Raw genomic sequence first — 220780 nt, forward strand, 5'->3', positions numbered from 1 at the left:
CGGTGGCGAGGAACTCCGTGGCGATGTCGTTGAGGCACCGGTTGTTCAGGTACAGGTACGCGAGGTGGCCGCCCTGGTCGGCGGTCACCATCCGCGCCCGGTCGCCGAAGGCCTCGCGCAGCTTCCTGGCACCGCCGAGCGAAGTGGCCGGATCGCGGAGGTTCTGCAGGATCAGCACGTTCGACGGGCCCCGGCCGGTGATCTCGACCGGCGGTTCGATCGACTTGGACGGCCAGAACGCGCAGGGCGTGATGTCGGCCGCGGCCGCGCCGAACAGCGGATGGCGGGCGCGGTCGATCGCGACGTGGCGCTGGTAGGTGCCGACCGAACGCGGCCAGTCGGAGTCGTTGCAGATCACGTGCAGCTGGCTGGCCACGTAGTTGTCCGACGGGATGCCGGCTGGTGGCGCCTGCCCGCCGGGGGCATCGGATCCGGGCGCGGGCGCCGGTTTACCGGTGTCGAGCGCGTGCCAGGTCTCGGCCAGCAGCGGCAGCTTCTTGTCGAAGTAGAGGTTGGCGAACGTGACGAAGCGGAACGCTTTGCCGGTGTACCCGTCCGGGCTCGGCTTGGCGTCCAGCCGCGCGGCGAGGTCGAAGTACTTGGCCCGCACTTGTTCCGGCGTCGTGCCGAGGCCGTACTCGGGATGGGCGACGGCGAACTTCGCGAAGTCCGGGAACCGGTCCTCCACGCCTTGCCCGAAGCTCCGCGAGAACTCGGCGTCCCAGCCTCCGGGGCCGGTCGCACTGTCGAGCATGACGCGATCGGTGCGGTGCGGGAACATCGTCGCGTACACGGAGCCGAGGTAGGTGCCGTAGGAGATGCCGAAGTAGGACGCCTTCGGCTCACCCAACGCGGCGCGAACGCGGTCCATGTCGCGCGCGGTGTTCGCGGTGCTCAGGTACGGCAACAACCGCGAAGTCCCCGACGCCCCGCACTTCTCGGCGACGTGGGCGACCCTGGTGGCCTCGTCCGCGACGTCGGCGGCGTTCCGCGCGAACATCGGGATGTTGGTCGGCTGCTCCGCCGGGGTCAGGTCGCAGGTCACCGGCGTGCTGTGGCCGACGCCCCGCGGGTCCATCCCGATCACGTCGTACCGGTCCAGCACCTCCCGCGGCACCTTGAGGTTGTCCCGCAGGGTGGCGGGGAATCCCAGGCCCACCCCGCCCGGCCCGCCGGTGTTGGTCAGCAGCACGCCGTGGCGCTTTCCGCGGTCGGGGCTCGCCATGCGCGAGATCGCGATTTCGATGGTCCGCCCGCCGGGATCGCGGTAGTCCAGCGGAACGTCGAGCGTCGAACACTCCAGGCCGGGTTTGGCGACATCCGCCGGGCAGGCGCCCCACCGCAGCGCGCCGGGCGTCGCCGCCGACGCGGGGGCTGCCGTCACCACCATCATGGCGGCGGCAGCGAGAACGGATTTCCGCATGTGCTCCTCCTATGCCCGTGAACAGGGTTCTGCCCATGAGCACAGCAGCAGTGGTGCACGGCGACCAGTGACGCGATGTCACCTCTCGACCCGTGACATCCGTCCTTGGCGCCCGCGAAAAAATCGCTACGGCCTCGGCACGTTGCGCAGATTGGACTTGGCGAGCTGGAGCATCTTGCCGACGCCGCCGCTGAGCACGGTCCTGCTCACCGCCAGCGCGAAGCCCTTGACCTGCGCGGCGGTGATGTTCGGCGGGATGGACAGCGCGTTCGGGTCGGTCACCACGTCCAGCAGGGCGGGGCCGTCGTGCGCGAGCAGGTCCTTGATCCCGTCCCGGATATCGGCCGGGTCCTCCACTCGCCGCGCGTGGATCCCGGCGCCCTGGGCGATCGCGGCGAAGTTCACGTGCTCGTGGTCGGTGCCGTACTCGGGCAGGCCGTCCACCAGCATCTCGAGCTTCACCATGCCGAGCGAGGAGTTGTTGAACACCACGACCTTCACCGGCAGCGCGTGCGTCCGCAGCGTCAGCAGCTCACCGAGCAGCATGGACAGCCCGCCGTCGCCCGCCATCGCGATCACCTGGCGCGACCGGTCCGCCGCCTGCGCGCCGATCGCGTGCGGCAGCGCGTTCGCCATGCTGCCGTGCACGAACGACCCGAGCAGCCTGCGCCGCCCGTTCGGCGTGACGTACCGCGCGGACCAGACGTTGCACATCCCGGTGTCCACTGTGAACACCGCGTCGTCGCTCGCTTCGTCGTCGAGGACGTCGGCGACGTACTCCGGGTGGATCGGCACGTGCTTCTCGACGTTCTTCGTGTAGGCGTCGACCACCTTCTGCAGCCCGCGTTCGTGCCGGTGCAGCATTCCGTTCAGGAACGTGCGGTCCTCGCGCCTGGTCAGCCGCGGCAGCACGGCGCCGATGGTCGCGCCGACGTCCCCGAGCACGCCGAACTCGAGCACACTGCGGCGGCCGATCCGCGCCGCGTCGATGTCCACCTGCACGGTGTTGGCCTGGGGCAGGAAGTTGTCGTACGGGAAGTCGGTGCCGAGCAGCAGCACCAGGTCGGCGGCGTGCATCGCGTCGTAGCACGCGCCGTAGCCGAGCAGGCCGCTCATCCCGACGTCGAACGGGTTGTCGTACTGGATGAACTCCTTGCCGCGCAAGGAATGCCCGACCGGCGCACCGAGGGTGTCGGCGAGCTGGACGACCTCGTCGTGCGCGTCGCGGCAACCGGCGCCCGCCATGATCATGATCTTCTCGGCGCGCTCGATCCGCTCGGCGAGGCGGGCCACGTCGGCGTCGGCGGGCAGGATCGCGGGCGGGGTGCCGACCACCCCGCTCGTCCCGGTCGGGTGCACCGCCTGCTCGTGCGCGACGTCGCCGGGCAGCACGAGCACGGCGGCCCCGCGCCTGCCGACGGCGTTCTGCACGGCGATGCGCGCGAGCCTCGGCATCTGCTCCGGCCTGCTGACCAGCTCGCAGTAGTGGGAGCACTCCCCGAACAGGTGCTGGGGATGGGTTTCCTGGAAGAACCCGGTGCCGATCTGGGCAGCCGGGATGTGCGACGCGATCGCCAGCACCGGGGCGCCCGAACGGTGCGCGTCGAACACGCCCTGCAGCAGGTGCAGGTTGCCGGGACCGCAGCTTCCCGCGCACACCGCGAGCTGGCCGGTGAGCTGGGCCTCGGCGGCCGCGGCGAACGCGCCCGCCTCCTCGTTGCGCACGTGCACCCAGTCGATGCCGCCGTTGGCCGAGCCGCCGCTGCGCCGGATCGCGTCGACCACCGGGTTGAGGCTGTCGCCGACGACACCGTAGATGCGCCGGACCCCCGCCTGGACGAGGACGTCGATGAGCTGGTCCGCAACCGTTGTCATTGTCCCGATCCTAGCCGGGAAACCGATCTTCGCAGCACGTCCGGCCGTCTCGCCCATCACACCATCGCGTGGGCGAGACGGCGGGCACGCCTCAGTCCCGGGGGCCGACCACCTTCTCGCCGTCGGTCACCGTGATCGCCATCGCCGGGCACGAGTCGGCGACGTCGAGCACCTCTTCGTCCTCGTCCACCTCCGGCTGCAACGCGACGGCGTGCTCGTCACCGAGCTCGAACTTGTCCGGCGCGAGCGCCGCGCACATCCCCGAGGAAATGCACGTGGACCCGTCAACCTCAACCCGCCAGCTCACGTTTTTCACCATCCAACCGGCATCGTGCGCGGTCCGCGCACGAGCATCTGCGTCTTCCAGACGATGTCGCCCGAAAGATACAGGCCGGGCAGCCGTGCGGACAGCGCGCGCAGCGCCTCCTGCAGCTCGACCCTCGCCAGCGGCGCGCCGAGGCAGTGGTGCACGCCGTGCCCGAACCCGAGGTGCTGCATGCCGTCGCGGTCGAACTTCACCTCTTCCGGCGCGTCGAACCGCAGCCGGTCGCGGTTCGCCGCACCCACCGCGACGAGCACCGGCTCACCCGCTTTGACCAGCACGCCACCGACTTCGACGTCCTCGGTGGCGTAACGCGGGAAATTGGCGCCGGCGCCGAGCGGGACGAACCGCATCAGCTCCTCCACCGCCGCCGGGATCACGCCGGGATCGGTGCGCAGCTCGGCGAACCGCTCGGGGTTCTCCAGCAGCACGTAGACGAAGTTCGGGATCTGGGTCGCCGTCGTCTCGTGCCCCGCGACCAGGATGCCGACGCACATGTCGACCAGTTCCAGCTCGGTGAGCTTGTCGTGGTCGTCGCGCGCCTCGATGAGCGCGGTCATCAGGTCGTCGGCGGGGTGCTCGCGGTGCTCCGCGATGAGCCCGCGCATGTACCCGCGCAGCTCCTCGCGGTTCTGCTCGAACTCGTCGGCGGTGAGGCTGCTGGTGGACAGCGCGCTGTCGCTCCACGCGCGGAACTGGGGGCGGTCGGCCATCGGTACCCCGAGCAGCTCGCAGATGACCACCACCGGCAGGGAAAGCGCGAAGTTCTCCACCAGATCGACCGGGGAGCCCATCGCGATCAGGTCATCGACGAGCCCCTCGGCGATTTCGCGCACGCGGGGGCGCATCTCCTCGACGCGCCGCACGGTGAACGCCTTCGTGACCAGCGTGCGCAGCCGGGTGTGATCCGGCGGGTCCATCGACAGAATGCCCTGTTGCGAGGCCGTCGGCTGCGAACGCGGCTGGTCGTGCTCGCCCGCGGCCGCCCTGCTGAACCGGCGGTCGCCGAGGACGAGCCTGGCGTCGGCCCATCGCGTCGCGAGCCAGGAGGGCTCCCCGAACTGGAGTTTGACGCGGATGAGGCCGTCGGCCTCGCGTGCGGCGGTGTAGGCCTCGTTCAGCTCCAGCCCCTCGGCTTCGTTGAACGGATAGGCGACGGGTTCGGACGTGGTGGTCACTGGAAGCTCCTCGTCAACGATGTAAGCAGCTGCTTACAACCGTAGGCTGGGTCACTGCCCGCGTCAACGCCGTTACGCGAAGCATCCGGGTTACGGTGTCCGCCTTGACCGGCAAAGCGCGTTTCGAGGTGGATTCGGTGACCGAAGAGCAGCGGGCCCGGCGTCGCGACTCGGCAGCCACCCGCGAAGCACTGCTCGACGCGGCGACGACGATGTTCGCCGACCGCGGCTTCGACCGGACGACCGTGCGGGACATCGCCAAGGAGGCCGGCGTCAACCAGGCACTGCTTTTCCGCTACTTCGGCTCGAAGGAATCCCTTTTCGAAGAAGCGATCGCGCGCGGCGGCCACGAGCAGATCGCCACCACCAAACCCGAAGTGCTCCTGGAAACCGTGCTGCGCAACCTGCTCACCTCCGAAACCGGCGGCGAACGCAACCACACGCTCCGGGTCTTCCTCCGCTCGACGGGGAGCAACGAGGCAGGATCCGCCACCCGCCAACGCCTCGGCGAGGAATACACGCGCGCACTGGCCTCGCTCACCGGCGCCGAAGACGCCGACCTGCGCGCGGACCTGGTCCTGGCCTGGCTGGTCGGCATCAGCTTCCTGCGGGACATCACGGAAAAGGACCCGTTGGCAGGGGCGGAAGCGGATCGGATCGTGAAGCTCGTCCTCGATGCTTCCCGGACTCTTCTCGAACGCATCGACGAGACTTGATTTCTGTTCTTTCGGGGACACTCGGCGCCGGTCGTCGTGTTGGGTGGCAGTTTACTGATTGCTTTGGACCGGAGGATGACGGCTTGCGCAGCCTGGCCGCCGACTGCGTTGTTTCTTGTCCCGCAACGATTTCCCAGTGGTCCACTTTGGACTTCGTTTTGAGGTTCGCCCGGATGGTAACTTCCAGGTCGGCGTGAGGTTGCCGAGTTGAAGCGTCACCCTGGTGCGAATTCGGGTAATTCGTCGATGCCGCCGTCGTCGGGCCGGTTCAACAAGCCGAACCCGAAGTCGTTGCGCGACAAGACCGATCGTAAGCGGGGCAAGCAGCCGGGAGCGCCAGGGCGAGCCTGTCGCTGGCGGACGACACGGTCCAAGCTCGAAATCTCCGGCGGCTGGCGCACCCGACACGCGCTCACACCTGGCTCCGCGTCCGCGTCTACAACTCGACTTTCGTCAAGAACAACGTCCACATCCTCACCGTCATAACCGGAAACCCTTGGCTACCAACAAAACTCACACAACCTGAATAGTTACCCCGGATGGTAACTATTCAGGTCGGGTAAGGGGTTGTAGGTGGTTGGTGTGACGTGTCGGTAGGTGGTGGATCTGCTGACCTATCAGCACATTCCGGTCGCCCGGACCGCGCAGTTGCTGGCGGATCGGATGGGCCTGCTGGTCTCGACCGGCTGGGTCGCCGGGGTCCTGTCGCCGATCGCGGCCGAACTGGACGACTTCGACGACCAGGTCACCCAGGCGATACGGACAGCCATCTGCGCGAGCTGGTCGCCGCGAGCGAAACCCACCTCGAACACGGCTGGCCACGGTTCGCGATCGCTGCCCCCACACCTGGCTCCGCGTCCGCGTCTACAACTCGACTTTCGTCAAGAACAACGTCCACATCTTCACCGTCATAACCGGAAACCCTTGGCTACCAACAAAACTCACAACAACCCGAATATTACCCCAGATGAGACATCGAACGTTTGGGCGAATTCGGGGTAGAATGGTGGGGTGTCCGAGACTTCTTCCCTTGTACCGCAGCGGGAGCTGTGGCAACTCACCGCGCGTGAGAAAGCCGCCCTGCTGCGGGACGAGTTGATGTCCTTGTGGCAGCAGGAATCGCGGGTCTACCGGATCATCGCCGACCTCGACAACGGCGGCTCGCGCGAACTGGGGTATGCGTCCACGACGGCGTTGGTGGCGGAGATCGCGCGGACCTCGTCGGCGGCGGTGCGGAAGATGGTCGCGCGGGCGATCGCCCTCAACCCCAGCCACGGCGTCGGTGGCGCGGAGATTCCCGCCGCCGCACCACTGACCGGGCAGGCGGCGGCTGAGGGTGCGATCTCGCCACAGCACGCGGACGCGATCGTGGCGGCCCTGCGGTCCATCCCGGCCACGGTGTCGGTGGAAGAGCGGGAGAGGACCGAGAGGACTCTGGTCGACCTCGCCCGCAACGCCGGTATGTCCGAGCTTGCCCAAGGATGCCAACGGCTACGGGACACGCTTGATCCCGATGGCGCCGAACCCCGCGAGACTCCTGAACCGGCACGGTCGATGCGGTGGCACACCCGCAAAGACGGCTCCATCAAATTCGACGGCTACCTCGACCCGATCTCCGGGGCGAAGACCCTTGCCTTGCTGGAGCCACTCGCGAAGCCCCGCAAGGACGATCCGAGCGATAACCCTTTGGTGTGCGGGCAGGCCGAGCGCAACGGGGACGCGTTCATGGAAATGGTCACCCTCGCCGCCAGCCACCCCGAGTCCCCCAACCGCAGCGGCACCCGCGCGGACCTCATCGTCACCATCACCCTGAACGACCTCAAAGCGAAGCTCGGCAAGGCGTGTCTGGACATGGTCACCGACATCACCGCCAGCGAAGCCCGCATCCTCGCCTGCGACTGTAAAATCATCCCCGCCATCCTCGACGGTGCGGGACAGCCCCTGGAAATGGGACGGGCCAAGCGCCTGGTGACCGAAGCGATCCGATACATGCTCGCCATCCGCGACTGCGGATGCGCCTTCCCGGGGTGTTCCCGCAAGCCGAGACATTGCGAAGCGCACCATGTGTTGCCGTGGCACGCGGGCGGCAAGACCGACCTGGGTAATCTCGTGCTGTTGTGCGGTTACCACCACCGCCTGCTGCACAACAGCGACTGGACACTCCGCATGGTCAACGGCCACCCCGAATTCACCCCACCAGCATTCCTCGACCCCTGGCGAAAACCCAGAACCAACACCATCCACACCGCCCAACCCCGCGCCGCCTAACCGGGAGTCCCGCCATACCGGCCGGGGTTCCGGCAAAGTCGTGTCGTTGCGGGCGAGCACGGCTCTGTCGTGGTGATCACGTGGTTGTCGAAGCCCACGATCCGCGAGAGAGCCCATGCTCCGCAGCGGGTGCTCGTGATGCCGGGTGCACCGTGGTGCCGCCGGTCGGGGAGGTATCGGGTGCCGGATGAGGCCACGGTGCATCGCGTGCTGGCCGGGGTGGATGGCAAGCCCCTGCGCGGCAGCTACGCCCGTACCGGCGGGGCCGGGGTGTGCACCTGCTCACCCATGACGGCGGGACCGTGCTGGCCCAGAGGCAGGTCACGGTGGGCACCAGAGAGATCTCGTGGATGCGGCCACTGCTCGATGACCTCGACCTTGACGGGGTGGTGACCGCGGACGCGCTGCACACCACCCGAGGACTCGGCACCTATCTCGCCGGGCGAGGAGCCGGTTATGTGGTCACCGTCGAGGAAAACCAGCACCGCCCGCCTGTCCGCGTCGCCCTGGCCCCAGGCCACCCATCACACCAGCACCGGCATCGGGCACGGTCGTCTCGAACAACGCACCATAGAAAGCCTGCCCGCCCCGGACGATCTCGATCTCCCGGACGCGGCAACAGTTTTCCAGATCACCCGCTACCGCACCGACCGCACCAGCGGCACCCGCGAAACCCCGCTAGCGCGCCTGATCCCCGCCGTGGCCGATCCTGCATGTCCACAATGGATCAGGCCACTGCCGGGGCCACGCGCCGTGCCTTCTCGGGCAGGTATGCCCGGAGGGTCGCTGCGACGACCCGGTCGAGGATCCGGTCGGGGAGGAAGCGCGTGAGGCGGGTCAGCAGGGCCGCGTCGCGGCCGATGGCGTAGCGGGTGCGCGGTCGGCGCGCGGTGGCGGCCTTGGCGACGATCGAGCCAGCCTTGCTCGCGGGCAGGCCGGTCCTGGTGAACGCCAGCGAGTGGGCGACGATGGCTTTCACCAGCCCGCCGTACCGCTGCTGGTGTTCGGGGGCCATTTTCTCGGCCAGTTCGGTCGCGGTGGCGGCGCCCCGGCCGGCCATCTCGGTCCGCACGGCACCAGGTTCGACCACGGCGACCTGAACGCCGTGCGGGGTGAGTTCGCGGCGAAGCGAGTCGCTGACCGCTTCGAGGGCGAACTTCGCGCCCGCGTAGGCGCCGTAGGTGGGCAGCGCGACCTTTCCGCCGACCGAGCTGATGTTCACGATCCTGCCGCCGCTCCGGTGCAGGAAGGGCAGCAGCGCTTGCGTGACCGCGACGTGCCCGAACAGGTTGACGTCGAACAGCCGCCGCCACTCGGCCAGCGGGAGGGCTTCGACCGGTGCGTTGACCGAGATGCCCGCGTTGTTGACGAGGGCGCGGAGCGGGCGGCGGCGCGGGTCGGCGGCGATGCGGTCGACGAGAGCCTGGACGTGCTCGGGGCGCGTGATGTCGAGGATCACCGGCTCGATGCCATCGGCCCGGATCGCGTCCGCGTCGCGCTCCCGGCGGACACCGGCCAGTACGTGGTAGCCGCGAGCGGCCAGCTCGCGGGCGGTCGCGGTACCCATGCCCGTCGAGGCGCCGGTGACGACCATGATCCCAGTTTGATGTGACGTTGTCATATCAACCACTGTGCCGCGCTCATGTGACACTGTCAACTACGATCGGCGCCATGGTGACGCGAGCTGAAGCTGCCGCAGCGACCCGGAGCGCTCTCGTGCGTGCCGCCTCCGATCTGCTCGACGAGGGAGGCCCCGACGCGGTGACGCTCCGCGCGGTGGGGGCCCGCGCCGGGGTCTCGCGCGGCGCACCCTACGGGCACTTCGAGCACAAGGCGCACTTGCTGACCGAACTCGCCATCAACGCCTGGAACTCGCTGGCGGACACGGTGGAACAGCTACGGGACGCCACCCCGGGCGCGCGGCTGGAGAGCGCCCTGCTGGCGCTCATCGGGGTCGGCAGGCGGCAGCCGCACCTGTACGCGCTGATGTTCGACACCCCGGTGGACGACCCGGAGGCCGCCGCGGCCGCGAGCCGCGTGGAGAACCAGTTCCTCGTCATCGTCGCCGATCTGGTCGGCGAATCCGACGCCCGCCGCTACGGCGCCCTGCTGATGTCGAGCGCGCACGGGATCGCGGGACTGGAGCTCAGCGGCCACCTGGCGAAGGAGAAGTGGCAGGTCGACGGGGACCAGCTCGTGCACATGCTGGTCGACGCGATCAAGTCCGGCACCGCCCCGGCGGAGCGCACCTAGCGCTTCACGGCGCGGACGAGACAGCCCCGCTTCGTCAACCACAACGGGAGGTCCACTCGTTCGGCCCGATCGAAAGGCACGTAGTGGTGGCGGCAGTACGCTCGAAGCTCTTCCCGGGTTTCGATCGAGGAGAACGGCTGGTTCCAGCGTTCCACCGTGACCTCGCCGAACGCGGCGCCCACGATCTCGGCCGCGTCCTCGGCGTCGAACGTCGTGGCGGGGTAGCCCTCCGGCATGAGTTCGGGATCGTTGCCGCGCGAGGAAGTGCAGGCGTAGTAGGCGCCGCCGGGGCGGAGCACGCGGGCCGCCTCGGCGATGGCGGGCATCGGGTCGGCGACGTGGTAGAGGCACCACAGATGGGTCACCTCGGCGAAAACGGCGTCGCGGAACGGGAGCGCCCGCATGTCCGCCAGCGCCACCGGCCGGTGCGGGTTCGTCGCGAGCTGGGTCGGTGACGAGTCGACGCCGACCCAGGAGACGTCGTCGGCGAGCAAGGAGGCGAGCCTGCCTTCGCCGCACCCGATGTCCAGTACGGGACCCCGCAGGTCCGGAGCGATGAGATCGTGCACGTCCCGCCGCGACCGCCAGCCCTGCCACCGGCACGGTTCGGAGTCGTAGTCCGGCGGAAGTGCGCTCATGACCGCCCGAATTCGGCGCGGATGGCCGCGGAGTGCTGCCCCAGCGCCGGGACGGGATCCATCCTCGGTTCGCGGCCGGGTGGTACCCCGGGAGGCATCAGCGCGCTCACCTCACCGGCGGGGGTGCCGACGCGCCGCCAGCGGTCGCGTGCGGCGAACTGGGGGTGTTCGGCGAACTCCGCCATGGTTCGCATGCGCGCGTTCGCGATGCCCGCGGCGTCCAAACGCGACTCCACCTCGGCGGCGGGAACATTCGCCAGTACGCCTTCGATGATGGCTGTCAGCTCGGCGTCGTTGGCGACGCGTGCGGTGTTTCCGGCGAACCGCTCAGCCAGCTCCGGGCGGCCCAGGACCTTTTCGCACAACGCGACCCACTCGCGTTCGTTCTGGACGCCGATGAACACCACGCCGTCGTCCACTGTGTACGGTCCGTACGGTGCGATCGCGGCGTGCTTGGCGCCGTTGCGCGGCGGTGGAGTTCCGCCGTAATTGGCGAAGTAGTAGGGAAAACCGGCCCACTCGGCCAGCGAGTCCAACATGGACACTTCGAGCGAAGCACCGGCTCCGGTGCGCTCGCGTTCGTAGAGCGCGGCCAGGATTCCACTGTAGGCGTACATCCCGGCGGCGATGTCGGCCACCGGGATACCCGCCTTAGCCGGCGCGTCGGGGGTCCCGGTCAGCGACACGACACCGGCTTCGCACTGCACGAGCAGGTCGTACGCCTTCTTCTCCCGGTACGGCCCGCTCGACCCGTACCCGCTGATCGTGCACACGATCAGCCCCGGATTCCCGGCGCGGACGGTCTCCGCGTCGAGGCCGAGCCTCGCGGACGCGCCGGGAGCGAGGTTCTGCACGAACACGTCCGCTTTCGCGACGAGACCCGCGGCGACCGCGCGGTCGGCCTCGTCCTTGAGATCGAGCGCGATGCTCTCCTTGTTGCGGTTGAGCCAGACGAAGTGGCTCGACTGCCCGTGCACGGTTTCGTCGTAGGCACGGGCGAAATCACCGGTACCCGGCCGCTCGATCTTGATCACGCGCGCGCCGAGGTCGCCGAGCTGCCTGGTCGCGAACGGCGCGGCGACGGCCTGTTCGAGCGCCACCACCACGACGCCGTCGAGCGGAAGTGCGTTCATCCGAGATTCCCCTCCTGTTCGAGACGGTAGGCGCGGCGCAGCACCTCGGCCAGGTGAACGGCGGTGCGATCGGACTCCCCCGCGATCTGCGTCCGGCAGCTGAACCCGTCCGAAACGACCACCGTGTCCGGGTCCGCGGCGCGGATCGCGGGCAGCATCCGATCCTCCGCGCAGGCGATCGACACGTCGTAGTGCCCGCGTTCGAAGCCGAAGTTCCCCGCCAGCCCGCAACATCCGGAGTCCAAAGTGGAGTTCCGGACGCCGGCCATGGCCAGCGCTTCTTCGTCCGCCTCGAACCCGAGCACGGCGTGCTGGTGGCAGTGCACCTGCGTGATCGCGTCGACGTCGAGCGCGCCGAGCGGAATCGGCGAACCGGCGATCATCTCGGCGAAGGTCTTCGTCCGCGAGGCGAGCAGCGCCGCGGCCGGGTCGTCTGGCACCAGCGCGGGAAGGTCGCCGCGGAAGAGCGCGGTGCAGCTCGGCTCCAGCCCCACCACGTCGTAACCGGCTTCGAGGTACGGCTTCAGCACGGCGAGGGTCCTGGTGAGCACCTTGCGCGCGGTGCCGAGCTGCCCGGTGGACACCCAGGTCAGCCCGCAGCAGACGCCCTTGTGCGGCAGCACCACGTGGTACCCGGCCGCGGTCAGCACCTCCGCCGCGGCGTCGAGCACGTCGGGGGTGAAGTAGTTGTTGAACGAGTCCGGCCACAGCACGACCGGCTTCCCGGTTCCCGGCCGCGCACCGCGCAGTTCCTTGCGCGCCCGCGTGAACGGGCGCGGCGCGAACGACGGGAGGTCGCGCTCGGGCGCGATCCCGCCGAGTCGCTTGAGCAGCGCCGACGCCCTGCTCGCGGTCACCCGGTTGGCCGCGCCGGGCGCGAGCGCGGCCAACCGCAGCCACAGCGGCAGCCAGCCCATCGAGTAGTGCGACGCCGGGCGGAGCCTGCCGCGGTAGTGCTGGTGGTAGAACTCCGCCTTGTAAGTCGCCATGTCGACATCGACCGGGCAGTCCGAGAGACAGCCCTTGCACGAAAGGCACAGGTCGAGCGCCTCACGCACTTCCTCCGAGCGCCAGCCGTCGGTGATCACCTCGCCGTTGATCATCTCGGCGAGCAGGTGTGCTCGCCCCCGCGTGGAGTGCTTCTCCTCGCGCGTGGCCCGGTAGCTCGGGCACATCACCCCACTTCCACCGGTGTTACGGCACTTTCCGACGCCGACGCACCGGCGCATCGCCTCGCCGAAGCTGCCGTGGTCCTCGGGGTAGCCGAGGAAGGTCACCGACTCCATCGACGCGGGCGCGCGGCGCGGGCGCAGGTCCGCGTCGACCGGACGCGGATCGACGAGGATGCCGGGGTTCATCCTGCCGTCCGGGTCGAAGATCCCCTTGAAGCGCGCGAACAGGTCGAGCACCTCGCGCGAGTACATCCGGGACAGCAGCTCGGACCGCGCCTGGCCGTCGCCGTGCTCACCGGAAAGCGATCCGCCGTGCGAGGCGACGAGATCGGCGGCCTGTTCGAGGAACGCGCGGAAACCCGCTTTTCCCCGCGCCGACAGCAGGTCGAAGTCGAGGCGCATGTGCAGGCAGCCCTCGCCGTAGTGGCCGTACACGACGCTGCGCCTGCCGTGTTCGCGCATGAGGTCCTTGAAATCGCGCAGGTAGGCGCCGAGCCGTTCGGGCGGCACCGCCGCGTCCTCCCAGCCCGGCCACGCCTCGGCACCGCCGGTGAGCCGGGTCGCGAGCCCGGCACCCTCCTCGCGGATGCGCCAGAGCTTGCGCTGGGCGGCCGGGTCGGTGAGCACGAGATGGCCGGTGACCTGGTCCGACAGCTCCTTCGCCAGCTCGTTCGCGCGCTGTTCGGCTTCGGCGGGCGTCGAACCGGCCAGCTCCACGAAGAGCCACGCGCCGCCGGGCGGGAGGTCGGCCGCGCCACCCCGGGAAAGCAGCGCGACCAGCTCGGCGTCGACGCCTTCGACGGTCAGCGGGGACCACGGAAGGATCGCGGGCACCGCGTCGGCGGCCGCGATATCGGCCGAGAATCCCAGTACCGCCAGCACTTTGTGCTTCGGCAGCTCGGCGAGGTCGAGCGTCGCGCCGAGCACCGTGACGCAGGTGCCCTCACTGCCGACGAGCGCCTTCGCGACGTCGAACCCGTTCTCCGGCAACAGGTGTTCGAGACCGTACCCGGACACCCGGCGTGGCCAGGTCGACAGTTCGGTGCGCAGCAACGCGAGGTTGTCCCGCACGAGCGACCGCAGCTCGGTGAACACGCGGCCCTCGGTGCCCTCGAGCGCGGCGCGCCGGTCCACTTCGGACGGAGTAGTGGCGCCGAGGCTGAGCGCGGTCCCGTCGTATAGCAGGACGTCCATGCCCGCCACGGTGTCCGCGGTGCGGCCCCACGCGACCGAATGCGACCCGCACGCGTTGTTGCCGATCATGCCGCCGATCGTGCAGCGGCTGTGCGTCGACGGGTCGGGCCCGAACCGCAGGCCGTGCGGGGCGGCGAGCGCCTGCAGGTCGTCGAGGACGGTGCCCGGCGCGACACGGGCCCGGCGCGCACCCGGATCGAGCTGGTGCACCCCGCCGAGGTGGCGCGAGAAGTCGAGGATCAGGCCCGGCCCGCACGAGTTGCCCGCGACGCTGGTGCCACCGCCGCGCGCGGTCAGCGGAACGCCGAGTTCTCGGCAGGCCGCGACGGTCGCGTGCACGTCGTCGAGGGTTCCCGGCCGCACCACACCCGCCGGGACGTGCCGGTAGTTGGAGGCGTCGGTGGTGTAGAGCGCCAGGCTTCCCGCGTCGAAGAAGACCTCGCCCGTCACGCGGCCGGTGAGCAGCCGCCGGAGTTGTTCACGCACGAGCCCCATTGTTCCCGTTCCGCCCAGTGGAACAATCGTGTTGCGCGCGCCCGGCGCGCCGAGCAGAGTCACGGCCATGGACGACGCCTCCGTGCGGGACGCGGCGGACGCGCTCGCGCGCGCCTACGCCACCGGCACCCCGATCCGGCCGATCGTCGAATCCCATCCCGGCGCGACCCTCGGCGACGCCTACCGGATCCAGCTCGCCCAGGTCCGCGAGTGGGCACGGGCGGGCGAGGTGGTCAAGGGCCACAAGGTAGGGCTGGCCTCGGCGGCGATGCAGCGGCAGATGGGCGTCGACCAGCCGGACTACGGCCACCTCACCGGCGGCATGTTCCACCTCGAACACCAGCCGATCCCGCACCGCGGCTTCCTGCAGCCGAGGATCGAGCCGGAGATCGCGTTCGTACTGAACCGCGAGCTGACCGGGCCGGGGGTGACCGCCGCGGACGCGGTGCGCGCGGTGGACTTCGTCCTGCCCGCGCTGGAGATCGTGGACTCGCGGATCGCCGACTGGCGGATCTCCATTGTGGACACCGTGGCGGACAACGCGTCGTCCGGCGGGGTGGTGCTCGGCAGCAGGCCCACCCTTTTGTCCACAGTGGACCTGAGGCTGGCCGGGTGCACGCTGCACTCGAACGGCGCGCTCGCCGCGACCGGGGCAGGCGGCGCGGTGCTCGGCTCACCGCTCAACGCCCTGGTGTGGCTGGCGAACACCGTCGGCCCGCTCGGCGTCAGCCTCGAACCGGGGCACGTGATCCTGCCCGGTTCGATGACCGGCGCGATCGGGGTCTCGCCGGGCGACACCGTGGTCGCCGCGGTCGCCGGGCTCGGCACCGTCACCGCCGTCTTCGACCGGCAGGAGGACGACCGATGACCGGGTGGACCGTCACCAGCGCCGCCGAAGCGCTGCTGGCAGCCGAGCGCACCGCGACGGCGCGGCCGTCGCTCACCGGCGAGTGGGCCGGGCTCGACCTGCGTACCGCCTACGCCGTGCAGGACGAGGCGCTGCGGATCCGGGTGGCCCGCGGTGAACGGGTCGTCGGCGTGAAGCTCGGGCTGACCTCGAAGGCCGAGCGGGAGCGGATGGGCGCCGACCGGCCGATCGTCGCGTGGCTCACCGACGCGATGGTGCTGCCGGCCGGGGCCCCGCTGCCGGGCGCCGGGCTGATTCACCCGCGCGTGGAGCCCGAGATCGCGTTCACGCTCAGCCGCGCCCTGGCCGGGCCCGGTGTCACCGCGGCGGCCGCGCTGGCCGCTGTCGACACCGTGCACGCCGGGCTGGAAATGATCGACAGCCGGTTCGACGGCTACCAGTTCACCATTGCGGACGCGGTCGCCGACAACGGGTCGTCGAGCCTGTTCACGCTCGGTTCCGTCGCCGCCGCCCCGCGTGGTCTGGACCTCGCGCTCGAAGCCTGCCTGCTGGAGGTCGACGGGTCCGTTGTGGACAGTGCGACCGGCGCCGCGGTGCAGGGACACCCCGCCGAGGCGCTCGCACTGGCCGCGAACCTGCTCGGTGAACGGGGTTCACGACTGGAAGCGGGCTGGGTGGTGCTCACCGGCGGGATGACCGACGCGGTGCCGTCGGCCGCGGGCGGGCGCGTCGCGGCCCAGTTCACCTCGCTCGGCACCGTCACCCTCGACTGCGGGCGAACCTGACCGGCTGGTCCAGACCACGGCGGGCGAACGCGCGGTCACCGTCCGTCCACGCCCTGGTGGAGGGCGATTTCACCACTACCCGACGAAGGTCGGGGAATACCCCTAAATGTTCCCTAAATCTCAACGAGATTCGAGACATACCGGCGACGGTAGCTGAAACTGTCGTAGTCCCGAGTTTTACTGGGGGTACAGGGAGGAGGCACCAGATGCCTCAAGAGAGCGAACTGAACTATCGGGAACGCGCCACCCTCCGCGCGGTGGCGCTGGGCACTGCCGAGATCACCTGCAGCTCCGAGCCGGACCTGTTCATCGACGGGCTCGCCTGCTGCGACCAGACCACCGCACACCAGCTCGCCAACCGCGGATTCATCGTTCCGGTCCGCGAAGGGCGCCCGGGTGCGCGGGTACCGGCCATCATCAGCGAAGAGGGCGCGGCCGCGCTGGCCGCCTACCTCGCCGCCACGATCGCCGCTTAGAGCTTTACGCGAGCAGGGATGGCCGGGACCACACCGGCCACCCCGTAGTAAGACTCGCCCCGGGGGTACAAAAGCGCCCCGGTGTGGTGTCCGGCGCGGCGACGCGTGCTTGTCTGGGGGCAAGTGACGCGTCGACCGGACACCACACCGGGGCGCTCCCCTGTCTCCAGCCCGTTCCGCGCACCCTGAAGGTGACCTCGGGGCATCCAGCGCCAATTTCTCCGCCTTCGCGAGCACGCGGCCGGAGCCGCTCACGCCCTGAAGGTGACCTTGACGGCATCTGAGTCCCCGAAGGTCACAGTGACGATGCGCGCGTCGATTCCGGTGAGATGGGTGGCGGAAGCGGGGAGCCGCCCGGGGCTGGGTCCCTGAAGGGCGCCTTCGGGGAATCTGACGCCGTGATCTCGCCCCTCACGGCACGCGCCATGGTGCCGCTGATGCCCTGAAGGTGCCCTTCAGGGCGCCAGATTCCCTCAAGGGCACCTTCAGGACATGCGCAGCGAATCTTGCCTTGGCCTCTGTAAGAGCATCCTTCGGGGCATGACGAGCCAAGGCATGCATCCCCGTAAGAGGGTCACGGGTCCAGGCGGATCCAGTGCTCCCCGGCCTCTTCGGTGCGCGCGGCGCCGCCGGTCCGATCGGCCAGCCAGTGCGTGAACTCGTCCAGTTCGGTGCCGCGGACGCCCACCTCGAACCTGGCCTCGGCGCCGAAGGACGTCCCCTGCAGCGGGTACGGCGACTCGCGCAGGTCGTTCTCCACGCGGCCGGCCCTGCCGTAGTCCACGGTCACCGCGATCACCCGCAGCCGCCGGTACCGCGCGGTGCCCGCCTCGTCGAGTGCGTCGGCGACCGCCTGCCCGTAGGCCCGGATGAGGCCGCCCGCCCCGAGCAGCACGCCGCCGAAGTACCGCGTGACCACGGCGACGGTGTTCGTCAGCTCCCGGCGCCGGAGCACCTCGAGCATCGGCGCGCCCGCCGTGCCCGCCGGTTCACCGTCGTCGTTCGAGCGCTGGGTCCTGCCGTCGGCGCCGAGCACGAACGCGTGGCAGTGGTGCCGGGCGGCCGGCTCGGCCTTGCGGCGGGTGGCGATCACCTCGCGCGCCCGTTCCTCGGTGCCCGCCGGGGCGAGGGCGCACAGGAACCGCGAGCGGCGCACCTCGATCTCGTGCACGGTCGCGGTGGCTACGGTGCGGTACTCGTCATCCACACGGGCACTCTTTCATTGAGCCAGTTAGTCACAGTCTGATTACGGGACGTTAGGGTCAGCCAGGACCACAAAACGGACACGCGGTGCGGACCTGAGACCGCACTGGTCCTACTGGCTGGTATCCGTTCAGTGGAAAGAAGCAGGTCAGCCGGGTATCGTTCCAGGTGACGAGACGTCTGCGTCCGCGATGTGGACCGAAAGGTAACAAGTCAACGCAGACGTGGCATTTCCCACGCGCGTCGAGCGACGTATGTCGGTAACAGCGAATTCACACTATCGTCGTTAGACCCGGCGAACCCGGAGACGAAGGAACGCGCCGTCCGGCCCACCACCACATCGGGTCAGAGACCAGGCGCGTACAGCCAGTGCGACGCACAATGACGTGTGTCCATCGGCCACCCAGCGCAGTGTGGCCTCGATGATGCCTGCGGGCCTTCCCGCCAAGAGCCCGCCAGGAGCTCACGCATCTCTCGACTGACCAATCGCGGTCCCGAGTGGCCCCGTTAGCAAGTGCGGCAGATTCCCCGGAATCCCGCACTTTCGGGTGAACTCGGTCGCGCCGACGCCTTGGGAGGCGGCCAGCCGTGACCCGCCACGCACACAAGCCCCGCGAGGGGCTGTACGACGAGCAGTACGAGCACGACGCCTGCGGTGTGGCCTTCGTGGCCGACCTCGCCGGACGACGAGACCACAGCATCGTGCGCAAGGCGCTGGTCGCGCTGCGCAACCTCGAACACCGCGGCGCCAGGGGCGCCGAGCCGGACACCGGCGACGGCGCCGGGATCCTCATCCAGGTTCCCGACGCGTTCTACCGCGAGGTCGTCGACTTCACCCTGCCCGAGCCGGGCGCCTACGCGGTGGGCACCGCATTCCTGCCGAGGGACGAAAAGTGCCGCGGCCGGGCGATGACGACGATCGAGCGCATCGCCGCCGAAGAGGGCATGCAGGTGCTCGGCTGGCGCGAGCTGCCGGTGCACGCCGAACACTGCGGGCCGACGGCCGCGACGACGATGCCGTACTTCACGCAGCTCTTCGTCACCGCGCGCGAACCGGGCGTGCGGGACCTCGCGTTGGAACGGCTCGCGTTCTGCGTGCGCAAGCGGGTCGAGCACGAACTCGCCGACGCCGATGTCGACGGCACCACCGGCGCGTACTTCCCCAGCCTTTCCTCGCGCACGATCGTCTACAAGGGAATGCTCACCGAGCCGCAGGTCGAGCTGTTCTTCGGCGACCTCTCCGACGAGCGCGTGGTGAGCGCGATCGGGCTCGTGCACTCCCGGTTCTCCACCAACACCTTCCCGTCGTGGCCGCTGGCGCACCCGTACCGGTACGTCGCGCACAACGGCGAGATCAACACCTTGCGCGGCAACCGGAACTGGATGGACGCGCGGGAGTCGATGCTCGAATCGGGGCTCATCCCCGGCGAGCTGGAGCGGATCTACCCGATCATCACGCGCGGCGCGAGCGACTCCGCCTCCTTCGACGAGGTGCTCGAACTGCTGCACCTCGGTGGCCGGAGCCTGCCGCATTCGGTGCTGATGATGATCCCCGAGGCGTGGGAAAACCACGAGGAGATGGATCCCGCCCGCCGCGCGTTCTACGAGTTCCACTCGACGCTGATGGAGCCGTGGGACGGCCCCGCGCTGGTGTCGTTCACCGACGGCACCCAGATCGGCGCGGTGCTCGACCGCAACGGCCTGCGCCCGGCGCGGTACTGGGTGACCGAGGACGGGCTCGTGGTGCTGGCCAGCGAGGTCGGCGTGCTGGAGATCGAACCGTCGAGCATCGTCCGCAAGGGCAGGCTCGAACCGGGCCGCATGTTCCTCGTCGACACCGCCGAGGGCCGGATCATCGACGACGAGGAGATCAAGGGCGGGCTCGCCGCGGAGCACCCGTACGGCGAGTGGGTCGGAAAGGGCCTGCTGCACCTCGACGACCTGCCGGAACGCGACCGCGAAGTGCCGACGCACCATTCGCTGGTCCGCCGGCAGCAGGCGTTCGGCTACACCGAAGAAGAGCTCGACGTGCTGCTGCAGCCGATGGCCCGCACCGGCGCCGAGCCGATCGGGTCGATGGGCAACGACTCGCCGCTGGCCTCGCTGTCCAGCAGGCCCAGGCAGCTCTTCGACTACTTCATCCAGCTCTTCGCCCAGGTCACCAACCCGCCACTGGACGCGATCCGCGAGGAGCTGGTGACCGCGCTCGGCACCCAGCTCGGCGCGGAGCCGAACCTGCTCGACGCCAGCGCGGAGTCCTGCCGCCGGATCGTGCTGCCGTTCCCGGTGCTGGACAACGACGAGCTGGCGAAGCTCGTGCACGCCAACGACGACGGCGATCTCCCCGAGTTCCAGGCGGTCACCGTGCTGGGCCGGTACGACGTCGACGGCGGCGGCGAGGCGCTCGTGCGCAGGCTCGACGAAATCCGCACCGAGGTGTCCGAGGCGATCGAGGACGGCGCGCGGCTCATCGTGCTGTCGGACCGCGGTGTCGACGAGAAGCACGCGGCGATCCCGTCGCTGCTGCTCACCGGCGCGGTGCACCACCACCTGGTGCGCGAGAAGACCCGCACGCAGGTCGGGCTCGTGGTCGAGTCCGGCGACGCGCGCGAGGTGCACCACATCGCGCTGCTCATCGGGTACGGCGTGGCCGCGGTCAACCCGTACATGGCGATGGCGACCGTGGAGGAAATGGCTCAGCAGGGCCTGATCCCCGGTGTCGACGCGAAGCACGCGACGCGGAACCTGATCAAGGCGCTCGGCAAGGGCGTCCGCAAGACGATGTCGAAGATGGGCGTTTCGACGGTCGCCTCCTACACCGGCGCGCAGATCTTCGAGGCGATCGGGCTCGGCGCGGAAGTCATCGAAAACTGTTTCACCGGAACGACTTCGCGCCTCGGCGGCGTCGGATTCGAGACGCTGGCGAGGGAAGTGCACGAACGGCACCGCCGCGCCTACCCGCGTGACGGCGTGCGCGCGAGCCACCGCGAACTCGAAACCGGTGCCGACTACCAGTGGCGCCGCGAGGGCGAACCGCACCTGTTCAACCCGCAGACCGTGTTCAAGCTCCAGCATTCGACGCGGGCCGGGAAGTACGAGGTCTTCAAGGAGTACACGAAGGCGGTCAACGACCAGTCCGAGAAGCTGCTGACGCTGCGCGGGCTGTTCGACTTCAAGAAAAACGAGCGCCGAGCTGTGTCTATCGACGAGGTCGAACCGGTCTCCGAGATCGTCAAGCGGTTCGCCACCGGCGCGATCTCCTACGGCTCGATCTCGATGGAGATGCACCAGACCCTGGCGATCGCGATGAACCGGATCGGCGGCAAGTCGAACACCGGCGAGGGCGGCGAAGACCCCGAACGGCTCTACGACCCGGAGCGCCGTTCCGCGGTGAAGCAGGTCGCGAGCGGGCGGTTCGGCGTGACCAGCGAGTACCTGGTCAACGCGGACGACATCCAGATCAAGATGGCGCAGGGCGCGAAGCCGGGCGAGGGCGGGCAGCTCCCCGGCGCGAAGGTGTACCCGTGGATCGCGAAGACGCGGTTCTCCACGCCGGGCGTCGGGCTGATCTCCCCGCCGCCGCACCACGACATCTACTCGATCGAAGACCTGGCCCAGCTCATCCACGACCTCAAGAACGCCAACCCGGACGCGCGCATCCACGTGAAGCTGGTGTCCGAGGTCGGCGTCGGGACGGTCGCCGCGGGCGTGTCCAAGGCGCACGCGGACGTCGTGCTCATCTCCGGCCACGACGGCGGGACGGGCGCTTCGCCGCTGTCGTCGATCAAGCACGCGGGCGGCCCGTGGGAACTGGGGCTCGCCGAGACGCAGCAGACGCTGCTGGCGAACCGGCTCCGCGACCGGATCGTGGTGCAGACCGACGGCCAGCTCAAGACCGGCCGCGACGTGGTCATCGCGGCGCTGCTCGGCGCCGAGGAGTTCGGGTTCGCGACCGCGCCGCTGGTGGTGTCCGGCTGCATCATGATGCGCGTGTGCCACCTCGACACCTGTCCGGTGGGTGTGGCGACGCAGAACCCCAAGCTGCGCGCCAAGTTCAGCGGCAAGGCCGACTACGTCGTGAACTTCTTCGAGTTCATCGCGCAGGAGGTGCGGGAGTACCTGGCGGAGCTGGGTTTCCGGTCGATCGCCGAGGCGGTCGGGCACGCGGAGGTACTCGACAAGCGCAAGGCCGTCGAGCACTGGAAGGCCGAGGGCCTCGACCTGACGCCGATCTTCCACGTGCCCGAGCTGGAGCCGCGCGCCGCGCGCCACCAGGTCGTGGCGCAGGACCACGGGCTGGACAAGGCGCTCGACAACACGCTCATCCAGCTCGCCGAGGGCGCGCTCAGCTCGGGCGACAAGGTGCGCCTCGAACTGCCCGTCCGCAACGTCAACCGGACCGTGGGCACCATGCTCGGCTCCGAGCTGACCAAGCGGTGGGGCGGCGAAGGGCTGCCCGACGACACGATCGACGTGACCTTCACCGGCACCGCGGGCCAGTCGTTCGGCGCGTTCCTGCCGAAGGGCATCACGCTGCGGCTCGTCGGCGACGGCAACGACTACGTCGGCAAGGGCCTTTCGGGCGGCCGGATCGTGGTGCGCCCGTCGGCGGACGCGCAGTTCGCCGCCGAGGAGCACATCATCGCGGGCAACGTGATCGGCTACGGCGCCACGAGCGGTGAACTGTTCCTGCGCGGCAAGGTCGGCGAGCGGTTCTGCGTGCGCAACTCCGGCGCGGTCGCGGTCGTCGAAGGCGTCGGCGACCACGGCTGCGAGTACATGACCGGCGGGCGCGTGGTGGTGCTCGGGCCGACCGGCCGGAACTTCGCGGCCGGGATGTCCGGCGGCGTCGCCTACGTGCTCGACCTCGACGGCCGCCGCGTCAACGGCGAGATGGTCGACCTCGACCCGCTCGACGGCGACGACGCGGACTTCCTGCGGGAGACCGTGGAACGGCACTTCGTGGAGACGGAGTCGAGCGTGGCGCGCGCGCTGCTCGCCGACTGGGACAGTGGCGTCGACCGGTTCTCGAAGGTCATGCCGAAGGACTACAAGCGGGTGCTCGCGGCGCAGGCGGCGGCGGAGCGCGAAGGCCGCGACGTGAACGAGGCGATCATGGAGGCGGCTCATGGCTGACCCCAAGGGTTTTCTGACGACCGAACGGGAACTTCCGACCAGGCGGCCGGTTCCGTTGCGGCTGATGGACTGGCGCGAGGTCTACGAGGACTTCGCGACCACGAAGCTGGAGAAGCAGGCGGGCCGCTGCATGGACTGCGGCATCCCGTTCTGCCACCAGGGTTGTCCGCTGGGAAACCTCATCCCCGAGTGGAACACGCTGGTGTGGCGGCAGGACTGGCAGGACGCGATCGAGCGGCTGCACGCGACCAACAACTTCCCGGAGTTCACCGGGACGCTGTGCCCGGCGCCGTGCGAGACCGCGTGCGTGCTCGGCATCAACGACGACCCGGTGACGATCAAGCGCGTCGAGATCTCGATCGTCGACCGCGCCTTCGAGGAGGGCTGGGTCACCCCGCAGGTGCCGGAGACCCGCACCGGCAAGAAGGTCGCCGTGGTCGGGTCCGGCCCGTCGGGGCTGGCCGCGGCGCAGCAGCTCACCAGGGCCGGGCACGACGTGGTGGTGTTCGAGCGGGCCGACAAGATCGGCGGCCTGCTCCGGTACGGCATCCCCGAGTTCAAGATGGAGAAGCACCGTCTCGATCGCAGGCTGGACCAGATGCGGGCCGAGGGCACGGAGTTCCGCACGAGCGTGAACGTCGGCGTCGACCTCACGGTCGAGGAGCTCACGGGGTCCTACGACGCGGTGGTGCTGGCCGGTGGCGCGACCGCGTGGCGCGACCTGCCGATCGACGGCCGCGAGCACGAGGGCGTCTACCAGGCGATGGAGTACCTGCCCCCGGCGAACCGGGTCGCGTGCGGTGAGCTGGAGACCTCGCCGATCAGCGCCGAGGGCAAGCACGTGGTGGTCATCGGCGGCGGCGACACCGGCGCGGACTGCGTCGGCACGGCGCACCGCCAGGGCGCGAAGTCGGTGACGCAGCTCGAAATCATGCCGAAGCCGCCGGAGGCGCGCCCGGACGCGAACCCGTGGCCGACCTACCCGATGATCTACCGCGTCTCGTCGGCGCACGAAGAGGGCGGCGAGCGCCTGTACTCGGTGAACACGCAGGAGTTCCTCGCCGACGAAGACGGGAACCTCCGCGCGCTCTCGCTGGTGGAGGTGCGTCGCGAGGACGGGAAGTTCGTACCGGTCGAGGGCACCGAGCAGGAGCTGCCCGCGCAGCTCGTGCTGCTCGCGATGGGGTTCCTCGGGCCGCAGCGCGAGGGCCTGCTGGCCGAGCTGGACGTGGAGCTGGACGAGCGCGGCAACGTGCGGCGCGACGCGAACTTCAAGACCAGCCTGGACAACGTGTTCGTCGCGGGTGACATGGGCCGCGGCCAGTCGCTGATCGTGTGGGCGATCGCGGAGGGCCGCTCGGCCGCCGCGGGCGCGGACGCGTACCTCACCGGCCGGGACGTGCTCCCCGCCCCGATCGCCCCGACGGACAGGCCGATCTCCTAGCCCGATCGGGCAACCCCCAGACCAGCCGTGGGGCTTCGTCAACGAAGCCGGAGCCCCACGGCTGCCCACCCCGCGCGACGCCAAAGGCGAGCCCACCGGACGCACCCGCCGACCCGGCCAGCGCGACAAACGACACTGTCAACATTTGTTAACGGGCTCTGGCTGTGGCACCATCTCGTGCCTATGAGGGCTGGGGAGAAGGTTCTGTTCGAAGGACGGGACCTCGGGGAGATCCGTGACGCCATGTCGACCCGTTTCGGGTCGCGCGTGCTGCACGCGGTCAAGCCGGGGCCCGATCACGAGGTGCTCCGGATCACGCAGCTGGGCTCCGGGGCCGGCGATGTCACGATGCTCGACGTCGAGTGCGGCCCGGCGATACTGGTCCGTCCCGACGTGCTGGACGACCGGTATCTGCTGAGCATCCCGCTCGCGGGCACCGGCTGGACCGAGGTCGACGGCGAGCAGGTCGGCACCCGCGACGTGCTGCTGGGGCCGGCGCAGACCAAGGTGTCGATCAGCCGGAACGGCGGCAACAGGGCACTCGTGCTGCATTTCACCCGCGAGGCGATCGACGCCGCTGCCGCGGACCGGCTCGGCCACGAGCCGGGAGGGCCGACGAGGTTCTCCCCCGCGGTCAGGTCCGACAACGCGAGGACGGCCGCGTGGCTGGAGCTGGCGCGCACGCTCGCCGAGACCGCGCGGCGGGGACTGCTCGACGATTCGCCGCTCGGGCGGCACCATCTCGAACAGCTCCTCATCCACGGCCTGTTCGAGGCCCAGCCGCACACCTTCCACGACGCGCTGGAGCGGCACGAAGCGGCTTCGATGCCCGCCGTGGTGCGGCGCGCCGTTTCCTTCTGCGAAGAAAACGCGAGCGAACCCATCACGGTCAGCGATATGGCGAAGGCCGCCGGTACCAGCGTTCGCGCGCTCCAACGGGGGTTCCGCACCCAGCTCGGGACGAGCCCGCTGGGGCATCTCCGGCAGGTGCGGCTGGCACGCGTGCACGAGGATCTGCGCGCTATCGGGCAGGGTGACCAGCCGGGAACCGTCACGGAGGTGGCACTGCGATGGGGTTTCCCGCACCTGGGCCGGTTTTCCCAGCTGTACCGGGAAACCTACGGGGAGCCGCCGTCCCACACCCTGCGCTCGGCGTGACTATCCGGGAAACGTCCACCGACGAGTGCGCGATTCGGATACCCACGGCCGCCAGGATGTGACTACACTTCACAGCAGGATCCCGCGCCAGACGCGAGGATCGACAGACCCGATGCGCCGAACCTACCTCCCCAGGGGCTCGGCGCATCGGCCTTTTCCGGGGCTTTTTCCCGCTCCAGGGCCACTTTTCCGGGGAACCGAATCGCCCGTGCGGCCGTGACGAATCCAATTCGTCCCACCCGAACGGCGGTCGACGCGCCTTCCCTCGCTGGCAAGGACATGCGCAGACCAGCACTGCCGCCCGCACCCGTTAGGGCGTACGGGGCGGCCAGGCCACGGATCGACCATGCGACAAGCACTGTGCGTCGACGCCCATACCGGAGGAACTGTCCGCTATGGACGATCGAGAGGCGGCGGCGAACAAGCCCGTGGCGCCGTGCTGGCCACCATGACGGCACTCAAGGCCGTCATGGTGGCCGGCACGGGTGAAAACCGCGTCGGGAAATCGGTTACCCGGCGAGAATTCGCGTCAGGGAAGTGAAGGCGTCCGGGGTGAGGGTCAAACGACCGCCATCCCGGTCCTTCGTATCCCGAATCCCGATCACCGACGACGCCACCGCGATCTCGACGCACTTATCGGGATCGCCCGACGAGTAACTGGACTTGCGCCACGCCACACTTTCTAGTCGATCAACCATCCTGCCTACCTCAGGCCGTCCCTCGTTTGCCTTAACCGCGCCAGTGTCTCACCCTCCCCGAGCGCGTTGACGACAAGCGAGTCGAAGGTCAACTGGTAGGTCCGAACCTGAGCCGGGTCGGCGCGGCACTCACCACGGTTCAAATCCGAGACGTAGACCCACTTCGACGGACCACCGCCGATCTCCAGCGTCAGCAGGCTGAACCCGTCACCGAGTGCCGCGTGCGCGCCGACAGCGAAGGGCAAGAGCTGGAGCGTCACGTTGGGCAGCTTCGCCACGTCGATGAGGTGGTTGATCTGCTCCACCAACGCCTCCGGACCACCAACCTGGCAATGGATCGCCGCCTCGCCCAGCACCAGGTGAACCTCTGGCGGGTTCTTCCCGGTCAACAGGGACCGGCGGCGGATCCGCGACTGCACCACGTCATCGACATCGGCCGGGGCCACTGTCTTCGAAGTCGAGATCAGGGCGCGGGCGTACGCCTCGGTCTGGAACAGGCCCGGCACCAGCTCGCCCTGGTGGAACCGAAGCTCCGTGGCGTCCTGTTCGAGCCCGAAGTACTGCCGGGACCAGTCGGGCACCTTGCCGTAGCTGCCACGGCGGCGAGCCTGCGCCGCGATGTCCCGGATGCGCGTGGCCGTCGCCTTGCTCGCACCGTAGAACGCGAGCAGCTTGTCGATCTCGGCTGCGGCCAACGCGCCTTCACCGCGTTCGGAGCGGTAGATCTTCGTTGCGTACCAGCCCGTGTGGGTCACCACCGCTTCGACGTCCTTGCCCGCGGCCTCGCGGAGCTCGCGGAGTTCGAAGCCGAGCAGGACACGGGATGCGACGGGACCTTTGACCATGCGCGGAGACTACCGTGCGAAAACGTACCACTACCATGCGGGTTGATAACTTGTACTACAAGTTCTACAGTGATGCGGACCACCGACCGAGGGGATGTCATGAGGGAAGCACTGGGCAGTCCGCAATGGACGGACGAGCAGGTCCGGCTCGCCGCGGACCTGCTCGTCAACGAGCACCCACCGGCGAGGTTCTGCCTGCTCGGCATCATCCGCGACACCGACGGCGAGGTGGTCGACCTCGAACTGATCGGGTACGGGCTGCAGATGCACGCCGACGCGTTCGCCTACCTGCCGTCCACGCCCCATTCGCGCACCACCACGTGGCACGGCAGCTCCGTGCACACGCTCATGCTCCGCCACGGCGGCGACGACCTGCTCGTGCACTGGCTCGACGACGAGTCCTGAAGCCTGCCGCCGCGAGGCGGTACGGAGCCGGGCGGGAGTGGGCCGTCCCTCAACGCCTCCACTCCCGCCCGCGTCTGTTTCCCAGGGAAACGCCTAGACCGCGCGAAGATCCACGCCTGCGGCTTCGAAGCGGCGTTTCAGGTCGGCGGGGACTTCGGCGTCGGTGACCACGGTGTGCACGGCGCCGATCTCGCAGATCCGCGCGAATGCGTGGAGGCCGAGCTTCGAGGAATCCGCCGCGACGACCACGCGCGTGCCGCGACGCACCATCAGCCGGTTGATGTTGGCCTCGCCCTCGTGGTGCGCGAACGCACCACCGTCGGGGTCGAGCGCGTCGACGCCCAGGATCACCAGATCGAGTGCGATCTCCGAGAGCACCTTCGTGGCGAGCGGGCCGGTCAGCTCGAACGAGTGCGGGCGCGCGACCCCGCCGGTCACCACGAGCTTGAGATGGCGCCGCACGGCGAGTTCCGCGGCGATGTTGAGCGCGTTCGTCACCACCGTGAGGCCCGGCCCGTCCCGCGTGGTCAGGTCGCGCCGGGTGCTGAGCACCCTGGCGATCTCCGTCGTGGTGGTGCCGCCGTTGAGGCCGACCACGGCGCCGGGCGGCACGAGCGCGGCGACCTCGGTGGCGATCCGCGACTTCTGCGGCGCGTGCCGCCCCGACTTGTAGCGCAGCGGGAGGTCGTAGGACACCGAGCTGGCCACCGCACCGCCACGGGTCCTGGTGAGCAGGCTCTGCTCGGCGAGGTGGTCGAGATCGCGCCGCACGGTCGCGGTCGAGACGGTGAGTTCGGCGCTCAGCTCCTCGACCTCCACCTTGCCGCGCTGCCCCACGATTTCGAGCAGGCGGGCGAGCCGGACGTGGCGTTTCACTTCTTCATCCGGAAGTCGTAGCGCGCGGGCAGCGGCTCGTCACCGGCGAGCGCCTGCCAAGTGTCCGAAAGGGACGTTTCCCCTTCGCGGACATCGGGCAGCTCGAAGCCGTCGGTGAAGATCCGCAGCGCCCCCTCGCGGTCGCCCAGTGCGAGCTTCACGCGTGCTTCGAGCAGCTTGATCCGGCCGTGCGCGCGGAGTTCCGGAGACAGGGCTTCGATCAGCGCCCCTGCCGAAGCCGGATCGTCCAGCGCCGCGGTGACCGCTTCGATCGCGAGTGGACGGACGCCGGGCGCCATCCGGTGCGCCGCGGCGAGCAGAGCCGCGGGGTCCTCACCCGCGACGGCGAGGTTGCGCAGCGCCCACGGGTTCGGGCTCGCCTCCACCGAAGCACGCCACGCTTCGACGGCACCGGCCCTGTCCTCGGCGTACCAGCGCGCGACCCCGCGGTGGTACCAGACCTCCCAGCTTTCGGCCGCCTTCTCCAGCAGCGCGCGCCACGGCTCGGACACCAGCGTCCCGGCGGGCGCGGCCAGCGGATCGGTACCGCCCATGGCGCCGTCGAGCAGCGCGAGCCACGGCCGCTGCGCCTCGCCGAGGGTGTCCGCGGGGAACGGCGTCCCCGGCAGCGCGGGCCCACCGGAGCGGGCGGCCTCCAGCGCGCCCCAGCCCGAACCGCGGTGCAGGATCTCCGCGGGCTCGCGATCGGCGATCTCCCGCCACCGCTGGTGCCGCTCGTCGAGGTCCGCGAACGGGAGCGTGCCCTCCGCGGCCCGCACGGCCGAATCCCAGTCGCCGTGCGCGCTGTCCGTCCTGATCGGACCGTAGGCCTCCAGCCACTCCCACGCCTGCCCGGCGGGCAGCCGCAGGTGTTCGAGCTGGGTCCGCGCGAGGCCCGCCTGGATCTCCAGGTAGCCCGGCGCGCCCGGCGCCAGCCACTCCTGCCAGTGGTGCCCGCCGTCGGACTCCCCCCAGACGAAGAGCTTGCGGCCGCGCAGGCGGCGCGTCGAAAGCTGCGCGAGCCCCCGTCCGTCGGCTTCGACCGCGGCGATCCACGGATCGTGGTCCTGGCGCACTTCGAAGAAGAAGTCCGCCGCCTGCTCGTGCCGCGCCGGGTAGGTGAGATCGGATTCGCCCGGCACCGCGACGAGGTCGAGCCGCCCGCCGTAGCCGTAGTGCCACGCCTGCGTCGCCGGGGCGAGCACACGGGTGTGCTCGGTCCTGGTCACCGCGATGTTCGACCACCAGTACGCCGGGACGTCATGGGGGTGCGGGTTGCGGACCCGGACGCCGACGTGCAGGAACTCGGAGTCCGGCGGCAGCCAGAAGTCCACCTGGTAGGGCAGGTCCCTGGTCCGCTCCCATTCCCACAGCCGCAGCACCGGTGTCCCGTCCGGACCGTCCACACGCGACGCGTGCATGGGCTCGCAGGTGAGCGCGGTGTGCCCGGTGCTGCCGAGGTTCCACTCGACCCCGCCGGCGAACCAGGCGCCGCGAAGGCCGAGGTTCGCGGGCTGGAACACCGGGTTCCGGTACAGCAGCTCGCGCTGCTCCCCCTTGTGGAACAGGGAAAAGAGCCTGCCGCCGAGCGACGGCAGCACGGTGGCGGTGACGTGGTCGTTCTCCAGCACCAGCGCGGGAAGCGCGCGCTCGCGCCGGTCGCGGTCGTAGGAGTCCTGGAGCAGGCAGGGCAGCACGCTGCGCAGCGCGCCGTACTCCACATTGGACGCCAGGTCGGCGGGAAGCTCGCCGAGGTTCGTGACGCGCTGCGCCTTGTCCAGCAGCACCAGCGGTGGCAGCGGGTTCTCCCCGCCCAGTTCCGCGCACGGCAGGCGGACCTCGCCGCGGTACAGGCGCGTCATCAGCCGGGCAGCCGTTCACCGGTGGCAGCGTCGAAGCGGTGCGCGGCGTCAGGCAGCGGCACCAGCCCGATCCGGTCGCCGCGCTGCCACGGCGCCATGCCGGGGGTGCGCACGGTCAGCGGCTGCTCGTGCTCGGGCGTCGCGCAGTACAGGTACTGGTCGCTGCCCAGTTCCTCGACCACCTCGACGGTCGCCGAGATGGCACCCGGGGTTCCGTCCACGTCCTCGGTGATCCGCCAGCCCTCCGGGCGCACGCCGAGCACGTGCTCGCCTTGAGGCAGCAGGTTCATCGCGGGCGAGCCGATGAAACCGGCCACGAACAGGTTCGCCGGTTTCGCGAAGAGGCCGACCGGGGTGTCGCACTGCTGCAGGGTGCCGTCCTTGAGCACGGCCACCCTGTCCCCCATGGTCATCGCCTCGACCTGGTCGTGCGTGACGTAGATCGTGGTGACGCCGAGCCTGCGCTGGAGCGAGGCGATCTGCGTCCGCGTCTGCACCCGGAGCTTGGCGTCCAGATTGGACAGTGGTTCGTCCATGCAGAACACCTGCGGGCGCCGCACGATCGCCCTGCCCATCGCCACCCGCTGGCGCTGCCCGCCGGACAGCTTCGCGGGCTTGCGGTCGAGATAGGGCTCCAGATCGAGCAGTTCGGCGGCTTCGGCGACCATGCGCGCCCGCTCCGCCTTGGGCACCTTGCCGATCTTCAGGTGGAAGCCGATGTTCTCGGCCACCGTCATGTGCGGGTAGAGCGCGTAGTTCTGGAACACCATCGCGATGTCGCGGTCCTTCGGCGGCAGGTCGGTCACGTCGCGGTCGCCGATGTGCACCTGCCCCTCGTCGACGCCTTCGAGCCCGGCGAGCATGCGCAGCGTCGTCGACTTCCCGCAGCCGGACGGCCCGACCAGCACCAGGAACTCGCCGTCCTCGACTTCGAGGTCGAGCCGGTCGACGGCGGGCTTGTCGACGCCCGCGTAGTAGCGGGTCGCGCCCTTGAACGACACGGTTGCCATGTCTTCTCCTACTTCCCCGCACCGAGCGTGAGACCGGTGATGATCCGGCGGGCGAGCACGATGTAGAGCACCAGCATCGGCAGCACCACGATCGTGACGCCCGCGATGAGGCCGCCGTACTCGGACTGGTAGCTCGCCGCGCCGTAGAACGTGAACAGCGCGCGGGCGAGCGTGAACTTCGCGTTGTCCTGGAGGAACACGATCGAAAGCAGGGTTTCGTTCCACAGCCCGATCGCGTTGAGCGTGAGCGCGGTGATCAGCCCGCCGCGCGCGAGCGGCAGCATGATCGAGGTGAAGGTCCGGAACGGGGACGCGCCGTCGATCGCGGCCGCCTCCTCCATCTCGTCCGGCAGCGAGCGGAAGAACCCGGTCAGCAGGAACACCGTGAACGGCAGCGAAAGCGCGACGTAGACCAGGAAGAGCCCGATGAGGCTGTTGGTCAGGTTCAGCTTCGCCATCCCGACGAACAGCGGGATGATGACCGTCTGGAACGGCACGCCCATGCCGATCGCGAAGAAGTTCGTCATCGGGCCGGACCCGCGCACGCCGAGCCTGGTCAGCGCGTACGCGGCGGGTGCCGCGATCGCCACCGTCACGATCGCGGACGCGCCGACCAGCAGCACGGTGGTGAGGAAGGCTTCCCCGAACCCGGCCTGGCTCCACGCGTAGACGAAGTTCCGGAACGGCTTGCCGAGCACGAACCACTGGCGCGGTAGCTGGAACGGCTGCGTGAAGATCTCCACCGGTGTCTTGAACGACGCCGAGATCAGCCAGTACAGCACGAACACGTTGAACGCGGTGAACAGCCACACGATCACCTTGCCCAGCACGCGCAGCGGGCTGATCCCCCTCGCCGCTGGCGGCGGTTTCGGCTTCCTCGGCGCCTTGCGGCCCGCGGTGTCTACTGTAGACATTTGTGTCCCTTTAGAACTTGATCGCGTCGCGCCGCATGAGGCGGCGCAGCAGCACGACGAACACCGACACCAGCAGGATCATCATCACCGCGCACGCGCACGCCGCGCCGTAGGCAGGCGTGCCGCGGGTGCCGAAGGACCGGTCGAACACGTAGATCCCCAGCGTCCACGACCGCACCGGCGGCGAGTAGGTGCCCGGCCCGGCGAGCACGAACACCAGCTCGAAGATCTTCATCGCGTTGATCGTCCACAGCACCCCGGCGACGCCGACCACGTCCCAGGTCAGCGGCAGCGTGATGTTGCGAAACTTCTGCCACGGCGAGGCGCCCGCGATGTCGGAGTCCTCGTAGAGGTACGGCGGGATCCGGTCCACCGCGGCCATCAGGATCGTGATGTAGAACCCCGAACTGGCCCACACCAGCGCGCCGATCACCGCGTAGGTCACGTTCTCCGGCTGCAGGAACTTCGCCGCGTCGATCCCGGCGGATTCGAGGATGAAGTTCAGCAGCCCCTGCTTGCCGGGCTGGAACTTGAACACGAAGCCGAGGAACATGCCCAGCGCCACCGGCGCCACGATGTTGGGGAAGAACAGGATCGCCCTGACCAGCTTCCCGCCCTTCATGTCCCGCAGCACCATGGTGAACAGGAACGCGAGCAGGAACGTGCCGACGCCGCCGACCACGATGTAGAGCAGCGTGTTGAAGAACGAGTAGCGGAACGCCTCGTTCGCGAACATCTCGCGGTACTGGGCGAAGCCGTTGAACTGCGGGGTGTCGCCGGCGCCGGACCAGCTCGAAAAGCTGAGCACGGCGGTGGCGATCGTCGGGACCACCAGGAACACCACGTAGAGCACGAGCGCGGGGGTGAACAGCGGCCAGAACAGCCGCCGCTTCCCCTTGAGCTGCGCGCCCGCCCTGCCCCCGGCCGGTCGCGTCGCGCCGGGTACCGCGAGCTGTGCCACTAGCCCTGCGCCTTCCAGTACTCGGCGGTCTTCGCGGCGAGCGCGTCGACGAAGGCGGCCGCGGTGAGCTTGCCCTTGAGCAGGTCGTTGTTGAGCGGGTAGAGCACCGCGTCCACGTACTTGCCGCCGAACATGCCGTCGATGCCGTCCTTGATCAGCATGTGCTCCTTCTTGGTGTCCTCGAGCGTCGCCTTGATCGGCTTCAGGTCGTCGGGCACCGGCAGGTCCGCGCGCGGCGTGAGATTGTCGCTGACCGCGGGGATCCCGGCGAGGATGTCCTTGTTGACCATGTAGGCCATGAACGCCTTCGCCGGTTCGGGGTGCTTCGCCTTGGCCAGCACGGAAAACCCGATCGGAAGCTGCTCGACGATGTCGTGCGTGGCGCCGTCCGGCATCGGGAACTGGAACGAGCCGTAGTCGATCTTCTTCCCGCCGCCCTGCTTGCCGAGGTACTCGCGGATCTCGCTCGGGATCCAGCTCCCGTTGAACAGGTACGCGGCGTCGCCGTCGGCCCAGCGCTGCTGCACCTGCGGGAACTTCGACGCGTCCCAGCCGTCGATCAGGTAGCCGCCCTTCGCGAGCCGCTCCACGAGCTGCGCGGCCTTGAGGTACCCGGGATCGGACTTCCAGAGCTGACCGCTGCGATCGGACACCGCCTTCGCCAGCCCGCCGGGGCCGACGTAGCGCGCGGCGAGCTGGGTGAAGTAGTAGGTGTTGTAGTCGTTGATGTCGCCGTCCTGCGCGACCGCGTTCTTGCCAGCCTGCTTGGCCTTGTCGAACAGCCCGAACAGCTCGTCGATCGTCTTCGGCGGCGTGACCTGCTCGCCGCCCTTCTGGTACCACCACGCGTCGCTGATCAGCTCGTAGGGCACCAGGAACGGTTTGCCCGCGGCGTCGGCGTTCTGCTCCATGTCGTGCGAAGTCGGCAGGAGCACGTCCTTGACGGTCTTGTCGCCCTCGCCGACCTTGAGCCCGTACACGTCTTCGACGCTCTGCGTCCCGCCCGGCGCGACGACGGCGGCCTTCATCTGGTTCAGGTCCTGGTCGACGAGATCGGGCACGTCGTTGGTGTTCAGCGCCGGGCCCACGTTCTGGGTGAGCAGCTTGCGGCCGAGCCACTGGACGTTGACCTTGACGCCGGTCTTCTGGCTGAAGCAGTCGATGGCGTGCTTGACGACCTTGCCCTGCGGCTCGTCCGCGGTCCACATCGACCAGTAGGTGAACTCCTTGCCGGCCGGTTTCGTGCCGGGCTCGGGGCATTGCGAGGCAAGGTACTGCTCGGCGCCCGGCAGCGCGTTCTCGCCGGTGCCGCCGCCCTCGCCCCCGGTGGGGCTGCCGCAGGCGGTCAGCGCGATCGCCGCCGCGCACGTGGCCCCCACTGCCAGCGGAAACTTGCCGGACCCGATTCGAGCTGCTCTCATGGCCACCACCTGATCGAAGTCAGCGAAATCCGCGCACTCTCTGCGCATTGGTGCGCAGTTTTGTTCGATTTCACGCACTTGTCAACAGTCAGACGGGGGAAAAGCTGCGAAAACGTCATCTTTGCCGACCCTGATCGAGGCCAGCATGCACGGTCCGTGAGCGATCGACGATGCACTGCGTGAAGTTTGCGCTTTCTTGACTGAAGTTTGAGTTAATCCTTGACTTCCGAGCATGTTCGAACGGATGCTCGGGACCACCGCATCCTTCGTACTGGGAGGTCCCGTGTCCCCTGCACAGCCCTTTTCCCGGCGCTCCGCGCTGCGCACCGGTGTCGCGGCGGGCGCCGGGCTCGCCGCGACGGCCCACGGCGTGACCAGCACGGCGGCGGCGCCGTCCGAATCCGGGCCGGACACCGCCGCGGCACCCGCCGCACGCGGGAAGACCATGATGGGCGTGCCGTTCGACCGCCACCCGGTGGTGCGCGTCGGCATCATCGGGGTGGGCAACCGCGGCGCCTCGATGCTGCCGCTGTTCCTCGCGCTGCCGTCGGTCAGGGTCACCGCGATCTGCGACGTCAACGCCGAATACGTCGCGAAGGCGTCGGCCGCGGTCACCAAGGCGGGCCAGCCGAAGCCCGCCGAGTTCACCGGCGGCGACCACGCCTTCGAACAGCTCCTTCGCCGCGACGACATCGACTTCGTCTACGTCGCGACGCCGTGGGAATGGCACACGCCGATGGCGCTCGCCGCGATGCGGGCGGGCAAGCACGTCGGCGTGGAATGCCCGATCGGCATCGACGTGGCCGATCTCTGGGCACTGGTCGACACCTCCGAGCGAACCAGGAAGCACTGCCTGCAACTGGAAAACTGCTGCTACGGCCAGAACGAGCTGCGGGTGCTCAGGATGGCGCACGACGGGCTCTTCGGCGAGCTGCTGCACGGCTCCGGCGCCTACCTGCACGACCTGCGCGAGCTGCTCTTCTCCGACACCTACTACCAGGGCCAGTGGCGGCGCGCGTGGCACACGAAGCGCAACGGCGACCTGTACCCCACGCATGGACTGGGCCCGGTGGCCGCGTACCTGGACATCAACCGGGGCGACCGGCTCGCCAAAGTCACCTCGATGAGCACGCCCGCGCTCGGACTGGCGGACTACCGCGCGAAGCACGTGCCCGCCGGTGACCCGAAGTGGCGCGAGCGGTACGTGGACGGCGACGTCACGATGAGCCTGCTGCAGACCGAACGCGGCCGCGTCATCCACCTCGTGCACGGAGTGTCCAATCCGCACCCGTACTCGCGCCTGAACCACCTCGCCGGCACCAACGGCGTCTTCGAGGACTACCCGCCGCGGATCTACCTGGAGCCGAAGGATTCGAACGACGAATGGGGCGACTTCGCCGCCTACGCGAACTACGACCACTGGCTCTGGAAGGACGTCGGGCCGGGACCGGGCGGGCACGGCGGGATGGACTACCTGATGCTGTACCGCTTGGCGCAGACCATGAACCTCGGCCTCGTCCCCGACATGGACGTCTACGACGCGGCCACCTGGAACGCGCCGTTCGCACTGAGCGCCGAGTCCGTCCGGCGCGGTGGAGCGCCCGTGGCGTTCCCCGATTTCACGCGCGGGCGCTGGCGCACGCCGCATCCCGGTACCGACTCGCCGAAGCCCTCCTGACGGTGCAGCCCCTGTCTCACAGGTTCACGTAGTACTTTCAGGGGCGAATCGTCACGAGGAGGCCCCGGAACGTGGATCGGCACGAGCGGTTGGGCGCCCTGCTCGACATGATCGGGCAGCGCGACAAGATCGACGTGGAGCAGACGGCGGAGGAACTCGCCGTCTCCCCCGCGACGATCCGGCGCGACCTCGACCACCTGGCGGGGCGCCAGCTGCTCACCCGGACGAGGGGCGGTGCGGTAGCCAGCAACGTCGCCTACGACCTCCCGTTGCGGCACAAGGCCGCCCGCCACGCGCCGGAGAAGCAGCGCATCAGCGCGGCGGCGGCGCGGCTCGTCGAACGCGGCATGGTGGTGGGGCTCAACGGCGGCACCACGATCACCGAGGTCGGGCGCGCGGTGGCCACCCGCCCCGACTTCAACGACCGCGGCGACTCCCCCGCGCTCACCGTGGTGACGAACGCGCTCAACATCGCGAACGAACTCGCGGTGCGGCCCAACATCAAGATCGTGGTGACCGGCGGGGTCGCCCGCCAGCACTCCTTCGAGCTGACCGGTCCACTCGCGACACTGCTGCTCGACGAGATCACTTTGGACCTCGTCTTCCTCGGCGTCGACGCGTTCGACAGCGAGCGGGGCGCCTACGCGCACCACGAGGGCGAAGCGAGCATCAACAAGCTGATGGCGGGGCGGGCGCGGCAGGTCGTCGTGGTGGCCGACAGCTCCAAGCTCGGCGGCCAGGCGTTCGCGCAGATCTGCCCCACCTCGCAGGTGGACATGCTGATCACCGACACCGACGCCGATCCCGCCGTGGTCACCGCGTTCGAGACCGAAGGCGTCAAGGTCCTGACGGCTTAGAACAGGCCCAGCAGGCGGGTCACTTCCGCGCGGAGACGGTCGCGCCCGGCGCCGAGGTACTTCCTCGGGTCGACAGCGGCGGGGTTCTCGTCCAGGAATGCCCGCACCCCCGCGGTGAACTCCTTGTTGAGCTGCGTCGCGATGTTGATCTTCGCCATGCCCGCGCGCACGGCTTCGACGAGATCGCCGTCCGCGACCCCGGAAGAACCGTGCAGTACCAAGGGAACCGGCACCACCGCGTGCAGCGCGGCGATCAGCTCGAAGTCCAGCGCCGCGTCCCTGGTGAGCATCGCGTGCGAGGTGCCGACGGCCACCGCGAGCGCGTCCACCCCGGTCGCGGCGACGAACTCGACGGCCTCGCCGGGATCCGTGCGCGCGCCGGGGGCGTGCACGCCGTCCTTGCCCCCGACCTCGCCCAGCTCGGCTTCGACCCAGACCCCGTTCACCTGGCACAGCTCGGCGATTTCCCGTGTCGCCGCGACGTTTTCGGCGTAGTCGAGTTTGGAGGCGTCGAACATCACCGACGAAAACCCCAGCGCCACCGCCTCGCGCACCAGCTCGGGCGACTCCGCGTGGTCGAGGTGGACGGCGACGTCGACCTTCGCCGCGCGCGCCGCCGCCAGTGCCGCCGAGCCGATCGGGGCCAGCGCGCCGTGGTAGCGCACCGCGTTCTGGCTCAGTTGCAGGATCACCGGGGAATCGGCCGCTTCCGCCCCTTCGATGATCGCGGTGACGTGCTCGGCGCCGATGGCGTTCAGCGCGCCGCAGCCCCGTCGCGCGGCGAGGATGTCAGTCGTCGGTACCAGTGGCATGGTCCACCTCCACGGCGTCGTGTTCGCGCCGGTAGTGCTCGATGTCGAAGTCACCGGCGAGCGGGCCCAGCACGGCCGCCGCCGAAAGCGCGACCGCGCGGCGCAGTACCGCGGGCCAGCCGGGTGCTCCCTTGGCGAGTTCGAGCGCGATCCCGGCGACCGCCGCATCGCCCGCGCCCGTGGTGTTCCCGGTCAGTGCCCTGGACGGGCGCGCGAGCCAGCTCCCGCCGTCCGCGACCGCGAGCATGCCCTCCGCGCCGAGCGAGGCGACCACGGCTCCCGCGCCCGCGCGGCGCAGCTCTTCGGCCGCGCGCAACGGATCGCCGATCCCGGTTACCTCGCGGAGTTCGGTGAGGTTCGGCTTCACCACGGACGGACGCGCGGACAGCCCCGCCAGCAGCGCGGGGCCCGACGTGTCGAGCACGGTGGGCACTTCGACGCCGCGCAGCAGGTCCGCGTAGGCCGACACCGGCACGCCACCGGGAAGGCTGCCGGAGCACACCAGCACCGAGGCACCGCGCGCCGCAGCCCCGACCGATGCGGCGAACCGCGCCCAGTCCTGTTCGGACAGTGCGGGACCCGGCTCGCTGATCAGCGTCACCGTTTCATCCACTGTGGACAATATCGTGGTGGTCCGTCGCGATCCGGCGTCCACTTCGGTGAACTCGTGCACGATCCCGGCTTCGGCGAGATCGCGCACCACGGCGGCACCGTCGTGACCGCCCGCGATGCCGAGCGCGCGCGTCGGCGCACCGAGCGCGTGCAGCACGCGCGCCACGTTGACGCCCTTGCCACCCGCCCTGCTCTCCACCGCCGACGCGCGGTGGGCGGCGCCGGGGACCAGCCGCGGCACGCGGTAGGTCACGTCGAGCGCCGCGTTCGGCGTCACCGTCACGATCACCGCATCAGCTCCAGTGCCATCAGCCCCGCGCCGAGGTTCCCCGCCTCGTCGCCCAGTTCGGCGACGCGCAGTTCGGGCATGCGCTGGAAGGTGAGGTTCGCGGAAAGCCGCTCGCGCACCGGGTCGAGCACGAACGGGCCCGCGGCGAACAGGCCACCGCCGAGCACCACCACCTCCGGCGCCAGCATGGTGACCACGGTGCGGATGCCCTTCGCGAGCGCGTCCAGCGCTTCCTTGAGCACCACGGCGGCGTCGGGATCGCCCGCCCGCGCCGCGTCGACGACCTGCTGGCCCCCGTCCGCGGCGCGCCCGGTGCGGTCGCGGAACCGGCGCGCGATCGCCGACGCCGACGCGATGGCCTCCAGGCACCCGATCGCGCCGCAGCCGCAGCGCAGTTCGTGGCCGACGTCGATGTGCCCGATCTCGCCTGCCTGGCCGCCCGCCCGGTACGGCCTGCCGTCCAGCAGCAGCGCGCCCGCGATACCGGTGCCGACCGGGATCACCACGGCACCGGAATACCCGCGCGCGGCGCCGAGCCGGAACTCCGCGAGCCCGCCGGCGGTGACGTCGTGGCCGAAGGCGACCGGCACCGGGAGGCGCTCGGCCAGCAACGCGCCGAGCGGGACCTCGCGCCAGCCGAGGTTGGCCGAGAACCTCGCCACCCCGGCTTCCTCGTCGACGATGCCCGGCACGACCACCCCGGCCGCCGAGACCGCGCCCATGCGCTCGGTGAGACGGGCGATCTGGTCGACGACCAGGTCCGCGGTCGTCGCGCCGTCGCCGGACCGCGCGGTCGGTTCGCGGAGCCGCTCCACGACGGTCAGGTCCTCGTCGAGCAGGGCCGCCTTGACACTCGTGCCGCCGACGTCGAACGCCGCGACCAGCTTCTTCGCCATGGCCTCAGTATCGCGGCTACTGGAGCACGACGGAGCGCGTGAGCGAGCGCGGGTGGTCGGGATCGAGCCCGCGGTCGGCGGCCCGCGCCCCCGCGACGCGCTGCGCCAGCACGAGGTCCGCGAGCGGGTCGATATCGCGGTCCACGAAGGTGGCGCCGGTCTTCGCGACGTCGTCGGCCATGCCCTCGGGTGCGGCGCCGAACATCCAGGTGACCCGGCCCGGCTGGCTGATGCTGATCGGGCCGTGCCGGTACTCCCACGCCGGGTACGACTCGGTCCAGGTGAGCGAGGCTTCGCGGAACTTCAGCGCGGCCTCGTTCGCGATGCCGACCGTCCAGCCGGTGCCGAGGAAGGTGAACTGGTCGGCTTCGCGCAGGTCCGCCGCGATCGGCTCGTCGAGCGCGGCGCGCGCCTGCTCGATCGCGCCCGTCAGGTCCTCGCCGAGGTTCGCCCGCAGCAGGGCGAGCGTGGTGGTGGCGAACCGCGTCTGCACCACGGACCGCTCGTCGCTGTAGGACAGGTCGACGACCCGGTCCGCGACGTGCGCGATCTCACCGGGCACCCCGGTGATGACCGTGGTCGGGGTGTGGCCGCGCAGCGTCTCCAGCAGCCGCAGCACCTCGGTGGTGGTGCCGGAGCGGGAGATCGCGAGCACCTCGTCGTACTGGCGGCCGCGCGGGAACTCGGACGCGGCGAACACGTCCGTCTGGCCGAGACCGGCGGCCTCGCGGAGCACGCCGTACGACTCGCCGATGAACCGCGAGGTACCGCAGCCGACGACGGCGACGCGACGGCCGGGCGCGGGCAGCTCGGCGCCGAGCTCATCGGCGAGCCCGACCGCCCGCTGCCAGCACTCGGGCTGGCTGGCGATCTCCTCGTCCATGAAAGACCGGGTCATGCGACTCCCCATCCGTGCGGATCATTCTTCCTTCACAGTAGATGCTTGTTCATGCACGGTCAACGAGTGTTTCAGTCACTTTCAATCATTCGGCGCAGTCCATCGAGCCGGTGCGGCTTGCGAAGTGATCACGTCACGTTGACCGCCTGGTCACTGGCGGCTTACGCTCCCCCGGCTAGGCGACGGCGACCGGAACGCGGTGAGAATCCGCGCGGACGCGCCACTGTGACCTGTCAACGCGCGACCCGCGCACGTACGGGAAGTCAGACCCGGGCTGTCGCACGAAGAACCGAGAGGCCGCGCAAGCCCGAGGAGGTCCCCAGCCGTGACACAGGCAGCTATCCCCGCCGTCGGCGAACCGATCCGCATCCCGATCAGGGAAATCGTGCCGTGGGCGGCGTTCGTCGTGCTGCTCGCGCTGATCGTGCTCTACTTCGTCAGCACCGAGCAGGGCGCGCTCGCGCTCTTTTCGAACAGCTACGTGCACGAGTTCGTGCACGACGGCAGGCACCTGCTCGCCTTCCCCTGCCACTGATTCCTCAACCGACGACGGGATTCGGTAGCAGACGATGATGAGGACCTTGCTGGTCCGCGGCATGCTCGCGGGCCTGATCGCCGGTGTGCTCGCGACCGGGTTCGCCTACCTGTTCGGCGAGCCGTCGGTCAACACCGCCATCGGCCTCGAAGAGTCCGGCGGCGGGCACTCCCACTCGGCCCCCGCCGAACCGGGCGCGCCGCCGGAGGCCCACGAGCACGGTGCCGCGGCGGAGCCGGAGGAGGAACTGGTCAGCCGTGACGTGCAGAGCACGCTCGGGCTGTTCACCGGCGTCGCGGGCTACGGCATCGCGATCGGCGGCCTGTTCTCGCTCGCCTTCGCCTTCGCGCACGGCAGGCTCGGGCCGACGCGGCCGAGGGTGACCGCGGCCGTGCTCGCCGCGGCCGGGTACGCGGTGGTCGTGCTCGTGCCGTTCCTGAAGTACCCGGCGAACCCGCCCGCCGTCGGGCAGGCCGGCACGATCGGCGACCGGACCGGCCTGTACTTCGCGTTCGTCGCGATCTCGCTCGTGGTGGCCGGCGTCGCCGTCGCGGCGGGCCGGAAGCTCGCGGAGCGGCTCGGCGCGTGGGGCGGATTCCTGCTCGGCGCCGCGGGCTACGTCGTGGTGATGGCGTTGTGCGCCTGGCTGCTGCCGGTGATCGACGAAGTGCCGGAAGGCTTCCCCGGGTCGACGCTGTGGACGTTCCGCACCGCCTCGATCGGCACGCAGCTCATACTGTGGACCGCGCTCGGGCTCGTTTTCGGGGCGCTGGCGGAAAAAGTGGCACCGAAGCGCGCTGTGGCGGTTGTTTAGAGCTTCATCAGGCGGCGCAGGGCCTCGGTGTCGAGGTGCTGGCCGATCGCGTCGGCGAGGCTGTCGAGCATGCGCTCGCGCAGGTCGGCGAAACCGGGCGCGTCCGCGCGCGGGGTCCACGCGATCCCGGCCTGCGCGGCCGCCTCGGCCAGCCACGCGCGGCGGAAGCCGTCGTTGTCGAAGGCGCCGTGCCACATCGTGCCCCACACCGGACCGCGGCGGCAGCCGTCGAGAAACGGCTCCACATCGGGGTTTTCGGGCACGGTGGCGCGGCCGTGGTGGATCTCGTACGCGCGCACCGCGTGCCCGCGCCACCGCCCTACCGGGGTGGCCAGCACCTTCTCCGCCGTGAAGTCCACTGTGGACGGAAGGAGGCCGAGACCGTCCACGGTGCCCGCCCCGGACTCCACGTCGTCGGCGATGCGGGTGGCCAGCATCTGGTAGCCGCCGCACACGCCCAGCACGGGTTTCCCCGCCGCGGCGCGCGCCTTGACCGCGTCGGCGAGGCCGCGTTCGGTGAGCCAGCGCAGGTCCGAAACCGTCGCCCTGCTGCCGGGCAGCACCACGATGTCGCTCGTGGCAACGACGTCCGGGTCCGCGGTCAGGCTCACCGCGACCCCCGGTTCGGCCACGAGCGCGTCCACATCGGTCGCGTTCGAGGCACGCGGGAACCGCACCACGGCCACCCGGATCGCGGCACCCGCCGCGCCCTGCCCAGCCCAGCCCGCCGCCGCGAGCGCGCCCAGTGAGTCTTCGGTGTCGATCCACACCCCGTCGAGCCACGGCAGCACCCCGAACACCGGGCGCCCGGTGCGTTCGGTCAGCGTTGCGAGCCCGGGGCGCAGCAGACCGAGGTCGCCGCGGAACTTGTTCACCACCCACCCGGCGACCAGGTCCTGGTCCTCGCGGTCGAGCAGCGCGAGTGTGCCGTACATCGCGGCCAGCACGCCGCCGCGGTCGATGTCCCCGACCACCAGCACCGGCAGGCCGAATTCGCGCGCCAGCCCCATGTTCACGTAGTCGCCGTCGCGAAGGTTGACCTCCGCCGGGCTCCCCGCGCCCTCGCACACCACGACGTCGAAGCGACGGTCCAGTTCGCGATAGGCGTCGAACGCGAGCTTCGCGAGCGCGCGGCGTCCGGTGGCGTACTCCCCCGCGTCGAGCACGCCGAACGGCTTTCCCATCGCGACGATGTGGCTTCGGCGATCACTGCCCGGTTTGAGCAGCACCGGGTTGAACGCGGCCTCCGGCTCGACTCCCGCCGCACGTGCCTGCAACCACTGCGCGCGCCCGATCTCGGCGCCGTCCGCGCACACCATGGAGTTGTTCGACATGTTCTGCGCCTTGAACGGCGCCACGCGCACGCCTCGGCGCGCGAGCCAGCGGCAAAGGCCGGCCGCCACCAGGCTCTTGCCCGCGTCGGACGTGGTGCCCGCGACCAGCACGCCAGTCACGACGCCACCGCGACCGCGACCGCGGCGGCCGCCATTCCGACCATTGTGGACAGCCGGACGGCGCGGCGGAGATCGGCGGTGACCGGCGGGCGCCCGTCACCGAGGGTGCCGCGGTCCTCCGGCTCGCCCCGGTAGGTGTTGACGCCGCCGAGCCGGACGCCGAGCGCGCCCGCGAACGCCGCCTCCACCTGACCCGCGTTCGGGCTCGGATGACGGCGCCCGTCGCGCCGCCACACCCGCAGCGCGTCCCGCGCGTGGCTGCCCGCGCACACCGCCGTCAGCACCGCGGCGGCCCGCGCCGGGATCAGGTTCGCGAGATCGTCCGCGCGCGCCGACGCCCAGCCGAAGCGGCGGTGGCGCGGCGAAGTGTGCCCCACCATCGCGTCGAGCGTGTTGAGCGCGCGGTAGCCGAGCAGGCCGGGTATCCCGGCGACGGCACCCCACAGCAGCGGCGCCACGACGGCGTCGGAAGTGTTCTCCGCGATCGATTCGGTGGCCGCCCTCGCCAGCTCGTCCGAGCCGAGGTTCGTCGCGTCGCGGCCGCACAGGTGCGCCAGGCGGCGGCGCGCCGACGGCACGTCCCCGCGATCGAGCAGTGCCGCCATCGCGGTGCCCTCCGCGGCGAGCCCCCTGCCGCCGAGCACGGCCCAGGTCGCGGCCGCGGTCAGCGCGAACCTGGCCGCGGGACGCTCACGGGTGGCGGCCTGCGCGAGGAACCCGAACGCGGTCGCGGCGCCCGTGCAGACGGTCGCGTACGCGGTGCCCACGGCCTTCGAATCGGCCCACACGCGGCGTTCGAGCGCGGCGGCCGCGGAGCCGAATCCGGCCACGGGATGCCACCGCGCCGGATCGCCGAGCACCAGATCGGCCGCGTACCCGGCGGCGAGCCCGGCCGCCGTCACCGCCGATGTGCGCAGTCCCACGCACGGCACACTAGCCTGTGCACGACAATGCCCGTTATGACGAAGCTGACCCAGCGGCTCGCCGCCTTCTTCGAGGCCGCGGCCAGGGTGATGCGCCAGTACGGGCGCACTCGGGAAAAGGTGCTGATCCTCGGCGGGGTCCGGTCCGGGAAGTCGAGACACGCCGAGCGCTTCATCGCCCGCCATCCCGAGGTCGTCTACGTGGCCCCCGGCCTGCCGCCGTCACCGGACGATCCGGAATGGGCCGCCAGGGTCGCCGCCCACCGCGCGCGGCGCCCCGAGAACTGGCGCACGGTGGAGACCACCGATCTCGCGGGCACCCTGCGCGGCGCGTCGCGGCCGTTGCTCATCGACTGCCTCGGCACCTGGCTCAGCCGCGTCCTCGACGAGGTCGGTGCGTGGACCCAGACCGAGGGCTGGGAACTCCGGCTCGACGAGCGGCTCGAAGACTTCCTGTCCGCGTGGGACAGCGCGCACGTGCCGGTGGTCGCGGTGAGCAACGAGGTCGGCAGCGGCGTCGTGCCGGGCTTCGCCTCCGGCCGGCTCTTCCGCGACGTGCTCGGCGCGCTCAACACCAGGGTGGCCGCCGGCTCGGACCGCGTGCTGCTGGTGGTCGCGGGCCGGGTCGTCGAACTCGGGGAACGGGGCTGACGTGATCGAGGTCCCGGTCCCCGACCGCGCCGCGCGCGAAGCCGCGCAAGCCAGGCTCGACGGGCTCGTCAAACCGCTCGGGTCGCTCGGCAGGCTGGAAGAGCTGGCGGCGTGGCTGTGCGCCGCGCACGGTTCCCTCCCGCCGCGCCCGCTCGACGACGTCCGCGTGGTGGTCTTCGCCGGCGACCACGGCGTCACCGCCTCCGGCGTTTCGGCGTATCCGCGCGAGGTCACCGCGGCGATGGTGCGGGTGTTCCTCGCGGGCACCAGCGGGGTGACCGTGCTGGCGAAGCAGATCGGCGCGCGGGTGCGGGTCGTCGACATCGCGGTGGACCAGGACCTCACCGCGCTTCCCGAGGTGCCGCCCGCGGTGGTGGCGCACAAGATCCGCCGCGGTTCCGGCTCGATCGACGTCGAGGACGCGCTGGCGCCGGGCGAGGCTTCGACGGCGTTCGACGCCGGGCGCGCGATCGCCGACGAGGAGATCGACGCGGGCGCGGATCTCCTGATCCCCGGCGACATGGGCATCGGCAACACGACGGTCGCCGCGGCACTCGTCGCCGCGGTGCTGGGCCTGCCCGCCGGCGACGTGGTGGGCACCGGTACCGGCGTCGATTCCGGCGGCAGGGCGCGCAAGGTCGCGGTCGTCGAAGCGGCGCTGGCGCGAGCGGGCACTGGTGGCGATCCGTTCGCGCTGCTCACCAAGCTCGGCAGCGCCTGCGCCGCGGCCACCGCCGGATTCCTCGCGCAGGGCGCGGTCCGCGGCGTCCCGGTCCTGCTGGACGGCGTGTTCTCCGGCGCGGCCGCGCTCGTCGCGCGCGAGCTGGCGCCGGGCGCGCCGCAGTGGTGGCTCGCCGGGCACCGGTCGACCGAGCCCTCGCAAGCGTTTGCGCTCAAGGCGCTCGGCCTCGAACCCATCCTCGATCTCGGCCTGCGGCTCGGCGAAGGCAGCGGTGCGGTGCAGGCGGTGCCGGTGCTGCGCTCGGCGCGCGCGGTGCTGACCGAGATGAGCCTGCTGTCGGACCTGGGGTGATCGACGCGCTGCGGATGGCGTTCGGCACCCTGACCGTGGTGCCGGTGCCCGCGCCGCGCGTGATCGACCGCAAGGTCGCGGCGGGCGCGATGCTGCTCGCGCCGGTCGCCGCCGCGCCCCTCGCCGCCGCCGCGGTTCTCGTCGTGCTCGCCTGCTCTGCTGTGCGAGTGCCCGCACTCGCGTGTGCGGGCCTCGCACTCGCCGCGATCGCGCTCGGCAGCAGGGGCCTGCACCTCGACGGGCTCGCCGACACCGCCGACGGCCTCGGCGCCTCCTACGACCGCGACCGCGCGCTCGAAGTCATGCGGCGCGGCGACTCCGGCCCCACCGGTGTCGCGACCCTCGTCCTCACCCTGATCGTCCAATGTGGAGCTTTGACCGGCGCTGTTCTTGCCGGGCACGGCGAAGCGGCGATCGCCGTCGCGGTACTGGCCGGACGCGGCGTCCTCCCCCTGTGCTGCGCGCGGGGCGTCCCGTCCGCGCGCCCCGACGGTTTGGGGGCGACCGTGGCCGGCTCGGTCCGGCTCCCGTTCGCGGTGCTGGTTCCGGTGGTGCTGGCCGGGGTGAGCACGCTCGCGCCCGGGTTGCCGTGGTGGCGGGGGCCGGTCGCGGTGGGCGTCGCGTTCGCGGCGGCGGGGGTTCTGCTGTTCCGCTGCGCACGGCGCTTGGGCGGGATCACCGGGGACGTGCTGGGCGGCTGCGTGGAAGCCGGGGTGACGGCCGCGCTGCTGGCGATGGCACCCGGCTAGTTCTCTTCTCAGGCACCCGCTCGCTGGCGCTGGATCGGATCGGCCACGGCCGCCGGGCGGCTCAGGTAGGGCGAGTGGCTGGTGTCCCATGTTTCGGTACGAGAGCAGCGCGTCGATTCCGGTGAGAGGGGTGGCGGAACCGCGGGGGCTGGGTCCTGGAAGGGCGCCTTCGGGGAATCTGACGCCCCAAATCTCGCCCGTCGCCGAAGCATTCTTCAGGGCCGCTGAACGCGGTGGCAGAGCACCTCGCCCAGAGCCGTGAGAAAACCGTCCGTAGTGGCGCGATCCCGCACCGCAATCCGGATGTGCTCCCCACCCAGGCCGGGAAACGAGTCCCCTCGCCGAACGGCATATCCCTTCGACCGCAACGCTTCCCGAACCCCGGCAGGAACCACGGCCAGCACGAAGGGCGCCTGCGCGACGGAAGGAACCAGCACCCCGAGCGAAGACAACCCCGCCAAGAGATGAGCACGATCCCGCGAAGCCTCCGAAGCCATCGCCGCCGCCTCCGACAGAGCAGGCGGCGCGCTGCAGGCGACGGCCGCGATTACGGCCAGGGTCGAAACCGACCACGGTGGCTGCACCGCGCGCAGGCGGGACACCACGGCAGCGGGCCCGAGGAGGTAGCCGCAGCGGAGTCCGGCGATCCCCCACGTCTTGGTCAGGCTCCTGATCACCACGACGCCGGGAAGTCCTTCCCCCGCAACACTTTCCGGTTCGCCGGGGACGGCGTCCATGAACGCTTCGTCGACCACCACGAGCCTGCCGGGGCGGCACAGGGCGCGGACGGTCTCCGCGGGATGCAGCACCGAAGTCGGGTTCGTCGGGTTGCCGACGAACACCAGATCGGCTTCTTCTCCGACGGCGTCGGGTTTCAGGACGTAACCGTCCGTGGCGGGCAGCACGACGCGGCGCACCGGATGGCCCGCCGCGCGCATCGCGGCTTCCGGCTCGGTGAACTGCGGGTGCACGATCACCGTGTCCGCCGGGCGCAACGCGGTCGCCAGCAGGGTGAACGCCTCGGCGGCGCCCGCGGTGACGAGGACCTCCGCCGGTGAAACCCCGTGGCGGGCCGCGATCGCTTCGGCCGCGGGCCGCGCGTCGGGGTAGGCGGCGATCCGGTCCAGGCCCTGTTCCAGCGAGCGTCGCAACCACGGTGGCGGCGCGCTCAGCCGGACGTTGACGGCCATGTCCACCAGCCCGTCGCCGATCTCCTGGTCACCGTGGTGGTGCAGGTCAGCCATGACCGGCCAGCGCCGCCGAAAACGCCCCCACCGCACGCGCGAACCGACCGGCCAGTGCCGGGTGTCCCGCCCAGTGCACGTGCAGGTACGAAGCGCTCAACCGAGCCGAAGAGAAGCCTTCCGGTTTGCCTTCCCATGCCCACGCCGCCGGGTTTCCGTTGCGGGGCAGCACTTGCGTGCGGTGGAACTCGTGCCCGGTCACCTCGTCACCGCGGCGCGCGAGCACCGAGTCGGCGGCCGCGACGGCGCGCCGGTAGCCGAGCGCGCCACGGCCGGTCATCCGCGCGGAGGCGTCGAGCACCCCGGTCATCGGGGCGCCGTCGAGGTCGCGGCACAGGTACAGCAGCCCGGCGCATTCGGCGACCACCGGCATACCTCCCCGAACGGCAAGAGCGATCCTGTCGCGCAGCGCGGCGTTTTCGGCGAGCTCCCCCGCGTGCACTTCGGGGAACCCGCCACCGAAGTACAACCCCGCGCAGCCCGGCGGCAATTCCTTGTCCCGTAACGGGTCCACTTCGGCCACCTCGATACCCGCGGCGGCCAGCAGCTCCGTGGTTTCGGTGTAGCGGAAGGTGAACGCGCGCCCCGCCGCCACCGCCACGACCGCACGGGAGCCAGCGGACTCCACTTCGGACGAAGGGTCCCACGGTGCACCGTCCAAAGGGGACGCAGCACGGGCGACGCGCACGACCGCTTCGAGATCTACGCCGCTTTCGATCCAGGAGGCCAGCTCCGGCAGCAGGCGGCGCGACTCCGCGTCGCGTTCGGCGGCCGGGACCAGGCCGAGATGGCGGCTCGGGGCGTGGATGTCCTCGCTGCGCCGGAGCGCGCCCAGCACCGGAATCCCGGTCGGCGCCAGCGCGGCGCGGATCTCGTCCTCGTGCCGCTGCGAGCCGAGCTTGTTCAGGATCACCCCGGCCAGCCACACCTCGGGGTCGTACTTCGCGAAGCCCAGCACCACGGCCGCGACGCTCCGGCTCGCCGCGCTCGCGTCGACCACGAGCACCACGGGCGCGTCGACGAGCCGCGCCACGTGTGCCGTCGACGCGTAGCCCTCGGTGCCGAGCGCGCCGTCGAACAGGCCCATCACGCCCTCGATCACGGCGAGGTCGGCGCCGCGGGATCCGTGCAGCAGCAACGGAACCAGCCGATCCTCGCCCTGGAGGAACGGGTCGAGGTTGCGGGCCTGGCGGCCGGTGGCGAGCGCGTGGTAGCCGGGGTCGATGAAGTCGGGGCCGACCTTGTGCCCGGACACCGCCATCCCGCGCGCGGCCAGCGCGGCCATGATCCCGGCCGCGATCGTGGTCTTCCCGTGCCCCGACCCCGGCGCCGCGATCACCAGCCTCGGCACCGCGCGGGTCACCACTCGATCCCCCGCTGCCCCTTCTGGCCGGTGTCCATCGGGTGCTTGACCTTCGTCATCTCCACCACCAGGTCGGCGGCGTCGACGAGCGCGGCGGGCGCGTTGCGGCCGGTGATCACGACGTGCTGGTGCCCGGTGCGCGCGGTGAGCGCTTCGACGACCTCATCGGTGTCGATCCAGCCCCAGTGCAGCGGGTAGCTGAACTCGTCGAGCACGTAGAAGTCGTGCCGCCCGCCGGCGAGCCTGCGCTTGATCTCCGCCCAGCCCTCGCGCGCGTTCCGCGCGTGGTCCTCCTCGGTGCCGGACTTGCGCGCCCAGCTCCAGCCCTCGCCCATCTTGTGCCATTCGACCGGGCCGCCCTGCCCGTCGGATTCGTGCAGCGCGCCGAGCGCGCGGAACGCGGATTCCTCGCCGACGCGCCATTTCGCGGATTTCACGAACTGGAACACGCCGATCGACCAGCCCTGGTTCCACGCGCGCAGCGCCATCCCGAACGCGGCCGTCGACTTGCCCTTCATCTCACCGGTGTGCACCACCAGCAGCGGGCGGTTGCGGCGCTGGCGGGTGCTGAGCCCGTCGGCGGGCACCACGGCCGGTTTCCCCTGCGGCATCAGGCCGCCCTCCCGGTCCTGGCGCGCACGGCGCCGGTCAGCGCCTCGGCGGCGACCTCGGCCAGCGGCAGCCGTTCGGCGCCGAGCGCCTCGGCGAGCCCGGCACCGAGCCCGAGCCGCATCTTGCCGGACTCGCAGTCCATCACCACCGACGCGATCCCGTGCCCGGCCAGCAGCCCGGCCGCGGCACGCGAGCGCGCGACGGCGTCGGCGCCACTGGTCGCGCGGCCGTCGGTGACCACGACCAGCAGCGGCCGCCGCCGCGGGTCGCGCAGGCGCTCGACCCGCAGCACGTGTTCCGCCTTCAGCAGCCCTTCGGCGAGCGGTGTCCGCCCGCCCGTCGGCAGCGCTTCGAGCCGGGTGGCGGCGGCCTCGACGCTGATCGTCGGCGGCAGCGCCAGCTCCGCGGCGTTCCCGCGGAAGGTGACCAGGCCGACCTTGTCCCGCCGCTGGTAGGCGTCCAGCAGCAGGGACAGCACGGCGGCCTTCACCTCGCGCATCCGCGAGCGCGCGCCCATCGAGCCGGACGCGTCCACGCAGAACAGCACGAGGTTGCCCTCCTTGCCCTCGCGCCTGGCGAACCGGAGGTCCGGCCCGCGGAGCACGAGCCCGGCACCGGACCGGCCACGCGCCCGCTGGTGCGGCGCGGCGGCGCGCACGGTGGCGAGCAGGTGCGGCCTGCCCTCGCGCACCGACGACGGCTGCACGCCGACGGTCCGCCCGGTGTCGGTGACCGCCCTCGACCGGCGGCCCTGCGCGCCTTCACCGGTGCCGGAAACGGCGAGCAGCCTTGCCCGGTAAGGCTTTCCGGAGCCGACCGTGGAGGTCTCACCGGAGCCGCCGTCCTGGCCCTCCTGCTGCCCACCGGCGCCAGGGGATTCCTCAGTGGACGGAGGCTCGGCACCGGAGCCGGGACCGTCGTCGTCCGGCCCCTGCTCGGGCGGTTCCGCGTCGGCCAGCGCCTGTTCGAGTTGTTCCTCTTCGATACCCGGCGCGTCGAACGGGTTGCGCCTGCGCCGGTGCGGCAGCGCGAGCCGCGCCGCGACCCGGATGTCCTCAGTGGACACTTCGGCGCGGCCGGACCACGCGGCGTGCGCGACCGCGGTGCGCGCGGTGACGATATCGGCGCGCATACCGTCCACTTCGAACGCGGCGCACACCTCGGCGATCTGCCGCAACGCGGTGTCGGTCAGCGCGACCTCGGGCAGGAACCGTTGCGCCGCTTCGATTTCGATCGCGAGCGTGGCGTCGGCGTCGGCGTAGGACGCGGCGAAGGAGTCCGGATCGGACTCGTAGGCGAGCCTGCGCCGCACCACCTCGACCCGCTGGGAGGGATCCCGGCTGGAGGCGACCTCCACGGTGAGCCCGAACCGGTCGAGGAGCTGGGGTCGCAGCTCGCCCTCCTCGGGGTTCATCGTGCCGATCAGCACGAACCTGGCCGCGTGCGAGACGGAGACGCCCTCGCGCTCCACCGTCGCGCGCCCCATCGCGGCCGCGTCGAGCAGCGTGTCCACGAGGTGGTCGTGCAGGAGGTTCACCTCGTCGACGTAGAGCAGGCCGCGGTGCGCGGCGGCGAGCAGGCCGGGCTGGTAGTCCGTGACGCCTTCGCCGAGCGCCCGTTCCAGGTTCAGCGACCCGACCACCCGGTCCTCCGCCGCGCCGACGGGCAGCTCCACCAGGCGCGCCGGGCGCCGTGACCCCGACGGCGCGTCGTGCGGGCCGTCGGGGCAGGCGGGATCCGGTGCCGAGGGCGAGCACGAGAACCGGCAGCCGTCGACCACGTCGACCTCGGGCAGCAACCCGGCCAGCGCGCGCACCATGGTCGACTTCGCGGTGCCCTTCTCGCCGCGCACGAGCACCCCGCCGATCGCCGGGGAAATCGCGGAAAGCACCAGCGCCAGCCGGAGATCGGCCATGCCGACCACGGCGCTGAACGGATACGGCCGCATGCACGCTCCTCTGCTCGCGGTGGGTGTCCACGCCCACTGGAGTACGGGCCCTGCCGGGGATGCTCCCGGCGGGCGACGGCCACCCAAGCTCTGGCTCCCGGCCTGGTGGCCGGTCACAGTGGCGGGACCGCCCTGGACTCGCGCGCGTGCGCTCACACAGGTTCCTCGGCGACCGTCAGGCCAATCCTCGCACAACGGGGCGGTTAGCCTCTGCGGGTGAGCGAGACGGTGACGGTGGCAGGAATCGGGGCGGACGGCTGGGCCGGGCTCTGCCGGGACGCGCGCGAGGCGATCACCTGCGCCGACGTCGTGTACGGCGGCCCGCGCCAGCTCGCGCTCATCGGTGATCACCCCGGCAAGCGGCCGTGGCCGAGCCCGCTGCTGCCCGCGCTCGACGCCCTGTTCGACGAGCCGGGGCGGATCTGCGTGCTGGCGAGCGGCGATCCGATGCTCGCCGGGATCGGCACGACGCTGGTGCGCAGGCTGGGCGCCGACCGGGTCCGGATCCTGCCGGGCGTGTCGTCGGTCGCGCTGGCCAGGGCTCGGCTCGGCTGGTCGGCGGAGGAGACCGACGTGGTCAGGGTGGTCGGGCACTCGGCCGACCGGGTGACCCGTGCGCTGGCCCCCGGCGCGCGCCTGCTGGTGCTCAGCGGCGACGCGAGCACCCCGGCGGTGCTCGCCGCGCTGCTGCGGCGCACCGGTTACGGCCCGAGCCGGATGACCGTGCTGGAGGAACTGGGCGGACCGGGCGAAAACCACGCCGACGGCACGGCGGACGACTGGGCCCGTGCCGAGGGCGCCGCGTTGAACCTGATCGCGGTCGACTGCGAGCGGGCTCCCGGCGCGCGCTTCCTCCCCACGCTTCCCGGCCTGCCCGACGACGCCTACGAACACGACGGCCAGCTCACGAAGCGGGATCTGCGCGCGCTGGCGCTGGCCAGGCTGGCGCCCGCGCCCGGCGAGGTGCTGTGGGACGTCGGCGCCGGCGCGGGCAGCGTCGGGATCGAATGGATGCGCGCCCATCCCCGCAACCGCGCGATCGCCGTCGAGCGGGATCCGGAGCGCGCGGCGCGCATCGAACGCAACGCGACCGCGCTCGGGGTGCCGGACCTCGACGTCGTCGTCGGCGAGGCGCCGGGGGCGCTGGCGGACCTCGCCGCGCCGGACGCCGTGTTCGTCGGCGGCGGGCTCACCGCGGCGTTGCCCGCGTGCCTCGCGAGGAAACCGGGGCGGCTGGTCGCGCACGGCGTCACCGTCGAGTCGGAGCAGCTCCTCGCCGCCGCGCACCGCGACCACGGCGGCGAGCTGACCAGGGTGGCCGTCGAACAGGCCGCGCCGTTGGGCGGGTTCACCGGCTGGACGCCGTCGAGGACCGTGACCCAGTGGAGCGTGACGCGATGACCGTGCACTTCATCGGCGCGGGGCCCGGTGCCGCGGACCTGATCACCGTGCGCGGCCGCGACCTGCTGGCCCGCTGCGAGGTGTGCCTGTACCCGGGCAGCCTGACCCCGAAGGACCTGCTCGCGCACTGCCCGGACGGGGCACGGCTGGTGGACACGGCGGGGCTCTCGCTCGACGAAATCGTGGCGGAACTCGTTGCCGCGCATGAAAAGGGCCTCGACGCCGCGCGCCTGTGCTCGGGCGACCCGTCGCTCTACAGCGCGGTGGCCGAGCAGGTGCGGCGCCTGGACGCCGCGGGCGTGCCGTACGCGATCACCCCCGGGGTCCCGGCGTTCGCCGCGGCGGCCGCCGTGCTCGGCCGCGAGCTGACCGTGCCGACGGTCGGGCAGAGCCTGGTGATCACGCGCGTGCGAGCCCGCTCGACCCCGATGCCGCCCGGTGAGAACCTCGCGACCTTCGCGGCGAGCGGCGCGACGATGGCGTTGCACCTCGCGGTGAACCGGATCGAGCAGGTGGTCTCCGAACTGCTCCCGCACTACGGCGAGGACTGCCCGGTCGCGGTCGTGTTCCGCGCGACGCACGACGAAGAGCGCGTGCTGCGCGGCACGCTCGGCGTGATCGCGGGCCAGGTCCGCGAGGCGGGCGTCGACCGGGCCGCGATGATCTTCGTCGGCAGGGTGCTCGCGGCGGACGGCTTCCCGGACAGCTTCCTGTACTCGGCGGACCGGGACCGCTCGAAGATGCCGCCCTCGTTCTGAGCCGGGATTGCCTACCCTGGGACAGTGCCCGAACTCGGAAGCCGCCGACGCGTGCTGCCCCCGCCGCCGAAAGCGGTGTGGGCCTCACTGGTGAACCCGCACCTCGATCCGGCGAGGCCGTGGCTGGACCTGCTCGACGACGAGGTGGCGCCCGAGATCGTCGAGGCGGTCGAACCGGGGCTGGTGGTGTGGTCGTCGTTGTGGCCGGACCGGCCGGACGACCGGATCCGGTTCGACCTCGAACCGGACGGCGGCGGAACGGCGGTCCGCTGGACGCTGTTCACCCAGGGCGCGGCACCCGGCGAGAGCAAGCTCGGGCACCTGCGGTTCCGGCTCAACAAGCTCCTCTACGGCGACCTGCGCTACTCCTACGGCCAATGACCGTGCTGGTGCTCGGCGGCACGGCCGAGGCTCGTGAACTGGCGGCAGACCTGCACGCGCGGGGCGTTCCCGTGATGTCCTCGCTCGCGGGCAGGGTCAGCGCGCCGCGGCTGCCCGAGGGCGAGGTGCGGATCGGCGGGTTCGGCGGCCCGGACGGGTTCGCGGCGTGGCTCGTCGAGCAGCAGGTCACCGCGGTCGTCGACGCGACGCACCCGTTCGCCGAGCGCATCAGCGCCTCCGCCGTCACCGCCTCCCGGCTCACCGGGGTGCCGCTCCTGCGCCTGGCACGGCCGGGGTGGGAACAGGGTCCCGGCGACGACTGGCACTGGGTCGCCGATCTCGGCGAGGCCGCGCGCGTCGTGCCGACGCTGGGCCAGCGGATCTTCCTCACCAGCGGGCGGCAGGGCCTCGCCGCGTTCGCGCACCTGACCGGACCGTGGTTCCTGGTGCGCTGCGTCGACCCGCCGTCCCCGCCGCTGCCGCCGAAGGCCGAGGTCGTGCTGGCGCGCGGCCCGTACACCGTCGCGTCCGAACTGTCCCTCCTGTGCGAGCACGGCATCGACGTGCTGGTGACGAAGGACAGCGGTGGCGCGCACACGTCGGCGAAACTCGCCGCCTGCCGCGACCTCGGTGTTCCGGTGGTCGTGGTGCGGCGCCCCGACCGGAGTGGAGCCGCCTCCGTGGCGACCGTCGCGGCGGCGGTCCGCTGGGTGCTCGGTATCCGGTAACAGGTGCTCACCGCGCTACAGATAGCGTTGGGGCAATGTGGACCGCCACCAGGCAACCTGATGACCGCGACGAGGTGACGGACCCGGGACACACCGAAGACGACGCGAGAACCAGCGCTGTGGAGCGCAGGCATCTGTGGCGTCTGCTCGCGATCGTGTTCGGGCTCCTGGCCGCAGGTTGCGCACTCGCCTTCCCGTTCCTGCCCGTCGTGCAGGACACCGCGAAGATCGTCTGGCCTGCTGGCACCGACACCAGACCGGTGAACGCACCGCTCGTCGGCTACTGGGCGCAGGACATGCGCGTCGACCTGCCGTGCGCGACCGTGAAGTCGGTCGACTCCCGCACCGGCGGCTCCGGCCTGCTCTACTCGACGGTGCCATCGGCGCGGTCCGAAAAGGGCGCCGGCATGCTGCTGCGGGTCGAGAACGGCCTGCTGACCGCGTCGAACCGCGGCGCGCAGGTGGTGCGCCAGCCGCTGCCGCCGAGCGGCTGCGACGTCAAGATCACCTCGGACGTCAACCGCACCAAGATCTTCGTCGGCGGCACGCCGGTGTACGACGCGGACGGTGACGCCCGCCCGCGCGTGGTCGGCATCTACACCGACATCTCCGGCGCCAAGGACCCGACCGCGGGCCTGCAGGTGACGATCACCCCCGACACCCGCTACCAGTCGTCCCCGACGGGCTGGAAGGTCGGCGTCGGCGTGTTCGGCGTGCTCGCCATCATCGCCTGCCTGATCGCGGTCAACCGGCTCGACATCGGCTTCGCGCGACGGGCCCCGAGATGGGCACCGGTCGGCTGGTGGCGGCTGACCGCGCGCGATTTCACCGTTTTCGGCGCGCTCGGCGCGTGGGTCTTCATCGGGCCGGTGACCTCGGACGACGGCTACATCCTCACGATGGCCAAGGTCACCGAGGCCACCGGGTACCTGACGAACTACCACAGATGGTTCGGGGTCGCGGAGGCCCCGTTCGGCTGGTTCTACCACGTCTACGAGCTGATGACGCACGTCAGCATGGCGCCGCCGTGGATCCGGCTGCCCTCGTTCCTGCTCGGCGCGCTGAGCTGGCTGCTGATCAGCCGCGAGGTGATGCCGAGGCTCGGCAGCCAGGTGCGGGTGAGCCGCGCCGCCGGCTGGGCCGCCGCGATGGTGTTCCTGGTCTGGTGGATGCCGTTCAACAACGGCGTCCGGCCGGAGCCGGTCGCCGCGGTCGGCTCGCTGCTCGCGCTGTGCGCGGTCGAGCGGACGCTGGTCACGCGCCGGATGCTGCCGCTGTGCCTGGGCCTGCTGGCCGCCGCGTTCACGCTCGCGGCGACCCCGACCGGGCTGATCGCGGTGGCGCCGTTCCTGGTCGCCGCGCGCCCGCTCTACCAGCTTCTGCGGTCGCGGGCGCGGGAAAGCAGCTGGCTCACCGTGCTGGCGCCGATCATGGGCGCCGGTTTCCTGGTGCTCATCGTGATCTTCGCCGACCAGACCTTCGCCAGCGTCCAGGAGGCGACGCGGCTGCGCACGCAGGTCGGGCCGAGCCTGTCGTGGTTCGAGGAGCTGCACCGGTACGAGCTGCTGTTCGAGAACTCGGCGGACGGGTCGGCCGCGCGCCGCTTCCCGGTGCTGCTGCTCATCCTCTGCACCGGTGTGTGCCTGGTGATGCTGCTGCGCCGCGGCCGGATCCAGGGCGCCGCGCTCGGGCCTGCCCGCCGTCTCATCGGGACGGTCGCGATCTTCTTCGTGATGCTGGCGCTCACGCCGACGAAGTGGACGCACCACTTCGGCGCGTTCGCCGCGGTCGGCGCCGCGATGGCCGCGCTGACCGGGCTGGCGACCAGTTCCACCGTGCTGCGGTCCAAACGCAACAGAGCCGCGTTCGTGGCGGGGCTGCTGCTGGTCGCGGCGCTCGCGGCGACCGGGCCCAACGCCTACTGGTTCGTGTCGAACATCGGCGTCCCGTGGGGCGACAAGGCGATCTCGGTCGGCGGGTTCTCGCTGTCCACGGTGCTGCTGATCGCCGCGGCGGTCGCCGGGATCGTGGCGTTCGTGGAGAACGTGCGCGCCCACCGTCCACATCAGCCGGTCGGGCCGCAGGAAGGCCGCGGCCGGTCGCTGAAGCTCGGGTCGATATCCCTGGTCGCGGTGTGCGGCCTGGTCGCGTTCGGCGAGTTCGGCAGCATGGCCAAGGCGATCCAGAAGGGCTGGGGCAGCTACAGCTTCGGCGCGGCGAACGTGTCGCACCTGTTCGGCAAGAGCTGCAACCTCTCCGACCACGTGATGGTGGAGCGCGACCCGATGTCGAGCGTGCTCAGCCCGGTGACCGACAAGACGGTGCCGCTCACCGAGGCGGAGAAGAAAAAGAAGCAGGAGGAAAGCGGCGGCGCGGTCGGCGGGGTCAGCCCGCTCCCGCCGCCGGACGAGGGCAACGGGAAGACGCAGGTCGGGTTCCACACCACCGGCACCCTCGACAAGGACCCGCTGACCGATCCCCCGCACGGCTTCAAGCCGTCGAAGGTGCCGATGTGGAGCAGCTACCAGGACGGCGGCGCCTCGGTCGGCAGGCTCCGCACCGACTGGTACGGGCTGCCGGAGGAGCGCTCGGGCGGCCAGGTCGTGCTCGCGGTCAACGCCTACCCCGGCAAGGCCACCTCGGTGCAGGTCGAGTTCGGCGAGCAGACCCCGCAGGGCGTGCACGTGGTGAAGAGCCAGGACGCGCTTGGCAACGGGGCGGGCTCCGGGAGCTGGGCCGACGTGCGCATCAGTATCGGTGACCTGCCGAAGAACGTGAACTCGGTCCGGGTGGTCGCGAAGGACGACGACCTCACCCAGGACGGCTGGGTCGCGGTGACCGCACCGCGCGTGCCGACGTTCACCACCCTCACCGAGCGCGTCGGCAGCGCACCGGTCTACATGGACTGGCCCGCGTCCTTCGCCTACCCGTGCATGAACCCGGTGACCTCGCACGACGGGATCTCCGAGGTGCCCGCCTACCGGATCACCGCGGGCTCGCTCGCGTCGGAGGGCGAGGTCGGGTCCAACAAGGGCGGCGGCCCGATCGGCTGGATCGAAGAGGTCGCCGACGAGCCAGAGGTGCCCAGCTTCCTCAAGGACAAGCCGGACCAGCCATGGGGCGAGCTGATGCAGATCGAGCCCTACACCGACGGCGCGGCACCGCAGGTGGTGCGCGGCCAGGAGGTGCACCCCGGCTGGTGGACCCCCGGGCCCGGCCCGCGCCAGCCGAACGGGCACTCGGAAACCCGCTAGTACGAGCGGGGCGTCCAGACGGTTCCTCCCGCACTCCTGGTGCGGGAGGAACCGACGATCAGCAGGCAGCGCATGTCCACTTCGGACGGATCAAGACCGTCCAATGTGGTCACGGTGATCGATTCCCCCGCACCGCCGACATTTCTGGCGATCACCACCGGCGTGTGCGGTTCCCTGTGGCGCAGCAGCACTTCCTTCGCGTCCGCGAGCTGCGCGGTGCGGCTGCGGGACGCCGGGTTGTAGATCGCCAGCACCAGATCCGCCGCGCCTGCCGCGTCCAGCCTGCGCTCGATCACTTCCCACGGCTTGAGCCGGTCCGAAAGGGACAGCACGCAGTAGTCGTGGCCGAGCGGGGCGCCGACCCTGGACGCGGCGGCCTGCGCGGCCGTCACACCCGGCACGACGCGCACCGGGACACCGGCCCATTCGGCGTCCTCGGCCTGTTCGAGCACCGCGGAGGCCATCGCGAACACGCCGGGGTCGCCGGAGGACACCACGGCCACCCTTGCCCCGTCGCGGGCCAGCCCGAGCGCCTCACGGGCGCGGTCCGCCTCGACGCGGTTGCCCGAGGCGTGCCGCGTCTGACCCGCCCGCTGCGGCACCTTCGCCAGGTACGGCCCGTAGCCGACGAGGTGCTCCGCCGCGGCCAGTTCCGCCGCCGCCTCCGGGGTGAGCCACCGCTCCCCCGCCGGGCCGAGCCCGACCACGACGACCTCGCCGCCGGTCGCGGGTTCCTCGCCGGGTGACGCGGGTTCGCCGTGCCCCGACTTCCGCGCCGCGTAGGCAGGGCTCGGCACGACGGCAAGCGAGAAGTACGGCACGGTGCCCGGCTCGACCTCGGCGAAGTCCGCCACCCGTTGCGCGCCCCAGGTCGCACGCTCCACATAGGACGCTTCGGGCATGCGGCCGGACTCTTCGAGCGCTTCGCCCACCGCGCCGAAGGTCCTGCCCAGCTTGAGGATCGCGGCCGCGTCGGTGTCCGCGAGCCGCCTGGCCAGCTCGGGCGCCGGCAGCGTGCCGGGAAGCACGGTGAGCACCTCGTCGCGTTGCACGAGCGGCCGTCCCAGCACCGCGGCGGCCGCGCTGACCGAGGTGACCCCCGGCACGACGTGCGCCTCGTACCGATCGGCGAGCCGTTCGTGCATGTACATGTAGGAGCCGTAGAAGAACGGGTCGCCCTCGCACAGCACGACGACGGTCCGCCCGGCGTCGAGGTGCCCGGCGAGCCGTTTCGCGCTCACCTCGTAGAACTCGGCGATCGCGCCCTCGTACCCGCCGGGGTGCTCGGTGGTCTCGGTGGTGACGGGGTAGACGAGCCGTTCCTCGAGCTGCCCTTCCCGCAGGTAGGGCGCGGCGACGGAGCGCGCGATGCTGCGGCCGTGGCGCGCGCTGTGGTAGGCGATCACCTCGGCGCCGCCGATCAGCCGTGCCGCCTTCACCGTCACCAGTTCCGGATCGCCCGGCCCGAGCCCGACCCCGTAGAGCACCCCGGTCACCGGATGATCCCTTCGTCCTCGGCGGCCAGCGCGTTCACCGCGGCGACCGCCATCGCACTGCCGCCCCGCCTGCCCCGCACCACGAGGTACGGCACCGGCGCGCGTTCGACCAGCGCCGCCTTGGACTCCTCGGCGCCGACGAAGCCGACCGGAACGCCGAGCACGGCCGCGGGCAAGCCCGCGCCCTCGTCGATCAGCTCCAGCAGCCGGAACAACGCGGTCGGCGCGTTGCCGATCGCGACGACGGACCCGGCGAGCCGGTCCCGCCACAGCTCCATCGCGGCCGCGGACCTGGTGGTGCCCATCCGCTCGGCGAGGCCGGGCACGGACGGGGCGGCGAGGGTGCACACGACGTCGTTGGCCGCTGGCAGGCGCTTGCGGGTGATCCCGCTGGCGATCATCATGGCGTCGCACAGGATCGGCGCGCCCGCGTTCAGCGCCGCCCGCGCCGACTCCACCACGTCGAGCGAGTAGGCGAGGTCGTCGACGAGGTCGACCATCCCGCAGGCGTGGATCATCCGCACCGCGACACCGGCCACGTCGTCGGGCAGGATCGCGAGGTCCGCCTCGTCCCGGATGGTGGCGAAGGAGCGGCGGTAGATCTCCGCGCCGTCGCGGATGTAGTCGGTCACTCGGTTCCCTTCCCGGACAAGGACTCCAGAAGATCCACAGTGGACACCCAGGCACCGTCGACGAGGTACCCGCCCGCGGTGGCGAGCACGTCGCGGTGCGGGCCGCGCGGGGCGCCGCAGCGGCGGTCGCACCCGGAGAAGTGCGCGGTCAGGCCGGGTTCCAGCGCCTGGGAGGCGAGCGAGCGGACGTCGGCGAGCGCCCGCGCGCACCCCGGCCGCCCGATGCACGCGCTGACCCCGGCCCCCGGCGCGTCCTGGCCGGCCAGAAAACCGGGGAGGCGACCGGCGACCGAGGCGTCCGGGAGCACGATCGAACGCCACGGCGTGATGGTCACCTCACCCGCGAGCGACGCGAGCAGGTACGCGTCGTCGGCGCGGAGCACTCCGAGCGGCGGCGCGACGCACAGTTCCGCGCCGTGCCCGCCCAGCTCCACGCGCGTCGAAGGCAGCCTGCGCGGCGGCATCCTGGCGGCGCGGATCGCCCGCGCGGCCTCGATCAGCGGCGTCGGGTCGGGCAGTTCCCGTAGCCGCCACGCGGCTCCCCTGATCTCGGTGAACACCACCGCGAGGCGGACCAGCGCGCCCGCCGCCGCCGAAGCGGGGACCCGCAGGCCGGTGTCGGTCCCGTCGAACAGGATCGCGCCGTAGTCCGGGGTCAGCGCCTGCCAGCCGAGATCGGCGCGCTCGCCGGACAGGTCGCCCCGCCCGTTGTCGAGCGCGAACAGGAACCGGCCGGGCAGGTTCGCCAGTGCGGGCACCGCGCACACGGTCTCGTCGAGCGAGCGCACCAGCGGCCGCACGTCCACCAGGCCGCCGCTGATCGGGGACGCGAGGTAGTTCCGGACCCGCTCGTGGGTCGGCGACGGCAGCAGCCCGGCCGCGCCGAGCCGCTCGATCACCCTGGGGTCGCCGTCGGGCAGGCCGCGGAGCTGGAGGTTCGCGCGCGAGGTCAGGTGCAGCGCGCCGTCGCCGAATTCGGCTGCCACGGCGGCCAGCGCGACGAGCTGCGCCGACGAGACCCTGCCACCGGGGAGCCGGACCCTCGCCAGCGCGCCGTCCGCGGCGGGGTGCGTGGCGTAGACCCCGGGGCACGCGTCGCGGCGGTCGCGTGCGGGGGTGGCCATGCGCCTCACTCTAGATGGCCGCCGCCGTCCGGCCGAACGTCACCTTGACGCCGGGTGCCCCGTACCCGGAGAGTGAACGGCGACCCATGCGCGCCTGTCAGCGGAGGAACCCGGTGTGAATCCGGGACGGTCCCGCCACTGTGATCGGATCCTCGCCGGATCCGGGAGCCAGGAACTCCGGCAGGCGCGTTCCACGTGCCCGGGGCGAGGACACCCCGGAAAGGAGCGTCGGCGGCCGTGATCCTGCTGCTGTCCACTTCGGACACCGATCTGCTGAGTGCGCGGGCGAGCGGGGCGGAGTACCGCCTCGCCAACCCCGCCAGGCTCGACCTCGCCGGACTGCCCGCGCTGCTCGACGCCGCCGCGATCGTCGTCGTCCGCATCCTCGGCTCCGAACGGGCCTGGCAGGAGGGCCTCGACGCGGTGCGGTCGAGCGGCAGGCACGTGGTGGTGCTCGGCGGCGAGCAGGCGCCCGACGCCGAGCTGATGAAGCTGTCCAGCGTGCCGTCGGGCATCGCCACCGAGGCGCACGCCTACCTCGCGCAGGGCGGGCCGGAGAACCTCCGTCAGCTGCACCGGTTCCTCTCGGACACGCTGCTGCTGACCGGTGACGGGTTCGCGCCGCCGGCGGCCCAGCCGGTGTGGGGTGTGCTCGACCGCGAACACCGGGCCGCGGACGGGCCGACGATCGCGATCCTCTACTACCGCGCGCACCACCTGTCCGGGAACACCGCGTTCGTCGAAGCGCTGTCCACCGCGATCGAGGACGCGGGCGGGCGGGCGCTGCCGATCCACTGCGCGTCACTGCGCTCGCGCGAGCCCGAGATGATGGCGAAGCTCGGCGAGGCGGACGCGCTGCTGGTCACCGTGCTCGCCGCGGGCGGGACCAAGCCGTCGGAGGCGGGGGCCGGTGGTGACGACGAGGCGTGGGACGTCGCCGAACTGGCCGCGCTCGACATCCCCACGCTGCAGGCGCTCTGCCTGACCAGCGACCGCGAGACCTGGGAAGCCAACGACGAGGGACTGTCCCCTTTGGACGCGGGAAACCAGATGGCGGTCCCCGAGTTCGACGGCAGGATCATCACGGTTCCCTTCTCCTTCAAGGAAATCGACGAGGACGGGTTGCCGAAGTACGTGGCCGATCCCGAACGGGCTTCCCGCGTCGCCGGGATCGCGGTCGCGCACGCGAGGCTGCGGCACACTCCCCCGCCGCGGCGCCGGATCGCGCTCATGCTCTCGGCGTACCCGACCAAGCACTCGCGGGTCGGCAACGCGGTCGGGCTGGACACCCCGGCGTCGGCGATCGAACTGCTGCGCCGCATGCGCGCGGCCGGGTACGACCTCGGCGACGAAGCGTTCCCCGGTGTCGAGCCGACCGGTACCGGCCAGCCCGACGGCGACGCGCTGATCCACGCGCTGATCGCGGCGGGCGGGCAGGATCCGGAGTGGCTCACCGAGGAACAGCTCTCCGGCAACCCGATCCGGGTGCCCGCCGCGCGCTACCGGGAGTGGTTCGCGGCGCTGCCCGATGAGCTGCGCGAAGCGATGGAAGAGCACTGGGGGCCCGCGCCGGGTGAGCTGTACGTCGACGGCGGCGACATCGTGCTCGCGTCGCTGCGGGCGGGCAACGTGGTGCTGATGATCCAGCCGCCACGCGGGTTCGGGGAGAACCCGGTGGCCATCTACCACAATCCCGACCTGCCGCCGAGCCACCACTACCTGGCCGCCTACCGCTGGCTCGAAGAGGAGTTCGGCGCGCACGCGGTGGTGCACCTCGGCAAGCACGGCTCGCTGGAATGGCTGCCGGGCAAGACGGCAGGCCTGTCCGCGTCGTGCGCGCCGGACGCGGTGCTCGGCAATCTCCCGCTGGTGTACCCGTTCCTGATCAACGACCCCGGCGAGGGCGCGCAGGCCAAGCGGCGCGCGCACGCCACCATCGTCGACCACCTCATCCCGCCGATGGCGCGCGCCGAGAGCTACGGCGATCTCGCGCGCCTGGAACAGCTCCTGGACGAGCACGCGAACATCGCCGCGATGGACCCGGCGAAGCTGCCCGCGATCCGCGCGCAGATCTGGACGCTCATCCAGGCCGCGAAACTGGACCACGACCTCGGGGTGGACGCCCGCCCGCACGACGCCGAGTTCGACGACTTCCTCCTGCACATCGACGGCTGGCTGTGCGAGGTGAAGGACGCGCAGATCCGCGACGGGCTGCACATCCTCGGGCAGGCACCGGAAGGCGAAGCGCGGGTCAACCTCGTGCTGGCCATGCTGCGCGCGCAGCAGATGTGGGGCGGGCAGCAGGGCGCCGTGCCAGGACTGCGCTCCGCGTTGGGGCTCAAGGAGAACAGCGGCGCCGCACTGTCCGAAGTGGATGGTATCGAGCAGACCGCGCGCACACTCGTCGAGGCGATGGAAGCCGCCGGATGGGCACCGGCTTCGGTGGCAGGCGCGGTGGAGCGCGTGCTCGGCCACCCCGACGACGCCGTCGGGCACGTGCTGGCGTTCGCGGCCACCGAGATCGTGCCGCGCCTCGCGGGTACCTCCGCCGAGATCGACGCCGTGCTGCACGCACTGGACGGTGGGTACATCGCGGCCGGCCCGAGCGGGTCACCGCTGCGCGGGCTGGTCAACGTGCTGCCGACCGGGCGCAACTTCTACACCGTCGACCCGAAGGCGATCCCGAGCAGGCTCGCCTGGGAAACCGGGCAGGCGCTCGCCGACTCGCTGCTGCGCCGCTACCGCGAGGACACCGGAGACTGGCCGCGCTCGGTCGGGCTGTCGGTGTGGGGCACCTCGGCGATGCGGACCTCCGGTGACGACGCCGCGGAAGTGCTTGCGCTGCTGGGAGTCCAGCCTGTGTGGGACGAGGCTTCGCGCCGCGTCACCGGGATCGAGGCCGTGCCGCTCGCCGAACTGGGCAGGCCCCGCATCGACGTCACCGTGCGGATCAGCGGGTTCTTCCGCGACGCCTTCCCGCACGTCATCGACCTCATCGACGACGCGGTGCGGCTGGTCGCCTCGCTCGACGAGCCGGCGGAGCAGAACTTCGTGCGGGCGCACGCGCGCGCCGATCTCGCCGCGCACGGGGACGAACGCCGTGCCACCACGAGGATCTTCGGCTCGAAGCCGGGCGCGTACGGCGCCGGGATGCTGCCGCTGATGGACTCCGGGAACTGGCGCGACGACGCCGACCTCGCCGAGGTGTACGCGGTGTGGGGCGGTTTCGCCTACGGCCGCGGCCTCGACGGGCGGCCCGCGCGCGAGGACATGGAAAGCTCGTACAAGCGCATCGTCGTGGCCGCGAAGAACACCGACACCCGCGAGCACGACATCGCCGACTCCGACGACTACTTCCAGTACCACGGCGGCATGATCGCCACCGTCCGCGCGCTCACCGGGACCGCGCCCGCGTCCTATGTGGGCGACAGCACCACTCCGGACGCGGTGCGGACGCGGACGCTCGGCGAGGAGACCGCGCGCGTGTTCCGCGCCCGCGTGGTGAACCCGCGCTGGATCTCGGCGATGCGCAAGCACGGCTACAAGGGCGCGTTCGAACTGGCCGCCACCGTCGACTACCTGTTCGGCTTCGACGCCACCGCCGGGGTCGTCGACGACTGGATGTACGAGAAGCTCAGCGAGTCCTACGTGCTCGACGAGGTGAACCAGGAGTTCATGGCGAAGGCCAACCCGTGGGCGCTGCGCGGCATCATCGAACGCCTCGGCGAAGCGGCCGAGCGGGGCCTGTGGGCCGAACCCGACCAGGACCTGCTCGACCGCATGCGCGAGGTCTACCTCCGCCTCGAAGGCGATCTCGAAGAGGGCTGAACCCGGTCAGTTCGGTTCGAAGGGCCGGTGGTCGGGGGCGCAGACCGTGCCTTCCGGGGGCAGCTTCAACCCGGTCAGGTAGCTGTCCAGCGTGTCATCGACGCATTTGCTCCGGCCGTCGTAGGCGGCAGCGTGCCCGGCGGCGTCCACGGAGAGCAGGCGGGCCCGGCCGAGCAGGTGGCTGGTCGAGACCGCGTTCTCGTACGGGGTCGCCGGGTCGCCGAGCCGGTCGGCCACGAGCAGCACCGGGTTGGCGGTCGGCTTGTTCCACGGGCCGGTGTACCGGTCGGGGTCGCTCACCGGCCAGCTCGCGCACGGCAACCCGGCGTAGATCCAGTGCGACGCGAAGCCGGGAGCCTCCTTCTCGGCCAGCCGGGCGTAGCGGCCGACGGCCTTCGGATCGCGCGGGTTGTCGGAATCGGCGCAGTTGACGGCGTTGTACCAGGCGTTGTACGCGCGCTGCGGCTCGTCGGCGCGGGTGGACCGCGACGCGGGACGCTGGACGGCGAGGTGGATTTCCTGCAGGAAGGAGGTTATTCCTTCGGCGTCGCCCGAGCGGAGCGCGCCCATCACCCTGGTGACCAGGTCCTGGTAGGTGACCTGCGACGTCCCGCCGCGCGGATCGGTGAGGGCGACCGGACCCGTGCGCAGCTTGGCCAGCAGTGCCTCGTACTTGCGGAGCAGGCTCTGCTCGGTGGCGCCCGGTTCGCCGAACTTGCACACCGGATGGGCCGCGCATTCCCTCAGCAGAGTCCTCAGCGCGGTCTGGGCACCGCGGTACGGGGCGAGCCGGTACATGTAGGGCTCGTTGCCCTGTCCGGGAAACCGGCCGGTGGTCACCGCCTGTGGTTGCACCACACCGTCGAGCGCCATCGCCCGCACGCGCTGCGGGAAGAGGTTGGCGTACGCCTCGCCCACGTGCGTCCCGTAGGAGGTGCCGACGTAGGTCAGCTGCTGGTCGCCGACGGCGCGGCGAAGCAGGTCCATGTCCCTGGCCACGTTGGCGGTGGACATGTGCCCCAGCAACGGCCCGGCGTGCCGCGCGCACCGCGCGGTCACTTCGCCGACCTGCCGGATCGCCTCGGCCTCCTGGGCTTCGGTGATGGGGAAGACCTGGAGCAGTTTCGCGTCGTCGGCCGGGTCGTCGGAACAGCTGACCGGGGTGGACGCGTGCGTGCCGCGCGGGTCGAACCCGACGATGTCGAAGCGTGCGCTCATCGCCGGTGACAGCCGCGGCGGGATCCGGCCACCGCCACCGGGGCCGCCGGGATTGGTGAACACCGTGCCGATCCGGTGCCGCGGATCCGTCGCGAGCCTTTTCGTCAGCGCCAAGGAGATCTGCGGCCCAGCCGGGTCCCGATAGGACAGCGGCACCCTGGCCGTGGCGCACTCCGAGCCCGGTGGGCTGTTGTCGTCCGGGCACGGAACCCAGTCGAGCACGGGGGTGGCGGCGCGATCGGAATCGGCAGGCGGCGTCCCGGCTTCCGCGCCCGTGACCAGTCCGGCCGACATCATCAATGCCACGGCGCCCAGTGTGAAACCGCGCCGGAGGGCAGTGTGTCTTTCTCGCATCCGGGCACTCTAGGCGGGTATCCGGAAGCACGGAATGGCCGGGAAGCCCGCGAATAGTGGCTGTTCGGCCGATGCGGGACTGCTCGGGAGTGGGCAGGAACCTGATCAAGGGTTGAGGCCCTGTTGTGGTTGGTTCGCCGTGTCGGGCCGTGGTTTAACGATGGCTTTGGACGGGAAGGAGGTGCGGGCTTTCGTTGTCCGGGTGGCGGTTGGGTTGTGGTCCGATTCGATCGCGGGTGCCGATTTCGCGGCTCTTCTGCTGTGTCCGCGAATGGTTATCGGTCTGGCGGGGTGGGTCGGTGGCCGCCGAGGGCGATGAGGGCGTTGGCGTCGTTGAATCCGAACGCGATCCTGGTGATGAGTCCGATCCTGGTGTTGACCGATTCGATTCAAGGAATTGGACAAGCCGCAGTCGAGGGCGGCGTCGATTGCGCGGCGGTGGCGTTTGATCTTGCGGTCGAGGTCGACGAAGACGGGAATTCGGCAGCGTTGCGCCCAGCCGCACCCATGGTCCAGGGCCTGTTTACCGGCGTCGCCCTTGACTGTGAAGGCGTAGCGGAGGCCCCCTTTGAGGAGGTAGGCCCGGCGCAGACGGGGCTGGTCTTGGTGATCCAGGCCAGCTTGGCCCGCTGATGCCCGGCCAGGTTCTCCGGGTTCTCCACAAGCACCACCAGGCGCGTTTGAGGGCGCGAGCGTGCCCCAAGGCGCCCTGGTTGCGGGTGGCGTCACCGCGGCGCGTGGTGCGCCGCGGTGAGGCGGCGCTCCAGGCTTGCCGACGCTCCTCATCCAGTGCCTCGGCGGCCCAGGCCACGACGTGGAACGGATTCGCACAGCGCACCGCGTCCGGCAGTGAATCGCCACGGCTTTGGCGACCCAGTCCGCCGCATCGGCGGACACCTGCGTGCTCCGTGCGCACGGAGCGGGTCCCAGGGCGGCGAAACACACGCCCAGCACCGTGCTGTCATGCCCCGGCGCGGCCCACACCAGCCGCCCGGTGTCGTGATCGATCACGATCGTGAGGCACTTGTGCCCTTTCTTGTAGAAGATTTCATCGACCCCGATACGCCGCAGTCCTTCCAATCGGTCCACCACCCGGTCGACATCGGCCAGCACGCGCGCGATGATCGCCGCATCGCACCCGTGGCACGCCAGCCTCCGCAAGAGCCCGGACCGTTCCCGCATCCAGCCCCGCCACTGCCTCGTCGTACTCAATCTTTCCCGCAACCGCCCATGCCAACCCCGCCAAGCCACGACCAACGGAGCCTATTTTGTTGGTATAGCGACCCTTCTTGTCTGTCCATTGTGGACTTATCGAATTCAATTCACTCGATCGTGTGTTCGATTCCGGGTGTGGTCGCGGTAGAGTGGTGGGGTGTCGGAGACTTCTTCCCTTGTGTCGCAGCGGGAGCTGTGGCGGTGCAGTGCGCGTGAGGCCGCTGGGCTGTTGCAGGAGAAGTTCGTGGCCTTGTGGCGGTTGGAGTCTCAGCTCTGCCGCATCATCGCGCACCTGGACAACGGTGGCGCCCGCGAACTGGGGTATACGGGTGTGACCGGGTTGGTGGCCGATATCGCGCGCAGTTCCGGTCCTGGGGTGACGAAGCTGGTCAAGCGAGCCCTGGTCACCAACCCCAGCTATAGCGTTGGTGGTGTGGAGATTCCGGCCGCGGCGCCGGTGGTGGGGGAGGCGGTGCGGGAGGGGGAGATCTCGCCGGAGCATGTGGACGGGATCGTGCGGGTGCTGGAGAAGATCCCGGCCACGGTCTCGGTGGAGGATCGGGAGTTCGCTGAGCGGTCCCTGGTCGGCCTGGCGCGTCATGCGGGTATCGGGGAGATCGGCACACTGGGCAAGGAAATCCTCGGCCGTCTCGACCCCGACGGCACCGAGCCTCGTGAGAGTCCTGAACCGAAACGTGCCCTGAATATTCATCAGCGCAAGGACGGTTCGGCGAAGTTCGACGGCTACCTCGACCCGATCTCCGCCGCCAAGACCCTCGCCCTGCTGGATCCACTTGCCCAGACCCAGCCGGATGACCCTTCCGACAATCCGCTGCTGCGGGGTCGGGCGGAGCGGTACGGGGACGCGTTCATGGAGATAGTCAACCTCGCCGCCAGCCACCCGGAGTCCCCGAACCGCAGCGGTGGTCGAGCGGATCTGATCGTGACGATCCCCTTGGCTGACTTGAAGAGGGAGCTGGGCGCGGCGTGTCTGGATATGGTCACCGACATCACCGCCAGCGAAGCCCGCATCCTGGCCTGCGACTGCAAAATCATTCCCGCCATCCTTGATGGTGCGGGGCAGCCGTTGGAGATGGGGCGGGCCAGGCGCCTGGTGACCGAGGCGATGCGGCTCATGCTTGCCATCCGCGATCGCGGGTGCTGCTTTCCCGGGTGCTCGCGCAGGCCGCGTCATTGCGAGGCACACCACGTGCTGCCCTGGTACGCCGGAGGCAAGACTGACCTGGGTAATCTCACGCTGCTGTGCTCCCGGCATCATCGCCTGCTGCACACCAGCGACTGGACACTCCGCATGGTCAACGGCCAACCCGAGTTCACCCCACCAGCGTTCGTCGACCCGTGGCGAAGACCCCGAACGAACCGCCCCACCGCCCAACCCCGCGCCGCCTGAGGGCCGATGCCGCCACCGGCGGCCACTACGTCCACCGCGGACCGAGCGACAAAACCCCGGTCCTTCAGCCACCCCCCGGCGAAGGACAACACAAACACGCCCGCCATCCGAACCACGGATGCCGAACTATCCTGCGCCACCACCACCAGCCGCGAACCATCACACGACCGGCCGATCGCGCGCGGACCGCAGAGATAGCCGGGTGCGGCAGCGAAGGTGACCTACCTTGATCCCCGGCGGAGCCCCAGAACCACCCGCCGCATCCCGCCGCTCAACCCCGGGTTGCCTGACATCCCGCCGCTCTTTAGCTGCCCTGTGGTCCATGTTCACGGCGGACTTGCCGAACAGAACCCGGTTCTTCAGCCGCTCCCCGGTGAAGAGCAGCACGAACATGCCCACCATCCGAAGCTGCGGGCACCGAACCACCCACCGCCGCCAGCCGCGAACCGACGCACCACCGGCCGGTCACCCGCCGACCGCAAAGCCAGCCGGGTGCAGCCGCCGAGGTGATCACTTCCATCCTGGCGAAGCCCAAAACCAACCGCCGGACCGCTCAACCCCGCACGGTCGGATAGGCCCAGCCGCTCTTGGTGGCCCGGTAGTCGCTGTGCCTGCAGCGGGCTAACCGAGGAAACCTAGTTCGGGGGAAACCCAGACTCACCATTGGCGACACCGCCTGGATGCCCCCGATGGTCGCCTTCAGGGGCATCACTCGACCGCAGCACGGAAACGAAACCCAGCCCCCTCCTTACCGTCCAAAGCCTCTTTGACCGGGCACCCGGCACGGCGAACGACCACGACATCGCTCAAGCGTCGTAGTCGATCGTCAGCGACTCCGATACCGGGAACGACTGGCAGGTCAGCACGAAACCGGCGTCCACTTCGGACTTTTCGAGCGCGAAGTTGCGGCGCATGTCGACCTCGCCGTCGGTCACCTTCGCCCGGCAGGTGCCGCACACGCCGCCCTTGCAGGCGAAGGGCAGGTCGGGGCGAAACCGCTGCGCGCCGTCGAGCACGCTCGTCGAGCGGGCCAGCGTCATCGAACTCGACCGGCCGTCCAGTACGAGCTTCACCTCGCTGGACGTGCCGGTCAGGCCGGGTTCTTCGTGGCGGACGGGTTCCGGGGGCAGGTCGTCCACGTAGAACAGTTCCTGGTGCACGCGTTCGGAGGGCACGCCGAGATCGGCGAGCACCTCCTGCGCGGAGGTGACCATCCCGAAAGGACCGCACAGCCACCAGTGCGCGACCTCGCCGACCGGGATCAGCGCCTCGCACAGCTTTCGCAGCCGGTCGGCGTCTAGCCGTCCGGTGAACAGTTCCGCTTCCCTCGGCTCGCGGGAGAGCACGTGCGCGAGTTCCAGGCGTGCCGGGTAGCGGTCCTTCAGGTCGGCCAGTTCGTCGGCGAACATGACGGTGCCGCTGCGCCGGTTCCCGTAGAGCAGGGTCACCGCGGCGCCGGTGGACTCCAGCAGCGACGCGGCGATCGAGAGCACCGGCGTGATCCCGGATCCCGCCGCGACGAGCACGTGGTGGCCGTCGGCGGTGAGATCGGGTGTGAAGCTCCCCGTCGGCGCGGCGACCTCGACGACGTCGCCGGGGCGCACCTCGTTCACCAGCCACGACGAGAACAGCCCGCCGGGGACCTCTCGCACGCCGACGCGCGGGCTGCGTCCCGCCGCGGCGCAGATCGAATAGGACCGCCGCTGGTCGACGCCGTCGACTTCACGGCGCAGCGTCAACGACTGGCCGGGCCGGAAGTCGTAGCGCCGCGCCAGTTCCGGCGGCACCTCGAAGGTCACCGCGACCGCGTCGTCGCACAGCCGCTGCACGGAGGAGACCGTGAGCGGGTGGAACCCGGTCCGCCGCGGTGCGGTAACGGAGGTGGTCACTAGATCTCCTTGACGTGCTCGAACGGTTCGAGGCAGGCGCCGCAGCGTCGCAACGCCTTGCACGCGGTGGCGCTGAACCGGGACTGCTCTTCGGTGTCCTCGGATCCGCAACGCGGGCAGCGCACGCGCGAAACCGGCGCGCTCAGCGCGAGCGGGATCGGCCCGGTGCGCGCGGGCGCGGCACCGGGCGGCGCGATCCCGGCCTCGGCGAGCTTGCGCCTGCCGTCGGAGCTGATCCAGTCGCTCGACCACGCCGGCTGCAGCACGGTGCGGACCTCGACCTCGCCGAACCCGGCGCCGAGCAGGGCGTGTTCGAGATCGTCGCGCATGGTGTCCATCGCGGGGCAGCCGGTGTAGGTCGGCGTGATCGACACCGTCACCCGGCCGTCCACTTCGGACACCTCGCGCAGCACGCCGAGATCGGCGAGTGTCAGCATCGGCAGCTCGGGATCGGTCACGGTCGCGGCCACCGCGTACGCGGTCACCATGTCGCGTCCGGGTGCGCCCGTGCCACGCTCTGCAGCTCGGCGAGCAGGTAGCCCATGGCCTCGGTGTGCACGCCGTCGCGGCCGGTGTGCCCGGACACCCCGGCGTACGCGGCACGCTCCGGCCTGGCGAGGGTGGCCGCGGCGAACACCTGGTCCAGCACCGCGTCGAACTCCTCGCGCACCGAGGAGGCGTCGACGAGTTCGTCCGGGTGCGGCTGGAACAGCTCGTCCACGTAGGGCCACGCGGCGTCGAAGCCCTCCTGCATCCGCCGGTGCGAAAGCTCGGTGCCGTCCCCGAGGCGGACGGCCCACTGCGCCGCGTAGTCGCGGTGGTAGGTGACCTCTTTGACGCCCTTGTCCGCGATCGCGGCCAGTACCGGGTCCTCGCTGGCAACCAGGCGTTGCAGCAAGGCGAGCCGCCATGCGGAAAAGATGACGAGCCTGGCGATCAGGTGTCCGAAGTGGCCGCCGTCCAGTTCGGTGAACCGGACGTTGCGGAACTCCTGCTCGCCGCGGAAGTACGCCAGCGCGTCCTCGCCGCGGCCCGAGCCGTCCGCCTTGCCCGCACGGGAAAGGAGCAGCCTCGCCTGGCCGAGCAGGTCCAGCGCGATGTTCGCGATCGCGACCTCGTCCTCCAGCTCGGGTGCGTTCGTGCACCATTCCTGCAGCCGGTGCGAGAAGACCAGCGCGTCGTCGCCGAGCATCAGGCAGTACGCCGCCAGCCGCGCACCGTCCACACCGGACGGCACCGACGTGTCCACACCGGAGAGCGGGTCGTCGAACCCGGTGCCGAAGGCCCAGCGGGAGTCGTTCTCCTCGGTGATCGCCTCGTAGGCGTTGTCGAAGCTCATATGTGCGGGACGTTGTCGGGGATCTCGTAGAACGTCGGGTGCCGGTACACCTTGTCGCCGCTCGGCGCGAAGAACGGGTCCTTCTCGTCCGGGCTCGACGCGGTGATCTCCGAAGCCCTGACCACCCAGATGCTCACGCCCTCGTTGCGGCGGGTGTAGAGATCGCGCGCGTGGTGCAGGGCCATCTCGTCGTCCGCGGCGTGCAGCGAGCCGACGTGGACGTGGTTCAGCCCGCGCTTCCCGCGCACGAACACCTCGTACAGCGGCCAGTCGTGTTTCACTTCTCCCCCTTCTTGCTCGCGTGCGCCGCGGCGGCCTCCCGCACCCAGGCGCCGTCGTCGTGCGCGCGCCGCCGGTGCTCGATCCGCTGCGCGTTGCACGGGCCGTTGCCCTTGAGGATCTCCTTGAACTCGGCCCAGTCGATCGCGCCGAAGTCGTGGTGCCCGCGATCGGGGTTCCACCGCAGCTCGGGGTCCGGCAGCGTGACGCCGAGCGCGGCGGCCTGCGGCACGGACATGTCGACGAAGCGCTGGCGCAGCTCGTCGTTGGTGTGCCGCTTGACCTTCCACGCCATGGACTGCGCGGTGTTCGGCGAGTCCGCGTCCGGCGGGCCGAACATCATCAGCGACGGCCACCACCACCGGTCGACCGCCTCCTGCACCATCTCGCGCTGCCCGCCGGTGCCGCGCATCATGGTCATCAGCAGCTCGAAGCCCTGCCGCTGGTGGAAGGACTCCTCCTTGCAGATCCGGATCATCGACCGCGCGTAGGGCCCGTACGAGCTGCGGCACAGCGGCACCTGGTTGCAGATCGCCGCGCCGTCCACCAGCCAGCCGATCACGCCGACGTCGGCGAAGCTCAGCGTCGGGTAGTTGAAGATCGACGAGTACTTCTGCCGCCCGGTGATCAGCTTGTCGGTGAGATCGGCGCGGTCCGCCCCGAGCGTCGCCGCCGCGGAGTACAGGTACAGCCCGTGGCCCGCCTCGTCCTGGACCTTCGCGAGCAGGATCGCCTTGCGCCGCAGCGAAGGCGCGCGGGTGATCCAGTTGCCCTCCGGCTGCATGCCGATGATCTCCGAATGCGCGTGCTGCGCGATCTGCCTGATCATCGTCTTGCGGTAGCCGTCGGGCACCCAGTCGCGCGGTTCGACGCGCTGGTCGCGCTCGATGGTGCGCTCGAAGTGCGCTTCGAGGTCCTTTTCGGACGGTGGTGCGACCGCGGTCATGACGGCTCCTTGGCGACGAGGGTGAGCAGGTCGTACTTCGCCACCGAGTCACCGTCCTGATTGGTCACGTCGGTGTCCCAGCGGACCTCGCCGTAGTCGGCGCCTTCGCGCGGTGAGATCTGCTTCGCGGTCAGCGTCACGGTCAACGAGTCGCCGACCTTCACCGGGGTGAGGAAGCGCAGGTTCTCCAGCCCGTAGTTCGCCAGCACGGGGCCGGGCTCCGGCGAGACGAACAACCCGGCGGCGAAGGAGACCACCAGGTACCCGTGCGCGACGATGCCGCCGAACAGCGGGTTCGCCGCGGCGGCCGCCTCGTCGGTGTGGGCGTAGAACGTGTCGCCGGTGAACTCGGCGAAGTGGTCGATGTCGGCGCGCGTGACCGTGCGGGAGCCGGTCACCACCGCGTCACCGACTTTCAGCTCCGCCAGGGACTTCCGGAACGGGTGAACGTCCGAAATGGACCGTTCGGCACCGGGAACCCACTGGCCGCTGACCGCGCCGAGCACCTTCGGGCTGCCCTGCACGGCGGTGCGCTGCAGGTGGTGCAGGACGCCGCGGATACCGCCCATCTCCTCGCCGCCACCGGCGCGGCCAGGCCCGCCGTGCACGAGCTGGGGCAGCGGTGAGCCGTGCCCGGTGGACTCCTTCGCGTCGTCGGCGTCGAGCACCAGTATCCGCCCGTGCCACGGCGCGAGCCCGAGCACGATCTCGCGCGCGAACCCGGCGTCACCGGTGACGACCGACCCGACGAGGCTGCCTTCGCCGCGCGCGGCGAGTTCGATGGCGTGCTCGGTGGAGGTGTAGGGCATCAGCGTCGACACCGGGCCGAACGCCTCGACCTCGTGCGGCTCGGCGCGTTCGGGATCGGCCTTGAGGAGCACCGGGGAGAGGAACGCGCCCCGCTCGGCGTCCGCGCCGACGACGTCGACCCGCCCGGGGTCACCGAAGACGACGCTGCCCGCGTCCATCAGCGACTTCAGGCACCGGCGCACCTCCTCGCGCTGTTCGAGGCTGGCCAGCGCGCCCATCCGGACGCCTTCGGCCGCGGGGTCCCCGACGGCCACCTTCGCGAGCCGCGCACTGGCGGCGGCGGCGACGTCGTCGAGCAGTTCGGCGGGCACGAACGCACGCCGGATCGCGGTGCACTTCTGGCCCGCCTTGACGGTCATCTCGGTGACGAGCTGCTTGACGAACAGGTCGAACTCGGCGGTCCCCGGCACGGCGTCCGGGCCCAGGATCGAGCAGTTCAACGAGTCGGCCTCGGCGTTGAACCGCACGGAGTTCCGCACGATCTCCGGATGCGTGCGCAGCTTCCGCGCGGTCGCCGCCGAACCGGTGAACGAGACCAGGTCCTGCGCCGTGACGTGGTCGAGCAGGTCGCCGACGCCACCGGCGACGAACTGGAACGAGCCCTCGGGAAGGATCCCCGACCCGACGACCAGCTCGGCGAGGCGCGCGGTGAGGTACGCGGTCTGCCTCGCGGGCTTGACCAGGCTCGGCACCCCGGCGAGGAAGGCGGGCGCGAACTTCTCCAGCGGGCCCCACATCGGGAAGTTGAAGGCGTTGATCTGGACCGCGACCCCGTGCAGCGGCGTCGCGATGTGCCTGCCGGCGAAGGTGCCGCCCTTGCCGAGCGGTTCGACGTCGCCGTCGAGGTAGACGGTGTCGTTGGGCAGCTCGCGCTTGCCCTTGCTGGCGTAGCTGAACAGGACGCCGATGCCACCGTCCACATCGACCTTCGAGTCGACCGGGGTGGCGCCGGTGCGCGCCGAGAGCGCGTACAGCTCCTCGCGGTGCTCGCGCAGGTACGAGCCGAGCGCCTTGAGCAGCGCCGCGCGCTGGTGGAAGGTCAGCGCGCGCAACGCGGGCCCGCCGACGCGGCGGCCGTGCTCGAGCGCCGCCGCCATGTCGATCCCGGCGGACGAAACGCGAGCGACCTCCTCGCCGGTCACCGCGTCGTGCAGCACCGTCCCTTCCTCGGCAGGCGTGTGCCAAGCACCGGAGACGTAACTGCGCAGTACTGCCATGGATTCCGACCTCTCACCGAGAGCCTGGCGGCTGAATTACCAACCGTACGTTCAGTAATTCATCTTAGACGGTGACCGCCGGGTAGGGAACCCGTCACTCACGACCAGGTATGGAACCCCTTGCCGGACTTGCGGCCCAGCTCGCCTTTTTCCACCTTTTCGCGCAGCAGCTCCGGCGGCGCGAACCGGTCGCCGAGCACCTCGGCCAGGTGCTCGGCGATCGCGAGCCGGACGTCGAGGCCGACGAGATCGGTGGTGCGCAGCGGTCCCATCGGGTGCCCGTAGCCCAGCTCCATCGCGTGGTCGATCGACTCGGCGTCCGCGACGCCCTCCTGCAGCATCCTGATCGCCTCCAGGCCGAGCGCCACGCCGAGCCTGCTGGTCGCGAACCCCGGCGAGTCGCGCACCACGACCGCGGTCTTGCCGAGTTCGCGCACCCAGCCGGTGACGCGGTCGAGCACGCCGGGTCCGGTGCCCGCGTGGGTCACCACCTCGACGAGCTTGGACGGCGGGACCGGGTTGAAGAAGTGCGTGCCGAGGAACCGCGTGGCGTCCGACAGCGCCGCGCCGAGTTCTCCGACGCTCAACGCGCTGGTGTTCGTGGCGAGGACCGTGCCCTCCCCCACGGCGCGTTCGGCCGCGGTCAGCACGGCGATCTTGAGCCGCACGTCCTCCGGCACGGCTTCGACGACGAGTGCCGCCGAGGAAGGCAGCGCGGCGATGTCGGTGACCGTCTCGACCCGTGCCAGCACGCTCTCGGGTGCATCCGTGAGCTTGCCCCGTTCCGCCGCGCGCTTCAGGCCGGTCTCGATGCGCGCCCGCGCCGCGCCGGCCGCGCTCGCGTCGCTCTCGACGACCACGACTCCCGCGCCCGCCGCGGCGAACGCCTGCGCGATGCCCGCGCCCATCCGGCCGCCACCGATGACACCGATCGTTCCGGCCTTCACAGTTTCCGCCACCGCAGAACTCCCGTCTTGACACCACGCGGGTCGCTACCTTTACATGACGACACACTATTAACCGTCCATTCGGTCAGTTGGCAAGGCGGTGGGCCATGACGCGCAATGCCGCGCATGCCATGTTCGAAGTCGACGAGGCGTCACGCGCGCTGGGAATCGAGCTGCTGGAAGCCGGGGACGGGTGCGCGATCGCGCGGTTGTCGGTCACCCGCACGATGGTCAACGGGCACGACATCGCGCACGGCGGCTACGTGTTCCTGCTCGCCGACACCACGTTCGCCTGCGCCTGCAACAGTCACGGTCCGGTGACGGTCGCCTCCGGTGCCGAGATCTCGTTCGTCGCGCCTGCGAAGCTCGGGGACGAACTCGTCGCGACCGCGGCGGAGCGGACGCGGTACGGGCGGAGCGGGATCTACGACGTGACGGTCCGCCGCGGCGACACCGTGATCGCCGAATTCCGGGGTCGCAGCAGGGTGATCGAGCGAGAACGGACCGAACGATGACGCAGGACGACGCCGAGCGGATCAGCCCGGACGAGCTGCACGCGCGCCAGCTCCACCGTCTGCAGTGGACACTGAAGCACGCCTACGACAACGTGCCGTGCTACACCAAGAAGTTCGACGAAGCCGGCGTGCACCCGGAGGACTGCCGCGAGCTGGCGGACCTGGCGAAGTTCCCGTTCACCACGAAGCAGGACCTGCGCGAGAACTACCCGTTCGGCATGTTCGCGGTGCCGAAGGAGAAGGTACGGCGGATCCACGCCTCCAGCGGCACCACCGGGAAGCCGACGGTGGTGGGGTACACAGAGGACGATCTCGACGTGTGGGCGACGGTGGTGGCGCGCTCGATCCGCGCGGCGGGCGGGAAACCGGGCGACACGATCCACGTCGCCTACGGCTACGGGCTGTTCACCGGCGGGCTCGGCGCGCACTACGGCGCGGAAAAACTGGGCTGCACGGTGGTTCCGGCCTCGGGCGGGATGACCTCGCGCCAGGTGCAGATCATCACCGACTTCCGCCCCGAGATCATCATGGTCACGCCGTCGTACCTGCTGACGCTGCTCGACGAGTTCGAGCGCCAGGGGCTCGACGCCCGGGAAAGCTCGCTGAAGGTCGGGATCTTCGGCGCCGAGCCGTGGACGGAGCTGATGCGCGCCGAGATCGAGGAGCGCGCCGGGCTCGACGCGGTCGACATCTACGGGCTGTCCGAGGTGATGGGGCCCGGCGTCGCGCAGGAGTGCGTGGAGTCCAAGGACGGCCTGCACGTCTGGGAGGACCACTTCCTGCCGGAGGTGATCGACCCGTTCACCGAGGAGGTGCTGCCCGGCGGCGAACGGGGCGAGCTGCTGTTCACCTCGCTCACCAAGCAGGCGATGCCGATCATCCGCTACCGCACGCGCGATCTGACGCGCCTGCTGCCGGGGACCGCGCGGCCCGCGTTCCGGCGGATGGAGAAGGTCACCGGGCGCACCGACGACATGATCATCCTGCGCGGGGTCAACGTGTTCCCGACCCAGATCGAGGAGGTCGTGCTGCGCACCGGAAACCTCGCGCCGCACTTCCAGCTCGTGCGCACCCGGCAGGGCCGCATGGACCACCTCACCGTGCACGTGGAGGCGCGCCACGACATCGCGCCGGAACACCGTGCGGCCGCGGCGGGGGAACTGGTCGCCGGGGTGAAGGAGGCCGTCGGCGTGACCGTCGGCGTCGAAGTGGTCGATCCCGGCACGCTCGAACGCTCCGTCGGCAAGATGCGCCGCGTGCTCGACCACCGGGGCGAGGGCCGATGACCGGCGATGCCAGGCCCGCGCGGCGCGGGCGGCCCGGCTACGACCTGGAATCCCTGCTGCGGGTGGCCGTCAAGCTGTTCAACGAACGCGGTTACGACGGCACGAGCATGGAGGACCTCTCCCGCAAGCTCGGCATCACGAAGTCCGCGATCTACCACCACGTGCGCAGCAAGGACGAGTTGCTGCGGCTCGCGGTGGACCGGGCGCTCGACGGGCTGTTCGAGGTCGCCGACGAGGCGGGGGCCGCGCCGGGCAGGGCGATCGACCGGCTGGAGCTGCTGGTGCGGGGCAGCATCGCGGTGCTGTCGGACCGGCTGCCGTTCGTCACGCTGCTGCTGCGGGTGCGCGGCAACACCAGGGTGGAGCGGGCCGCGCTCGCCAGGCGGCGCGAGTTCGACCGGATCGTGACGGATCTGGTCAAGCAGGCCGCCGCCGAAGGCGACGTGCGCGCGGACGTCGACCCCGCGGTGACGAGCAGGCTGCTGTTCGGCATGGTCAACTCGCTCATCGAGTGGTACCGCCCGCGCCGGGGCGACGGTGCCGAACTCGCCGACGCCGTCTGCAAGATCGCCTTCGACGGGCTGCGCCTGCCTACGAGCTGAGCGGTGGCCCGGCCTGCCGGCCCGACTGCCACAGCAGCGCTTCGTGCAGTTCGCGGATGAGGTGCTCGTCGTCGGCCTCGGAGGGCTCCGCGCCCAGTGGCAGCCAGGTTTCGCCGACCTGTGCCCCGCCGACGCGGCGGACGAGGAGGATGCCCGGATAGGCGAGCACCTCCCCGGCGCCGGCTCGCACGCACCGGCGTTCGAGGCGCACCGTGACCGAACGGCGCGTCCCAGTCGATTCCGTCGTCATGACGCCCCCACCGCCGCTCTCTGGAGGATCCGTCGCGGCGGGGATCCCGTTGGTTACCGGCCGGTTGTTCCGGTTGGGTAACGGACCTCAGCGCGCCGGGCGGCGGGCGAACGCGGCGGGCGTGGTGCCGGTCCAGCGCTTGAAGGCGTAGATGAAGCTCGACGCCTCCGCGTAGCCGAGCCGAACGGCGACGTCCTCGACCGAAAGCGCGCCGGTGGCGAGCATTTCCTCGGCGAGCGTCTGGCGCACTTCGTCGACGAGGCCGCGGTAGCTGGTGCCCGCCTCGGTCAGGCGGCGGCGCAGGGTTCGGGGGCTCATCGCGAGCCACCTGGCGACCTCGTCCATGCCGGAGTCGACACCGCCGACCCTGATCAGCCGTTCCCGCACCTCGTGGGCGATCCCGGACCGGCGGCGGCGCCGGGTGACCATCGCGCGGCACTGCGCCTCGCAGATCGCGACGGTGTGCTCGTTCGCCTGCGGCAGCGGGTGGGACAGGAAGCCTGCGTCGATGGTCGCCGCGCAGCTCGGCGCGGAAAACACCGGCACGATGCGGAAAACCTTGTGGTAGGAGTCCGTTGTGGACGGTGTGGCGTGCCGGAAGGTCAGCGCTCGCAGCTCCACCGCTGGCAGCAGGTCCCGCAGCACGGTCACGATCGCGGACAGGTCCCGCAGGACCAGGAAGCGCGCCACGTCGGCGGGCACCTTGTCGTCGTGCATCGTCAGCACGATCGCGTCGCCCTCGACGGAAACGCTCGGGATGCAGAAGGTGAAGCTGAGATCGAGGTAGCGCAGCGCGAAGGTCATCGCGTCGCGCAGGGTCGGGCTGCTGACGCAGGCGAAGCCGAAGATGCCGAACGTGGTGACCCGGTACCGGCAGCCGAGGTCGAGCGCGGTGCTGTCGGCACGCTCCCCGACCGCGCGCACGAGGTTGCGGACCACGGCGAGCTCCTGGCGCGCGTCGACCTGGAGCTCGGGATCGCGCAGCCGCGCCGCGTCCAGCGCGGTCCCGCGCAGCATCACGTTCTCGCCGAGGCCGCGTTCGGCGCCGAACCTGCTGATCAGCGCGATGCTCGCGGCGCTGCGCGGGAAGTCCCAGTCACGGACCGCGGGCGCGGCGAGCTCTGCCATGGCCGGAATTATCAATGTTCGACCGGGCGGTGGCCACTCGTGCTCAATTGCGGACGGAAAGTGGCCGTTTTGCCGCTTAAGCTGCGGTCATGACCAGTTCCGTGCTCAGCTCGCGCGCGCTCAACCGGGCCACGCTCGCCAGGCAGCTTCTCCTGCGGCGCTCGCCGATGTCCGCGGTGGCGGCGATCCACCACCTCGCCGGGTTGCAGGCGCAGGCGCCGTTCCCGCCGTACTACGCGCTTTGGGCGCGGCTGTCCGGATTCTCCCCAGCCGACCTCTCGAAGCTCATCCTCGACCGGTCGGTGGTCAGGACGGCGCTGCTGCGCGGCACGGTGCACCTGGTCACCGCGGCCGATTGCCTGGCGTGGCGGCCCGCGGTCCAGCCGCTGCTGGCGCAGTCTCTGCGCGGCGCCAACCAGCACGCGCCCGAACTCGCCGGGCTCGACCTCGACGACGTCGCGAAGACCGCGCGCGAGCTGCTCGCCGAGCGCACGCGCACTTCGGCCGAGCTGGGCAGGGCGCTCGCCGAACACTGGCCCGGCCGGGCGCCGTCGTCGCTGGTGTTCGCCGCGCGGAACCTGCTGCCGCTGATCCAGGTACCCCCGCGCGGCGTGTGGGGCAAGGCGGGTCAGCCCGCTTACCAGACCGCGGAGGACTGGCTCGGCGGCGAGCTGGGCGAGCCGGACCTCGAAGGGCTGGTGCTGCGCTACCTCGGCGCGTTCGGGCCGGCGTCGGTCGCGGACGTGCAGGTCTGGGCGGGAATCACCCGGCTAGGGGAAGTCGTCGACCGGCTGCGGCCGCGGCTGCGCGTGTTCCGCGACGAGCACGGCCGCGAGCTGGTCGACCTGCCGGACGCGCCGCGGCCCGATCCGGACACCCCGGCGCCGCCGCGGTTCCTCGGCGCCTACGACCAGCTCGTGCTGTCCTACGCCGACCGCACGCGCGTGCTCACCGACGAGCACCGCAAGCGGCTGATCACGAAGAACGCGGTCATCAACGGAACCGTGCTGGCCGGCGGCATGATCAGGGGGAGCTGGAAGACGGTCAAGGCGGGCAGGCGCGCGACGCTGGTGGTCACCCCGTTCGAGCGGCTGTCCAAACGCGACACGACGGCGCTGGCCTCGGCCGGGGCGCGGCTGCTGGAGTTCGCCGAGCCCGCGGCCGAGGACCACGACATCCGGTTCGAAGCGGATTAACGGATCACGTTGGCGGAAAGCTGGCTTTCGTTCGCCGCGGAGCACGCCTGCTGGGCGTCTTCGACGAACATGGCGGCGGTGTCGCCCGGCGCGTAGACGCGCAGGCCGCGGACGTCGGTCGGCTTGCACTCCGGCCCGTACATCTCGGTCCGCGCGATCTTGAGCGGGCTGGCCGCGCTCTTGCCGGGCGCGAGCGTCACCGGCTTGCCCTTGGCCTTCGGCTCGCGGACGGCGGGCTTGCCGACCTGGGCGCCGTTGGTGCCGGTCACGAACGACACGCCGGGCGAGCCCTGGAGCGTGCAGGTCCGGTTGCCGGTGTTGGTGAACTGCAGGTTCGGGAAGGAGCTGCCCGCCCCCGCGCCGTCACCCGCGGTCAGGGAGACCTTCAGCTCGCCTGCCTTGCAGGTGCCGGGGGCACTGGGCCCGTCCTGGGCGTCGCCGCCCTGCGGCTCCCCCTGCGCCGGCGGCGGTGAGCTGGGCGCCGGGCTGGATGCCGGCGCCGAGCTGCTGGCCGGGGCGGAGGTGGAGGATTGCGCGGTCGGCGCCGCTGCCTGCTGCGGGGCAGATCCGGAGTTGCCGCCGCACGCGGACAGGAGTCCACCGACGCCGATCGCCGCGGCGATCACCAAGGTCACGGTGCTGGTCCTGCTCGTCATCGTCTCGCTCTCCTTCGTCCCTGACGGGAAGTCCCTCCTCGGGGGTTCCCTCCTGTCGAGCCCTTTACCCGTAAGACGTGTGTGAACCACGTCGGTTGGCGACTTGCGATCCTTTTGTGATCCTCGGCAAAAGTTGACAACCATGCGAGTCGGCTGGCCGGAAGTCTCGATTCCGTGACCGCGGTGAGCCTTCACTCCTGGCAGAACGCGTCGTAGCGTCACCGCATGGATACAACGGGGTCTCCCTCGGTCGTGATCGTCGGCAGCGGGTTCGGTGGCATCGGCGCCGCGATCGAGCTGAAACGCGCCGGTTTCGACGACTTCGTGATCCTGGAGCGGGCGGCCGAGGTCGGCGGGGTGTGGCGCGAGAACACCTACCCCGGCGCGGCGTGCGACATCCCGTCACCGCTGTACTCGTTCTCCTACGAGCAGAACCCGCACTGGCCGAAGCGGTACTCGCGGCAGCCGGACATCCACGCCTATCTCCAGCGCGTCGCGCGGAAGTACGGGCTCACCCCGCACCTGCGGTTCGGGGTGACCGTCACCGGCGCGACCTTCGACGAGCGGACCGCGCGCTGGCGTGTCCACACCGACGGCGGCGACTACGAGGCCCGCGTGTTCGTCCCGGCGGTCGGGCAGCTCTCGCGTCCGATGTGGCCGGACATCCCCGGCCGGGAAACGTTCGCGGGGCGCGCTTTCCACTCCGCGCGGTGGGACCACGGCTGCGATCTCACCGGCAAGCGCGTCGCGGTGATCGGGACGGGCGCGAGCGCGATCCAGTTCGTGCCCGAGATCCAGCCCAAGGCCGGGCACCTCACCGTTTTCCAGCGCACGCCGCCCTACATCATGGCGAAGCACGACACCCGCTACCGGCCGTGGCAGCACCGGCTGTTCCGCGCGCTGCCGCCGTCGCAGGGGTTCGGGCGGCTGCGGATCTTCCTGCTCGCCGAGTACGCCACCTACGCGCTGACCGGGAAACCGTGGCTGGCCAAGGGGTTCGAGCTGCGGGCCGCGCAGCTCCGCCGCCGCTACGTGAAGGATCGCGCGCTGCGGGCGAAGGTCAAGCCCGGCTATCAGATGGGCTGCAAGCGGATCCTGTTCACCAACGACTACCTCCCCGCGCTGGCGAAGCCGAACGTCACCGTGGAGACCGGGAGGATCGCCGAGATCACCCCGCGCGGGGTGCGGACGGCCGACGGCACCGAGCACGAGGCCGACGTGCTCGTCTACGGCACCGGGTTCGCCGCCACCGACTTCCTCGGCGAGCTGGACGTGCGCGGGCTCGGCGGGCGCGGGCTCGCCGACGACTGGGCGAAGGGCGCGCACGCCTACCTCGGCATGGCGGTGCCGGGGTTCCCGAACCTGTTCTGCGTGTACGGCCCGAACACGAACCTCGGCGCCGGGTCCATCGTGTACATGATCGAGCGGCAGGCGCGGTACCTGCGCCAGGCCGTCGAGGCACTGTCCAAACCGGATGTGTCCTATTTGGATGTCCATCCCGGAGTGGAGCGGCGCTTCGACGAGGAGATGCGGCGGCGGCTCAAGCGCAGTGTGTGGACGACGTGTTCGAGCTGGTATCGCCAGGACGACGGCAGGGTCACCACGAACTGGCCCGGCCTGGTCAGCGAGTACCACCGGCGGACGCGGAAGCTCGACCTCGGCGACTACCGGGTGGCCGGAGCGAAGCTGGCGAGCGAATCGAGGCAATCGCATGAGCGGCAGTGACATCGACTACGACGTGCTGGTGATCGGCTCGGGGTTCGGCGGCAGCGTCACCGCGCTGCGGCTGACCGAGAAGGGGTACCGCGTCGGCGTGCTGGAGGCGGGGCGGCGCTTCGCCGACGCCGAGTTCGCGAAGACGTCGTGGCGGGTGCGGAAGTACCTGTGGGCGCCGAAGCTCGGCTGTTTCGGGATCCAGCGGCTGACCCTGCTGAAGAACACCTTCGTAATGAGCGGGACCGGGGTGGGCGGCGACTCGCTCGTCTACGCGAACACGCTCTACGAACCGCCGGAGGGCTTCTACCGCGATCCGCAGTGGGCGCACATCACGGACTGGCGCGAGGAGCTGGCCCCGCACTACGACCAGGCGAAGCGGATGCTGGGCGTCACCGAGAACCCGCTGACCACCGAGGCCGACGAGGTGCTCAAGGAGGTCGCGGACGAGATGGGGATCGGGCACACCTACCGGCGCACCCCGGTCGGCGTGCTCTTCGGCGAGCCCGGCGCGCGGGTCCCCGATCCGTTCTTCGGTGGCGCGGGCCCGGAGCGGCGCGCCTGCCGCCACTGCGGGCAGTGCATGACCGGGTGCCGTCACGGCGCGAAGAACACGCTGGTGAAGAACTACCTGTACCTGGCGGAGCGCGCGGGCGCGGTGGTGCACCCGCTGACCACGGTGACCTCGGTGCGCCCAGTGCCTTCCGGCGGCGAGGGCTACCGGGTGGAGACCGAGCGGACGGGCCGGTGGTTCGGGCGCCGCGGGCGCACGTTCACCGCGGACCAGGTGGTGTTCGCCGCGGCTTCGCTCGGCACGCAGCGGCTGTTGCACCGGCAGAAGGACAGTGGCGCGCTCCCCCGCGTCTCGCCGCGGCTGGGGATGCTGGCGAGGACCAATTCCGAGGCCGTGCTCGCGGTGAAGTCGAAGCGGAACGACACCGATTTCACCCGTGGCGTCGCGATCACGTCGTCGATTCACCCGGACGCGGTCACGCACGTCGAACCGGTGCGCTACGGCAAGGGCAGCAATCTGCTGGGCATGCTCGCGACGGTCCTCGTCGACGCCGAGCCCGGCCGGAAGCGCTGGGTGCTCGGGCTGCGCGAGCTGGTGCGCGAGCGGCGGCACCTGGTGCGGATACTGAGTGTGCGGCGCTTCTCCGAGCGCATGATCGGGCTGCTGGTGATGCAGACGCTGGACAACTCGGTGACCACCTACACGCGGCGCGGGCTCTTCGGCAGGCGGATGACCACGAAGCAGGGCGTCGGCGCGCCGTCGCCGGAGTGGATCCCGGCCGGGCACGAGGTGGCGCGCCGGGTGGCGGCGAAGATCGACGGCATTCCGCAGGGGGCCTGGCCGGATCTGGCGAACATCCCGCTCACCGGTCACTTCATCGGCGGGTGCGCGATCGGCGACGGGCCGGATACCGGGGTGCTCGACCCGTACCAGCGCCTCTACGGCCATCCTGGGCTGCACGTGGTGGACGGTTCGGCGATCTCGGCGAACCTCGGGGTGAACCCGTCGCTGACGATCACCGCGCAGGCGGAGCGCGCGATGTCGTTCTGGCCGAACAAGGGCGATGCCGACGAACGGCCGCCGCTCGGCGCCGGGTACCGCCGTCTGCGCCCTGTCGCGCCGAAGAACCCCGTAGTGCCCGCGGCCGCGCCCGGCGCGCTGCGGTTGCCGATCACCCCCGTGTGAGGGATGGCCCGTGCGAAGGGCCGGGGGGTGTTCCGCACGGCACGTCCGCACGGGCAGAATGCCACTCGGACTTCATCGAGAGGGCGGACGAGGAAACGTGACACAGGTCGTGCAGTCGGTTCAGCAGAAGATCGCCGAAGAACTCGGCGTGGGCGAAGGGCAGGTCAAAGCCGCCGTCGACCTGCTCGACGGCGGCTCGACGGTGCCGTTCATCGCGCGGTACCGCAAGGAAGTCACCGGCATGCTCGACGACGCGCAGCTGCGCACGCTCGAAGAGCGGCTGCGCTACCTGCGCGAACTCGACGAGCGGCGGGCCGCGGTGCTGGAGTCGATCCGGAGCCAGGGCAAGCTCGACGAGGCGCTCGAAGCGCAGATCGTGGCCGCCGAGACCAAGTCGCGGCTGGAGGACATCTACCTCCCCTACAAGCCGAAGCGCCGCACGAAGGCCCAGATCGCGCGCGAGGCGGGTCTCGAGCCGCTGGCCGACGGCCTGCTGAACGACCCGTCGACCGACCCGCAGGCCGCGGCCGCGGTGTTCGTCGACGCGGACAAGGGTGTCGCCGACGCGCAGGCCGCGCTCGACGGGGCGCGGTCGATCCTGGTGGAGCGCTTCGGCGAGGACGCGGACCTGATCGGCGAGCTGCGCGAGAAGATGTGGGGCCAGGGCCATCTCGGCTCGAAGGTCCGCAAGGGCAAGGAAGAAGAAGGCGCTAAGTTCTCCGACTACTTCGACTTCTCCGAGCCGTTCACGAAGATGCCCTCGCACCGGATCCTCGCGATGTTCCGCGGCGAGAAGGAAGAGGTCCTGGACCTCACCGTGGAGCCGGAGGAGCCCTCGGACGAGCCGAAGGCCGGGCCGACCGACTACGAGCGCCGCATCGCGCAGCGCTTCGGCATCTCCAACGAAGGCCGGGCCGCGGACAAGTGGCTCAACGACACGGTTCGCTGGGCGTGGCGCACCAAGATCCTGCTGCACCTCGGGATCGATCTGCGGCTGCGGTTGCGCCAGTCCGCCGAGGACGAGGCCGTGCGCGTGTTCGCGTCGAACCTGCGCGACCTGCTGCTCGCCGCGCCCGCGGGCACCCGTGCAACGATGGGGCTCGACCCGGGTTTCCGGACCGGGGTGAAGGTGGCCGTGGTGGACGCGACCGGCAAGGTCGTCGCGACCCACGTGATCTACCCGCACCAGCCCGCGAACAAGTGGGACAACTCGATCGCCGAGCTGGCCGTGCTGTGCGCGAAGCACAACGTGGACCTGGTCTCGATCGGCAACGGCACCGCGTCGCGCGAGACGGACAAGCTGACCGCCGAGCTGATCAAGAGGCACCCGGAGCTGAAGCTCACGAAGGCCGTCGTGTCCGAGGCGGGCGCTTCGGTGTACTCGGCGTCGGCGTTCGCGTCGCAGGAGCTGCCCGGTATGGACGTGTCGCTGCGGGGCGCGGTCTCGATCGCGCGCCGCCTGCAGGACCCGCTGGCCGAGCTGGTGAAGATCGACCCGAAGTCGATCGGGGTCGGGCAGTACCAGCACGACCTGTCGGAAAGCTCGCTGTCGCGTTCGCTCGACGCCGTGGTCGAAGACTGCGTGAACGCCGTCGGGGTGGATGTGAACACCGCGTCGGCGCCGCTGCTGACCCGCGTTTCCGGGATCACCACCGGGCTCGCGGAGAACATCGTCGGTCACCGGGACGAAAACGGCCCGTTCCGCTCGCGGGAGCAGCTCAAGGGTGTCGCGCGGCTGGGCCCGAAGGCGTTCGAGCAGTGCGCGGGCTTCCTCCGGATCCCCGGCGGCGAAGACCCGCTGGACACCTCCGCGGTGCACCCGGAGTCGTACCCGGTGGTGCGGCGCATCCTGTCCGCGACGGGCAAGGAGCTGCCGGCCCTGATCGGGGACACCCGCACGCTGAAGTCGTTGCAGGCCAAGCAGTTCGTCGATGAGACGTTCGGGCTGCCGACCGTCACCGACATCCTCGCCGAGTTGGAGAAGCCCGGCCGCGACCCGCGCCCCGCGTTCAAGACGGCGACCTTCGCCGAGGGCGTCGACAAGATCTCGGACCTCAAGCCGGGGATGCGCCTGGAGGGTGTCGTCACGAACGTGGCGGCCTTCGGCGCGTTCATCGACGTCGGCGTGCACCAGGACGGCCTCGCGCACGTTTCCGCGCTGTCGAAGAACTTCGTGAAGGACCCCCGCGAGGTCGTGAAGCCGGGCGATATCGTGAAGGTGAAGGTCCTCGAGGTCGACATCCCGCGCAAGCGGATCTCGCTGACCCTGCGCCTGGACGACGAACCGGGCTCCGGCTCCGGACGCTCCTCCTCCGGCGGCCCTGGCGGCTCGGGCGGGGGCCGTCAGGGCGGCGGCCCGCGCCAGCAAGGCGGCGGTGGCGGTGGGCCGCGTCAGGGCCAGGGGCGCGGCGGGCAGCAGCGCGGCGGTGGCGGTGGCCGGGGTGGCAACTCCGGCGGTTCCGGCGGCGGCGCTCTCGCCGATGCTCTACGGCGAGCGGGCTACGGAAAGAACTGACCCCTCTTCTCCCACCACAATTCCTGATAACGTGGGCCTTATCGGGGGAAGCTCGTTGTCCCTGAAGGACGCCTTCGGGGCATCTAACGCCGCGAATGCGCCCTTCGCTCGGGTATCTTCGTTGGCGTTCATGCCCTGAAGGTGCCCTTCCGGGCATCTGCGTCCCTGAAGGGCGCCTTCGGGGCATTCGGCGTTCCTGTGGTTGATTCGCCGTGTTCGGTTGCGGTTCAAAGAAGGCTTTGGACTGCAAGAGCCGTGGGGGACCTGAGCAACCCGGCTTCCCGTTGCGATGACTAGAGTGCCGCCACGACAACGCCGATACCGGTCGCCGCGTTCGATCGCGGCTCAAAGAAAGCTTTGAACTGCAAGAGCCGTGGGGGACCTGAGCAACCCGGCTTCCCGTTGCGATCACCAGAGTGCCGCCACGACAACGCCGATACCGGTCGCCGCGTTCGATCGCGGCTCAAAGAAAGCTTTGGACTGCAGGAGCGGGGAGACCTGAGCAACCCGGCTTCCCGTTGCGATCACCAGAGTGCCGCCACGACAACGCCGATACCGGTCGCCGCGTTCGATCGCGGCTCAAAGAAGACTTTGGACTGCAGGAGCGGGGAGACCTGAGCAACCCGGCTTCCCGTTGCGATCTCCTTATCGTGAAAAAGATTCCTTGTTTATGCATCCACTTTGGACATGGATTGCAATTCACCTGGATAGACCATCGAACCCTCGTTCGATCGCGGTAGAATGGAGTCGTGTCCGAGACTCCTTCCCTTGTACCGCAGCGGGAGCTGTGGCAACTCACCGCGCGTGAGAAAGCCGCCGCGCTGCGGGAAGAGTTGATGTCCTTGTGGCAGCAGGAATCCCGGGTCTACCGAATCATCGCCGACCTCGACAACGGCGGCTCCCGCGAACTGGGATACCCCTCGACAACTGCCTTGGTGGCCGAGATCGCGCGAACCTCGTCGGCGGCGGTGCGGAAGATGGTGGCGCGGGCGATCGCGCTCAACCCCAGTCACGGTGTCGGTGGCGTGGAGATTCCCGCCGCCGCACCGTTGACTGGGCAGGCGGCGGCGGAGGGTGCGATCTCGCCACAGCACACGGACGCGATCGTGGCGGCACTGCGGTCCATCCCGGCGACGGTGTCGGTGGAAGAGCGGGAGAGGACCGAGAAGACTCTGGTCGACCTCGCCCGCAACGCCGGTATGCCGGAGCTTGCCCAAGGATGCCAACGGCTCCGGGACATCCTCGACCCCGATGGCGCCGAACCCCGTGACACTCCTGAACCGGCACGGTCGATGCGGTGGCACACCCGCAAAGACGGCTCCGTCAAATTCGACGGCTACCTCGACCCCGTTTCCGGGGCGAAGACCCTTGCCTTGCTGGAACCGCTCGCTGCGGCTCGTAAGGACGATCCGAGCGACAATCCGCTGGTACGCGGGCAGGCCGAGCGCAACGGGGACGCGTTCATGGAAATGGTCACCCTCGCCGCCAGCCACCCCGACTCCCCCAACCGCAGCGGCACCCGCGCGGACCTCATCGTCACCATCACCCTGAACGACCTGAAAAAGGAACTGGGCAAGGCGTGCCTGGACATGGTCACCGACATCACCGCCAGCGAAGCCCGCATCCTCGCCTGCGACTGCAAAATCATCCCCGCCATCCTCGACGGTGCGGGACAGCCCCTGGAAATGGGACGAGCCAAACGCCTGGTCACCGAAGCGATCCGATACATGCTCGCCATCCGCGATCGCGGATGCGCCTTCCCCGGATGCACCCGCAAACCGAGACACTGCGAAGCACACCACGTGTTGCCGTGGCACGCCGGTGGCAAGACGGACCTGGGTAATCTCGTGCTGTTGTGCGGTTACCACCATCGCCTGTTGCACAACAGCGACTGGACACTCCGCATGGTCAACGGCCTCCCGGAGTTCACCCCACCAGCATTCCTCGACCCCTGGCGAAAACCCAGAACCAACACCATCCACACCGCCCAACCCCGCGCCGCCTAACCGCCGACGCCGCTCGAGGTGGCTCGCTCCACTGTGTCCTCAATGGACACTTAGCCGCAGCCATGCGACCGCTACCCTCCGTGCCTCACATAGCCGAGGTATCGACCCACACCAGTTCGACATCACCGCCGGCGCCGAGGATCTGACAGGCTCTTTCGGCGGAGTTGAACCGTCCGCTCAGTCGGGCATCGACAGACTGAGCGATGGCGTGGCCTCGAAACCCAGGTCCCACGCGAGAAGTTCGCAGTCCGTGCCGTACTCGTCTTCGGTGAAACCGCGCAACGCGAACCGGCGCGGCAGGTTTTGCCGTATCCAGGTCCGCAGCACCGCGCCGACCTGTTCCCGGTGAGATGGACTCCAAGTTCGAGAAGGGGAACCCATGAACACCAGGCACGCTACCGCGCGGATGCGCAGCCTGGCCTCCGCACTCAAGAGCTGCGCGCGGGAGCGGCGCGATCGGCTGCTGTCGCTCTCCCGCGAGCAACATATGCCCGGCTGGGAAAACCACCGGCACGCCGCTCCCCCAGCAACTCCCCGCCCTGATCCGCTTCGAGTCAGAGGTGACTCGCCTGTGCACGCCTCCATGCTGATCATCCCGGGACTTCTCCAAACCGCCGAATACCGCCGAGGAGTACTGTCCTCAGCCGGAGTCACCGGCGGTGAGCGAGAAACGACGGTTGCGACTCGGCTGGGTCGGCAAGCAGTTCTCTCGAAACCTCGCCCTCCGGCTTTACCTAGCGCTCCTTGATGAAGCCACGCTGCGGCGCCCCGTGGGCGACCGGCCTGTGATGGCCGCTCAACTTCGCCGGCTCGTCGAACAGTGCAGGGCGAAACCTCAGGTCGATGTCCGCGTGATTCCGTTTGAAGCTGGCCCGCACACCGGGCTCGATGGCACCTACGTGCTGATGGAGTTCGCGAAGGCGCGCTCGATCGCATACCTGGAGCACAAGCGTTCCTCGCTCTTCCTCGACGCTTCAGAAGAGGTCGAACCGTTTCAGCGGGCTACGGCAAAGGATGAAACAAGATGGATCTTGGTGGCGCTCAGTGGCGCAAGTCCAGCTACAGCGGCACACAGGGCAACTGTGTCGAGGTAGTGCGAAAGCGGGCGATCGTCGGTATCCGTGACACCGAGGATCGGACTGGAGGGGCGTCCTGGTCTCCCCCGCTTCCTGGGGTGCCTTCCTCACCGCCCAGCGGTAGCTACGGGCAGGTCATCACGGGGGTCATGGTGGACAGCCTCGGGGTTGGCACGACCGAGCGTTTCGGGGCGGCGCCGACGACCTGGTTGCGGCCGTTGTGCTTGGCGCGGTAGACGAACTGGTCGGCGGCGCGCAGGCAGGCCCTGACTTCGGTGCCGTGCTCCGGGTACATCGCCGCGCCGATGGACGCGGACAGGCCGGTGACGATCACCGGGTTGCCGTCACCGTCCTCGGTGGCCACTTCCAGTTCGGTGACGCGCTGGCGGAGCCGCTCGGCGATCCGCATCGTGCCCGCGTGGTCGGTGGCGGGCAGCAGCACGGCGAACTCCTCGCCGCCGAAGCGGCCCGGCACGTCGAACCGGCGCAGGTCCGTGCGCAGCAGCTCGCCGACGGCGGCGAGCACGTCGTCTCCCGCGTAGTGGCCGTAGGTGTCGTTGACCTTCTTGAAGAAGTCCAGGTCCACCATCAGCACCCCGGCCTGCGCGCTGTCCCGTGCGGCGGCGCGCAGCGCGTCGTCGGCCTGCGCCTGCCAGGACGCGGCGTTCGCGATGCCGGTTTTCGCGTCGGTCTCGGCTGCTTTCTGCAACTGCCTCGTCAGCGCCGCGCGGTGCATCACGACCACGGGCAGCAGCACGAACGGGATCAGCGCGGGCGCGCTCGCCACGATCAGCCCGACCACCACGCCGAGCGCCAGCATGCTCAGTTCGAGCGTCGCTTCGTGCAGCCGCAGGAAATAGCCGACGAGCGTCTGCTGCCCGCGCAGGTGCAGGCCGATCGCGACGAGCACACCGTTGACGGCGAAGTAGGTGCCCACCGCGACGGCGGCGAGCACAGCGGTGTGCGGGGTCACCCCGACCGTGGACGGCGCCGCCCAGGTGAACCCGGCGAGCACGACGTGGCTCACCGCGAGTGTCCACGCGTGCATGCCGATGTTGTAGACCACGCGGTTCGGCAGCATGTAGTCGCTCGTGCCGCGCCAGGCGCGGAAGTACAGGTGGCCGTAGATGATCGGCACCAGCGCAAGGCACAGCGACAACGGCAGCGTGATGGCCGCGGCCATGATCCACACCGAGGTCATCGAAACGACGCCGTAGCTGCCGTAGCGGCGGCGAGCGCGTTCGACCTGGCGCGACAGCTCTCCTTGCAGCACAGCGAAACCGGCGAGCGCGCCGAAGCGGGTCCACTCGGTAGCGGTCGGCTGCCCCGCGAAGAAACCCAGTACCAGCAACATCAAAGCCGATGCGGGGAGCGCGACGAGCAGGGCGCGGAGCAGGCCGTGTGCGTCACGGAACGTCAAGGCGATCGGCCGAGGATGAGCGTCCACTGTGCCTTCTCCCTACTGGTATCGACTTTTTCCCGCTATAGTCGGATTTTCAAGTTGTTCGATGGCAAGGTGTTCACCGGTCATGTTCCCGAGAGGAGTCGCCGTGGACGGGCAGGAGTGACGACCCCAGCCGCTCGGCCCGGCGCCACGAGATCCCGACGGCCACGGCGCACGCCATACCCGCCGCCGCCAGCACGGAGATCGCGGCCGCCGGGCCGAGCCGGGTACTGGCCAGCCAGCCGCCCGCCGCGGCGCCGACGCCCTGCGTCGTCATGAGCACCGCGTTGAACGCGCTCATCACGTGCCCCCGCACGCGCTCCTCCGCGTGCAGCGTGGCGAGGTTCGTCGAAATCACCACCGTCGCGGTGAGCGCGACCCCGGTCAGCGCGAACAGCGCCACGCTCACCCACAGCCCCGGCAGCGCGAGGCACACCAGCAACGGCAGCCCGGTGACGAAGACCAGTGGCCCGAGCGCCGCGGAATCCCGGTCCCGCAGCCATCCCGCGGCGTAGGCACCCAGCACCGCGCCGACGGCGGGCGCGGCGAGCAGCAGCCCGGTGGCACCGGCGCCGCCGCCGATGGCCCGCGCGTAGGGCGCCGCGACCGCCTCGGACGCCACGTAGCACCCGACGAGCGCCTGCACCCCGATGAGCGCGCGGAGCCTGCGGTCGCCCAGCACGATCGTGATCCCGTTGAGCGGGCTGCGCTTGGCGGCGCCGCCCTCCACCGGGCGCTTGCGCAGCGACAGCAGCAGCGCCGAGGACGCGATGAAGGTCGCCGCGTCGATCAGCAGCGCGACGCTCGGCGAGGTCAGCCCCACCACCGAACCGCCTGCCGCGAACCCGAGCACCTGGCCCGCCTGCAGCGTGACCGTCCGCAGCGAGCTGCCCATCTTGAACAGCGCGGGGTCGGTGAGCACCGCGCGCAGCGTCGCCATCTGCGCGCCGCGGAACACCGGGTGCAGCAGGCTGATCACCACCACCGGCGCGATCACCGCGCCGACCGGCGAACCGGGGATGGCCATCAGCGCGGCCATCGCGGCACGCACCAGGTCGACGGTGATCATCACGCCGCGCCGGTCGAACCGGTCGGCGAGCCAGCCCAGGGTCAGCCCGCCGATCATCGTCGGCAGGTAGGTCGCGGCGAAGGCGAGGCCGGTGAGCAGGGCCGACCCGGTGCGGTCGTAGACGAGCAGGGACAGCGCCACCCGCGCGAACTGGTCACCGACGATGGACAGCAGATCGGCCGCCCACAGCGCCCGGAACTCGCGGTCGGCCAGGGCGAGGCGAAAGCTCGCCCGCACGTACGGATCCCCCTCGGCCACGACGCTCCTCCCCCTGGATTGCGCACCGCCTCACACCACCATAAGTGATGACACGAGCACGATGGGCGCCGTTGGCAAATCTTTGCCTAATTGAGCGGAAAGCAAGAACGGGTGCACCCGAACGGCCCAACACCTTCGGTGGAGGAAAAACAACATCATCACGCTGACCGCAGGTTCTCCACCGAATCGGCCGCCCGCCGCGGGTTCCGGGCGCCGCGGCCCATTCTGTCACGGCGCCGTGCGGAATTTCGCCAACGGTGAAACGGTATTGCTCTAGGCTTCGCGCATGACTTCGCGCACCACCGGGGGAACATCCGACAAGGCCGAAAGAGCCGCACTGAGCAACGCGGGGAAAGCACTCCGCGCCGGTGACGCGGCCCCGGCGCGCGCCCTGCTCGCCGGCACGAGGAGCCAGCCCGATCGGCGCGAGCACCAGGTCGGCGAACTGGGCAAGGCGGGGGCGGAACAGCTCGAAAGCCTCGGCGGCCTGCTCGAAGAGCACCCCGGCGATCCCGATCTGCTCCTGCTCCTCGGCGCCGCGCTCGCCGCCGCCGCCGGGAAGGCGCGCGGGTCGGCGGTCGCCAGTGCGCTGAGCGGCAACCAGGTTCGCGACATGTTCTCGCTCGGACAGGAAGCGCGACAGCACCTGCACGCCGCGACCGAAGCCGCTCCCGAGGACCCGGTGCCGTGGAGCGTCCTGATGCGCCTCGCGCAGTTCGCACCCGGCCACGACGGCGAGTGGCGCGAAGCGTTCGCCGAAGTCACGAAGCGCGCGCCGCTGCTGTACCGGGCGAACGTGACCGCGCTGGCCTGCCTGACCCGCAAGTGGCACGGCAGCGAGGCCGAGCAGGTCGCCTTCGCCAGGGAGCGCGCGGCGGCCGTGCCGGACGGGCACCCGGTGCTCGCGCTGGTGCCGCTGTCGCACATCGAAAGCTACGTGGACGGTCTCATGCGCGGGAACGCCGTCGTCCGGATCGGGCGCGTGCTCACCCAGCGCCGCCTCAAGAAGCGCAGGGCCAAGGCCGAGGTGAACGCGGCAAGCGAGCGGCTGCTGAACAGCCCGCTGCCGCATCCGTCGGCGCCGGACGCGCACCAGACGTTCGCCGTCTACTACCACCGCGTCCGCGACACCGAGCGGCTCCGAGCCCACCTCGAACGCTCGGGGACGAAGGTGGCCGAGTTCCCCGCCGGCTACTTCGGCGACCACGTGAAGCTGTTCGCCGAAGCCCGCGCGGCCGCCGGGCTCGCCCCGAAGTCCTGATCGGGAATTGCTCGCGATATCTGTCAAGTGATATTCGCGAACTCTGCCCGAACGGACAAATGTGTTCAACAAAAGCCCCACCAGGGCCGTGCGCCTTCGTGCGATCGTGCGCTGAGCAGGAACAATGTCGTTCCATTGCTAGATCACCCGTTCAGGTGAACCGAGTCACATTGGCGCATACTTTGTGTGTTCATCGAACATCTTTACCCGGGAATGGAAAATAATTCACGGCAGTGCAGTCGAGGGCATCCGGAGGGGATGGGGCATGAACATCAACGGCACGACGATCCGGCGGGGTGCTGTCGCGGTGATCGCGGGCGCGGCGGCGCTCGGTGCGCTGACCGCCTGCGGTGAGAGCCAGCAGGGCCAGGCCGCCGCTCCGGGCAACGTGACCCAGGCGGGATCCGTCGTGTCCACGGAGCCCTCGAAGTCCAGTGCGCCGCCGACCTCGGCGCACCCCGCCCCGGCCGCCTCATCCGCCGAGCGCGCCCCTGGCGGTGCCGACAAGGGCAAGCCGCCCGCGAACGGCGGTACGGCGGAGTGCACGAAGATGAAGGTGTCGACGCAGGCACTGCCGCCCGCCACCGGGCAGGAGCACATCGCGCTGGTGTTCACCAACCAGGGCAGCGCGCCGTGCACCGTCCGCGGCTTCCCCGGCGTCCGGCTGGACGGCACCAACGGCCAGTCCTGGGACCTCGTGCGCACCGGCGACGAGATCCTCCCGGTCGAGGTGGCGCCGGGCCAGCACGTCACGGCCAACCTGTCCTACCTCGACAGCTACGAGGCCGATCGGTGGCCGGTCGCCCGCATGGCCGTCACGCCGCCGCACACGACCGACACGCAGACCGTCCCGTGGCCGAGCGACCGGGCCCTCGTCCTGCAGGACGGCGCCACCCACCCCGGGACCTTCATCGCCCCGATCCGCAAGTGACCTACGGGTTCATCGCGTAGGCGCCCGAGAGCGCTTCGACCTGCCGCCACACCCGGTCGAAGCGCTCGGCGCCCGCCACCGGCTTCCGGATCGACGCCAGCGCCAGCCGCTGCTGGACCTCGGTGGAGCTCGACTTCCCGTTCAGCTCCACCGCGGCGGCGCTGAAGTCCTGCACGAGCACCGCGAAGATCTGGTCGACCAGATCCTCCGAAATCCCGGTGAGCCCGGCCTGTTCGAGCACGAGCTGCCCGTAGACGACGAGCGTGAACAGCTCCGTCAGCGCGAGCCCGAAGTCGAGGTCCGCCTGCTGGTCTTTGTCAGGAGTGGCCTCGGTGAGCAGTTTCACCAGCATCTCGGCCTGCTCGGTGAACCGCGCGACGTTCGCGATCCCGGCGGCGTTCTTGTACGCGACGCGCCAGTCGTGGAAGCGCACCTTCGACAGCCCGCGAGCGGGGCCCTGCCGGAACAGGAACTCGTCGTCGGCGGCGTCGGCACGGGTCGGCACCGGCTCGTAGGGCTGCGGGTCGAACAGGTAGGCGGGCATGAACTTGGCGATCAGCGCCAGGTTCACCGCGACCGTGCCTTCGAGCTTCGGCAGCCCGTCGATGTCGTTCTTCGCCATCGCCAGGTAGGTGTCGGCCTCGAAACCCTTGGCCGCCACCACATCCGCGACGAGCCCGATCACCTTCTGCGCCTCGGTGGTCACCTTCATCTTGGTGATCGGGTTGAACAGCAGGTAGCGGCGGTCCTCCGGCCCGGCGGAGCGGAAGTAGTCCACCGCGCGGTCGGAGAACAGCTTCATCGCCGCCAGCCGCGCGTACGCGTCGACGAACTCCCTTCGCACGTGCGGGAAATCGGTCACCGGGTTGCCGTAGAGAACGCGGTTGCGGGCGTGCGTGATCGCCTCGTACAGCGAATGCGTCGCCATCCCGATGCCGCCGAAGCACAGGTTGAACTTGCCGATGTTGACGGTGTTGAGCGCGGCCGAGAACGCGTCCGCGCCGGTGTGCAGGATGTCCTCGGCGCGCACCGGGTAGTCCTCGAGGCGGAACTCCGCGACGTACATCTGCGACGGCACCACGTTCTTCACCACGTGGTAGTTCGGGTGGTTCGCGTCCGCGTAGAAGAAGACGTACCGGACTTGCCCGTCGTCACCGGCAGCGTCCTCCACCCGGCCGAACACCGAAACCGTGGTGGCGCAGTTGCCGTTGCCGATGTAGTACTTCGACCCGGTGGCGCGATATCCGCCGTCGCCGTCCGGGGTGAGCACCATGTCCGACGAGTAGATGTCCGCGCCATGGTCCTTTTCGGACAGTCCGAACGCGCCGACACCACCATCGGCCAGCGCCTTCGCCGCACGAGCACGCGCCGCCGCGTTCTCGCTCTGCCACACCGGGCCGAGCCCGAGAATGGTCACCTGCCACGGGTACCAGTAGTTCAGCCCGTAGAAGCCGAGGATCTCCGACAGCGCCGCGACCCGAGCGGTGTCCCAGCGCTTGTCCGGATGCCCGTCGCCGTCACGCGCGGGCGTGAGGAACGTGGCGAACAGCCCCTCGGCGGCGGCGAAGTCCAGGAACTCCTGGTAGAAGACCCGGCGGTGGTAGTCGTCGGCGAGCTTGGCCTTGCCGCGCGCCTCGAACCAGTCGATCGTGGCGCGCAGGAGGCGCTCGGTCTCGGCGTCGAACCCTCCCGAGTAGTGGTGCGGGTTCAGCAGCTGGGCCGCGTCGTCAGCCATGTCCGGGTCTCCTCGAAGCAGGTGTACTCACCGGTAACTTAGCAGACGCGGACGGGCCGGGCCGGTATGGAACGCTGAGGAGCATGAGCACACTGGAACGCCGCTACCTGCAGGAGCTGATCATCGACGAGCTCGGCGTGCCGGCCGGGTTCGCCGCCGCCGCCGAGGTCGAGGCCCGGATCGGGTTCCTCGTCGAGCGGCTGAAGTCGTCGAACACGAAGGCGCTCGTGCTGGGCATCAGCGGCGGTGTGGATTCGAGCACCACCGGCAGGCTGTGCCAGCTCGCCGCCGAACGCGTCCGCGCGGCGGGCGGCAAGGCCACCTTCGTCGCGATGCGCCTGCCCTACGGCGTCCAGGCCGACGAGGACGACGCCCAGCGCGCGCTCGCGTTCATCGAGCCGGACGAGACGCTGACCGTCGACGTCAAGCCCGCTTCCGACGCCATGCTCGACTCGGTGAAGAACAGCGGCGTCGACTTCGCGGGCCGCGAAGACTTCCTGCACGGCAACATCAAGGCCAGGCAGCGCATGATCGCGCAGTACGCGGTCGCGGGCGCGCACGGCGGGCTCGTCGTCGGCACCGACCACGCGGCGGAGGCCGTGATGGGCTTCTTCACCAAGTACGGCGACGGCGCGTGCGATCTGACACCGCTGTCCGGGCTGACCAAGCGGCGCGTGCGCGCGGTGGCCGCCGAGCTCGGCGCCCCGGACGGGGTGGTGCACAAGGTGCCGACGGCCGATCTGGAGAGCAACTCCCCCGGCCTGCCCGACGAGCAGGCGTTCGGCATCACCTACGAGGATATCGACGACTTCCTCGAAGGCAACGAAGTCGACGGCAAGGTCTACGAGACGATCATCTCGTGGCACCGCCGCACCGCGCACAAACGAGCCGTGCCGACCCCCTTCACCGGGTAACACCCATCCGGGTCGTTTCTGCTGTTGACCCATGGCTATCGGCGGATAACCCAGTGCATGATCAGGTGTGCACTGGATCGACCGCCTGACCGACCGCTCCGCACGGCGCTGGCTGTGCGGCATGGGCGCGCGCGTCGAATCCGGCTGGGTCGCCCTCGGCACCTGCCCCGACCTGCGGCTCGCGTTCGGTACGCAGCTACACGCGGTCGCCGACGCGGTACACGTCGAACTGGACCTTTCCGGCCGCGCGGAGCCGCTGACCCCGCTCGCGCTGATCGCGGGGCACGCCCACGACGTGTGGACGGCGGCGACGCGCGCGGGCTGGCAGCCACCGGCGGTGCCGTCGGCATGGGCCCGGCACGAGCCGACCGGCCTGCGGCTGCTCGCCTGCTACTGGCTGGCCGCCACCCTCCCGCACGGGCCGAAGGTGCCCCCGGTCGTCCCGGAGCCGGTGCGCGCCTCGCCCGACCTGCGCCACCTCATCGGATCGGAATAGTCTTCACCTCTCCCGGGGCAATTGCGATTCGCCTGGCGTTCACCCCTATGCCAACCAAAAGGGGCTGGTGCTCACCCCCGGTGCGCGCTTAGCATCCGATCGGGGTCGGATTTCACGCATTTTCAGGCGGTCACGTGGCATCGATTTCGTTTCGGGTACTGGGGCCACTCGAAGTGCGGGTGGCCGGGCGAAGGGTGCCGATCGGCGGTCCGAAACCCCGCATGCTGCTGGCCGCGCTGCTGCTCCAGCCCAATGTCGCGGTCACCGCGGACGTGCTGACCGAGGTGCTGTGGCCAGGCGCGGCACCGCGCTCGGCGCCGGCGAACCTCCGCACCTACGTGCATTCCCTTCGCCGCCGGTTCGGCGAATTCGGCGACCGCCTGCAAAGCAGGCCCTCCGGCTACACCGCACTGGTCGAGCCGGGGGAACTGGACCTCGCCGAATTCGAAGACCACGCGCACCGCGCGTTCACCGAGCCGGATCGGGAAAGGGCCGCGGGACTCAGCGAAACCGCGTGCGGGTTCTGGCGCGGCGAAATACTCGAGGACCTCCCGCACAGCCACACCTGGGCCGCGACCGTCGCCCGCGTCACCGAACTGCGGCTGGCCGTGCGCGAACACCGGCTCAAGGCGCTGATCGACCGCGGCGACAACGCCGACGCGATCGCGGAGCTGCGCGGGCTGGTCGCGGACCACCCGCTGCGCGAAGAGCTGTGGGAACACCTGGTGCTCGCGCTCGACGGCGCGGGGCGCACCACCGAAGCGCGGCAGGCGTGCGAAGAAGCCGAACGCGTGCTTCGCGAAGAACTCGACGCCCAGCCGGGGCCGAGGCTGCGCGGGCTGCGGTCCCGGCTCGCCCGCCCGGTTTCGGTGCGCCAGCTCCCGCTCGACCTGCCCGATTTCACCGGCCGTGACGGGCTGGTCGGCGACCTGACCGCGCTGCTGCGCGCGAACTCCGGCACCAGGCCGACCGTCGCCGTGCTGTCGGGCCCGCCGGGGATCGGCAAGTCCGCGCTGGCGGTGCGGGTCGCGCACGCCGTCCGCGACGAGTTCCCCGACGGGCAGGTGCACCTCGACCTCGGCGGCACCTCCGAGGCGCCGCGCCAGCCGATGGACATGCTCGCCGAACTGCTGCGCGCGCTCGGCGTCGCCGACGCGGCGTTGCCGAAGGGCCTCGCCGAACGTGCCGCCCTGCTGCGCTCGCGGTTCGCGGACGCCAGGCTGTGCGTGCTGCTCGACGACGCGGGGGCCGCCGCGCAGGTGCGGCCGCTGCTGCCCGGTACCGGCGGGTGCGCGGTGCTGGTGACCGGCAGGAGACGCCTGCCCGACCTCTCCGGCGCGCACCAGTTCGACGTCGACGTGCTCACCGGCGCCGAGGCCGCGGCGCTGCTCGACGGGATCGTCGGCGCGCCGCGCACCGCGGCCGAACCCGCCGCGGCCGCCCAGATCCTGCGCGCCTGCGGGCACCTCCCGCTGGCGATCAGGGTCGCCGGCGCGAAGCTGACCCACCGCCCCGCGTGGACCCTGCGGCTCTTCGCCGCCCGCCTGCAGGACGAACAACGACGCCTCGACGAACTGCGCGTCGGTGATCTCGCGGTCCGCGCGAGTGTCGCGCTGAGCTACGAACAACTGCCGATGAAGGCGGCGCGCGCGTTCCGCGGGCTCGGTGCGCTGGGCCCGGTGCGGTTCCCCGGCTGGGCCGTGTCCGCGCTGCTCGGCTCGGACGGCTCGACCGACTCCGACGAACTCGACCTCCTCATCGACGCGCACCTCGTCGAGACGGCGAGCACCGACGCCACCGGGAACCCGCGCTACCGGCTGCACGACCTGCTGCGCTGTTTCGCGACCGAGCAGCAGGGCTCACCGCGCGAAGACCTGCGCCGCGTGCTGGAGGGATATCTCGCGCTGGCCACCGAGGCGGCGCGGCGGATGCCGATCCACTTCTTCGGAATGACCGAAGTGGACGGTCGGAAACCGTTGTGGCGCCCCGAGAACGACACCCTGCTCGCCGACCCGACCGCCTGGTTCGCCGCCGAGCTGCGCGCCGGGGTGCTGGCCGTGACCACCGCCGTCGACCACGGGTTCGACGACCTCGCCTGGCGCCTCGCGGTGTCGTTCACGCCGTACTTCGACCTTCGCGGGCACTCCGAGGACTGGCTGCGGACGCACGAGATCGCGCTCGCCGCCGCCCGCCGCGCCGGTGATGTGCGCGGGCAGGCGATCGTGCTGCGCAACATCGGGCAGGTCGACCTCTACCGCGACGCCTACCCCGAATCCGAGGAAGCGTTCGGCGAGTCGCACCGGCTGTTCACCTCCGTCGGCGACGACCGCGGCCGGGCGATCGCGCTCGCCGGGCTGGCCACCGCGCTCCGCTTCCGTGGTGCGATCGACGGCTCGCACGAGCACGCGCAGCGCGCGCTGGAGCTGTTCCGGCAGGTCGGTGACCGGCACGGCGAGGCCGTCGCGATGATCGCGGTCGGCGCCGCCTGGATGGCGAGGCGCTGCTACGCCACCGCGGGCCGCTGGCTCGGCGACGCACGCGCGCTGGCCGCCGAGATCGGCGACCGGCACCGCGAAGCGCACGCGTTCAAACGGCTCGCGCTGCTCTGCCAGCACCAGGGCAACCTCAGCGCGGCGCGCGAGCACGTCGACCGGGCGATCGCGATCTTCGACGAGCTCGGCGACGACCACTGCGTCGGCTACGCGAACCAGAACCTCGGCGAGCTGTGCCTGTGCACCGGCGACCTCGCGCACGCCAGGCTGCTGCTGGTGAACTCGCTGAACGTGCACCGGCGCAACGGCGACCGGCGGTCCGAGGCCGAGGTCGCCGGGCTGCTCGGCGAACTGCACGACACGCTGAGCCAGCCAGAGCGCTCGCAGGACTACTACGAGCGCGCCCGCGCGCTGTGGCACGAGCTGGAAGGCGGCGCGATCCGGGACGAGGTGCCCGACTCGCCGCCCCGGCTCCGGTCGGTGTCCGGCTGAGCGTCACGCGTTGTGGGGATGTTCGCCGTGTCGACGGCCCTGCTGACGGCGGTATCCGCGCCGGTGCCGTTACGAATACACCATGCCGAAACCGCGTCGAAGACTCCGCCACCTGACCGCATCCGCGCTGGCCATCGCGCTCGTGTGCGCGGTGACCACCCCCGTGCGAGCCGATCCGGCCGCGAGCTGGCCCGCCGCTCTGTCCACTGTGGATGACGACGACGTCAACGTCGCCTTCACCGGCGCGCTGACACTGCGTGACCCCGCCTGGCACCGGGCGGACCAGCCCGCCGGCGGTGAGGGCGCTCTCCTGCTCCCGCCGCACCGGCTCACCCGTCCCGCGAACCGGATCTCGGCGGAGACCGTCGCGACCGTTCCGCCCGGCGCCGCCGTCGAAGTGGACGTGCGCGGCGGCGGCGGCGAATGGACGGCGGCGGGCACACCGCTGCCGGGGGAAGTCACCGAGGTCCAGGTCCGGATCACCCTGCACACCGCCGCCGGGGCCGCCCCGGCGGTGTCCTCGGTGCGGCTGAAGGCGGACACCGTGCCCGCGCCGCGCTCGGCACGGGGCAACGCGGCCGCCTCGTACCGGGTGTTCGCCACCAGGGAAGGGCTCGTCGGCGGCAAGACCGCGAACGGCCACGTGATCGTCGCCCGCGACCACTTCGTCGCGTTCCCGTCCCGGCGGGGCCTGTCCCCCAAGGGAACCGGCGACTACACCGTCCGCGTCTGCCGTGCCGACCGCGCCCGGTGCGAGTACGCGCCGGTCTGGGACGTCGGGCCGTGGAACGTGCGCGACGACTACTGGAACCCTGGCGCCGAGCGCCAGAGCTGGCAGGACCTCGCGCAGGGCCTGCCCCAGGCGCAGGCCGCCTACCAGCACGGCTACAACGGCGGCAAGGACCAGTACGGGCGGAAGGTGGCGAACCCGGCCGGGATCGACCTCGCCGACGGCACCTTCTGGGACGGCCTGAAGCTGAGCACGAACGCGTGGGTCGACGTGACCTACCTCTGGACCGGCGGCGGGGTGACCGGCGAGGTGCGCACCGAGGGCGGGCCGCTGAACCTGCGCTCCGGCCCCGGCACCGGGAACCCGATCGTCGGGTTCGCGGCCAACTACGCCAAGGTCACGATCGACTGCACGGTGCCGGGCCAGCACGTGACCGGCGCCGCCGGTTCGAGCGCGCAGTGGGACCGCATCGGCGACGGGCACTACGTCGCGCGCGGCTACCTCCGGCTCACCGGCGGCGCACCGCCCCCGTGCTGATCGCCACGCACGGCCTGCGCTGGACGGATAGTCACCGGCGCCGCCGCCGTATTCACTGCTCCACGATGAGAACGCACCGAGGAGACGAGCCGCCCCACTGGTCGCCGTCGTCGCGCGGAGGCCCCGAGCTGCTGACCGTCCGCGCGCACGAGACGACACCGTCGGTCCGGGTCGTCCGCCTGTGCGGCCAGCTCAACCACGACACCGCGCCCGAGCTGGACCGCGTCGTGACCAGGCAGGTCGCGGCCAGACCCCGGCTGCTCGTGCTCGATCTCGTCGAACCGTTCTGGCTACGGCCGGACGGCGTGCCCGCGCTCGTGCGGTGCGCGTTCGAGGCCGACCGCGCGGGGATCACGCTCAGCCTCGTCGGCGCCGAGGGCACCGAAGCGGCGCGGCGGCTGGACGCGGCCGGGTGGGCCGAAATGTTCCGGTTCCACTGCTCGGTCGGCGACGCGATCAAAGCCGCCGGCTGAACGGCGCCGCGCACGGAAAGCGTCCTTCAGGGAATCTGACGCCACCAACTTGGCCCTCGCGGGCAGACCACCATCGGCGGGCATGCGAAGATCACCGTCTTCGAAAAAGGAGCCGCCTGGTCGCCCACGAAGTCGACCACCTGCGCGGAAAGCCTTACACCGAGCGGATGCGCGCAGGGGGTCACCCCGATCCCGGTCGAGCAGTACCGCGGCACGGGTCGTCCTGGAAATCTGAGAGCGGGTGGATCACGGGTGGCGGCGGAGTGTCTCGTTCGGACGTTCGCCGTACCGGTCCCGGTAGCCGACGGAGAACCGGCCGAGGTGCACGAAACCCCATCGCCCCGCCACTTCGGTGACGGTCACCGCGCCGGGTTCGGCGGCGAGCAGGTCCGCGTGCGCCCTGCCCAGGCGCACCTCGCGCAGGTAGGCCATCGGCGGGCGGCCGATCGCACGGCGGAAACCGTCGTGCAGCGAGCGGACGCTCACCGCGACCACCGCCGCCAGCTCAGCGGGTGACCACGGGAATTCGGGGGTTTCCCGCAACAGTTCCACGGCCTGCCGCACGATGCGCGGCGCCACCTCGTGCGCTTTCGCGGTCAGCTCGGCGGAATAGGTGTGCGGCTGGGCGCGCAGGACCGTGTCGATCAGCTGGTCGCGCAGGGTGGCCGCGGCGAGCGGCTGGCGCAGCACACCGTCCGGCTTCGCCGCTTCCTGGTCGAGGAGGGTGAGCTGGCCGAGCAGGTCGCGGGCCGCGCCGGTGCCGAGATCCATCGCGACGGCGAAATCGGGCGCACCGCCGACCGGCCGGTCGAGGTGCTGCGCCAGCCGGTCGCGCAGGGTTCCCGCCGGGATCATCAGGCACAGCTGCGCGCAGTCGGCCCGCCAGCGCAGGTCGACGGGCGCGCCGGGGGTGAACACCGCGGCGCGGCGCGGGCTGCCCCGCACCGGCCCGCGGTTGCCCGCACGCGATTCGACGGCGCCGGAAAGCGGCACGTTCACGTGGTAGCTCGCGACGTCCCCGGTGACCACGCGCACGTCGCTGCCGAACCGCACGTACCCCACCGTCAGCCCGGCGAGTCGCACCGCGTTCAGCCGCATGTCCAGCGGGGTGCCCGGGTCGAGCAGGTCGATCCGGTTCGGCAGGTACACCTGTTCGATCGCCTTGTTCGCCACCGCCACGTCCGTGGTCATGGCGACCCGATGGACGGCGAACGCAGGCTCCGCACCTCGCGCGCGCAAAGCTCACCTCCTGGCCACTGTTCACCGTACGGGGCACGCGGCCATCGGCTCAACTGTCCGAAGTGGACTCAACAGGGCGAGTCTTCCCGCTCTGCCCGATCGCGCCTGCGCCGATGGACGGATTCAGGCCCGTTGTTCGGGCACGTGCCCGAGACGGCGGGACAGCGCGGTCGCGGCGGCGACGACCAGCCCGGCCAGTTCACCGCGCCGCGGTAGCACCCGTTCCGCCGGTCCAGCCACGCTCATCGCGGCCACCGGCGCCCCGCTGCGATCCCGGATCGGGGCGGCCACGCAGCCGACCCCCGGTTCGTTCTCGATGTCGTCGAGCGCCCAGCCCTGGCGGCGTGCGGTCACCAGCTCGTCGAGCAGGCGCGGCACCTCGACGATGGTGTTCCCGGTGAGCCGCTCCAGCTTCATGCGCCGCAACCGGTCCACTCTGTCCACTTCGGACAGCGCGGAGAGGTACGCCTTGCCGAGCGAGGTCGCGTGCTGCGGGCGGCGCGCGCCAAGGCGGCACTTGAGCGTCACCGCGCCCGCGCTCTGCTCGGTCGCGACATAGACCATCGCGTTGCCGTCCGGAACCGCGAGATAGGTGGTCTCCCCCGATTTTTCCGCGAGCGCGGCCAGGAACCGGGGTGCCGCTCGGTGCAGATCGCTCGACGACATCGCGCGGACACCGAGTTCGACCAGCCTGGTCCCGAGCCGGACGCGGCCGGTCACGTGATCGGCTTCGAGGTAGTCGAGCTGCTTGAGGGTGTGCACGATCCGGTAGACCGCGCTCCTCGACAGCCCGAGCTGCGTGGCGATCGCGTTGGTCGAAATCTCCTGCTTGAGCCCGACGTGCTGGAGCACCGCCAGCCCGCGTTCCAGAGTGCCACTGCGCTCCAGCTCAGGATCCACGTCGACCTCCCAGCCGCCCCGATGTACCGCTGACCGGGACATCGACCCGATCAGCGGATAGCGAAGTTAACACGTCCGATGTTTGCGGGGGAAGACCGGGAAACGGCCGCGTGAGATCCTGACTTCAGCGCACCGAAGGACATCTCAGACGAGGATACCCCTTTCGGGCCACCAAAAATTCACATCCTTGAAAACAGGAGTGGTCTAAACCATTTTCGGTTTGGAGGCGACACATCGGAGGGGAACGCGAACGAGGGCGGCACCCCGCGTTCCGCGGTGCCGCCCTCAGGCCACAGTGGACTCACTACTGCATGGGACTCAGCGCGGTGCGCCGACGGAGTCCAGCTCGGCGTGGACCTCGAACAGCGACGCGAGACCCGTCGCTTCGAACACGCGCCACACGATGTGCTCGGTGATGACCACGCTCACCGCGACGCCGCGGCCGCGGACCTCGACGAGCGCCTGCAGCCCGGCGCAGGACAGGAAACCGACGCGGGAAAGGTCCACGACGAGGTCACTCGTCGCGACGCGGTCCAGGTGCGCGCGCAGTGCGGCGACCGTCATCGCATCGACCTCGCCGACCACGGTCAGGACGGTTCGCCCATCGTGGTGACTCTCAGTGACCGAAAGGCCGTGGCCATCGGGCAACCGGGGCAGGGGTATTTCCATGGTGCGCTCCTCTCATGACCGCCGGGCTGGAAACCCGCGCTGTTGGGGGATGCGCGAAACCACTGGCGGCCATTACGTCCGCTCTTCGACCGCTGACCGGAGCACGTGTCTGAACAACAGCCAGTACAACCCACGGTACGCCCTCACCGGGTCAGGTCAACCCCTCGCCTGGGTCAACGCGGCAAGCGGCGCCACAGCGCGCGCGGCAGCAAGCGCATCATCGCGAACACCGGCCGCAGCACACCGGGCACCCACACCTCACCGCGACCGCTACGCAGCGCACTCAGCGTCGCCTTCGCGACCTGCGGGGGCGTGCTCGAAAACGGCGCGGGGGACATGCCCTCGGTCATCCGCCCCACCACGAAACCCGGGCGGACGAGCAGTAGCCGCACCCCGCTGCCCGCGAGCGCGTCGGCGAGCCCGCTGGCGAACCCGTCGAGCCCCGCCTTCGCCGAGCCGTAGACGTAGTTCGCCCGCCGCACCCGCACCCCGGCGACCGAGGAGAACACCACCACGGTTCCGCTCGCCTGCTTCCGGAGCAGGTTCGCGGCATGGGTCAGCACGCTCACGTGCGCGACGTAGTCGGTGTGCACCACGGCGACCGCGTGCCCGGCGTCGCGCTCGGCACGCTCCTGGTCGCCGAGGATCCCGAAGGCGGTGACGATCACGTCGAGCGGGCCGAACCGCGCGGCGACGTCGTCGAGCAGCGGGCGGTGGCTCGCCAGGTCGTCGGCGTCGAACTCGACCCGTTCGACCGCACCGGCGCCCGCCGCGCGCAGGGTGTCCTCCTGCGCGTCGAGGTCATGGCTGCGCCGCGCGGCGAGCACGATCGTGCGCCCTTCGGCGGCGAGGCCGCGCGCGACCTCGAGCCCGATCTCACTGCGTCCACCCAGCACCAGCACCGTTGAAGTCACGGAGCCGAGTGTGCCGTACGCGCTCGCGGCTAGGCTGCGGGCCGTGACCTACGTTGCCGCGAACAGCCGATACGACACGATGCCCTACCGCCGCTGCGGTCGCAGCGGGCTGAAGCTGCCGCCCGTTTCGCTGGGGCTGTGGCACAACTTCGGCCACGACAAGCCGTTCGACACCCAGCGGGCGATCTGCCGCAGGGCCTTCGACCTCGGCATCACGCATTTCGACCTGGCCAACAACTACGGCCCGCCGTACGGCTCCGCCGAGGAGAACTTCGGGCGGCTGCTCGCCGGGGACTTCGCACCCCACCGGGACGAACTGGTCATCTCGTCGAAGGCCGGTTACGACATGTGGCCGGGCCCGTACGGCGATTGGGGCTCGCGGAAGTACCTCCTCGCCTCGCTCGACCAGTCGCTGAAGCGGATGGGGCTCGACTACGTCGACATCTTCTACTCGCACCGCTTCGACCCGGAGACACCGCTCGAAGAGACCATGGGCGCGCTGGACACGGCCGTCCGCTCGGGGCGCGCGCTCTACGCAGGCATCTCCTCGTACTCCTCGGAGAAGACCGCCGAAGCCGTCCGGATCCTGCGCGATCTCGGCACGCCGCTGCTCATCCACCAGCCGTCGTACTCGATGCTCAACCGCTGGACCGAAGCCGACGACCTGCTCGGCACGCTCGACGAAGCCGGTGCCGGGTGCATCGCGTTTTCCCCGCTCGCGCAAGGCATGCTGACCAGCCGGTACCTCGACGGCGTGCCGCCGGACTCGCGCGCGGCGGCGGGCAAGTCGCTCAACCCCGGCACGCTCACCGAGGAAACCCTCGTGAAAGTGCGCGCCCTCAACGAAATCGCGCAGCGGCGCGGGCAGACCCTCGCCCAGCTCGCACTGGCGTGGGGCCTGCGCGACCCGCGCATGACGTCGGTGCTGATCGGCGCCAGCAGCGTCGGACAGCTCGAAGACAACGTCGCGGCACTGGACAACCTCGACTTCACCACGGCAGAGCTCACCGAAATCGACCGCTACGCCACCGATGCGAACATCAACCTCTGGAAGCGCTCCAGCACTTCCTGACGCATCCCCGGCAGAGGTCACGCGGCGAGGCAGCCACCGGGGGCTTGGTCCCTGTCCCTGAAGGGCGCACGGGGCATCCACCCGTCCTGCTCGCGGTAGCCGTCCGGTCGCACACCGTCGCGGGCGGTGGGCTGGTGCGTCCAACCATCGGGAAAGTACGGCGAAATCTGGCAACATCTCCGCCAACTGTCACCCGTACGGGTGAGCAATCCGGTAAAAAGGTGCCCTCCGGTGTGTCTGACCGAAGGGTTTCCCGTGAACGACGAGGTATCGGTTTCCGCGCTGCTCGAGCGCGAGGGCTGGGGCGAGAACCTGCCACCCCGGCCTCGCTCGCGCTGGCGCGTGATGGCGGTGATGGCCGCCGTCGTCACGGGCTGTGGTGCCGCGGCCGTAACCGTGGCCGTTTCCTCGCCCACCGACGACCGCGCCGACGATCCCCTCATAGTGCAACCGCCGCTGCCCACCACCGGCACCGGCGACGAGACCACCGCCGTCCCGACGGCCCCGCCGAGCCGTCGGGGCGGCAGTGGCGGCGGCGAGCCGTCCACGGCAGCGTCCACATCGGAATCGCCGAGCCGTTCCAGCCGCACCTCGGCGAAATCCACCACCGCACCGCACCCCAGCTCCGAGGACCCCGGCCCCACCGGAAACCCCGAGCCGAGCAAGCCCGCACCGCCCACCACCGGCGGCGGCGGGAGCAGCACCCGCCCCACCCCGCCGGCACCGACCACCTCGACCGCACCCCCGTGCAACATGTGGCCGGAATGGCTGTGGTGTTGAAGAACTAGCCGTTTCGCTGCACCATCAGGTGGGCCAGCGCGGTCAGTTCGACCTCCGCCCGCGGCGCGGGATCGCAGGCGCGCAGTTCGGCCAGCGCGTCGGCCAGCAGATCGGCCGCCCGGTCACGGCACCAGGCCCGGCCGCCCGCCGCGTCGACGAGGCGCGCGGCCCGCACCAGGTCGTCGGCCGTCAGCGGGTCCGGCTGGTGGTAGAGCTGCCCGAACTCGCGGCCCGCTTCGGTGTCCGAGTTGAGCGCGGCCACCACCGGCAGGGACTTCTTGCGGCTGCGCAGGTCCGAGTAGATCGACTTCCCGGTGGCCGCCGGGTCGCCCCAGATGCCGAGCAGGTCGTCGACGAACTGGAAGCCCAGCCCGAGCCGGTCGCCGAACGAGCGGAGGTGCCCTGCTCCGGCCGCGGCGCTCCCTGCCGCCGCGGCCCCCAGCGCGCACGCGCACCCGAGCAGGGCACCGGTCTTCCGCTCCGCCATCCGCACGCATTCCGCGAGGCCGACGTCCCGCCGCCGTTCGAAGGACAGGTCCGCGCTCTGCCCTTCGACGAGTTCGAGCACCGCCGCGCTCAGCATCCGCGCCGATTCCGCGGCCACCGCGCTCCCGCTCGACGCGAGCACGTCGCCCGCCAGCGTCAGCAGCGCGTCACCGGCCAGGATCGCCGCGGGCGTCCCGAAAACCGACCACACGGTCGGCCGGTGCCTTCTCGTCGTGTCGCCGTCCATCACGTCGTCGTGCAGCAACGAGAAGTTGTGCGCCAGTTCCACCGCCACCGCGGCGGGCACCGCGCCCGCGGGATCCCCGCCTGCCGCCTGCGCGCTCAACAGGGTCAGCGCGGGCCGGATCGCCTTCCCGCCCGACTCCTTCGCCGGTTTCCCGCGCTCGTCGAGCCAGCCGAAGTGGTAGCCCGCGATCAGCCGCATCGACCCCGGCATCGAGTCGACGGCTTCCCGCAGCGCCGGGTCGAGCAGACCCCTGCTCCACTCGAGCAGCGTGCGGACCGGGCGCCCGGTGACCGCCGGTACGCCGGTGAGATCCGAAATGGCCATGCCAGCCTGCCCTTCACCGCGTGGTTTCGACGTTGTCCAGCACGCCGAGCGCGTCGGGCACCAGAACCGCGACCGAGTAGTACGCGCTGACGAGGTACGAGGTGACACCGCGCGCGTCGACCCCGGTGAACCGGACCGACAGCCCCGGCTGGTACTCGTCGGGCAACCCGGTGCGGTGCAGGCCGATGACGCCGCTGTCGTCCTTCCCGGTGCGCATCGCGAGAATCGAACTGGTGCCGCGTTCGCTGACCGGCAGCTTGCCGCACGGCAGGATCGGCACGCCGCGCCACGCCTGCAACGCCGAGCCGTCGACCGTCACCGGTTCCGGGTAGACGCACCGCCGGGAGCATTCGCGGCCGAACGCCGCGATCGCCTTCGGGTGCGCCACGAAGAACCGCGTCTTGCGGCGGCGGCTCATCAGCTCGTCGAGATCGTCCGGGGTCGGCGGCCCGCCTCGGGTCTGGATGCGCTGGCGCGGGTCCGCGTTGTGCAGCAGCCCGAACTCGCGGTTGGTGAGCAGTTCCTGTTCCTGCCGCTCCCGCAGCGCTTCCACGGTCAGCCGCACCTGCTGCTCGACCTGGTCCATCGGCTCGCTGTAGAGGTCGGCGACCCTGGTGTGCACCCGCAGCACGGTCTGCGCGACGCTCAGCTCGTACTCGCGCGGCGAACCCTCGTAGTCCACGAAGGTCGACGGCAGCGAGGACTCTCCCTCGTGTCCTGCCGCGAGTTCGACCATGGCCTCACCGCTGCGGTTCCGCGGTTTGTCCTGAAGGGACAGCGTGTGCGCGAGCTGCGCGCGCAGCGATCCCGACCGCTCGGTGAGTTCGGTCGCGACGCGGGCGGGCAGGGTGAGCACCGTGCACGCCGTGGCGGCCACCGCGGTGAACTTCCAGTCGCCGCTGACGCCCCCGAGCGCCAGGGAGCCGAAGTGGTCACCGTCGCCGAGCACGTCGAGCACGGTCTCCCCGCCGTACTCACCCGGCCCGAGCTTGCGGACCTTGCCGTGCGCGATCAGCACCACCTCGTCCGCGGGAGTGCCCGCCCGTACGATCCGCTCGCCCCGTTCGACCTCGCGCTGCTCGAACCGTTCGGCGAGTTCGGTGAGCACGTCCTCGTCGTCGTAGCCGTGCAGCGGCGCCAGTTCGGCCAGTTCCCTCGGCACGACGCGCACTTCGGAACCGGCGGTGGTGAAGGTGATCCGCCCGTCCCCGACGGTGTAGCTGAGCCGCCGGTTGACGCGGTAGGACCCGCCGGTGGCCTCCTCCCACGGCAGCTTGCGCAGCAGCCAGCGCGGTGAGATGCCCTGCATCTGCGGGACGGTCTTGGTCGTCGTGGCGAGGGTGCGCGCCGCGGTGGTGCTGAGGCTGCGCGGAGCCGGCGTGGTTTCCGGGCCGGCATCGGCCAGTGTCATGGCAGCGGGATCCAATCGAACGGTGGTGTGCTGGCGTGCGCCCCTTCGCAGGGGTGACCGGCGCGGTTGCGAAGGGGCGCACCGGAAGGAGCGTCCCGCGCCCGGACGTGTGCCGGCCGCACGTCCGTGAGCCGCTCCCGGCCCTTCTCGGTCGGGCTAGCCCTCGCGGCCCAGCTCGACGTTTTCCAGTACGCCGAGCGCGTCGGGGACGAGCACCGCCGCCGAGTAGTACGCGCTCACGAGGTAGTTGATGACCGCCTTCTCGTCGATGCCCATGAACCGCACGGACAGGCCGGGCTGGTATTCGTCGGGAATGCCGACCTGGTGCAGGCCGACCACGCCCTGGCGCTCCTCCCCGGTGCGCATCAGCAGGATCGAGCTGGTGCGGGTGTCGCTGACGCCGATCTTGTTGCACGGCAGGATCGGCACCCCGCGCCACGCCGGCACGTGCTGCCCGCCGAGATCGACGCTCTGCGGGTAGAGGCCGCGGCGGCTGCACTCGCGGCCGAACGCGGCGATCGTCCGCGGATGCGCGAGGAAGACCGTGGGGTCCTTCCACACCAGCGCGAGCAGCTCGTCGAGGTCGTCCGGGGTCGGCGGGCCACCGCGGGTGTGGATGCGCTGGGAGAAGTCGGCGTTGTGCAGCAGCCCGAACTCGCGGTTGTTGACCAGTTCGTGTTCCTGGCGCTCCCGCAGCGCCTCGATGGTCAGCCGCAGCTGCTGCTCGACCTGGTCCATCGGCTCGTTGTAGAGATCGGCGACCCTGCTGTGCACCCGCAGCACCGTCTGCGCGACGCTGAGCTGGTACTCGCGGGGCGAACCCTCGTAGTCGACGAACGTGTCCGGAAGCGACGCTTCGCCCTCGTGGCCGGACGCGACCTCGATCGCGGCCTCGCCGTGCGGGTTGCTCGCCGGTGGCACCCCGCCGCGGACACCGTCCACATGCGCGGCGAGCCCGGGCGAAGCCGCGAGTAGTTCGTCGAAAGCCTGACGTGGCAAGGAAAGCACCGTGCACCCGGTGACGGCCTTCGCGGTGAACTCCCAGATGCTGTCCGCGTCGCGCAGCACCTGGTCGCCGAAGAAGTCCCCGTCCGCCGCCACGCCCAGCACGGTGGAGTCGCCGTACTGCCCGGTGCCGAGCTTGCTGATCTTGCCGTGCGCGATCAGGAAGACCTGATCGGCGCGGTGTCCGAACTCGACGATCACGTCGCCCGGCTCGAACTCCTGCTGGGTGAACCGGCCGGCCAGCGCTTCGAGCACCTCCTCGTCGTCGAACCCGCGCAGGGTCGGCAGCTCGCCCAGCTCCGGCGGGATCACCCGCACCTGCGAGCCGGTGGTGGTGAAGGTGACCCTGCCGTCGCCGACGGCGTAGCTCAGCCGCCGGTTCACCCGATACGTGCCGCCGGAAACCTGGACCCACGGCAGCGTCTTGAGCAGCCACCGCGAAGTGATGCCCTGCATCTGGGGCACGGACTTCGTGGTCGTCGCGAGGTTGCGCGCCGCCGCGGTGTTGAGGCTCGACTGCGGCTGGTTGTCCTCGACCCCGGGGTCCCTCGAATCCGTCACGGTCACAGCGGATACCACCAATCTTTCTCAGGGCACAGGTAGGGAATCGACACGATGCAAGGGTTCATAAAACGAGATGCTCACGGAATTGGAAAACGATTGACTTCGTTTTCGCCGTTATTCTCGAACGTCGACGGGACCCGACGCTAGCACCGCCCAGATCGACCGTACAGTCACCCGAAAGTGCGGCCAGCGCACCGATTAATCGAATTTTACTTCGTGCCGATTCACTACATCCAGCACTGAGAGCGACTCACAGTAGAGAAGACGCAGTGTAGCCACTCGTGCGGCCACTCGAACGCCGCCAGGCACGTACATCCGGGGGATGAATCCCGGGCGAATGCCGTCACAGCACACATCCAAACGACGTTATATTTGATGATCTTGCACGTCGGCGGCGTGTCGCGGCCATCACGCGCGAAACCGCCGCGGATCAAAGGGCCGACCGCGCCACCGTCACCGACAGTAATCAAAACCATAGCCCGGATGGCTCACCCCGGGTCCAGTTTGTACCTTTTCCCCGTGAACTCCCTCGGGTCAATAAGCCGACGACTGGGCCGCGACGGTGATTTTTCGCACCTGCTGAGAATCACCTGGATGAATTGTCGAATCGTGACTTGTCCACACCGGCAGCGGCTGACTAACTTCGGTCACTAACGACGTCCCATCGCCGGATAATCGGCGTGGGCGGATATTTCGGGCGACGCGCAGCACCGGCGAAAGGCCACGATGAGCATCTACCTGAGCGGTCTCCTCTGGGTGGTGGGCGCGGCCGCGGCGGGTGCCGGAAGCGCCTATCTGGTAAGGCGGTTCGGACTCGACGAAGGCAGGCCCGACAACAACGACGCGGCGGGCCAGGTGTTCACGATCGTGAGCGGTCTGCAGGCGGTGATCGTCGCGTTCGTGCTCATTTCCCAGTTCGACGCCGTCGACGCGGCGCGCGACGGTGCCTTCAAGGAGGCGAACGCGGCGGTCGCCGCGTCCTGGGCGGCCGACGCGCTGCCCGAGCCGACGCGCGGTGAAGTCCGCGAGCAGGCCTCGGCATACGCGCGCACGGTCCAGGACGTCGAGTGGCCGCAGATGCGGGACGGCAAGACGGTGGACAGCGAGGGCTGGGCCCAGCTCGACCGGCTCCGCGACACCGTGGCCGGCGCGGAGATCCCCGACGGGGACGACTGGGCCACCGACCGCAAGACCGAGTCCGCGAACCAGCTCTGGGAGGTCTACCAGGCGCGGCAGGAGCGCATCACCGGCGCCGCGCAGAGCGGTCTCGGGGTCGTGCTGTGGTTCGTGCTGATCCTCGGCAGCGTGGTGACGACCCTGCTGCCGAACCTGTTCGGCGGGACGAGACCGATCACGCACATCATCATCGTGTCCACCCTCGCCGGCACGATCACGTTACTGCTGTTCGCGATCTACCAGTTGCAGAACCCCTATGCCGGCGGCACGAAGATCGAACCAGACGCCTTCCACTGGGCACTCGACCGGCTGCGCTGACCAGTGCCACCCGCGCGCCGCGCCTTCCCGCTCGCCGCCTCGACGCTGCTGCTCGGGGCGCTCGCGTTCCTGCCCACCGCGGCGGGTGCGCGGGAACCCACCGGCTGCACCGCGATCGAGGTGCAGGCCCGCAGGCCGACCGACCTCTCCTCGGCGAACCGCGTCGAGCTGCCTTCCGGCGCGGTCACCGCGCTGGGCAAGCTCGACTACCGCGTCAACGCGCTCGGCTACGCCAAGGGACAGGACCTCGCCTACGGTCTCGCGGACTTCGCGAGCCGGTGGCCGACACCGGGTGCGCCGAGGGTGGTCACGATCGCCCGCGACGGCACCGTGCGCGACCGCGGCCCGGTCCGCCGCGGCCCGCGTCCCGGACTCGGCCCGGCACTCGTCAGCGCGACGGCCGGTGCGATCGTCGGAAATCGTTGGTATGTCAAGAGAATCGGCACACTGTACACAGTGGACGTCGATCCGGCGAGCCCGAGCTACCTGAGCGTGGTGCAGGTGCGCGGACTGCGCCCGCTCGGCCTCTCCGCCGCCGTCGACGACTTCGACCTCGATCCGGTCAGCGGGCTGCTCGTCGGCGTCGCCGCCGACGCGCACGCGCCGGGTTCGCTGGTGAGCCTCGACCCGGTGAGCGGCGCGGTGCGGCGCCTGCCGGGACCGAGGCTGCCTGCCAGCTCGGCGTACGGCTCCGTCGTTGCCATGGGCGACGGGACGTTTTCGGTGCTCGCCAACGACGTCCACGGCCGCAGCCGCCGCTACCTGGTGCGGCCGAACGGCACCCCGGAAGAGATCGGGGCAGGCCCTGAACTGTCCAGTTCGGACGGTGCGGGCTGCTTCGCCGCACCGGCACCGCCGACCACCCCTCCCCCGACCACGCCGCCGACCACACCCCCGACGCCACCGCCGACGACGCCACCGCCGACAACCCCTCCTCCACCGACGACACCGCCGCCACCACCGCCACCGCCGACCACGCCGCCCAGTTCGACGACCGCAGCCCCGCCGCCACCGCCGAAGGCGACTCCCCCACCGCCGCCGGTTCCGGTCCCGCCGCCCGCGGTGGAACCGGAACCGGTGGCGCCGCCACCGCCCGCGCCACCGCCGCCACCGCTGCCGACCGCGGAACGGGTCGCCCCGGTCCAACCGGAGAAGCCGTCACCGCGTCCCCCGACGAAGTCGGCGCAGGCGCGCCCGACGCCGAGCAAGGCCGCCGAAGAGGGCCCGACCCGGCTCGACCGCACCAAGGAGAAGCGCCGGTGGGGCGTCGCGGTGCTGCTGCTGACGATCGGCGCGGCCGCCGTGTCCCGCAACGCCGCACGGCACCGGTCGCGCTGACCCGCTCAGCGGCGCAGGTCCGCGGGGAGCTTCGTGACATCGATGCCGAAGTCGCTGTCGTTGCCGGTCAAGGCGCTGGACGCGGTGGGCAGCAACAGCATCGACGTCGACGTGGAGGCCGGCATCCCGGCAGGCGCGGGCCGGGCAGAGCCCCGGTCAGTCCTGCTGACCGGGGCTCTGCTCCGCCAGGAACTGTTCGAACGCCGAGCCGAGCTCGTCGGCGGTCGGCATGTGCTCGACCGACTCGGCCAGCAGGCTCTCCCGGCTCGACGCCTCGGTGAACGCGTCGTACTGGCGCTCGAGCGCCGCGACCACCTCGCTCAGCTCGTCGGACTCGGCGACCTTCTGGTTGATGTCGGCGTCCGCCTGCTCGGCGGCCTCCGACAGGTCCGTGGCGGGCAGGACCAGGCCGGTCGCCTCGCCGAGCGCGTCCAGCATGCTGACCGCGGCGGCGGGGTACACGGCCGCGAGGTAGTGCGGCACGTGCGCGGCGAAGCCCATCGCGTCGTGCCCGGCGTGCCCGAGCCGCAGCTCCAGCAGCGCCGAGACGCTGCCGGGCACCTGCACGCGGTTGAACAGCGGCTGGTGGCCCTTGACCAGCTCGCCCCTGGTGGCGTGCGCGGTGACGCCGAGCGGCCTGGTGTGCGGCACCCCCATCGGGATGCCGTGGAAGCCGACGGTGAGCCGCACGCCCCACCGGTCGATGAGCGTGCGCACCGCGGCCACGAACCGCTCCCAGCGCTGATCCGGCTCCGGGCCGGTGAGCAGCAGGAACGGCGTGCCGTCCTGGTCGTGGAGCAGGTGCACGACCAGCTCGGGCGCCTCGTATTCGGTCCACCGGTTCACCGAAAAGGTCATCGGCGGGCGGCGCGAGCGGTAGTCGATCAGCGCGTCCACGTCGAACCGCGCGATCACCCGGTGGTCAAGTGCGCTCAACAGGTGTTCGGTGACGAGACGGCCCGCGGAGCCCGCGTCGACGAACCCGTCGAGCGAGTGGAGCAGGACGGCCCCCGTCAGGTCGGGGACGTCCGAATCCACCTCGTAGAGATCCTCGGGGTCCAGCACACTGCCTCCAGTTTTCGACTGCCCGTACCTTAGGTCAACGCTCGAACGCACCGGAGGAATTCCGGGGAGTCTCAGACCTTTTCCCCATAGGTCAGCGCGGACAGCGCGTGCACGAGCGGCGCCAGCTCGGGCAGCTCGACGGCCTTGTCGAGCGCTTGCCCCAGAGCGGCGTCGTGGGTCGGCCGCGCGGCGGCGAGCAGTTCGTGCCCGGCGGGGGTCACCTCGGTGTAGACGCCGCGGCGGTCGGTCGGGCACAGGTAGCGCTGCAGGAGCCCGCGTTCTTCGAGCCGCGTGACCAGGCGCGTCGTCGCGGACTGGCTCAGCACCACGGCCGTGGAAAGCTGGTTCATCCGCAGGTGGAAGCCGTCCTGGCGGGACAGCACGTCCAGCACGCTGTACTCGCTCACGGACAGCTCGTGCGCACGGCGGAGTTCGCGTTCGAGCCGGTCTTCGATCCGGGCGTGCAGGGCGGCGAGCGTGCGCCAGCCCTGCGCGCGCGCCTCCACGGCGTCATCGGCCAGTGACACGGCTCACCCTCTTCCACCCGAATAGCAGGCGCATGAAACTATTGAAAGCGCCGGTAATTGACAGCGCTGCGTACAGCGTACTCCGGCTCAGGCCAGCGAGGAACGCACCAGGTCCGCCGCGGACTCCGGGGTCGACGCGTGCGGCGTCAGCCGGACGTGCTCGTGGCGCGCGGTCGCCGTGATCCCGGCGGCGGCGAGCCGCGCGCCCACCTCCTTGGCAGGCACACCGGGGACCGTGAAGGCGAGGATCCCGCCCCTGCGCCCGGTCGCCGACACGATTTCCGCGCCGGCGGCCGAAAGCGCCTCTTCCAGCGCGCGCACCCGCTGCTCGATCAGCGCGCCGATCACCGCCGTCCCGGTGTCCTCCACGAGTTCGAGCGCCGCGGCGAAGGCACCGGAGGTCACCGGGCTCAGATTGCTGATCGACCACGCCTGCGCGCCGTCGGCCACCGGATGGATCTCACCGTCGAACACACCGGCGTCCCGTACTCCGGTCCACCCCGACAGCACCGGCCGCAGGCGGTCGAGCGCGCGGTCCGACAGCACCGCGAACCCGGTGCCCCATCCGGCGCGCAGCCACTTCTGCCCGCCGACCACCAGCACGTCGGCCGCTTCCCACGGCTCGTCGACGACGCCGAAGCCCTGGATGCCGTCGACCACCAGCAGCTTCTCGCCCACCGCGTCCCGCACCGCGGCGAGATCGGCGCGGTACCCGGTGCGGAAGTCCACCGCGCTCAGCGACACCGCGGTCGTCTCCGCGGTCAGCGCCGCGCGCACCTTGTCCGCGGTCACCTGCCCGGCGCCGAGCGAGCGCACGCGCAGCAGCCCCGCCTCCTCGGCGCGCACCCACGGGTAGACGTTGGCGGGGAACTCGGCCGGGGCGACCAGCACCTCACCGCCCGGCGTGTTGAACGCGGCCTGGAACAACCCGAGACTGGTGTTCGGGAGCAGCACGACGTGCTCGGGCCCGGTGCCGCACAGCCGCGCGACGACCTCCTTCGCCCGCTGCTCCTGCCGCATCAGTTCGTCCACAGTGGACGGACCGGCGACCGCGGTGCGCGCGAGGAGGTCCGCGGTGGTGTCGAGCACCGCGCGCGAGGGCGGCCCGAACCGGCCGAAGTCGAGATATCCCGCTGGCTCGGTGAACTGGGCGAGGTACGCCTCAGGGGGCACCGTTGAACGCCGCCTTCCGCAACGCGCCCTGCTGCAGCCCCCACGCGGTGAGGATCCGGTCGTAGGTGCCGTCGTCGATCAGTGCCTGCAGCGCGCCGCGCACCGCGTCGGCGAGCTGCCGGTTCGACTTCGCGAACCCGATGCCGTACGGCCCGCCGTTGAGCGGCTGGCCCGGCACCACGTCGAAGGCCGCGCCGTCGGCCACCGTCCGCGCCGCGAAGCTCGCGCTCGGCAGGTCGTTGAGCACCGCGGAGACCCGGCCCGTCTTCAGCTCGTCCTCGCTGCGCGCGTCGCTGTCGGTCGCCTCGATCGTCACCGCGGGTTTCCCCGCCCGCGCGCACTCCGTGCTCTGCTCGGCGGCGAAGCGCTGGTTGCTGGTGCCCTGCACGGCCGCGACCGCCTTGCCGCACAACGCGTCCGGCTCGGTGATCTGCTCCGGGTTCGCCTTGCGGACCATGATGGTGATGCCCGAGGTGAAGTAGTCGACGAAGTCGATCCTGGCCTCGCGCTCCTTGGTGTCGTTCATGGCGGCCATGGTGAGGTCGACCCGGCCCGATTCGAGGCTCGGGATGAGCGAGGAGAAGTCCGCGTCCTGGTGCTCGACCCGGACGCCGAGCTTGGCCGCGATCGCCTTCGCGATGTCGACCTCGTAGCCGATCGGGGTCCGCCCGTCGGCGGCGTAGAAGTTGTTCGGCGGCGACTGCAGGTTCGTCGCGAGGCGGAGCGAGCCGGATCCGGCCACCTGCGGCGGCAGCGCCGCGGCGAGGGCGGGATCCTTCACGACGGCGGAAACGATCGAATTCGTGTCGGGGATCGGGCTCGGCCTCGGTGCCGCGGTGTCCTCCGCGCCGCCGCAGCCGATCAGGCCCAGTGCCGCAACCACGACCACGAGCACGAGCACGCCGACACGGCGGACGAACGCCACCGGCGGGATCGCCACGGATGTACCTCCACGGCCAGCTACGGCCCTCGGCTGTGCGCGGAGACCGTACAACCGGCCGGTGGAGGCGTCAACGGGCGGGGTGGCCGCGGGGTCGCGGCCTCCACAAAGGACTCTTCGCGGTCAGCGGCCCTCGCCGGGCGCGGAATAGGGCGCGCCGTGCTCCAGCGACGGGCTCACGCTCGGCCTGGTGGGGTCGGCGGTGCCGGGGCTCACCGGGTTCACGGTGCTGTTCCGCCCGTCACCGGTCACGCCCTGCTTGCGCGCGACCAGGTTCTCGCCGACCTGCTCGTCCCGGATCCTGGACAGCACGGCCAGTGTGATGCCGTGCGCCGCCGCGAGCACGAGCAGCAGGAGCCCGAGCTTGCCGACCACCGACGGGATGCTGCTTTCGTCACCGCCAAAGCTGATCAGGGACAGCAGCGCGAGGATGCCCAGCACGGCGAGGTGGAACATGACCGCGACCAGCCTGGCCATCGAGGCGCCCGCTTCGGGAGCGCCGTAGGAGTTTTCCAGGTAGCGGCGCCCGCTGTGGTAGATGATCTGCCCGTCGACCGCCACCAGCACGATGCCGATCAGCAGGAACGTGATGTACGCGTTCGTGTTCACCGGTGACCTCCTCGCTCACGTCTCCCCGGAGGGATACCCACTGAGACGGACCGGAAACGCTGAGTCGCCGAACACGTCGCGAGCACCACCCCTTCGTGCGCTAGGTTCCGGTGCGTGACCGAACACCTGAGCATCCCGACCGCGGCGGGCAGCTTCGACGCGATCGCCGCAGGTCCCGAGGACGGCAGCCCGGTGCTGCTGCTCCACGGCTTCCCCGAGGCCGCGATCTCCTGGGAGCACCAGGTCGGCTCGCTCGGCGCGCAGGGCTTCCGCGCGGTGGCACCGGACCAGCGCGGCTACTCCCCCGGCGTCCGGCCGGAGAACCCGGCCGAATACGGCATCGGCGAGCTGGTCGGCGACGTCGTCGCGATCGCCGACGAGCTGGGCTGGCACCGGTTCCACCTGGTCGGCCACGACTGGGGCGGCGCGGTCGCCTGGTGGACCGCCGACGAGCACCCCGATCGCCTGCGCACGCTGACCGCCGTGTCCACGCCGCATCCCGGCGCGTTCGCCGAAGCGTTGCGCGAGGACGAGGACCAGCAGCTGCGGTCGGGGTACCTGACCGAGTGGCGGCAGACCCGCGTCACCGAACAGCGCATGCTCGCCGAGGGCGGGGAAGCGATCCGGCGCATGTTCGAGTGGAAGGTGTCACCGAGCAAGATCGACGAGTACCTCCGGCGGCTGTCCGAACCGGGCGCGCTCACCGCGGCGCTGAACTGGTACCGCGCGGGCAGGCCGTCGGGGAAGATCGGCAAGACGACCGTGCCGACGCTGTACGTGTGGAGCACCGAAGACGTGGCGTTCGGTTCGACGGCCGCGCTGAACACCGGGAAGTGGGTGGACGCGGCCTATCGGTTCGAGATGTTCGAGGACGTCTCGCACTGGGTTCCCGAAGAAGCCTCCGAAGCGCTGACCAGCCTGCTCGCCGAGCACTTCACCGCCACGCGATCACGCTGACCTGGCGAGCGCGGCCGCGCCGACCGCCACCGCGAGCGCGCCGAGCCGTGCGGTCTCGATCGAAAGCCCGCGGTTCGACGCGAGCACGGACGAGTCCACGACCGCGCGGCACGGCGCCTCGATGAGGTCCCACGCGGCGGCCACCCCGCCCCCGATGACCACGCTCCGGCAGTCCAGCAGCGTCGCCGCCGTCGCGATCGCCTGCCCGAGCGCGGCACCCGCGTCCGCGTAGACCTCGCGAGCCGTCGGATGGCCGTGCCTGGCCAGTTCCGCGATCTCGGCGGGCCCGAGCGCGCGCCCGTCGCGCGCGGCGAACCGGCGGGCGATCGACGGCCCCGCGGCCACCGATTCGAGATGCCCGCGTGCCCCGCACGTGCACAGCTCGGCGCCGAACCCCGGCGTGTGCCCGATTTCGCCCGCACCGCCGTGCGCGCCGTGCAGCAGTGCCCCGCCGGACAGCAGCGCGCCGCCGATCCCGGTGCCGACGGTGATCCCGATGACGTGCTCCGCACCGAGCGCCGCGCCCGCGCTGACCTCGCCGCGCAGGAACGCGTTCACGTCGTTCTCCACCACCACGCGGCGGCCGAGCGCGTTTTCGAGCAGCTTCGCGGGCGACTTCCCTTGCCACTGCGGGAAAGTCCCGCTCGCGGCCGTCACGATTCCCGAGCTGGGGTCGATCACGCCCGCCGCGCCGACACCGACGCCGAGCACCCCGGGGAACTCGGCGAGCAGCTCGCCGATCAGGTCGAGCGCTGTCCCGATCATCCGGTCGGCACCGGAACTGGCGCCGGAGGACACCCGGCGCGCGGTCAGCACGCGGAGTTCGTCGTCGACGACCACCGCCTGCGCCTTCGTCCCGCCGATGTCGACACCGAGCCAGCTCACCTGCTCTCCCGCCGGGCCCGCTGCTCCACCGGGTCCGGCACCGGCGCGGAGGCCAGCAGGCGCCGCGTGTAGTCCTCCTTCGGCGTGCGCAGCACCTCGTCCCTGGTGCCCTGTTCGACGACCTTTCCCTTCCGCATCACCACGACACGGTCCGCGAGCTGATCGATCACCGCGAGGTCGTGGCTGATGAACAGGCACGCGAACCCCAGCTCGCGCTGGAGCTGCCCGAGCAGGTCGAGCACCGCCGCCTGCACGGAAACGTCGAGCGCGCTCGTCGGCTCGTCGGCGACCAGCAGCGCCGGGTCCATCGCCAGCGCCCGCGCGAGGCTCACCCGTTGCCGCTGCCCGCCGGAAAGCTCGTGCGGGTACCGGTCGCGGTGGGCCTTCTCCAGCCGGACGCTGTCGAGCAGCTCGGCCACCCTGGCCTCCCGTGCCGCTCTGCTCCCGCTCTTCCCCAGCACCAACGGTTCCGCGACGCATTCGCCGACCGTCATCCTCGGGTCCAAAGAGGACGCGGGGTCCTGGAACACCATGCCGATCCGCTTGCGCACCTCGCGCAGCCTCCTCGGCGGCAGGCCGGCGACGTCCGTGCCGAACACTTCGATCCGGCCGGAGGACGGTTTCTGCAGGCGCACCGCGCAGCGGCCCACGGTCGTCTTCCCCGAACCGGACTCCCCCACCAGCCCGAGCACCTCGCGCGGCGCGATCTCGAACGAGACCTCGTCGACCGCGCGGAACTTCCCGGCACCGCGCCGCCCGGCGAAGTCCACCACGAGATCGCGCACCACCAGCGCGGGCGGCTCGTCCGCCCGTTTCGCCTCGACGACCCGCGCGGGCGCGCGACCGAGATGCGGCACCGCGGCGAGCAGGCGGCGGGTGTAGTCGTGCGACGGCTCGGCGAAGACCCGGCGCACGTCGCCCTCTTCGACGATCTCGCCCCGGTAGAGCACGACCACCCGGTCGGCGAGATCGGCGACCACGCCCATGCTGTGCGTGATGAGCACGATCGCGGTGCCCAGCTCGTCGCGCATCCGCCGCAGCAGGTCCAGGATCTCGGCCTGCACCGTCACGTCGAGCGCGGTCGTCGGCTCGTCGGCGATCAGCACCTTCGGCTCGCACGACAGCGCCATCGCGATCATCACGCGCTGGCGCAGCCCGCCGGAAAGCTCGTGCGGGTACTGGTCGAGCCTTCGCCCCGGCTCGTCGATCCCCACCAGCGCGAGCAGTTCCTCCGCGCGCGCCCTCGCGTCCGCTGTGGACAGCTCCCGGTGCAGCAGCAGTGCTTCGGCGACCTGCCAGCCGATCGTCCGGAGCGGGTTGAGCGCGGTCATCGGCTCCTGGAACACCATCGCGATGTCGTCGCCGCGACGCGCCCGCAAGTCCTTTTCGGACAGTTTCAGCAGGTCGTCCCCCGCCAGCACCACGCTGCCGTCCACAGTGGCCGTCGACGGCAGCAGGCCCAGCGCCGACAGCGAAGTGGCGCTCTTGCCGGAACCGGACTCCCCGACCACGGCGACCACCTCGCCGGGGCGCACCCCGAAGCTGATCCCCTTGACCGCTTCGGTGACGCCCTGCGCCGTGGCGAACCCGATCTCCAGCCCCGTGAACTCCAGCACCCGCTCGCCCATCACCGCTCCTTCAAGCGCACGTCGAAGGCGTCACGGAGGCCGTCGCCGACGAAGTTGAACGCGCACACCGTCGCGATGATCAGGATCCCCGGTGGGAAGACCAGCCACCAGTAGCCGTCGTAGGTGTAGGAAAGGCCCTGGCTCAGCATGCCGCCCCAGTCCGCGGCAGGCGGCGGCACCCCGAGCCCGAGGAAGCTGACGTAGGCCACCAGCAGCACCGCGTCCGCGACCTGGAACGTGGCGTTGACGATCACGGTGCCGATCGCGTTGGGCACGATGTGCTTGCCGATCGCGCGCAGTCCCGTGCCACCCGAGAGCCGCATGGCCTCCACATAGGACCGCGACCGCAGCGCGAGCGACTCCGCGCGCATCAGCCTCGCGGGCACGAGCCAGGAAACGCACCCGATGACGACGATCAGCATGCCGGTGCTCGGTGTCACCATGGTGCCCGCGACGAGCAGCAGGAACAGCGCGGGGATCGCGATCCCCGCGTCCACGATCCGCATCAGCACGGCGTCGACCCAGCCGCCGGCGTACCCGGCGACCGCGCCCCACAGCGTGCCGATCACGGTGGCCAGCAACCCGGCGGCGAGCCCGATCGTCAACGAGGTCTGCCCGCCCGACATCAGCCTGCCGAGCAGGTCGAACCCGACGTCGTCCGTCCCGAGTGGATGGCCTGGCGAACCGGGTGGCAGGTGCGCGTCCGCGAGCGCGGTGTGCACCTGGTCGGTCCGGTGGAGCAGCGGGCCGAGGAAGCAGAACGCCACCAGCACGACGAGCATGCCGAGCCCGGTCTTCGCGAGCCGGTTGCGCAGGAACAGCCGCAGCCTGCGACGGCCGGGGCCCTCCGCGCGCGCCGTGTCCTGTTCGGACAGTGCGTCCGGTTCGGGCAGTGCCTCCTCCTTCATACCCGTGCCTTCCTCGTCCTCGGGTCGATCAGCGCCTGCACGACGTCGGCGAGCAGCGAGCCGGCCACCGTGGCGATCGCGATCACCAGCACCACGCCGAGCAGGATGGGGTAGTCCCGCGTCTGCGCGGCGTTCCAGAACAGCAGGCCCATCCCCGGGTAGTTGAACATCGACTCGATCACGATCGCGCCGGCGAAGACCCTCGGGATGTAGTAGCCGAGCATCGCGACCACCGAAGTCAGCGAGTTCCGCAGCACGTGCTGGCGCAGCACCTGGCGTTCCGACGCGCCTTTCGCCCGCGCGGTGCGCACGTAGTCCTCGCTCAGGTTGTCCAGTACCGACGACCGCATGTACCTGCTGAACACCGCGACCGTGGCGGCCGCGCCGGTGGCCACCGGGAGCACCAGCGCACCCGGCTCGGCGAAGATCCCGGCGAGCGTGTCCGACTGCGGCGCCTGCGCGGGGAACAGCGGGATCGTCTGGGAGAACACGATGATCAGCACGAACGCCAGGAAGAACGCCGGGGTCGAGTAGAGCACGAAGGTGACGCCGGTGGTGACGTAGTCGGCGACCCTGCCGCGCCGCGGCGCCTGCCACATCCCGAGCGGCACCGCGATCGCCAGTGCCACCAGCACGTACAGCACCGTCAGCACGAGCGTCTTCGGCAGCCGCTGCGCGATCAGGTCGCCGACGGACTGGTTGAGCGTGAACGAGTCGCCGAGGTCACCCTGCAGCAGCCGGAGCAGGAACCGGCCGTACTGCTCCGGCAGCGACCGGTCGAATCCCTGCGCCTGGTTGAACGCGGCGATCTGCTCGGGGGTCGCGTACAGTCCCAGCGCACCGCGCGCGGGCCCGCCGGGGATCTGGTGGAGCAGGAAGAACACGATCAGGGTGACCACGAAGATCACCACGACCGCCTGCCCCACCCGCGAAAGCAGGTACTTGAGCACGTTTCGCCCCTACTTGGTGAGGTACCAGCGCTGGACCTGCATGCCCGCGAGGGGGTCCTGCGTGACGCCCTGCAGCTTCTTGTTCAGCACCGAGATCTGGTAGACGGGGTTCGGCAGCCAGATCACCGGGAGCTGCTGCGTGACGTACTCGCCGTACTTGCGCATGGCGTCCGGGTCCTGCGACTTCAGCGCCGCCGTGATCAGCTCGTCGGTCCTGGGATCGGTGTAGTTGCCGAGGTTCGACGACGCGCCGCTCGCGAAGATGCGGTCACCGCTGGGATAGGCGGGGAAGTACCAGCTCCCCTGGGTGCCGAAGAACGAAAGCTGCCACGAGCACTCGTTCTGCTCCGGCGTGCACGGCACGCTGTTGCCGAGCACGGTGTTCAGCGGCTGCGGCTTGACCTCGAGCGAAATGCCCACTTTGGACAGTGCGGACTTCAGCTCCAGCATCATGTTGTCGGTTTCCTTGGAACCGCTCTCGGTCAGCAGCGTCAGCTTGAGCTGCGTGCCCGCGGCCACCCCGGCACCGCACTGGTTCTCCGCGGTGCCGGGCGAGGCGCACGCGAGGGTACCGTCCGGACCTGGCTGCCAGCCGTGCGAAGCCAGCAGGCGCTTGGAGTTCTCGATGTCGAACGGGTACGGCGCGTTGCGCTGCGCCTCGGAAAGGAACTCCGACTTGTCGTCCTGCGGCACCGGCCCGTGACCCGGCGTGGCCATGTCGCGCCAGATGTTCTTGGCGATCGACTTCTGGTCGACCGCGCCCTGGATCGCCTGCCGCAGGTAGAGCTGCTTGAACGCCGGACCGGCCTGCGGGTTGTTGAAGTTGTACGGGATGTAGGTGACCGCCCAGCCGCGCCACGGGTCCACCTTGAAGTTCCGCGCTTCGAGCGCGCCGCGCTGGCCGAGGTTCGCCGAGGTCATGTACCCGTAGTCGAGGCCACCGGACTGCAGCACGTTGAACTCGGCGTCGGCGCTGGTGAACGGCTTGAACACGACCGTGTCGAGATGCGCCGGATCCTGGCCGGTGTACTTCGGGTTCTTCTGCAGCGTGACCTGGCCGCCGGTGGTGAACTCCTTGAGCGCGAACGGCCCGTCGGTGACCTTCCACAACGGATCGGTGTTGTAGTTCGCGATCTGCTTCGCCTGGCCGGTCAGGTAGTCGAAGACCTTGCGCGCGCCGTCCTCGGTGCGGTCGAAGTCGCCGACCTGGCCGTCCGCGCTCTGCTTGTCCCACGCCGCCTGCGGCAGCGGGACGACGTAGGTGAGCTGGTTCGCGGTGTACCACTCAGGGTTGTAGGCCTGGTCGAAGGTCAGCGTGAACGTCTTGTCGTCCACCGCCTTGAACTCGGTGACGCTGTCCGGGATGCGCCCCTTCGAGTAGCCGCCCCACTTGGTCCTGTTGGCGCGCACCAGGTTGAACCAGAACTCGACGTCGCGGCTGGTCACCTTCGCACCCGTGGACCAGGTGAGGTCCTTGAGCGTGATGGTGGCCGACTTGCCGTCCGGCGCGTACTTCGGCGGGTTCGCGGCGCCCGCCTTCGGGTCCAGCGCGACCGAACCGGAGGAACCGTTGAAGTCGACCAGCGGCACGAACATCTCGTGCTGGATCGACGAGTTGTAGGTGGCGAGGTAGCCGGGAAGCCCCACCGGGAGTATCCAGTTCGGGGTCGCGTTCGGCGGGAGCGCGAAGCTCACCGAGCCGCCTTCCGATGGCGTGCCGCCGCCGGACCCGGAGGACGCGCCGGTGCACGCGGAGAGCGCGACGAGTGCCGCCGAGCCCGCCGCGAGCGCGGCCAGGGTTCGGCGCCGGGGAGAACGGCCTTGAGGCATCGGGAACATCGCATCTCCAGTGGGGAAGGTCAGGAGGGATCGCCGGTGAACGCAGACCTTAAGCCCGGAATCGAATCAAAACAAGAGACTCTTCGAATTAAGTTGCCTCCCTGACGGCCTGCCGTTTTGTCCCAGAAACCGTTAGCATCACTGGTCAAGTGATACTCCGCAGGCCGGGGACAGCAAAAGGAACTTGATTCGATGTTCGAACAAAGTAGACGAGAATGACCGTCGAAGAACCGGGGTCGGCCGCGCACATCCTGCGGCTGGTTTCCACCGGCGAAGCGATGTCGCGTTCGGATCTGGCCAGGGTGCTCGGCGTCGCGAGGTCCACCGCCTCGTTGCGGGTGCAGGAGCTGATCGACGCCGGGCTGGTGTCCGAAACCGGCGAAGGCCCCTCCCGCGGCGGACGCAGGCCCCGTCTCCTGCGGCCCCGGACCGACGGCGGGTTCGCGCTCGCCGCCGATCTCGGCACCCGGCACGTGCGCGTCGGCGCGATGACCCCGGCGCGGGAACTCGTGCACACCGCCGCCTACGAACTGGACATCGCCGCCGGACCGGACGCCGTGCTCACCGAGCTGCGGTCGATCGCCGCGGACTTCACCTCGCACGAAGGACTCGCCGGGAGACGGCTCATCGGCGTCGGGGTCGGCCTGCCGGGCCCGGTCGACGCGGGGCGGGTTTCCGGACCGTCGCGCATGCCCGGCTGGCACGGCTACTCCGTCGAGGCCCGGCTCGCGGAGGCGTTCGGTGTCCCCGTAACGGTGGACAACGACGCGAACATCGTGGCGCTCGGCGAATACCACGCGCGAGGCCGCGAACACGAAACGCTGCTCGTCGTCAAGGCCGGCACCGGGATCGGCTCCGGGCTCGTCTCCTCGGGGGTCGTGCACCGCGGCGCGCACGGTGTCGCGGGCGACGTCAGCCACGTCCGGGTCTCGGCCGCGGGCGAGCTGCCGTGCAGCTGCGGCAACACCGGCTGCCTCGAGACGGTGGCGAGCGGCGCCGCGCTGCTCGACACCCTGCGGGACAAGGGAATGGACGTCGAAAGCACCAAGCGGATCGCGGAGCTCGCAGCCGATGCCGACCCGTCGGTGACCTCACTGGTCCGCTTCGCCGGCCGCGGGCTCGGCGAGGTTCTGTCCACTGTGGTCAACTTCGTCAACCCGCACGCGGTGCTGCTGTACGGGCGGCTCGCCACGATCGAGCCGTACGTCGCCGCGGTGCGCGGCGCGCTGTACGAGCGCTGCCTTCCCATCGTGACGCAGGATCTCGAAATCGGCGTCGCCGCGGCAGGGGTCGACGCCGGCGTGCTCGGCGCCGGGCTCCTCGCGTTGCGGCACGCCCTTGCCACCACTGATCGAAAGGACCGCCCGTGACGTCGAAACCGCGCATCGGGATCGCCGGGATCGCCATCGAAAGCAGCACGTTCTCCCCGCACCGGACCGGGTTGGACGCGTTCAGGGTGACCAGGGGCGCGGACCTCCTGGCCCGGTACGCCTGGCTGTCCGGCGAGCTGGGCGAGCGCGCCGAATGGGCGCCGCTGCTGCACGCCGTCTCCCTTCCCGGCGGCGCGGTGGAATCCGGGGTCTACGCGGAGCTGAAGGGCGAGATCCTGACGCGGCTGGCCTCGGCGGGACCGCTCGACGGGATCCTGCTCGACATCCACGGCGCGATGAGCGTGGTCGGCATGACCGACGCCGAAGCCGATCTCGCCACCGCCGTCCGCGCCGCCGCCGGGCCCGAGGCGCTGATCTCGACGTCGATGGACCTGCACGGCAACGTCTCGCGCGGCTTCGCCACCGCGGTGGACCTGCTCACCTGCTATCGCACCGCGCCGCACGTCGACACCTGGGAGACCAGGGAACGCGCCGCGCGCAACCTCGTCGACCGGCTCGCCTCCGGCGGCAGGCCGCACAAGGCGTGGGTGCCGGTGCCGGTGCTGCTGCCCGGCGAGAAGACCAGCACCCGGCTGGAACCGGCAAGCGGTCTGTACGCCCGCATCCCCCAAATCGAGGCGCGGGAAGGAATCCTGGACGCGGCGGTCTGGGTCGGTTACGCGTGGGCAGACGAACCCCGCTGCCAGGCCGCGGTGGTGGTCACCGGCGACGACGCCGCACTCGCCGTGGAAAGCGCGCGCTCGCTGGCCACCGAGTACTGGCGCGCCCGCCACGAGTTCCCGTTCGTCGCCCCTACCGGCAGCTTCGCCTTCTGCGTCGGGCAGGGACTCGCCAGCGACCGCCGCCCGTTCCTGATCAGCGACTCCGGCGACAACCCCACCGCGGGCGGCGCCGGAGACGTATCCTGGTCACTCGGCGAACTCCTGGACGACCCCGCGTTCTCCTCCGGTTCCACGGCCATCCACGCCAGCATCGTCGACCCCGCGGCCGTCTCTGCCGCCTCCACGGCGGGACCCGGCGCCACGATCTCCTTGGCTGTCGGCGGGAAAATCGACCCCGGCCCTCGCGGACCAGTCGCGATGACCGGCGTCGTGGAGTCCCTGCACGACGACCCCGTCGGCGGCCGGATCGCGGTTGTCCGGTGCGGCGGCGTGTATTCGATCCTGACGTCCCGGCGTAAGCCTTACCACCTCGTCCGCGACTTCACCGATCTCGGGCTTGACCCATCGACCGTGGATCTTGTCGTGGTGAAGATCGGATACCTGGAGCCCGAGTTGTACGAGCTGGCGTCCGATTGGTTGCTGGCGTTGACTCCGGGTGGGGTGGATCAGGATCTGCTTCGGTTGGGGCACAAGGGGATTTCACGGCCGATGTTCCCGTTTGATCCGGAGATGGATGATCCAGATCTTGAGCCTGTCCTGTTGTGACCTGTTCGGCGGTGACCTGTTTCGTTGGCGGTCTGGTCGTCGTGTTTGGCGGCGGTTTAAAGATGGCTTTGGACTGGAGTAGGTGGACGGCTTGCTTAGCCTGGCCGCCGGTTGCGTTTTTTCTTTTATCGCAACGGTTTCTATTTAGTCTACTTTGTACTTTGTTTTAAGATTCGCCCGGATGGGGCATCGAACACTTGGGCGACTGCAGGGTAGAATGGTGGGGTGTCCGAGACTTCTTCCCTTGTACCGCAGCGGGAGCTGTGGCAACTCACCGCGCGTGAGAAAGCCGCCGCGCTGCGGGAAGAGTTGATGTCCTTGTGGCAGCAGGAATCCCGGGTCTACCGGATCATCGCCGACCTCGACAACGGCGGCTCCCGCGAACTGGGGTATGCGTCCACGACGGCGTTGGTGGCCGAGATCGCGCGGACCTCGTCGGCGGCGGTGCGGAAGATGGTCGCGCGGGCGATCGCACTCAACCCCAGCCACGGTGTCGGTGGCGCGGAGATTCCCGCCGCCGCACCGCTGACCGGGCAGGCGGCGGCTGAGGGTGCGATCTCGGCGCAACACGCGGACGCGATCCTGGCAGCGCTGCGGTCCATCCCGGCCACCGTGTCGGCGCAGGAGCGGGAGAGGACCGAGAAGACTTTGGTCGACCTCGCCCGCAACGCCGGTATGCCGGAGCTTGCCCAAGGATGCCAACGACTCCGCGACACCCTCGACCCCGACGGCGCCGAACCCCGCGACACCCCTGAACCGGCACGGTCGATGCGGTGGCACACCCGCAAAGACGGCTCCGTCAAGTTCGACGGCTACCTCGACCCGATCTCCGGGGCGAAGACCCTGGCACTGCTGGAACCGCTCGCGGCGGCTCGTAAGGACGATCCGAGTGACAATCCGCTGGTGCGCGGGCAGGCCGAGCGCAACGGGGACGCGTTCATGGAAATGGTCACCCTCGCCGCCAGCCACCCCGACTCCCCCAACCGCAGCGGCACCCGCGCGGACCTCATCGTCACCATCACCCTGAACGACCTGAAAAAGGAACTGGGCAAGGCGTGCCTGGACATGGTCACCGACATCACCGCCAGCGAAGCCCGCATCCTCGCCTGCGACTGCAAAATCATCCCCGCCATCCTCGACGGTGAGGGACAGCCCCTGGAAATGGGACGAGCCAAACGCCTGGTCACCGAAGCGATCCGGTACATGCTCGCCATCCGCGACTGCGGATGCGCCTTCCCCGGATGTACCCGCAAACCGAGACACTGCGAAGCGCACCACGTGCTGCCGTGGCACGCGGGCGGCAAGACCGACCTGGGCAACCTCGTACTGCTATGCGGCTACCACCACCGCCTGCTGCACAACAGCGACTGGACACTCCGCATGGTCAACGGCATGCCCGAATTCACCCCACCAGCATTCCTCGACCCCTGGCGAAAACCCAGAACCAACACCATCCACACCGCCCAACCCCGCGCCGCCTAAACGGAACCCCGCCACACCAGCGGGGACCCGGCAGCATCAGCGGACGGTCTTCCCGACAGGGGCCAGCACCACCCGCCCCCGCGGGAAGACTTACTCGCCCGTCCCGCCACCACCGTGCGCGGCACGGCGAGCAACCCATTACGTCCACAATGGACCAGCAGCTTCCTGCCACCACACTTCCCGCCTCGCCCTCGACTCCCCAGCACCGGAGGGCTACGGGACGCTGCCCGCCTACCGATGCCGTCCGGGTACGGCAGCCACGGCGACCACCAAGTTCGGTCCGTGGGGAACCCTCACCGCGTCCACCAAACACGCGAACCAAGGCAAGCCCGCCGAAACACGCGAGCGACACCCTGTCTACCTGGCACGACACCGCGACAACCTCGCTGACGACTATTGACCGGTCAAAAGTTGTATTGCTAGGGTCATTCGGTGTCAGCACCTCTCTACCTGCGGATCCGTGCCCAATTCGAAGAGCGGATCCGCTCCGGAGACCTGCCGCCCGGTGCCCGGTTACCCACCGAGGCCGAGCTGCGGGAGCAGCACGGGGTCAGCCGCGCCACCGCGCAGCGGGTCCTGCACGAGCTGGCGCAGGCCGGGCTCGTGGTGCGCCATCGGCGCCGGGGCACCTTCGTCGCCGAGGGGGTCCGCCAGGAGAACCTGCTGCGGTTGATCAACCCGCGGTTGCGCGGTCCGGAGATCCCGGGGCGGCACGCGGTGCATTCCGCCGCCGTGGTGCCCGCGGCGGAGTCCGAAGTGGACCTTCCGGGCATCGACGGTGGCACTCCGGTTACGCAGCTCGTCCGGCTGAAGTTCGACGCCGACGAGAATCCGCTCGCACTCGAGATCACCGCGGTCCCGTTCGCGCTGGCGCCCCATCTGCTCGACGAGGATCTCGCCGAGCTGACCATGATGGTCTACTTCGGACGGACCGGGGTGCCGATCGCGCGGTCCCGGATGTACCTCGACGCGATACTGCTGGAACCGCACCAGGCCGAACTGCTCGGGATGGACACCACCACCCCGCTCGTCCGGCAGCGGCGTTACACCTGGCTCACGAACGGCGAGCTGGCCGAATCGGGCGCGTACCTCATGCGGCCCGGCGCGATGGAGTTCTTCGTCGAGCATTCGGTGCTCGCGGAAGGGGATCCGTGATGACGCAACCGAGGATCGGTGTGGTCGGCACCGGCGTGATCGGCGCGATGACCGCGTGGCGCCTCGCCGCGCGCGGACTGCACGTGGTGGCGTTCGACCGGTACGCAGGCGGGCACGACCGCGGCGCCTCGGCGGGCGAGTCGCGGATCTTCCGCACGATCTACAAGGAGGGCGGCGAGTACGTCCCGCTCCTGCGACGGGCCGGTGAACTGTGGCGCGAGCTGGAGAAGACGACGGGCCGCGACCTCCTCACCCTGTGCGGCGGACTGACCATCGGCGCGCCGGACCATCCCGATCTCGTCGCCGTCCGCGCCTGCGCCGAGGACCACGATCTGCCGCACGAGGTGCTGGACGCCGCCGGGGCCGCCGAGCGGTTTCCGCAGCACCGCCTCGATCCCGGGGAAATCGCCGTACTGGACCCGAACGCGGGTGTGCTCCGGCCGGAGCCATCGGTGCAGGCCGCGCTCGCCGAGGCCGAGCGGCTCGGCGCCGAGATCAGGCCCTACTCCCCCGTCACCGGTGTCCGCAGGACCGCCGCCGGCTGGCTGATCACCACGGGCGGCGCGACCGTCGAGGTCGACCACCTGGTGCTCACGCCAGGCCCGTGGGCGCGCCACACCCCGCTGCTGCACGGGATCGCCGTCGAACCCCGCCTGATCACCGCGTGCTGGTTCGCCGCTCGCGACGTGGCCGCGCACCGGCCCGAGCGGCTGCCGATCGCCGTGCGCAGGCACCCCGAAGCCGGGTTCTCCTGCTTCCCCGTGCTCGACGGCGTCGGGGTCAAGATCGTCCCGCACCACCTCGGCTGGCCCGCCATCGACACCCCGGAAAGCCTGCCGCGCAACGCTTCCGTCGAGTTCCTCAAGGCGGCCTCAGCGGCCGCGGCCAGGCTGCTGCCGGGCGTGCGGCCCGATCCGGTCCGCGTCACCACGTTCACCGAGGGGTTCACCCCCGACGACCACGCGATCGTCGGCGCGGTGCCCGGCAGTCCCGGCGCGACCGTCCTCACCGGATTTTCCGGGCACGGGTTCAAGCTCGCCCCGGTCTTCGGCGAGATCGCCGCCGATCTCGCCGAACACGGCACCACCCGATACGACCTGACGCGGTTCGCCCCGTCGAGATTCACCTAGGGAGAAACCGGACGACACAGCACACCGCGCGCACACCGAGTGCGTGCGGCGGCCCTTTCCACCCTCTGGAGGGTTCACCATGCACCAGGGAACGACCGGTCAGATCGTCGCGATCGTGCTGATCAGCATCGTGATCGTGGGCATCGGCGCGCTGCTGTCGATGTACTTCGGCCGCCGCGCGAAGAGCTCGGCGGACTGGCTCGCGGCACCGGAGTCGCTGCCGCTGGGGGTCGTGGTGATCACCCAGTTCGCGACCGCCGTCGGCGGCGGTGTGCTGATCGCGCACGTCGGCATCGCCTACTCGTCCGGCTGGTCGGTGTTCGCCTACGAGGGCAGTGTCCTGTTGGGATTCCTCGGGCTCGCGCTGATCGCGAAGTGGTTGCGGGAGCAGAGCTTCACCACGGTCCCGGACATCCTCACCAAGCTGTTCGGTCGCAACAGGACGGTCACGGTGGTGGCCGGGTTCGCCGCGCTGATCGTGCCGTTCGGCTGGCTCGCCACCCAGTTCGTCTCGTTCGCGAAGCTGTTCGGCCAGCTCACCGGGATCCCCACGGCGGTGCTGGTGCTCGCGATCATGCTCGGGTCGCTGGTGTTCGTGCTGCCCGGCGGGCTCACCTCGGTGGCCTGGACCGACTTCGTGTTCGGCATCTTCAAGATCCTGATGTCGCTGGTGATCGCGGGGTACGCGATCTACCTGGCAGGCGGCTGGTCCGGCATCACCTCGCGGGTGCCGGAGCGGCTGTGGAGCGTGCAGGGGATCGGCGCGGCGGGCAGCGAGCAGATCTGGCTGTGGATCGCCGCGATCGTGCCGGGCACGCTGACGAACCAGCTCTACTACCAGCGGGTGTTCGCGACCAAGAAAGTACGCGACGCGCGGCGGGGGCTGGTGCTCTCCGGGCTCACGATTCTCGTGGCCGGGGTTTACGCGGGCTGCATCGGGCTGGCCGTGCGCGCGATGAGCCCCGGGCTCGCCAACCCGGAGCAGGCGGCGGGCTGGCTGCTCACCCGGCTGCCGACCGCGCTGCTGGTGCTCTTCGGCGCCTTCCTGGTCGCGACGATCATCTCGACGACGGGTGCCGCGCTGCAGTCCGTGGTCGCGAACCTGACCCGCGACCTGTACCAGAACGTGTTCGGCGGCACCAGGGGCGACCGCGCGACGATCTCGCTGTCCCGCCTGTTCAGCGCGGGCGTGGCGGTGCTGGCGGCGGCGCTCGCGATCGCCTTCCCGAGCGCGCTGGGCTGGCTGGTCGCGAGCTACGCGTATTCGGCGGCCGCGCTCGCCGCGCCGATCTTCCTCGGTTTCACGCTGCACAAGCGTTTCACGCTGCGCCCGGCCGCGGCGCTGGCGAGCATGATCGCCGGGATCGCCGGCTGCGCGGTCGCCCAGCTCGCCGACACCTCGGTGCCGTACGCGGTGTACGGGATCGTGTCGTCCGCGCTGGTGCTTGCCGTCGTCGGTATCGGGACCAGGGTCGCCGTGCCCGCACCGTCCACAACAGACATGTCCAATTCGGAGAGTCAGGAGATCGGGTGAGGATCGCGGTAATCGGCCTCGGGGTACTCGGCGCGAGCACGGCGAGGTCACTGGCGCTCGCCGGTGCCGAGGTGACGGTGTTCGAGCGCAGCGCGCCGGGAGCGGGCACCACCGGCACCACGTTCGCCTGGGTCAACTCGCACCAGAAGAACCCGCTGAGCTACCACGACCTGAACATCGCGGGCGTGCTCGAACACCACGAACTGGGTGGCGACTGGTTCCGCCCGACCGGCAACCTCGAATGGGCGGATGGGCCGGACGGTGCCGAGCGGCTCCGCGCGTCGACGGAGCAGCTTCGGGAGCGGGCTTACCCGATGGAATGGATCTCCCCGCGCCGGGCGCGCGAGCTGGTGCCCGATCTGGTGGTCCCGGCGGGTGTCGACGAGATCGCCTACTTCCCGGAGGAAGGCCACGTCCTGCCGATCGCGCTGCTCGCGCGGCTCTGGGGCGAGGCGCGCGACCACGGCGCGAAGCTGCGCTGTCCCGCCGAAGTGGTCGCGGTTTCCGGTGGCACGGTCGACCTCGCCGACGGCGGGCGCGAGTCGTTCGACGCCGTGGTGCTCGCGACCGGCCGCTGGACCGAGCAGCTCGCTTCGACGGCGGCGGTGGCCATCCCGATGGCGGGCATCGAACCGGCGACCGTCGGCTTCCTCGGCTACACCAGCCCGGTCGCCGCGCGGGTACCGGCGGTGCTGACCACGCCGAGGCTGAACGTGCGCCCCGACGGCGGCGGCAGGCTCGTCGTGCAGGGCCTCGACCTCGACGGTGACGCGGATCCCGCCGCGGTGCCGCCCGCCGACGGCGAGCACGCCGCCGACCTGTGCGCGCGGCTGCGGGAACTGGTCTCCGGCACCGAAGGCGTCCGGCTCGAGTCGCTCCGGGTCGGGCAGCGCGCGATGCCCGCCGACGGGCTGACCGTGGCCGGGTTCGCGGCGCCGCGACTCTACGTGCTGGCCACGCACAGCGGGATCACGCTCGGCCCGCTCCTCGGCCGGATCGCCGCCGAGGAGATCCTCGCGGAGCGGGAGTCACCGCTGCTCGCGGACTTCCGGCCGACGCGGTTCTCCGGCCTCGACCGGTCGACCTTGAAACCCCTGACCCGAGCCCGATTCGCGGGTCAGCAATAACTAGGTGGCCGGTGGCATCGGAATGCCGAGCTGCCCGGCCAGCGCGTTCAGTTCGCGGTAGAGGGCGGGCGACATCGGCACGCCGAGCGCTTCGCACTGCTCGGCGAACTGGGACTCCTTCCAGCCCGGGTAGCGGATCGGGGTGCCGCCGGTGCCGCTGTCCCAGCCGAGCAGGCTGCCGAACAGCGCGCTCGCCGCGCGCGCGAACCCGTCGGCGCTGCGCAACGCCGGCGGCGCGATCGCGAGGACGAGCAGGCCGGTGTCGCGGTCGTGGTCGGCGACCCCGGAAAGCACCCCGGCCAGCACCTCGACCATCAACGCGAACCCGGCGGCCGGTGACTGCGGGCCGGTGGACGACAACGCGTCCGCGGTGGCGTCGAAGACGAACGGGGCGTAGTCGCCGCCGGGTGCCGCGATGCCGAGCGGGTTCACCCCGTGGTCGCCGCCCGCGGCCAGCACGATGCCGATCATGCCGTGCGAAAGCGCGCGCGACGCGTGGTGGGCGGCTCGCCCGAACGCGCTGACCCCGCGGACCGAAAGCAGCCCGACGCCGTAGCGCGCGGCCCTGACCACGGCCCGGTCCATCGCGTCGCTGACCGCCCACAGGCCGAGCGCCTTGCGGTAGTCGACCATCGCGGCCGCCCCGCGGTCGGCGATCACCAGCGGCTCGGCCCTCGGCCGCACCTGCCCCTCGTCGAACAGCGGGAGGTAGGTCCGGACCAGTTCGGCGACGCCGCAGCCCTTCACCCCGGCCCGGTCCCCGTAGCAGAGCGCGTGCGCCGCGATCCTGGCACGCTCCGGTGGCAGGTCGTACGCCGTGAACACCGCCGCCGCGAACGCCACCAGATCGTCCCCGACCACGCGAAGCCTTGCCTGTTCGGGGATCTTCGGCGGCGGCTCGACGGCAACGGGGCGGGACTGGCGGAAGGACAGCGGTCTGAACGGCACTTGACCGAGAGTGCTGAGACCGCACTGGACTGTCAACGAGGCGCACGGGGCGCAACCCGACCGTGTGATCCGGCGCCACCGGAAAATCCGTCGAGGAAACTGTCCAAAAGGGAGATCTGGCGCTCCGGTGGGAAGTTTTCCGGATCGAAGAGCACTTGGACAACGAGCCCGTGCGTGAACGAGGCGGCGATCGCCACGAGGTCTTCGGAACCCGCCGCCGAATCCAGTTCACCTCGCCGCTGCGCCTCGACGACGTGCGGGAGGAGCCGCGCGCGCCAGTTCGCGTAGCGCGCGGCTTCGCCCTCGTGCAGGGCGGGGTCGGCGAGCGCGGCGCCCCAGAACCCGACCCACATCCGGTTCATCGTCACCGCGTCCGGTCCCAGCGGCAGCACGTCGAGCAGCGCGGCCCGCAACGCGACGAGGCCAGGGCGCTCCGGCCGGCGCCGCGCACGCGCCTGCGTCCGTTCGTCCGCGAGCCGGACGGCGTACCGCACGAGCGCCTTCTTGTTCGGGAAGTAGTGCGTGACGAGCCCGGTGGACGCGCCCATTTCGGTGGCCACCGCGCGCAGGGTCAGCCCGCTGAACCCGTGCGCCGCGAGCACCCGCCACACCGCCTCGGAAACGTCCTCGCGCCGGGCGTCGTGATCCCCGCGTGCGGGCATTGGCCCCACTCCGTTCCGATCGGCTACGCTGATGATCGTACATAACAAGTGTTATGTACGATCCACTGGAGGGAACCCATGCTCAGCCACCCCTTGGCGCCCGGCGCCGAGCTGTGCCCGCTCGAACCGTGGCAGGCCGAAGAGTTCGCGGCCCACGTCGACCAGGTCCGCGAACACCTCGCGCCGTGGATCCCGTGGGCGCACACGATCGTGGACGCCGAAAGCGCGCGTGCCCACCTGCAGCGCTACGCCGACCTGCAGGCGCGCGACGAAGGCCGTCTCTACGGGATCCGGGTCGACGGGAAGCTCGCGGGCGGCACCCTCTTCCGGACCTTCCACGGGCAAAGCGGCGTGTGCGAGGTCGGGGTCTGGCTCGATCGCGGCGCGGTCGGGCGCGGGCTGGTGACCGCCGCGGTGCGCGCGATGGTCGACTGGGCGATCGATGTGCGCGGTATGACGCGCGTGGAATGGCGTGCCGACCCGTCGAACACCCGCAGCGTCGCGGTCGCCGAGCGCCTCGGGTTCACCTTCGAGGGGGTGCTCCGGCAAACGTTCCCGGTCGCCGGGAGGCGGCTCGACTCCGGGATCTGGTCGATGCTCGCCGACGAATGGCACGAGGCGAGGGCCGCCGCGCAGACTGGGCGGTGATGACCGCACCGCACCGCAGGGGGATCGCGATCGCCGTCGCCGTTCTCCTGCTCGCCGCCGCGACCTACCTGCCGAACCGGGTGCTGCCCGGCTGGGCGTACCCGGTCAGCGGGGCGGTGGCCGCGGTGCTCCTGCTCGCGCTCGCGAGCTGGGCCGGTGCGGGCGCGCACGAACTGGGGCTCGATCGGCGATACCTCAAGCGCTCGGCGCTGGCTGGGCTGGTCGGCGTGGCCGTCGTCGCGGTGGTGTTCGGGATCGCGCTGGTGACCGCGCGCGAGGTGTTCGAGGACGGACGGGTCGGGCGGCCCGGCGTCGGGCAGCTACTCGTGCTGGCGCTGGTGCGGATCCCGTTCGGGACCGTGCTCGTCGAGGAGGTCGCGTTCCGGGGCGTGCTGCCCGCGTTGTTCGGCGGCGGCGAGCGGTGGCGGTGGACACCGGTGCTGTGCGCCTCCGCCCTGTTCGGGTTGTGGCACCTGCTGCCGTCGCTGGCGTTGCGGGAAAACCCCGCGGTGCGCTCGGCGCTGGGCGGGGTGCCCTGGCTGATCCCGGTCGCCGCGATGCTCGCCGCCGCCGCGGTGGGCGTGCTCCTGTGCTGGTGGCGCTACACCGGGCGCGGCCTGCTCACCACGGTGCTGATCCACCTCGCGACCAACTCGGGCGGGCTCGTGCTCGCCTGGTGGGTCCTCACCCGCGGCTGAACCGATCTTCGTCCGTTCGGCCGATTCGACCCGCGCACCGGGACGAATTCCGCCGCGCAGCCCGGAAAATTCGTTTCGGCATCCCCCGTCCGGGGCATCCCCCGACCATGTCCACCTCGCGAATCTCCAGTGGCCGGGGCACGGCCGCACGAGTGGTAGTCGGGATCGGCGCGCTCTTCGCGCTGGTCGAAGTGGTCTACATCCTGATGGTCGTGCTCGGCGCGAACCAGGCGAACGCGTTCTTCGGGTTCATCCGGTCGGTCGCCGACCCGCTCGCGCTGTTCTTCCCCGGCCTGTTCACCCTGTCCAACAACGACATCGGCGTCCTCATCAACTACGGGCTCGCGGCGGTCTTCTGGCTCGTCGTCACCGGGATCATCGCCCGCCTCTTGCGCTGACCTTCACGCGAACGCCGTCCTCGGCGACGATCAGGCCCATCGCGGTCGCCAGCACCGCGGCCTGCTCGGTGGTGATCACCGCGCCTGCCAGCTCCGCTTCGAGCGGGTCGAGCGCGCTCAGGTCACTGCCGCGCAGGTCGCAGCGGCCCAGCTTGATCCGGTGCAGCTGCGCGCCGGACAGGTCGACACCGGTCAGCGCCGCGTCCGTGAAATCGGCTCCGGTGAGGTCCGCCTCCCGGAGCCGCACCTGCTCGAACACCGAGTTGCGCAGATCGGCGTCCGGCAGCCCGACGAACGACCAGTCGCCGCCGTGCACCCGCATCGGCCGCACCGTCGACTCCTTGAACGTGCTGCCCATCAGCTTGCAGCCGGTGAACTCGGCGTCGAAGAAGTTGCAGCGCTGGAAAACGCAGCCGACGAACGCCGACGAAGAATGCTTCGACGCGTTGAACCGGACGTTGCCGAAGGTGCATTCGGTGAAGACCGCGCCCTCGGTCGTCGCCTCGGTGAGATCCACTTCGTGGAAGGCGCAGTTCGTGAACGCCTTGGCACCGAGCTCCTCGGCGTACCAGTCCTCGCGGGTGAAGGTCTCGTCTTCGGTGGTTTCGGTCACGGCTACCACGGTAGCCAGGGCGGCCCGAGAGCCGCCGTGTGCTACAACGCTCCCCATGAAGCACGTGCACGCGGGCAAGGTCAGGGATCTCTACGAGCTCGACGGGGACCTCCTGCTGGTCGCGTCCGATCGCGTCTCGGTCTACGACGTGTCGCTGCCGACACCCGTGCCGGACAAGGGGATCCTGCTCACCCAGCTCTCGGTGTGGTGGTTCGACCGGCTGCGCGAGGTGGTGCCGAACCACGTCCTCTCCGCGACCGACGTGCCCGCGGAGTTCGCCGGCCGCGCGATCCGGTGCAAGCCGCTGGAAATGGTGCCGTTCGAGTGCATCGCGCGCGGCTACCTCACCGGCTCCGGGCTCAAGGAGTACGAGCGGACCGGTTCGGTTTCCGGCGTGGCGCTGCCGCCGGGCCTGGTCAACGGGGACAAGCTCCCGGAGCCGATCTTCACCCCGACCACCAAGGTCTCCGAGGCGGGCGAGCACGACGCGCCCATCACCTTCGACGCGATGGCCGCGCAGGTCGGCCGTGACACCGCCGAACGGCTGCGCGACCTGACGCTCGCCATCTACACCGAAGGCGCCGCGCACGCCGCGAAGAACGGCATCCTGGTCGCCGACACGAAACTCGAATTCGGTTTCGCCGCCGACGGCGCGCTGACCCTCGGCGACGAGGTGCTGACCTCGGACTCGTCCCGGTTCTGGCCGGCCGGGGAATGGCAGCCCGGCCGCCAGCAGCACGCGTTCGACAAGCAGTTCGTGCGTGACTGGTCGGTCAGCACCGGCTGGGACAAAACCCCGCCGGGGCCCGAAATCCCGGCCGAAATCGTCGAGGCGACGCGCGAGCGGTACCAGCGCGTGTACGAGCTCATCACCGGCGAGAAGTGGCGTAGCTAGCGGTCCACCACACCGGCGAGCGCGGCGTCGTGCGCGGCGGTGGCGGCGCTCATCGCGATGAGCTGGTCGGTCAGCCACGCGGCCAGCTCCGCCGCGGTGAGGTGCCGCTCTCGCAGCCAGCTCAGCGTGCCGACCTCGACGGTGGCGACCCAGCTCCGCAGCGTCATCAACGTCATCGCGCTCGGCTCGGTGACCTCCGCCCTCGCCAGTATCTCGTCGACGGCGGTGCGGCGGACCCGGTCGATCAGCGCGCTGGTGCCCGGCGTCGCCATCACCGAACCGTTGCGCAGCAAGGCGACCACCGACGGCTCGTGCGTCTCGGCGAAGCGCAGGAACTCGCCGAGCGCGGTCCGCAGCTGCTCGGCGAGGGTGCCATCGGACGGTGTGGTGAGCCGCTCGACGAGCCCGTCGACCGCGGTTTCGGTGGCCGCCACGAACGCTTCGGCCGCCGAGGAGAAGTACCGGTAGAACAACGCGCGCGACACCCCGGCCTCGGCCGCGATGTCGTCCGCGGAGACCTGGTCGACCGGCAGCCGCCCGAACACCGCGATCGCCGCGTCGATCAGGTGCGCGCGGCGCTGTTCCGGCGGGAGCCGCCTGCTTCGTGTCATGTGTGCGTCACCGTCACCGCGCCCATGATGGCATCCCGCGTCCGGTTATGGTTTCCGGTGATGAGACGCAAGCGCCCTTCGCCGCTTCCGCCGCGCAACGGGCTCGACGCGGCGCGCCTGCGGCTGCCCGCCGACGGGCCGTGGACCACGCTGCGTGAGCACCTCGTCGCGAGGCTGCCGAGGCTCGACCCCGAGCGGATCGAAGGCATGCTCCGCGAAGACCGCATCCACGGCGAGGACGGCCCGCTCGGCCTCGACGCGCCGTTCGTGCCGAACTCGGTGATCTGGTTCCACCGCGACCTCCCCGACGAGGCACCGGTGCCCTTCGAGGTCGAGGTCGTGCACCGCGACGAACACCTGCTGGTGGTCGACAAACCGCATTTCCTCAGCACCATCCCGCGCGGGCGGCACGTGATGGAAACCGCGCTCGTCCGGCTGCGCCACGACCTCGGCCTGCCCGATCTTGTCCCGGCGCACCGGCTCGACCGGGTCACCGCCGGACTGGTCATGTTCGTGATCACCCCCGAACGGCGCGGCGCCTACCAGACGCTCTTCCGCGACCGGAAGGTCTCGAAGACCTACGAGGCGATCGCACGCGCCGATCTCTCGCTCGCCGAGCCGCGCACGGTCCGCAGCCGGATCGTGAAGGAACGCGGCATCTACACCGCCTACGAGGTGCCCGGTGAGCCGAACAGCGAAACCGTCGTCGAACTCGCCGAGCACCGCGACGGGCTCGGCCGGTACTCGCTGTCACCGAAGACCGGGCGCACGCACCAGCTCCGCCTGCACATGAGCGGGCTCGGCGTGCCCATCCTCGGCGACCGGTTCTACCCCGAGTTCACCGAAACCGCGCTCGACGACTTCACCCGCCCGCTGCAGCTACTGGCGAAGACGCTGGAGTTCACCGATCCCGGCTCCGGCGAGCCGCGACGCTTCGAAAGCCGCCGGGTGCTCCAGGCGTGGACGTCCTACGAGGACTGGGTTTCCTGAGACGGGAGGGCAAGCGACTGACCCGGACCGTTCAGGTCCTTCCCGATCGCGCGCAGCGCCGCCCACATCGTCGCCTGGTTCGCCGTCACGACCGGTTTGCCCAGTTCCTGCTCCAGCGGCGCGATCACGTCGTAGGTCGGCAGCGCGGTGCAGCTCACGAACACCACGTCGGCGTCGTCGCGGTCACCGCGGCGGACCAGGTCGAACACCTCGCGGTAGGTCACCGAGTAGACCTGCGCCACGGGCAGGCCCAGCGGCGTGGTGTCCGCCACGGCCAGCCCCGACTCGGTGAGGAACTCGCGCAACCGGTCGCCGACCGGGCGCTGGTAGGGGTGCACCACCGCGACCTTCGTGCCGCCGACCTGCCCGATGGCCTCGACCGCCGCGCTCGCCGCCGTCACGGCGTGCCGCGCGCCCTCGATCCGCATCGCCTCCCGCAGCGCGCGTTCCCGTTCGACACCACCGGTGAACGCGCAGGCCGTGCACGCGTAGGCGACCACCTCCGCGCCCACCCCGCACACCTCGCGGGTCGGGCCGACGACCTGGCTCGGCCGGTTGAGCCGCGACACCATGTCGAGGTTGTCCCACGACGGCACGGACGCCGTGCGCGCCAGGTACACCGTGACGTCGCCGGGCACCCACCGCCACAGCTCGCGGTCCTGGCGGAAGTCGAACGGGGCGACGACACCGACACCGGTCTGCGGCGCGGGCCCGTCAGCGAGATCGGTCTTCACTGACCCTCCTTGCTTTTGGCACTCCGCCCAGTCTCGCGCACCGGGGCCGCGGGAGGGACCTAGTCGTGGGCTCCGCCACGGGAGGGGATCAGCCTCGCTCCACCAGGTGGCCGACGACGTCGGGGCCGGGGTGGGCGTGGCCGGAGCCGTCGCGGCGCGGGTCTGCCTCGGGCAGTTCCACCGGGTCGCCGTTCTTCGCCGCGCCCGCCGGGCGCGGGCCGACCCAGCCGACCGTCAACCCCGTCTCCCCCTTGAGGAAGCGCTGCGCGCGGACACCGGCGGTGGCACGGCCCTTGGCCGGGTACAGCTCGAACGGCGTCACCTTCACGCTCGCGCCGGTGGCCGTGACGACCATCGGCTCGCCGTGCTCGGTGTCGTCGGTGCGGACCGCGCCGAAGAACACGACCTCGCCCTTGCCGACGTTGATCCCGGCCATCCCGCCGCCCTTGAGGCCCTGCGGCCGCACGATCGACGCGGCGAACCGCAGCAGCGACGCCTCCGAGGTCAGGAAGGTCAGCGACTCCTCGCCGCCGGTGAGCCAGGTGGCGCCGACGAGCTCGTCGCCGTCCTTGAGGCTGATCACGTCGAACTCGTCGGACCGGACCGGCCATTCCGGCGCGCACACCTTCACCGCGCCCAGCTTCGTGCCGAGCGCGAGGCCGGGTGATCCGGCGCCCTGTTCGCCGAGCGGGGCGATGCCGACCACCTTCTCGCCCTTGTCGAGCGGGACCAGCTCGCGCGCGGCCATCCCGCCGCGCAACGACACCGTGCCCGCCTGCTCCGGCAGCACCGGCAGCGGCAGCACGTCGGTCTTGAACGCGCGCCCCCGGTTGGTCACCAGCAGCACCTGGCCGCGCGCGGTGCTGTGCACGATCGCGGAAACGGCGTCGTGGCGCACCCTTCCGTTGCGGCGGCGGGCTTCCGAGGACTCCTCCGACTCCGCCGCGGTGCGCGCCACGAGACCGGTCGCCGACAGGATGACCTGGCACGGGTCGTCGGCGACCTCCAGCGGGCCCGCCGGCTTGGACGCGGCGAGCACCTCCTTGAGGTCACCGTCGATGAGCGCGGTGCGCCGCTCGGTCGGGAAGTCCTTCGCGATCTTCGCCAGTTCCGTCGACACGAGCTTCTTCAGCACGGACTCGTCGTCGAGGATCTTCGTCAGCTCGGCGATCTCGTCGCGCAGCTTGTCCTGCTCCGCTTCGAGTTCGAGCCGGTCGTACTTGGTGAGCCTGCGCAGCGGGGTGTCGAGGATGTAGGTCGCCTGGATCTCGGACAGCTTGAACCGCGTCATCAGGCCGTCCTTCGCGGCCTGCGCGTTCTCGCTCTCGCGGATCAGCTTGATCACCTTGTCGATGTTCAGCAGCGCCTTCAGCAGGCCCTCGACGAGGTGCAGCCGCTCTTCGCGCTTGCGCCGCCGGTACTTCGTCCGCCGCGTGACGACCTCGTACCGGTGCGCCAGGAACACTTCCAGCAGCGCCTTGAGCCCGAGCGTCCTCGGCTGCCCGTCGACGAGCACGAGGTTGTTGATGCCGAAGGACTGTTCGAGCGGGGTGAGCCGGTACAGGTCCGCGAGCAGTGCCTGCGGGTTGACCCCGACCTTGCACTCGATCACCAGTCGCGTGCCGTTCTCGCGGTCGGTGAGGTCCTTGACGTCGGAGATCCCGGTGAGCCGCTTGGACTTCGTGACCTCGTCGGTGATCTTCTCGATGATCTTTTCCGGCCCGACGCCGTAGGGCAGCTCGGTGACCGTGATCGCCTGCCTGCCCCGGCTCCCTTCGAGCAGCCCGGTTTCGACCTTCGCGCGCATGCGGACCACGCCGCGCCCGGTCTCGTAGGCGCGCCGGACCTCGTCGAGGCCGAGCAGCATGCCGCCGGTGGGCAGATCGGGCCCCGGCACGAACTCCATCAGCTTGTCCAGCGACGCACCGGGATGCGTGATGAGCCAGCGCGCGGCGGCGATCACCTCGCCCATGTTGTGCGGGATCATGTTCGTCGCCATCCCGACCGCGATCCCGGACGTACCGTTCACGAGCAGGTTCGGGAACGCCGCGGGCAGCACCGACGGCTCCTCGAGCGAACCGTCGTAGTTGGGCCGGAAGTCGACGGTGTCCTCGCCGAGTTCGCCGACGAGAAGCATCGCCTCCGGCGACATTCTCGCTTCGGTGTAACGCGAAGCGGCCGGTCCGTCGTCCGGGGATCCAAAATTGCCATGCCCGTCGACCAGTGGCGCATTCATGGAGAAGTCCTGCGCCAGCCGAACCATCGCGTCGTAAATCGCGGTATCGCCGTGCGGATGGTACTTGCCCATGCAGTTGTGGACGACGAGACCTTCCGCCACGAAGGCGTGTTCTTCGGTGCCGACCTGGATGTCGTAGGTCGTGTCCGGCGCCACCGGCTCGACCGATTCCACCCTCAGGAAGGCGTGCCCCGAAAGTGCGGTGAGCCGATTCGCGAAGGGTGAGCGGATCCGATGATGCTTCTCGACCCATCCATCCTTTTCGGCTCGGAACAACGAAAAGGACCGGTCTGCGAGCGCGACGCCAGTACGACTCCTACCGTGACGGACCTTCGCTCCGCTCACTGGACTCAAAGACGCGCGGAATGCCTTGCCTTCCGCGTCCCGGAACCAACCGCCACCGGGGTGCGCCGAGGTGAACTCCGCGAACACGGCCTTGCCCGGCAACCGGTCGTGACCTTGCTTGCCGTCGTGGGAACAGCCCCGGTCCGTGATGCGCTGGAGCGCTTCCTGCTTGTAGCCGATCTTGAGCAAGGGCTGCAGCACCCGCGCCAGCGCGACCGCGTCCCGACCTGCGAAGGACAACCCGAGCAGCGCTTTTCCACCGTCCGGTTTCGGGTTCTTCCCGTGCTGGCCGTGGATCCCGAGATCCGCCAGCATCGCGTACGCCTGCCGGATCAGACGCTCGCTCGTGCTGACGAACACGATCTCGCGGCGGTCTTCGCGGACGTAGCCGTCACCGTCGAACAGGCCGGCGAGGAACGCCGCCCACGAGGAACGGCGTTCGAGCACCTCCGCGGGGACGAACTTCCGACCGCTGAGCGGCGTGGCCGCTTCGAGCAGCCCGTCGTGCCGGGCAAAGGTCAGGATGTGCTGCTCACGATGGTTCGGCTGAGACGGCGCCCGCTCACCGCGGTGCACCTCGACCCCCGCGGCCGTCGCCCACTCGTACACGGCGTCGAGCGGCTCGATGTCGCACATGTGGATCCGGACCCGGCCATCGGCTTCACGGTCGCGGTCCACCGCGACCCCTTCGGCCGCGATCAAGCCGAGCAGGTAGCCGTACCGGTCACCGCCGTCACCGCCGCCCGGCGCGTCTCGTTCCGCGCTACGGCGCGCGCCGTAGCCGACCGTGAGCCGACCGGCGAGATCGCGCGCATCGGTCCAGACCACCGAGGAGTCGTCGGACACGGTGCGGAAGCGCTGGCCCGGCGTGACGACCATCGTGTGCCCGTTGGACCAGGTCACCTTGACCAGCTCGGACACCGGATTCTGGTAGGACTCGGTGACCGGCACCGGCTTTCCCTGTGCGTCCAGCACCAGCTCACCGGGCTCGATGTTCTCGATGGCGCGCAATCCCGACGGCGTCGACACCAACGTGCCCTTGACGAAGCAGTCGCCAACCACGCGAGAGGACTTCACGTAGGCGTGTGCCGGCCGGTAACCGTTTTCGTTCATGGAGAACAAAATCCGGCGGTGTACCGGCTTCAGGCCGTCGCGCGCGTCCGGGAGGGCGCGCGAGTGGATGACCGAGTAGGCGTACTCCAGGTACGAGTCCTCGATTTCGGCCTTCAGCGAGTTGTCGAAGACGTGCGCGCCCGGCTGGTCGAACGCGCCCGGATCGACCTTCGTGCTCGGGCCCTTGCGGCGTGCCATGACGGGAAACTCCTTGGACTAGCGAATGAAGACGATGATCAGATGTCGATGGCTTCGCGGTCGACGCGGTCGGAGGACTCGACGAGCCATTTGCGCCGCGGTTCGACCTTCTCCCCCATGAGCAGATCGAGCGCGGCCTCTGCGGCTTCGACGTCTTCCAGCGTGATCCGGCGGACCGAGCGGGTGGCCGGGTTCATCGTGGTCTCCCACAGCTCGTCGGCGTCCATCTCGCCGAGACCCTTGAACCGCGACACCGGATCGAGCTTCTTCCCGGCCGCCTCCAGCTCCGCGAACTTCGCCTCCATCTCGCGCTGGGTGAAGGTGAAGTGGGTCTCGGAGTTGCGGCCCTTGGTGACGAGCTTGTGCAGCGGCGGCATCGCGGCGTAGAGCCTGCCGTCCTCGATCACCGGCCGCATGTACTTCGCGAACAGCGTGATCAGCAGCGTCCTGATGTGCGAGCCGTCGACATCGGCGTCGGCCATCAGGATCACCCTGCCGTAGCGCATGGTCGACAGGTCGAACGTGCGGCCGCTGCCCGAGCCGAGCACTTGCACGATGGAGGCGATCTCGGCGTTCTTCAGGGTGTCGCCGAGGCTGGCCTTCTGCACGTTGAGGATCTTGCCGCGCAGCGGGAGCAGCGCCTGGTACTCCGAAACCCGTGCCATGCGGGCGGATCCGAGCGCGCTGTCCCCCTCGACGAGGAACAGCTCGCTGCGCGAAACGCCGGTGGTGCGGCAGTCGACGAGCTTCGGCGGCATCGCGGCGCCTTCGAGCGCGGTCTTGCGGCGCGCCGCGTCCTTCTGCTGCTTGTGCGCGAGCCGGACCCGGCCGGCGTCGACGATCTTCTGCAGCACCGTCTTGGCTTCGGTCTTGGTCCTGCGGTCGTCGACCCAGGCCTTGATGTGCTTCTCCACGATGCCGCCGATCACCTTGGTGATTCCGGCGGTGGACAGCTCGTCCTTGGTCTGCGAGGTGAACTGCGGCTCGGGGACGCGGACGTGGATGACCGCCGTCATGCCCTCGAGCACGTCGTCGAGCACCGGCGGGTCCTCTTTGGGCTTGAGCAGGCCGCGGGTGCGGGAAATGGCCTCCTGCAACGATTTCAGCGCCGCGCGGTCGAAGCCCTTGCGGTGCGTGCCGCCGTGCACGTTGCGGATCGTGTTGGTGAAGCACTCGACGGTGCGCTCGTAACCGGTGCCCCAGCGGAACGCGACCTCGACCTCGGCGCGGCGCTCCACATTGGACTTCATCACGCCGTTCTCGTCGGCGGCGTTCTCCTTGTAGGTGCCCTCGCCGCGCACGATCAGCGTGCCGGACACCGGCTTCTCGCCGGACGGGGACAGGAACTCCACCATGTCGGCGAGGCCGTTGGGGTAGTGGAACGTCTCGTCCTCGAGCGAGCCGCCGGTGGCGTCGCGCAGCACGTAGGTGACACCGGGCACCAGGAACGCGGTGTTGCGCAGCTTGCTGCGCACGCCGTCGACGTCGAGCGCGGCGCCGGTCTCGAAGTAGCGCGAGTCGTACCAGTAGCGGATCGAGGTGCCGGTGGCTTCCCCGCGCTTGAGCTTGCGGACCACGTTCAGCCCGGACTGGCGGGTGAACTTCGCCTTGGCGCCCGGCCCGTCGAACACGCCGGGCACGCCGTGCGCGAACGACATCTCGTGCACCTTGCCGTCCTGTTTGACCGTTACGTCGAACCGGTGGGACAGCGCGTTCACCGCCGAGGCGCCGACACCGTGCAGGCCGCCGGAGGTCTTGTAGCCGGAGCCGCCGAACTTGCCGCCCGCGTGCAGCCTGGTCAGCACCAGCTCGACACCGGACAGCCCGGACTTGGCGTGCACGCCGGTGGGGATGCCGCGGCCGTCGTCGTCCACCTGGACGCTGCCGTCGGCGTGCAGGGTCACCGCGACGCGGCTGGCGTAACCGGCCACGCCCTCGTCCGTCGAGTTGTCCACGACCTCGGCGAACAGGTGATTGATGCCACGGCTGTCGGTGGACCCGATGTACATACCCGGCCGCTTGCGAACGGCTTCCAGACCTTCCAGATGGGTCAGGTCGTCCGCTCCGTAGCGGGTCTCGGCAGAAGCAGTCACAGGGTCTTACTCCCAGATCAGGTCGTACGAACGACGAACCGCGCCGACGCCGCTGCCCGGCGGTCGGCGACTCACCGTACTGGAAGAGTATCCGGCCACCCCGACATTCCCCGCGCCTGCGAGCCGCGCCACGCTCGGAAACCGGCGGCGAAGTGCCCCTTCGGCCCGCCCGCGTGAGACAGGTTACAGCCTCGGGTGGCTACCGTCCGTGCCGCGTCGCGGACAGCGCGTATCTATGTCTACTTAGGACGGACAGCGCGCGTGACGTCCGCGACGAACTCCGCCGCCACGTCGTTGAGCTTCACGTTGTCCCGCTGGGACCGTTTCACCAGCTCTCCGAAGGCTTCGTCGGCGGTGAGCCCGCGCGCGGCCATCAGGATCCCCTTGGCCTGTTCGATCACCGCGCGCCTGCCGAGCGCCTGCCGGAGCTGGTCGACGGAGGCCCGCGCGCGCAGGTAGCGGCGCGCGGACTTCAGCGTCGCCGCCACGACCATCGTGTAGAGGTCGAGCAGCTTCTCCTCGACCTCGTTGAAGCCGTGCGGCCCGAACCCGAACAGGTTCATCGCGCCGCTGAGCGTTTCGTCGACGCGCAGCGGTGCGGCGAGGTAACTGCCGACGCCGAGGTCGAGCGCGGACGCGGTGAACTCCGGCCACAGCTCGACGGCCGTGCCGACGCTGACCCTGACCACCGCCCCGGTTTCCGCGGCGCGCAGGCACGGGCCGGCGCCGGTGGCGTACTGGCCGCGGTCGATCCGCTCGGCACGCGGGTCGGTGAAGGCGTCGGTCGTGGGCACGCCGTCCCTGATGACCGTGACGCTGGCGAGGTCCGCGCCGGGGATGACCCTGGTCACCTGATCGCACACCGCGCCGAGCACCACGCCGAGATCGTCTTCGGTGCCCACCACTTCGGTGAGTTCGCCCATCGCGCTGGTGACCTCGTCGAGATGGTCGCTGAAATCTTCCACGCTGAGGACCACTCCCGTGCCGCCCTTCATGCCACGGCGCCCCTGCGCCGCATCCGCACCGATTCTATTCGGGGCGCAGTTCGCGGCGCAGACATGCCCGTGGCCAGCGGTCGAGCCCGTGTTCGGCCTCGCTCGCCCTGATCCGCCGCAGTCCCGGCGTCAGCTCGGCGTCGCCGAGAACGCGGAAACCGCAGCGCCGGTAGTACGGGCCGTTCCAGGGGACCTCGGTGAACGTGGTCAGCGTCAGCGCGGGGCAGCCCCGTTCGCGCGCCCACTCCGCGACGTGCTCGACCAGCGCGCGGCCGAGACCGCGGCGCGCCTGGGAAGGGTGCACGGAAACCTGTTCGACGTGGGCGTTCCCGTCGACGAGATCGGCGATCAGGTAGGCGACCGGGCCGTCGCCGGGATCGGTCACCCAGGCGCGGCCGAGGTAGCCGCGGAGTTCGGCGAGGGAAAGGGGTTCGTCCTCGGCGATCGCCCGCATGCCGATCTCGGCGAACGCCAGCCCCGCGGCGCGCTCGATCTCGCGCAGCACCGGGAGATCGGCCTCGGTCGCGGGTCGGATCACGCGGCGAGCTTAACGGCGGCCGAGTCGGCGACGCAGCCGGAATACGACGGGAGGCGTACGCGCCGGTGCGCCCGATCGTCGCTTGCGGACGGACGACGGCAGGCCACCGGACGCGAACGGCAGACGGGCGGGACCGCCTCGCCCCCTACGCGAGGCGGTCCGCCCTCCCCCTCGACCCCGTCAGCGCAGCCCTGCCCAGAACCCGCAGTGGTGCTCGGCCGCGAGGTCGACCGTCGCGATGCCGCCCTGGCCGGTCGGTTTGAGCGACGGTCCCGAAACGTCGCGGCTCACCGGCGCCCAGTGCGGGCGCCCCGGCCCGTTCGGGTCACCGGTGCGGGCGAACGCGGTCCAGTACCCGACCATCTGGTCGGCCAGCACCTGCTGGTCCGGCGCCAGCTTCAGGTTGGCGCCGCGGACGTCGAACAGGTACGGCAGCTCCACCCCGTGGATCGCGCCCTCCTTGATCGGGCCGGGGAACGCCTTCACCAAGGGCGAGTGCGGATCCGAGAACTCGTAGGCGTACGTCGGCACCTTCGAGGAGAGCGTGCGATCGGACCGCACCTGGTTGCACGACCAGATCCGGTCGGTGGTGACCGCACCCCACGCGTGCGCCGGCGATTCGTACGCCGGCAACGGGTATTCGGCCTCCACCTTCGGCGCCGCGCCGCCCGCCATCGTGGCGACGAGCTGGTGGTACTTCGCGGCGTCGATCTTGCCGTTGTCGAAGGCGGTCAGCCAGGACCGGCCCTCGTCGCGGTTGTTGCCCGACAGCACCGGAACGCGGTGGAACCGGCCGTTGGCCAGTGCCGTGGCCGGGCTCTCCGGCAGCACGGCGCTCCCGGTCCCCGACGAGGTGAAGGCCAGGAACTGCTTCATCAGCTCGGCCGGCGGACGACCGCGCAGGCAGGCGAGCGCGCCCGCGCCGCCGGGGCAGCCGAGCTCCTTCGCCGCGATCTCGTCGCCCTGCTGGCGGATCGCCTGCTGCGGCACCCAGAACGACCCGGCCTGCTGGCCCGGGTACTGGCCACCCTTCGGCCAGTCGAAGTCGCACGAACCGCTCTGCATGATCGCGCGGTGGAACAGCCCCGCCGAGCCGGGCGAGGTGAGCTGCGCGCAGGTGCTCATCCCGCCCGCCGACTCGCCGGCGAGCGTGACGTTGCCCGCGTCACCGCCGAACGCCGCCGCGTTGCGCTGCACCCACCGCAGCGCGGCCTGCTGGTCCTGCAGGCCGAACGTGCCGGAACCGGGCAGGCCATGGTGGCCGAAGAACCCGAAGATGCCCAGCCGGTAGTTGATCGTGACCACCACCGCGTCGCCCTGCTCGGCCATGCGCCGCGCGAGGTAGTTGTGGCCCGCCCCCATGAAGAACCCGCCGCCGGGGACCCACACCACCACCGGCCGGGGCCGGGCGGGATCCTTTACCGGCGTCGTCACGTTGACGTAGAGGCAGTCCTCGTTCGTGCTGCCGCCCGGCGCCTCCGGGTTGTCCTGCTGCGGGCAGGCGGACGCGGGCGCGGTGGCGTCCCGCACCCCGGTCCACGGGCGCACCGGATGCGGCGACCGCCAGCGCAGCTCCCCCGTCGGCGGCGCGGCGTACGGCACGCCCTCGAACGTGCGGACCTCGCCCGCCGTCTTTCCCCGCACCTGCCCCGCGTCCGTGCGCACCACCGTCCGATCAGGACCGTCCACAGCGGACGCCGTGCCGACGGCGGCCAGCAACGCGCCCGCCACCCCCAGCACCAACACCTTCCTCAGCATCGTCGATGCCACCTCCTCCTTCGGAGGTTCCAGCATCGCGGCGAAAGCGGGATTCGCACATCGACCGACCGGCGCGGCGCGAGGTGGACCCCGATATCCACCGATCGGTTGATGCCGGGGAGCTACTCCCCGCGCGGGGAGAAGGGGTCCGGTGGGGGCAGCGGGCCGGTCACGGGATCGGCGTCGGTCAGCGGTTCCGCGGCGCCGCACAGCTCGCGCAGGTCGGCACCGGCGACGCAGCGCGACGGGAAAACCGCGGCCGCGGCGGTGGCCCGCAGCGGTCCGACCGGCAGTTCCGCCGTCGAACCGGCGAGCACGAGGTTCGAGAACCGGCGGCCGCGCAGCACCATCGGCTCGGCGAGCAGCAGCGCGTGCGGGAACACCGCGGACACCGTGGCGGCGACCCGTTTCGCGAACGCCAGCCCGGACCCGTCGGAGATGTTGAGCACGACTGTGCCGCCCGGCCGCAGGACCGCCGCGACGGCGGTGAGGAACTCCACCGTGGCGAGGCGCGCCGGCACCGAGGCACCCTGGAACGCGTCCAGCACCACGAAGTCCGCCGACTCCGCCTGGTACGCCTCGACCACCGCGCGGCCGTCGCCGACGATCACCCCGATGCCGTCGGAGGTCAGCCCGAACTGCCGCTCCACCAGCGCGACGAGCTCGCCGTCCGCATCCACCACGACCTGGTGCGACCCCGGCCGCGTCGCCTCGGCGTAACGCGCGATGGTGCCAGCGCCCCCGCCGACGTGCAGTATGTCGAGCGGGCCGTCCGGCACCAGGTCGAGCAGGTCGGCGATCCGCCGCACGTAGTCGAACTCGAGGTGCGCCGGGTCTTCGAGGTCCACATAGGACTGACTGATCCCGTCGACGCTGAGCAGCCAGCCGCCCGCGCGATCGGCGTCGCGCAGCACCTCGGCGACGCCGAAGCGGACCGGGTACTTCCCCGGCACCGGCCTCGCCCGCTCGTCCGCCACGACACCGACCTTAACCGCATCCCGCGACAAGTGGCTCCCGGCACAGTGCCCACCGGCTCGCTTGCCCGTGCGGGACGAGGGCGCTACACTGCGGTCATCCCCTGAGGATGTCGGCAACCCAGCCGCCCCGGGGAAGTCCCGAGAAGCACGGTTCGTCGAACAGTTTCCGTTCCGCGGTTCTCCGGTCAGCACGCGACTTTCACTCTTCCGTTCGCGTGGCACACACCTACTTCAGGAGAATTCCCATGCCAGAAACCACTGTCCCGGAACCGATCCGGGGAATACTCGACATCCAGGACAAGGCCGGGTTCGTCCGCGCCAACGGCTACCTGCCGAGCGCCGACGACGCGCACGTCCCGCTGGCCATGATCCGCAAACACGGTCTCCGCGGCGGAGATCTCGTCCTCGGCGCGAAACGCCCGGCGCAGCAGCAAAAAGCGGGCACGCTCACCGATATCGTGAGCGTGAACGGGCTCGACCCCGAAGAAGCACGGCACCGCCCCGAATTCGAGAAGCTCACCCCGGTGCACCCGCACGAACGGCTGCTGCTCGAAACCACCCCCAGCGCGGTGGCCACCAGGGTCATCGACCTCGTGATGCCGGTCGGAAAGGGCCAGCGCGCGCTCATCACGTCACCGCCGAAGGCGGGGAAAACCTCGATACTGCAAGCGATCGCGAACGCGATCGCGGTCAACCACCCCCGCGCGCACCTGATGGTGGTCCTCGTCGACGAACGCCCCGAAGAAGTCACCGACATGGCGCGCTCGGTACGCGGCGAAGTCATCTCGTCCACTTTCGACCGTCCGCCGCACGAACACCTCGCCGTGGCGGAGCTCGCCGTCGCACGGGCGCGGCGCCGCGCCGAACTCGGCCAGGACGTGGTGCTGCTGTTCGACTCGCTCACCCGCCTCGGCCGCGCCTACAACCTCGCGTCCAGGGCCTCGGGGCGAATCCTGTCCGGCGGCATCGACGCCACCACTCTGCACCCCCTCAAGCGGTTCCTCGGCTCCGCCCGCGCACTCGAAGAAGGCGGCTCGCTGACGATCATCGCGACCGCGATGGTGGAGAACGGCTCGCTCGGCGACACGGTGCTCTTCGAGGAGCTCAAGAGCACCGGCAACGCCGAGCTCAAACTGGACCGGCGCACCGCGGAGCGCCGCGTGTTCCCCGCGATCGACGTCCCGCAGTCGGGCACGCGCCGGGAAGAGCTGCTGCTCAGCCCGGAAGAGCTCGCCATCACCCACGAACTCCGGCGCGCGCTCGCCGTCGACTCCCAGCACGCCATCGACCACCTGCTCGACCGGATCCGCAAGACCCGGTCGAACGCCGAATTCCTGATGCGCTTCGCCGGCGCGCGCGCCGCCGTGGCGGCATGACCGCGCTGTCACCAGGACGGGCCCGACCGGCGCGGACGGGCTAATCACAGTCGCAACCAGCGTGTAGCGGTGGTTCAGCGCGCGGTCAGGCGCGATACTGGAGGGGTGCGATGAGTGAACGGGCCGCGCCGGGGTACCCACCGGGAAGCCTCGAGGACCAGCGAGAGCGGTGAGTGTCTTGGTACCGGTACGAATGCAGGGGGTCGCCCTCCTTTCCCCGGAAGCGGCTCCGGTGATGATGCTGCGCGAAACCGAGGGTGACCAGCGCTGGCTGGCCATCACGATCGGCGCGCCGGAAGCGGACGCGCTGCTGTCCGCCCAGGAACGGGTGGCACACCCGCGGCCGGGCACGATCGAGCTGATCGGCCAGGTGATCGACGCGTTCGGCCACGAGGTCGTCGGCGTCGAGGTGACCGGGCTGAGCCAGGGCATCTTCCTGTCCGACCTGGTGCTCGACTCCGGGATCAGGGTGTCCGCGCGGCCGAGCGACGCGGTCGCGCTGGCGATCCGCGCCGGCGTACCGGTGACCGTCGAAGAGGCCGTACTGGAGGAGGCATCCGTCGACATCGAGATCACCGGTGCCAGCGCCGACGCGTCGACGGACGACCTCAGCGAACACGAGCGCGAGCAGCAGGTGGCGGAGTTCCGCGCCCTGCTCGACGAGGTCCGCCCCGAGGACTTCGGCGACTGAACCCGGCCCGCTCCGCGGTCGAAGCGGGCCGTGCTCCGCATGGCCCCTACTTCTGCTGCTCCGCCAGCTTCGCCCGCAGCTTCTCCTCTGCCTCTTTGATCTCCGGGGTCATGGCGTCACCGAAGTCCTCGGTGTCGAAGACCTGACGGAGTTCGACCTCGGCATCGACGAACGGTGCGCGCCGTATCCACTCCAGTGCCTCGTCCTTCGACTTCGCCTGGAGCATCCAGAACCCGGCGACCAGCTCCTTCGCCTCGGCGAACGGACCGTCGACCACGGTCGACTTCCCCCCGGAGAACCGGATCTTCGCGCCCTTCGAGCTGGGGTGCAGGCCGTCGCCCGCGAGCATCACACCCGCCTTGACCAGTTCCTCGTTGAAGCGGCCCATGGCGGCCAGCTCCTCCTCGGTCGGCATCACGCCCGCTTCGGTGCTCTCGTCGCCCTTGACCATCACCATGAACCGCATAGCTGTCCCTTCGCTCCGCGGGCCGCGTCCCGGCCCGCGCTCATTCTTGCGTCGAACGGCCCGCCGTCCGATCGACAACCGCGGAAGAACTTCTTTCGGAGTTCGAGTTAGGGTTGCCTAACCACACGTCGTGCGGTCCAATGGAGCCATGGAGGGCCTCACTTCGATCAGGGCGGTCGCCGACCACTTCGACCTGCCCATCTCGACCCTGCACTACTGGGAGCGCCGCGGCTTGCTCAGCCCGTGGCGGCATGCGGGCAGCAGGCACTACGACGCCGACCAGCTCTACCGGATCGCGCTCATCAAGATGTGGCGCGACACCGGGCTGATGAGCATCGACGAAATCGCGCGCGTGCTCGGTGACGATCCCGGCTGGCGCGAGATCGTCACCGCGCGGTCCGAGGCGATCACCGCGCACATGGCGAAGCTGGACGCGGCCAGGGACTACCTCGCCTACCTGCTCACCTGCCGCCATCCCGGCCCGCTGGAGCGGTGCCCGAGCTTTCGGTCCGAGGTGGACGTTCCCGGCCGTCCGGCGACCCGGTTGCGCGGCCCGGCGCCCGCGGCGAGCCGCCCGGCACCCGCGGCATGAGCGTCGCCGCGGCGATCGCGGCCACGACGACGCAGGCCGCCGACACCGCGAACGCCACCGAGTAACCGTGCGAAAGCGCGCCGGGTGAGTCCGGTCCGTCCTGGTGCGCCGCGGACCAGGACGCGGCCACACCGGCCGAAATCGTGGTGAGCACGGCGAGCCCGACCGCGCTGCTGGTCTGCCGCACCGTGTTGAGCAGCCCGGCGGCGAGCCCGTTCTGGTGCGCGGGGACCCCGGTCGTCGCCGCGAGCGTGATCGGGGTGAACGCCGACGCCGTGCCGAACCCGAAGACCGCGCCGGGGACCAGCACGGACACCAGGTAGGACCGGTCGGCGCCGATCAGCGCCGCGAGCGCGGCGAACCCGGCCGCCCCGACGAGGCAGTACAGGACGGTCGCCCGCCGCGGCCCGAGCCGGACGGACACCGCGCCGGCGAACTTGGCGCCCGCGAACATCGCGACGCCGACCGGTAGGTACCCGAGCCCGGCCTGCAGCGGCGTGTACCCGTGCACGTCCTGCAGGTACAGCGAGAGCAGGATCGGGCTGGCGAAGAACCCGAGGCCGACCAGCATCATCACGACGTTGCCGCTGCTGACCGCGCGAAGCCGGAACACACCGAGGGACAGCAGGGGGTCACGCGCCCACTTCGCTTGGTGCACGAGGAAGAGCACGAGCAGCACCGCGCCGCCGACGAGCGCGCCCAGCACCTCCGCGCTGTCCCAGCCCGCCACCGCCGAGCGCATCACGCCGTACACCACGCCGACCAGCCCGGCCGTGGCGAGCGTGGCGCCGACGAAGTCCAGCCGGGGGCGCGCCGCCGACCGGTCGCCGCGGGCGATGACGGCGGGCGCGGCCAGCATGGCGGCGATCCCGATCGGCACCGTGACGAAGAAGACGGAGCGCCAGCCCGCCCACTGCATGAGCACCCCGCCGAGGACGGGGCCCGCCGCGGCCCCGATCGCGCCGACCGCGCTCCAGGTGCCGAGTGCCTTGGCCTTGCGGGCGGGATCGGTGAACGTGGTGGTCAGCAGCGACAGCGTGACGGGCATCAGCAGCGCGCCGCCGAGTCCCTGCACCGCCCTTGCCACGAGCAGCAGCTCGGCCGAACCGGCGAAACCGCCCGCGAGCCTGGCGACGGTGAACAGCGCGGTGCCCGCGAGGTACATCCGCCGCAGCCCGAACACGTCCGCGCACCGGCCTCCGAGCAGCAGGAACCCGGCGAAGGCCAGCGTGTAGGCGTTGACGACCCAGGTCAGCGCGGACGGGGAAAACCCCAGCGTGGCACGGATGTCGGGCAGCGCGACGGACACGATCGTGGCGTCCATGATCGCCACGAAGGACCCCGCGCAGGCCAGCGTGAGCGTCAGCAGTTCGTGCCTGCGGGTGACTGGGGATGGCGTGCTCATGAAACTCCTCGTACTCGACCGGACGCGGGCGACTCTGCCGAATCAACCCGGGTTGAGTGCAAGGCGGCGCCGCCGAGAGGCCACCCGCGAACCAGGTTTCGCGCAACCTTTTCGCGGCCGGGCCGTTGAGCAAACATGTCCTGCTGCAGGACGTGTGCGCGCTCGACCACACCGAGCACCTCGGCATCCCGTACGACCCGATCGCCGGACGGCTGGTGCTCAGCGCGCTGGATCCCGCGCACGCGAAGGCACCGGCCTGCCGGTTCGCGCCACCGGTGCCGAGCTGACGCCGGTGTCCGTTGTGGACACCGGCTTCGGCGCGCTGGAGCTCAACCCGGAAAGCCGCGGCCCGGCACATCACGGAGCGTGTTCGCGGGCACACCAAAACAGCGCCCACGCCTCAGCGTGCACGCTGCACCACGACATGCTCAGGTCCGGTGCCGCCCGGAGTCCTTGGCATCGTCTGCCTGCTCTGAGCTGGCCCCCTCGCCGTTCGCCCGCGAAACCGCCTCGTCGTAGATCGGAGTCGGCTCCTCGGCGGCGGCGTTCTCTTTCCCCTCACGCTTAGCCACCCGTGAATGATCCGTCATGGCACCGACAGTTCGCCGCGCAGGGCACCGAAGTTCCCCACGCCGGGGGACTTCCGGCACCGGCGGGTCCGGCCGGCACGGCGTGGCGAGCACGGTGGAGCAGCCCGGCGACACGGAATGTCACCGACGGCGGTTCTCCCACCCTTCGACCACCTCGTCGGCGTCGACGATCCGCACGCGCATCGGCGGCCCGTTCTGGGGGAGGCGGTAGGCCTTCACGATCCGCTCGTTCAGCTCGGCCACGAGTGCGCGGACCGCGCGCTCGGACCGTTCCCGCGCGGCCCGCTCCGGCAGGAGTTCGACCTCCTTCGCCAGCGCGAGCGAGGGTGGCAGCATTGCCAGCGTGTCGTCACCTTCACGGCGGGCCAGGTCGGCCGCCCACTCCAGTGCGGTCTGCGGGCGCCCCTTGGCCAGCGGCTTGCCCGCGCCCGACAGGCCCGCCAGCTCTCCTCGCTCCTCGGCCTGCCGCACCTGCTTGTCGAGCCAGGATTCGTAAGGCATCCCGGGTGGCCTGCGTCCGGTCATGGCGGGTCTCCCCTCTGAGTTTTGTTAGTACAATGGTACGAGAAAAAGGGGAAGGTTGTCGATGCCGAAGCGAGTCGACCACGACGTCCGGCGCGGCGAGTTCGCCGACGCGCTCGTCCGCTCCGCGCGGGTACGCGGGTTGCACGCCACCGGATTCCGCGAAGTGGCCGCCGAGGCCGGGGTCTCGGTGAACCTCGTGCAGTACTACTTCCCGACGAAGGAGAAGCTGCTGATCGGTGGTCTGATCCACCTGCGGGCGCTGATCACCGAACGGCTGCACCGCAAACTCGCCGCCGCTGCGGGCCCTGCGGCGAAGGCACGGGTGATGATCGAAGAACTGCTTCCCGGCGACGAGGTCAGCACCGATCTCTACCGGGTGCACGCCGCCTACGCCGCGCTCGCGCTCACCGACGAAGCGCTGGCCGCACAGCCCCAGGCCACCGGCCCCGGCGAACTGCACCCCGAACTGATCGAACTCGTCCGCGCCGCCCAGCGCGAAGGCACCATGAAACCCGGCAGGGACCCGGCGACGGTCGCGACGAACCTGCTCGCGCTGACCACCGGCCTTTCGGCGTACGTGCTGGCGGGCTTCCACACCGTCGAAGCGGCGAAACGAATCCTCGACGACCACTTCGACCACGGCGTCTGAACAAGTGCATCCCCCACCCGATCCCGGGGGGCGGCCCCAGCCCAGTCTATCGGCCGCAGACGGGTGGGGCCTCGATTCGGCGCGTGGACGCCCGGGTTGTCCACAAGCGCGGGATCGCTGTGGACAACCCGGGAACCGGCTACGAGATCAGCCGCCTGCCCTGATCAGGCCGCGGTTCATACCGGCGACCACCTTGTCGAACGCGATCGGGGCGCGCGGGGCGCACTTTCCGGTGCAGAAGTAGTGGCTCCGCACGAACGAGACGTACTTCCCCCGCGCCAGCAGCACGATCTGGTCGTAGGCGGCACCGGGCGGCGGTGAGTACATCGTGTGGCCCCAGTTGAACGAATACACATCCGCGCCGTCGACGGTCGACGCCTTCTTGAAGTCCACAATGTACTCATCGCCGAACTTCCCGACCGGGCGCGCCGGGGAATACCGTTCCGCGCAGGACGCGAGATCGGCGTTCCACCGCGCCGCCGCCGCGCGTGCGGCGTCCGCACTCGGCAGCTCCCAGGCCAGGCTGGTCACCGAATAGTAGTTGCCCGGCACGGGAACGGTGAACAACGTGGAAATCCATTTTTCCGAAGTCCACGGCCGGGCGCGATCCCAGCAGTAAGGCGATGGACCCGGTTGGTCCGCCGTCGGTGTCCGCACCGGCCCCGGGCTCGAGTACTGCCACTGCCCCGCGTCGGGGGCGGGAAGGTCACCGGTGCTGATGGGCACGTAGTAGAGCGGGTCGGGACCGCCGTCGGCGAGCGCGGTTCCTGGCACGGCGACAACAGCCGCGAGTGCGGCGAAAAGGGCCAGCAGACGTGTTCTACCCATTCTCGAACGAGACATAGATATTCCCCAGGTGTGCATTTTCGATCCGCCGTTCGACGGGCTTCGAGAGCATAGCGGCGAAACGGGGGCTTTCTCGGCGCCCTGACCAGAATCGCCCGACTGGCCGAACTCGCGGCTACCGGAGGTGACCGTCCTCCCGGTGCGTTCCCGGTGTGTGCCCGAACGCGGCGCGGAAGACGTCGGTGAACGCACTCGTGGACGCCCAGCCGCAGCGATGGGCGACCACGGTCACCGGCAGGTCGTCGGCGAGCAGCCGCAGCGCCTGCTGCAGCCGGAGCTGCGTGCGCCACTGCGGGAACCAGGTCGGCACGGCGTGACGCTCGGCCTCGCGGTGAGCGTCGGCAGCATCGCCTCCCCCGCGGTCGGCGCGCTCGCGGACGGCACCTCGCTCCAGGTCGCGCTCGCCGCGCTCATGGGGCTCGCCGTCCTGTCGTGGCTGATCGCCAGCACGCTGCCCGAACCGAACACCCGCACCTGAACGGGATCGGCTGTGCGGGCGGCCGGTTCACCGATTCCGCTGAACCGTCAGGGCACGATCGAGTCGACGTAACCGCCGTCGACGCGCACCGCCGCGCCCGTGGTGGCCGACGCCTGCGGAGAACTGAGGTACACCACCATGTTGGCGATCTCCGCGGGCTCGATCAGTCGCCGCAGCAGCGATTGCGGGCGGTGCTCGCGCATGAACTCGCGCTGCGCCTCTTCCCACGGCAGGTCCTTGTCGACGAGCTGGTAGACGAAATCCTCGACGCCACCGGTGTGCGTGGGACCCGCGATCACCGAGTTCACCGTGACACCGGTACCGGCGGCCTCCTTCGCGAACCCTCGTGACACCGCGAGCAGCGCCGTCTTCGACATGCCGTAGTGGATCATCTCGGCGGGGATGACGATCGCCGAATCGCTCGCGATGTTCTGGATCCGGCCCCAGCCCCTGCCGATCATGCCGGGCAGGTACCGGCGGATCAGCCGGACCGCGGCGAGCACGTTCACCTCGAAGTAGCGGCGCCATTCGTCGTCGGAGATCTCCAGCGGCGGGGTCGCGCCGAAGATCCCCAGGTTGTTCACCAGGATGTCGATCTCGGGCAGCACGGCGGCGACCTGCTCGGTGCCCTCTTCGGTCGTCACGTCGGCGGGCGCGGCGACGACCTCGGCGCCGTCGACCTCGGCACGGATCTTCGCCACCACTTCGTCGACGGTGTCCGCCTTGCGGCCGTTGACCGCGACCCTGGCGCCGGAACGCGCGAGCGCGGTGGCGATGGTCAGCCCGATCCCCTGGGTGGAGCCGGTGACCAGTGCCGTCTTGCCCGAGACGTCGAGAAGCATGCGAAGCCCTTCTTCGTGGTGGTAGAAGCCCATGGTGCGCGACGACGTGCCGCCCCGCCCGATTCACACCTCCGGCAACTATCGGCGTCCGCGATAGTTGCACACGCCGCATATTGTCGACGACACGTACCTTGGCGCGCAAGCGACAGCGCCGGTGAACCGGGTCACGACGTCCGGGACCGACCGAAGTTCTCGGCCATTCGGCGTAATCCGTGAGAAATTTCCTTACCGATCTGGCGATCGGAATCTCGCACACATACGGTGCCCCCAGCGTTCGCCGGGGTGATCACTGGGGACCACCGGCTTCCCCGCCGAACGCCACCTGGGATACCTGCTCTGGCACTGGCCTGCCCAAAGGAGAACCACCTTGCCTACGATTTCCCCGAACGCACGACGGGCGCTGCGCGCGCTCGCCGCGGGTGCTTTGGCGCTCCCGATCCTCGTCGGTGCCGCGAGCACCGGCTCGGCCGACGAAACCGCGCTCGCCGCCGTCTCCCACCCGGAGCTCGACTACGCGGGTTCCACGATCGCCGCCAACGAGGGCACCGGCGGCTCCCCTGCCGCCACGGCGGCACCGGCGGGCCTCCCCGGCATCGACGTCAGCCACTTCCAGGGCAACGTCGACTGGGGATCGGTCGCGAAGAACAACCAGTACACCTACATCAAGGCGACCGAGGGCACCGGTTACAAGGACGCCAACTTCGGCGGTTACTACAACGGCGCGTACGGCGCGGGCATGGTCAGGGGCGCCTACCACTTCGGGCTGCCGGACCGTTCCGGCGGCGCCGCGCAGGCGCAGTTCTTCGTCAGCAACGGCGGCGGCTGGTCCGCCGACGGCAAGACGCTGCCGCCGATGCTGGACATGGAGTACAACCCGTACGGCGACCGCTGCTACGGCAAGGACGGCGGCGCGATGACCGCGTGGATCACCGAATTCAGCAACGAGGTGCACCGGCTGACCAACCGGTACCCGACCATCTACACCACCCGGGACTGGTGGGCGAGCTGCACCGGCGACAACGGGAGCTTCGGCGCCACGAACCCGTTGTTCCTCGCCTGCTACTGCGCGTCGGCCGGCACCATGCCGAAGGGCTGGGGCACCTACACGTTCTGGCAGTACACCAGCAAGGGCAGCACGCCCGGCGTGCCGGGACCGGTCGACCAGGACGTGTTCAACGGCGCCGCCGACCGGCTGCAGGCACTCGCGAAGGGCTGAACACCCTCGGGGATCCGGCCCGCCACCAGCCGGATCCCCGGGCCCGCCACGCCCGGCGCTCGCCTCGCCCGGATAAATGTGATATCACTTTGATAGTCACAGGCCATCACATCCGGGGAGGACACCATGAGTTCTGTCGACATGCCGACACCGACCATCCGCGAGCGCGGCGCGTGGGGAACGCCGGGCATCCCGGTCGCCGCGTTGAGCGCCGCGCTGTTCCTGGCCGGCGCCGGGCTGCTCATCTGGGGCATCATCGCCACCGCGCAGGCAGGGGGCGGCGGCTCGATCGCGCTGATCGCCGTCGGCGCGGTGGTCGAGCTCGCGTCCCTGATCGTCGCCGGCGGGCTCACCCAGGTCGCGACCGGTGAGGCGCGCGTGGTGCAGTTCCTCGGCCGCTACACCGGCACGATCCGCGAGCAGGGCCTCCGCTGGGTCAACCCGTTCACCACCAGGGCGCGGGTGTCGGTGCGGATCCGCAACCACGAGACCGCCGTGATGAAGGTCAACGAGTCCGAGGGAAACCCGATCGAGATCGCCGCGGTCGTGGTGTGGCAGGTGGAGGACACCGCGCGCGCGATGTTCGAAGTGGACGAGTTCGTCGACTTCGTCGGCATCCAGACCGAGACCGCCGTGCGGCACATCGCCAACGGTTATCCGTACGACGCGCACGACGCGAACCGCCTTTCCCTGCGCGACAACGCCGAAGAGATCACCGAGAAACTCTCGGCCGAGGTCGCCGCGCGCGTCGAATCCGCGGGCGTGCGGATCATCGAATCCAGGATCACCCACCTCGCCTACGCGCAGGAAATCGCGCAGGCCATGCTCCAGCGCCAGCAGGCCGACGCGATCGTCGCGGCGCGGCAGCGGATCGTCGAGGGTGCGGTCGGGATGGTGCAGGCCGCGCTGACCCGGCTGGCCGAGCAGGAGGTGGTCGACCTCGACGAGGAGCGCCGGGCCGCGATGGTGACCAACCTGCTCGTGGTGCTGTGCGGCCACCGCGAGGTCACGCCCGTGGTGAACACGAGTTCGCTCTACCACTGACGGGCCAGAGCGTGGCTGACCGGAAGAAGATCCTGCTGCGGCTCGACCCCGCCGTGCACGACGCACTGGCCAGGTGGGCGAACGACGAGCTGCGCAGCACGAACGCGCAGATCGAGTTCCTGCTGAGGCGCGCGCTCACCGACGCCGGCCGCATGCCGGACGCCGCAGGGCGGATACCCCGCCGCGGGCGTCCGTCCAAAACGGACTCCGACGAGTAGGCGCCGCCGTACACCGTGAAAAGGAATTGCACCCCGCGTCTCGCGGCGGCTACCTTGTGGGGGTAGGTAGCCGCCGCGTTCCGGGAGCCCCACCTTGACCTTCTGATCTTCTGTGCCACCGCCAGCGGGGTGTCATCCCCGCGCACGAGCGAACCAGGAGATCTGTCTTGTCGGCTACCGTAATACTTTCTCGTCTTGCCTTCGCCTGGCCGGATTCCCGTGCCGTGTTCGGCGGCCTCGATGCCGTGATCGGCGCGGGCCGGACAGGGCTCGTCGGTGTCAACGGGTCGGGGAAGTCCACTCTGCTCCGGCTCATCTCGGGTGAGCTGCCACCCTCGTCGGGAACCGTCCGCGTCGCGGGCAGCGTCGGCTATCTGCCCCAGAACCTCATCCTCGACTCGGATCGCCGTGTCGACGACGTGCTGGGCCTGGTCGAAACGAGGGCCGCACTCGCCGCGATCGAGGCGGGCGAAGCCGGTGTAGAGCAGTTCGCCACCATCGGGGACGGCTGGGACATCGAGGAGCGCACGCACGCCACACTCGACCGGCTCGGGCTCGGCCACATCGGTCTCGCCCGCCGTGCCGGAGAGCTCTCCGGCGGCGAGGTCGTGCTGCTCGGACTCGCCGCCCAGTTCCTGCGCGCACCCGAAGTGCTGCTGCTCGACGAACCGACCAACAACCTCGACCGGCGGGCGAAGCACTATGTGCACGAAGCGATCCAGTCCTGGCGAGGCACGCTGATCCTGGTCTCGCACGACCGTGAGACCTTGGAGCTGATGGACCGCATCGGCGATCTCCGCGACGGTGACATCTCCTTCTACGGCGGCAACCTCAGCGCCTACGAAGCGGTCATCGCCGCCGAACGGGAAGCGGCCGAACGTACCGTCCGCGCCGCCGAAGCCGACTACCGCAGGGAGAAGCGCGAACTCGCCGAGACACGCGTGAAACTGGACCGGCGAAAGCGCTACGGCCAGAAGATGTTCGAAAGCAAGCGCGAACCGAAGGTGCGCATGCGCAAGCGCGCCGAGGACGCGCAGATCGCGGCAGGCAAGCTCCGGAACACCCACATCGACCGGCTCGACAAGGCCAGGGACCGGCTCCGGGAGGCGAAGGATGCCGTCCGCGACGACGGCGAGATCCGCATCGACCTGCCGGAAACCGAGGTACCCCAAGGCAAGCAGGTGCTGGAACTGTCCGATCTGGAACTGGCGACCGGGCAGGTGGTGAACCTCTCGGTGCGCGGCCCTGAGCGGATCGCGCTGGTCGGCGACAACGGCTCGGGCAAGACCACCCTGCTGCGCACCGCACTGGGGCTCACCGAGCCGCGATCGGGCTCGGCACAAGTCTTCGTGCCGTCGCGCTGGCTCCCGCAACGACTGGACATCCTCGACGACACCCGCTCCACTGTGGACGCCGTGTCGGATGCCGCGCCCTCGGCCACCGACAACACGATCAGGGCGCAGCTAGCGCGCTTCCTGTTGCGCGGACGGCAGGCGGACCAGCGAGCGGGCACGCTCTCGGGCGGCGAACGCTTCCGCGCGGCACTGGCGACCCTGCTGCTCGCGGAACCGGCGCCGCGCCTGCTCCTGCTCGACGAACCGACCAACAACCTGGACCTGTCCAGTGTCCGCAAACTCACCCAGGCACTGGAATCCTACGTCGGCGCGCTCGTCGTGGTGAGCCACGATGTGCCGTTTTTGCGGGATATCGGCGTTAGTCGGTGGCTTCGCCTTGGGGAGGGCCTCGAAGAAGTCGATCCGATGTAGTGGCGCTTGGGTTGCTTCGACTGCGGTGGTTGCTTCGTCGTGTTGGGCTGCGGTTTAAAGACGGCTTTGGACTGGAGGAGGTGAGCGGCTTGCGTAACCTGGCCTCCAGTTGCGTTGTTTCTTGCCTCGCAACGGTTTCTTAACGGTCCACTTTGGACACTTGTTGAAAATTCGCCCGGATGGGGTATCGAACACTTGGGCGACTGCGGGGTAGAATGGTGGGGTGTCCGAGCCTTCTTCCCTTGTACCGCAGCGGGAGCTGTGGCAACTCACCGCACGTGAGAAAGCCGCCGCGCTGCGGGAAGAGTTGATGTCCTTGTGGCAGCAGGAATCCCGGGTCTACCGGATCATCGCCGACCTCGACAACGGCGGCTCCCGCGAACTGGGGTATGCGTCCACGACAGCGTTGGTGGCGGAGATCGCGCGGACCTCGTCGGCGGCGGTGCGGAAGATGGTGGCGCGGGCGATCGCCCTCAACCCCAGCCACGGTGTCGGTGGCGTGGAGATTCCGGCAGCCGCACCGTTGACCGGGGAGGCGGCGGCGGAGGGTGCGATCTCGGCGCAGCACGCGGACGCGATCGTGGCAGCGCTGCGATCGATCCCGGCGACGGTGTCGGCGGAAGAGCGGGAACGGACCGAGAAGACCCTGGTCGACCTCGCCCGCAACGCGGGAATGTCCGAGCTTGCGCAAGGATGCCAGCGACTCCGGGACACGCTTGATCCCGACGGCGCCGAACCCCGTGACACTCCTGAACCGGCACGGTCGATGCGGTGGCACACCCGCAAAGACGGCTCCGTCAAATTCGACGGCTACCTCGATCCGATCTCCGGGGCGAAGACCCTTGCCTTGCTGGAGCCACTCGCGAAGCCCCGCAAGGACGATCCGAGCGATAACCCTTTGGTGCGCGGGCAGGCTGAGCGCAACGGGGACGCGTTCATGGAGATGGTCACCCTCGCCGCCAGCCACCCGGAATCTCCGAACCGCAGTGGTAGTCGTGCGGATCTGATCGTGACCATCCCCTTGGATGACTTGAAGAGGGAACTGGGCAAGGCGTGTCTGGACATGGTCACCGACATCACCGCCAGCGAAGCCCGGATTCTGGCGTGTGACTGCAAAATCATCCCGGCCATCCTCGACGGTGCGGGACAGCCCCTGGAAATGGGACGAGCCAAGCGCCTGGTCACCGAGGCGATCCGATACATGCTCGCCATCCGCGATCGCGGATGCGCCTTCCCCGGATGTACCCGCAAACCGAGACATTGCGAAGCGCACCACGTGTTGCCGTGGCACGCGGGCGGCAAGACCGACCTGGGTAACCTCGTGCTGCTATGCGGCTACCACCACCGCCTGCTACACAACAGCGACTGGACACTCCGCATGGTCAACGGCCACCCGGAGTTCACCCCACCAGCGTTCCTCGATCCCTGGCGAAGACCCAGAACCAACACCATCCACACCGCCCAACCCCGCGCCGCCTAACCGGAACCCCACCCCGCCCCTGCGGGGCCCCGGCAGATCTGGCAAGCAGCCACCCCGGCCGCTACCTGGCGACCCGATCCACTACGTCCACAATGGATCACAGGTCTCGCGGCGGCATGCCATCGCTTCGCCCTCGGCTTACCCGCCTCGAAGGGCCACCATGGCGTGCCCACCTGCACCCCATCGGGCCGAGCCAGCACAGGACGGATTGTCTTCGGCCGGACCGGCCGAGCCGCCCGCTTCGACGGCCGCGCGGGCCACCGAGTCGGCGTCGGCGACTTCGAAGGTGGTCATCCATACCGATTCGGTCGCGGTGGGGTCGCCGAAGATTCCGCCGATCTCGTGGCCGCCCCACAACCCGAACACCGCGCCGGACGGGTCGTTCAGCAGTGCCGCGCACCCCTGGTCGCCGTAGTCGGCCGAGATCACGGTGCCGCCCGCCTCGGTGGCTCGCTTCGCCGCGGCATCGCAGTCGGTGGAGGCGAAGTACATCAGCCACCCGGCGCCCTCGGGTGAACCGGCGACCGGCTGACCGCGCAACCAGGTCGGGGTGCCGTCCGGCTGGGTGGCGGGCACGAGGCTCATCAGCGGCTCCTTCGTCGGTTCGGTGACGACGATCGGGCCGATTCAGGCCAGTTTCCGGCCGCAATTTCCGAAGAGGGAGTTCCCCGGAGAGAAACGTTCCGTCCCGGCCGGGCACGAACCTTGACGGAAGGGGGATTCATGGAGTTCACGCTGCTGGGCCCGCGAAACAGCGGTGCGTGCTGGCCGCCCTGCTCTTCCAGGCGGGTCGCCAGGTGTCCACCGAGACCCTGATCGACCGGGTATGGGGCGCCGCCCGGCCGCCGGAGGTGCGCAACGCGCTGTACAGCTACGTCACCCGGCTGCGCAGGGCGCTGCGGCGCACCGGGGTGGAGCTGCGCAGAACGGACAACGGCTACCTCCTCGCAGTGTCCCCGGCGGCGGTCGACCTGCACCGGTTCACCCGGCTGGCGACCGGGAGCGCGTCCCAGCTCGACCGGGCCATCGCGGAATGGCGGGGCGAACCGCTCGACGGGCTCTCGGGTGCTTGGGCGGAGCAGGTCAGGACGGGATTGCACCACCGGTACGCCCGCTTGCTCGTGGACTGGGCGGACCGCGAACTGGCCGCGAAGAACCCGGCGCGGGTGGTCGACCGGCTCGGGCCGGCGCTCGACGAGTACCCGCACGCGGAATCCCTCCTCGTCCGGTTCCTGCGCGCGCTGCACGGGCAGGGCCGCACCGCCGAAGCCCTCGAGTGCTACGAGGCGTCCCGGCTCCGGCTGCGCGGTGACCTCGGCGCGCAGCCGGGAACCCCGCTGCGCGAACTGCACCTCGAACTGCTGCGAAGCGCGGTGGCACGACCGGAACGGACGACGCGGGTGCCAGCGGCCGGGCGCAGCCTCGTGCTGGGCCCGCTCTGCCAGGACGACGCCGCGAGCCAACTCGCGCAGCGCCTCGGGTACGACAGCGTCTCGGCGGACGGAGCGGGCGCCCGCACCGGCGCGCCACCCGGCCGGGACACGCGCGTGCGGGCCGACCTCGAATTCCGGCTGCTCGGCCGGGTGGAGCTGTTCGTCCGCGGCACCGCGGTCGACCTCGGCCCGGCGAAGCAGCGCTGCGTGCTGGCCGTGCTCCTGCACGCCGCGGGCGGGCGCGTCTCCACCGGGACGCTGATCGACCGGGTGTGGGGTTCGGCGCCTCCCGGCGGCGCGCGCGGCACGCTGTACAGCTACCTCACCCGGCTCCGGAAGGCGTTGCGCGGCACCGGAACCGACGTGCGGCGGCAGTCCGGCGGCTACCTCGTCGACGTCCCCGCCGACCGGCTCGACCTGCTGCGCATGGGCGCGCTCGCCGAAGCGGCCAATACCGCCGAAGCGCGGAACCGGGCGCGCCTGCTCGGCGAAGCGCTGGACCTGTGGCGCGGGGATCCGCTCGAAACGCTGGCAGGCGACTGGGTGACGCGGGTCAGGGCGGGTCTGCACCGGCAACGGCTCGCGCTGCTCACCGAATGGGCGGCGCTGCGGCTCGCCGAGGACGCCCCGGAGGACGTCGTCGCCAGACTGCGGCCCGCGGTCACCGCCTACCCGCTCGCGGAAGCGCTCGGAGCGCACCTGATGCGGGCGCTGCACGCGGCGGGCCACACCGCGGAGGCGCACGAGCGCTACCGGCGGACCGCGCGGCGGATGGCCGACGAGCTCGGCGCCGAGCCCGGCCACGTCCTCCGCGCCGCGCACGCCGCGATCGCACCGCCCCTCGGAAGTACACATCGGCCCCACGTCGCCGGTCCCATCGCGCGCCGGGCACGGCTGCCCGCCGCCTCCCGGAATCCGGTGCAATAAAGTTCCCGCTGGCTGTCGAGACCGCGCCATCGGCTCCGACTTGCCGGTGCAGGACGCCCGCAGGGGGCCGTCCGGACCTCGAGGAGCGAGACGTGAAGTACATGCTGCTGATCCACGTGAACCCCGCCGTCATGGCGACGCTGACCGACGAGGAACGAGCCTCCATCGGGGACGCGCACGGCGAGTTCATCAAGACCATCCAGGAATCCGGCGAGATGATCGGGACGCAGGCGCTCGCCGACCCGTCGAACACCGTGGTGGTGTCGGCTTCCGGCGGGGTGCCGGTGGTGACCGACGGCCCGTTCGGCGAGGCCAAGGAGGTCATGGGCGGTTACTACCTCGTCGACGTGGAGAGCAAGGAGCGCGCGATCGAGATCGCGAAGATGATCCCCGACCTCCAGTTCGACGGCCTGACCTCGATGGAGGTCCGGCCGGTGATGTTCTCCGCGGGGACAGACATGTGACCGGCTCGGGTTTCGACGCCGAGGACCTGCTGCGCCGCGTGGCGCCGCAGGTCCTCGGCGTGCTCGTCCGCAGGCACGGCCAGTTCGACGCGTGCGAGGACGCGGTCGCCGAAGCACTGCTCGCCGCGACGGCGCAATGGCCGGACCAGGGCGCACCGGCCGACCCGGTGGCGTGGCTGGTGACCGTCGCGGGCAGGCGGCTGACCGATCTCTACCGCAGCGAGCACGCGCGCCGCAGGCGGGAGGAAGCGGTGCACGCGCAGGCCCCCGCCGACGAGCGGCTCGCGCCCGCGGCGGGCGACGAGGCGCCGCAGCACTCCGACGACACGCTGAAGCTGCTCTTCCTGTGCTGCCACCCGGAACTGTCGCCGCCGTCCCAGATCGCGCTCACCCTGCGCGCGGTCGGCGGGCTCACCACGGCGCAGATCGCGACCGCGTTCCTGGTGCCGGAGGCGACCATGGCACAGCGGATCAGCAGGGCGAAGCAGCGCATCAAGGCGACCGGGGCGACGTTCGCGATGCCGGTGGCCGCCGAGCGCGCCGAGCGGCTCCGCGCGGTGCTGCACGTGCTGTACCTGATCTTCAACGAGGGCTACACCGCGACCTCGGGCCCCGATCTGCTCCGCACCGACCTGACCGTGGAGGCGATCAGGCTGACGCGCGCGGTGCACGGCCTGCTGCCCGGCGACGGCGAGGTGACCGGCCTGCTCGCGCTCATGCTGCTCACCGAGGCGCGCGCCGCCGCCCGCACCGGGCCCGGCGGGGAGCTGATCCCGCTCGCGGACCAGGATCGCGGGCGGTGGGACGCCGACGCCATCCGCGAAGGCGTCGCACTCGTCTCCGAGGGCCTGAAGGGGCCGACGCTCGGCGAGTACCTGCTCCAAGCCGCGATCGCCGCGGTGCACGGCGAAGCCCCGTCCGACTCCGAAACCGACTGGGCCGAGATCCAGTGGCTCTACCAGGTGCTCGACCGGGTGGCGGGCAACCCGATGGTGACGCTGAACCGCGCGGTGGCGATCGCGAAGGTCGACGGCCCGCGCGCCGGGCTCGCCCTGTTGTCCACTTTGGACGAAGACAAGCGGATCGCGGGGCACCACCGGGTCGACGCGGTGCGCGCGCACCTGCTGGAGCTGGCGGGCGACCACGCGGCCGCCCGCGAAAGCTACCTGCTCGCGGCCAAGCGCACGGTCAGCCTGCCCGAACAGCGGTACCTCGAAGAGCGGGCCGCGCGGCTGGGCTGAGCGCGCGGGCTCAGGACCGGGAAAGCTCGCCGTGCTCGTCCGAGTCGTTTTCGGACGCGCCGTAGAGCCCGTTCTTCACGGAGTCCAGAATGGACAGACCCTGGCCGACGAGGCCCGCCGCGATCTGGCCGAGGCCGTCGGTGCCGTTGAGGACGTTGACGTTGGCGCCCTGCAACCCGCTCGCCGCCTCCTTCACGATCTGCGGGAGCTGCTCGATGAGCGCCTGGTCCAGTGCCACCCTGTTGTGCGACGCGGCCGCCGCTGCCCTGATCTCCATCGCCTCGGCCTCCGCCCTGGCGAGCACGCGGACCCGCTCGGCGTCGGCTTCCGCGGGCTTCACGATCTCGGACACCAGCTGCTGCTGCCGCAGTTCCGCCTCGCGCACGGCCAGTTCGGTGCGCGCGTTGATGACGTCGCGCCACGCCTGCGCTTCGGCGAGCGGACCGGCCTGCGCGGCCTCCGCCTGCGCCTTGTCCACCTCGGCCTTGTACTTGGCCTGCACCACGGAGGTCTGCCGGGTGTACTCGGCCTGGCGGCGCGCCGACTCCTGCGCCGCCTCGGCCGCGGCCTGGTCCGCCTTCGCCTGCGCGATCTGCGCCTCCCGCTGGATCGCGGCGTTGTGCGGCGCGGCCATCGCCGAGATGTACCCGAGCTCCATGTCGTCGATCGACTGGATCTGCAGCGAGTCGATCGTCAGCCCGATCTTCGCCATTTCCACCGCGGACCCGTCGAGCACCTCGTTGGCCAGCTTCTGCCGCTCGGTCACGATCTCCTCGACCGTCATCGAGCCGACGATCGAGCGCAGGTGCCCGGCGAAGATGCGGCCGGTGAGCACCGACATCTGCTCCTGGTCGGACAGGAAGCGCTGCCCCGCGTTCACGATGCTCTCGGTGTCGTTGCCGACCTTGAACGCGATCACCGCGCGCACCTTGAGCGCGATCGCCTGCTTGGTCACGCAGTTCTCGGTGACCTCCGCCTCGGTCATGCTCAGTGTGAGGAAGCGGACCTTGCGGAAGAACGGGAGGATGAAGGCGCCGTGCCCGGTCACCACCCGGAACGGCGCGCCGCCCGCGGCCTTGTTCTTCCCACCCGAAATCAGCATCGCCTCGTCGGGCGCTGGCACGCGGTAACCGAACATCGTCGTTCTCCTAGTTGTCTTCGGGAAGGGTGGCGGGCTTGAACGGGTCCGTCCATTCGGTGACTTCGACGGTGCGCGCGCCGCGGGATTCGATCACGAGCACGTGCGTTCCCTTTGGCAGCGCGGTTTCGGAATACGCGAGGTATGTCTCCGAACCACCGCGGATCTTGACCAGCGCCTCGCCGGGGCCTGCCTCGCCGCGGGTGCCGATCAGCAGCACGCCGACACAACCGATCGGCGACGCGTCCGACGTCATCGAGCTCTCGTCCTCTTCTCCGTCCCCCGAAGCGGCGTCCTCGCGCCGCCACCGCAACGCTAGAGCATCGGCGCGGTGCGCCGCAGGTACTCCGGCGGAACTCGTTCGGCGAGCCAGACTCCGCTGGCGCTGACGTGGAACCGGTGCACGGCGGGCGGTTCGTTCCGCGGTCGACCTCGACGCGGTGGCCCTGGCCGGCCCTGATCCGGTTGCCCGATTCGTCGAGGGTGAAGCGGGGTTTGTCGTTGCGCCCCACCACGTCCGTTCGGGCGCGTGCCGCAGGTGCGGCGACCGGCGCTCGGAGACCTTTTCGAGTTCGTTCGGATCTGTTTTCCCGGCCATTGGGCCACCACGACTGGCCTAAGGCAACCAAACTCGGGCTCTTTTGGGCGAATAGTCCTATTCGTGGACCCCGAGCACGGCGGGCATCACCCGATGGCACTAAGGTCACGCGAAGCCAAGCTGTCTTGTGGTCAATTTTCCAGGGGCGGAACGGGAGGGGTAGTTGTGGCAGAGTCCGGTGCACACGAAGCCGTCGGGGGGAAGCTGACCGCCGATCAGATCACCGTCACCGAGCCAGGCATCATCCGGCGGGCGATCGGTGCGGCCGCCATCGGCAACGTCACCGAGTGGTTCGACTTCGGCGTCTTCGCCTATCTGCAGACCACCATCCAGAAGGTGTTCTTCACCGGCGCGAGCCAGACCGTCGCGACGATCGGGACGCTGGGCCTGTTCGCGGTCGCGTTCCTGGTTCGCCCGTTCGGCGGCATGTTCTTCGGCCCGCTCGGCGACCGGATCGGCCGCACGAAAGTCCTTTCGCTCACCGTGATCCTGATGGCGATCGGCACGTTCGCGATCGCGTTCATCCCGAGCTACGCCACGATCGGCGCGGCGGCGCCGATGCTGATGCTGCTGGCGAGGCTGCTGCAGGGCTTCTCCACCGGCGGCGAGTACGGCGGCGCGATGGCGTTCATCGCCGAGTACGCGCCGGACAAGCGCCGCGGCTTCCTCGGGAGCTGGCTCGAGTTCGGCACGCTCACCGGGTACGCGATCGGCGCCACCTGCGCCACGCTCATCACGAGCCTCATCCCCGAGGACGACCTGCTCAGCTGGGGCTGGCGGATCCCGTTCCTGATCTCGGGGCCGATCGGGCTGATCGGGCTCTACCTCCGGCTCAAGCTGGAGGAAACCCCGGCGTTCAAGGCGCTCGCCGCCGAGTCCGAGGGCAGGGAGGGCAAGCAGACCCTGCAGGAGATCAAGGACATCTTCGGCAAGTACTGGCGCCCGATGCTGGTGTGCGGCGGGCTGGTGCTCGTCTTCAACGTCACCAACTACATGCTCACCTCGTACGTCCCGACCTACCTCGAAGAGCCGCTCAAGGGCGCGGGGATCAGCTCGACCACGTCGCAGGTGATGCAGATCGTGGTGCTGCTGCTGATGATGGTGTTCATCACCTTCGTCGGGAAGCTGTCCGACAAGATCGGCAGGCGCCCGGTCATCTACACCGGCTGCGCGCTGATGATCGTGCTCGCCGTGCCGTCGGTGCTGCTGATGCGCGCCGGCGGGTTCTGGCCGGTGTTCATCGGCCTGGCGCTGATGGGCCTGATGCTGCTGTGCTTCAACAGCACGATGCCCTCGACGCTGCCCGCGCTGTTCCCGACCGAGATCCGCTACGGCGCGCTGGCGATCTCGTTCAACCTCGCGGTGTCGTTGTTCGGCGGCACCACGGCGGTGGTGACCGCGGGCCTGATCGCCGCGACCGGTGACCTGAACTGGCCCGGGTACTACCTCATCGCGGCGGGCATCATCGGCGCCATCGCCTGCTACTTCACGAAGGAGTCGGCGCGGAAGCCACTGCCGGGATCGCCCCCGGCGGCGGCCACCCGTGAAGAGGCCGAAGAGATGGCGGCGGCGTCCCAGCGCTAGCGCTGCCCGTCGAGACACGAAAACGGCGTGCCCGGAAGTTTCCGGGCACGCCGTTTTCGTGTTCAAGTCTTGGTTACCGCCCGCGGCGGGAAACCGCGGCGCTCACTCAGCCGACGGCACGAGCACCCGCTCGGGGCTGGTGCTCTTCAGTCGCGCACGGAACCACGCCGTGCCGACGCCGACAACGATGAAAACCACGGCCGCTTCCGCGGCGAGCGCAGCCCACATTGATGCCATTTCCTTCTCCTTGTTGACTGTGTCTGATGCAGACGAGGTGACCGGCGTACTGACGCTTGGTGGTTTCGTCACCGGCTCAACCGCGAATATCCCCGACTGCGTTTCCGCGCGCATCCCCTGTGCCTTGTGCGCTATACCACACTTTCCCTTGCGGGGTCCGGGATCGGGGCCCTGCGCCCGGCTTTGAAGCAGCGCTTACCGGAAGCGTGAAGCAAATCCACCGCCTCATTTGAGGTCGGCGACGTGCACGATGCGGTCCCGCCCGGTGCGCTTCGCGTGGTACAGCGCCATGTCCGCGGCGTCGAGCAGGCGCTGCACACCGGTGCCGGCCGCGGGGTACATCGCGGTGCCGAGCGAGGCCGACAGGTCCGCGATCTCGCGGACCTCTTCGTCCGAGTCGACCTTGAGCGCGATCTCCCGTACCGAGCCGCGGATCCGCTCGGCGACCGCGGCGAGGTCGACCGCCGAGATCTCGGGCAGCAGCACCACGAACTCCTCGCCGCCGAACCGGCCGACGGCGTCGTTCTGGTCGCGCACCTCGCCCTGGATGGCCGACGCCACCGCCTTCAGGACCGCGTCGCCCGCGAGGTGGCCGTAGGTGTCGTTGACGCGCTTGAAGTGGTCGAGGTCGATCATCAGCAGGCCGAGCGTGCTCTGCCGCCGTTCCGCCTGCGCCAGCGCGTGCTCGGCGATGGCGTGCCAGCCCGCGCTGTTGAGCAGGCCCGTCTTGTCGTCACGGGTCGCCGCCGTCTCGAGCTGCTTGACCAGCACCGTGCGGTGCAGGATGAGCATCGGCGGCAGCACCAGCACGGTGAGCCCCGGCAGCACGGTCAGCGCGAGCGCGTTGAACGCGCCGAGGCACAGCGTGGCCAGTTCCAGCGCGTTGTCGGCCCAGCCGCCGAACAGGTCGACGAAGGTGCGGCCCGGATCGTTCCTGGCCGGCAGCACCAGCAGCGCGTTCACCGTGAAGTGCACGACCAGTGCCAGCGCCACCGCGATCGAACCGAGCCACGGGGTCTCCATCGCGGCGCGCAGATCGGCCATCCCGAACGCGGTCAGCACCGCCTTCGACGCGTAGCAGGTGAGCACGAGGATGGTGGCGTTGCTGACCGTCCGGAACGGCGACACCCGGTGCAGGCGGTACCAGCTGCGCACCGCCAGGTGCAGGTACAGCACCACGGTCAGCGCGGCGGTGAGCTCGGCGGGCAGCAGCAGCACGCCCGCGAACAACCACACCGAGGTCATGTTGATGTGCGCGGAACCGGCCACCCGGCGGCGCACCCGCTCCACCTGCCTGCCCAGTTCGGCCTGGGCCACGGCGAGCACCACCAGCGCCGCCCACAGCGCGGTGGCCCGGCCGTCCACCGGCTCGTCACCGAGCCGCCGCACCGTCAGCACCACCGCGACGACCTCGCTCAGCAGGCAGTACGCGGTCACGTGGCGCCGCTGTTTCCACAGCGCCCAGTTACGAGGCATGACGAAAGAGTCGCGAACACGCCCCGCGGGTGCGTCTTGCGGTCTTCCGCTGCGCATACTCATAGTGTCCTCGACTGCCGCATGATCCCGGTCATCCCACCACAGGTCGTCCGCCACGGCGCGCGTGCTCGGTGTGACCGGTCCGCGACCGACAGCGGCGATCGACCGGATTTTTGCGTTTGAACGGCTTCTGAACAGGAAAAACTCAAGAGAGAATGATAAACCGTAGCCACTAGGAGGTTCTCGATGTCCCGTGACAACTGATTCGCGCCGAACCGCCCCTCGGTGCGAAGCGTCCCCCAGTGCCCACGTCCCCACTGAACGCAGGAGCCCTCCCATGAGCCGCGACAACTGAGCGTCCGCCCTCCCGTCCCCTCGCCCCACCGAAGAAAAGGGAAGACCGATGTCTCGCGACAACTGACCGAAACCCCAGCACCGACTCCCCCTCGGCACCGCCTCCAGCGCACCACCACGTTCCCGGCCCGGCCATGCCCGCCCCGGCGTCCCCGGCGGGTGTGCGATCCTGGCGCCGTGCACCGGATCGCTCCGCCGTGCTGCCACCGGTGGCGACCCCACCTAAGCTGAACGGCGCCGAACGGTACCCGCCTGCCGGGAGCCGGGCGCACGTGCAGCGTCGCGGGAAAGCGGAGGACCGCGTCATGGGGAGTGACATCAAGGCCACCATCCGGCCGGTCGGTGACCGCGTCGGCGTCTACGTCCAGCAGGGTGGCTGGTGGCTGAGCAACTCCGGCTGGGTCTCCGGCGACGACCGGACGCTGCTCGTCGACACCTGTGCCACCGAGCGCCGCACGCGCGCGCTGCTCGCCACGGTGAACCGGTACACCAGGCCGGGATCGCGCGATCTCGCGGTCGCGGTCACCCACGGGGACGGCGACCACGCGAACGGCGCCGGCCTGATCCACGGCCTGGGCGGCGAAGTGCTGGCCACGCCGAGCGCGGCGGCCGAGATCCTGTCCGGCCCGCACCTCTACCCCGAGGTCTTCGACTGCGCGGACTGGGGCGACATCGCTCCGCCCGCGAAGATCACGCCGATCACCAGCGCCCAGACCATCGACCTCGGCGGGATCACCGTTGAGGTGCACCCGGTCCCGTTCGTCGCGCACACCCGCGGCGATCTCGTGGTCGTGGTGCCCTCGGCGAAGGTCTTCTTCACCGGCGACCTGTTCTGCTCCGGCTCGTTCCCGACGCTGCAGGAAGGGTCGCTGCACGGCTGGCTCGACGCGCTGCGCTGGCTCGGCCGGTTCGAGGTGCACACCGCGATCCCCGGGCACGGCGAACCGAGCACGCAGCGCGGCCACCTGAGCCTGTCGACGTCCAACCACCTGCACTGGCTCGACGAAGTGACCCAGCCCGAGGTGTGCGACTACGACGCGCTGATGGACGAAGCCCGGCGGCGCTGGCCGTCGTGGGGCGGCCTCGAACGGGTCGCGCTGAACCTCCGCGCCGCGCACGCCGAGAACCACGGCTACCCGCTGGACGTCCCGGCCGCGCTGGCCGCGATGACGGCGGCGGCGGGCGGCAGGATCGCGCTGGCACTGTGATCGCGCTCGACGCGGTCGATCTGGGGCTCGTACACGCGTTGCAGGTCGACGCGCGTGCGCCGTTCAGCCGGATCGCGAGCGTGCTCGGGGTGTCCACGCAGACCGTCACCAGGCGCTACCGCCGCCTCCGCGCCGAAGCCTCGCTGCGGGTCGTCGGGCTGGCCGATCCGCACCGCGCGGCAGGCGAGCAGTGGCTGGTGCGGCTGACCGCGAGCCCGCACACCGCGCAGGACCTCGCGCACGCGCTGGCGCGGCGCGCGGACACGTCGTGGGTGAAGCTGTGCTCCGGCGGCACCGAGATCTTCGGCATCGTGCACGCCGCCGCCGCGGACGGGCACACGCTGCTGCTGCACGACATCCCGCGCACCGCGAGCATCACCGCGGTGTCGGCGCACTACCTGCTGCACAGCTACGTCGGCGGCCCTGCGGCGTGGCGCGGGCGCCCCGCGGTGCTGTCCGAGGAACAGCAACGGGAACTGGCGCCAGCCGAAGCTCCCCGGTCGACGGCGTCACTGTCCGAATCGGACTCGGCACTGCTCGTCGCGCTCGGCGAGGACGGCCGCGCGAGCCACACCGACCTCGCGGCCGCGACCGGGTGGAGCACCGCGACCGTCGCGCGCCGCCTCACCGAGCTCAGGTCGAGCGGCGCGATCTTCTACGACATCGACCTCCGCGCCGCCGTGCTGGGCGTGACCACGCAGGCGCTGCTGTGGATGTCGGTGGCGCCCGCGCACCTCGACGCGGTGGCGACCGCGCTCGCCGGGCACGCGGAACTGGCGTTCGTCGCGGCGACGACCGGGCCGAGCAACCTCGTCGCGAAAGCGCTCTGCGCCGACCCGCGCGCGCTGCACCGCTACCTGACCCGCCGGCTCGGCGCGTTCGAGGAGATCCGCGCGCTGGAGACCGCGCCGGTGCTCAGGACGCTGAAGTCGGCGGCCCCGCTGACGCGCTAGCGAACCAGGTGCCGTCGGGCCGCCGGACGAGCTGGGGAGCCGAGCGGGCCACGAGCAGCATGGCGAGCACGACCACCACGAGCGCGGCGACGATCGCCTGCACGACCACGAACGAACTGCCACCGTAGCTGCCGCCGTTGGGGTAGGTGGCCAGCGACAGCACCACGCTGACCGCGGTCGCCGCGACCCGGAACCGCGAGGTCCCGGCGGCGGCCGCGAGCGGGATCACCGCCCACAGCAGGTACCACGGCTGGAGCGTGATCTGCAGGACCATCACCGCGCCGAGCGAGACGCCGAGCCCGATGATCGGGCGGTAGCGCCACCGGAAGCTCGCCCACAGGAACTTCAGCGTGATGGCGGCGGCGGTGGCGTAGCCGAGCACGTTGAGGATCGGCACCAGCCCCTCGGTGTGGTTGCCGAGGCCGAGCGAGATCCCGAGCAGGCCACCGAGGCTGGCCAGCTCGGCGACCGGGGACAGCAGGCTGCGGACGAGCCCCGGCGTGCCGAGGTTCGCGACCCAGCCGAACCCGAGCCCGGACCCGAGGCACACCGCGACCAGCACCACGGCGAACACCACGAACATCGGCAGCGCGGCGCGGACCAGGTCGGCCACCTTGCCGTGCCAGCGCCGCGCGACCATCACCGCGAAGAACGGCAGCGCCACGATCGCGTACAGCTTCACCGCGACGCCGAGGGTGATCACGGCGGTGCCGAGCGCGATCCACCGCAGTTCGCCGTCGGCGAGCGGTGGCGGGCTGTCGCCCTTGACGCGCGCCGGGAGCCTGCGCAGCCCCAGTTCGAGCCCGGCCATCATCAGCCCGATCGCGAGCGAGTCGTTGTGCGCGCCCGCGACGAGGTGGAACAGCACGAGCGGGTTGATCGCGCCGAGCCACAGCGCGGTGGCCGGCGGCACGCCGAAGCGCTTCGCGAGCCGCGCCGCCGCCCACACGATCAGCGCGACGCCGATGAGCGCGAGGCCGCGGTGCAGCAGGACGCCGAGGATCGTGTTGTTGCCGGAGACCCCGGCCAGCCAGCCGCCGAGCCGGAAGTACAGCGGGCCGTACGGCGGCGACGTCTCGCGCCACAGCAGCGAGACGTTCGCGGTGAGCGGGTCGCCGACGCCGAGCGCCGCCGCGGGGCCGAGTGAGTACGGGTCCATGCCGCGGTGCACGATCTCGCTCTGCGCGAGATAGGCGTAGACGTCGCGGGAGAACAGCGGCGGGATCGCGATCAGCGGGGTCAGCCACATCGCGAGCGTGCGGCTGAGCTGGCGGTTGCTGGCCATGCGTGCGTTGCCGGGGCGCGCGAACCGGCCGAGCAGCAGCCAGGCGATCACCATCATCGCCATCCCGGCGAAGGCGACCGCGAGCGAAACGGTCGGGATGCGGACGAACAGCCGGAGCACCGGGATGTCCTGCACCGGGTTGAGCACCGGGGCGGCGCCCGCGCCGAGCGAGCCCGCGGCGAGCAGCAGCGCGCCGACCGTGCCGAGCCTGCGGACGACGTCGAGCGCACGGCGTTCGCCTTCTTCGAGCGGCAACGCGGGGGTACCGGCGATCTCCGGTGCGCTGATCCTGCTCACGGCCACGACCGGGAACGGTATCGCCCACCGCGACGGCCGCCGAACCGGGGCGGTGCGGGTCACCAGTCCCCGCGCACCGGCCTGCCCGCGCGCAGCCGGAACGAATTCTGCTTGATCGCGTCGGCGAGCGCCTGTTCCTGCGGGCTCGGCTCGCGCGGGCGGTTGACGAGCACGAACTCCAGGCTGCCGGGATCGGGCAGCCCGGCGGCGGGACCGATCGGGGCGAGCCCCGGCGGCAGCAGGGTCTCGGCGTGCACGATGAACCCGAGCCCGGCGAGCACACCGGCGCGCAGGCCCTGCTGGCTGTCGGCGACGCAGGTCAGGCGGTGTCCCAGCCCGGCGTTCTCCAGCGCGCGCAGCGCCGCCTCCCTGGTGAGACTGGGGTCGGGATAGGTGACCAGCGGGACCGGATCGGGCACCTCCGCCCGCGCGCCTTCGGGACCGGCCCAGACCAGGCGGTCGCGGTAGACCGGGGTGCCGTGCCGTTCGCCGGGACGGCGTTTGACGAGCACCAGGTCGAGCTGGTTCGCGCGCAGCCGCCGGTGCAGGGTCTCACTGCGCCCGACGGCCAGTTCGAGATCGACCGAGGGGTGGTGGGCCCGGAACTCCCGCAGCACCCGCGGCAGCTCCATCGCCACGACGTCCTCCGAGGCCCCGAACCGGAGCCGCCCGGTCAGCTCGCCGCCGCTGAAGTAGCGCTGCGCCTGCTCCTGCGCGGCGAGGATGGACCGCGCGAAGCCGAGCATCGCGGAGCCGTCGGGGGTCAGGTCGACGCGGTGGGTGTCCCGCAGGAACAGCTCGCGGCCGACGGCGAGTTCCAGTTTCGCGATATGGCCGCTGACCGTCGACTGGCGGAGGCCGAGCTGCTTGGCCGCGGCGGTGAACCCGCCGGTGCGCTCGACGGCGAGGAAGCTGCGCAGCAGCGCGGAGTCGAACACGGTCATCACGATCCTCGATAGCAGTTACCTCGCTCATCGTATTTCACAATCGCCATGACCGTCCTACCGTGGACTTCATGAAGGTCCCGTCGAAGCCGTCCCTCGACCTGTTCGTGCCGTTGATCCTGCTCACCGTGGGCGTGGCCAGCGTGCTGCCCGCCGCCGGCGCCTTCGCGGACGTGCTCGGCTGGGCCACGAAGATCGTCATCGGCCTGCTGTTCTTCATCTACGGCGCGCGGCTGTCGCCCGCGCAGGCGTGGGACGGCGTGAAGCAGTGGCGGCTGCACGGCGTGGTGCTCGCGGTGACCTTCGTGCTGTTCCCGCTGCTCGGCCTCGCCGCGCGCCTGCTCGTGCCCTCGGTGCTGACCCCCGACCTCTACACCGGGCTGCTGTTCCTGTGCCTGGTGCCCTCGACCGTGCAGTCGTCGATCGCGTTCACCTCGATGGCGCGCGGCAACGTGGCGGGCGCCATCGTCTCGGCCTCGTTCTCCAACATCATCGGCATCGTGCTGACCCCGCTGCTGGTGCTGGCGCTGATGAGCACGACGGGCGGGGGCATCGACGCGTCGTCCATCGTGGACATCGTGCTGCAGCTGCTGGCGCCGTTCGTGCTCGGTCAGCTGCTGCGCCCCTGGCTGCGCGCGCCGATGGAACGGCACGCGGCGAAGACGAAGCTCGTCGACCGCGGTTCGATCCTGCTCGTGGTGTACGCCGCGTTCAGCGAAGGCATGCGCCAGCACATCTGGGGCTCGGTGTCGGCGCTGCGGATCGTCGCGGTCGCGGTGGTGTGCGCCGTGCTGCTCGCCGTCGTGCTCGGGCTGACCGCGGTGCTCGGCAAGCGGCTCGGGTTCAGCAGGGCGGACCGCGTCGTGGTGTTGTTCTGCGGCTCGAAGAAGAGCCTCGCCGCGGGGCTGCCGATGGCGACGGTGTTCTTCGCCGGGCAGCCGGTCGGGCTCATCGTGCTGCCGCTGATGATCTTCCACCAGGTCCAGCTGATCGTCTGCTCGGTGCTGGCGCAGCGGTTCGCCCGCACCGCGCCTGCCGAGGACGCCAGCGCACCGCAGCCCGTCGGCACCGGCTCTTGACCTTGCTGGATTGCATGCAATAGCGTCCGATCGCATGCAATCCAATCAGGTGACGGTCGACGGGATCGCCCGTGCCGCCGAGGTGATCGACCCCGTGTTCCTCGGCACGCCCCAGTACCGCGCGGAACCCCTCGACGAAGTGGTCGGCGCGAAGGTCGTGGTGAAGGTCGAGACCGTCAACCCGGTCCGCTGCTTCAAGGGCAGGGGCGCGGACTTCCGGCTGGCGGCTACCGAGCCGGGCGCCACCGTGGTGTGCGCGTCGGCAGGCAACTTCGGCCAGGGAATCGCCTACGCCGCCCGCAAACGCGGTGCCGCCGCGGTCGTGTTCGCCTCGGCCGCGGTCACCGACAGCAAGCTCGCCAGGATGCGCCAGCTCGGCGCGGACGTCCGGCTCGTCGACGGTGACTTCGACGCGGCGAAGCTCGCCGGGATCTCCTTCGCCGAGACCGAGGGCCACGAATTCGTCGAGGACGGGCGCGACCCCGCGGTGTCCGAGGGCGCGGGGACCATCGGCCTCGAACTGACCCGCTGGCCGGATCCCTTCGACGCGGTCGTGCTGCCGCTGGGCAACGGCGCGCTGGCCGCCGGGGTCGGCCGCTGGGTGAAGGCGCACTCGCCGGCCACCGAGGTGATCGCGGTGAGCGCGGCCGGCGCGCCCGCGATGCACCGGTCGTGGCACTCCGGCCGGGTGGAGCCCACCGATGCCGTCGACACCATCGCCGAAGGGGTCGCGGTGCGCATCCCGATCCCGGAGGCGTTGCACGACATGGCGGACGTGGTCGACGACGTGGTGCTCGCCGACGACGAAACCGTCCTGCGCGCGATGCGGGCGCTGCTGGCTTCGACCGGGCTCGTCACCGAACCCGCGGGCGCGCTGGGCGTGGCCGCGATGCTGGCCGATCCCGCCCGGTTCGCGGGCAGGCCGGTGGCCACCGTGCTCACCGGGTCGAACCTGCCGAGCGACCGCGCGGCGGGCTGGCTGTGGGGGAAGGGCTGAGCGTGGGGCCGGAGGAAGCGGCCGAACTGATCCGCGCCCTCATCACCTCGGCGGGCAGGCCGTGACGACCGCACGGGACGAGCGGCGGCGGACGGTCGAAGACCTGTTGCAGCAACGGATTCTGTCCACCGAGATCGAACCGGGGCAGCGCGTCAACGAAAGCCAGCTCGCGGACGAACTCGGGCTCAGCCGGACCCCGGTGCGCGAAGCGCTGCTCCGGCTCGAAGGCCAGGGCTGGGTGCGGTTCGACCACGGCAGGGGCTTCGTCGTGACGCCGTTGAGCGCGGACGAGATCCGCGAGACCTACCCGATCATCGCCCAGCTCGAACAGCTCGCCGTCACCACGACCGGACAGGCGTTGCGCACCCTCGCACCGGTGCTCGGGAAGATCAACCGGGAGTTCGCGGACTCCGCCGAACCCGGCCGCTCGCACGAACTCGACGCGCGGTTCCACCGGACACTGGTTTCGCGGTGCGGCAACGGAAGACTGATCGCGCTGCTGGCGCGGCAGTGGCAGACACTGCGCCGGTACGAGCACTTCTACATGACCGACGCCGCCGATCACCGGCGGTCGGCGGAGCAGCACGCCGCGATCATCGCCGCGATCGAGGCCGGCGATCTCGTGGCGGCGGCGGAGAAGCTCGTCGACAACACGGTCGGGTCGATGTACGTGCTCCTCGACCGCCTCGGTTAGGCGGGCGGGGCCGCCACACCGATCTCGGGGAGTTCGTCCAAAGCGGTCGCGGGCAGGTCCCGCACCGAACCGAAGACGATCTCCTGCTGCCGCACGATCCGCTCGTCGACCAGCCGCCCGAGTGCGTAGGCGAGGCCGCCGGTCTGCCGGACGGTCCGGTCGTCCACCTTCGGCGCAGTCGAGGACGTGACCACGATCCCGGCCGCCTTCCCGTCCTGCGCCTGCGAAGCGCCGACGGTGAACGCCTCGCGCGGATTGGCGCCGGCCAGCACGAGGTGCTCCCGCAGCTTGCCGAGCATCGAATGCCACTCGACCACGTCGCCGGTCAGCTCGGTGCCCGACAGATCGGTCACCAGCAGCCGCTCACCGTCACCGTCCGCGCGGAAGCAGCGCGCGTACGCAGTGAGCGCGGCCAGCCAGAGCGCTTCGACCACCACGTCGTCGCGCTCCTCACCGCGCGCGAGTTCGGCCACGAGGCGCTCGCAGCAGCCCAGCACGAACTGGAGGTCGTCGAAGATCGCGGTCAGCTCGGCGAGCTTGCGCGCCGCCGGGCTGTGCAGCTCCCGCGCGGCGGACGGCGTCGCGGCACGGACCTCGGAGTGCGTTCCTGCCATGTGTTCGCTCCTCACCGCGGCCGGAGGTCAAGCTGACCGCGGATCGGCGCCGAACGGCGTCTCAGTTTGCGACACCGGACCTTCAGGGACGCCGACGCCGCAATCTCGGCCCCCGTCTTGGCGGTCGCCCGGTTGACCCTATCGCTGATAGAGTGAATCTATCAGCGATAGATTCGAGGGGTGGGGGACATGGGAATCAGGACGACATCGCGACCGCTGGCGCCGACGCGGTGGACGCCGCGGCTGAGGGTTCTCGTCGCGGTCTGCTCGATCGTGTTCACCGCGGGCACGGCGGTGCAGAACTTCGCCGTGATCACGCCGGAGCTGATGGCCCGCAGCATGGCTCTCGCCGGGCGCTCCGCCGCGGAGATCGCGGCGGAGTCGCCGGGGTTCGTGCACTCGCTGCGCCTGGTCGGCATCGTGTTCATCGCCGGGAACGCGCTCGGGGTACTGGCCTTCTGGCGCCGTTGGAGCTGGCTGTTCTGGGCGGCGCTCGCGGTCAACCTCGGCCAGGCGGCCGGTGTCGTGGCAGGCATGGTGCCGCCGACGGTCCTGCGCGCGTCGATCGACCTGCACGGCCCGGCGGGGGTGCTGCCGTCGCTCGTCACCGACGGCGGCGCGGTACTGCTTTCCCTGATCCTGCTCGGGTTCCTGCTGAAGTACCGGACGCCGTGGGCCCAGCTTCGGGACGGCTGAACGAGATCAGCGCGCGGCCGGTTTCGCGTCGCGGTCGAAGAGGGCGGCGGCGACCAGCAGGACCACGTTCAGCAGCGCGCGGTCCACGCGACCACCCCGCCACGCGGCGCGGATCATCCCACGGTGGGCGGCGAGGTGATCGGCGAGCAGGTCGTGGCCGAGGCCGTGTGCCCGGCCGAACCGCCGGTAGGCCTCGGCCCACTCCCGCCGCCCCATCGCGGTGCGCGCTTCGGACATGACGCTTTCGTAGGTTTCCTCGGACATGATCCCCTCCCCAGCGGGTGACCGTCACCCATATTTGCAGTCTATGCAGAGTTTGCATGCACTGCAAGTGTCAGCGCCACGCGCCGATGATGAGCGCGAGCGCGAGCAGTTTCAGCAGCCAGTCACCACCGTGAATGGCGGCGAGGCGCCACGGAACGCCGTCCCACAGCACCGAACCGGACAGCAGGACACCGGGGAAGGCGACCCACGACACCAGCGCCAGCACCAGCGCGCCGCCGACACCGCCGACACCGAACTGGGCGGCGAACCCGGCGAACACGACCGCGAGCACCGCGGTGCGCACCAGCTCCACGAGCATCTTCCACGGCGCCGGCCGCATCAGGTCCTTTTCGGACACTTCACCCCCGGCGAGCAGGGCGGCGCGCTGGGCGCCGAACACGGCGTACCAAGTGGAACTCACCACGAACGCGGCCACGGCAGACACCAGCACGGCGAAAACGTTGATCTCGATCACTGCGCTCTCCTTCGATTTCGCGAGGGGTGCGTTCCCCGCTCACAAGGGATGTAGCGACCGCTCAGCGGTTTTCGACATCGCATTATGTGATACAGGTCACACAACAGTGTGAACCGGTGCGTCCGCGGTGTTCCAGTCGTGGCCCACTTCGAGTGGCGCGTCGCCGGGCGGTGTGTTTCCCTGCCGCAAAGGCAGCGACCCGAGGCACAGCATGATCATCATTTCGACCCAGGCGATGCGGCCGTGGACCGTCTCGATCGCCGGCGACACGACCACCTTCAGCGCGGTGTCCGCGGTGTCCGCGGTGTCCTCGGTGGACGACCACACCGCGGACGCCGCGCTCCCCCGCGTCTGGGGCGGGCGGGGGCTCGGCGTGCACCGGGTGGACCTGCCCGGCCTCCACGCCTCGCTCGTCGAAACCATGAAGCACCCCGCCTACTGGGCCGCCCGCGCCCGGCACGGGCTGAGCACCGGGCGCGGCACCACCGAGGCGTGGTCGATGCCGCACCACGACACCGACGACGACTTCGTCTACTTCACCGGGCCGTGCGGCAACCCCGGCAGCGACGTCGGCTACCGGTCCGCCGCGGTGTTCACCATCGAGCTGGTCGACCTCCGCGGCCTCCGCGTCCGCCTCACTGCCCACCTCTCCCCCGCCAGCTAGCCACCCCGCACCGCGGCGGCGGTGGCGAGTTCGGTGCGGTTCGCAACGCCGAGCTTCGCGTACACGTGCGACAGGTGCGTTTTGACGGTGCCCCTGCTCATGAACAGCTTCGAGCCGATCTCCGGGTTGTTGAGCCCGGCCACGGCGAGGTCGACCACCTGCGATTCGGTCGGCGTCAGGCTGGCCCACCCGCTCGACGGACGCCCTCGCGAGCCGCGGGTGCGCCGCGCGAAGGCCACCGCGTCGTCGAGCGGCATCGCGGCCGCGCGCAGCTCGGCTGTCTTCGGCGCGCCGAGTTCGGCCACCGCGACGGCCAGCAGATCGTCCACAGTGGACTGCTCGGCGGGGCACCTTGGGTAGCCCATCTCCTCGCGCGCCCCGTCCGCGGCGGCCACCAGCCGCACGGCGTCCACCGTCCGGCCCGCGCCCGCGTGCACCGTTGCCAGCGCGTCGAGGCTGTCCGCGTATCCGGTCCGCAGGCCGTGCTCGACGCGAAGGCCGAGCGCTTCGTGGTACCGGTCGGCGGCGCGGTCGAGGTCCTCCCGCGCGGTGAGATGCCCCTGCTGGTCGAGCACGTCCGCGAGGATCCGCGGCATGCCAACGGCTTTGGCGACCGCAAGCCCGCGTTCGGCCGCCTCGGCGGCTTCCGGCACGCGACCGGCACCCCGCAAGGCCGCGGCCAACCCGGACTGGGCGATCGCGGACGAGTACACCGCACCGGGGAGGACGTCGCGCTCGAACCACGCCACCGCGTCGTCGAAATCGCCCTTCCAGCGCCGCAGCTCGCCCACGATCCGCGCGACGCCCGGCACGAACGCGTTCGTGCCGGACACCAGCCGCACGAACGCTTCCATCAGTTCCAGCCCGGCGTCCGGGTTGCCGGAAAGGCCGAGCACGAGTGCGAGCTGCCCGCGCGCGCTGCTCACCCGGTGCAGGTCGGCGAGCGGCTCCGCGACCTCGACGGCCTGCTCCGCGAATCGCCTCGCCCGTGCCAGATCGCCGCCGTACAACGCGATCGACGACCGGCAGGCGAGCACGGTCGCGGCGATCCCCCGGTCCGCGCGACGAAGCAGGCCCTCCGCCGCTTCGGCCAGCACCGCGTCGGCTTCGGTGGCGCGGTCACCGAGCTGCAGCACGATCCCGCGCAACGCCATCGCGCTGTCCCTGGTAACCGACCCCGGCTCGGCGGCGCGCTCCGCGTCGAGGGCCAGCTTCTCGGCGGCGGCCAGGTCCGAGAACAACCGGCCGAGCGCGTGCAGGCCAAGGCAGCGCGCCCGGAGCCGTTCGTCGCCGAGCTCCGTCGCGATCTCCAGCCCGCGCTCCGCCGCGCCGTGATCGAGCGGTGCGGTCGTGTCGGCGACCTCGGCGATCCCGATCAGCAGCCGCACCTGCAGCGCCGAGCGCTCGTCCGGCACCAGGTCGGCGGCGCGCCGCAGGTAGGCCATTCCCTCGTGCCCGCGCCCGTGCACGTTCCAGAGCCACGCCGTCGCCGCGGCCAGCCGCCTGCCGCGGCCGGGATCGGCCGCGGCCAGCCCCCAGTCCAGCGCCCCGCGCAGGTTTTCCTGTTCGGGCTGCAGAAGCGCGCGCCACGCGTCCTTGTCGCGATCGAGTTCGGGTTCCGCGGTTTCGGCGAGGGAAAGGTAGAAATCGAGGTGGCGCTCGCGGGCGCCGTCGTTTTCCCCCGCCTCGCCCAGTTTCGCGGCCGCGTAGTCGCGGATCGTCTCCAGCAGGCGGAACCGGGCCTGGCCGTCGTGCTCCTCGACGAACACCAGCGACTTGTCGACGAGCCGCCCCAGCGAATCGAGCACCCCGCCCTCGCCGGCCGTCCCGCCCGCGCACACCGAGCGCGCCGCGCCGAGCGTGCACCCGCCCGCGAACACCGCGAGCCTGCGCAGCACGATCCGGTCGGGCTCGTCGAGCAGGCCGTGGCTCCAGTCGACGGAGGCGGCCAGTGTCTGCTGGCGGGCGGCGACGCCGCGCGGGCCGCGGACGAGCAGCGCGAACCGGTCGTCGAGGCCGGATTCGATCTGCTGCGGCGTCAGGGTGCGCAGCCAGGCGGCGGCCAGTTCGAGCGCGAGCGGGATCCCGTCGAGCCGCGCGCACATCGTGCGCACCGCGGCCGCGCCGGAACTGTCCACTGTGAACGACGGCCGCACCGCGCTCGCCCGCTCCGCGAACAGCGCGACGGCTTCGTCCGCGTCGAGCGTCGGCACCCGCCACAGGGTTTCCCCCGGCACGCCGAGCGGCTCCCGGCTCGTGGTGAGGACGGTGACCTCGGGGCACGAGCGCAGGAGCGCGCCCGCGATCTCGGCGGCTTCGTCGAGCACGTGCTCGCAGTTGTCCAGGCAGAGCAGGGTCTTGCGGTCTCGCAGGTGCGAGACGGTCGAAGCGAGCGGCCCGCCGACCGGCTCGACGAGGACACCAGCCGACGCGGCGACCAGCTCGGCCACGCCCGCGCCGGTGACCGGGGCGAGGTCGACCCACCACACGCCGTCCAGCCAGCGCTCGGCCAGGTCCGCCGCGACCTGCGCGGCGAGCCGCGTCTTGCCGCAGCCGCCGGGACCGGAGAGGGTGACCAGGCGGTCGGCGGCCAGGAGCCGCCGTAGGCCGGCCAGTTCGCTTTCGCGGCCGACGAAGGTGGTGAACTGGATCGGCAGCGAATGGGGCACCGCGGAGAGCGAGCGCGGCGCCACCCCGCCGGAGTCCGCTTCGGACAGTGCGAAGAGGCGTTCCGGGGCGGCCAGGTCGCGGAGCAGGTGCACCCCGAGGTCGTGCGGCACCAGACCACCAGGTGGTTCGCCGAGTGCCGCGACGGCAGGCGCGGACAGCAGGAGCTGGCCGGGGTTCGCCGCTTCGAGCAGGCGCTCGGCGCGGCGAACGGCGGCACCGGCCGCCGCGCCGCCCTGCCGCACGCGGGCCGCTCCGGTGTGCACGGCCATCGCCGCGCGGGTGTCGTGCGCACGCCGGTCGAGGGCGGCCGAAACGGCGTCACGCACCGAGCCGAACGTCTCGGCGGCCACCCCGGTCGCGCACAGGATGGCGACGGTGCGCACCGGCGCGAACGCACCTGGCGGGAGGTCGGTGTCCATAGTGGGGTGAGCATGCCACCGCGAGCCGCCCGCCGTACCGCTTTTTACCGGAGTTTTGCCAGGTGGGAAGCATCTTCGAGACCCGGCCGGATCCGGTGGGGAACTGGCGGCTCAGGCGACCGGTTCGAGGAAGACCAGCGGGATCTCGCGGCTCGTCTTCGTCTGGTACTCGGCGTAGTTGCGGAACTCGGCAGTCACCTTGGGCCACAGCTCCGCGCGCTCTTCGGCGGAAGCCACGCGCGCCCGCATCGGCCGCGGCGCCTCGCCCCGCAACGCCACCTCGACGTCGGGGTTCGCCGAGAGGTTCAGCAACCAGGCGGGCGGCTTGTCGTCACCGCCACGCGAGGCCACCACGACCAGGGTGTCCCCGTCCTGCCATGGCGAGGTGAGCATGACCGTGCGCCGCGCACCGGACTTCCGGCCGGTCGTGGTCAGCTCCAGCACCGGCATCTTGGACAGTTCCCAGCCCATTTTGCCACCGCTGAGCTTGAGCACCCCGCGGTGGATTCCGTTCATGGCCTTCAACACGAAGTCACTCGGCATGAAGGTGAACGTACTCAGGTGGCGGGTACTTCGCCGACCGCGCACCACATGAACGGACCGGCCTCGCGCTCGGCCTCGGTGATTTCGTCGTCGGGGCGCCAGTCCGCGAGGTGCACGATTCCCGGCTCCAGCAGGGAATACCCGCCGAACCACCGCTCGACGTCCGCGCGCGTGCGCAGGAAAGCGGGATTCTGCGTGTTCTTGTACTGCTCGGCGAGCCGGGCGATCTGCGCGGCACCCTCGTTGTCGCTGTCCTCGTTGCAGATGTGCGACAGGGCGAGCCAGCTTCCCGGCGCGAACTCGTCGTGGTACTGGCGGACCAGCGCGTCGACGTCGGTCTCACCGCCGACGAAGTGCAGCACGGACACCAGCAGCACGCACACCGGCTTGGACAGGTCGAGCAGGCGCTGGGTCGTCTCGTGCTCGAACACCGACACCGGGTCGCGCAGGTCGGCCTGCACGATCCCGGCCCAGTCCAGCGCGTCCTGCTCGGTGAGGATGTGGTCCGAGTGCGCCGCGGCCACCGGCTCGTAGTCGACGTAGACGACGCGGCCCTCGTCGGCGCGGGCATGGCTCGCGACGGTCTCGTGCACGTTGCCCACCGTCGGCACGCCGGAGCCGAGGTCGAGGAACTGCGTGATCCCGTTGTCCAGCGCGGCGCGGACCACCCTGCCGAGGAACCGGCGGTTCGCCATCGCGAGCGGTTTGATCAGCGGGAACTGCTTGACGGCCTGGTCGGCGAAGTACCGGTCGACAGCCCAGTTCGTGGTGCCGCCGAGATAGGCGTCGTAGATCCGGGCGGAGGAGGCCTCCTCCAGGTTGACGCCTTCCGGCGCGGCGGGTGCGTTTTCGCCCGTTGTGCTCATCCGTGTGCTCCCAACCACATTCACGTGCCGTCGGGGGCGAAGCCTAGCGCTGCCGTTGTACGGGGTTCAGCCGCCGTCGGCTCAGCTGCGAAACGCCAGCTTGGCGATCTCGGCCTCGAAGTCGAACCACTCGGGCTCGTCGCCGCCGGGCACCTGCTCGTAGCTGCGGTCGAGGAACGCGGCGAGCTCCTGCGCCGGCGCCTCCAGCACGGCGGCACCGTCGGGCGCCTCCAGCTCGAAGATGATCTTCGACGCGTCGGCACCCGGGCTGATCCGCACGTCACCGTCGCCGGACGGGGCCAGCAGGCCGTCCGCGAGGAGGTCACGGCTGAACATCCACCGGACCGTGCCGCGGCCGGAGTGGAACGCGGCGACGACCGCGTACGGGTCGTCGGAGTCGTATTCGAGTTCGACACGCACCGGCAGGGGGTTCGCGCCGAAGGTGCGCAACCCGAAGACGACTTCCGCACTGGCGGAACGATGCTCGTTGCCCACGGTTCATACCCCTTCCGTGCCGTGGCCTTTCTTGATCTTGCCTCTACAAATAACGCCCTGTGATGCCAAACGACACGCGTCTGAAGATTATTCACACCTTCGGAGGAGACTTGGGTCGCATTTTTCCAGGAGATGGACGCAGTGTTATGAGGTCCGTCACAAGACTAGGGCTTGGGACTGTCATTTCGGTGACACGTGCACTTTCGGCCCGCAAACGCTGCCGATGTGTCCCTCCGCGGGCGCCGCACCAGCGGACGAGCGCGGCGCCCTGCCAGGTCAGAGCACCTCGCGCAGCTTCGCCGCGAACCCGGCGGGATCGAAGACGAACCCGACGTGGTCACCGGGGAACAGCACGGTCTCGGTGCCGAGCAGTTTCGCGACGGCGTCCGCGGCGAGCTTGGCGGGCTGGTCCGCCGACGACCCGGCGCCACCGCCGAGCACGATCCTCGTCGAAGCGGTGGCGAGCGCGTCCACATCGGGTTCGAACGCGCCGATTTCGGCGATCATGTGCCCGAGGAACACGTCGAAGTTGGCCCGCATCCGCGCGTACTCCGCCGGGTCCGGCTCCGGGCCGTCGTCACCGGGGCCGTCCAGCTCGGCGATCTCCATGAACTTCGCCATCGCGGCGTCGACGCCGTCCCTGCGGTAGACCTCGGTCAGCTCGTCGTCCGCGGTGAAGGCCGCCGGCAGCAGCGTGGTCACCGGCGGCTCGTGCGCCACCAGCACCCGGACCAGGCCGGGGTGCTTCGCGGTGAGCGCGAGGCCGGTGATCGCGCCGCCGCTGCTGCCGAAGACGAGCGCGGGCTCGCTGGTGACGGCCGCCAGCAGCCGTGCCGCGTCGTCGGCCTGCGTGTCGATGGTGATGTCGGCGCCGGGGTCGTCGCGGGTGCTGCCGGAGATCCCCCGCGAGTCGTAGGTGACCACGGTGTGGTCCGCGGCGAGATCCTCGGCGAGCCGGGAGAACTCGGCGCTCTCCATCGCCCCGCCCGGGATCAGCAGCAGCACCGGGCCGGTGCCCCTGACCTGGTAGCGCAGCCGCGCGCCCGGTACGGCCAAAAACTGTTCCTCGACCATGTCCCTGTCCTCACCTCGTCCGGCGCCCGGCGGCGCCGCTTGCCGGGTGGTCGGTCGCGGGCCGCCGGATCGGACACGGGCGGGCGAGGAAGGTTCCGGCTCAGTTCGGGAGTGCCCGTTCGGCGGGCCCGCTGTAGTGGCTCAGCGGCCGGATCAACGCGTTCGCCGCGAACTGCTCGGTGATGTGCGCGGTCCACCCGGTGATCCGCGCGGCCACGAAGATCGGCGTGAACGCGGGCGTGTCGAACCCCATCAGGTGGTAGGCGGGCCCCGCGGGGTAGTCGAGGTTCGGGTGCAGGCCCTTCTCCCGCAGCATCGCGCGGGCCAGCGCTTCGTAGGTGTCGAGCAGCTCGTGGCCACCGCGCGCTTCCACGACGTCCTGCAGGGCCGCGCGCATCGCGGGCACGCGCGAGTCGCCCTTCTTGTACACCCGGTGACCGAAGCCCATGATCTTCTTCTTCGCGGCCAGCGCGTCGGCGAGCCAGCCTTCGGCGGCGTCGGGCGAGCCGATCTCGGTGAGCATCGCCATCACGGCCTCGTTCGCGCCGCCGTGCAACGACCCCTTGAGCGCGCCGATCGCGGCGGTCACCGCACTGTACATATCGGACAGTGTCGAAGTGACCACCCTGGAGGTGAACGTCGAGGCGTTGAAGCTGTGCTCCGCGTAGAGCACGAGCGAGGTTTCGAAGGCGCGCACGACCGGCGGTTCGGGAACCTCCCCGAAGGTCAGGTGGAGCAGGTTCTCCGCGAACCCGAGATCGTCGCGCGCCGGGATGGGTTCGAGCCCGCGCCCGCGCCGCTGCGCCAGTGCGACGACGGCGGGCAGCGCCGAGAACAGCCGCAGCGCCTTGCGCCGGTTCGAGCGGGGCGAGTTGTCATCCTCGACGGGGTCGTGCGCGCCGAGGATGCTGACGGCCGTGCGCAGCGTGTCCATCGGATGCGCCGAGGCGGGCAGCCGCATCAGCGTGTCGACGAGGCTCGAACTCAGCTTGCGGTGCGCGCGCTCGAAGTCGGTCTGCTCGGCGAGCTGGTGCGGCGTGGGCAGTTCGCCGTGCCACAGCAGGTAGGCGACCTCCTCGAACCCGCACTGCGCGGCGAGGTCCTGCACCGGGTAGCCGCGATAGGTGAGCGAGTTGGTCTCCGGGTTGACCATCGAGATCGCCGTGGTGTCGACCGTGACACCGTCGAGTCCCTTGTGGATGGTGCCCTGTTCGTTGACCGCGGACATCAATGTCCTCCTCAGAGCCGGAAGTCGAAAACGGATTCGTCGAAAGCGCGATAGCTTTCGTAGCCGAGAAGGTCGTAGAGATCGCGCCGGTGCTGCATGGCGTCCACGAGCGACTCCTGGGTGCCCTCGGCGGCGATCGTGGCGAGGCCGGTGTCGGCGGCGTGCATCGCCAGCCGCAGCAGGGTCACCGGGTAGATCACCAGGTTCACCCCCACCGACTCCAATGTGGACACCGAGAGCAGTTCGCTCTTGCCGAACTCGGTCATGTTGGCCAGGATCGGCACGTCCACCGCGGCGCGGATCGCTTCGAAGTCCTTCGCGTCCGCCATCGCCTCGGGGAAGATGAGGTCGGCGCCCGCGTCGGCGTAGGCCTTCGCCCGCGTGATCGCCTCGGCCATGCCGTGCACGGCCTTCGCGTCGGTCCGCGCGGCGATCACGAACGACGGGTCGCGCCTCGCCGCCACCGCCGCGGAGATCCGGCGCACCGCGGTCGCCGTGTCGACCACGTCCTTGCCGTCGAGGTGCCCGCAGCGCTTCGGGTTCACCTGGTCCTCGATGTGCAGCCCGGCCACACCGGAGTCTTCGAGGAGCTGCACCGTGCGCGCCACGTTCATCGGCTCGCCGAACCCGGTGTCCGCGTCCACGATGCCCGGCAGGTCCGTCACCCTGGCCACCTGCCTCGCCCGGTCCGCGACCTCGGTCAGCGTGGTGAGCCCGATATCGGGCAACCCGAGTTCGGCGGAGATCACCGCGCCCGAGAGGTACACGCCGTCGTATCCCCGCCGCTGGATCAGCTTCGCGGACAACGGGTTGAAGGCGCCGGGGAAGCGCAGCAGCCGCCCCGAAGCGAGCCCCGTGCGGAACACCGCGCGCTTTTCGGCGGCGGACCTGGTGGCGTGCGACATCAGAAGATTCCCTTCGTGGCGGCCGGTCCGTCCGAGCTGACCGGCAGGGTCAGCTCGGCGACCTCGCGCGCGGTCAGCGCGGGAAGCCGTTGGACGGTATCGAGGAATTCCCGCTGTGCCGCGGGTTTCACCACCCCGTCGGCGAGTTCGCGGAACTTCGCGAGGTACTGCTCGCGGGCGAAGGGGCGCGCGCCGAGCGGATGCGCGTCGGCGACCGCGATCTCGTCGGTCAGTGTGCTCCCATCGGTGAACTCGATCTCGACGCGCCCGCCGAACGCCTGCTGCGCCGGATCCGTCGCGTGGTACCGGCGTGTCCACTGTGGATCTTCGGCGGTGCTGATCTTCCGCCACAGTGCCACGGTTTCGGGCCGGGTGGCGCGGGCGCGGCCGTAGGAACGCTCGTGGTGCCACTCGCCGTCCTCCAGCGCGACGGCGAAGATGTAGGGCACCGAGTGGTCCAGCGTCTCCCGGCTGGCCGTGGGGTCGTACTTCTGCGGGTCGCCGGAACCGGACCCGATCACGTGGTGCGTGTGGTGGCTGGTGTGGATGACGATCCGGCGCACCCGCCCGAGGTCGACCTTCGGGCCGAGTGCGCGGGCGAGGTCGATCAGCGCCTGGCTCTGGTACTCGGCGGAGTGCTCCTTGGTGTAGGTGTCCAGGATCGCGCGCTTCGCTTCGCCCGGCGCGGGCAGCGGCACGGTGTACTCGGTGTCGGAACCACCGAGCAACCACGCGATCACCCCGTCCTCGCCCTCGTAGACCGGGCTCGGCGAGCCTTCCCCGCGCATCGCCCTGTCGACGGCCTCGATCGCGGCCTTCCCCGCGAAAGCGGGCGCGTACGCCTTCCACGACGAGATCTCACCCTTGCGCGACTGCCTGGTCGTGGTCGTGGTGTGCAGTGCCTGCCCGATCGCCTGGTACACGATTTCGGCCGGGAGCCCGAGCAGCGCGCCGATCCCCCCGGCGACGGCGGGGCCGAGATGGGCGATGTGGTCGATCCGGTGCTCGTGCAGGCAGATCCCCTTCACCAGCGCGACCTGCAGCTCGTACCCCGCGGCGATGCCGCGCACGAGATCGGCGCCGCCGCGGCCGGTGTGCTGCGCGACGGCCAGGATCGGCGGGATGGTGTCACCCGGGTGGGAGTAGTCGGCGGCGAGGAACGTGTCGTGGAAGTCCAGCTCCCGCACCGCGACGCCGTTCGCCCACGCCGCCCACTCGGGCGAGACGCGCGCGACGGCGCCGAACACGGTCGCGCCGGGCGTGGCGGGGTGGCACAGCGCCTGCTCCCTCGCCGCGCGCACCGGCCGCCTCGCCAGCGACGCCGCCGCGACGGCCGCGTTGTCGATCACCCGGTTGACCACCATCTCGGCGGTTTCGGCGGGTACCTCGACGGCGTCGGTCGCGACCGCCGCGAGCTTCCACGCGAGCTGTTCCTCGCGCGGCAGCCGTTTCGCCGACGGGTGGCTGCGGACGGTGTGCTCGATCATCGCGCCCCTTCGAGTAAATCTTGTGGTGCTTGATCGTGAGCGTGGCACGCGCTCGAAACCCCGTCCATGACTTGGCATTGTGAAGTTCTGTGCGAACATCGACCGGAGTTGTGAAGACTGTGAAGGAGCGTTGAAGTGGAGAAGACGTTCGCGGGCGGGCGGTTGCGGCACCTGCGCGAGGGCCGGTCGATGAGCCAGGCCGAACTCGCGCGGCTGCTGGAGATCTCGCCGAGCTACGTCAACCAGATCGAGCACAACACCAGGCCGCTGACGCCCGCCGTGCTCGTCCGGCTCACCGAGACCTTCGGGGTGGACGCCGAGTTCTTCGCCGCGAAGGACACCGCGCGCCTGCTCGCCGACGTCCGCGAGGTGCTGACGGACGACACGATCGGCGAGCGCCTCTCCCCCGGCGAACTGGACGAGCTGGCGACCAACCTCCCGTCGGTGGCCAGGACGCTGGTCCGCCTGCACCGCCGCTACCGCGACGCGACCGAAAGCCTCGCCACGCTCCTGGAGGGGCACGGCGCGGAGACCGCGCGCCAGCCGCACGAAGAGGTTCGCGACTACTTCTACCAGCGGCAGAACCACGTCGCCGAGCTGGACGAGCACGCCGAGGGCCTGGCCGTCGAACTGGGACTGCGGCCGGGCGAGGTGCGCACGGCGCTCGCCGCACGGCTCGCCGATCGGCACGGCATCAAGGTCACTTCGGACGGGCTCGCTCCTTCGGCGCAGCACCGGTTCGACCCGGCGGAGAAGGTGCTGAGGCTCGCCCCCGGCCTGCGACCGGGTCAGGCCGCCTTCCGGATGGCCTCGGAGCTGGCCCTGCTCGAAGCGCGCGACACGATCGACGAGCTGGCCACCGCCGCGACCTTCGCGAACGAGACCTCGCGGCGGCTCGCCCGGATCGGGCTCGCGAACTACTTCGCGGGCGCGCTCGTGCTCCCCTACCGGACGTTCCTCGGTGTCGCCGAGCGGTACCGGTACGACATCACCCGCCTGTGCGACCACTTCGGCATGGGCTTCGAAACCGTCTGCCACCGGCTGTCCACCTTGCAGCGCCGGGGCACCAGAGGGGTGCCGTTCTCGTTCGTCCGCTCCGATCGCGCGGGAAACCTGTCGAAACGCCAGTCCGCCACAGGTTTCCACTTCTCCCGCGTCGGCGGCACGTGTCCACTGTGGATCATCTACGAAGCGTTCGGCGCGCCGGGGCGCGTGCTCACCCAGATCGCGGAGCTGCCCGACGGCAAGAAGTACTTCTGGATCGCGCGGACCGTGACGCGCCCCGCCGCGCACGGCGAGCCTGGCAAGACCTTCGCGATCGGGCTCGGCTGCGAACTGCGGCACGCGCGGCGGCTGGTCTACTCCGACGGGCTCGCGCTCGGCGCTGGCGCCGCGGTGACCCCGATCGGCATGGGCTGCAAGGTGTGCGAGCGACCGGCCTGCCCGCAGCGCGCGTTCCCCGCGATCGGCAAGGACCTCCTCGTCGACGAGCACAGCAGCACGTTCGTCCCGTACCCCGCAACGTGACGGCAAGCACCGCGGCACGCCTCGACATAGTAGGACGTCCTACTTTATGGTGCTTCCAGGTCCACGGTACGGGGAAGACCGGTGCGAAACCGGCGCGGTCCCGCCACTGTGACCGGAAGAGCGGCGTGCCAGCGGCAATCCCGGCGCACCGCCGATCCGGCGAGCCAGGATACCGGCCGTGGACGTCCGTGTTTTCCACGAGGATGGAGTAGGCACGCATGTCTTCACGCGCGCGAAAAGAGCTGCACCACTACATTTCCGGCAAGCCGGTGCCCGGTTCCTCCGGCCGCTTCGGCGAGGTGTTCGATCCCAGTACCGGGGAGGTCCAGGCCACCGTCCCGCTCGCTTCCGCCGCCGAGGTCGCGGACGTGGTCGCCGATTCGGTTGCGGCGCAGCGGGACTGGGCCCGCTGGAACCCGCAGCGCCGCGCCAGGGTGCTGATGCGGTTCGTCGATCTGGTCAGGGCCAACGAGGACGAGCTGGCGAGGCTGCTCTCCGCCGAGCACGGCAAGACCGTCCCCGACGCGAAGGGCGACATCCAGCGCGGCCTCGAAGTCGTCGAGTTCGCGATCGGCATCCCGCACCTGCTCAAGGGCGAGTACTCGGACAGCGCGGGCACCGGGATCGACGTCTACTCGATGCGCCAGCCGCTCGGTGTCGTCGCCGGGATCACGCCGTTCAACTTCCCCGCGATGATCCCGCTGTGGAAGGCCGCGCCCGCGATCGCGTGCGGTAACGCGTTCGTGCTCAAACCGTCCGAACGCGACCCGTCGGTCCCGTTGCGGCTCGCCGAACTGTTCCTCGAAGCCGGCCTCCCGCCGGGTGTGTTCAACGTGGTCAACGGGGACAAGGAAGCCGTCGACGCGCTGCTGACCGATCCCCGCGTCGAGGCGGTCGGGTTCGTCGGCTCGTCCGACATCGCCGAGTACATCTACACCACCGCGGCCGCGCACGGGAAGCGCGCGCAGTGCTTCGGCGGCGCCAAGAACCACCTGATCGTGATGCCGGACGCCGATCTTGACCAGGTCGCCGACGCCCTCATCGGCGCCGGCTACGGCTCGGCGGGCGAGCGCTGCATGGCGATCTCCGTCGCCGTCCCGGTCGGGGAAGCCACCGCGGACGCGCTCGTGGCGAAGCTGGCCGGCCGGGTGCGCGCGCTGAAGATCGGTGCGTCCCTCGACGAGAACGCCGACTTCGGCCCGCTCGTCACCGCCGAGGCCGTGACCAGGGTGGCCGGGTACATCCAGTCCGGTGTGGACGAAGGCGCCGAACTCGTGGTGGACGGCAGGGGCCACGTCGTGCCCGGGTACGAGAACGGGTTCTTCCTCGGCGGCACGCTGTTCGACAAGGTGACCCCGGAGATGCGGATCTACCGCGAAGAGGTGTTCGGCCCGGTGCTGGGCATCGTGCGCGCCGCCGACTACTCCGAAGCGCTGCGGCTGCCGAGCGAACACGAGTACGGCAACGGCGTGGCGATCTTCACGCGCGACGGCGACACCGCGCGCGACTTCACCAGCCGCGTGAACACCGGCATGGTCGGGGTGAACGTGCCGATCCCGGTGCCGATCGCCTACCACACCTTCGGCGGCTGGAAGCGGTCCGGTTTCGGCGACCTCAACCAGCACGGGCCGGACTCGATCCGGTTCTACACCAAGACCAAGACCGTCACCTCGCGCTGGCCTGGCGGCGTCAAGGAAGGCGCCAGCTTCGTCATCCCGACGATGAGCTGAGGCGGCGATGAGACTTTCCGACGAGCAGCGCGCGCTGCGCGAGACCGCCGCGGACTTCGCGGCGGAGCACCTCGCCCCGCACGCGCTGGAATGGGACCAGGCCAAGCACTTCCCGGTCGACGTGCTCCGCAAGGCGGCACAGCTCGGCATGGGCGGGGTGTACGTCGCCGAGGAGGCGGGCGGCTCCGGGCTCGGCAGGCTCGACGCGGCGCTGATCTTCGAGGCGCTCGCCACCGGCTGCCCGTCGATCGCGGGCTACCTGTCGATCCACAACATGGTCGCCTGGATGATCGACCGGTTCGGCGACGACGCGCAGCGGCACCGGATTCTGCCGAGGCTGTGCACAATGGACGCTCTGGGCAGCTACTGCCTCACCGAGCCAGGCGCGGGATCCGACGCGGCCGCACTGTCCACCAAGGCCGTTCGCGACGGCGACCACTACGTGGTCGACGGGGTGAAGCAGTTCATCTCCGGCGCGGGTGCGTCCGATGTGTACGTGGTGCTGGTGCGGACCGGGGTACCCGGCCCGCGCGGGATCTCGGCGCTCGTCGTCGACCGGGACACGCCGGGGGTTTCCTTCGGCGCCAACGAGATCAAGATGGGCTGGAACGCGCAGCCGACCCGGCAGGTGATCTTCGAAGGCGCCCGCGTCCCCGTCGGGAACCGGCTCGGCGCGGAAGGCGACGGGTTCCGGGTCGCGATGTCCGCTTTGGACGGTGGCAGGCTGAACATCTCCGCGTGCTCGCTCGGTGGTGCGGAGGCCGCGCTCGCCAAGGCGATCGGGTACCTGCGGGATCGGGAGGCGTTCGGCGCGAAGCTTTCCGACTCGCAGGCGCTGCGGTTCCGGCTCGCGGACATGCGCACCGAGCTGGAAGCGGCGAGGACCCTGCTGTGGCGGGCGGCGGACGCGCTCGACGGTGGCGAGCCCGGTGCCACCGGACTGTGCGCGATGGCGAAGCGGTTCGCCACCGACACCGGGTTCGAGGTCGCCAACCAGGCCTTGCAGTTGCACGGCGGCTACGGCTACCTCGCCGAGTACGGCGTGGAGAAGATCGTGCGCGACCTGCGCGTGCACCAGATCCTCGAAGGAACCAACGAAATCATGCGGGTCATCGTGTCCCGCTCGATGCTGGGAGCGGCCTGATGACCGAAGTGCTCACCTCCGTCCACAACGGACTCGGCAGGATCACCTTGAACCGGCCGAAGGCGATCAACGCGCTCACCCACGACATGGTGCGCCTCATCGGCTCGGTGCTCGACGACTGGGCAGGCGACGACCTCGTCCGCGCCGTGCTGCTCGACGGCGCGGGTGAACGCGGGCTCTGCGCGGGCGGGGACATCCGTTCGATCTACGAAGACGCCCGCTCCGGTGGCACGGCGTCCCTGCCGTTCTGGGCCGACGAATACCGGCTCAACGCCCAGATCGCGCGCTACCCCAAGCCGTACGTCGCACTGATGGACGGCTTGGTGATGGGCGGCGGCGTTGGCGTTTCCGCGCACGGCTCCGTGCGGGTGGTCACCGAGCGGTCCCGGATCGGCATGCCGGAGACCGGTATCGGGTTCGTGCCGGACGTCGGCGGCACCTACCTGCTCTCGCGGGCGCCGGGGCACCTCGGGACGCACATCGCGCTCACCGCGGGCCAGATCTCCGGCGCCGACGCGATCTACTGTGGACTCGCGGACTACTACGTGCCGAGTGGACGGCTCGGTGAACTCGCCGAAGCACTGGCGAACGGCGAGGCCGTGCGGTCCTTCGCCGAACCCGCACCCGAAAGCGAGCTGGCGAGGCAGCGCGACTGGATCGACGCGTGCTACTCGGCGGACACCGTGGAGGAGATCCTCGAACGGCTCTCCGGCGCCGGGGAAGCCGCGTCGTCCGCGGCCAAGGAGATCGCCGGGAAGTCGCCCGCCTCGCTCAAGGTCACCCTGCGGGCGCTGCGCTCCGCGAAAGCGTTGCCGGATCTCGAAAGCGTGCTGGCACAGGAGTTCCGGGTGTCCTCGGCGGCACTGCGCAACCCCGATCTCGCCGAGGGGATCCGCGCGCAGATCATCGACAAGGACCGGAACCCGCGCTGGTCGCCCGCCACGCTCGACGAGGTCGGCGACGATCTCGTGGCGAGCTTCTTCGCCCCGCTCGACGACGAATGGGAGGCGGGCCGGTGATCGCGTTCCTCGGACTCGGCAACATGGGCGGCCCGATGGCGGCCAACCTCGCGGCGGCGGGGCACGCGGTGACCGGGTTCGACCCGGTGCCGGCGGCCCGCGAGCGCGCGGGCATCACCACCGCGGCCACCGCCGTCGAGGCGGTCCGCGGCGCGGGCGTGGTGATCACCATGCTGCCCAGCGGCAAGCACGTGCTCGACTGCTACGCGGAACTGCTGCCGGTCGTCTCCCCCGGCACGCTGTTCCTCGACTGCTCCACGATCGACGTCGCCGACGCGCGGGCCGCCGCGAAGCTCGTCACCGAAGCCGGGCACCTCGCGGCGGACGCCCCGGTTTCCGGCGGGGTGGTCGGCGCGGAGGCGGGCACGCTCACCTTCATGGCCGGCGGCGAAGCGCCCGCCTTCGCCGCGGCGGACCCGTTGCTGGCGGCGATGGGTAAGCGGATCGTCCACTGTGGAGGGCCGGGTTCCGGGCAGGCGGTGAAGATCTGCAACAACCTGATCCTCGGCGTGTCCATGATCGCGGTGAGCGAGGCGTTCGCGCTCGGCCGTTCGCTCGGGCTGACCGACCAGGCGCTGTTCGACGTCGCCTCGACCGCGTCCGGCCAGTGCTGGGCGCTGACCACGAACTGCCCGGTGCCGGGCCCGGTGCCGGCCAGCCCCGCCAACCGGGACTACCAGGGCGGGTTCGCCAGCGGCCTGATGCTCAAGGACCTCCGGCTGGCGCAGTCGGCCGCCGAAGAGCACGACGTGCCGACCTCGCTCGCCCGCGCCGCCGCCGAGCAGTACGCCGCGTTCGTCGGCGAAGACGGCCCGGGACGCGACTTCTCGGCGATCATCACCTCCATCCGGAAGGACGGCCTCGATGCCTGAAACCATTCTCGTCACCCGGCCCGCGCCCGGCGTCGGCCTCATCACCCTGAACCGCCCCAAGGCGTTGAACGCGCTGAACCAGCAGGTGCTGGCCGAGGTCACCGAAGCGGCCGCGGAACTGGACCGCGATCGCGAGATCGGCGCGATCGTGCTGACCGGCTCGGCGAAGGCGTTCGCCGCGGGCGCCGACATCAAGGAGATGCAGCCGCAGTCCTTCAGCGACGTCTACGCCGCCGACTGGTTCGCGGGCTGGGACGCGCTGACGCGCGTGCGCACGCCGCTGATCGCCGCCGTCGCGGGGTACGCGCTCGGCGGCGGGTGCGAGCTGGCGATGATGTGCGACGTCCTGCTCGCCGCCGACACCGCGAAGTTCGGCCAGCCGGAGATCACCCTCGGCGTGATCCCCGGCATGGGCGGTTCGCAGCGGCTCACCAGGGCCGTCGGCAAGGCGAAGGCGATGGACCTGTGCCTCACCGGCCGCATGATGGACGTCGAAGAGGCCGAGCGCGCCGGGCTGGTGTCGCGGATCGTGCCCGCGGGCTCGCTGCTCGACGAAGCGCTGGCGACCGCGGAGAAGATCGCCGGGATGTCCACGCCCGCGGCCATGATGGCGAAGGAAGCGGTGAACCGCGCCTTCGAAACCGGCCTCACCGAAGGGATCCTGTTCGAGCGGCGGGTGTTCCACGGCACCTTCGCCACCGCGGACCAGAAGGAGGGCATGGCCGCGTTCACCGAGAAGCGGAAACCGACTTTCACGAACTGCTGATCGGCATGCTGTTCATGCCCTGAAGGCGTCCTTCGCGGCGTCAGATTTCCCCGAAGGCTCCCTTCGGGGCACGCGAGCGCCCGCCGGGGACAACGCGAGTGAACGGATTCAGGCGATCCAGACGGTTTTCGCGTTGGTGAAGGTACGCGGCCCGAAATCGGCCAGTTCCCTTCCGTAGCCGGAGTTCTTGGCGCCGCCGAACGGGACCTCCGGGGTGGAGGCCGTGTGCTTGTTGACGTACAGCATGCCGGTCTCCACCTCGGTGACGAACCGCCGCTGCTCCTCGGCGTCGGTGGTCCACGCGCTGCCGCCGAGCCCGAACGGCGAGTCGTTGGCGATCCGGATCGCGTCGTCGACCGAGTCCGCGCGCCACACCAGCGCCACCGGGCCGAAGAACTCCTCGTGGTGGCCCGGCGAACCGTCCGGGATGTCGCTGAGCACGGTGGCCGGGTAGTAGTTGCCCGGCCCGTCCAGCGGCTTCCCGCCGGTGTGCAGCTTCGCACCGGCCGCGATCGTGTCGGTGACCTGCTGGTGCAGGGTTTCCACGGCGTCCGGTGAGGACAGTGGCCCCAGGTCGGTGCCGTCGGCCATCGGGTCGCCGAGCTTCAGCGCCGCCATCCTGTCGGCGAACCTGCCGAGGAACTCGTCGAAGACGTCGGCGTGCACGATGAAGCGCTTCGCGTTGATGCACGACTGGCCGTTGTTGAGCAGGCGGGATTCCACCGCGTTCGCCACGGCGTCCTCGAGATCCGCCGACGGCATCACGATGAACGCGTCGCTGCCGCCCAGTTCGAGCACGCTCGTCTTGATGTGCCTGCCCGCCGCGGCGCCGACGGCCCTGCCCGCTGGCTCGCTCCCGGTCAGCGTCACCGCGCGCACCCGTTCGTCGCCGATGATCCCGTCGATCTCCGACGACGGCACGAGCAGCGTCTGGAACACGCCGTCGGCGAACCCGGCGCGGCGCAGCACGTCCTCGATCGCGAGCGCCACCTGCGGCACGTTCGACGCGTGCTTGAGCAGGCCGACGTCGCCCGCCATCAGCGCGGGCGCGGCGAACCGGAACACCTGCCAGTACGGGAAGTTCCACGGCATCACCGCGAGCACCGGGCCGATCGGCTCGTACCGGGTGTAGGCGGTGCCGTTCTCGACCGGCCACGGCTGGTCGGCGAGCATCCGTTCGCCGTGGTCGGCAAACCACCGGCAGCCCAGCGCGCTCTTGCGCACCTCCGCGACCGCCGACCCCAGCGTCTTGCCCATCTCCAGCGTCGCGAGCCTGGCCAGTTCGCCTGCCTCGTCGTCGAGGATGTCCGCGGCGCGGTGCAGCAGCGCGGCCCGGTCGGCGTACGAGGTCTTCCGGTACGCGCGGAACGCCGCCGCGGCCTTGGCCAGCTTCTCCTCGATCTCACCCTCGGTGAGCGGGTCGAACGACCGGACCTGCTCGCCGGTCGCCGGGTTGACCGTCGCAATCGCCACCACGAACTCCTCTGCGCTCCGCTGCTGCCTCGCGGTGCGGGAGTTACCCGTGATCAGGCGCGCGGAAACCTCGTGGTGGTCCCCCGAACCGGTCGTAAATGTCGGACCCCGATGCGAACATGTGTTCGTGCCGACAATCGAAGGGCCCATTCTGCACGCCGACCTGGATTCGTTCTACGCCTCGGTCGAGCAGCGCGACGACCCCGCCCTGCGCGGACGCCCCGTCCTCGTCGGCGGCGGGGTGGTGCTGGCCGCGAGCTACGAGGCGAAGGCGTTCGGGGTGCGCACCGCGATGAACGGCAGGCAGGCGCGCACCCTGTGCCCGCACGCCGTGGTCGTGCCGCCGAGGATGTCCGCCTACGCCGAGGCCAGCAAGGCGGTGTTCAGCGTCTTCGAGCGCACCACCCCGCTCGTCGAAGGGCTCTCGATCGACGAGGCGTTCCTCGACGTGGGCGGACTCGCGAAAATCGCGGGGTCGCCGTCCCAGATCGCCGCCCGGCTGCGCGCGGACGTGCTGGCGCGGGTCGGGCTGCCGATCACCGTCGGTGTGGCGCGCACCAAGTTCCTGGCCAAGGTGGCCAGCGCGGTCGCCAAACCGGACGGGCTGCTCGTGGTGCCGCACGACGGCGAGCTGGCGTTCCTGCACCCGCTGCCGGTGGAGCGGCTGTGGGGCGTCGGCAAGGTGACCTCGCGGAAGCTGCGCGACCGCGGCATCGTCACGGTGCGCGATCTCGCCGAACTAGGCGAGCGGGAGCTGGTGTCGATGCTCGGGCGCGCCTCGGGCAAGCACCTGCTCGCGCTGGCGCTGAACCACGACCCGAGGCCGATGCGGCCGGGGCGCCGACGGCGGTCGATCGGCGCCCAGCGGGCACTCGGCGGCAGGCCGAGGTCACCCGCCGAACTGGACGCGATCCTGATCTCGCTCGTGGACCGGCTCGCGCGCAGGCTCCGCGCCGCGCACCGGGTCTGCCGCACCGTCACGCTCCGCATGCGGTTCGGCGACTTCACCAGGGCCACCCGGTCCCGCACCCTGACCCAGCCGACGACGCACACCGAGACGATCCTCGCCGCCGCGCGGTCGCTGCTCGGCGCCGCGCGGCCGTCGATCGACGACAAGGGCCTCACCCTCATCGGCTTCGCACTGTCCAATTTGGACGACGAGGGCTCGGTGCAGCTCGCGCTCCCGTTCGGCGAGGACACCCCGGGCGCACTCGACACCGCGCTCGACACCCTGCGGGACAGGTACGGCACCAAGGCCGTCACCAGGGGAACCCTGCTCGGCCGCGACGAGGGCATCGCCGTGCCGCACCTGCCCGACTGACCTCACCGGTCCGCGGGCCGCCGAGGGAAGAACAGCGCGGGCACGACCGCGACCGAGGAAAGCGCGATCGCCCACCAGAACGTGGTGCCGTAGGCCGCTTCCGTGCCGGTGCCCTGGCCGAGCAGGACCAGCATGAGGATCGCCGTGCCCAGCGAGCCGCCGATCCGGTTCAGCACGTTGACCGCACCGGCCGCGCGCGCCGTCTGGTGCGCTTCGACGCTCGCGTAGGCCGCGCCCATCGTCGGCCCCATCACCGCGCCGAGCCCGGCGCCGCGGACGAACAGCGCCGCGGACAGCAGCCACCCGGGAATCCCGGTGAGCGCGAACGGGACCGTGCCCACGAGCGCGAGGAGCATCCCGCTCACCACCACGACGCGGTAGCCGCGCCGGTCGGCGTGCATGCCCGCGACGAACGCCCCCGCGGCGGCCCCGAGCGCCTGCGGTACGAGGAGCAGGCCGACCTGGAAGCTGTCGGCGTGGTGGACCTGCTGGTAGTACAGCGGCAGCAGGACCATCGAGCTGTACAGCGACGCTCCGGCCAGTAACGCGGTGACGGTGGCGACGGTGAACCCGCGTCGCGCGAACAACCGGACGTCGATCAGCGGCAGGCCCTTCTTCCGCAGCGCGTGGACCACGTACCAGGCGATCAGCGCCGCACCCGCGACGAGCGCCGCGAGACCGGGCGAGCTGAGACCGCCGCCGTCGACGTCGGAGAGGCCGTAGACCACGGCGGCCAGCCCCGGCGAAAGCAGCGCGAGCCCGAGCAGGTCGAACCGATTCCCGCCGGGCGGCAGGTCCCGGGTGTCGCTGTCCTTCGGCACGAGCTTCGCCGCCAGCGGTAGCGCGACGAGGCAGATCGGCAGGTTCAGGAAGAAGATCCAGCGCCACCCCGCGTCCTCCACGAGCACCCCGCCGAGGATCGGTCCCAGCGCGGGCGCGAAGGTGACGGGCACCGAGAGCAGGCTCATCAGCCGTCCGATGTTCGCCGGGCCTGCCGCCTTGGCCACGATGATCTGCCCGAGCGGGTTCATCAGGCCACCCCCGATGGCCTGGAGCGTGCGGAACACCAGCAGAGACGGCAGCGACCAGGCGAACCCGCACAGGACCGAGCCGAGGGTGAACAGCCCGACCGCGGCGAGCCACATCCGGCGCGCGCCGAAGCGCTCGCTCACCCAGCCCGACGCCGGCATCACCAGCGCGATCACCAGGAGATATCCGGTGGCGACCCACTGGACGTCGGCCAGCGCGGACTGGAAGTCGCGCGCCAGGTCGCCGAGCGCGATGCCGACGGCGGTCACGTCGATGCTCGCGAGGATCGGCGCGCTGCCGAGCACCAGCCCCATCCGGAGCAGGCGCGGGTCGAGGCGGTCTGGCGCGGGCGGCGCCGCCGATGTGGTCACGGACCGGGTCCTTTCGCTCGTCGAGTTTGACTCGACCCGAAATTTAGGTTGTACCTAACCATTGGGTCAAGCATATTAACTGGGTGCGCGTCAGCAGGGAGGTAGGGTGACTCGGGTGACGGCAGAACGGCTCCGCGATCGCACCAAGCGCCAGACGCGGCAGCTGATCTCGGACGTGGCGACCGGGCTCTTCACCGAAAAGGGCTTCGGGAACGTGACGATCGCGGAGATCGCCACCGCGGCCGGGGTCGCCAGGATGACGGTGACCAACCACTTCCCGCTGAAGGAGGACCTGGTCTTCGACCTCGCCGGGGAGCTGCGGGCGCACCTGGCGAAGACCGTGGCGGCCCGCGAACCGGGGACTTCCGCGCTCGAAGCGCTCCGCCGCGAGTACACGGCGAAGACCGGATGCGGGAACGACACCCTCGGCGGCACCGACCCCGCGTGGGCGAAAATGGTCTGCGAGAGCCCGGTGCTGCTGGCCAGGCTCCGCGAGCTCCACGACCAGGCCGAAGCGGAGCTGGCGGCACGGCTGGCCGAGGAGTCCGGCGACGACGGCATCGTGCCGAAGGTCGTGGCGGCACAGCTCGCCGCGGTGAACCGCCTGCTGTTCCACCACGCGCTGCGCCGCAGCGTCGCGGGCGACCGCGAGCCCGAGATCCTCCGCTCGCTCGCCAAGACCGCCGAAGACGCCTACGCGGTACTCGCCCCCTCGATCGGTGACTACGGCAGAACCTTTGCCACGCGCCAAAATTCGCACTGACGGGGACGCTCACGGCCATTCCCGGCGAGCCAGCAGGGGCCGCTTCGCCCTGAAGGACGCCTTGAGGGCATGAACATCCCCGGTGACGGCGAGGTCGTCGCGGTCAGGATCGTGCTCGCACCGGAGGAGCTCGCGTTCCTCGCCGGTCAGCTCGCCATCGGCGGGCTGACCCCGAGCACCTGCGCGCGCTGATCACCGACTACGTGGGCCGGTGAGGTTTCAGGGGCGGGCCATCGCGTGGCGCACCCGTGCCACCAGCCCGCCGTCGAACGCGAGCGCCACCCCGGCGAGGAACTCCGCCTCGTCGCGCACCGTGCGGCAGACCGGCGCGCGGCGCTGCGCGCCCACCTGGACACCGGAGACCCGCTTGCCCGCGGCGTACCCGTCCAGCCCGGTCGTGATCTCCGCCGCGGCGCGCACCGCTTCGCGCTCGGCGGCATCCGCGCCTGCCGCGCGGCACACCCTGTCCACCGCGGTGGAGACCTCGGGCGGCACGTAGGGCAGGAGCTTCAGCCGCGCGTCCCTGATCTCGACGACCGCCCGGTACAGGCGGGTCCCCAGATCCGCGTCCACGACCCCGCCGAGGACGACCTCGGGGAACGGCGCGGTGATGGTGCTCCGCAGGAACTCGACCTCTTCGAGCACGGCCTCCGCCCATTCCGCCAGCGGCGGGCGGTCGAAATCGGGGCGGCACAACAGGGTTGCGGCCAGTTCGGCCTCGTGCTCCACCGCGTCGGCGAACGTGGTCCTGCCGAGCAGGCGCCGGATCAACCCCGCCGGGAGGTGCGGGGCGACCGTGGCGCGGCACAGTTCCGCCACGTCGTCCGACACCGCGTGGCCGTCGTGGCCGAGTATCAGGTGCGCGATCTCGTGGGCGACGATGTGCCTGCGGTGCACCGGGGTGGCGGCCTCCGGGTAGAGGATCACGTCGTGCCGGCGGCGCGAGACGACCATCCCGGTCGGGGTGGTACCTGCCAGATCGGCCGCCTTGACCTCGATCTGGCGCCCGCCCCGCATCGCGACGGCGCGCGAGACGAGTTCGGGGACGCCGAACTCGGCAGGCAGCGCGAACTCCCGCACGAACCGGTGGCACGAATCGGCCTTCGACGCGCGGCGCCGCTGCGGAATCACCCCGGCATGGCGGCGGGTGGTGAAGCGTTCGCCCGGATCGCCCGGTTCGAGGGAGCGCAGGGCGGGCGATCGACGCCACCGCACGCGTTCCGCAGTGCCGTCCGGTGCGCCACGACGCGCTGTCCAGTGACGCTGTGTCCGGTCCTGTTCGCGCACGCGGATCGGCCCCTCACTCGGCGGACGGGCGGTCACGCCCGCCACCCGCGAACGGGAGCAGGACGGCGAACCGCCGTTGCGCACAGGCCCTGCGGCCTGTGGTCCACGGACCGACCACGCCTCGGGCGCCGAGAGCGGGCCGCACGATCGAAGGTGGCGCGAAGGCGATGCCTTCGATCAGCAGCGGTCAGTATAGCCGTACCGGGAGTATCGTCAATGGACACCGCGGAGATCGGCACCCGGCGCCGCACCCGCTGTTCGACGCGATGATTCGCGACCCGTTGCCCGCGAAGCGGATTATTACCCAGAATTGGCCGCGGTACGCACGGACAACCCCATTGCCGGATACCGTTGTCGCGCAAGATCCGCCACAGTGATCGGCACAGCGTGATCATCGCGATGGTGCTCGTCGAACACCTGATCCAGCTCGGCCCGAGGAAGGCACATGTCGTTCACCGGTAGTTTCGTACTGGGGCGGGCCGATCGGCCGTTGACCCGGTTCGAACCACTGCGGCGGTGGGATCCGGAGCTCGGCGGATCCGATGAGGACGGCTGGCAGGTGCTCGCCATCGCGGCCAGGGCGACCCCGAGCCGGTGCGGCGCCGACACCTTCGGGCAGCTCCGCGCGATACGGGCGATGCTCGTGGCGGAAACGAACGCCCCGGTGCTGGTCGCGACGATCGGCACCAGCACGGTCGCGGTGCTGGAGGCGTCCTCCCCGAACGGCGCGGACTGGGCGACCATGCTCTACGCCGCCACCATGGCGCGCACCCTGGACACGTCCGCCATGCACGACGCCGACAACCCGGAAAGCGGGTTCGCCTCCCCCGGTTACCTGGCGCCGGTAATCGTGAAATGGGCGAGCGAAACGGGCCGCCCGATCGCGGACGTGCACCTGGTCGAAACCACCCTGAAGGAACTCAGCGAAAACGGCCCAACGGCCGAGGACAATTCGGCGCTGACCGGAGCGGTCCCTTTTCCCGAAACCGCTCCCGCCCTCATTCCGACCACCGCCGAGGCGAAGCTCGTCCGATTACTGCACTCGGCGGGCCTCGCCCCGGCCGTCCTGGCAGGCACGGAATGGGCAGCGGCCGTGGACACCGTCCGGCACTGACGCGGTGGTTCAGTCCACGTGCCCGGCAGCGCCGGAGCCGGTTCCGGGGCCCTCGTGCTCGGTGACCGAGCGGAGCGCGGCCAGCAGCCGGGGCATGTCCTCCGGTCTCGTCGACGCGCGATGACCGAGCACCCGCAGGGCCATCGCGGCCTCGGGCCCGGCGGCCGCGATGGCCCTGATCGCGTCGATCTCGGCGTTGATGACCTTGCTCGCGTCGTTGTCGAAGAAGTAGCTCCCCGGCACGTCGAACAGCTCGGCCAGCCGCTCGGCCTTGTTCATCACCATGCCGTTCGCGACCGCGCCCTGTTCCAGCCTGCTGACGTACTGCCTGGTCACGCCGATGGCCTTCGCGACCTCTTCGAGGGTGTAGTAGTGCCGGGTACCGTCCTCGTCCACCCGGCGCGGCACGGTGCGGCGGAGGTGGTTGAGCTTGATACCGAAGATCTGCGCCGCCGTCCTGCCCTTGGCCCGCAGATCGGACGAGTCCGTGAACGGCAAGCCGTCCGAATGCGCGGACACGATCACCCCTTCTTTTGCCGCCGAGGCCCATCACCAGCGGCGACATCGGAGAATGTTCGATTCAGTTGACATGACTACCGCGGTTTGCCCTATGCTGTGCACCGTCGATGTTAACTGGATATTCCATCCAGCGAAACCAGCGAACCAGCAAAACCGGGAGCCCGAGGCGCAGGGGAGGCATCGGGACGCACGGAGAGCCGCCCGGCATCGGCCGGGATCCAGGGCTGGCGCGGGGAAGACCGTAACCCCCATGCGGTCGTTCCTCGCGTCAGCCCGCCTCCGCCGGCATCAGTGCAGATAGGAAAGCTGCGGGTGTGCGGCGCGGTAACCGTCGAGCAGGCGGCGCGCCACGGTCACCGAGTCGACGAGCGGGTGCAGGGCGAACGCCCGCAGCGCGGCGTCGGCGGAGCCGGTGGCCGCGGCCTCCAGCACGGACCGTTCGGCGGCCTTGACCGCGTGGACGAGTCCGAGCGCGTGGCCGGGCAGCGGGCGGGCGGCGATCGGGCTGGCGCCGAACGCGCCGACCGCGCACGGCACCTCGACCACCGCGTCTTCGTCCACTCCGGACAGTGCGGTTCCGTTGCGCACGTTGAGGATCAGCGTGGTCCGCTCGTCGCGGGCGATGGCGCGCATGAGCGCGAGCGCGATCCGTTCGTACCCGCCGCCTTCGAGGTCGCCGGGATCGCGTTCGCGGTCCCTTGCCTCGGCGAGGTAGGTGGCCTCGCGCTCGGCGCGCGTGCGTTCCCACCTGTCCAGTGACGGCGAGGTGTAGAACCCGCGCTGCTGCGCCAGCAGGAACGAGCCGCGCGAGTCGGTGCCGTCACCGGCAGCGGCGACGGCTTCGCGCGTGAAGTAGTAGTAGTGCAGGTATTCGTTCGGCACCGCGCCGAGCAGCCTCAGCCAGTCCGCGCCGAAGAGCCTGCCCTCCTCGAACGATTCCACCGCGGGCGAGCCGAGCAGCTCCGGCAGCAGGTCCACCCCGCCGGCGTGCACGCCGCGCAGCCAGCCGAGGTGGTTCAGCCCGGCGTAGTCGAACCACGCGGCCTCCTGGCCGACGCCGATCGCCCTCGCCACCCGGCGGCACAGCCCGGCCGGCGAGTCGCAGATGCCGATCACCCGCCCGCCCAGCAGCGGCGCCATCGCCTCGGTCACCATCCCGGCCGGGTTGGTGAAGTTGATGACCCACGCGCGCGGCGCGAGCTCGGCGATCCGGCGCGCCAGCTCGACCGCGACCGGCACGGTGCGCAGGCCGTACGCGATCCCGCCGGCACCGACGGTCTCCTGCCCGAGCACCCCCTCGGCGAGCGCGACCCGCTCGTCGAGCTGCCTGCCCCGCATCCCGCCGACCCTGACCGCCGAGAACACGAAGTCCACATCGGACAGTGCGGTGGCGAGGTCCGTGGTCGTGGTGACGGCAGGCGCGCCTTCGACGCCGTCGGCCTGCTCGGCCAGCACGGTCGCGACGGCGGCGAGCCTGCCCGCGTCCACGTCGTGCAGCACCAGTTCCGTCACCACGCCCGCACCGCGTTCGGCGAGCAGCGCGGCGTGCACGAGCGGCACGCGGAAGCCGCCACCGCCGAGAATCGCCAGCCTCATCGCGGCACCTCCTCCCCTGCCGGGAAACTTTGCCAAAGTCGCGCCCGGGGCGCATCCTCGTAGCCGGGGATGATCAGCGTCTTGGAGGGCACGTGGCTGGTTCGGTGGACCCTCCGCAGGCGGCGGACCTCGACGTTTTCCTGTCCGGGCTGCTGTTCTTCGACCTGGTCTTCACCGGGATGGCTCAGCCGCCCGCACCGGGTACCGAGGTGTGGACGCGCGGGATGGGATCGGGGCCGGGCGGGATCGCGAACCTCGCCATCGCGCTGGCACGGCTCGGCCTGCGCACCTCGCTCGCCGCCGCGTTCGGCACCGATCTCTACGGCCGCTACTGCTGGGATGTGCTGGAGCGCCAGGAGGGCGTCGACCTCTCGCGGTCGCGGCGGTTCCCCGAATGGCACTCACCGGTCACGGTTTCCCTCGCCTACGACCACGACCGCGCGATGGTGACGCACGGGCACGCGCCGCCGGTGCCGCTGACCGAGCTCACCGGCTCGCCGCCGCCGAGCAGGGCGACCGTGGTGCACATCGGCAGGGACACCGAAGACTGGGTGCGGCAGGCGCACGCCGCGGGCAGCCTGGTGTTCGCCGACGTCGGCTGGGACCCGTCCGAGGAATGGGCACCCGAGCTGCTCGACCAGCTCACCTGCTGCCACGCCTTCGTGCCGAACTGCGTCGAGGCGATGCGGTACACCCGGACCAGCACGCCGGAAGCGGCGCTGGCCGTGCTCGCCGAGCTGGTCCCGGTCGCGGTGATCACCTGCGGCGGCGACGGGGTGCTCGCGACCGACGCCACCACCGGGGAGTCCGCGCGGATCCCCGCGCTGCCGACCGACGCGCTCGACGCGACCGGAGCCGGTGACGTGTTCGGCGCTGGATTCGTCGCGGGCACCCTGGCCGGATGGCCGCTGCCGCAACGACTTCGGTTCGCCTCGCTGACCGCGGCACTGTCGGTGCAGCAGTTCGGCGGCGGTCTCGCCGCGCCGGGCTGGGCCGAGATTTCCCGGTGGCACCGGGAAAACCGCCGTCCCGACTTCGCCTTCCTCGACGACGTGCTGCCCGCGCGGACCATGACGTCCTGCGACACCGCGGCCAGGCGGGCGCAGGCGACGATCGGGTTCGGCGGGAAACCGGTGGAACCGTGGCACTGAACGTCACCCGCTGTGCCAGCGTTCGTAGGTGGCCAGCTTGCACGCGGCCCGTTCGCTGATCTCGCCGTCCGGAAGGTCGTTCGCCTCGATGAAGAAGTCCAGCGCCGCGCGCACGTCGGCGATCTCCGCCACCAGCCGCGCCCGCAGGTCGCTGCCGTCCCAGTGCGCGGTGGCGCCGTCCGCGCCGATGAGCTTGCCCAGCACCTGCAACAGCTCGCCGGACTCCTCGATCACCCTGCTCGCGCCCGGCCACTTCGCCCCGCCGATGGCGTAGGGACCACCCATCGCCCGCTCCTCTCCGTGCGCTCGTGATCGTCAGCGCATTGTCAGCGACGCCTGCTGTGCTTGCTCTCCGAACACCTCCCCGAACGAAAAGAGCGAGCATGACCAGCTTTCGAACCAGATCGGCCGCCGTCGCCCTTGCCGCGGCAGCCGCCCTCCTGACCGCCGGGGGCGTGGCGGGGGCCACGACGGCGGGTGCCGAGGGAATCGTGCGCCACGGCCCGTACCCGGCGAAGCCCGAATGCGAGAGCCTGCGCAAGGCGTACCCGCTGTCGCCGCAGCCGTGCTACTCGACCGGCGGGCAGTGGTACTTCGACCAGTACCTGTTCTGATCCGCCGCGGGCCCCGGACTCCCCGGGGCCCGCGGCCGGCCTGAACCCGATGTCGGCCACCTGGCCGATCTTCGCGCGCCGGTTCCGCAGCAGGCTTTCCTCATCGAACCCGACCCGAATGAGGAACCATGCGCAAGAACCTGACGAGCGCGCTGGCCGTCGCCGCGGCGCTGCTGACCACGCTCACCGGCACGGCCGAGGCGTCGGACACGGTGGTGCGCACCGATTCCGGCCCGGTGCGCGGCCTCTCGGCCGACGGATACCGCACGTTCCACGGCATCCCGTACGCCGCCCCGCCGACCGGTGCGCTCAGATGGCGCGCGCCGCGACCGCCGTCGCGCTGGACGGCGGTCAAGGACGCGACGCGACCGGGCAACCGGTGCGCGCAGACCGCGGGCGCGAACACGCCCAGCACCGACGAGGACTGCCTCGTCCTGAACGTCACCGCCCCGGCGGCGCGCGGACGGCTCAAACCCGTGATGGTGTGGCTGCACGGAGGCGGCAACAGCTTCGGCACGGCGAGTGACAACGACACGCGCCGCCTGGCCGCGGGCGGGGACGCCGTGGTGGTGTCGCCGAACTACCGGCTCGGCGTGTTCTCGTCGTTCGGGCACGCGAGCCAGCCGGGGTCCGGCGACTTCGGGCTCCAGGACCAGCAGGCGGCGCTGCGCTGGGTGCGGCACAACGCGGCGGCCTTCGGCGGCGATCCGCGCAACGTGACGCTGATCGGCGAGTCGGGTGGCGCGTTCGACGTGTGCGGGCAGCTCACCTCGCCCGGCTCGGCCGGGCTGTTCCAGCGCGCGATCATGCACAGCGGGTCGTGCTCGTCGGCGTGGCCGGTCGATGCGTTCGCCGCAGGCGGGCCTGCCGTCTCGCCATGGCGGTCCACAGTGGACCGGGACACGCAGGGCGCCGCGCTGGCGGCCAAGTTCGGATGCGCGGGTGCACCGTCCGTTGTGGACTGCCTGCGCGGAGTGCCTGCCGCCGACCTGATCGCGCTTCCGCAGGCGAGCCAGATTTCGCCGCTGGCGTACGGCACCCCGACCCTGCCGCTGCGGCCGGACACCGCGCTCGCCGCGGGCCTGTTCCACCGCGTTCCCGTGCTCACCGGCAACACCCGCGACGAAGGCGCGTTCACCGCGGGCTTCATCCCCGGCGATTTCGACGAAAGCACGTACCAGGCCCAGCTCGTCAAGAGCTTCGGCGCCGATGCGCCTCGGGTCGCGGCCCGCTACCCGAGCGCGAAGTACGGTTCGCCGCGCCTCGCCTGGACAGCGGTGATCACGGACGGCTCGTGGACCTGTCACCAGCTCGACGACGCGCGGCGCCTCGCCCTCGGCGGCTCCACCTACAGCTTCGAGTTCGCCGACGAGAACGCGCCGCAAGGGTTCTTCGCGGGCCTGTTCGCCCCCGGTTTCCCCGCCCGCGCCTTCCACTCGTCGGACATGGCGTACCTGTTCGACACCCCGGGTTTCCCGCTCGCCCCGGCCCAGCGGCGCCTCGCCGACCAGATGATCCGCTACTGGGGCCGGTTCGCCGCCTCGGGTGACCCGAACGGGCAGGGCCTCCCCCGGTGGCAGCCGCTGCGCGACGCGAACTCGCAGGCGCTGGTCCCGGACGCCACCCACGCCGTCGATCTCGCGAGCGAACACCAGTGCGGGTTCTGGGCGGCGAGGGGCTGAATATTTACATACATACTGTCTGTATGTAATCTGGCGGCACCGATCCGAGGAGGGCACCATGCTCGAACGCACCGGTCAGGCACGGCTCAGCCAGGGCACGCTGGACTACGTCGAGGTCGGCTCCGGCCGCCCGGTGGTGTTCGTGCACGGGCTACTGGTCAACGCGGACCTCTGGCGGGCGGTGGTGCCCGCCGTCGCCGAGGCCGGGTTCCGCTGCCTCGCCCCCGACTGGCCGCTCGGCTCGCACCGCGCGCCGATGGCGGCGCACGCGGACCTGACCCCGCCAGGGGTGGCGAAGCTGATCGCCGAGTTCCTCGTCGAGCTGGACCTGCGTGACGTGCTGCTGGTGGCGAACGACACCGGCGGCGCGCTCACGCAGATCCTGATGGCGAACCACCCGGAGCGGATCGCGGGCGTCGTGCTGACACCGTCGGACTCGTTCGAGCACTTCTTCCCGCCGATCTTCGCGCCGCTCCCCCGGCTCGCGCGGGTTCCCGGCGCGATGCGGGTGCTCGCGGGCGCGCTGCGCAGCCGGTTCGTCCGATCGCTGCCGATGGGGTTCGGCTGGGTGGCGAAGCGGCCCGTGCCGCTCGACGCGGTGCACTCCTACATCGACCCGGTGCGGGAGTCCGCTGGTGTCCGGCGCGATCTCCGCAAGTTCCTGCGCGGAGTGGACAAGCGGTACACGCTCGAAGCAGCCGAAAAGCTGCGCGGCTTCGACCGCCCGGTGCTGCTGGCGTGGGCCTCGGAGGACCGGCTCTTCCCGCTTTCGCTGGCGAGGCGGCTCCTCGACGTGCTGCCGGACGCCACGCTGACCGAGATCGGTGACAGCTACACGTTCGTCCCCGAGGACCGTCCCGACACGCTGAGCGCGCTGATCACCGGGTTCGCGGCGGAAAGGGTCTTCGCCTTGGCAGACTGACGGCCCATGCGCCGCAGTCAGCAGGATCGCTCCAGCAGCACCAGGTCGGCACTGACCACCGCGGGCCGTGCCCTGTTCGCCGCGCGCGGCTACCACGCGGTGCCCACCGACGAGGTCGTGCGCACCGCCGGTGTCACGCGCGGCGCCCTCTACCACCACTTCACGGACAAGAAGGACCTGTTCCGCGCCGTGGTGACCGAGGTGGAGGCGGAGTTCACCGCCAAGGTCAGCGCCGAGGTCACCGCGGCCCCCGACCTCGCCACCGGCATGTTCGCCGCGCTGAAGGCGTTCCTCGACCTCTGCTCCGATCCCGAGATCCGCCAGATCGCCCTGACCGACGCCCCCGCGGTACTCGGCTGGAACGACTGGCGCGCCATCGAAGCCGAGCACGGCCTGGGAGTGCTCACCGAGGCCCTCACCCGCGCCGTCGAAGAAGGACTGCTGGCACCGCAACCCGTCGGCGTGCTGGCCAGACTCGTCCTCAGCGCCCTCAACGAAGCGGCCCTGGTCATCGCCGCCGCCGAAGATCCCGCACAGGCCAGGGCCGACGCCGAGCAGGCACTAGGTTCGTGGTTCGCCGGGCTCCTCGCCTAGCCGCGACTCTCGCTCCGCGTGGCCGTCACCCGAATCCGGCGAGCGGTGGTTCTTCGGTGTAGCTGCGGCCGTTCGGGGTGGTGACGGTCAGGGTGCCGGTGTCGTTGGTGGTGAAGGTCCAGCCCGGTTCGCCGCGCAACACGTGGTGGACCCGGCACAGCGGCCGGAGATTCACTTTGTCGGTTCCGCCGCCGTCTTTCCAAGCCTGTGCGTGGTCGAGGTCGGTGTACTGGGCAGGCCGATTGCACCCCGGCATACTGCACGTCCGGTGGGTGACGTGGAGGTACTTCCGCATCGCACTCGGCGGCCGGTAGTTTTCCCGGCCGAGGTCGACGGGCAGGCCGGTCATGGGTTCGTCGATGATCCGGTTCCAGA

At 70.6% G+C, this 220780-nt stretch carries 200 protein-coding genes, 5 pseudogenes and 2 riboswitches (1 of these 207 running past the window's edge); of the genes and pseudogenes, 98 read left to right on the forward strand and 107 right to left on the reverse strand.

The genetic code is table 11. The features are described 5' to 3' along the window. The 4 genes from ABD256_RS13035 to ABD256_RS13050 all read right to left on the reverse strand — a co-directional run. Positions 1-1423, reverse strand: the 5' portion of a protein-coding gene (locus tag ABD256_RS13035) for an alpha/beta hydrolase (protein WP_344417280.1). The gene continues 32 nt to the left of window position 1, outside the view; 1423 of the gene's 1455 nt are visible here — the first part of the coding sequence; its start codon is at positions 1421-1423; its stop codon lies off the left edge, out of view. A gap of 126 nt (positions 1424-1549) precedes the next feature. Then, complete coding sequence (locus ABD256_RS13040; protein ID WP_344417282.1) at positions 1550-3298, reverse strand: pyruvate dehydrogenase; 1749 nt, start codon at positions 3296-3298, stop codon at positions 1550-1552. 91 nt (positions 3299-3389) lie between these two features. Next, positions 3390-3605 (reverse strand): ferredoxin, encoded by a 216-nt coding sequence (locus ABD256_RS13045; RefSeq protein ID WP_344417284.1) that lies wholly within the window; start codon positions 3603-3605, stop codon positions 3390-3392. Positions 3606-3610: 5 nt separating this feature from the next. After that, on the reverse strand, positions 3611-4798 hold the full coding sequence (locus tag ABD256_RS13050) for a cytochrome P450 (RefSeq protein WP_344417286.1): 1188 nt from the start codon (positions 4796-4798) through the stop codon (positions 3611-3613). A gap of 137 nt (positions 4799-4935) precedes the next feature. Here ABD256_RS13050 and ABD256_RS13055 point away from each other — a divergent pair, with 137 nt between their 5' ends. The 4 genes from ABD256_RS13055 (at position 4936) to ABD256_RS13070 (ending at position 7782) form a co-directional block, all read left to right on the forward strand. Then, entirely contained in the window at positions 4936-5514 is a 579-nt protein-coding gene (locus ABD256_RS13055; protein ID WP_344417655.1) for a TetR family transcriptional regulator, read from the forward strand. Between the two features lie 207 nt (positions 5515-5721). After that, positions 5722-6000 carry a DUF6444 domain-containing protein gene (locus tag ABD256_RS44385; protein WP_425546441.1) on the forward strand — a complete coding sequence of 93 codons (279 nt, stop codon included), beginning with the start codon at positions 5722-5724 and terminating at the stop codon, positions 5998-6000. A gap of 111 nt (positions 6001-6111) precedes the next feature. Continuing rightward, the gene (locus ABD256_RS13065; RefSeq protein ID WP_344417288.1) at positions 6112-6516 is read left to right on the forward strand and encodes a hypothetical protein; all 405 of its coding nucleotides are present in this window, start codon (positions 6112-6114) and stop codon (positions 6514-6516) included. A 9-nt stretch (positions 6517-6525) separates the two neighbouring features. After that, positions 6526-7782, forward strand: a complete 1257-nt coding sequence (locus tag ABD256_RS13070) for an HNH endonuclease signature motif containing protein (RefSeq protein ID WP_344417290.1) — start codon at positions 6526-6528, stop codon at positions 7780-7782. A gap of 245 nt (positions 7783-8027) precedes the next feature. Here ABD256_RS13070 and ABD256_RS13075 read toward each other — a convergent pair whose 3' ends face one another. Both ABD256_RS13075 and ABD256_RS13080 read right to left on the reverse strand, forming a co-directional pair. Further along, positions 8028-8303, reverse strand: a complete 276-nt coding sequence (locus ABD256_RS13075; RefSeq protein ID WP_344417292.1) for a hypothetical protein — start codon at positions 8301-8303, stop codon at positions 8028-8030. Between the two features lie 206 nt (positions 8304-8509). After that, on the reverse strand, positions 8510-9376 hold the full coding sequence (locus ABD256_RS13080) for an SDR family oxidoreductase (RefSeq protein WP_344417294.1): 867 nt from the start codon (positions 9374-9376) through the stop codon (positions 8510-8512). A gap of 77 nt (positions 9377-9453) precedes the next feature. Here ABD256_RS13080 and ABD256_RS13085 point away from each other — a divergent pair, with 77 nt between their 5' ends. Next, a complete protein-coding gene (locus ABD256_RS13085) occupies positions 9454-10035 on the forward strand; it encodes a TetR/AcrR family transcriptional regulator (RefSeq protein WP_344417296.1) in 582 nt (193 codons plus the stop codon). Here ABD256_RS13085 and ABD256_RS13090 read toward each other — a convergent pair. From ABD256_RS13090 to ABD256_RS13100, 3 genes are read right to left on the reverse strand one after another with little or no spacing between them, the layout of a single operon-like run. After that, entirely contained in the window at positions 10032-10673 is a 642-nt protein-coding gene (locus ABD256_RS13090) for a class I SAM-dependent methyltransferase (RefSeq protein ID WP_344417298.1), read from the reverse strand. The two genes, ABD256_RS13085 and ABD256_RS13090, sit on opposite strands and share 4 nt — an antisense overlap. Further along, positions 10670-11806 (reverse strand): CaiB/BaiF CoA transferase family protein, encoded by a 1137-nt coding sequence (locus ABD256_RS13095; RefSeq protein ID WP_344417300.1) that lies wholly within the window; start codon positions 11804-11806, stop codon positions 10670-10672. The genes ABD256_RS13090 and ABD256_RS13095 overlap by 4 nt, the downstream gene beginning before the upstream one ends. Beyond that, positions 11803-14736, reverse strand: coding sequence for an FAD-binding and (Fe-S)-binding domain-containing protein (locus ABD256_RS13100; RefSeq protein WP_425546442.1), 2934 nt, complete (start codon positions 14734-14736; stop codon positions 11803-11805). The genes ABD256_RS13095 and ABD256_RS13100 overlap by 4 nt, the downstream gene beginning before the upstream one ends. Between ABD256_RS13100 and ABD256_RS13105 the strand changes: the two genes are divergently transcribed. From ABD256_RS13105 to ABD256_RS13115, 3 genes are all read left to right on the forward strand, one after another. Beyond that, the gene (locus ABD256_RS13105) at positions 14735-15535 is read left to right on the forward strand and encodes a 2-keto-4-pentenoate hydratase (RefSeq protein WP_344417301.1); all 801 of its coding nucleotides are present in this window, start codon (positions 14735-14737) and stop codon (positions 15533-15535) included. The genes ABD256_RS13100 and ABD256_RS13105 overlap by 2 nt on opposite strands. Further along, complete coding sequence (locus ABD256_RS13110; RefSeq protein ID WP_344417303.1) at positions 15532-16320, forward strand: 2-keto-4-pentenoate hydratase; 789 nt, start codon at positions 15532-15534, stop codon at positions 16318-16320. Before ABD256_RS13105 ends, ABD256_RS13110 begins: the two co-directional genes overlap by 4 nt. 206 nt (positions 16321-16526) lie before the next feature. After that, complete coding sequence (locus ABD256_RS13115) at positions 16527-16796, forward strand: hypothetical protein (RefSeq protein ID WP_344417305.1); 270 nt, start codon at positions 16527-16529, stop codon at positions 16794-16796. 574 nt (positions 16797-17370) lie between these two features. On the opposite strand, the gene ABD256_RS13120 is transcribed toward ABD256_RS13115, so the two are convergent. Next, on the reverse strand, positions 17371-18003 hold the full coding sequence (locus ABD256_RS13120) for a YigZ family protein (RefSeq protein WP_344417307.1): 633 nt from the start codon (positions 18001-18003) through the stop codon (positions 17371-17373). A 584-nt stretch (positions 18004-18587) separates the two neighbouring features. Here ABD256_RS13120 and gltB point away from each other — a divergent pair. The 4 genes from gltB (at position 18588) to ABD256_RS13140 (ending at position 26278) form a co-directional block, all read left to right on the forward strand. Next, positions 18588-23135, forward strand: coding sequence for a glutamate synthase large subunit (gene gltB, locus ABD256_RS13125; RefSeq protein WP_344417309.1), 4548 nt, complete (start codon positions 18588-18590; stop codon positions 23133-23135). Beyond that, complete coding sequence (locus tag ABD256_RS13130) at positions 23128-24579, forward strand: glutamate synthase subunit beta (RefSeq protein WP_344417311.1); 1452 nt, start codon at positions 23128-23130, stop codon at positions 24577-24579. Before gltB ends, ABD256_RS13130 begins: the two co-directional genes overlap by 8 nt. 243 nt (positions 24580-24822) lie before the next feature. Continuing rightward, entirely contained in the window at positions 24823-25737 is a 915-nt protein-coding gene (locus ABD256_RS13135) for a helix-turn-helix transcriptional regulator (protein WP_344417313.1), read from the forward strand. 346 nt (positions 25738-26083) lie between these two features. After that, positions 26084-26278, forward strand: a complete 195-nt coding sequence (locus ABD256_RS13140; protein ID WP_344417677.1) for a hypothetical protein — start codon at positions 26084-26086, stop codon at positions 26276-26278. Here ABD256_RS13140 and ABD256_RS13145 read toward each other — a convergent pair. Together ABD256_RS13145 and ABD256_RS13150 are read right to left on the reverse strand one after the other, a co-directional pair. Continuing rightward, entirely contained in the window at positions 26247-26435 is a 189-nt protein-coding gene (locus ABD256_RS13145) for a DUF397 domain-containing protein (protein ID WP_344417315.1), read from the reverse strand. The two genes, ABD256_RS13140 and ABD256_RS13145, sit on opposite strands and share 32 nt — an antisense overlap. A 5-nt stretch (positions 26436-26440) precedes the next feature. After that, a complete protein-coding gene (locus tag ABD256_RS13150) occupies positions 26441-27280 on the reverse strand; it encodes a helix-turn-helix domain-containing protein (protein ID WP_344417317.1) in 840 nt (279 codons plus the stop codon). Between the two features lie 99 nt (positions 27281-27379). Here ABD256_RS13150 and ABD256_RS13155 point away from each other — a divergent pair, with 99 nt between their 5' ends. Next, a complete protein-coding gene (locus ABD256_RS13155; protein ID WP_344417319.1) occupies positions 27380-27685 on the forward strand; it encodes a hypothetical protein in 306 nt (101 codons plus the stop codon). 93 nt (positions 27686-27778) lie between these two features. On the opposite strand, the gene ABD256_RS13160 is transcribed toward ABD256_RS13155, so the two are convergent. The 6 genes from ABD256_RS13160 to ABD256_RS13185 are packed head-to-tail and all read right to left on the reverse strand — an operon-like array spanning position 27779 to position 34729. Next, entirely contained in the window at positions 27779-28561 is a 783-nt protein-coding gene (locus tag ABD256_RS13160; protein WP_344417321.1) for a DeoR/GlpR family DNA-binding transcription regulator, read from the reverse strand. After that, complete coding sequence (locus tag ABD256_RS13165; protein WP_344417323.1) at positions 28558-30423, reverse strand: DUF5107 domain-containing protein; 1866 nt, start codon at positions 30421-30423, stop codon at positions 28558-28560. Before ABD256_RS13165 ends, ABD256_RS13160 begins: the two co-directional genes overlap by 4 nt. Further along, positions 30423-31433: an ABC transporter ATP-binding protein gene (locus tag ABD256_RS13170; RefSeq protein ID WP_344417325.1), complete on the reverse strand. Its 1011-nt coding sequence runs from the start codon at positions 31431-31433 to the stop codon at positions 30423-30425. The genes ABD256_RS13165 and ABD256_RS13170 overlap by 1 nt, the downstream gene beginning before the upstream one ends. An 8-nt stretch (positions 31434-31441) precedes the next feature. Continuing rightward, positions 31442-32347 (reverse strand): carbohydrate ABC transporter permease, encoded by a 906-nt coding sequence (locus tag ABD256_RS13175; RefSeq protein ID WP_344417327.1) that lies wholly within the window; start codon positions 32345-32347, stop codon positions 31442-31444. A gap of 10 nt (positions 32348-32357) precedes the next feature. Beyond that, positions 32358-33308: a carbohydrate ABC transporter permease gene (locus ABD256_RS13180; RefSeq protein ID WP_344417329.1), complete on the reverse strand. Its 951-nt coding sequence runs from the start codon at positions 33306-33308 to the stop codon at positions 32358-32360. Further along, positions 33308-34729 carry an ABC transporter substrate-binding protein gene (locus ABD256_RS13185; protein ID WP_344417331.1) on the reverse strand — a complete coding sequence of 474 codons (1422 nt, stop codon included), beginning with the start codon at positions 34727-34729 and terminating at the stop codon, positions 33308-33310. Before ABD256_RS13185 ends, ABD256_RS13180 begins: the two co-directional genes overlap by 1 nt. Before the next feature lie 283 nt (positions 34730-35012). Here ABD256_RS13185 and ABD256_RS13190 point away from each other — a divergent pair, with 283 nt between their 5' ends. Further along, positions 35013-36407: a Gfo/Idh/MocA family protein gene (locus tag ABD256_RS13190; RefSeq protein ID WP_425546443.1), complete on the forward strand. Its 1395-nt coding sequence runs from the start codon at positions 35013-35015 to the stop codon at positions 36405-36407. Positions 36408-36478: 71 nt separating this feature from the next. Then, complete coding sequence (locus ABD256_RS13195) at positions 36479-37264, forward strand: DeoR/GlpR family DNA-binding transcription regulator (RefSeq protein ID WP_344417333.1); 786 nt, start codon at positions 36479-36481, stop codon at positions 37262-37264. On the opposite strand, the gene ABD256_RS13200 is transcribed toward ABD256_RS13195, so the two are convergent. From ABD256_RS13200 to ABD256_RS13215, 4 genes are read right to left on the reverse strand one after another with little or no spacing between them, the layout of a single operon-like run. After that, the gene (locus ABD256_RS13200; protein ID WP_344417335.1) at positions 37261-38076 is read right to left on the reverse strand and encodes a class II fructose-bisphosphate aldolase; all 816 of its coding nucleotides are present in this window, start codon (positions 38074-38076) and stop codon (positions 37261-37263) included. The two genes, ABD256_RS13195 and ABD256_RS13200, sit on opposite strands and share 4 nt — an antisense overlap. Further along, on the reverse strand, positions 38054-38977 hold the full coding sequence (locus ABD256_RS13205) for a 1-phosphofructokinase family hexose kinase (protein ID WP_344417337.1): 924 nt from the start codon (positions 38975-38977) through the stop codon (positions 38054-38056). The genes ABD256_RS13200 and ABD256_RS13205 overlap by 23 nt, the downstream gene beginning before the upstream one ends. After that, positions 38974-39873 (reverse strand): ROK family protein, encoded by a 900-nt coding sequence (locus ABD256_RS13210; protein WP_344417339.1) that lies wholly within the window; start codon positions 39871-39873, stop codon positions 38974-38976. The genes ABD256_RS13205 and ABD256_RS13210 overlap by 4 nt, the downstream gene beginning before the upstream one ends. Before the next feature lie 16 nt (positions 39874-39889). Then, positions 39890-40771 (reverse strand): SIS domain-containing protein, encoded by an 882-nt coding sequence (locus ABD256_RS13215; protein ID WP_344417341.1) that lies wholly within the window; start codon positions 40769-40771, stop codon positions 39890-39892. Between the two features lie 325 nt (positions 40772-41096). On the opposite strand from ABD256_RS13215, the gene ABD256_RS13220 reads away from it, so the two are divergent. After that, positions 41097-41306, forward strand: a complete 210-nt coding sequence (locus ABD256_RS13220) for a CbtB domain-containing protein (RefSeq protein WP_344417343.1) — start codon at positions 41097-41099, stop codon at positions 41304-41306. A 34-nt stretch (positions 41307-41340) separates the two neighbouring features. Next, positions 41341-42120, forward strand: coding sequence for a CbtA family protein (locus ABD256_RS13225; RefSeq protein WP_344417345.1), 780 nt, complete (start codon positions 41341-41343; stop codon positions 42118-42120). On the opposite strand, the gene ABD256_RS13230 is transcribed toward ABD256_RS13225, so the two are convergent. Continuing rightward, a complete protein-coding gene (locus ABD256_RS13230) occupies positions 42117-43574 on the reverse strand; it encodes a cobyric acid synthase (RefSeq protein ID WP_344417347.1) in 1458 nt (485 codons plus the stop codon). The two genes, ABD256_RS13225 and ABD256_RS13230, sit on opposite strands and share 4 nt — an antisense overlap. Continuing rightward, positions 43571-44497: a cobalamin biosynthesis protein gene (locus ABD256_RS13235; RefSeq protein ID WP_344417349.1), complete on the reverse strand. Its 927-nt coding sequence runs from the start codon at positions 44495-44497 to the stop codon at positions 43571-43573. The genes ABD256_RS13230 and ABD256_RS13235 overlap by 4 nt, the downstream gene beginning before the upstream one ends. Before the next feature lie 36 nt (positions 44498-44533). Here ABD256_RS13235 and ABD256_RS13240 point away from each other — a divergent pair, with 36 nt between their 5' ends. The 3 genes from ABD256_RS13240 to ABD256_RS13250 are packed head-to-tail and all read left to right on the forward strand — an operon-like array spanning position 44534 to position 46930. Beyond that, a complete protein-coding gene (locus ABD256_RS13240; RefSeq protein WP_344417350.1) occupies positions 44534-45148 on the forward strand; it encodes a bifunctional adenosylcobinamide kinase/adenosylcobinamide-phosphate guanylyltransferase in 615 nt (204 codons plus the stop codon). 1 nt (position 45149) lies between these two features. Beyond that, the gene (cobT, locus tag ABD256_RS13245) at positions 45150-46181 is read left to right on the forward strand and encodes a nicotinate-nucleotide--dimethylbenzimidazole phosphoribosyltransferase (RefSeq protein WP_344417352.1); all 1032 of its coding nucleotides are present in this window, start codon (positions 45150-45152) and stop codon (positions 46179-46181) included. A 14-nt stretch (positions 46182-46195) separates the two neighbouring features. Then, positions 46196-46930, forward strand: a complete 735-nt coding sequence (locus tag ABD256_RS13250) for an adenosylcobinamide-GDP ribazoletransferase (protein ID WP_344417661.1) — start codon at positions 46196-46198, stop codon at positions 46928-46930. 215 nt (positions 46931-47145) lie between these two features. On the opposite strand, the gene cobC is transcribed toward ABD256_RS13250, so the two are convergent. Genes cobC through ABD256_RS13270 form a run of 4 tightly spaced genes read right to left on the reverse strand, consistent with a single transcriptional unit; the run spans position 47146 to position 52097 of the window. Beyond that, a complete protein-coding gene (gene cobC / locus ABD256_RS13255; RefSeq protein WP_344417354.1) occupies positions 47146-48174 on the reverse strand; it encodes an Rv2231c family histidinol phosphate aminotransferase CobC in 1029 nt (342 codons plus the stop codon). Further along, entirely contained in the window at positions 48167-49516 is a 1350-nt protein-coding gene (locus ABD256_RS13260; RefSeq protein WP_344417663.1) for a cobyrinic acid a,c-diamide synthase CobB, read from the reverse strand. Before ABD256_RS13260 ends, cobC begins: the two co-directional genes overlap by 8 nt. A gap of 17 nt (positions 49517-49533) precedes the next feature. Beyond that, the gene (cobO, locus tag ABD256_RS13265) at positions 49534-50148 is read right to left on the reverse strand and encodes a cob(I)yrinic acid a,c-diamide adenosyltransferase (RefSeq protein WP_344417356.1); all 615 of its coding nucleotides are present in this window, start codon (positions 50146-50148) and stop codon (positions 49534-49536) included. Next, on the reverse strand, positions 50148-52097 hold the full coding sequence (locus tag ABD256_RS13270; protein WP_344417358.1) for a putative cobaltochelatase: 1950 nt from the start codon (positions 52095-52097) through the stop codon (positions 50148-50150). Before ABD256_RS13270 ends, cobO begins: the two co-directional genes overlap by 1 nt. A 210-nt stretch (positions 52098-52307) precedes the next feature. Here ABD256_RS13270 and cbiE point away from each other — a divergent pair, with 210 nt between their 5' ends. From cbiE to ABD256_RS13295, 5 genes are read left to right on the forward strand one after another with little or no spacing between them, the layout of a single operon-like run. Continuing rightward, positions 52308-53498, forward strand: a complete 1191-nt coding sequence (cbiE, locus tag ABD256_RS13275; protein WP_344417665.1) for a precorrin-6y C5,15-methyltransferase (decarboxylating) subunit CbiE — start codon at positions 52308-52310, stop codon at positions 53496-53498. After that, the gene (cobM, locus tag ABD256_RS13280) at positions 53495-54256 is read left to right on the forward strand and encodes a precorrin-4 C(11)-methyltransferase (RefSeq protein ID WP_344417360.1); all 762 of its coding nucleotides are present in this window, start codon (positions 53495-53497) and stop codon (positions 54254-54256) included. The genes cbiE and cobM overlap by 4 nt, the downstream gene beginning before the upstream one ends. 24 nt (positions 54257-54280) lie before the next feature. Then, positions 54281-54637: an SRPBCC family protein gene (locus ABD256_RS13285; RefSeq protein WP_344417362.1), complete on the forward strand. Its 357-nt coding sequence runs from the start codon at positions 54281-54283 to the stop codon at positions 54635-54637. Continuing rightward, a complete protein-coding gene (locus ABD256_RS13290; protein ID WP_344417364.1) occupies positions 54634-55365 on the forward strand; it encodes a cobalt-precorrin-6A reductase in 732 nt (243 codons plus the stop codon). The genes ABD256_RS13285 and ABD256_RS13290 overlap by 4 nt, the downstream gene beginning before the upstream one ends. A 35-nt stretch (positions 55366-55400) precedes the next feature. Then, positions 55401-58619: an arabinosyltransferase domain-containing protein gene (locus ABD256_RS13295; RefSeq protein ID WP_344417366.1), complete on the forward strand. Its 3219-nt coding sequence runs from the start codon at positions 55401-55403 to the stop codon at positions 58617-58619. Here the strand turns inward: ABD256_RS13295 and ABD256_RS13300 are convergent. Genes ABD256_RS13300 through ABD256_RS13310 form a run of 3 tightly spaced genes read right to left on the reverse strand, consistent with a single transcriptional unit; the run spans position 58616 to position 61871 of the window. Continuing rightward, positions 58616-60115, reverse strand: a complete 1500-nt coding sequence (locus ABD256_RS13300; protein ID WP_344417368.1) for a precorrin-2 C(20)-methyltransferase — start codon at positions 60113-60115, stop codon at positions 58616-58618. The genes ABD256_RS13295 and ABD256_RS13300 overlap by 4 nt on opposite strands. Next, positions 60112-60747: a precorrin-8X methylmutase gene (locus tag ABD256_RS13305; RefSeq protein WP_344417370.1), complete on the reverse strand. Its 636-nt coding sequence runs from the start codon at positions 60745-60747 to the stop codon at positions 60112-60114. The genes ABD256_RS13300 and ABD256_RS13305 overlap by 4 nt, the downstream gene beginning before the upstream one ends. Then, the gene (locus ABD256_RS13310; protein ID WP_344417372.1) at positions 60744-61871 is read right to left on the reverse strand and encodes a precorrin-3B synthase; all 1128 of its coding nucleotides are present in this window, start codon (positions 61869-61871) and stop codon (positions 60744-60746) included. Before ABD256_RS13310 ends, ABD256_RS13305 begins: the two co-directional genes overlap by 4 nt. A 103-nt stretch (positions 61872-61974) precedes the next feature. Next, a riboswitch (cobalamin riboswitch) is annotated at positions 61975-62049 on the forward strand. Positions 62050-62108: 59 nt separating this feature from the next. Here ABD256_RS13310 and cobN point away from each other — a divergent pair. Continuing rightward, entirely contained in the window at positions 62109-65699 is a 3591-nt protein-coding gene (gene cobN, locus ABD256_RS13315; RefSeq protein ID WP_344417374.1) for a cobaltochelatase subunit CobN, read from the forward strand. 6 nt (positions 65700-65705) lie between these two features. On the opposite strand, the gene ABD256_RS13320 is transcribed toward cobN, so the two are convergent. After that, positions 65706-67214 carry an alpha/beta hydrolase gene (locus ABD256_RS13320; RefSeq protein WP_344417667.1) on the reverse strand — a complete coding sequence of 503 codons (1509 nt, stop codon included), beginning with the start codon at positions 67212-67214 and terminating at the stop codon, positions 65706-65708. A gap of 332 nt (positions 67215-67546) precedes the next feature. Further along, positions 67547-68399 (reverse strand): annotated as a pseudogene (locus tag ABD256_RS13325) (ISL3 family transposase); the annotation flags it as partial. Between the two features lie 244 nt (positions 68400-68643). On the opposite strand from ABD256_RS13325, the gene ABD256_RS13330 reads away from it, so the two are divergent. Next, positions 68644-69897 (forward strand): HNH endonuclease signature motif containing protein, encoded by a 1254-nt coding sequence (locus ABD256_RS13330; protein WP_344417376.1) that lies wholly within the window; start codon positions 68644-68646, stop codon positions 69895-69897. 806 nt (positions 69898-70703) lie between these two features. Here the strand turns inward: ABD256_RS13330 and paaE are convergent. The 7 genes from paaE to ABD256_RS13365 form a co-directional block, all read right to left on the reverse strand. Next, on the reverse strand, positions 70704-71786 hold the full coding sequence (paaE, locus tag ABD256_RS13335; RefSeq protein ID WP_344417378.1) for a 1,2-phenylacetyl-CoA epoxidase subunit PaaE: 1083 nt from the start codon (positions 71784-71786) through the stop codon (positions 70704-70706). Further along, positions 71786-72274, reverse strand: a complete 489-nt coding sequence (gene paaD, locus ABD256_RS13340; protein ID WP_344417380.1) for a 1,2-phenylacetyl-CoA epoxidase subunit PaaD — start codon at positions 72272-72274, stop codon at positions 71786-71788. The genes paaE and paaD overlap by 1 nt, the downstream gene beginning before the upstream one ends. Next, a complete protein-coding gene (paaC, locus tag ABD256_RS13345; RefSeq protein WP_344417382.1) occupies positions 72268-73125 on the reverse strand; it encodes a 1,2-phenylacetyl-CoA epoxidase subunit PaaC in 858 nt (285 codons plus the stop codon). Before paaC ends, paaD begins: the two co-directional genes overlap by 7 nt. Continuing rightward, the gene (paaB, locus tag ABD256_RS13350; protein ID WP_344417384.1) at positions 73122-73406 is read right to left on the reverse strand and encodes a 1,2-phenylacetyl-CoA epoxidase subunit PaaB; all 285 of its coding nucleotides are present in this window, start codon (positions 73404-73406) and stop codon (positions 73122-73124) included. Before paaB ends, paaC begins: the two co-directional genes overlap by 4 nt. Further along, complete coding sequence (paaA, locus tag ABD256_RS13355; RefSeq protein WP_344417386.1) at positions 73403-74350, reverse strand: 1,2-phenylacetyl-CoA epoxidase subunit PaaA; 948 nt, start codon at positions 74348-74350, stop codon at positions 73403-73405. The genes paaB and paaA overlap by 4 nt, the downstream gene beginning before the upstream one ends. Further along, a complete protein-coding gene (gene paaZ / locus ABD256_RS13360) occupies positions 74347-76377 on the reverse strand; it encodes a phenylacetic acid degradation bifunctional protein PaaZ (RefSeq protein ID WP_344417388.1) in 2031 nt (676 codons plus the stop codon). Before paaZ ends, paaA begins: the two co-directional genes overlap by 4 nt. A 98-nt stretch (positions 76378-76475) precedes the next feature. Beyond that, positions 76476-77336 carry a 3-hydroxyacyl-CoA dehydrogenase family protein gene (locus ABD256_RS13365; RefSeq protein ID WP_344417390.1) on the reverse strand — a complete coding sequence of 287 codons (861 nt, stop codon included), beginning with the start codon at positions 77334-77336 and terminating at the stop codon, positions 76476-76478. Between the two features lie 119 nt (positions 77337-77455). Here ABD256_RS13365 and paaI point away from each other — a divergent pair, with 119 nt between their 5' ends. From paaI to ABD256_RS13380, 3 genes are read left to right on the forward strand one after another with little or no spacing between them, the layout of a single operon-like run. Continuing rightward, entirely contained in the window at positions 77456-77839 is a 384-nt protein-coding gene (gene paaI, locus ABD256_RS13370; protein WP_425546448.1) for a hydroxyphenylacetyl-CoA thioesterase PaaI, read from the forward strand. After that, positions 77836-79125, forward strand: a complete 1290-nt coding sequence (gene paaK / locus ABD256_RS13375; RefSeq protein ID WP_344417394.1) for a phenylacetate--CoA ligase PaaK — start codon at positions 77836-77838, stop codon at positions 79123-79125. Before paaI ends, paaK begins: the two co-directional genes overlap by 4 nt. Then, positions 79122-79727, forward strand: coding sequence for a TetR/AcrR family transcriptional regulator (locus ABD256_RS13380; RefSeq protein ID WP_344417396.1), 606 nt, complete (start codon positions 79122-79124; stop codon positions 79725-79727). The genes paaK and ABD256_RS13380 overlap by 4 nt, the downstream gene beginning before the upstream one ends. On the opposite strand, the gene ABD256_RS13385 is transcribed toward ABD256_RS13380, so the two are convergent. Both ABD256_RS13385 and ABD256_RS13390 read right to left on the reverse strand, forming a co-directional pair. Then, positions 79717-79977, reverse strand: coding sequence for a hypothetical protein (locus tag ABD256_RS13385; RefSeq protein WP_344417398.1), 261 nt, complete (start codon positions 79975-79977; stop codon positions 79717-79719). The two genes, ABD256_RS13380 and ABD256_RS13385, sit on opposite strands and share 11 nt — an antisense overlap. Positions 79978-80064: 87 nt before the next feature. Continuing rightward, positions 80065-81105: an AraC family transcriptional regulator gene (locus ABD256_RS13390; protein WP_344417400.1), complete on the reverse strand. Its 1041-nt coding sequence runs from the start codon at positions 81103-81105 to the stop codon at positions 80065-80067. Positions 81106-81194: 89 nt separating this feature from the next. Here ABD256_RS13390 and ABD256_RS13395 point away from each other — a divergent pair, with 89 nt between their 5' ends. Beyond that, entirely contained in the window at positions 81195-82301 is a 1107-nt protein-coding gene (locus ABD256_RS13395) for a winged helix DNA-binding domain-containing protein (RefSeq protein WP_344417402.1), read from the forward strand. Here the strand turns inward: ABD256_RS13395 and ABD256_RS13400 are convergent. Continuing rightward, a complete protein-coding gene (locus tag ABD256_RS13400; protein ID WP_344417404.1) occupies positions 82298-82957 on the reverse strand; it encodes a DUF4232 domain-containing protein in 660 nt (219 codons plus the stop codon). The two genes, ABD256_RS13395 and ABD256_RS13400, sit on opposite strands and share 4 nt — an antisense overlap. Positions 82958-83182: 225 nt before the next feature. On the opposite strand from ABD256_RS13400, the gene ABD256_RS13405 reads away from it, so the two are divergent. The 4 genes from ABD256_RS13405 (at position 83183) to ABD256_RS13420 (ending at position 90890) form a co-directional block, all read left to right on the forward strand. Then, entirely contained in the window at positions 83183-84682 is a 1500-nt protein-coding gene (locus ABD256_RS13405; protein ID WP_344417406.1) for a flavin-containing monooxygenase, read from the forward strand. Next, entirely contained in the window at positions 84669-86369 is a 1701-nt protein-coding gene (locus tag ABD256_RS13410) for an FAD-dependent oxidoreductase (RefSeq protein WP_344417408.1), read from the forward strand. The genes ABD256_RS13405 and ABD256_RS13410 overlap by 14 nt, the downstream gene beginning before the upstream one ends. A gap of 97 nt (positions 86370-86466) precedes the next feature. Continuing rightward, positions 86467-88884 carry a Tex family protein gene (locus ABD256_RS13415; protein ID WP_344417409.1) on the forward strand — a complete coding sequence of 806 codons (2418 nt, stop codon included), beginning with the start codon at positions 86467-86469 and terminating at the stop codon, positions 88882-88884. A 749-nt stretch (positions 88885-89633) separates the two neighbouring features. Then, a complete protein-coding gene (locus ABD256_RS13420) occupies positions 89634-90890 on the forward strand; it encodes an HNH endonuclease signature motif containing protein (protein WP_344417411.1) in 1257 nt (418 codons plus the stop codon). Positions 90891-91067: 177 nt separating this feature from the next. Here the strand turns inward: ABD256_RS13420 and ABD256_RS13425 are convergent, their stop codons facing one another. Next, the gene (locus ABD256_RS13425; RefSeq protein ID WP_344417413.1) at positions 91068-91217 is read right to left on the reverse strand and encodes a hypothetical protein; all 150 of its coding nucleotides are present in this window, start codon (positions 91215-91217) and stop codon (positions 91068-91070) included. A 256-nt stretch (positions 91218-91473) separates the two neighbouring features. On the opposite strand from ABD256_RS13425, the pseudogene ABD256_RS13430 reads away from it, so the two are divergent. Further along, positions 91474-91984: pseudogene (locus ABD256_RS13430) on the forward strand (DUF5753 domain-containing protein). Further along, positions 91915-92202 (forward strand): DUF397 domain-containing protein, encoded by a 288-nt coding sequence (locus ABD256_RS13435; RefSeq protein WP_344417415.1) that lies wholly within the window; start codon positions 91915-91917, stop codon positions 92200-92202. The pseudogene ABD256_RS13430 and the gene ABD256_RS13435 overlap by 70 nt, the downstream one beginning before the upstream one ends. Here the strand turns inward: ABD256_RS13435 and ABD256_RS13440 are convergent. Next, positions 92091-93413, reverse strand: coding sequence for a GGDEF domain-containing protein (locus ABD256_RS13440; RefSeq protein ID WP_344417417.1), 1323 nt, complete (start codon positions 93411-93413; stop codon positions 92091-92093). The genes ABD256_RS13435 and ABD256_RS13440 overlap by 112 nt on opposite strands. A 73-nt stretch (positions 93414-93486) precedes the next feature. Next, positions 93487-94737: an MFS transporter gene (locus ABD256_RS13445; protein ID WP_344417419.1), complete on the reverse strand. Its 1251-nt coding sequence runs from the start codon at positions 94735-94737 to the stop codon at positions 93487-93489. Between the two features lie 286 nt (positions 94738-95023). Between ABD256_RS13445 and ABD256_RS13450 the strand changes: the two genes are divergently transcribed. Beyond that, complete coding sequence (locus tag ABD256_RS13450; RefSeq protein ID WP_344417421.1) at positions 95024-95998, forward strand: hypothetical protein; 975 nt, start codon at positions 95024-95026, stop codon at positions 95996-95998. A gap of 265 nt (positions 95999-96263) precedes the next feature. Beyond that, positions 96264-96929, forward strand: coding sequence for a DUF4232 domain-containing protein (locus ABD256_RS13455; protein WP_344417423.1), 666 nt, complete (start codon positions 96264-96266; stop codon positions 96927-96929). Between the two features lies 1 nt (position 96930). On the opposite strand, the gene ABD256_RS13460 is transcribed toward ABD256_RS13455, so the two are convergent. Continuing rightward, positions 96931-98664, reverse strand: coding sequence for an acyl-CoA dehydrogenase family protein (locus tag ABD256_RS13460; protein WP_344417425.1), 1734 nt, complete (start codon positions 98662-98664; stop codon positions 96931-96933). A gap of 83 nt (positions 98665-98747) precedes the next feature. Here ABD256_RS13460 and nadE point away from each other — a divergent pair, with 83 nt between their 5' ends. The 5 genes from nadE (at position 98748) to ABD256_RS13485 (ending at position 104798) form a co-directional block, all read left to right on the forward strand. Then, positions 98748-99578: an ammonia-dependent NAD(+) synthetase gene (gene nadE, locus ABD256_RS13465; protein WP_344417427.1), complete on the forward strand. Its 831-nt coding sequence runs from the start codon at positions 98748-98750 to the stop codon at positions 99576-99578. 67 nt (positions 99579-99645) lie between these two features. Continuing rightward, on the forward strand, positions 99646-100074 hold the full coding sequence (locus ABD256_RS13470) for a DUF6401 family natural product biosynthesis protein (RefSeq protein ID WP_344417429.1): 429 nt from the start codon (positions 99646-99648) through the stop codon (positions 100072-100074). A 134-nt stretch (positions 100075-100208) separates the two neighbouring features. Further along, complete coding sequence (locus ABD256_RS13475) at positions 100209-103058, forward strand: AfsR/SARP family transcriptional regulator (protein WP_344417431.1); 2850 nt, start codon at positions 100209-100211, stop codon at positions 103056-103058. A gap of 82 nt (positions 103059-103140) precedes the next feature. Continuing rightward, positions 103141-104325: a hypothetical protein gene (locus tag ABD256_RS13480; RefSeq protein WP_344417433.1), complete on the forward strand. Its 1185-nt coding sequence runs from the start codon at positions 103141-103143 to the stop codon at positions 104323-104325. Positions 104326-104390: 65 nt separating this feature from the next. Continuing rightward, positions 104391-104798 (forward strand): STAS domain-containing protein, encoded by a 408-nt coding sequence (locus ABD256_RS13485; RefSeq protein WP_344417435.1) that lies wholly within the window; start codon positions 104391-104393, stop codon positions 104796-104798. A 246-nt stretch (positions 104799-105044) separates the two neighbouring features. Here the strand turns inward: ABD256_RS13485 and ABD256_RS13490 are convergent, their stop codons facing one another. The 4 genes from ABD256_RS13490 to dprE2 all read right to left on the reverse strand — a co-directional run bounded on the left by ABD256_RS13490 (position 105045) and on the right by dprE2 (position 108520). Next, positions 105045-105989: an AraC family transcriptional regulator gene (locus ABD256_RS13490; protein WP_344417437.1), complete on the reverse strand. Its 945-nt coding sequence runs from the start codon at positions 105987-105989 to the stop codon at positions 105045-105047. Between the two features lie 171 nt (positions 105990-106160). After that, positions 106161-106937: an IclR family transcriptional regulator gene (locus ABD256_RS13495; RefSeq protein ID WP_344417439.1), complete on the reverse strand. Its 777-nt coding sequence runs from the start codon at positions 106935-106937 to the stop codon at positions 106161-106163. 318 nt (positions 106938-107255) lie between these two features. After that, positions 107256-107606, reverse strand: coding sequence for an STAS domain-containing protein (locus tag ABD256_RS13500; protein ID WP_344417441.1), 351 nt, complete (start codon positions 107604-107606; stop codon positions 107256-107258). Positions 107607-107779: 173 nt separating this feature from the next. Continuing rightward, entirely contained in the window at positions 107780-108520 is a 741-nt protein-coding gene (gene dprE2 / locus ABD256_RS13505) for a decaprenylphospho-beta-D-erythro-pentofuranosid-2-ulose 2-reductase (protein WP_344417443.1), read from the reverse strand. A gap of 43 nt (positions 108521-108563) precedes the next feature. On the opposite strand from dprE2, the gene mgrA reads away from it, so the two are divergent. Both mgrA and ABD256_RS13515 read left to right on the forward strand, forming a co-directional pair. Further along, on the forward strand, positions 108564-109592 hold the full coding sequence (gene mgrA / locus ABD256_RS13510) for an L-glyceraldehyde 3-phosphate reductase (protein ID WP_344417445.1): 1029 nt from the start codon (positions 108564-108566) through the stop codon (positions 109590-109592). A gap of 255 nt (positions 109593-109847) precedes the next feature. After that, complete coding sequence (locus ABD256_RS13515) at positions 109848-110372, forward strand: serine/threonine protein kinase (protein ID WP_344417447.1); 525 nt, start codon at positions 109848-109850, stop codon at positions 110370-110372. 4 nt (positions 110373-110376) lie between these two features. Here ABD256_RS13515 and ABD256_RS13520 read toward each other — a convergent pair whose 3' ends face one another. The 3 genes from ABD256_RS13520 to ABD256_RS13530 form a co-directional block, all read right to left on the reverse strand. Further along, positions 110377-111429, reverse strand: a complete 1053-nt coding sequence (locus ABD256_RS13520; RefSeq protein WP_344417449.1) for a family 2 encapsulin nanocompartment cargo protein polyprenyl transferase — start codon at positions 111427-111429, stop codon at positions 110377-110379. Positions 111430-111442: 13 nt separating this feature from the next. Beyond that, positions 111443-112840: a family 2B encapsulin nanocompartment shell protein gene (locus tag ABD256_RS13525; protein WP_344417451.1), complete on the reverse strand. Its 1398-nt coding sequence runs from the start codon at positions 112838-112840 to the stop codon at positions 111443-111445. A gap of 156 nt (positions 112841-112996) precedes the next feature. After that, a complete protein-coding gene (locus tag ABD256_RS13530; RefSeq protein ID WP_344417453.1) occupies positions 112997-114412 on the reverse strand; it encodes a family 2B encapsulin nanocompartment shell protein in 1416 nt (471 codons plus the stop codon). Between the two features lie 723 nt (positions 114413-115135). On the opposite strand from ABD256_RS13530, the gene ABD256_RS13535 reads away from it, so the two are divergent. Continuing rightward, positions 115136-115903 carry a bestrophin-like domain gene (locus tag ABD256_RS13535; RefSeq protein ID WP_344417455.1) on the forward strand — a complete coding sequence of 256 codons (768 nt, stop codon included), beginning with the start codon at positions 115136-115138 and terminating at the stop codon, positions 115901-115903. A gap of 3 nt (positions 115904-115906) precedes the next feature. Next, positions 115907-117241 carry a DUF6923 family protein gene (locus ABD256_RS13540; protein WP_344417457.1) on the forward strand — a complete coding sequence of 445 codons (1335 nt, stop codon included), beginning with the start codon at positions 115907-115909 and terminating at the stop codon, positions 117239-117241. A gap of 156 nt (positions 117242-117397) precedes the next feature. Here ABD256_RS13540 and ABD256_RS13545 read toward each other — a convergent pair whose 3' ends face one another. The 5 genes and pseudogenes from ABD256_RS13545 to ABD256_RS13565 form a co-directional block, all read right to left on the reverse strand. After that, positions 117398-118306, reverse strand: coding sequence for a proteasome assembly chaperone family protein (locus tag ABD256_RS13545; protein ID WP_344417459.1), 909 nt, complete (start codon positions 118304-118306; stop codon positions 117398-117400). Positions 118307-118377: 71 nt separating this feature from the next. Then, complete coding sequence (locus tag ABD256_RS13550) at positions 118378-118833, reverse strand: MarR family winged helix-turn-helix transcriptional regulator (RefSeq protein WP_344417461.1); 456 nt, start codon at positions 118831-118833, stop codon at positions 118378-118380. Positions 118834-118926: 93 nt separating this feature from the next. Next, positions 118927-120006: pseudogene (locus ABD256_RS13555) on the reverse strand (aminotransferase class V-fold PLP-dependent enzyme); the annotation flags it as partial. Then, positions 119996-120946, reverse strand: a complete 951-nt coding sequence (locus tag ABD256_RS13560; RefSeq protein WP_425546444.1) for an ABC transporter substrate-binding protein — start codon at positions 120944-120946, stop codon at positions 119996-119998. The pseudogene ABD256_RS13555 and the gene ABD256_RS13560, both read right to left, overlap by 11 nt. A 123-nt stretch (positions 120947-121069) precedes the next feature. Further along, positions 121070-121555 (reverse strand): hypothetical protein, encoded by a 486-nt coding sequence (locus ABD256_RS13565; RefSeq protein ID WP_344417463.1) that lies wholly within the window; start codon positions 121553-121555, stop codon positions 121070-121072. Positions 121556-121669: 114 nt separating this feature from the next. Here ABD256_RS13565 and ABD256_RS13570 point away from each other — a divergent pair, with 114 nt between their 5' ends. After that, the gene (locus ABD256_RS13570) at positions 121670-122512 is read left to right on the forward strand and encodes an alpha/beta fold hydrolase (protein WP_344417465.1); all 843 of its coding nucleotides are present in this window, start codon (positions 121670-121672) and stop codon (positions 122510-122512) included. Here ABD256_RS13570 and ABD256_RS13575 read toward each other — a convergent pair. From ABD256_RS13575 to ABD256_RS13595, 5 genes are read right to left on the reverse strand one after another with little or no spacing between them, the layout of a single operon-like run. Beyond that, positions 122504-123397 (reverse strand): ROK family protein, encoded by an 894-nt coding sequence (locus tag ABD256_RS13575; RefSeq protein WP_344417467.1) that lies wholly within the window; start codon positions 123395-123397, stop codon positions 122504-122506. The genes ABD256_RS13570 and ABD256_RS13575 overlap by 9 nt on opposite strands. After that, the gene (locus ABD256_RS13580) at positions 123394-125025 is read right to left on the reverse strand and encodes an ABC transporter ATP-binding protein (RefSeq protein ID WP_344417469.1); all 1632 of its coding nucleotides are present in this window, start codon (positions 125023-125025) and stop codon (positions 123394-123396) included. Before ABD256_RS13580 ends, ABD256_RS13575 begins: the two co-directional genes overlap by 4 nt. Further along, on the reverse strand, positions 125025-125933 hold the full coding sequence (locus ABD256_RS13585; protein WP_344417471.1) for an ABC transporter permease: 909 nt from the start codon (positions 125931-125933) through the stop codon (positions 125025-125027). Before ABD256_RS13585 ends, ABD256_RS13580 begins: the two co-directional genes overlap by 1 nt. Continuing rightward, positions 125930-126883 (reverse strand): ABC transporter permease, encoded by a 954-nt coding sequence (locus ABD256_RS13590; protein ID WP_344417473.1) that lies wholly within the window; start codon positions 126881-126883, stop codon positions 125930-125932. The genes ABD256_RS13585 and ABD256_RS13590 overlap by 4 nt, the downstream gene beginning before the upstream one ends. A gap of 9 nt (positions 126884-126892) precedes the next feature. Next, the gene (locus ABD256_RS13595) at positions 126893-128722 is read right to left on the reverse strand and encodes a peptide ABC transporter substrate-binding protein (protein ID WP_344417475.1); all 1830 of its coding nucleotides are present in this window, start codon (positions 128720-128722) and stop codon (positions 126893-126895) included. A 215-nt stretch (positions 128723-128937) separates the two neighbouring features. On the opposite strand from ABD256_RS13595, the gene ABD256_RS13600 reads away from it, so the two are divergent. The 7 genes from ABD256_RS13600 (at position 128938) to ABD256_RS13630 (ending at position 137968) form a co-directional block, all read left to right on the forward strand. Next, on the forward strand, positions 128938-130092 hold the full coding sequence (locus ABD256_RS13600) for an ROK family transcriptional regulator (RefSeq protein WP_344417477.1): 1155 nt from the start codon (positions 128938-128940) through the stop codon (positions 130090-130092). After that, positions 130089-131540 (forward strand): M81 family metallopeptidase, encoded by a 1452-nt coding sequence (locus tag ABD256_RS13605; protein ID WP_344417479.1) that lies wholly within the window; start codon positions 130089-130091, stop codon positions 131538-131540. Before ABD256_RS13600 ends, ABD256_RS13605 begins: the two co-directional genes overlap by 4 nt. 225 nt (positions 131541-131765) lie before the next feature. Next, positions 131766-133022 carry an HNH endonuclease signature motif containing protein gene (locus tag ABD256_RS13610; protein WP_344417481.1) on the forward strand — a complete coding sequence of 419 codons (1257 nt, stop codon included), beginning with the start codon at positions 131766-131768 and terminating at the stop codon, positions 133020-133022. A gap of 432 nt (positions 133023-133454) precedes the next feature. Then, complete coding sequence (locus ABD256_RS13615; protein ID WP_344417483.1) at positions 133455-134177, forward strand: GntR family transcriptional regulator; 723 nt, start codon at positions 133455-133457, stop codon at positions 134175-134177. Then, positions 134177-135307, forward strand: coding sequence for an N-methyl-L-tryptophan oxidase (gene solA, locus ABD256_RS13620; RefSeq protein WP_344417485.1), 1131 nt, complete (start codon positions 134177-134179; stop codon positions 135305-135307). The genes ABD256_RS13615 and solA overlap by 1 nt, the downstream gene beginning before the upstream one ends. Positions 135308-135386: 79 nt before the next feature. Next, positions 135387-136841 (forward strand): sodium:solute symporter family protein, encoded by a 1455-nt coding sequence (locus tag ABD256_RS13625; protein WP_344417487.1) that lies wholly within the window; start codon positions 135387-135389, stop codon positions 136839-136841. Further along, on the forward strand, positions 136838-137968 hold the full coding sequence (locus ABD256_RS13630) for an NAD(P)/FAD-dependent oxidoreductase (RefSeq protein WP_344417489.1): 1131 nt from the start codon (positions 136838-136840) through the stop codon (positions 137966-137968). Before ABD256_RS13625 ends, ABD256_RS13630 begins: the two co-directional genes overlap by 4 nt. Here the strand turns inward: ABD256_RS13630 and ABD256_RS13635 are convergent, their stop codons facing one another. Together ABD256_RS13635 and ABD256_RS13640 are read right to left on the reverse strand one after the other, a co-directional pair. Beyond that, a complete protein-coding gene (locus tag ABD256_RS13635; protein ID WP_344417491.1) occupies positions 137969-138916 on the reverse strand; it encodes an Ldh family oxidoreductase in 948 nt (315 codons plus the stop codon). It lies immediately after the preceding gene. A 32-nt stretch (positions 138917-138948) separates the two neighbouring features. Next, on the reverse strand, positions 138949-139578 hold the full coding sequence (locus tag ABD256_RS13640; protein ID WP_344417493.1) for a TetR/AcrR family transcriptional regulator: 630 nt from the start codon (positions 139576-139578) through the stop codon (positions 138949-138951). A 78-nt stretch (positions 139579-139656) separates the two neighbouring features. On the opposite strand from ABD256_RS13640, the gene ABD256_RS13645 reads away from it, so the two are divergent. The 3 genes from ABD256_RS13645 (at position 139657) to ABD256_RS13655 (ending at position 141322) form a co-directional block, all read left to right on the forward strand. Beyond that, positions 139657-140226 carry a GNAT family N-acetyltransferase gene (locus ABD256_RS13645; RefSeq protein WP_344417495.1) on the forward strand — a complete coding sequence of 190 codons (570 nt, stop codon included), beginning with the start codon at positions 139657-139659 and terminating at the stop codon, positions 140224-140226. Next, the gene (locus tag ABD256_RS13650) at positions 140226-140924 is read left to right on the forward strand and encodes a CPBP family intramembrane glutamic endopeptidase (protein WP_344417497.1); all 699 of its coding nucleotides are present in this window, start codon (positions 140226-140228) and stop codon (positions 140922-140924) included. The genes ABD256_RS13645 and ABD256_RS13650 overlap by 1 nt, the downstream gene beginning before the upstream one ends. A gap of 107 nt (positions 140925-141031) precedes the next feature. Continuing rightward, positions 141032-141322: a hypothetical protein gene (locus ABD256_RS13655; RefSeq protein ID WP_344417499.1), complete on the forward strand. Its 291-nt coding sequence runs from the start codon at positions 141032-141034 to the stop codon at positions 141320-141322. Here ABD256_RS13655 and ABD256_RS13660 read toward each other — a convergent pair. Then, on the reverse strand, positions 141300-141935 hold the full coding sequence (locus tag ABD256_RS13660) for a pentapeptide repeat-containing protein (protein WP_344417501.1): 636 nt from the start codon (positions 141933-141935) through the stop codon (positions 141300-141302). The genes ABD256_RS13655 and ABD256_RS13660 overlap by 23 nt on opposite strands. A 55-nt stretch (positions 141936-141990) precedes the next feature. Here ABD256_RS13660 and ABD256_RS13665 point away from each other — a divergent pair, with 55 nt between their 5' ends. Beyond that, complete coding sequence (locus ABD256_RS13665) at positions 141991-142830, forward strand: phosphoribosylaminoimidazolesuccinocarboxamide synthase (protein WP_344417503.1); 840 nt, start codon at positions 141991-141993, stop codon at positions 142828-142830. On the opposite strand, the gene ABD256_RS13670 is transcribed toward ABD256_RS13665, so the two are convergent. Beyond that, entirely contained in the window at positions 142827-143441 is a 615-nt protein-coding gene (locus ABD256_RS13670; protein WP_344417505.1) for a TetR/AcrR family transcriptional regulator, read from the reverse strand. The two genes, ABD256_RS13665 and ABD256_RS13670, sit on opposite strands and share 4 nt — an antisense overlap. Before the next feature lie 60 nt (positions 143442-143501). Between ABD256_RS13670 and ABD256_RS13675 the strand changes: the two genes are divergently transcribed. After that, positions 143502-144431, forward strand: a complete 930-nt coding sequence (locus ABD256_RS13675; RefSeq protein ID WP_344417507.1) for an RluA family pseudouridine synthase — start codon at positions 143502-143504, stop codon at positions 144429-144431. On the opposite strand, the gene ABD256_RS13680 is transcribed toward ABD256_RS13675, so the two are convergent. The 7 genes from ABD256_RS13680 to ABD256_RS13710 form a co-directional block, all read right to left on the reverse strand. Continuing rightward, entirely contained in the window at positions 144410-145165 is a 756-nt protein-coding gene (locus ABD256_RS13680; RefSeq protein WP_344417509.1) for a maleate cis-trans isomerase family protein, read from the reverse strand. The genes ABD256_RS13675 and ABD256_RS13680 overlap by 22 nt on opposite strands. 88 nt (positions 145166-145253) lie before the next feature. Next, a complete protein-coding gene (locus tag ABD256_RS13685; RefSeq protein ID WP_344417511.1) occupies positions 145254-149057 on the reverse strand; it encodes a DNA topoisomerase (ATP-hydrolyzing) in 3804 nt (1267 codons plus the stop codon). Between the two features lie 38 nt (positions 149058-149095). Continuing rightward, positions 149096-151150, reverse strand: a complete 2055-nt coding sequence (locus ABD256_RS13690; protein WP_344417513.1) for a DNA gyrase/topoisomerase IV subunit B — start codon at positions 151148-151150, stop codon at positions 149096-149098. Positions 151151-151389: 239 nt separating this feature from the next. Next, positions 151390-152145, reverse strand: a complete 756-nt coding sequence (locus ABD256_RS13695) for an ANTAR domain-containing protein (RefSeq protein WP_425546445.1) — start codon at positions 152143-152145, stop codon at positions 151390-151392. Positions 152146-152179: 34 nt separating this feature from the next. Beyond that, positions 152180-152683, reverse strand: a complete 504-nt coding sequence (locus ABD256_RS13700) for a GNAT family N-acetyltransferase (protein ID WP_344417515.1) — start codon at positions 152681-152683, stop codon at positions 152180-152182. Between the two features lie 180 nt (positions 152684-152863). Next, complete coding sequence (locus ABD256_RS13705) at positions 152864-154441, reverse strand: carboxylesterase/lipase family protein (protein WP_344417517.1); 1578 nt, start codon at positions 154439-154441, stop codon at positions 152864-152866. Positions 154442-154563: 122 nt separating this feature from the next. Further along, the gene (locus ABD256_RS13710; protein WP_344417519.1) at positions 154564-155418 is read right to left on the reverse strand and encodes a spermidine synthase; all 855 of its coding nucleotides are present in this window, start codon (positions 155416-155418) and stop codon (positions 154564-154566) included. 245 nt (positions 155419-155663) lie between these two features. Here ABD256_RS13710 and rho point away from each other — a divergent pair, with 245 nt between their 5' ends. Both rho and ABD256_RS13720 read left to right on the forward strand, forming a co-directional pair. After that, positions 155664-156794, forward strand: coding sequence for a transcription termination factor Rho (rho, locus tag ABD256_RS13715; protein ID WP_344417521.1), 1131 nt, complete (start codon positions 155664-155666; stop codon positions 156792-156794). Between the two features lie 193 nt (positions 156795-156987). Beyond that, the gene (locus ABD256_RS13720; protein ID WP_344417523.1) at positions 156988-157485 is read left to right on the forward strand and encodes a bifunctional nuclease family protein; all 498 of its coding nucleotides are present in this window, start codon (positions 156988-156990) and stop codon (positions 157483-157485) included. 46 nt (positions 157486-157531) lie between these two features. On the opposite strand, the gene ABD256_RS13725 is transcribed toward ABD256_RS13720, so the two are convergent. Continuing rightward, the gene (locus tag ABD256_RS13725) at positions 157532-157951 is read right to left on the reverse strand and encodes a YciI family protein (protein ID WP_344417525.1); all 420 of its coding nucleotides are present in this window, start codon (positions 157949-157951) and stop codon (positions 157532-157534) included. 148 nt (positions 157952-158099) lie between these two features. Here ABD256_RS13725 and ABD256_RS13730 point away from each other — a divergent pair. Then, positions 158100-158297, forward strand: a pseudogene (locus tag ABD256_RS13730) (helix-turn-helix domain-containing protein); the annotation flags it as partial. 115 nt (positions 158298-158412) lie between these two features. On the opposite strand, the gene ABD256_RS13735 reads toward ABD256_RS13730, so the two are convergent. Beyond that, on the reverse strand, positions 158413-159948 hold the full coding sequence (locus ABD256_RS13735; RefSeq protein WP_344417527.1) for a DHA2 family efflux MFS transporter permease subunit: 1536 nt from the start codon (positions 159946-159948) through the stop codon (positions 158413-158415). 125 nt (positions 159949-160073) lie between these two features. Between ABD256_RS13735 and ABD256_RS13740 the strand changes: the two genes are divergently transcribed. After that, positions 160074-160235, forward strand: coding sequence for a hypothetical protein (locus ABD256_RS13740; protein WP_344417529.1), 162 nt, complete (start codon positions 160074-160076; stop codon positions 160233-160235). 141 nt (positions 160236-160376) lie between these two features. Here ABD256_RS13740 and ABD256_RS13745 read toward each other — a convergent pair whose 3' ends face one another. Together ABD256_RS13745 and ABD256_RS13750 are read right to left on the reverse strand one after the other, a co-directional pair. Then, the gene (locus tag ABD256_RS13745; protein ID WP_344417531.1) at positions 160377-160520 is read right to left on the reverse strand and encodes a hypothetical protein; all 144 of its coding nucleotides are present in this window, start codon (positions 160518-160520) and stop codon (positions 160377-160379) included. A 138-nt stretch (positions 160521-160658) separates the two neighbouring features. Next, positions 160659-161063 (reverse strand): DnaJ family domain-containing protein, encoded by a 405-nt coding sequence (locus ABD256_RS13750; RefSeq protein ID WP_344417533.1) that lies wholly within the window; start codon positions 161061-161063, stop codon positions 160659-160661. A 61-nt stretch (positions 161064-161124) separates the two neighbouring features. Here ABD256_RS13750 and ABD256_RS13755 point away from each other — a divergent pair, with 61 nt between their 5' ends. Next, the gene (locus tag ABD256_RS13755; RefSeq protein ID WP_344417535.1) at positions 161125-161712 is read left to right on the forward strand and encodes a TetR/AcrR family transcriptional regulator; all 588 of its coding nucleotides are present in this window, start codon (positions 161125-161127) and stop codon (positions 161710-161712) included. Positions 161713-161859: 147 nt separating this feature from the next. On the opposite strand, the gene ABD256_RS13760 is transcribed toward ABD256_RS13755, so the two are convergent. Both ABD256_RS13760 and ABD256_RS13765 read right to left on the reverse strand, forming a co-directional pair. Then, positions 161860-162540 carry a hypothetical protein gene (locus ABD256_RS13760; RefSeq protein ID WP_344417537.1) on the reverse strand — a complete coding sequence of 227 codons (681 nt, stop codon included), beginning with the start codon at positions 162538-162540 and terminating at the stop codon, positions 161860-161862. Between the two features lie 133 nt (positions 162541-162673). Further along, positions 162674-162856 (reverse strand): annotated as a pseudogene (locus ABD256_RS13765) (helix-turn-helix domain-containing protein); the annotation flags it as partial. 15 nt (positions 162857-162871) lie between these two features. Between ABD256_RS13765 and ABD256_RS13770 the strand changes: the two are divergent. After that, the gene (locus ABD256_RS13770; RefSeq protein WP_344417539.1) at positions 162872-163036 is read left to right on the forward strand and encodes a hypothetical protein; all 165 of its coding nucleotides are present in this window, start codon (positions 162872-162874) and stop codon (positions 163034-163036) included. A gap of 47 nt (positions 163037-163083) precedes the next feature. Here ABD256_RS13770 and ABD256_RS13775 read toward each other — a convergent pair whose 3' ends face one another. Then, positions 163084-163878 (reverse strand): SDR family NAD(P)-dependent oxidoreductase, encoded by a 795-nt coding sequence (locus tag ABD256_RS13775; protein ID WP_344417541.1) that lies wholly within the window; start codon positions 163876-163878, stop codon positions 163084-163086. A 367-nt stretch (positions 163879-164245) separates the two neighbouring features. Here ABD256_RS13775 and ABD256_RS13780 point away from each other — a divergent pair, with 367 nt between their 5' ends. The 5 genes from ABD256_RS13780 (at position 164246) to ABD256_RS13800 (ending at position 169602) form a co-directional block, all read left to right on the forward strand. Further along, positions 164246-165094, forward strand: coding sequence for a GH25 family lysozyme (locus tag ABD256_RS13780; RefSeq protein ID WP_344417543.1), 849 nt, complete (start codon positions 164246-164248; stop codon positions 165092-165094). Between the two features lie 126 nt (positions 165095-165220). Beyond that, positions 165221-166138: an SPFH domain-containing protein gene (locus ABD256_RS13785; RefSeq protein ID WP_344417545.1), complete on the forward strand. Its 918-nt coding sequence runs from the start codon at positions 165221-165223 to the stop codon at positions 166136-166138. Positions 166139-166149: 11 nt separating this feature from the next. Then, the gene (locus tag ABD256_RS13790; protein WP_344417547.1) at positions 166150-166356 is read left to right on the forward strand and encodes a type II toxin-antitoxin system antitoxin; all 207 of its coding nucleotides are present in this window, start codon (positions 166150-166152) and stop codon (positions 166354-166356) included. Positions 166357-166523: 167 nt separating this feature from the next. After that, positions 166524-168122, forward strand: a complete 1599-nt coding sequence (locus tag ABD256_RS13795; RefSeq protein WP_344417549.1) for an ABC-F family ATP-binding cassette domain-containing protein — start codon at positions 166524-166526, stop codon at positions 168120-168122. Between the two features lie 310 nt (positions 168123-168432). Continuing rightward, a complete protein-coding gene (locus tag ABD256_RS13800) occupies positions 168433-169602 on the forward strand; it encodes an HNH endonuclease signature motif containing protein (protein ID WP_425546449.1) in 1170 nt (389 codons plus the stop codon). 138 nt (positions 169603-169740) lie between these two features. Here the strand turns inward: ABD256_RS13800 and ABD256_RS13805 are convergent, their stop codons facing one another. Continuing rightward, complete coding sequence (locus ABD256_RS13805) at positions 169741-170187, reverse strand: VOC family protein (protein ID WP_344417551.1); 447 nt, start codon at positions 170185-170187, stop codon at positions 169741-169743. Positions 170188-170321: 134 nt separating this feature from the next. Here ABD256_RS13805 and ABD256_RS13810 point away from each other — a divergent pair, with 134 nt between their 5' ends. The 3 genes from ABD256_RS13810 (at position 170322) to ABD256_RS13820 (ending at position 173667) form a co-directional block, all read left to right on the forward strand. Next, positions 170322-171962, forward strand: coding sequence for an AfsR/SARP family transcriptional regulator (locus ABD256_RS13810; RefSeq protein ID WP_344417675.1), 1641 nt, complete (start codon positions 170322-170324; stop codon positions 171960-171962). A 92-nt stretch (positions 171963-172054) separates the two neighbouring features. Continuing rightward, a complete protein-coding gene (locus ABD256_RS13815; protein WP_344417553.1) occupies positions 172055-172426 on the forward strand; it encodes a YciI family protein in 372 nt (123 codons plus the stop codon). Continuing rightward, positions 172423-173667, forward strand: coding sequence for an RNA polymerase sigma factor (locus ABD256_RS13820; RefSeq protein WP_344417555.1), 1245 nt, complete (start codon positions 172423-172425; stop codon positions 173665-173667). The genes ABD256_RS13815 and ABD256_RS13820 overlap by 4 nt, the downstream gene beginning before the upstream one ends. A gap of 10 nt (positions 173668-173677) precedes the next feature. On the opposite strand, the gene ABD256_RS13825 is transcribed toward ABD256_RS13820, so the two are convergent. Both ABD256_RS13825 and ABD256_RS13830 read right to left on the reverse strand, forming a co-directional pair. Continuing rightward, entirely contained in the window at positions 173678-174805 is a 1128-nt protein-coding gene (locus ABD256_RS13825) for an SPFH domain-containing protein (RefSeq protein ID WP_344417557.1), read from the reverse strand. A 10-nt stretch (positions 174806-174815) separates the two neighbouring features. Then, a complete protein-coding gene (locus tag ABD256_RS13830) occupies positions 174816-175061 on the reverse strand; it encodes a hypothetical protein (RefSeq protein ID WP_344417559.1) in 246 nt (81 codons plus the stop codon). Between the two features lie 507 nt (positions 175062-175568). On the opposite strand from ABD256_RS13830, the gene ABD256_RS13835 reads away from it, so the two are divergent. Then, positions 175569-176987, forward strand: coding sequence for an MFS transporter (locus ABD256_RS13835; RefSeq protein ID WP_344417561.1), 1419 nt, complete (start codon positions 175569-175571; stop codon positions 176985-176987). 102 nt (positions 176988-177089) lie between these two features. Here ABD256_RS13835 and ABD256_RS13840 read toward each other — a convergent pair whose 3' ends face one another. Beyond that, entirely contained in the window at positions 177090-177338 is a 249-nt protein-coding gene (locus tag ABD256_RS13840) for a hypothetical protein (protein WP_344417563.1), read from the reverse strand. A gap of 111 nt (positions 177339-177449) precedes the next feature. After that, complete coding sequence (locus ABD256_RS13845; RefSeq protein ID WP_344417565.1) at positions 177450-178700, reverse strand: GGDEF domain-containing protein; 1251 nt, start codon at positions 178698-178700, stop codon at positions 177450-177452. Positions 178701-179359: 659 nt separating this feature from the next. Between ABD256_RS13845 and ABD256_RS13850 the strand changes: the two genes are divergently transcribed. Both ABD256_RS13850 and ABD256_RS13855 read left to right on the forward strand, forming a co-directional pair. Next, positions 179360-180262, forward strand: a complete 903-nt coding sequence (locus ABD256_RS13850; RefSeq protein ID WP_344417567.1) for an MBL fold metallo-hydrolase — start codon at positions 179360-179362, stop codon at positions 180260-180262. Further along, positions 180259-181215, forward strand: coding sequence for an Lrp/AsnC family transcriptional regulator (locus ABD256_RS13855; RefSeq protein WP_344417569.1), 957 nt, complete (start codon positions 180259-180261; stop codon positions 181213-181215). The genes ABD256_RS13850 and ABD256_RS13855 overlap by 4 nt, the downstream gene beginning before the upstream one ends. Here the strand turns inward: ABD256_RS13855 and mptB are convergent. Both mptB and ABD256_RS13865 read right to left on the reverse strand, forming a co-directional pair. Further along, positions 181178-182803, reverse strand: a complete 1626-nt coding sequence (gene mptB, locus ABD256_RS13860; RefSeq protein WP_344417571.1) for a polyprenol phosphomannose-dependent alpha 1,6 mannosyltransferase MptB — start codon at positions 182801-182803, stop codon at positions 181178-181180. The genes ABD256_RS13855 and mptB overlap by 38 nt on opposite strands. A 53-nt stretch (positions 182804-182856) precedes the next feature. Then, positions 182857-183741 (reverse strand): LysR family transcriptional regulator, encoded by an 885-nt coding sequence (locus tag ABD256_RS13865; protein WP_344417573.1) that lies wholly within the window; start codon positions 183739-183741, stop codon positions 182857-182859. A gap of 71 nt (positions 183742-183812) precedes the next feature. Between ABD256_RS13865 and ABD256_RS13870 the strand changes: the two genes are divergently transcribed. From ABD256_RS13870 to ABD256_RS13880, 3 genes are all read left to right on the forward strand, one after another. Next, positions 183813-184820 (forward strand): bile acid:sodium symporter family protein, encoded by a 1008-nt coding sequence (locus ABD256_RS13870; protein WP_344417575.1) that lies wholly within the window; start codon positions 183813-183815, stop codon positions 184818-184820. A gap of 34 nt (positions 184821-184854) precedes the next feature. Continuing rightward, a complete protein-coding gene (locus ABD256_RS13875) occupies positions 184855-185817 on the forward strand; it encodes a threonine ammonia-lyase (RefSeq protein WP_344417577.1) in 963 nt (320 codons plus the stop codon). Positions 185818-185878: 61 nt separating this feature from the next. Beyond that, entirely contained in the window at positions 185879-186511 is a 633-nt protein-coding gene (locus ABD256_RS13880) for a GntR family transcriptional regulator (RefSeq protein WP_344417579.1), read from the forward strand. On the opposite strand, the gene ABD256_RS13885 is transcribed toward ABD256_RS13880, so the two are convergent. Then, complete coding sequence (locus tag ABD256_RS13885; RefSeq protein WP_344417581.1) at positions 186508-187125, reverse strand: hypothetical protein; 618 nt, start codon at positions 187123-187125, stop codon at positions 186508-186510. The genes ABD256_RS13880 and ABD256_RS13885 overlap by 4 nt on opposite strands. A 189-nt stretch (positions 187126-187314) precedes the next feature. Here ABD256_RS13885 and ABD256_RS13890 point away from each other — a divergent pair, with 189 nt between their 5' ends. Further along, on the forward strand, positions 187315-187821 hold the full coding sequence (locus tag ABD256_RS13890) for a hypothetical protein (protein WP_344417583.1): 507 nt from the start codon (positions 187315-187317) through the stop codon (positions 187819-187821). Between the two features lie 6 nt (positions 187822-187827). On the opposite strand, the gene ABD256_RS13895 is transcribed toward ABD256_RS13890, so the two are convergent. Next, on the reverse strand, positions 187828-188085 hold the full coding sequence (locus tag ABD256_RS13895) for a DUF3703 domain-containing protein (RefSeq protein WP_344417585.1): 258 nt from the start codon (positions 188083-188085) through the stop codon (positions 187828-187830). Positions 188086-188155: 70 nt separating this feature from the next. Next, positions 188156-188560 (reverse strand): DUF1761 domain-containing protein, encoded by a 405-nt coding sequence (locus ABD256_RS13900; RefSeq protein ID WP_344417587.1) that lies wholly within the window; start codon positions 188558-188560, stop codon positions 188156-188158. A 211-nt stretch (positions 188561-188771) separates the two neighbouring features. Between ABD256_RS13900 and ABD256_RS13905 the strand changes: the two genes are divergently transcribed. After that, entirely contained in the window at positions 188772-189224 is a 453-nt protein-coding gene (locus ABD256_RS13905) for a hypothetical protein (RefSeq protein WP_344417589.1), read from the forward strand. Here ABD256_RS13905 and ABD256_RS13910 read toward each other — a convergent pair. The 8 genes from ABD256_RS13910 to ABD256_RS13945 all read right to left on the reverse strand — a co-directional run bounded on the left by ABD256_RS13910 (position 189221) and on the right by ABD256_RS13945 (position 198911). Continuing rightward, the gene (locus ABD256_RS13910) at positions 189221-192313 is read right to left on the reverse strand and encodes a helix-turn-helix transcriptional regulator (protein ID WP_344417591.1); all 3093 of its coding nucleotides are present in this window, start codon (positions 192311-192313) and stop codon (positions 189221-189223) included. The genes ABD256_RS13905 and ABD256_RS13910 overlap by 4 nt on opposite strands. A gap of 111 nt (positions 192314-192424) precedes the next feature. Further along, positions 192425-192856, reverse strand: coding sequence for a nitroreductase/quinone reductase family protein (locus ABD256_RS13915; RefSeq protein WP_344417593.1), 432 nt, complete (start codon positions 192854-192856; stop codon positions 192425-192427). A 14-nt stretch (positions 192857-192870) separates the two neighbouring features. After that, a complete protein-coding gene (locus tag ABD256_RS13920; RefSeq protein ID WP_344417595.1) occupies positions 192871-193722 on the reverse strand; it encodes an SAM-dependent methyltransferase in 852 nt (283 codons plus the stop codon). An 81-nt stretch (positions 193723-193803) separates the two neighbouring features. Beyond that, the gene (locus ABD256_RS13925; RefSeq protein WP_344417597.1) at positions 193804-194217 is read right to left on the reverse strand and encodes an SsgA family sporulation/cell division regulator; all 414 of its coding nucleotides are present in this window, start codon (positions 194215-194217) and stop codon (positions 193804-193806) included. A 276-nt stretch (positions 194218-194493) separates the two neighbouring features. Further along, a complete protein-coding gene (locus ABD256_RS13930) occupies positions 194494-195291 on the reverse strand; it encodes an alpha/beta fold hydrolase (protein WP_344417599.1) in 798 nt (265 codons plus the stop codon). 100 nt (positions 195292-195391) lie between these two features. Continuing rightward, positions 195392-196519 (reverse strand): bifunctional 2-methylcitrate synthase/citrate synthase, encoded by a 1128-nt coding sequence (locus ABD256_RS13935; protein WP_344417601.1) that lies wholly within the window; start codon positions 196517-196519, stop codon positions 195392-195394. A gap of 11 nt (positions 196520-196530) precedes the next feature. Continuing rightward, on the reverse strand, positions 196531-197424 hold the full coding sequence (gene prpB, locus ABD256_RS13940) for a methylisocitrate lyase (RefSeq protein WP_344417603.1): 894 nt from the start codon (positions 197422-197424) through the stop codon (positions 196531-196533). Further along, positions 197424-198911, reverse strand: coding sequence for an MmgE/PrpD family protein (locus ABD256_RS13945; RefSeq protein WP_344417605.1), 1488 nt, complete (start codon positions 198909-198911; stop codon positions 197424-197426). The genes prpB and ABD256_RS13945 overlap by 1 nt, the downstream gene beginning before the upstream one ends. Positions 198912-199046: 135 nt before the next feature. Here ABD256_RS13945 and ABD256_RS13950 point away from each other — a divergent pair, with 135 nt between their 5' ends. From ABD256_RS13950 to ABD256_RS13975, 6 genes are all read left to right on the forward strand, one after another. Continuing rightward, positions 199047-200438: a short-chain fatty acyl-CoA regulator family protein gene (locus tag ABD256_RS13950; RefSeq protein ID WP_344417607.1), complete on the forward strand. Its 1392-nt coding sequence runs from the start codon at positions 199047-199049 to the stop codon at positions 200436-200438. Between the two features lie 47 nt (positions 200439-200485). Further along, a riboswitch (cobalamin riboswitch) is annotated at positions 200486-200633 on the forward strand. Between the two features lie 23 nt (positions 200634-200656). Continuing rightward, positions 200657-202168, forward strand: a complete 1512-nt coding sequence (locus tag ABD256_RS13955) for a CoA-acylating methylmalonate-semialdehyde dehydrogenase (protein WP_344417609.1) — start codon at positions 200657-200659, stop codon at positions 202166-202168. Positions 202169-202175: 7 nt separating this feature from the next. Further along, on the forward strand, positions 202176-203312 hold the full coding sequence (locus ABD256_RS13960; protein ID WP_344417611.1) for an isobutyryl-CoA dehydrogenase: 1137 nt from the start codon (positions 202176-202178) through the stop codon (positions 203310-203312). Further along, entirely contained in the window at positions 203312-204331 is a 1020-nt protein-coding gene (locus ABD256_RS13965; protein ID WP_344417613.1) for an enoyl-CoA hydratase/isomerase family protein, read from the forward strand. Before ABD256_RS13960 ends, ABD256_RS13965 begins: the two co-directional genes overlap by 1 nt. Then, a complete protein-coding gene (mmsB, locus tag ABD256_RS13970; protein WP_425546446.1) occupies positions 204328-205203 on the forward strand; it encodes a 3-hydroxyisobutyrate dehydrogenase in 876 nt (291 codons plus the stop codon). Before ABD256_RS13965 ends, mmsB begins: the two co-directional genes overlap by 4 nt. Continuing rightward, complete coding sequence (locus ABD256_RS13975) at positions 205196-205969, forward strand: enoyl-CoA hydratase (protein ID WP_344417617.1); 774 nt, start codon at positions 205196-205198, stop codon at positions 205967-205969. Before mmsB ends, ABD256_RS13975 begins: the two co-directional genes overlap by 8 nt. 108 nt (positions 205970-206077) lie before the next feature. Here ABD256_RS13975 and ABD256_RS13980 read toward each other — a convergent pair whose 3' ends face one another. Next, a complete protein-coding gene (locus ABD256_RS13980) occupies positions 206078-207442 on the reverse strand; it encodes an NAD-dependent succinate-semialdehyde dehydrogenase (RefSeq protein ID WP_344417619.1) in 1365 nt (454 codons plus the stop codon). Positions 207443-207563: 121 nt separating this feature from the next. Between ABD256_RS13980 and dinB the strand changes: the two genes are divergently transcribed. After that, positions 207564-208763 (forward strand): DNA polymerase IV, encoded by a 1200-nt coding sequence (gene dinB, locus ABD256_RS13985; protein WP_344417621.1) that lies wholly within the window; start codon positions 207564-207566, stop codon positions 208761-208763. Positions 208764-208765: 2 nt separating this feature from the next. On the opposite strand, the gene ABD256_RS13990 is transcribed toward dinB, so the two are convergent. Then, complete coding sequence (locus tag ABD256_RS13990) at positions 208766-210163, reverse strand: DHA2 family efflux MFS transporter permease subunit (RefSeq protein WP_344417623.1); 1398 nt, start codon at positions 210161-210163, stop codon at positions 208766-208768. 115 nt (positions 210164-210278) lie between these two features. Between ABD256_RS13990 and ABD256_RS13995 the strand changes: the two genes are divergently transcribed. Further along, complete coding sequence (locus ABD256_RS13995; protein ID WP_344417625.1) at positions 210279-210926, forward strand: TetR/AcrR family transcriptional regulator; 648 nt, start codon at positions 210279-210281, stop codon at positions 210924-210926. A gap of 69 nt (positions 210927-210995) precedes the next feature. Continuing rightward, on the forward strand, positions 210996-211118 hold the full coding sequence (locus ABD256_RS14000; protein ID WP_344417627.1) for a hypothetical protein: 123 nt from the start codon (positions 210996-210998) through the stop codon (positions 211116-211118). Positions 211119-211145: 27 nt separating this feature from the next. Here the strand turns inward: ABD256_RS14000 and ABD256_RS14005 are convergent, their stop codons facing one another. Then, the gene (locus tag ABD256_RS14005) at positions 211146-212141 is read right to left on the reverse strand and encodes a DUF6545 domain-containing protein (RefSeq protein ID WP_344417629.1); all 996 of its coding nucleotides are present in this window, start codon (positions 212139-212141) and stop codon (positions 211146-211148) included. 517 nt (positions 212142-212658) lie between these two features. Here ABD256_RS14005 and ABD256_RS14010 point away from each other — a divergent pair. After that, complete coding sequence (locus ABD256_RS14010) at positions 212659-213327, forward strand: hypothetical protein (protein WP_344417631.1); 669 nt, start codon at positions 212659-212661, stop codon at positions 213325-213327. 9 nt (positions 213328-213336) lie between these two features. On the opposite strand, the gene ABD256_RS14015 is transcribed toward ABD256_RS14010, so the two are convergent. Then, positions 213337-213846: a helix-turn-helix domain-containing protein gene (locus ABD256_RS14015; RefSeq protein ID WP_344417633.1), complete on the reverse strand. Its 510-nt coding sequence runs from the start codon at positions 213844-213846 to the stop codon at positions 213337-213339. Between the two features lie 288 nt (positions 213847-214134). Next, positions 214135-215442, reverse strand: coding sequence for a family 4 glycosyl hydrolase (locus ABD256_RS14020; protein WP_344417635.1), 1308 nt, complete (start codon positions 215440-215442; stop codon positions 214135-214137). A gap of 92 nt (positions 215443-215534) precedes the next feature. On the opposite strand from ABD256_RS14020, the gene ABD256_RS14025 reads away from it, so the two are divergent. Continuing rightward, positions 215535-216593, forward strand: a complete 1059-nt coding sequence (locus tag ABD256_RS14025; protein ID WP_344417637.1) for a carbohydrate kinase family protein — start codon at positions 215535-215537, stop codon at positions 216591-216593. A 3-nt stretch (positions 216594-216596) separates the two neighbouring features. On the opposite strand, the gene ABD256_RS14030 is transcribed toward ABD256_RS14025, so the two are convergent. Then, positions 216597-216878 carry a nucleoside triphosphate pyrophosphohydrolase family protein gene (locus tag ABD256_RS14030; protein WP_344417639.1) on the reverse strand — a complete coding sequence of 94 codons (282 nt, stop codon included), beginning with the start codon at positions 216876-216878 and terminating at the stop codon, positions 216597-216599. A 98-nt stretch (positions 216879-216976) separates the two neighbouring features. Between ABD256_RS14030 and ABD256_RS14035 the strand changes: the two genes are divergently transcribed. From ABD256_RS14035 to ABD256_RS14050, 4 genes are all read left to right on the forward strand, one after another. Continuing rightward, a complete protein-coding gene (locus ABD256_RS14035; protein WP_344417641.1) occupies positions 216977-217207 on the forward strand; it encodes a hypothetical protein in 231 nt (76 codons plus the stop codon). A gap of 128 nt (positions 217208-217335) precedes the next feature. Next, positions 217336-218889 carry a carboxylesterase/lipase family protein gene (locus ABD256_RS14040; protein WP_344417643.1) on the forward strand — a complete coding sequence of 518 codons (1554 nt, stop codon included), beginning with the start codon at positions 217336-217338 and terminating at the stop codon, positions 218887-218889. Positions 218890-218947: 58 nt separating this feature from the next. After that, positions 218948-219811, forward strand: a complete 864-nt coding sequence (locus ABD256_RS14045) for an alpha/beta fold hydrolase (RefSeq protein WP_344417645.1) — start codon at positions 218948-218950, stop codon at positions 219809-219811. A 6-nt stretch (positions 219812-219817) separates the two neighbouring features. Then, the gene (locus tag ABD256_RS14050) at positions 219818-220405 is read left to right on the forward strand and encodes a TetR/AcrR family transcriptional regulator (protein ID WP_344417647.1); all 588 of its coding nucleotides are present in this window, start codon (positions 219818-219820) and stop codon (positions 220403-220405) included. Between the two features lie 25 nt (positions 220406-220430). Here the strand turns inward: ABD256_RS14050 and ABD256_RS14055 are convergent. Beyond that, on the reverse strand, positions 220431-220780 hold a 350-nt coding region (locus ABD256_RS14055; protein ID WP_344417649.1), incomplete at its 5' end, for an HNH endonuclease signature motif containing protein.

It is taken from the genome of Amycolatopsis minnesotensis (assembly GCF_039529815.1).
GTDB lineage: Bacteria > Actinomycetota > Actinomycetes > Mycobacteriales > Pseudonocardiaceae > Amycolatopsis > Amycolatopsis minnesotensis.

Excerpts from the sequence above, each read along its gene's own strand:
- ABD256_RS13040 (WP_344417282.1), bottom strand. The coding sequence starts at position 3,298 with ATGACAACGGTTGCGGACCAGCTCATCGACGTCCTCGTCCAGGCGGGG.
- ABD256_RS13080 (WP_344417294.1), bottom strand. The coding sequence starts at position 9,376 with ATGGTCGTCACCGGCGCCTCGACGGGCATGGGTACCGCGACCGCCCGC.
- ABD256_RS13085 (WP_344417296.1), top strand. The coding sequence starts at position 9,454 with ATGGTGACGCGAGCTGAAGCTGCCGCAGCGACCCGGAGCGCTCTCGTG.
- ABD256_RS13090 (WP_344417298.1), bottom strand. The coding sequence starts at position 10,673 with ATGAGCGCACTTCCGCCGGACTACGACTCCGAACCGTGCCGGTGGCAG.
- ABD256_RS13095 (WP_344417300.1), bottom strand. The coding sequence starts at position 11,806 with ATGAACGCACTTCCGCTCGACGGCGTCGTGGTGGTGGCGCTCGAACAG.
- ABD256_RS13105 (WP_344417301.1), top strand. The coding sequence starts at position 14,735 with ATGGACGACGCCTCCGTGCGGGACGCGGCGGACGCGCTCGCGCGCGCC.
- ABD256_RS13100 (WP_425546442.1), bottom strand. The coding sequence starts at position 14,736 with ATGGCCGTGACTCTGCTCGGCGCGCCGGGCGCGCGCAACACGATTGTT.
- ABD256_RS13110 (WP_344417303.1), top strand. The coding sequence starts at position 15,532 with ATGACCGGGTGGACCGTCACCAGCGCCGCCGAAGCGCTGCTGGCAGCC.
- ABD256_RS13115 (WP_344417305.1), top strand. The coding sequence starts at position 16,527 with ATGCCTCAAGAGAGCGAACTGAACTATCGGGAACGCGCCACCCTCCGC.
- ABD256_RS13130 (WP_344417311.1), top strand. The coding sequence starts at position 23,128 with ATGGCTGACCCCAAGGGTTTTCTGACGACCGAACGGGAACTTCCGACC.
- ABD256_RS13135 (WP_344417313.1), top strand. The coding sequence starts at position 24,823 with ATGTCGACCCGTTTCGGGTCGCGCGTGCTGCACGCGGTCAAGCCGGGG.
- ABD256_RS13140 (WP_344417677.1), top strand. The coding sequence starts at position 26,084 with ATGCGACAAGCACTGTGCGTCGACGCCCATACCGGAGGAACTGTCCGC.
- ABD256_RS13145 (WP_344417315.1), bottom strand. The coding sequence starts at position 26,435 with ATGGTTGATCGACTAGAAAGTGTGGCGTGGCGCAAGTCCAGTTACTCG.
- ABD256_RS13150 (WP_344417317.1), bottom strand. The coding sequence starts at position 27,280 with ATGGTCAAAGGTCCCGTCGCATCCCGTGTCCTGCTCGGCTTCGAACTC.
- ABD256_RS13155 (WP_344417319.1), top strand. The coding sequence starts at position 27,380 with ATGAGGGAAGCACTGGGCAGTCCGCAATGGACGGACGAGCAGGTCCGG.
- ABD256_RS13165 (WP_344417323.1), bottom strand. The coding sequence starts at position 30,423 with ATGACGCGCCTGTACCGCGGCGAGGTCCGCCTGCCGTGCGCGGAACTG.
- ABD256_RS13170 (WP_344417325.1), bottom strand. The coding sequence starts at position 31,433 with ATGGCAACCGTGTCGTTCAAGGGCGCGACCCGCTACTACGCGGGCGTC.
- ABD256_RS13175 (WP_344417327.1), bottom strand. The coding sequence starts at position 32,347 with ATGTCTACAGTAGACACCGCGGGCCGCAAGGCGCCGAGGAAGCCGAAA.
- ABD256_RS13185 (WP_344417331.1), bottom strand. The coding sequence starts at position 34,729 with ATGAGAGCAGCTCGAATCGGGTCCGGCAAGTTTCCGCTGGCAGTGGGG.
- ABD256_RS13200 (WP_344417335.1), bottom strand. The coding sequence starts at position 38,076 with ATGCCACTGGTACCGACGACTGACATCCTCGCCGCGCGACGGGGCTGC.
- ABD256_RS13210 (WP_344417339.1), bottom strand. The coding sequence starts at position 39,873 with ATGGCGAAGAAGCTGGTCGCGGCGTTCGACGTCGGCGGCACGAGTGTC.
- ABD256_RS13215 (WP_344417341.1), bottom strand. The coding sequence starts at position 40,771 with ATGACCCGGTCTTTCATGGACGAGGAGATCGCCAGCCAGCCCGAGTGC.
- ABD256_RS13225 (WP_344417345.1), top strand. The coding sequence starts at position 41,341 with ATGATGAGGACCTTGCTGGTCCGCGGCATGCTCGCGGGCCTGATCGCC.
- ABD256_RS13240 (WP_344417350.1), top strand. The coding sequence starts at position 44,534 with ATGACGAAGCTGACCCAGCGGCTCGCCGCCTTCTTCGAGGCCGCGGCC.
- ABD256_RS13250 (WP_344417661.1), top strand. The coding sequence starts at position 46,196 with ATGGCGTTCGGCACCCTGACCGTGGTGCCGGTGCCCGCGCCGCGCGTG.
- cobC (WP_344417354.1), bottom strand. The coding sequence starts at position 48,174 with ATGGCTGACCTGCACCACCACGGTGACCAGGAGATCGGCGACGGGCTG.
- cobO (WP_344417356.1), bottom strand. The coding sequence starts at position 50,148 with ATGCCGCAGGGGAAACCGGCCGTGGTGCCCGCCGACGGGCTCAGCACC.
- ABD256_RS13270 (WP_344417358.1), bottom strand. The coding sequence starts at position 52,097 with ATGCGGCCGTATCCGTTCAGCGCCGTGGTCGGCATGGCCGATCTCCGG.
- cobM (WP_344417360.1), top strand. The coding sequence starts at position 53,495 with ATGACCGTGCACTTCATCGGCGCGGGGCCCGGTGCCGCGGACCTGATC.
- ABD256_RS13290 (WP_344417364.1), top strand. The coding sequence starts at position 54,634 with ATGACCGTGCTGGTGCTCGGCGGCACGGCCGAGGCTCGTGAACTGGCG.
- ABD256_RS13295 (WP_344417366.1), top strand. The coding sequence starts at position 55,401 with ATGTGGACCGCCACCAGGCAACCTGATGACCGCGACGAGGTGACGGAC.
- ABD256_RS13310 (WP_344417372.1), bottom strand. The coding sequence starts at position 61,871 with ATGGCCACCCCCGCACGCGACCGCCGCGACGCGTGCCCCGGGGTCTAC.
- ABD256_RS13320 (WP_344417667.1), bottom strand. The coding sequence starts at position 67,214 with ATGATGTCGGCCGGACTGGTCACGGGCGCGGAAGCCGGGACGCCGCCT.
- paaD (WP_344417380.1), bottom strand. The coding sequence starts at position 72,274 with ATGGTGACCGCGTACGCGGTGGCCGCGACCGTGACCGATCCCGAGCTG.
- paaC (WP_344417382.1), bottom strand. The coding sequence starts at position 73,125 with ATGAGCTTCGACAACGCCTACGAGGCGATCACCGAGGAGAACGACTCC.
- paaA (WP_344417386.1), bottom strand. The coding sequence starts at position 74,350 with ATGACCGCGGTCGCACCACCGTCCGAAAAGGACCTCGAAGCGCACTTC.
- paaZ (WP_344417388.1), bottom strand. The coding sequence starts at position 76,377 with ATGGCAGTACTGCGCAGTTACGTCTCCGGTGCTTGGCACACGCCTGCC.
- paaI (WP_425546448.1), top strand. The coding sequence starts at position 77,456 with ATGTTCGAAGTCGACGAGGCGTCACGCGCGCTGGGAATCGAGCTGCTG.
- paaK (WP_344417394.1), top strand. The coding sequence starts at position 77,836 with ATGACGCAGGACGACGCCGAGCGGATCAGCCCGGACGAGCTGCACGCG.
- ABD256_RS13380 (WP_344417396.1), top strand. The coding sequence starts at position 79,122 with ATGACCGGCGATGCCAGGCCCGCGCGGCGCGGGCGGCCCGGCTACGAC.
- ABD256_RS13385 (WP_344417398.1), bottom strand. The coding sequence starts at position 79,977 with ATGACGACGGAATCGACTGGGACGCGCCGTTCGGTCACGGTGCGCCTC.
- ABD256_RS13390 (WP_344417400.1), bottom strand. The coding sequence starts at position 81,105 with ATGGCAGAGCTCGCCGCGCCCGCGGTCCGTGACTGGGACTTCCCGCGC.
- ABD256_RS13395 (WP_344417402.1), top strand. The coding sequence starts at position 81,195 with ATGACCAGTTCCGTGCTCAGCTCGCGCGCGCTCAACCGGGCCACGCTC.
- ABD256_RS13400 (WP_344417404.1), bottom strand. The coding sequence starts at position 82,957 with ATGACGAGCAGGACCAGCACCGTGACCTTGGTGATCGCCGCGGCGATC.
- ABD256_RS13405 (WP_344417406.1), top strand. The coding sequence starts at position 83,183 with ATGGATACAACGGGGTCTCCCTCGGTCGTGATCGTCGGCAGCGGGTTC.
- ABD256_RS13410 (WP_344417408.1), top strand. The coding sequence starts at position 84,669 with ATGAGCGGCAGTGACATCGACTACGACGTGCTGGTGATCGGCTCGGGG.
- ABD256_RS13435 (WP_344417415.1), top strand. The coding sequence starts at position 91,915 with ATGGATCTTGGTGGCGCTCAGTGGCGCAAGTCCAGCTACAGCGGCACA.
- ABD256_RS13450 (WP_344417421.1), top strand. The coding sequence starts at position 95,024 with ATGACTTCGCGCACCACCGGGGGAACATCCGACAAGGCCGAAAGAGCC.
- ABD256_RS13455 (WP_344417423.1), top strand. The coding sequence starts at position 96,264 with ATGAACATCAACGGCACGACGATCCGGCGGGGTGCTGTCGCGGTGATC.
- ABD256_RS13460 (WP_344417425.1), bottom strand. The coding sequence starts at position 98,664 with ATGGCTGACGACGCGGCCCAGCTGCTGAACCCGCACCACTACTCGGGA.
- nadE (WP_344417427.1), top strand. The coding sequence starts at position 98,748 with ATGAGCACACTGGAACGCCGCTACCTGCAGGAGCTGATCATCGACGAG.
- ABD256_RS13480 (WP_344417433.1), top strand. The coding sequence starts at position 103,141 with ATGCCGAAACCGCGTCGAAGACTCCGCCACCTGACCGCATCCGCGCTG.
- ABD256_RS13485 (WP_344417435.1), top strand. The coding sequence starts at position 104,391 with ATGAGAACGCACCGAGGAGACGAGCCGCCCCACTGGTCGCCGTCGTCG.
- ABD256_RS13490 (WP_344417437.1), bottom strand. The coding sequence starts at position 105,989 with ATGACCACGGACGTGGCGGTGGCGAACAAGGCGATCGAACAGGTGTAC.
- ABD256_RS13500 (WP_344417441.1), bottom strand. The coding sequence starts at position 107,606 with ATGGAAATACCCCTGCCCCGGTTGCCCGATGGCCACGGCCTTTCGGTC.
- ABD256_RS13520 (WP_344417449.1), bottom strand. The coding sequence starts at position 111,429 with ATGGCCATTTCGGATCTCACCGGCGTACCGGCGGTCACCGGGCGCCCG.
- ABD256_RS13525 (WP_344417451.1), bottom strand. The coding sequence starts at position 112,840 with ATGACACTGGCCGATGCCGGCCCGGAAACCACGCCGGCTCCGCGCAGC.
- ABD256_RS13535 (WP_344417455.1), top strand. The coding sequence starts at position 115,136 with ATGAGCATCTACCTGAGCGGTCTCCTCTGGGTGGTGGGCGCGGCCGCG.
- ABD256_RS13580 (WP_344417469.1), bottom strand. The coding sequence starts at position 125,025 with ATGGGCGAGCGGGTGCTGGAGTTCACGGGGCTGGAGATCGGGTTCGCC.
- ABD256_RS13585 (WP_344417471.1), bottom strand. The coding sequence starts at position 125,933 with ATGAAGGAGGAGGCACTGCCCGAACCGGACGCACTGTCCGAACAGGAC.
- ABD256_RS13595 (WP_344417475.1), bottom strand. The coding sequence starts at position 128,722 with ATGTTCCCGATGCCTCAAGGCCGTTCTCCCCGGCGCCGAACCCTGGCC.
- ABD256_RS13600 (WP_344417477.1), top strand. The coding sequence starts at position 128,938 with ATGACCGTCGAAGAACCGGGGTCGGCCGCGCACATCCTGCGGCTGGTT.
- solA (WP_344417485.1), top strand. The coding sequence starts at position 134,177 with ATGACGCAACCGAGGATCGGTGTGGTCGGCACCGGCGTGATCGGCGCG.
- ABD256_RS13625 (WP_344417487.1), top strand. The coding sequence starts at position 135,387 with ATGCACCAGGGAACGACCGGTCAGATCGTCGCGATCGTGCTGATCAGC.
- ABD256_RS13640 (WP_344417493.1), bottom strand. The coding sequence starts at position 139,578 with ATGCCCGCACGCGGGGATCACGACGCCCGGCGCGAGGACGTTTCCGAG.
- ABD256_RS13645 (WP_344417495.1), top strand. The coding sequence starts at position 139,657 with ATGCTCAGCCACCCCTTGGCGCCCGGCGCCGAGCTGTGCCCGCTCGAA.
- ABD256_RS13650 (WP_344417497.1), top strand. The coding sequence starts at position 140,226 with ATGACCGCACCGCACCGCAGGGGGATCGCGATCGCCGTCGCCGTTCTC.
- ABD256_RS13655 (WP_344417499.1), top strand. The coding sequence starts at position 141,032 with ATGTCCACCTCGCGAATCTCCAGTGGCCGGGGCACGGCCGCACGAGTG.
- ABD256_RS13665 (WP_344417503.1), top strand. The coding sequence starts at position 141,991 with ATGAAGCACGTGCACGCGGGCAAGGTCAGGGATCTCTACGAGCTCGAC.
- ABD256_RS13670 (WP_344417505.1), bottom strand. The coding sequence starts at position 143,441 with ATGACACGAAGCAGGCGGCTCCCGCCGGAACAGCGCCGCGCGCACCTG.
- ABD256_RS13675 (WP_344417507.1), top strand. The coding sequence starts at position 143,502 with ATGAGACGCAAGCGCCCTTCGCCGCTTCCGCCGCGCAACGGGCTCGAC.
- ABD256_RS13685 (WP_344417511.1), bottom strand. The coding sequence starts at position 149,057 with ATGGCACGCCGCAAGGGCCCGAGCACGAAGGTCGATCCGGGCGCGTTC.
- ABD256_RS13695 (WP_425546445.1), bottom strand. The coding sequence starts at position 152,145 with ATGAAGGGCGGCACGGGAGTGGTCCTCAGCGTGGAAGATTTCAGCGAC.
- ABD256_RS13705 (WP_344417517.1), bottom strand. The coding sequence starts at position 154,441 with ATGCTGAGGAAGGTGTTGGTGCTGGGGGTGGCGGGCGCGTTGCTGGCC.
- rho (WP_344417521.1), top strand. The coding sequence starts at position 155,664 with ATGCCAGAAACCACTGTCCCGGAACCGATCCGGGGAATACTCGACATC.
- ABD256_RS13720 (WP_344417523.1), top strand. The coding sequence starts at position 156,988 with ATGCAGGGGGTCGCCCTCCTTTCCCCGGAAGCGGCTCCGGTGATGATG.
- ABD256_RS13725 (WP_344417525.1), bottom strand. The coding sequence starts at position 157,951 with ATGCGGTTCATGGTGATGGTCAAGGGCGACGAGAGCACCGAAGCGGGC.
- ABD256_RS13735 (WP_344417527.1), bottom strand. The coding sequence starts at position 159,948 with ATGAGCACGCCATCCCCAGTCACCCGCAGGCACGAACTGCTGACGCTC.
- ABD256_RS13750 (WP_344417533.1), bottom strand. The coding sequence starts at position 161,063 with ATGACCGGACGCAGGCCACCCGGGATGCCTTACGAATCCTGGCTCGAC.
- ABD256_RS13755 (WP_344417535.1), top strand. The coding sequence starts at position 161,125 with ATGCCGAAGCGAGTCGACCACGACGTCCGGCGCGGCGAGTTCGCCGAC.
- ABD256_RS13760 (WP_344417537.1), bottom strand. The coding sequence starts at position 162,540 with ATGGGTAGAACACGTCTGCTGGCCCTTTTCGCCGCACTCGCGGCTGTT.
- ABD256_RS13775 (WP_344417541.1), bottom strand. The coding sequence starts at position 163,878 with ATGCTTCTCGACGTCTCGGGCAAGACGGCACTGGTCACCGGCTCCACC.
- ABD256_RS13785 (WP_344417545.1), top strand. The coding sequence starts at position 165,221 with ATGAGTTCTGTCGACATGCCGACACCGACCATCCGCGAGCGCGGCGCG.
- ABD256_RS13800 (WP_425546449.1), top strand. The coding sequence starts at position 168,433 with ATGTCCTTGTGGCAGCAGGAATCCCGGGTCTACCGGATCATCGCCGAC.
- ABD256_RS13805 (WP_344417551.1), bottom strand. The coding sequence starts at position 170,187 with ATGAGCCTCGTGCCCGCCACCCAGCCGGACGGCACCCCGACCTGGTTG.
- ABD256_RS13825 (WP_344417557.1), bottom strand. The coding sequence starts at position 174,805 with ATGTTCGGTTACCGCGTGCCAGCGCCCGACGAGGCGATGCTGATTTCG.
- ABD256_RS13830 (WP_344417559.1), bottom strand. The coding sequence starts at position 175,061 with ATGACGTCGGACGCGTCGCCGATCGGTTGTGTCGGCGTGCTGCTGATC.
- ABD256_RS13840 (WP_344417563.1), bottom strand. The coding sequence starts at position 177,338 with ATGCGCGCGGAAACGCAGTCGGGGATATTCGCGGTTGAGCCGGTGACG.
- ABD256_RS13845 (WP_344417565.1), bottom strand. The coding sequence starts at position 178,700 with ATGCCTCGTAACTGGGCGCTGTGGAAACAGCGGCGCCACGTGACCGCG.
- ABD256_RS13850 (WP_344417567.1), top strand. The coding sequence starts at position 179,360 with ATGGGGAGTGACATCAAGGCCACCATCCGGCCGGTCGGTGACCGCGTC.
- ABD256_RS13865 (WP_344417573.1), bottom strand. The coding sequence starts at position 183,741 with ATGACCGTGTTCGACTCCGCGCTGCTGCGCAGCTTCCTCGCCGTCGAG.
- ABD256_RS13870 (WP_344417575.1), top strand. The coding sequence starts at position 183,813 with ATGAAGGTCCCGTCGAAGCCGTCCCTCGACCTGTTCGTGCCGTTGATC.
- ABD256_RS13875 (WP_344417577.1), top strand. The coding sequence starts at position 184,855 with ATGCAATCCAATCAGGTGACGGTCGACGGGATCGCCCGTGCCGCCGAG.
- ABD256_RS13885 (WP_344417581.1), bottom strand. The coding sequence starts at position 187,125 with ATGGCAGGAACGCACTCCGAGGTCCGTGCCGCGACGCCGTCCGCCGCG.
- ABD256_RS13890 (WP_344417583.1), top strand. The coding sequence starts at position 187,315 with ATGGGAATCAGGACGACATCGCGACCGCTGGCGCCGACGCGGTGGACG.
- ABD256_RS13895 (WP_344417585.1), bottom strand. The coding sequence starts at position 188,085 with ATGTCCGAGGAAACCTACGAAAGCGTCATGTCCGAAGCGCGCACCGCG.
- ABD256_RS13905 (WP_344417589.1), top strand. The coding sequence starts at position 188,772 with ATGATCATCATTTCGACCCAGGCGATGCGGCCGTGGACCGTCTCGATC.
- ABD256_RS13910 (WP_344417591.1), bottom strand. The coding sequence starts at position 192,313 with ATGGACACCGACCTCCCGCCAGGTGCGTTCGCGCCGGTGCGCACCGTC.
- ABD256_RS13915 (WP_344417593.1), bottom strand. The coding sequence starts at position 192,856 with ATGCCGAGTGACTTCGTGTTGAAGGCCATGAACGGAATCCACCGCGGG.
- ABD256_RS13920 (WP_344417595.1), bottom strand. The coding sequence starts at position 193,722 with ATGAGCACAACGGGCGAAAACGCACCCGCCGCGCCGGAAGGCGTCAAC.
- ABD256_RS13930 (WP_344417599.1), bottom strand. The coding sequence starts at position 195,291 with ATGGTCGAGGAACAGTTTTTGGCCGTACCGGGCGCGCGGCTGCGCTAC.
- ABD256_RS13935 (WP_344417601.1), bottom strand. The coding sequence starts at position 196,519 with ATGTCCGCGGTCAACGAACAGGGCACCATCCACAAGGGACTCGACGGT.
- prpB (WP_344417603.1), bottom strand. The coding sequence starts at position 197,424 with ATGTCGCACGCCACCAGGTCCGCCGCCGAAAAGCGCGCGGTGTTCCGC.
- ABD256_RS13945 (WP_344417605.1), bottom strand. The coding sequence starts at position 198,911 with ATGATCGAGCACACCGTCCGCAGCCACCCGTCGGCGAAACGGCTGCCG.
- ABD256_RS13955 (WP_344417609.1), top strand. The coding sequence starts at position 200,657 with ATGTCTTCACGCGCGCGAAAAGAGCTGCACCACTACATTTCCGGCAAG.
- ABD256_RS13960 (WP_344417611.1), top strand. The coding sequence starts at position 202,176 with ATGAGACTTTCCGACGAGCAGCGCGCGCTGCGCGAGACCGCCGCGGAC.
- ABD256_RS13965 (WP_344417613.1), top strand. The coding sequence starts at position 203,312 with ATGACCGAAGTGCTCACCTCCGTCCACAACGGACTCGGCAGGATCACC.
- ABD256_RS13975 (WP_344417617.1), top strand. The coding sequence starts at position 205,196 with ATGCCTGAAACCATTCTCGTCACCCGGCCCGCGCCCGGCGTCGGCCTC.
- ABD256_RS14000 (WP_344417627.1), top strand. The coding sequence starts at position 210,996 with ATGAACATCCCCGGTGACGGCGAGGTCGTCGCGGTCAGGATCGTGCTC.
- ABD256_RS14010 (WP_344417631.1), top strand. The coding sequence starts at position 212,659 with ATGTCGTTCACCGGTAGTTTCGTACTGGGGCGGGCCGATCGGCCGTTG.
- ABD256_RS14020 (WP_344417635.1), bottom strand. The coding sequence starts at position 215,442 with ATGAGGCTGGCGATTCTCGGCGGTGGCGGCTTCCGCGTGCCGCTCGTG.
- ABD256_RS14030 (WP_344417639.1), bottom strand. The coding sequence starts at position 216,878 with ATGGGTGGTCCCTACGCCATCGGCGGGGCGAAGTGGCCGGGCGCGAGC.
- ABD256_RS14035 (WP_344417641.1), top strand. The coding sequence starts at position 216,977 with ATGACCAGCTTTCGAACCAGATCGGCCGCCGTCGCCCTTGCCGCGGCA.
- ABD256_RS14040 (WP_344417643.1), top strand. The coding sequence starts at position 217,336 with ATGCGCAAGAACCTGACGAGCGCGCTGGCCGTCGCCGCGGCGCTGCTG.
- ABD256_RS14045 (WP_344417645.1), top strand. The coding sequence starts at position 218,948 with ATGCTCGAACGCACCGGTCAGGCACGGCTCAGCCAGGGCACGCTGGAC.
- ABD256_RS14050 (WP_344417647.1), top strand. The coding sequence starts at position 219,818 with ATGCGCCGCAGTCAGCAGGATCGCTCCAGCAGCACCAGGTCGGCACTG.